Source organism: Pseudomonas sp. Pse1 (assembly GCF_024519635.1).
Classification (GTDB): domain Bacteria; phylum Pseudomonadota; class Gammaproteobacteria; order Pseudomonadales; family Pseudomonadaceae; genus Aquipseudomonas.
Genome location: NZ_JALJRO010000004.1, coordinates 168963 through 367664 on the forward strand (window position 1 = coordinate 168963; position 198702 = coordinate 367664).

The window sequence follows — 198702 nt, forward strand, 5'->3', positions numbered from 1 at the left end:
ATGGTGCATTCAGCGCCATGAGTGCAGAGGAGGCTTTGCAAGTGGCGCGCGAGGCAACCCCGGCGGCCTTGCCGGACGAGGCGTTCATCGACCCGAACGGTTTTGTCGCCGGTCAGCCAGTGGTGATCGCCGCGACCGACTATGGCGTTGATCCGGTTGAGGGCGAGTTGCTGTTTGCGGGCAGCGAGGAGTTGATCCTGCGTCGCGAAGACGAGCGTGGCGGTGTGGTGCACGTGCACTTCCCGCGCCTGGGATTCCGAATCGAGGCCCGCTGACGCGGTGTTGTGTGCCGGCCCTTTGTGGGAGCAGCCCGGGCGGCGTGCCGTTGCTCGCGAAAGCGGCGGGTCAGTCATCGCAGATGCTGGATAGGCTGACCTCATCGCCAGCAGGCTGGCCACAGGGATTTGAACGCTTCACAGGTTCTGCGTCGCGCCCCTACAAGGCCGCCATGATCGCATCCGGGTCAAAGTTGCGAATCAGCGTGCCATTCACGTCCAGCACCGGGATGCCGCGACCGCCTAGTGCTTCATAAGCCTTGCGTGCCCCGGCGTCCTTGTCGATATCGAATTCCTTGAACGGAATGCCCTTGCTATCGAGAAAGCGCCGGGTTGCCTGGCAGTAGCCGCACCAATCGGTCGAGTAAAGCACAACCCGGGCGTTGCTCCGGACTTGCTCGGAGACCGCCTGGGAAGGATTGAACAGCCGTTCGATCTTGCCCCAGTTCTGATAGACCACCACCACCAGCAGGATCAACAGGACCTTCTTCAGCGTCCGTACGAGCATCAGTTGCGGCGCTTGAGCTGATCGGTGAGCGAGGTCGGCAGGCCCTTGATGATCAGGGTGCCGGCTTCTTCGTCGTATTCGATCTTCGAGCCGAGCAGATGCGCTTCAAAGCTGATGGACAGGCCTTCGGCGCGCCCAGTGAAGCGACGGAATTGATTGAGGGTACGTTTGTCCGCTGGAATCTCCGGCGACAGACCGTAGTCCTTGTTACGGATATGGTCGTAGAAGGCTTTCGGCCGCTCTTCGTCGATCAGCTCGGAGAGCTCTTCCAGGCCCATGGGTTCGCCGAGCTTGGCCTGGCTGCTGGCGTAGTCGACCAGGGTCTTGGTTTTCTCGCGGGCATCGTCTTCGGGCAGGTCTTCGCTTTCGACGAAGTCACTGAACGCTTTGAGCAGGGTGCGGGTTTCGCCTGGCCCGTCGACCCCTTCCTGGCAGCCAATGAAATCGCGGAAATACTCGGAAACCTTTTTCCCGTTCTTGCCCTTGATGAACGAAATGTACTGCTTGGACTGCTTGTTGTTCTGCCACTCGGAAATGTTGATCCGCGCCGCCAGGTGCAGTTGACCGAGGTCCAAGTGCCGGGAAGGAGTCACGTCGAGTTGCTCGGTCACCGCCACGCCTTCGCTGTGATGCAGCAGGGCGATCGCCAGGTAGTCGGTCATGCCTTGCTGGTAATGGGCGAACAGCACGTGGCCGCCGGTCGACAGGTTGGACTCCTCCATCAGCTTCTGCAGGTGCTCGACGGCAACCCGGCTGAAGGCGGTGAAGTCCTTGCCGCCGTCCAGGTACTCCTTCAGCCAGCCGCTGAACGGATGTGCGCCAGACTCGGCATGGAACAAACCCCAGGCCTTGCCGGCTTTGGCGTTGTAGCTTTCATTGAGGTCGGCAAGCATGTTCTCGATTGCGGCGGATTCGCTCAGCTCCGAGTCACGGGCATGGAGAACTGCAGGTGTGCCGTCGGGTTTTTTGTCGATCAGGTGGACGATGCAATGACGGATCGGCATGGGCTTCTCGGCTGGATGAATGGAGGAGGGCGTGCTCCCCCGAAAAAGTGCCCAGTGTACCGCACCTGCTGGTTTTGGCGGCGGTTCAAGGGGGTGGCGTGTGACTCCCGTCGGGCTTATGCGTTTTTTTACCGGTTTAGAGCAATAAAGCTGACCAAATGGGTAGGTAGAGGCGGATATTTCCCCGTCTCTGTGCTAGTTTTGCCCCGTCTTGCGCGAAGTCACCGCGACAAGCCTGCATTCAGCATTTGTCAGGTCGAACCAAACCCTGATTTCGGCATCTATAACCCCGATGCATCGGTGTTGTAGCCGAGGGTGCCAGATCCAGAAGATCGGGCTCGATAGCTGACACTGCACTCTGCAATCCATATGAATTTGATAGGGAAGGAACACCACATGGCTCTTACTAAAGACCAACTGATCGCCGATATCGCTGAAGCTATCGACGCGCCAAAAACCACCGCGCGTAACGCTCTGGACCAACTGGGCCAAATCGTTGCTGATCAACTGGAAAACGGCGGTGAAATCACCCTGCCAGGTATCGGCAAACTGAAAGTGACCGAGCGTCCTGCCCGTACCGGCCGCAACCCTTCGACTGGCGCTGCCATCGAAATCGCTGCCAAGAAAGTTATCAAGCTGGTTGTGGCTAAAGGCCTGACCGACGCTGTTAACAAGTAAGACGCATAAAAGAAAGCCGTGCACCGGAGCGATTCGGGCACGGCTTTTTTGTTGCCTGCGATTTAATCCTTTCGCACCCAGCGCTGACGCCAGGCCTGTTGTTGCGCGGGCGTCTGGAACGTCCAGGCGACAAAGCGGCTCTGCTTCTGCCCCTGGGACATTTCCACCACCTGGCGTTGCAGGGCTCCGACCTTTTTCAGCGCGGCCTCGATTGCCGGCAGATTGGAAGCTTTCGAAACCAGGGTGCTGAACCACAACACCTGTTGCCCGATCTCTGCGCTTTCGCTGATCAGTTGTGTGACAAAGCGTGCCTCACCACCCTCGCACCACAATTCCGCTGCCTGACCGCCGAAGTTCAGCACTGGCAGTTTGCGTTTCGGATCGGCCTTGCCCAATGCCCGCCATTTGCGTGTGCTGCCACGCGTGGCTTCTTCCAGCGAGGCGTGGAAAGGTGGATTGCACATCGTCAGGTCAAAACGCTCGGTACTCTCGAGCAGATCCCGCAGGATCTGCTTGCGATTACCTTGCTGGCGCAACTGGATGGCCTTGTTAAGTCCGTTGGATTGAACGATGGCTTTGGCGGAGGCGACGGCCGTGGTGTCGATTTCCGAGCCGAGGAAATGCCAGCGGTAATCGCTGTAACCGATCAGCGGATAGATGCAGTTGGCGCCCGTGCCGATATCCAGCACCTTGACTGCCGCACCTCGTGGAATGATGCCTTCGTTGCCGCTGGCCAATAGGTCGGCGAGGAAGTGCACATAATCGGCTCGGCCCGGCACCGGTGGGCACAGGTAGTCTGCGGGAATATCCCAATGGGCAATGCCGTAGAAGGATTTGAGCAGCGCCCGATTGAACACCCGCACCGCATCGGGGCTGGCGAAGTCGATGCTTTCCTTGCCGTACGGGTTGATGATCACGAACTTCGCCAGTTCCGGGGTGCTTTTGATCAGCGCCGGAAAGTCGTAACGGCCCTGATGGCGATTGCGCGGATGCAGGCTGGCCTTCTCCCGCGGCACCTCGGCTTTGGCCGGGGTAGCAGTGGCTGGCTTGTTGCGCGCAGGTTTGGGGTGGCGAGGGGCGGTCATGGCTGGAATCGATTCGGGTATGGCTGAAAGTGGCGGGCATTGTCCCACATCCTGCGGGTGTGAACCCAATTGCAAAATCGACACAGAGCCCTGTGGGCGTGGCCGCAATAGCCGACTATCAGGCAAATCAGTTTTGAATGTATGTCCGCATCGCGGGCAAGCCTGCTCCCACAGTGGTCAGGAACGGAACAAAAAAAGGGAGACCATCACTGGCCTCCCTTTTTCATTGCGCTTTACCGATTACAGACTGGCAATCCGCGCGTGCTGCTCGGCCAACTTGCCCAGAGCCTGTTCGGCTTCGGCCAGTTTGGCGCGTTCTTTTTCGATGACTTCGGCCGGGGCCTTGTCAACGAAGCCGGCGTTGGACAGCTTGCCGCCAACCCGCTGCACTTCACCTTGCAGGCGCTGGATTTCCTTGTCCAGACGCGCCAGTTCGGCACCCTTGTCGATCAGGCCGGCCATCGGCACCAGCACTTCCATCTCGCCGACCAGAGCGGTAGCGGACAGCGGTGCTTCTTCACCAGCGGCGAGGACAGTGATCGATTCGAGCTTGGCCAGCTTCTTCAGCAGCAGTTCGTTTTCGCTGAGGCGACGCTGGTCTTCGGCGCTGACGTTCTTCAGGAACAGCGGCAGCGGCTTGCCCGGGCCGATGTTCATTTCGCCACGGATGTTACGCGTGCCGAGCATCAGGCCCTTGAGCCATTCGATATCGTCTTCGGCGGCCTGGTCGATGCGTGCTTCGTTGGCCACAGGCCAAGGTTGCAGCATGATCGTTTTGCCTTCGACACCGGCCAGCGGCGCGATGCGCTGCCAGATTTCTTCGGTGATGAACGGCATGAACGGATGCGCCAGGCGCAGGGCCACTTCCAGCACGCGAACCAGGGTGCGGCGGGGGCCGCGCTGACGTTCGATCGGGCCGTTTTCGTCCCACAATACCGGCTTGGACAGTTCCAGGTACCAATCGCAGTACTGGTTCCAGATGAATTCGTACAAGGCTTGCGCCGCCAGGTCGAAACGGAACTGGTCGAGTTGACGGGTGACTTCGGCTTCGGTGCGTTGCAGCTGGGAAATGATCCAGCGATCTGCCAGCGACAGTTCGTAGGCCTCGCCGTTCTGGCCGCAGTCTTCGCCCTTGTCGAGGACGTAGCGCGCTGCGTTCCAGATCTTGTTGCAGAAGTTGCGATAGCCTTCAACGCGGCCCATGTCGAACTTGATGTCGCGACCGGTGGAGGCCAGCGAGCAAAAGGTGAAGCGCAGGGCATCGGTGCCGTAGCTGGCGATACCGTCGGCGAACTCGTCGCGGGTCTGCTTCTCGATCTTTTTCGCCAGTTTCGGCTGCATCAGGCCGGAGGTACGTTTCTGCACCAGGGCTTCAAGCTCGATGCCGTCGATGATGTCCAGCGGGTCAAGCACGTTACCCTTGGACTTGGACATCTTCTGGCCTTGGCCATCACGCACCAGGCCGTGCACGTACACGGTCTTGAACGGAACCTGCGGTGTGCCGTCCTCGTTTTTCACCAAATGCATGGTGAGCATGATCATCCGGGCAACCCAGAAGAAAATGATGTCGAAGCCGGTCACCAGGACGTCGGTGGAGTGGAACTTCTTGAGGAATTCGGTCTGCTGCGGCCAGCCAAGGGTCGAGAAGGTCCACAGGCCTGAACTGAACCAGGTGTCGAGCACGTCGTTGTCCTGCTGCAGGGCAACGTCGGCGCCGAGATTGTTCTTGGCCCGCACTTCGGCTTCGTCGCGACCGACATAGACCTTGCCCGACTCGTCGTACCAGGCCGGAATCCGGTGGCCCCACCACAGTTGGCGGCTGATGCACCAATCCTGGATGTCACGCATCCACGAGAAGTACATGTTTTCGTACTGTTTCGGCACGAACTGGATGCGACCGTCTTCAACGGCGGCAATCGCCGGCTCGGCCAGCGGCTTGGTGGACACATACCACTGGTCGGTCAGCCAAGGCTCGATGATGGTCCCGGAGCGGTCGCCCTTTGGCACTTTCAGACCGTGGTCGTCGACGCTGACCAGCAGGCCCGCAGCTTCGAAGGCGGCAACGATCTGCTTGCGCGCTTCGAAACGATCGAGGCCTACGTATTCGGCCGGGATCTTGCCGTCGATGCTGTCGTTCAGTGTGCCATCGAGGTTGAACACCTGGCAGGCCGGAAGGACTGCAGCGTTCTTGTCGAAGATGTTCAGCAGCGGCAGGTTGTGGCGCTTGCCGACTTCGTAGTCGTTGAAATCGTGTGCCGGGGTGATTTTCACGCAGCCGGTGCCGAATTCAGGGTCGCAGTAATCGTCGGCGATGATCGGGATGCGGCGGCCCACCAGTGGCAGCTCGACAAACTTGCCGATCAGGGCCTGGTAGCGCTCGTCGTTCGGGTTCACCGCGACGGCGGAATCGCCGAGCATGGTTTCCGGACGGGTGGTCGCGACGATCAGGTAATCATTGCCTTCGGCGGTTTTCGCGCCATCGGCCAGCGGGTATTTCAGGTTCCACAGGAAACCTTTCTCGTCGTGGTTTTCCACTTCAAGGTCGGAAATCGCCGTGTGCAGCTTGGTGTCCCAGTTGACCAGGCGCTTGCCGCGGTAGATCAGGCCGTCTTCGTGCAGGCGCACGAACGCTTCCTTGACCGCTTCCGAGAGGCCGTCATCCATGGTGAAGCGCTCGCGGCTCCAGTCCACGGACGAGCCGAGGCGACGGATCTGACGGCTGATATTGCCGCCGGACTCTTCTTTCCATTCCCAGACTTTTTCGAGGAATTTTTCCCGGCCCAGGTCGTGGCGATTCTGGCCCTTGGCTTCGAGCTGACGCTCAACCAGCATTTGCGTGGCGATACCGGCGTGGTCGGTGCCCGGCTGCCACAGGGTGTCGCGACCCTGCATGCGGCGGAAACGGATCAGGGCGTCCATGATCGCGTTGTTGAAGCCATGACCCATGTGCAGGCTGCCGGTGACGTTCGGCGGTGGAATCATGATGGTGTAGGAATCGCCCGCGCCTTGCGGGGCGAAGTAGTTCTCGGACTCCCAGGTGTTGTACCAGGAAGTTTCAATGGCGTGCGGCTGGTAGGTCTTATCCATGCGCGGCGGGACCCTATTGGCATTTATTCAGGAAAAGCCGGCAAGTATAGCGGGGATGACGCCCGGGGCGTAGGGCGAGCTGATGGCAGGGGTGAGAAAACTCGTGGTTTTTTTTGCTGTCACCGTCGCTGGGCGTTCCTCGTTAAGGAGTGTGCGTCCTGAAGTCAGTCTCCGATGCCAACCGCTGAAGAGGGAGTGGAACTGCTAAATGACTTTTCGTTTACATATAAGGACTTTCCCTACAAGTTTGCGGGTTTGAGCAAGGTAAGTGTGTGGGTAATATTCGACCGGCACTGGAGCGCCATTGTTATCTGCGCGTGATAGCTGCAAATCACACATTGGGTTACACGTATTACATGGAGTGTTTATGGCTATTAAAAAGTTAGCGCTGTTGATCCCCTTCCTGTTGTCGAGCACGGCCTGGGCGGGCGTCATCGAGCACTGCCCGAAAGTCGCCGATATCAAGGAGGTGGGCACCGCCAGCTACACGGCGCCAACCGTCAGCGGCGAGGGCCAGTGGCACGGTACTTCGCAAGGCGCGGGCGGACCTGTCGTCGGCTTTGACGAGGCGATCTTCAAGGCTCATCGTGAGCCGGCCGAAGGTAAGGTGGTCGGCGAGTTGCTGCACTGTGGCTACAGCCTGCGCGATGGTGGCAAGTTGGATATGCGTTTCAAGCAGGAAGGTACTGTTATCAAAATCAAGTCTGGCGGCGCTTGGGAGCAGTGGTACAGCCAATATTACTGTGAGGATAAAACCGACGGTGGTTGTGCCTTCAAAGAATTGAAGCGTCCAACTAAAGGCTGACTCAGTAACATTCAAACAAGGAGCGAGTCATCTCGCTCCTCTTCGTGTTGGCAATCAATTCTCGTACTGACTCAACAAGCGTTCCATCCGCGCATCCAGCCGACGCTTGATTTCGGTTTCGATGTGCGGAGCGAAGTCGTCGATCACGTCTTGCATGATCAGTTGCGCGGCGGCGCGCAGTTCGCCGTCCAGGTGCAGCATCACGTCAGCAGCCTGTTGCGCAGTGCTGGCCGCCGGCGGAGGAGGTGCTTGTACCACGGGTGCGGGTGGTGCGGGCTCTTCGATGGCTTCAGCCGGCGCGGTGCCGCCGACCTGATCGAACAGCATCGGAATCTGGCCTTCTTCGCTGACACTATCGACCGTTTCGACGGTATCGGTCAGCAGGGGCGGTTGCAGGTTGTCGTCGCCGAGCAGTTGGCGGATCGACTCAAGGTCGTCCAGCAGGTGCGCGGATTTTTTCAGCGGGTTTGGCGTGTCCATGGGGTACTCAGATTCGCTGTAGCCGGTGATCTTGCAGAGGATAGCCCTGTTCGCGGTAGAAGCGGAAACTCTCCCGCGCGGCCTGACGAATTGCCGGATCTTCCACCACCACTTCAGCCACGCGGGCGAAGCGCTGGGCAAAGGTCGGGACCTTGAGGTCGAGGTTGACCAACAGATCCTGATGAGTGCCCGGATCTTCGCCCAGGCCCAATACGATCAAGCCGTCCGGTTCACGTTCGGCGGCACCGTGGGGGACGAAGGTTTCGCCCTTGAAGGCCCAGAGCCGGGCATCGAGGTCGTCGCGTTGCGCGGCATCGCTGCAATGCAAATAGATGCGATGACCCATGCGCCAGGCTTTTTCCGTGAGTTTGCAGGCGAAGTCCAGGCGTGCCGATGGGTCGGCGCTGGGCAGGATATAAAAGTCGACTTTGGTCATTGCGGTTCCTGCGCCACAAGTGGCGCCCCATAAAGGACGCCACTCGCGGTCATCGGTTTCAGGCCTTGGCGCGATCCAGCAGGTATTGGGTCAGCAGGGGGACCGGGCGGCCGGTGGCGCCCTTGTCCTTGCCGCCGCTGATCCAGGCGGTGCCGGCGATATCCAGGTGCGCCCAGTTCAGGTTCTTGGTGAAGCGCGACAGGAAGCAGGCGGCGGTGATGGTGCCTGCCTTCGGCCCGCCAATGTTGGCGATGTCGGCGAACGGGCTGTCCAGTTGTTCCTGGTACTCATCGAACAGCGGCAGTTGCCAGGCGCGGTCGTCGGCGGCCTTGCCGGCGCTGAGCAGTTGTTCGATCAGTTCGTCGTTGTTGCCCAGCAGGCCCGAGGTGTGCGAGCCAAGGGCGACGATGCAGGCGCCGGTCAGTGTGGCGATGTCGATCACGGCCTGTGGCTTGAAGCGCTCGGCGTAGGTCAGGGCATCGCACAGCACCAGGCGGCCTTCGGCGTCGGTGTTGAGGATTTCAACGGTCTGGCCGCTCATGGTGGTGACAATGTCGCCAGGACGTGCAGCGTTGCCGCTTGGCATGTTTTCGGCGCATGCCAGAATGCAAACCAGGTTGATCGGCAGTTTCAGTTCGAGCACGGCGCGCAGGGTGCCGAATACGCTGGCGGCGCCGCCCATGTCGTACTTCATTTCATCCATGCCGGCGCCTGGCTTGAGGCTGATGCCGCCGGTATCGAAAGTGATGCCTTTGCCAACCAGGGCGTACGGTTTCTCGGATTTCTTGCCGCCGTTGTATTGCATGACGATCAGGCGCGGCGGCTGGGCGCTGCCCTGGCCAACGGCGTAGAACGAGCCCATGCCCAGTTCCTTGATCTTCTTCTCGTCAAGCACTTCGACTTTCAGGCCCTTGAACTCTTTGCCGAGGTTCTTTGCCTGCTCGCCGAGGAAGGTCGGGTGGCAGATGTTCGGCGGCAGGTTGCCGAGGTCGCGGGTGAACGACATGCCGTTGGCAATGGCAGTGGCGTGGGTCACTGCGCGCTGCACTTCAGCCTGGGCTGCCTTGATGGTCAGCAGGGTGATTTTCTTCAGTGCGCGAGGTTCGGCTTTCTGGCTCTTGAACTGATCGAAGGTGTATTCGCCGTCCACCAGGGTTTCCGCCAGCAGGCGGGTCTTGCCATAGCTGTCGCGACCCTTGACCACGACTTCGTCCAGCGCCAGTGCGGCATCGCCGCCACCCAGGCCCTTGAGGGTGTTCAGTACGCCAGCGACGATTTTGCGGAACGGACGGTCGCCCAGTTCGGCGTCCTTGCCCACGCCCACCAGCAGCACGCGCTCGGCCTTGATGTTGGGCAGGTTGTGCAGGAGCAGGCTTTGGCCGACTTTGCCGGCGAGGTCGCCGCGCTTGAGGATGGCGCTGATGGCGCCACCGGAGAGTTCGTCGATCTGCTGAGCGACGTTGCCGAGTTTGCGGCCTTCGCCGACGGCAACCACCAGGGTGGCGGTCTTCAACGTTTCTGGGCTAACGCTTTTTACAACCAGTTCCATGTCCGGGTCCCTGAATAAATGGTCAAAGTGCAACGGCACGCACGTTTGCTTCTATATTGAAAAGGCGCTGCTACAGCCAGCGACAAAGGCCGCAGTGTGAACCTCGCCAGCGGCGCCTGACAACCCTTGCGCCGCTGATCTTTGAGGCTTTGCGCGCCGGCTTGAGCGTGCGCAGTGACAGGCGCGGTCAATCACAGGATAATGCCGCAACTTTTTCGGCGGCTCATTCCTGAGAGCCGCTGTTTGCTTGTTTGGCCGCCTTAGCCTGACAACCCTGGAGTGTCTGGTTTGATTGTCTTCCGTTATCTGTCCCGAGAAGTCCTGGTGACCCTGAGCGCCGTCAGCGCCGTGCTATTGGTCATCATCATGAGTGGGCGCTTTATCAAATACCTGGCCCAGGCTGCGGCCGGCCTGCTGGACCCGGGCTCGCTGTTCCTGATCATGGGCTTCCGCCTGCCGGGGTTCCTGCAACTGATCCTGCCCCTGGGGCTGTTCCTGGGGATTCTGCTGGCGTATGGCCGGCTGTACCTGGAAAGCGAAATGACCGTGTTGTCCGCGACCGGCATGAGCCAGCAGCGGCTGTTTGTTTACACATTGTTTCCAGCGACCCTGGTGGCCTTGCTGGTTGCCTGGCTGAGCCTGGGCCTGGCGCCGCAAGGGGCCAATCAGTTCCAGTTGCTGCTGAACAAGCAGGATGCCCTGACTGAGTTCGATACCCTGGAGCCAGGGCGTTTCCAGTCTCTGCGCGACGGTACGCGGGTGACCTATACCGAAACGCTGACGGACGACCGCATCAACCTCGCCGGCGTGTTCATTTCGCAGAAGAATCAAGGCTCGGAAACCAAGGATCGCGGGATTTCGGTGTTAGTGGCTGAAAAAGGTCGTCAGGAAATCAAGCCCGACGGCAACCGCTACCTGATCCTCGACAACGGCTACCGCTACGACGGCAACCCGGGGCAGGCCGACTACCGGGTCATCAAGTACGACACCTATGGTGTGCTGCTGCCCAAGCCGGATGTCAGTGACGAAGTGACCGACCGCGATGCGATCAGCACTGCCAACCTGCTGGGCAGCGACGACGTGCGTTCGCGCGCCGAGTTGCAATGGCGCATGTCCCTGCCGCTGCTGGTGTTTATCGTGACCCTGATGGCGGTGCCGCTGGCGCGAGTCAATCCGCGCCAGGGCCGTTTCCTCAAGCTGTTGCCGGCAATCCTGCTGTACATGGCCTACCTGACCATCCTGATTGCCGCTCGCGGCGCCCTGGAGAAAGGCAAGCTGCCGGCGTCGCTGGGCTTGTGGTGGGTGCACGGGATCTTCCTGGTCATCGGCCTCGGATTGCTTTATTGGGAACCCTTGCAATTGAAGCGGGCGAGTCGCCGTGCGTTGGAGGTGACCCGTGGTTAAGCTCGATCGCTACATTGGCAGCAGTGTATTCATGGCCATTCTGGCCGTGCTGGGGATCATCCTCGGGTTGGCGACACTCTTCGCCTTCATCGATGAAATGGGCGATGCCAGCGACACCTATACCGTGATGGATGTCCTGAGCTATGTGCTGCTGACCGCGCCACGCCGGCTGTATGACATGTTGCCGATGGCCGCGCTGATTGGCTGCCTGATCGGCCTCGGCAGCCTGGCCAGCAACAGCGAATTGACCATCATGCGCGCTGCGGGCGTGTCGATTGGCCGTATCGTCTGGGCGGTCATGAAGCCGATGCTGTTGCTGATGGTCGCCGGCGTGCTGATTGGTGAATATGTGGCGCCGGCCACGGAAACCATCGCTCAGGCCAATCGTTCGCTGGCCCAAGGCAGTGGCGATTCGCAAAGCGCCAAGCACGGCCTGTGGCACCGTCAGGGCGAGGAGTTTATTCACGTCAACTCGGTGCAGCCCAACGGCCGTCTATATGGCGTAACTCGTTATCGCTTCGATAATGAGCGGCACCTGGTGTCGTCGAGTTTTGCCAAGCGTGCCGAGTTTGATACCGATCACTGGCAACTGAGCGACGTCACCACCACCCTGTTCCACGACAAGAGCACTGAAGTAGTAAGCACTCCGATCGAGCGCTGGGATGTGGCGTTGAGTCCGCAATTGCTGAGCACGGTGGTGATGGCGCCCGAGTCGCTGTCGATCAGTGGTCTGTGGGGCTATATCCACTACCTGGCTGACCAGGGCCTGAACAACGGGCGCTACTGGCTGGCATTTTGGGTCAAAGTGTTGCAGCCACTGGTCACCGCTGCGCTGGTATTGATGGCCATCTCCTTCATCTTCGGTCCTTTGCGTTCGGTGACCCTCGGTCAGCGAGTGTTCACCGGGGTGCTGGTGGGTTTCACCTTCCGTATCGTCTCGGATTTGCTGGGTCCTTCGAGCCTGGTGTTCGGCTTCTCGCCGTTGTTCGCAGTGCTGGTTCCGGCCGCGGTCTGCGCCTTGGCGGGCCTGTTCCTGATGCGCCGAGCCGGCTGACGAGCGGTATACAGCGTCGCGCCGGACACTCAAAAACGCCCCGTTCACCAGAGCGGGGCGTTTTTGCATCCGGGCTTCATGCTGCAAACGTGACGCTTGCCCAGTGATTCAGGTACAATTCCCGGCTATTTTTCGGCGGGCCATGCCTGCAGCCTTTTTGAGTGTTGATCCGTGAGTGATTTGAGTCATATCCGCAATTTCTCCATCATCGCCCACATTGACCATGGCAAGTCGACGCTGGCCGATCGCTTCATCCAGATGTGCGGCGGCTTGGCCGAGCGTGAAATGGAAGCCCAGGTACTGGACTCCATGGACCTTGAACGCGAGCGCGGCATCACCATCAAGGCGCACAGCGTCACCCTGTATTACAAAGCCAAAGATGGTATCAACTACCAACTGAACTTCATCGATACCCCAGGCCACGTTGACTTCACTTATGAGGTCAGCCGTTCGCTGGCGGCCTGTGAAGGTGCGCTGCTGGTGGTCGACGCCGGTCAGGGTGTCGAGGCGCAATCGGTTGCCAACTGCTACACGGCGATCGAGCAGGGTCTGGAAGTGATGCCTGTCCTGAACAAGATCGACCTGCCACAGGCTGATCCTGAGCGGGTGAAGGAAGAAATCGAGAAAATCATCGGCATCGATGCCACCGACGCCGTCACTTGCAGCGCCAAGACCGGCCTGGGTGTCGATGAGGTGCTCGAGCGCTTGGTGACTACCATTCCCGCGCCGACCGGCAATATCGAAGATCCGCTGCAGGCGTTGATCATCGACTCCTGGTTCGACAACTACCTGGGCGTTGTGTCTCTGGTTCGCGTGCGTCATGGCCGGGTGAAGAAGGGCGACAAGATTCTGGTCAAATCCACCGGCAAGATCCATCTGGTGGACAGCGTCGGTGTATTCAATCCGAAACACACCCCGACCGCTGATCTGAAAGCCGGCGAAGTGGGCTTCATCATCGCCAGCATCAAGGACATTCACGGCGCGCCAGTCGGCGATACCCTGACCTTGAGCTCGACCCCTGACGTCGACGTGCTGCCAGGCTTCAAGCGTATTCAGCCGCAGGTCTATGCCGGTCTGTTCCCGGTCAGCTCCGACGACTTCGAAGACTTCCGTGAGGCGCTGCAAAAACTCACCCTGAACGACTCGTCGCTGCAGTACACCCCGGAAAGCTCCGACGCCCTGGGCTTCGGCTTCCGTTGTGGGTTCCTCGGCATGCTGCACATGGAAATCATCCAGGAGCGCCTGGAGCGCGAATACAACCTGGACCTGATCACCACGGCGCCGACGGTAATCTTCGAGCTGCTGCTCAAGACTGGCGAAACCATCTACGTCGATAACCCGTCGAAGCTGCCGGACCTGTCGACCATCGAGGACATGCGCGAGCCGATCGTGCGCGCCAACATCCTTGTGCCGCAGGAGCACCTGGGTAACGTCATTACCCTGTGCATCGAAAAACGCGGCGTGCAGGTCGACATGCTGTTCCTCGGCACTCAGGTTCAGGTGACCTATGACCTGCCGATGAACGAAGTGGTATTGGACTTCTTCGATCGCCTGAAATCCACCAGCCGCGGCTATGCTTCGCTGGACTACCATTTCGATCGCTACCAATCAGCTAATCTGGTCAAGCTGGATGTGCTGATCAACGGCGACAAGGTCGACGCCCTGGCGCTGATCGTGCACCGCGACAACTCGCACTACAAAGGTCGTCAGTTGACCGAGAAGATGAAAGACCTGATTCCTCGGCAGATGTTCGACGTGGCCATCCAGGCCGCCATTGGCGGTCAGATTGTGGCGCGGACAACTGTCAAGGCACTCAGAAAGAACGTATTGGCCAAATGCTACGGTGGTGACGTCAGCCGTAAGAAGAAACTGCTGGAGAAGCAAAAGGCCGGTAAAAAACGCATGAAGCAGGTCGGCAACGTGGAAATTCCACAGGAAGCCTTCCTTGCAGTGCTCAGGTTGGATAGTTAGGTCCTATGTCACTAAATTTCCCGCTGTTGCTGGTCATCGCTGTCTTCGTCTGCGGTTTGTTGGCCTTGCTCGACCTGGTGTTTCTGGCGCCGCGTCGGCGTGCCGCCATTGCCTCCTATCAGGGCACGGTCAGCCAACCGGACCAGGTTGTGGTCGAGAAGCTGAACAAGGAGCCGATGCTGGTTGAATACGGCAAATCGTTCTTTCCGGTGCTGTTCATCGTGCTGGTGTTGCGTTCGTTTCTGGTCGAGCCGTTCCAGATTCCGTCGGGTTCGATGAAGCCGACCCTGGATGTCGGCGACTTCATCCTGGTGAACAAGTTCTCTTACGGGATCCGCTTGCCGGTGCTCGACAAGAAAATCATCGAGGTGGGTGACCCGCAGCGCGGTGATGTGATGGTGTTCCGTTACCCGAGCGACCCGAACGTCAACTACATCAAGCGTGTGGTCGGCCTGCCGGGCGACCAGATTCGCTACACCGCTGACAAGAAACTGTTCGTCAATGGCGAGTCGATTGCCGAACAACTGGTCGGCTCCGAGCCGGGAACCCTGGGCAGCGCCGAGCTGTACAAGGAAAAACTCGGTGCGGCCGAGCACATGATCCGCAAGGAAATGACGCGCTATCGCGCCACTCCTGACCGTCAGTGGACAGTGCCTGCCGGGCACTACTTCATGATGGGCGACAACCGCGATAACTCGAACGACAGTCGCTACTGGGATGACCCGAACATTCCCAAGAACCTGCTGGGCATGGTTCCCGACCAGAACATCGTCGGCAAGGCCTTCGCGGTCTGGATGAGCTGGCCTGAACCAAAACTCAGCCACCTGCCGAATTTCTCGCGGGTTGGCCTGATCAAGTAATCCCACACGGCGCTGTTGAATACAGCGCCGAGTGTTTTTCTGGAACCCGCAGACGGTTGTTGAAAAGCATTGAAGCCACGATATTCAGGAAGTAATTTTTGAACACAGCGTTATTTGTCCCAGGCCTTCGCAGCGATGCTGTGAGGGAAGTCGGCCACGAACTCAGCGTGGGTAAACCGTGAGCGTCTCTTTAAGTCGTCTTGAGCGTCAGCTCGGCTACACCTTCAAGGACCAGGAACTGATGGTCCTGGCCCTCACTCATCGCAGCTTTGCCGGGCGCAACAACGAACGCCTGGAATTCCTCGGTGACGCCATCCTTAACTTTGTCGCCGGTGAAGCCCTGTTCGACCGCTTCCCGCTGGCCCGCGAAGGCCAGTTGTCGCGTTTGCGCGCGCGCCTGGTGAAAGGCGAGACACTGGCGGTACTGGCGCGTGGTTTTGACCTGGGCGAGCATTTGCGCCTGGGCTCCGGCGAGCTGAAAAGTGGTGGCTTCCGTCGTGAGTCGATCCTGGCCGATGCCCTCGAGGCGCTGATTGGTGCGATCTACCTCGACGCTGGCATGGACATGGCGCGTGAGCGGGTACTGGCTTGGCTGGCGTCTGAGTTCGAGAGCCTGACCCTGGTCGACACCAACAAGGATCCGAAGACCCGCCTGCAGGAATTCCTGCAGTCGCGTGCCTGTGAGCTGCCGCGTTACGAAGTGGTGGATATCCAGGGTGAGCCGCATTGCCGGACGTTCTTCGTCGAATGTGAAATCACCTTACTGAACGAAAAAAGCCGTGGCCAGGGCGTCAGCCGTCGTATTGCCGAACAGGTAGCGGCCGCTGCAGCACTGATCGCCCTGGGCGTGGAGAATGGCCATGACTGATACAAACGTAACTCGCTGTGGCTATGTCGCCATCGTTGGCCGCCCGAACGTGGGCAAGTCGACCCTGCTGAACCACATCCTGGGCCAGAAGCTGGCGATCACTTCGCGCAAGCCGCAGACCCCCCGCCACAACATGCTCGGGATCAAGACCGAAGGCGACGTGCAAGCTATCTACGTCGACACCCCCGGCATGCACAAAGGCGGCGAGAAGGCCCTGAACCGCTATATGAACAAGACCGCTTCGGCGGCGTTGAAAGACGTCGACGTGGTGATCTTCGTGGTTGACCGGACCAAGTGGACCGAAGAAGACCAGATGGTGCTCGAGCGCGTGCAATACGTCACCGGCCCGTTGATCGTGGCGCTGAACAAGACTGACCGCATCGAAGACAAAGCCGAGCTGATGCCGCACCTGAGCTGGTTGCAGGAGCAGTTGCCGAACGCCCAGGTCATCCCGATTTCGGCTCAGCACGGTCACAACCTCGACGCGCTGGAGCGTGTGATCGCCGAGCACCTGCCGGAAAACGATCACTTCTTCCCGGAAGACCAGATCACCGACCGCAGCAGCCGCTTCCTCGCCGCCGAACTGGTGCGTGAGAAAATCATGCGCCAGATGGGCGCCGAGCTGCCGTACCAGATCACCGTGGAAATCGAAGAGTTCAAGCAGCAGGGCAAGACCCTGCACATCCACGCGCTGATCCTGGTCGAGCGTGACGGTCAGAAGAAGATCATCATTGGCGACAAGGGCGAGCGGATCAAACGCATCGGCACCGAAGCGCGCAAGGACATGGAGCTGCTGTTCGACTCCAAGATCATGCTCAACCTGTGGGTCAAGGTGAAGGGCGGCTGGTCCGACGACGAGCGCGCCTTGCGTTCGCTGGGTTACGGCGACTTGTAAGCTACACCAGACCCTTGTAGAAGCGGGCTTGCCCGCGAAGGCGGAGTGACATTCAACAACTTTTTTGAATGCTGCATCCCCTTCGCGGGCAAGCCCGCTCCTGCATTGGGTTGTGTCGATCTCAAAAGTGGCACCCCGTCAGCGAGACACGCATGTCCTCGAATCCACCGCCCAGCCAACCCGCCTACGTCCTCCACTCCCGCGCCTACCGCGAAAACAGTGCGCTGGTCGATTTCATCACCCCACAGGGTCGCTTGCGGGCGGTGTTGCGCAGTGCGCGGGGCAAGGCCGGGACGCTGGCGCGGCCGTTCGTGCCGCTGGAAGTCGAGTTTCGCGGGCGTGGCGAGCTAAAGAATGTCGGGCGCATGGACGGAGCAGGTATTCCCACCTGGCTCAATGGCGAGGCGCTGTTCAGCGGCTTGTACCTCAATGAACTGCTGATTCGCCTGCTGCCCGCCGAAGATCCCCATCCCGCGGTATTCGAGCACTATGCCGCGACCTTGCTGGCCCTGGCCGAAGGCCGTGCGCTGGAACCCTTGCTGCGCTCGTTCGAATGGCGCCTGCTGGATGACCTCGGCTATGGCTTTGCGTTGACCAGCGATATCCACCAGCAACCAATCGAGGCGACGGGCATGTACCGCTTGCAGGTCGATGCCGGGCTGGAGCGGGTCTACCTGGTGCAGCCGGGATTGTTCAGCGGCGCCGAGCTGTTGGCCATGGCTGAAGCCGATTGGGGCGTGCCCGGCGCGCTGTCTGCGGCCAAGCGCCTGATGCGCCAGGCGCTGGCGGTTCATCTGGGTGGTCGTCCGCTTGTCAGTCGCGAGCTGTTTCGCAAGCCCTGATCACCCCGTATGCTGTGCACCGAACTTTCTCTTCCTCTGGAGCGTTTTCCGTGACCACCAGCACTCGCATTCTTCTTGGCGTGAATATCGACCACGTTGCCACCCTGCGTCAGGCCCGGGGCACTCGTTACCCTGACCCGGTCAAGGCAGCGCTGGACGCGGAAGAGGCGGGGGCCGATGGCATCACCGTGCATTTGCGCGAGGACCGCCGGCACATCCAGGAGCGCGACGTGTTGCTGCTCAAGGATGTGCTGCAAACCCGGATGAACTTCGAAATGGGCGTCACCGAGGAAATGATGGCGTTCGCCGAGCACATTCGCCCGGCGCACATCTGCCTGGTGCCGGAAACCCGCCAGGAACTGACCACCGAAGGCGGCCTGGATGTCGCGGGGCAGGAGGCGCGGATCAAGGCGGCGGTGGAGCGTCTGGCGAAGATCGGCTGCGAAGTGTCGCTGTTCATCGATGCCGATGAGCGTCAGATCGAAGCCTCGAAGCGGGTCGGCGCCCCGGCGATCGAGCTGCACACCGGGCGCTACGCTGATGCCCAGACACCCAGCGAAGTCGCCGAAGAGCTGCAGCGCGTGGCCGATGGCGTGGCCTGTGGCCTGGCCCAGGGCCTGATCGTCAATGCCGGTCACGGCTTGCACTACCACAACGTCGAAGCGGTAGCGGCGATCAAGGGCATCAATGAGTTGAACATCGGCCACGCGCTGGTGGCCCATGCGCTGTTTGTCGGCTTCAAGTCGGCGGTGGCCGAGATGAAGGCGTTGATTGTGGCGGCTGCGGCCAAGGCCTGAAAATCAACCTCTGTAGGAGCGAGCCTGCTCGCGATGCGGTCTGACATTCACCGTTGATGTGTCTGACATATCGCATCGCGAGCAGGCTCGCTCCTACAGTGTCATGCGCTGGCCGTCACAGCGGCGCCGGCTCTTCCGGCGGCTTGGTCTTGTCGATCCCCGGCACATGCAGGTTGCCTTCGGCGACCTGATCGCCTTCCAGTTGCGGCTGCGTGACCCAGGTGAGGATGTCGTAGTAACGACGGATGTTGGCCACGAAGTGCACCGGCTCGCCGCCACGGGCGTAGCCATAACGGGTCTTGCTGTACCACTGTTTCTGCGCCAGGCGCGGCAAGATCTTCTTCACATCAAGCCATTTGTCTGGATTCAGCCCCTCCTTGGCGGCCAGCTTGCGCGCGTCATCCAGGTGGCCGCTGCCGACGTTGTAGGCCGCCAGGGCAAACCAGGTGCGATCAGGCTCCTTGATCGAGTCGTCGAGCTGATCCTTCATGTAGGCCAGGTACTTGGCGCCGCCCATGATGCTCTGTCGGGCATCCAGGCGGTTGGACACGCCCATCGCCTGCGCGGTGTTCTGGGTCAGCATCATCAGGCCGCGCACGCCGGTTTTGGAAGTGACGGCCGGTTGCCACAGGGATTCTTGATAGCCAATCGCGGCCAATAGCCGCCAATCGACTTTCTCTTTCTTGGCGTAGGTCTTGAAGTGCTGTTCGTACTTGGGCAGGCGCTGCTGCAAGTGCTGGGCAAAGGTATAGGCGCCGACGTAGCCGAGCACGTCGACATGCCCGTAGTAGCGGTCCTTCAGACGTTGCAGGGTGCCGTTTTTCTCGACCTTGTCGAGAAACTCGTTGATCTCGTTGAGCAGGCTGTTGTCATCGCCGGCGGCCACGGCCCAGCTCTGGTTACTGGCATCGCCAAGGTCGAAAGCCACCCGGACGTTGGGGAAGTACACCTGGTTCATCGCGACTTCGTTGGAGTCGACCAGGGTCAGGTCGATCTGACCTTCATCCACCATGCGCAGCAGATCGACCACTTCCACAGCGTCAGACTCTTCGTATTCGATCCTGGGATTTTTTGCCTTCAATGCCGCCAATTGTTCGGCATGGGTGCTGCCCTTGAGCACCATGATCTTCTTGCCTGCCAGGTCGGCTGCATTGGTGGGGCGCGACTGGCCGTTGCGGTAGATGATCTGCGGGGTAACTTCCAGATAGGAGTGGGAAAACCGCACTTGCGCCTTGCGTTGCTCGCTGCTGACCAGGCCGGCAGCAGCGATCACGGGGCCGTTGGGCTTGCCCACCTGTTCAAAGAGGTCGTCGAGGTTGTCTGCGGTCTCGATCTTCAGCTCCACCCCCAGATCGTCGGCAAAGCGCTTCACCAGCTCGTATTCGAAGCCGGTTTCACCGTTGCGGTCCTGGAAGTAGGTGGCCGGGCTGTTACGCGTGATCACGCGCAGCACGCCATCCTCCTTTACGCGCTCCAGGGTGTTGGGTTTATCAACACAGCCGCTGAGCATCAGGAAGAGTCCGGTTGCGATGAGCCATTTGGCGAATCGCGGACGCAAAGCCATTGGGGAAAACATCTGCGCAGTATACGCAAAGGACCACGGCCGCCATATCTCGACAGCAAGGGGCTTGTCTGCTAGAGCGCGAAAAAGCGGCGCAAAGCCCGTAAAAACGGCTGTCTGCCAGTGATTTTCAGTACCAAATCATTCCCGGCCGACGGCCTTAATGAGCATTGGTTATAGCTCATGAGCCCCTGGCCGACGTTCGGGCAATACCGGGCGTAGCGTTTCGGGTGCTGTCGCGGGCGGTTTAGGCTAGAATGCACGGCCTCAAAGCACACCCCCTTCCCGAGGCTGTCCCGAAGATGTTGATCCTGCGCGGCGCTCCTGCCCTTTCTGCCTTTCGCCACAGCAAACTCCTTGAGCAACTGAGCCAGAAGGTTCCGGCTGTCAGTGGCCTCTATGCTGAATTCGCTCACTTCGCCGAAGTCACCGGCGTCCTGACCGGCGACGAACAGCAGGTGCTTGCGCGCCTTCTGAAGTACGGCCCAAGCGTTCCGGTACAAGAGCCAAGTGGCCGACTGTTCCTGGTGTTGCCACGTTTCGGCACCATTTCGCCCTGGTCGAGCAAGGCCAGCGACATTGCCCGTAACTGCGGCCTGGCAAAAATCCAGCGCCTGGAGCGTGGCATCGCGTTCTATGTTGCCGGTGAGTTCACCGACGCCCAGGCCCAGTTGATCGCTGACGGCCTGCACGACCGCATGACCCAGATCGTGCTGGAGAACCTCGAGCAGGCTGCCGGCCTGTTCAGTCATTCCGAGCCCAAGCCGCTGACCGCGATCGACGTGCTGGGTGGCGGTCGCGCCGCGCTGGAAAAAGCCAACGTCGAGCTGGGCCTGGCCCTGGCCGAAGACGAGATCGACTATCTGGTCAACGCCTTCGTCGGCTTGAAGCGCAACCCGCACGACATCGAACTGATGATGTTCGCCCAGGCCAACTCCGAGCACTGCCGTCACAAGATTTTCAACGCCAGTTGGGACATCGACGGTGAGAGCCAGGAAAAAAGCCTGTTCGGCATGATCAAGAACACCTATCAGATGCACAGCGAAGGCGTACTGTCCGCTTATAAGGACAACGCTTCGGTGATCGTCGGTTCGGTGGCCGGTCGTTTCTTCCCGGACCCTGAAACCCGCCAGTACGGCGCGGTGCAGGAGCCGGTGCACATCCTGATGAAGGTCGAAACCCACAACCACCCGACCGCGATCGCCCCGTTCCCGGGCGCATCCACCGGTTCCGGCGGCGAGATCCGCGACGAAGGCGCCACCGGTCGCGGCGCCAAGCCAAAGGCTGGCCTGACCGGTTTCACCGTGTCCAACCTGCAGATCCCTGGCTTCGAACAGCCGTGGGAAGTGCCGTACGGCAAGCCAGAGCGCATCGTCAACGCCCTCGACATCATGATCGAAGGCCCGCTGGGCGGCGCCGCGTTCAACAACGAGTTCGGCCGTCCGGCCCTGACCGGTTACTTCCGTACCTTCGAACAGTCCATCAGCACCCCGCATGGTGATGAAGTTCGCGGTTACCACAAGCCGATCATGCTCGCTGGCGGCATGGGTAACATCCGCGAAGAACACGTCAAGAAAGGCGAGATTCTGGTCGGCTCCAAGCTGATCGTGCTCGGCGGCCCGGCGATGTTGATCGGCCTGGGTGGCGGTGCCGCTTCCTCGATGGCCACCGGCACCAGCTCGGCCGATCTGGACTTCGCTTCGGTTCAGCGCGAAAACCCGGAAATGGAGCGCCGTTGCCAGGAAGTCATCGACCGTTGCTGGCAACTGGGTGACAAGAACCCGATCAGCTTCATCCACGACGTGGGTGCCGGTGGTCTGTCCAACGCCTTCCCGGAACTGGTCAACGATGGCGACCGTGGTGGCCGTTTCGAATTGCGCAACATTCCAAACGACGAGCCGGGCATGGCCCCGCACGAAATCTGGTCCAACGAATCCCAGGAGCGTTATGTCCTGGCGGTTGGCCCGGCTGATTTCGAGCGCTTCAAGGCGATCTGCGAGCGTGAGCGTTGCCCGTTCGCCGTGGTCGGCGAAGCCACTGCCGAACCGCAGCTGACCGTGACCGACAGCCACTTTGGCAACAGCCCGGTGGACATGCCACTGGAAGTGTTGCTGGGCAAGGCGCCACGCATGCACCGTTCGGTGGTTCGTGAAAATGAACTGGGCGACGATTTCGATCCGTCGACCCTGGACATCGCCAACTGCGTCGAGCGCGTCCTGCATCACCCGGCCGTGGCCAGCAAGAGCTTCCTGATCACCATCGGCGACCGCACCATCACCGGCCTCGTGGCCCGTGACCAGATGGTCGGCCCTTGGCAGGTGCCGGTGGCTGACGTTGCCGTTACCGCCACCAGCTTCGACGTCTATACCGGTGAAGCCATGGCCATGGGCGAGCGTACCCCGCTGGCCCTGCTGGACGCTCCGGCGTCGGGCCGTATGGCGATCGGCGAGACCCTGACCAACATTGCCGCCTCGCGCATTGCCAAGCTTTCCGACATCAAACTGTCGGCGAACTGGATGTCGGCAGCCGGTCACCCGGGCGAAGACGCACGTCTGTACGACACCGTGAAGGCCGTCGGCATGGAACTGTGCCCTGAGCTGGGTATCACCATTCCGGTGGGCAAGGACTCGATGTCCATGGCCACGCGCTGGAACGACGAAGGTGTCGACAAGACCGTGACCTCGCCGATGTCGCTAATCGTCACCGGCTTCGCGCCAGTGACCGACATCCGTCAGACCCTGACCCCGCAACTGCGCATGGACAAGGGCACCACCGACCTGATCCTGATCGACCTCGGTCGTGGTCAGAACCGCATGGGCGCCTCGATCCTCGCCCAGGTTCATGGCAAGCTCGGTTCCCAGGCTCCGGACGTCGACGACGCCGAAGACCTGAAAGCCTTCTTCGCGGTGATCCAGGGCCTCAACGCCGACGGCCACCTGCTGGCGTACCACGACCGTTCCGACGGTGGCCTGCTGACCAGCGCCGTGGAAATGGCCTTCGCCGGTCACTGCGGTCTGAGCCTGAACCTCGACGGCCTGGCGGAAACGTCGGCTGACATCGCCGCAATCCTGTTCAACGAAGAGTTGGGTGCGGTGATCCAGGTTCGCCAGGACGCCACCCCGGACATCCTCGCGCAGTTCAGCGCTGCCGGTCTGGGCGACTGCGTCTCGGTGATCGGTCAGCCGATCAACAATGGCGAAGTCAGCATCACCTTCAACGGCGAAACCGTATTCGAAGGCCAGCGCCGTCTGCTGCAACGCCAATGGGCGGAAACCAGCTACCAGATCCAGCGCCTGCGTGACAACGCCGACTGCGCCGATCAAGAGTTCGACGTGGTGCTGGAAGAAGACAACCCGGGCCTGAGCGTCAAGCTCAGCTTCGACGTCAACCAGGACATCGCTGCGCCGTACATCAAGAAAGGCATCCGCCCACAGGTTGCCGTGCTGCGCGAGCAGGGTGTCAACGGTCAGGTGGAAATGGCTGCAGCCTTCGACCGCGCCGGTTTCAGTGCGATCGACGTGCACATGAGCGACATTCTGGCCGGCCGCGTCGACCTGAACGAGTTCAAGGGCCTGGTGGCTTGCGGTGGCTTCTCCTACGGCGACGTACTGGGTGCCGGTGAAGGCTGGGCCAAGTCTGCGTTGTTTAACAGCCGTGCCCGCGATGCGTTCCAGGGTTTCTTCGAGCGCAACGACAGCTTCACCCTCGGCGTGTGCAACGGTTGCCAGATGATGTCCAACCTGCACGAGTTGATCCCGGGCAGCGAGTTCTGGCCGCACTTCGTGCGTAACCGCTCGGAGCAGTTCGAAGCCCGTGTGGCCATGGTCCAGGTCCAGGAATCGAACTCGATCTTCCTGCAGGGCATGGCCGGTTCGCGCATGCCGATCGCCATCGCTCACGGTGAAGGTCATGCCGAGTTCGAAAGCGAAGAGGCACTGCTCGAAGCCGACCTGTCCGGTTGCGTGGCGCTGCGTTTTGTCGACAACCACGGCAAGGTCACCGAAAGCTACCCGGCCAACCCGAACGGTTCGCCGCGCGGGATCACCGGCCTCACCAGCCGCGACGGTCGCGTGACCATCATGATGCCGCACCCGGAACGTGTGTTCCGCGCCGTGCAGAACTCGTGGCGCTCGGACGACTGGAACGAAGACGCTCCGTGGATGCGCATGTTCCGTAACGCTCGGGTCTGGGTGAACTAAGAACGGGTGGACTAAGGGCCGTGTACAAGCTCGGTTTTTTTGTTCCCGACAGCCATGTCGAGGTGGTCAAGAGTGCCGTATTCGCCGCCGGTGGCGGACGCATAGGGGCCTATGACCACTGCGCCTGGCAAGCGCTTGGCCAGGGTCAGTTCCGACCACTGGACGGCAGTCAGCCGTTCATTGGCGAAGCCGGGCAGGTCGAGCGGGTCGAGGAATGGAAGGTCGAGTTGGTAGTGGCTGACGAGTTGATCCACTCGGTGGTGGTGGCGCTGAAACAGAGCCATCCCTATGAGACACCGGCGTATGAGGTGTGGCGGTTGGAGGATTTCTAACGGCTGAAATGAAAAACCCGCTGAGAGAGATTTCAGCGGGTTTTTTGTTGCCCTGATTTTGTAGAGTCCTCGCGGCCTCTTCGCTGGCAGGACAATATAATCTAAACCCTGGCCCCAACCTCCCGCCGCTCAACCAGCCCCACCAGCGCCGCACTCAATCCCGCGGCCTTTTCCCCCACCAGCAAATGCCACACATTGCCCTCCAGCGCACTCGTACCCTGGCAACCCAGCTCCTTCAATTGATTCTGCGACAGCGCCTGGCCATCGGCCAATTGCAGGCGAATCCGGGTCAGGGCCACGCACTCCAGGTGCAGCACATTGTCGCTACCACCCAGGGCGCTGAGCCATTTTCGGGCTTCACTGCTCGGTACTGCCGGCACTGCTTCGTCTTCGGCCATCGCCGCAACCGGCATTGACCCGGTCATCGGCAGCGCCCGGCGGATTTCGTCTGCGATGCTGTCAGCCAGCGGCCCCACCACCACCTGCAAACTCCCACCCTTGCCCGGACGGACCACGGCCATCGCACCGAGCGCTTTCAGATCGGCATCGTTGGCCTGGTTGCGGTCGACCATTTCCAGGCGCAAGCGAGTGGTGCAGGCGCCGATGGTGATCAGGTTCGCGGGGCCACCCAAGGCCTGGATGTAGGCACTGGCCCGCTGGTTGTCACTCAGTTCGGCTTTTTCCGTGACGATATTGTCTTCCCGGCCCGGGGTTTTCAGATTGAAGCGGCGAATGCAGAAACTGAACACGTTGTAGTAAATCAACCCATAGACCAGGCCCACCGGCACCACCCTCCAGCCATTGGTCGACTTGCCCCAGCCGAGGATCATGTCGATAAAACCGCCGGAGAAGGTGAAGCCCAGGTGGATGTTCAGCGCGTTGGTGATCGCCATCGACAACCCGGTCAGCAGCGCATGCAGCAGGAACAGCAGCGGCGCGAGGAACATGAAGGCGAACTCGATCGGCTCGGTGACGCCGGTGAGGAACGAGGTCAGGGCCATCGACAGGAAGATCCCGCCCATCACCTTGCGCCGTTCCGGCAGGGCGTTGCGGTACATCGCCAGGCAGGCGGCCGGCAGGCCGAACAGCATCACCGGGAACATGCCGGTGGTGAATTGGCCGCCCTTGGGGTCGCCGGCGAAATAGCGGGCGATGTCGCCGGTGACCAGGGCGCCGGTGGCCGGATCGGTGAAGTTGCCGAACACGAACCACGCCATGTTGTTGAGGATATGGTGCAGGCCAGTGACGATCAGCAGCCGGTTGAACACGCCGAAGATGAACGCGCCGAAGCTGCCGCTTTCCATCATCAACGTACCGAAGCTGTTGATGCCCTGCTGGATCGGCGGCCAGATCAGGCCGAAGACTACCCCCAGGCCGACGGCGGCGAAGCCGGTGGCGATCGGGACGAAGCGGCGGCCACCGAAGAACGCCAGGTATTCCGGAAGCTTGATGTCCTTGAAGCGGTTGTACAGCGCGCCGGCCATCAGCCCGGCGACGATGCCGGCGAGCATGCCCATGTTGATGCTTGGATCGAGCACCTTGAGGGTCGAGACCATCACCAGGTAGCCAATCACCCCGGCCAGGCCGGCGGTGCCGTTGTTGTCCTTGGCGAAACCGACCGCAATGCCGATGGCGAAGATCATCGCCAGGTTGGCGAAAATCACCTGCCCGGCGTCGTGGATGATCGCAATGTTCAACAGGTCGGTGTCGCCCAGGCGCAGCAGCAGGCCGGCAATCGGCAGGATGGCAATGGGCAGCATCAATGCCCGGCCGAGGCGCTGCAGGCCTTCGATAAAGAGTTGGTACATGGCGTGTCTCCGTGGATTCTTGTTGTTCAGGCCAGCGGCCAATGTTGCCGGCAGGCGTTACGCACGGCGACGGCGCTGGGCAACTTGAGCAGCTCGGCGCTCAGGCGCTGGCAATCGGCGGCGTCCAGTTGGCGCACGCGCGCCTTGATTTCACCGATTTGCGGCGGGCTCACCGACAGCTCGCGAACCCCCAGGCCCAGCAGTACCGGTGTCGCCAGCGGGTCAGAGGCCAGTGCGCCGCAGACGCCAACCCAGCGCTGATGAAGGGCGGCGCCAGCGCAGGTCTGGGCGATGAGGCGCAACAGCGCCGGGTGCAGGGCGTCGACGCGGGCGGCGAGACCGGCGTGGTCGCGGTCCATGGCCAGGGTGTACTGGGACAGGTCGTTGGTGCCGATGGACAGGAAGTCCGCGTGCTCGGCCAGTTGTTCGGCGAGCAGGGCGGCGGCCGGGACTTCGATCATTACCCCCAGCTCTGGACGCTGGCTGATCTGCAACTCGCCGCAGAGCGCTTCGAGGCGCTGGCGGATCTGCAGCAGTTCATCCACTTCGCTGACCATCGGCAGCAGAATCCGGCAACGCTGGAGGGGAGTGACCTGCAGCAGGGCGCGTAATTGCTGGTCGAGCAGTTCCGGGCGTACCTGGGCTAGGCGAATTCCGCGCAGGCCGAGCACCGGATTGGCCTCGGCGGGCAGCGGCAGGTAGTCGAGTTGTTTGTCGCCACCAACGTCGATGGTGCGGATGATTACTGGCTTGTCGCCCATGGTATCCATCACGGCTTGATAGGCTTGGCGTTGCTCCTGTTCGTCCGGTGCGGTCTGGCGATCGACGAACAGAAACTCGGTGCGCAGCAGGCCGACACCATCGGCGCCGCCCTTAAAGGCATCGGCGGCTTCGTGGCTGGAGGCGACATTGGCGGCCACTTCCATGTGGATGCCATCAAGGGTCACGGCCGGTTCGTGAGCTTGGGTCTGCTGACGGGCACGGCGTTGTTGTTGCTCGTCGCGAGCTTGGACGACTTGCGCCAGGCGCTGGGCATCGGGCGTCAATTCCAGACGGCCACCGTCAGCATCCAGCACTACCGCGTGACCTTGGGTTTGTTCAAGCAGGCTGGCGCCGAGGGCGACCACGCACGGCAAACCCTTGCCTCGGGCGAGAATCGCCACGTGGGAAGTGGCGCCGCCTTCGGCCATACACAGACCGGCGACGCCCTGTTCGCACAATTGCAGCAAGTCCGATGGAGTCAGCTCGTGGGCCGCGACTATCGCGCCTACCGGGATGTCGTAGTGCCATTCCTCACCGAGCAGGGCGCGCAACACCCGTTGTCGTAGGTCGCGCAAGTCGTTGGCGCGCTCGGCCAACAGCTGGTTGCCGAGTTGCAACAGGACCTGGCATTGGGCTTCGATCGATTGGCTCCAGGCATGGGTCGCGGCGCTCCCTTGTTCGATGGCCTGATAGGCCGCGTCGAGCAGGGCCGGGTCTTCAAGCAGGGCGAGGTGGGCGGCGAAGATTTGCTCTTCTTCTACCTGCCGGTGTTTCTGCGCTGCGGTGAGGGTTTCGCGGATCTCATTGCGCACCTGTTCCAGGGCGGTAGCGAGAGCTAGGCGCTCCTGCGCAGGATGGTGATTGCCGGTGTCTTCGCGCAGGTGGATCGCTGCCAGTTGGAACAGGGTGCCGCCGACAAGCCCGGGCGCGGCGCAGACACCCTGAAGCACACCTGCTTCGGCATAGCGCGGGGGCTGCACAATAGCAGTTGGCACGGCGCTCTGATGAGCGTCATGCACTGCCGTCGACAGCGCCGTGATCAAGGCTTGCAGCGCCGCGTCGGCGTCCGCGCCCTGGCAACTGACCTGGACTTCATCCTGTTCTCCAATGCCCAGACCCATCAGCCCGATCAGGCTGTCACAGGACGCCGATTTGCCGGCGAAGTGCAGTTGCGAGCGGCTGCGAAATTGCTGGGCGGTCTGGCGGATCAAGGCGGCCGGACGCGCGTGCAGGCCGCCGCGATGGTTGATCCGCACCTGACCTTGCACCGGTACCGCCGATTTGTCCCCGTGGTGCTGCGCTCCATGACTGGCTTTGCGCACGATGTGCAGCAGGGCGTCGCCGACCTTGACGGGCTTGAGGGTAATCGGCAGGACCTGAAAGTCGTCGCTGTTGGTGAGGATCAACAGGCTGACCAGGCTTTTGCAGCCCTGAGCGACTCGGTCCAGGTCGAAGCGCAGCAGTGCGTCGCCCTGGCTGACGCGCGCGCCTTCCTCGACCAGCAAAGTGAAACCCGCGCCTTGCAGGTTGACCGTATCCAGGCCCAGGTGCAGCAGCAATTCGGCGCCATTGTCGGTGCGCAGGGTCATAGCGTGACGGGTACGCGCAACCTGGATCACAACGCCGCTGCAGGGGGCGTGCAGCGTGTCGTTCAACGGGTCGATGGCGATCCCGTGACCCATGGCGCCGCTGGCGAACACTGGGTCGGGAACCTTGGCCAGTGTCAGCACCGGACCGCTGAGCGGGGCGCTGAGGATCAGCTCATTATTGTTGTTGGGCATGGCTCGGTACTCGACTCGGGCGATTTAGTGGGTGCGGGTGACTTTGCTCAGGTGCCGTGGCTGATCCGGGTCCATGCCGCGCGCCTGAGCAAGGCCGGCGGCCATTACATAAAAACTCTGGATGGCGAGGATTGGGTCGAGCGCCGGGTGTTCGGCGCGACTCAGCGTCAGGTCGCGTTCACTGACGTCATCAGGCGCGGCCAGCAGCACCCGGGCACCGCGCTGGCGCATTTCTGCCGCCAGGCTCAGCAGGCCAGCCTGTTCCGCGCCGCGTGGGGCGAACACCAGCAATGGGTAGTTGTCGCTGATCAGGGCCATCGGACCGTGTTTCACTTCGGCGCTGCTGAAGGCTTCGGCCTGGATGGCCGAGGTTTCCTTGAGTTTCAGCGCCGCTTCCTGGGCGATGGCAAACCCGGCGCCGCGGCCGATCACCATCAGGCGCTGGCAGTCACGCAGGGCATCGATGGCCGGCGTCCAGTCCTGAGTTGCAGCGTCGCGCAGGCCCTGAGGCAGTTCCAGGCCGGCTTCGAGCAACTCGGCGTCCTGCTTCCAGTGAGCCACCAGGCGCGCGCTGGCGCTGAGGGTGGCAATGAAACTTTTGGTTGCGGCGACGCTGCTTTCAGTGCCGGCGCACAGCGGCAGGCTGAATTCGCACGCCGCTTCCAGTGGCGAATCCTCGGCGTTGACCATGGCAATGCTCAGGGCGCCGCGTTTGCGCAGCAGGCGCAGGCTGTTGACCAGATCCGGGCTCTGCCCCGATTGGGAAAAGGCGAATACCGCCTGGCCGCTGACTTTCAGTGGAGCTTGTTGCATGGTCACTACCGACATCGGCAGCGAGGCCACCGGCACGCCAACCTGTTGCATGGTCAGGTAGGCAAAGTAGCTGGCGGCGTGATCGGAACTGCCCCGAGCGACGGTCATTGCCACTTGCGGTGGCTGGCGATTCAGGCGTCCGGCAATTTCGATCAACGCCGGGTCGAGTTGCTGCAGTTGGGCTTCGACGGCCAGGTGCGAGGACAGCGCCTCTTCAAGCATTTTTGAAGTCAATGTCTTCTCCTTCGACCATCACGGCGGTCAGTGTCAGTGAGCGATCCAGGCGCACGCAGTCGGCCCAGGCGCCGGGTTGCAGGCGTCCGCGCTCGTTGATGCCGAGGTAGTCGGCGGGAAATTGCGACAGGCGTTGTGAGGCTTCGGCCAGCGGCAGGCCGATTTTCACCAGGTTGCGCAGGGCCTGATCCATGGTCAGGGTGCTGCCGGCGAGGGTGCCATCGGGCAGACGCACGCCGCCCAGGCATTTGGTCACGGTATGGCTGCCCAACTTGTATTCGCCGTCCGGCATGCCGGCGGCTGCGCTGGAGTCGGTCACGCAGTACAGGCAGGGGATTGAGCGCAGCGCCACGCGAATCGCGCCCGGGTGCACGTGCAGCAGGTCCGGAATCAGCTCGGCGTATTTGGCGTGGGCCAGCGCCGCGCCAACAATCCCCGGTTCGCGGTGATGCAGCGGGCTCATGGCGTTGTACAGGTGAGTGAAGCTGGTGGCTCCGGCTTCCAGCGCGGCCAAGCCTTCCTCGTAGCTGCCCAGGGTGTGGCCGAGTTGCAGGCGCACACCACGCTCGCTCAGGGTGCGGATCAGTTGAGCGTGACCGGCGATTTCCGGGGCGATGGTAATCACCCGGATGGGTGCCAGGGCCATGTACGACTCGACTTCGGCCAGTAGTGCAGTGTGAGCGAAGTTCGGCTGTGCGCCGAGTTTTCCCGGATTGATGTAGGGCCCTTCCAGATGAACGCCCAGAACCCGGGCGCAGCCGGCAGGGCGTTGTTCGCAGAACTCACCGACCTGCTCCAGCACCCGAGCGATTTCCTCGCTGGGGGCGGTCATGGTGGTGGCCAGGAGCGCCGTGGTGCCGAAGCGCACATGGGTGCGGGTGATGGTTTCGAAGGCGGGTGTGCCTTCCATCAAGTCCTTGCCGCCGCCGCCATGCACATGCAGGTCGATAAAACCCGGTAGCAGGTAAGGGAGATCGTTGTCCGCCGGATCGCAGGGCTGGCCTTCGATGCGCACGACCTTGCCGTGTTCATGGATCAGCCGGCCGCGAATCCAGCCGTTCGCGGTGAGGATGTTGTCTTCAGACATGGGACGGTTCTCTGGCCTGTTATCGACGCAGTTCAGCGACGAAATCGTAGTAATCGTTGCGGCAATAGGTGTCGGTGACTTCGATTGGCGTGTTGTCTTCGAGGTAGCCGACCCGGGTCATCAGCAACATGGCAGTGCCCGGCGCTATGCCCACCAGCGCAGCGAATTCGTCCGAGGCGTTGATCGCCTGGATGTGCTGCAGGGCGCGGACCACCGGTTTGCCGATGCCGTCGAGGTAGTGGTAGAGCGAATCGCCGACGGCCTGGGGCTGGGCAATGATCGAGGCGGGCAGGGTGCTCATTTCGATCGCCATTACGGTGTCATCGGCTTTGCGCAGGCGCTTGAGGCGCGCGACTTTGTCGTAGGGCGACAGGGCCAGGCGAATCAGTTCTTCATGGGTCGGTTGGGTGATTTCCCGTTGCAGCCATTGCGAACTGGGGGAAAAGCCTTTGAGACGAAGCATTTCGCTGAAGCCAGAGAGACGCGACAGCGGCTGTTCCAGGCGCGGCGTAATGAAGGTGCCAGAGCCTTGGTTGCGACGGATAAGACCTTGCTCGAACAAGACTTCCAGGGCTTTGCGCGCGGTCACTCGGGAAATGTTCAACAGCTCGCTGAGGTTGCGTTCCGAGGGCAGTGCCTGTTCGGCTTTCCAGTGGCCGGCGTGAATGGCCGCTTCCAGGTTGCGCGCCAGTTGCAGGTACAACGGCGTAGGCTGAGAGTCATCGAGGCGTAGGGCCTGGAGGTCGTTCATAGGTCGTTTCCGATGCGGATGTAGGATTGTTGTCGCCCGGTTGTGGGGCGAAACTAATACCACTTAAATACCATGTCAACGCCAGTGACGGGCGGCGGGCAGGCGAAAACGTGCCGGGCTTTAGGCAGCGTCGGGGTTGGCTTTAAAGTGGTATTAGAGGTGGTGTGGCGAGCGGATCAGATGACTGTCTGCGCCGGTATTTTCTTTTGCAGGTGGTATTGCGGTAGGGCGGGCGGCCCTGGAAAGAATTTTTTTCAATTATTTTTGCCGGGCGACGTGCGGTCACCAGGCTGGCGAGGGCGCGGAGTCCCTCGCCGCGACGAGATCAGGGACGGATCTCGATCATCGTGCCATCCGGGACCAGGCCCCAGACTTCGCGCATGTCGACGTTGCGCATGGCGATGCAGCCGTCGGTCCAGTCCAGGGTGTGGAACAGGTCCTCGGGGTTTTCCTCGGTGTCCGGGGTGCCGTGGATCATGATCATCCCGCCGGGGTTTACGCCTTCACGGCGCGAGCGGGCGGCATCGCTGATGTTCGGGTAGGAAATATGCATGGCCAGGTTGAAGCGGTCGCTGACCTTGCGCCAGTCCAGCCAATAGAACCCTTCGGGCGTGCGTCGATCGCCTTCCATGAGCTTCTGCCCCTTGGGGTTCTTGCCCAAGGAGATGCGGTAGGTCTTGATGGGCTTGCCGTCGTTGATCAGTTGCAACTGATGGGCGGATTTGAGCACCAGGACTTTTTCGATGACTTTGCCGTCCAGAGTCTCCACGGTGGAAGCCTGGGTGACAGCAACGAACGACAGGCAGAGGAACGCGAGCAACCAGCGCATTGAAACGATATCCCTGTGAGTACGGCGTACTTCTTGTTGTTTAAGTGATCGCAGGCTGAGCAAGCGGAGGAATGGATTCGCTGCGCACCGGGTAATCGCCCTGGCGACGGTCAGCGAAGAAGCATTCTAGGGTACGGCCCACCGTGCGGAAAGCCAGCTCTGACCAAGGGATGTCCTGTTCTTCGAAAAGCTGCACTTCCAGGCTTTCGACACCGGCAGAAAACTGCTCGTCGACCATCTCGGCGCGAAAAAATACATGCACCTGGCTGATGTGCGGCACATCGATCAGCGTATAGATGCTCAGGTTACGTACCCGGGCGCAGGCTTCCTCGGCGGTTTCACGAATGGCCGCCTGTTCGATGGTCTCGCCGTTCTCCATGAAGCCGGCCGGCAAGGTCCAGAAACCACGGCGCGGTTCGATGGCGCGTCGACAGAGCAGCACCCTGGAGCCCAGGGTGGGAATGCAGCCAGCGACGATATTGGGGTTCTGGTAGTGAATGGTCTGACATTTGTCGCAGACATACCGCAGGCGCGAATCGCCTTCGGGAATGCGTTGAGTGACCGGGTTACCGCAGTGGCTGCAAAAATTCATGCTGGGTCTTCCGAAAAGGCTGCGCCTATCTTGGCGTGGTGCGGTGTCGGTCGGCAAGTTGTCGTTTAGCGACATGCCCCGGGGCCGGGGGTTGGGCGGCTTGTGTGTTTGGTGCATGATGCTCGGTAGCCAACAGATCGAGAGCACTCATGCTGGACGAGCTACTGCACCGGGTCAGTCATCACACGCCGAACACCATGGAAACTGACCGACGTTTTCCCGAGGCCGCCGTGTTGGTGCCCATCACTCGCAGTGACGAGCCGGAACTGGTTCTGACCCTGCGCGCCAGCGGGCTTTCCACCCATGGCGGGGAAGTGGCCTTTCCGGGCGGTCGACGCGATCCCGAAGACCCGGACCTGGTCTTCACTGCCCTGCGCGAAGCCGAGGAAGAAATCGGCCTGCCGCCGGGTCTGGTGGAGGTGATCGGGCCCTTGAGTCCGCTGATTTCCCTGCATGGGATCAAGGTCACGCCCTATGTCGGTGTCATTCCGGACTTTGTCGAGTACCGCGCCAATGACGCCGAGATCGCCGCGGTATTCAGTGTGCCGCTGGAGTTTTTTCGCACGGACCCACGAGAACATACGCACCGCATCGATTACCAGGGGCGTAGTTGGTATGTGCCGAGCTACCGTTATGGCGAGTACAAGATCTGGGGACTGACCGCGATCATGATTGTCGAGTTGATCAATCTGCTCTATGACGCCAAGATCAGCCTGCACCAACCTCCCAAAAGCTTTATCAATATTTGAAGCCATCGTGCCTATGGCGCGAACCCGCGGCTGCCTGAGCCATGAGGATAACAACGATGAAATACCGTCTGGGCGACGCCCGCGTCGAAACCCATCCGCAGAGCTGGGTCGCACCCAATGCGGTGCTGATTGGCAAGGTCAAGCTGGAAGAGGGCGCCAACGTCTGGTTCAACGCGGTATTGCGCGGTGACAACGAGCTGATCCTGATCGGCAAGAACAGCAACGTTCAGGACGGCACGGTGATGCACACCGACATGGGTTATCCGTTGACCATCGGCACCGGCGTGACCATCGGCCATAACGCCATGCTGCACGGCTGCACCGTCGGCGATAACAGCCTGATCGGTATCAATGCGGTGATCCTCAATGGGGCGAAAATCGGAAAAAACTGCATCATCGGCGCCAACTCGCTGATTGGCGAGAACAAGCAGATCCCCGATGGCTCGCTGGTGATGGGCTCGCCGGGCAAGGTGGTACGTGAACTGACCGAGCCGCAGATCAAAATGCTCGAAGCCAGTGCCGCGCACTATGTTCAACGCTCCCAACGCTATGCGGTGGACCTGGTCGAGCAAGAAGAATGACAGCTTCGGAACGCCCGGTTGCCTCGCCCTGCGTGAACATTTGCGCGCTGGACGAGCAGGACATCTGCACCGGTTGCCAGCGCACGGTGGCGGAAATTACCCGCTGGAGCCGCATGGACAACGACGAACGCCGCCAGGTCCTGGTGCTGTGTCACGAGCGGGCCAAGGCCAGCGGGCTGGTGTGGATGGTCGGCGCCAAGCAGCCGTAGTCGCGGACCTGACACTGATATGAACTGTGGGAGCGGGCTCGCCCGCAATGGCGTCAGCAACTACATCGCCGGCAAGCCAGCTCCTACGGTATTCTGTGCGGCAAATTTCCAGGTACTCCGCGCCCCATGCTCTTTCTGATTGCCTACATCAGCAGCGTCGTGCTGATCAACTTCGCCTTTTCCACTGCCCCGCACCTGGACATCATCTGGTCAGCCTGGGGTGGCCTGGTGTTTGTGTTGCGCGATATGGTGCAGACCCGCTTCGGGCATGGCGCGATCATTGCCATGCTGGTGGCGCTGGTGCTGTCCTACCTGACCTCCGACCCGTCCATCGCCCTGGCCAGTGCCACGGCGTTCGCGGTGTCCGAGTGCATCGACTGGCTGGTGTTCAGCATCACCAAGCGGCCGCTGCACGACCGCTTGTGGATCAGCTCGGCGCTGAGCATTCCGCTGGACACTTTCATCTTCTTCGGCATGATCGACGCCCTGACCCCAGGGGTGATTCTCACCGCGCTCGGCTCCAAGTTCGCTGGCGTGACTGCCGTATGGCTGATCATGGCCTGGCGCTTGCGCAAACAGGCGCTCGCCAGCTGAGGCCAAACCCCTCGGTTCATGTAAAATGCCGCGCTTTCTCCCCTGGGAAGTGCGCGCAGCGCCTTGTCCCTTGATGATCCGCTCCTTTGAGGAACTGCAAATGACTCGTATCGGAACTCCATTGTCGCCAACCGCGACCCGCGTATTGCTGTGTGGCTGTGGTGAGTTGGGCAAGGAAGTGGTGATCGAGCTGCAGCGCCTGGGCGTTGAAGTGATCGCCGTGGACCGTTACGCGGATGCGCCGGCCATGCAGGTGGCGCATCGCAGCCATGTGATCAACATGCTCGATGGCGCGGCACTGCGCGCAGTGATCGAGGCCGAGAAGCCGCACTTCATCGTGCCGGAAATCGAAGCCATCGCCACCGCCACCCTGGTCGAGCTGGAAGCCGAAGGCTTCACCGTGATCCCGACCGCGCGCGCCGCCCAGTTGACCATGAATCGTGAAGGCATCCGCCGCCTGGCCGCTGAAGAGCTGGACCTGCCGACCTCGCCATACCACTTCGCCGACACCGTGGAAGACTACCGCAAGGCCGTCGACGACCTCGGTTTCCCGTGCGTGGTCAAGCCGGTCATGAGCTCGTCGGGCAAAGGCCAGAGCCTGTTGCGCAGCGCCGATGACGTGCAGAAGGCCTGGGACTACGCGCAGGAAGGCGGACGTGCCGGTAAAGGGCGAGTAATCGTCGAAGGTTTCATCGATTTCGACTACGAAATCACCCTGCTCACCGTACGCCACATTGGCGGCACCACGTTCTGTGCGCCGGTCGGCCACCGTCAGGAGAAGGGCGATTACCAGGAATCCTGGCAGCCACAAGCCATGAGTCCGATTGCCCTGGCGGAATCCGAGCGGGTGGCCAAGGCCGTGACCGAGGCCCTGGGTGGTCGTGGGATGTTTGGCGTCGAACTGTTCATCAAGGGTGATCAGGTGTGGTTCAGCGAAGTCTCGCCACGCCCCCACGATACTGGCCTGGTAACCCTGATCTCGCAGGACCTGTCGCAGTTTGCCCTGCACGCCCGGGCGATTCTCGGCCTGCCGATCCCGCTGATCCGTCAGTTCGGGCCTTCGGCCTCGGCGGTGATCCTGGTAGAAGGGCAATCGACCCAGACCGCGTTCGCCAACCTCGGCGCGGCATTGGCCGAACCGGATACGGCATTGCGCCTGTTCGGCAAGCCTGAGGTTAATGGCCAGCGTCGCATGGGCGTGGCCTTGGCCCGCGACGAGTCGATCGAAGCGGCACGGGCCAAGGCCATGCGCGCCTCGCAGGCGGTTGTTGTCGAGCTGTAACGCAGGTCCCTTGTAGGAGCGAGCCTGCTCGCGATGAACCTGAGAGCGCTGCGCAGTGTCAGGCACCCAGTGTTATCGTTGACGTTCATCGCGAGCAGGCTCGCTCCAGGGTTGGTTCACACCACCCGATCCAAGTCGTTATTGCGCGTTTCCTTCAGGCACAGCACAGCGATCAAGCTGAGCACCGCAGCCGCCGACACATACCCGCCAACCCAACTCAAGCCGCCCATCGCCACCAGTTTCTGGGCGAAGAATGGGGCTGCGGAGGCGCCGACAATGCCGCCCAGGTTGTAGGCCGCCGATGCGCCCGTGTAGCGTACATGCGTCGGAAACAGTTCCGGCAACAGCGCGCCCATCGGGGCGAAAGTCACCCCCATCAGAAACAGCTCGATGCACAGGAACAGCGCTACGCCCCAGGTGCTGCCGTGGGTCAGCAAGGGTTCCATGGTGAAGCCCGACAACACCGCCAGCACGCCACCGATGATCAGCACCGGCTTGCGCCCAAAACGGTCGCTGGCCCATGCCGACAGCGGTGTGGCGGCGGCCATGAACAGCACGGCGAAACACAGCAGGCCGAGGAAGGTTTCGCGGCTGTAGCCCAGGGTCGACACGCCGTAACTCAGGGAAAATACCGTGGAGATGTAGAACAGTGCGTAGCACACCACCATTGCCGCGGCGCCCAGCAGCATCGGCGCCCAGTACTGGCTGAACAGCTCGACCAGCGGGATCTTCACTCGCTCCTGGCGAGCCACGGCGTTGGCGAAGACCGGGGTTTCATGCAGCTTCAGGCGCACGTACAGGCCGACCATCACCAGCGCGGCACTGAGCAGGAACGGGATGCGCCAGCCCCAGGAGCGGAACTGTTCGTCGTCCAGGGTCATGGCCAGCGTCAGAAAAAGGCCGTTGGCCGCCAGGAAACCAATTGAAGGCCCCAGTTGCGGGAACATGCCGAACCAGGCGCGTTTGCCTTTCGGCGCGTTCTCGGTGGCGAGCAAGGCTGCACCACCCCATTCGCCGCCCAATCCCAGGCCCTGGCCAAAGCGCAGCACGCAGAGCAGGATCGGCGCCCAGGCACCAATGCTGTCGTAACCTGGCAACACGCCGATCAGGGTGGTGCAGACACCCATCAGCAGCAGAGAAGCGACCAGCGTCGATTTACGGCCGATGCGGTCACCAAAGTGGCCGAACAGTGCTGAACCCAGCGGCCGGGCGAGGAAGGCGATGCCGAAGGTCAGGAAGGCCGACAGCATCTGCGCCGTGCCGGAGGTCTGGGGAAAGAACACCGGGCCGATCACCAGTGCGGCGGCGGTGGCGTAGACGTAAAAGTCGTAGAACTCGATGGCGGTGCCGATAAAGCTCGCCGTAGCGACCCGGGTCGCGGAGTTCGTCGGTTGGGCAGGCGTATCGGCGCCGTAGGTGGTGCTCGTGGTCATGCGGTTATCCCTGACAGTCATGTGCTCGCGAGGAGCGAATTATTATGGTTGAAGCACCCAGGGATGTGGGGTGGGGCGCGGCGCAGGCTCAAGGTAGGAGCGTTCGCCGGATAGTCGCGGATCTTGCCGCAGGACGCTGAGTGCGGGTAGCACGGTCTGCGGCGGCGCTTGGGTAAGCGTTTGGATTATAGAAAGGAGGCTAACGATTCAACAAGGGGGCTTAGCGCACTGCTGGCGTGGAAGCCGTTTGCCAGATCAATACCTGGCTGACCCGATTGTCTTCGGTTTCGAGGATTTCCAGGCGATAGCGGCCGATTTTCAGGCACACCGGGCAGTCCGGGATGGTTTCCAGGGCTTCGGTCACCAGGCCGTTGAGGGTTTTCGGGCCGTCGCTGGGCAGGTGCCAGCCGAGGCTTTTGTTCAGCTCGCGGATCGAGGCCGCGCCGTCGATTATCAGACGGCCGTCGGCTTGTGGATGGATGTGCGGGTTGTCGAGGCTGTGCTGGCTTTCGAATTCGCCGACGATTTCTTCGAGAATGTCTTCCAGGGTGACGATGCCTTGGACTTCGCCGTACTCGTCGACCACCATGCCCAGGCGACGCTGCTGCTTGTGGAAGTTCAGCAGTTGCAGTTGCAGTGGGGTGCTTTCCGGTACGAAGTATGGCTCGTGGCAGGCGGCCAGCAAGGCCTCCTTGGTCAGGCTGGCGTCCGCCAGCAAGTGCCTGATCTGGCGGGTATTGAGCACCGCTTCGACCTGGTTGATGTCACTGTGGAACACCGGCAGGCGTGTGCGTCGGTTGGCCCGCAATTGCTCGATGATCGCTCCGATTGGCTCGTCGAGGTTGATTCCGTCCACTTCGCTGCGCGGTACCAGAATATCGTTGACGGTAATGTTGTCCAGCGCATGAATGCCGGGCAGGGCGTGTGGCCGGCATACGGCGTGCTCGCCGTCGAGGTTGGTGTTTTGTGCCGGCGCGGGCTCGTCGTCGCTCTGCTGGACCACCTTGGGTTTGCGCGCCAGAGGCTTGAGCAGCAGCAGGCTGATTCCGCTGAGCAGCCAGGCCAGCGGGTAGAGCATCTTCAGGGGCACAGCCAGCAGCGTATTGCCCAGGCTCAAGACGGCATCCGGGTAGCGGCTGGCGAGGGTGCGTGGCAGGTAATCGGCGAAGACCAGTAAGGCTGCCGTCGCGCCGAGGCAGGCCAGCCACGGACCGTTGTCCGCCCAGCCGAACACCGCGAGCAGGGTGCTAATGATCACCACCAGCGAGCGGCAGAGGGTGTTGCAGAGGATGAGGCTGCTCAGCGGGAAGTTCAGGCGCGCCACAGGCCTGTCATTGGAACGCGAGGCGGTGCGCTGGGCCAGCAAGTGCTGCTGTGCAGCTTCGATGGCGGTGAACAGGGCGGACCAGAGGATCAACAGGGCCAGAACAGCGAGTAATGGCCCTATGGGCAGGTTGTCCATAACGAATGCCCGTCAGATGTGCAGGATGAATTCGCGGACCAGCTTGCTGCCGAAATAGGCCAGCATCAGCAGGCAGAAACCAGCGAGGGTCCAGCGGATCGCCTTGTGACCGCGCCAGCCGAGGCGGGTGCGCCCCCACAGCAAGACGCTGAAGACGATCCACGCCAGACACGCAAGCAGGGTCTTGTGCACCAGGTGCTGGGCAAACAGATTTTCGACGAACAGCCAGCCGGAAATCAGTGACAGCGACAGCAGGGTCCAGCCGGCCCAGAGAAAGCCGAACAGCAGGCTTTCCATGGTTTGCAGCGGCGGAAAGTTCTTGATCAGCCCGGACGGGTGCTTGTGCTTGAGTTGATGGTCCTGCAGCAGCAATAGCAGCGCCTGGAACACCGCAATGGTGAACATCCCGTACGCGAGGATCGACAGCAGGATGTGGGCGAGGATGCCTGGCTCCTCGTCGATCACCTGCACTGTCCCGGACGGCGCGAACTGCGCCAGCAGGACTGTGGCCATGCCTAGCGGAAACAGCAGTAGCAGCAAGTTTTCCACCGGGATGCGCGAGGTGGCCAGCAGGGTCAGGGCGATCACGGCGGCAGCGATCAGGCTGGCGGCACTGAAAAAGTCCAGGCCCAGGCCGATCGGCGTCATCAGGTGAGCGAACAGGCTCGCGCTGTGGGTCAGCACGGCAAGGATGCCGAGCGTTACCAGCAGGCGTTTGTTCGCCTTGGCGCCTGTGGCGAGGCGAGAGCCCTGATAGAAGGTCGCAGCGGCATATAAGCAGGCGGCGGCGAGTGTAGTGAGCAAACTGGGTGACAAAGGGAGCATAAGTCCTGTTAGGCAAGCCCGAAAGACAACGAGTTTGGCATACAACCCTCGTCGCATGAAAGACCGCACAACGAGACGGCGGGTGTGCGCCAGACGCAGTCTTCGCTATAATCCGCGACCTGCCCCCGCCGCAGGCTCGCCGAGCACCTGTATTTCACGGTCTGGGCCGCCATTACCCGGTCTTCCTTAGGGCCTGAAAGGATCGCGCATGTTTGAAAACTTAACCGACCGTCTCTCGCAGACGCTGCGCCATGTCACCGGCAAGGCCAAGCTGACCGAAGACAATATCAAAGACACCCTGCGTGAAGTGCGCATGGCGTTGCTGGAGGCTGACGTTGCCTTGCCAGTGGTCAAGGACTTCGTCAATTCGGTCAAGGAGCGCGCTGTCGGCACCGAGGTGTCGCGCAGCCTGACGCCGGGCCAGGCCTTCGTGAAGATTGTCCAGGCCGAACTCGAAAGCCTGATGGGCGCGGCCAACGAAGATCTGAACCTGAGCGCCGTGCCGCCAGCCGTCGTATTGATGGCGGGCCTGCAGGGCGCTGGTAAGACCACCACCGCCGGCAAGCTGGCGCGCTTCCTTAAAGAGCGCAAGAAGAAGTCGGTGATGGTGGTGTCCGCGGACGTCTACCGTCCGGCGGCGATCAAGCAGCTGGAAACCCTGGCCAACGACATCGGCGTCACCTTTTTTCCGTCCGACCTGAGCCAGAAGCCGGTCGACATCGCCGAAGCGGCTATTAAAGAAGCCAGGCTGAAGTTCATCGACGTGGTCATCGTCGATACCGCCGGTCGCCTGCACATCGACGAAGAGATGATGGGCGAGATCAAGGCCCTGCACGCCGCGATCAAGCCGGTCGAAACCCTGTTCGTGGTCGACGCCATGACTGGCCAGGACGCCGCCAATACGGCCAAAGCCTTTGGTGATGCGCTGCCGCTGACCGGTGTGATCCTGACCAAGGTCGACGGTGATGCCCGTGGCGGTGCCGCGTTGTCGGTGCGTTCCATTACCGGCAAGCCGATCAAGTTCATCGGTATGGGCGAAAAAACCGAAGCCCTGGAGCCGTTCCACCCCGAGCGTATCGCTTCGCGCATCCTCGGCATGGGCGACGTGCTCAGTCTGATCGAGCAGGCCGAACAGACCCTCGACAAGGACAAGGCCGACAAGCTGGCGAAAAAGCTGAAGAAGGGTAAAGGCTTCGACCTCGAAGACTTCCGCGATCAGCTGCAACAGATGAAGAACATGGGCGGCCTCGGTGGGCTCATGGACAAGTTGCCGAACATCGGCGGCGTCAACCTGGCGCAAATGGGTAATGCCCAGGGTGCGGCAGAGAAGCAGTTCAAGCAGATGGAAGCCATCATCAACTCCATGACCCCGGCCGAGCGCCGCGATCCTGAGCTGATCAGCGGCTCGCGCAAGCGTCGGATCGCCATGGGTTCCGGCACCCAGGTGCAGGACATCGGTCGCTTGATCAAGCAGCACAAACAGATGCAGAAGATGATGAAGAAATTCTCTGCCAAGGGCGGGATGGCGAAAATGATGCGCGGCATGGGCGGTATGTTGCCCGGCGGCGGCATGCCGAAGCTCTGAAGAATTCGCGCCGGCAGCTTTGCCGGCGTGTCTCCCACAGGGATGTGGGGACGACAGTGACCTGCCCTGGCAGGCACTGACTCGCCGTTGTTCGCAGCGGCTCTATCGCAAATCTGCAGCGCACACCGACAGGCGTCGGAAAAAGTCATTTGCAAAAGTCCGGATATTCCTTAGAATATGCGGCCTTTCGGGCACCTATGCCCGCTGTGCGTTTAGATTTGCAGCACCGACTACAGGAACTATGTTCACATGCTAACAATCCGTCTTGCCCTTGGCGGCTCCAAAAAGCGCCCGTTCTACCACCTGACCGTAACCGACAGCCGCAACCCGCGCGACGGTTCGCACAAGGAACAGGTTGGTTTCTTCAACCCTGTTGCTCGTGGTCAGGAAATCCGTCTGTCCGTGAACCAAGAGCGCGTAGCCTACTGGCTGAGCGTTGGTGCACAACCTTCTGAGCGCGTTGCTCAGTTGCTGAAGGAATCTGCTAAGGCTGCGGCCTGAGCAATATGAACGCGACGCCAGACATTGCTGATGATTTGATCGTTATCGGCAAAATTTATTCTGTTCACGGCGTTCGCGGCGAAGTGAAGGTGTATTCCTTTACTGATCCGATCAAGAACCTGCTCAATTACAAATCCTGGACGCTCAAGCGCGAAGGCGATGTCAAGCAGGTAGAGCTGGTCAGCGGACGCGGGAACGACAAGTTCCTGGTCGCAAAGCTCAAGGGTCTCGATGATCGTGAAGAAGCTCGTCTTCTCGCCGGTTATGAGATCTGCGTGCCACGCAACCTGTTCCCTGAACTGACTGACGGCGAGTACTACTGGTACCAGCTGGAAGGTCTTAAGGTCATCGACACACTCGGGCAACTGTTCGGGAAAATCGATCACCTGCTGGAGACCGGCTCGAACGATGTCATGGTGGTCAAGCCTTGCGCTGGCAGCCTGGATGATCGCGAACGCCTGTTGCCCTATACGGAGCAATGCGTGTTGGCAGTCGACCTGGCAGCGGGCGAGATGAAGGTGGATTGGGATGCGGACTTCTAAGCGTGGCTAACTTGCGCGTAGAAGTGATCAGTTTGTTTCCCGAGATGTTTTCCGCCATCAGCGACTACGGCATCACCAGTCGTGCGGTGAAACAGGGGCTCTTGCAGCTGGCTTGTTGGAACCCGCGAGACTACACGACGGATCGACATCACACTGTGGACGATCGCCCATTTGGCGGTGGCCCGGGCATGGTGATGAAGATCAAGCCCCTGGAAGATGCACTGGTTCAGGCCAAGGCAGCAGCCGGGGAGGCGGCGAAGGTAATTTATCTGTCGCCCCAAGGCCGTCAACTGACTCAGTCGGCGGTACGCGAGTTGGCGAATGAGGAATCATTGATCCTGATTGCCGGCCGCTATGAAGGCATTGACGAGCGATTTATTGATGCTCATGTCGATGAAGAGTGGTCGATTGGCGACTATGTATTGTCTGGCGGTGAGCTGCCGGCCATGGTCCTGATTGACGCGGTTACGCGACTGCTGCCTGGAGCTTTAGGGCATGCGGACTCCGCCGAGGAAGATTCCTTTACGGATGGTCTGCTGGATTGCCCGCACTACACCCGACCGGAGGTGTATGCGGATCAGCGTGTTCCCGACGTGTTGCTGAGTGGCAACCACGCACACATCCGGCGTTGGCGTTTACAGCAGTCCCTTGGTCGGACCTATGAACGACGCGCCGATCTTCTGGAAAGCCGCTCGCTTTCTGGAGAAGAGAAGAAGCTGCTCGAGGAATACATCCGCGAGCGGGACGATAGTTAACAACGTATCGATGGTAGATCCGACGATTTACCTTAGGAGCACAGCATGACTAACAAAATCATCCTTGCACTCGAAGCAGAGCAGATGACCAAAGAGATCCCTACCTTTGCCCCGGGCGACACCATTGTCGTTCAGGTGAAAGTGAAGGAAGGTGACCGCGCGCGTCTGCAAGCGTTCGAAGGCGTAGTAATCGCCAAGCGTAACCGTGGCGTGAACAGTGCTTTCACTGTTCGTAAAATCTCCAACGGTGTTGGCGTAGAGCGTACTTTCCAGACCTACAGCCCGCAAATCGAAAGCATGGCTGTCAAGCGTCGCGGTGACGTGCGTAAAGCCAAGCTGTACTACCTGCGTGATCTGTCGGGTAAAGCAGCTCGCATCAAGGAAAAACTGGCTTAAGTCCAGCTTCCGATGCAGAAAAAGCAGCCTACGGGCTGCTTTTTTGTTGTCTGCGATTTATTCAGCGCCATGGGTTTCCGGCTGGATCAGCGCCACCAGGGTCCAGCCGGGGCCGGGCTTGAGCGCGCTATCGGGTGTCACCACATAGACCCAGTCGCTGCTATCACGGGCGAACAACAGAGTTGCGCGCTCGCCGTGCAGCGCCTTGTAATCCTCCCAGCCAAAACCCTCCGTCAGGTGCGTGGTATACAACTCGGCGCCCTGGCCGAGCAGGCTGGCCAGCTTGGTATAGGTCAATGCCTGGCTGCCCAGCAGTTGCCCGCGATGCTCAAGGCTCGCCCGATGTTTATCGGTGCGACGATTTTCCTGGCCGCTCGCCAGGGAGAACATCCGCTGATGGCCGAACTCATGGCGAAAACGCATAGTCGCCAGGGTGTTCAGCTCGCCCGAGGGGGACAGGGTCAGCAGGTGGCCGAGGCCGACCAGATCCAGGTGTGCATCGGCGTGCTGTGAGGCCGGGTTGCCGAAGTAGGTAGGCAATCCCTCCATGCGCGCCGCGCGAATGTTTTCCCAGCTCGAATCCGTCAGCAGCACGCGGCTGTCCAGCTGTTGCAAGGCTTTGCCCAGGGCGCGCGCCGGCCCGTTGGCACCGACAATCAGAAAGCCACTCGGCGCCGGCTCGGCGACCTTCAGCAGACGTGCCAATGGTCGGGCGGTGGCGCTCTGCAGGACTACGGTACCGATGATTACCGCAAACGTCAGTGGCACCAGCAGCAGTGCGCCTTGATGACCGGCCTCGTCCAGGCGAATCGCAAAAATCGCCGATACCGCCGCCGCCACTATCCCGCGCGGTGCAATCCAGGCCAACAGCGCGCGCTCACGCCAGTTCAGGTTCGACCCTGCGGTCGACAATGCGACGTTCAGCGGGCGGGCGATGAACTGAATCACCAGCAATAACAGCAGCACCAGTGGCCCCAAGGCGAGCATGGCGTCCAGGTCCAGGCGTGCCGCCAGCAGAATGAACAGGCCGGAAATCAGCAGGACGCTGAGGTTTTCCTTGAAGTGCAGGATATGTCGGACGTCCACGCCTTTCATGTTGGCCAACCACATGCCCATCAAGGTCACTGCCAGCAAACCTGACTCATGGATCGTTTGGTTGGCAGCAATGAAGATGCCAAGCACTGCGGCGAGGGAGGCCAGGTTGTGCAGGTATTCCGGCAGCCATTGGCGGCGAATCAGCGTGCCTAGCGCATACCCGCCGCCGATGCCGAACAGGCCGCCACAGACAATCACCCCGCCGAAGGTCAGCAGACTGTCCTTGAGGCCGTTGCCGTCGGCACTGGCGATGATAAAGCTGTAGACCACCACCGCCAGCAGCGCGCCGATCGGATCGATGACGATGCCCTCCCAGCGCAGGATATTGGCGATCGACGCCTTGGGCCGCACCACCCGCAGCATCGGTACGATCACCGTGGGGCCGGTAACCAGCGTCAGGGTGCCGAACAGGATTGCCAGCAGCCAGTCGAAACCCAGCAGCCAGTGGGTCGCCACGGCAATCACCAGCCAGGTGGAGAGGGCACCGAGGGTTACCAGGCGGCGTACCACGCTGCCGATTTCCCGCCATTGCGAGAGGTGCAGGGTCAGGCTGCCTTCGAACAGGATCAACGCCACTGCCAGCGATACCAGTGGCATCAGCAAAGGGCCGAACATCTCTTGCGGATCCAGCCAGCCGATGATCGGGCCCATGACGATGCCGGCCAACAGTAGAAACAGAATGGCCGGTAATTTCAGGCGCCAGGCCAGCCATTGGCAACCAATGGCTGCCGCACCGATGCCGCCGAAGGCCAAGAGGATTTGCTGCTCGTTCATTGAGACTCCCTGTTCCTTGAAATGGCCAGCTATGAAAGACTAGCGGGCATCCTGACCGTTCACTATTTTTTTGCGCGCAGTGCCTGGCCTGCGTGTCTTGAGTGCCCATGCCCGCTATAGAACACCCGCTGATCGACCAGTTCCTCGACGCCTTGTGGCTGGAGAAGGGCCTATCCGACAACACCCGAGACGCTTATCGCAGTGATTTGGCACTGTTCAACGGTTGGCTTCAGGAGCAGGGGGTAGAGTTGCCCAACGCTGGACGCGAACTGATTCTCGATCACTTGGCCTGGCGTGTTGAGCAGGGCTACAAACCCCGGTCCACAGCAAGGTTTCTCTCGGGTGTGCGTGGGTTTTATCGCTATCTCTTGCGGGAAAAAATGATCGCCGTGGACCCGACGCTGCGGGTCGACATGCCGCAATTGGGTCGGCCGCTGCCCAAGTCGTTGTCGGAAGCCGACGTCGAAGCGCTGCTCAAGGCGCCGGACCTGAGCGAGGCGATCGGCCAGCGCGACCGGGCCATGCTCGAAGTGTTGTACGCCTGCGGGCTGCGGGTCACCGAGTTGATCAGCCTGACCCTGGAACAGGTCAACCTGCGTCAGGGCGTGCTGCGAGTCATGGGCAAAGGCAGCAAGGAGCGCCTGGTGCCGATGGGCGAAGAGGCGATCGTCTGGGTCGAGCGTTACCTGCGCGATGCCCGTGTCGAGTTGCTCGGCGGGCGTCCCAGTGACGTGCTGTTTCCCAGTTTGCGCGGCGAGCAGATGACTCGCCAGACGTTCTGGCATCGGATCAAGCACCAGGCCAGGGTCGCCGGGATTGGCAAGTCGCTGTCGCCCCACACCCTGCGCCATGCCTTCGCCACGCATCTGCTTAATCACGGCGCGGATTTGCGGGTGGTGCAGATGCTCCTCGGTCATAGCGATTTGTCGACCACCCAGATTTACACCCACGTGGCTCGGGCGCGCTTGCAGGACCTGCATGCCAAGCATCACCCGCGGGGTTGAAAGCATCGGCAAACACCTTGCATCACCCACATTCCGCCCCGCCAAGCCTTATGTGATAGGCTTTGCCGGTTTGCACGATGGACGGTTTGACCCGCTGTAGCGACAGCGGTGTTCTGGCCGATCCATTTGTCCGCCTTCAGGAGTTCCCATGCGTCTGACCCAGATTTTCGTCGCTGCCGCCATTGCGCTGCTCAGCACTTTCGCCGTCGCCGATGATGCGGCTGACAAAGCCATCCGCAAGAGCCTCGAAACCCTCCAGCTCGACACGCCGATCGAAACCATCAGCGCCAGCCCGCTGGCCGGCCTGTACGAAGTCAAACTCAAGGGCAGTCGCGTCCTTTACGCCAGCGCCGACGGCCAGTACATCGTCCAGGGCTACCTGTTCCAGCTCAAGGATGGCAAGCCGGTCAACCTCACCGAAAAAACCGAGCGCCTGGGCATCGCCAAGCTGGTCAACGGTATTCCGGTCGCTGAAACCGTGGTTTACCCGGCCATCGGCGAAACCAAGACTCACATCACCGTCTTTACCGATACCACCTGCCCGTATTGCCACAAATTGCACGCTGAAGTGCCAGCCCTGAACAAACTCGGGGTAGAAGTGCGTTATGTTGCTTTCCCGCGTCAGGGCCTGGGTTCGCCAGGTGATGAGCAACTGCAGAATGTATGGTGCTCGGCCGATAAGAAAGCGGCCATGGACAAGATGGTCGACGGCAAGGAAATCAAGGCCGCCAAGTGCGATAACCCAGTGTCGAAACAGTTCGCCCTTGGCCAGTCGATTGGCGTGAACGGCACACCGGCCATCGTTTTGGCCGATGGTCAGGTCATTCCGGGCTACCAGCCAGCGCCACAAGTGGCCAAACTGGCGCTGGGTGCGAAATAATCCTGCGTCGTCACGGTAAGCCTTTGACGATCATGGAGCGGCGACAGCAGTCGACGCTCCATTAATAGAGAGCCGCATGCTATGCGGCTGTTTCCACGGCCGGCCTCGAGTCGGCCGTTTTATGGGGAGTTCAGAGTGAATCCGGTCAAAGTAGGCATCTGTGGGTTAGGTACCGTCGGTGGCGGCACCTTCAACGTACTTCAGCGCAACGCCGAGGAAATTGCTCGTCGTGCCGGGCGTGGAATCGAAGTGGCACAAATTGCCATGCGCACGCCAAAGCCTCAGTTCCAGACGACCGGTATTGCGATTACCAACGATGTCTTCGATGTGGCCACGAACCCTGAGATCGACATCGTTATAGAGCTGATGGGCGGCTATACCGTTGCCCGCGAGCTGGTACTCAAGGCCATCGAGAATGGCAAGCATGTGGTCACCGCGAACAAGGCGCTTATCGCTGTTCACGGTAATGAAATTTTCGCCAAGGCTCGCGAGAAGGGTGTGATTGTTGCCTTCGAAGCGGCAGTGGCTGGCGGCATCCCGGTGATCAAGGCGATTCGTGAAGGCCTGTCGGCCAACCGCATCAACTGGGTCGCAGGCATCATCAACGGTACTGGCAACTTCATCCTCACCGAAATGCGTGAGAAGGGCCGTACCTTTGAAGACGTGCTCGCCGAAGCCCAGGCGCTCGGCTACGCCGAAGCCGATCCGACGTTCGACGTCGAAGGCATCGATGCCGCGCACAAGCTGACGATCCTGGCGTCGATTGCCTTCGGTATTCCGCTGCAATTCGACAAGGCCTACACGGAAGGCATCACCAAGCTGACCACCGCTGACGTGAATTACGCCGAAGCCCTGGGCTATCGCATCAAGCACCTCGGCGTGGCGCGCAGCACCGCCAGTGGTATCGAGTTGCGCGTTCACCCGACGCTGATCCCGGCCGATCGCCTGATCGCTAACGTCAATGGCGTGATGAACGCAGTCATGGTCAACGGTGACGCGGCCGGTTCGACCCTGTTCTACGGCGCTGGCGCCGGCATGGAGCCCACCGCTTCGTCGGTCATCGCCGATCTGGTGGATGTGGTTCGCGCCATGACCAGCGACCCGGAGAACCGTGTACCGCACTTGGCGTTCCACCCGGACACCCTGTCGGCGCACCCGATCCTGCCGATCGACGCCTGCGAAAGTGCCTACTACCTGCGTATCCAGGCCAAGGATCATCCGGGCGTACTGGCCCAGGTGGCGAGCATTCTGTCGGAACGCGGTATCAACATCGAATCGATCATGCAAAAGGAAGTCGAAGAACACGACGGCCTGGTGCCAATGATTCTGCTGACGCACCGTGTGCTGGAGCAGCGCATGAACGATGCGATTACCGCCCTTGAAGCGCTGCAGGGCGTTGACGGTCCGGTAGTACGTATCCGTGTCGAACATTTGAATTAATACAGCAGCGGCGAGCGGCAAGCGGCAAGTGAAAGGCGGTTCAGCGTTCACTTGCCGCTTGCAGCCCCAAGCTCAAACCGAAGGTTTGCCCCAATGCGCTATATCAGTACCCGCGGCCAGGCACCGGCCCTGAATTTCGAAGACGTCCTGTTGGCCGGTCTGGCCAGCGATGGCGGCCTGTACGTGCCCGAGAACCTGCCGCGTTTCACCCAGGAAGAGATCGCTTCCTGGGCTGGCCTGCCTTACCACGAGCTGGCATTCCGGGTGATGCGCCCGTTCGTTACCGGCAGCATTCCGGATGCCGATTTCAAGAAGATTCTTGAAGCGACCTACGGCGCGTTTTCCCACAATGCCGTGGCGCCTTTGCGTCAACTCAACGGCAATGAATGGGTGCTTGAACTGTTCCACGGCCCGACCCTGGCGTTCAAGGACTTCGCCCTGCAACTGCTCGGTCGCCTGCTCGACTACGTGCTGGAGAAGCGCGGCGAGCGCGTGGTAATTGTCGGCGCGACTTCCGGCGACACCGGTTCGGCGGCGATCGAAGGCTGCAAGCACTGCGAAAACGTCGACATCTTTATCCTTCACCCGCACAACCGGGTTTCGGAAGTTCAGCGTCGGCAGATGACCACGCTGTTCGGCGACAACATCCACAACATTGCCATCGAAGGCAACTTCGATGACTGCCAGGAAATGGTCAAGGCCAGCTTCGCCGATCAGAGCTTCCTCAAGGGGACGCGCCTGGTTGCCGTGAACTCGATCAACTGGGCGCGGATCATGGCCCAGATCGTTTACTACTTCCACGCGTCCCTGCAGTTGGGCGGTCCGGCGCGTTCGGTGGCGTTCTCGGTGCCGACCGGTAACTTCGGCGATATCTTCGCCGGCTACCTGGCGCGCAACATGGGCCTGCCGATCAACCAGTTGATCGTCGCCACCAACCGCAACGACATCCTGCACCGCTTCATGAGCGGCAACCAGTACGTCAAGGAAACCCTGCATGCGACCCTGTCGCCGTCGATGGACATCATGGTCTCGTCGAACTTCGAGCGCCTGCTGTTCGACCTGCATGGTCGCAACGGTGCAGCCATTGCCGGTTTGATGGACAGCTTCAAGCAGGGCGGTGGTTTCAGCGTCGAGCAGGAGCGCTGGACTGAAGCGCGCAAACTGTTCGACTCGTTGGCCGTGGATGACGCGCAGACCTGCGAGACCATCGCAGAAGTCTTTGCCCAGACCGGTGAACTGCTCGATCCGCACACTGCCATTGGCGTCAAGGCCGCGCGCGAATGCCGCCGCAGCCTGGATATCCCGATGGTGATCCTTGGTACTGCGCATCCGGTCAAGTTCCCGGAAGCCGTGGAAAAGGCTGGTGTAGGAAAAGCGCTTGAACTGCCTGCGCACCTTTCGGATTTGTTTGAGCGAGACGAGCGTTGCACCGTTCTGCCAAATGACCTGAAAGCCGTGCAGGCCTTTGTCAGTCAGCATGGCAATCGCGGCAAGCCACTCTGATCTGCAAAAAACTGTCACACATGAAGCCCGTCTCCTGACGGGCTTTCTTGTTCCTGCATGCCACACTTGTCGCCGTTTTGCCCTTCAGGGATGGGTCAGTCAGAGTGAAGGATGTGGGCATGTGGACAATGACACGCATAAGGCCGGCCGTGTGCTGGTGGTTTTTTTCCTGTCTGCTGGGGTTGGCGCTCTGCATGCGGGCCGCTCAGGCCGATGGCCCGGCCGTCAGCCCTGCAGGTACGAGCAAGCCGCTGCAGTTGTCCGCTCGGGAACGAGACTGGATTGCTCATAATCGCCAGGTGATTGTCGCGTCAGTGCAGTATCCGTTGTATTTGTTCAAGGACGAGCAGGGCCATTGGAGCGGGCTGAATAACGATATTCTTTTACAGCTTTCGCGGATGACCGGCTTGCAGTTTGTCCACGAAGAGTCGTTTTCCACGGAGCACCTGTTGGGCCTGTTGGAGAGTGCACGAGCCAACATGAGTACCACGCTGGCGATGAACGAGGAGCGCAAGGCTTACCTGGATTTCAGTCATGCGTTTGGCGGCTCGGGATGGGTCTTCGTCGAACGCGCCGGGGCGCAACCGGTGGAGTCGCTGGAGGCGTTGCAAGGCAAGGTCCTGGCCTTGCCGGCTCGGCATGCACTGGAAAGCGCCATTCGTCATGAGTATCCGCAGATCGGGCTGCGTTCAGTCAAAACCTACGCAGAGGCGCGTGCGCTGGTGGAAACCGGCGAGGCCGATGTGACCATCGAAAATGACAACGCCATCTACCGGTTTCCGGCTGGCCGGCTGAAGATTGGTGCGAGCCTGGAAGGCAAGTGGGAGCACGATCACCTGGCCCTGCGCAAGGAGCAGCCGCAACTGTTGAGCATCCTCAACAAGGCGCTGGAGGCGCTTCCTCCCGGCGAATTGCAGGCGATCCGCACAAAATGGCTCGAGGGCACCGCCGCAGTCCCCCCTGCGCCCTGGCAATCCATGCGTTCGTGGCTTTTCTGGGGCGGTTTGCTGGCGGGGGTGTTTGGCCTGATCAGCGTGTCATGGCGACAGCGGCTGAACATTCAGGTGAAAAAACGCAAGGCGGCGGAACAGGCGCTGAACGATCAGTTGGCGTTTCAGCACAGCTTGATCAACGCCATGCCTGATCCGGTGTTTGTGCGCGATCTGCAGGGGCGCCTGCTGCTGTGCAACAAGGGCTACGAGGAGTACCTGTCGGTCCGCCTGGAGCGGGCTCAAGGCAAATGCCTGCCCGATATGGATGTGCTCCCGGACGCCACGGCCAGACTCCTGCACGAGGAAATGATGGAGCAATTGAGCAGTGGCAAAAGTCGTTTCGGCGAGCGCCAACTGATGCTCAAGGACGGCGTCAGGTTTATCTATCAATGGACCGTGCCGTTCTACAGCGCAAGCGGCGAGCTACGCGGCGTAGTGGGGGGCTGGACCGAACCTCGAGGCAGGTCGTCCCGTACCGGTGACTGACCTGCACCACCCGGTGTTTTTTTCCTGTCATCTTTGCCGTGCATGCTCTGCCAACTCAGGACGGCATCGCGCCTGTGCAGTAACGATGCAGAACTTTCTTCTCGGGCCGGTAGTCATTTACAGTGAATGCGCCTTGGCACTTTGTCTTCGAACTATTGAGTGGTGATCGAGATGGAAAGTATCAGCCTGTTGTTGGGTGAAGCATTGGCCCCTTATCACGTCACGCTGACGCCGTCGGGTGTCCACGGCCAGTGCCTGGTGACCTTGAAGAATGCAGTGGGCGCCATCGTGGTTGAGCGTGAGTTCGATCAGGTGCAGTTCATGGATAAACGATTACTGACCGATGTCGTCGATGGCTTGCACCGGGACCTGTTGATTGCCGAAGGACGGCTGCAGCCCTGCGCCATCGAGGCCCAGCGCAACGTTGCGCAGGACCGGCACCAGGCGCTCAGCCACTGATTGGTTTTTTCGGGAACCTTCACCACGTCGAGACTGTCAGATTTTATACCTTCAAGAGCAAGCATTGTGCTCCGGTGCTTGTCGCTTGAGGTACGGGTCTTTGTAGACCACGTTTAACCCCGAGTTGTCTCCCCACTGCTCGGGGTTTCTTTTTGCCCGGCGTTTACTCAGGCGCTTCATCCTGAAAAAAGTCTTCGGCGTCGCGCAGGTATTCACTGCGCATTTGCGGGTCGAGCCATTGCGCATAAAACTCGATCAAGCGGTTATGTCGCAGTTGGCGGATGGTCGCGTTGATGGCGCTTATCGCCTGGCGGCCTTCGGGGATGTCGGAGCAAGCGACATGGATTGATTGGTACTTGGCGTTGCCATGAATACCAAAGAACTCCAGTTCCTCGGGGGCGATGCCTTGTTGCAACGCCTGATAGCGAATCTCCGGCCAGTAGCCAAGTAGCGAGGTCAGGCGACCCAGGCGCTGCATCTGCAGAAGGCTGCCCAGGGCGTCATTGCCATAGTGCGCCGTCAGGCTGCCGGGCGGTGCCTGGCTCAGGATACGATCGACGGCCTCGCCGTAACTGCGTTCGGCAACCACGCCCAGCTTGCGGCTTTTGCTCGCCAGCAGTCGTTCGAGATCCACCTGATTGTCAATCAGAAAGGGGCTCAGCGCTGCGTGGTCTTTGCGGCGTATGGCGACGCCGTTGCTGCGGATCCGATACGCCGGGATCGAATAAACCATTCGCTTTGCCCGCTCAGGGTTCCACAGCAGGGAAGGGTCGCAGGTAAAACTCGGTTCCAGCAACATCTGCATGCCCCGCGCACGATTGACCCGCAACAGGTCATGGCGATATTGCGGCAGGCTGGCGATCAACAGTGGCATCAGTTGATCCACTGCACCGAGGTTCTTCTGCGATCCTTCGAAGATGGTCAGTGGCGGTAAGTCGCGCAGGAGCCAGATCAGCGTCTGCTTGTCTTCGGCAGCAGCGGGCAGGACGTGCAGCCAGGCTAGCGCTGCCGCAATACTCAGCCAGCGCAATACGCGCCCGGTAATCCTGTCCAGCTCAGATTGCCCCGGCTTCACGCAGGCGCGCGATCTGTGCCGCGTCATAGCCCAGTTCGCCGAGGACCTGGGCGTTGTGTTCGCCCAGTTCGGCGCCGACCCATTCGCAGGAGCCCGGGGTGTCCGAGAGTTTCGGCACGATGCCGGGCATCTTGAAGGCCTTGCCATCGGGCAGCTTGGCCTGGAGGAACATTTCCCGGGCAATGAATTGCGGGTCGCTGAACATGTCTTCGGCGCTGAAGATACGACTGGCGGGGACTTCGGCGGCGTTCAGGCGTTCGATCACGGTATCGAGCGGCAGTGAGCTGACCCACCGATCGATCACCCCATACAACTCGTCGCGACGGTTGTCGCGGCCATCGTTGCTGGCCAGGCTCGGGTCATTGGCCAGATCGTCGCGTCCGATGACTTGCATGAAACGCTTGAAAATCGCATCGCCATTGGCGCCGATCTGTACATGCTTGCCGTCGGCACTGGTGTGAATGGAGGAGGGCGTGATGCCGGGCATGATGTTGCCGGTGCGCTCGCGGATAAAGCCAAACACATCGAACTCCGGGACCATGCTTTCCATCATCGCGAAGATCGCCTCGTACAGCGCCACATCGACGACCTGGCCCTGACCGCCGTTGACTTCACGGTGACGTAAGGCCATCAAGGCGCCGATCACGCCCCACAGGGCCGCGATCGAGTCTCCAATCGAGATCCCGGTGCGCACCGGTGGACGATCCTCGAAGCCGGTGATGTAGCGCAGACCACCCATGGATTCACCGACGGCACCGAACCCCGGCTGGTCCTTCATGGGTCCGGTCTGGCCGAAACCGGACAGTCGCACCATTACCAGTTTCGGGTTCAAGGCATGCAGCACATCCCAACCCAGGCCAAGTTTTTCCAGGACCCCGGGGCGAAAGTTTTCGATGAGGATGTCGGCTTCGCCCAGGAGCTTTTTCAGGATCGCCAGGCCGTCGGGGTGCTTGAGGTTGAGGGTCAGGGATTTTTTGTTGCGGGCCTGGACGAACCACCACAACGAGGTGCCTTCGTAGAGTTTGCGCCATTTACGCAGGGGATCGCCGCCGTCCGGTGATTCGATTTTGGTCACGTCGGCGCCGAATTCGGCACAGATTCGCGAAGCGAAAGGCCCTGCGATCAGGGTGCCGAGCTCAATGACTTTCAGGCCGGCAAGTGGTTTGGCGGAGAGCGACATGGACGATCCTGTAGGACAAAGCGGAATCAATACAGCGTTTTATCATAGCCAGGTGCCCAGCGGCCAAGCTTGATGGCGGTCATGATTCGTTGAATGGTCCTCGCATCGGTTAGACTTGCCGCCTTTCCTCGTATCAAGAAGCGCGTCCATGGCCCAGCCGTCCACGACCTATAAATTTGAACTGAACCTGACCGATCTCGACCGCAGCGTCTACGAGACGGTGAAGCAGACCATCGCCCGTCACCCGTCGGAAACTGAAGAGCGGATGACCGTACGGCTGTTGGCCTACGCCTTCTGGTACAACGAGCAGTTGTCCTTTGGCCGTGGTCTGTCGGACGTCGATGAACCTGCACTGTGGGAAAAGAGCCTGGACGACCGCGTGCTGCACTGGATCGAAGTCGGCCAGCCCGATGCCGACCGCCTGACCTGGTGTTCGCGTCGCACCGAGCGCACCAGCCTGCTGGCGTACGGCAGCCTGCGGGTGTGGGAAGGCAAGGTGAACCCGGCGATCAAGACCCTGAAAAACGTCAACATCGCCGCCGTGCCTCAGGACGTGCTGGAGACCCTGGCCCAGGACATGCCCCGCGTGATCAAGTGGGACGTGATGATCAGCGAAGGGACCATTTTTGTCACCGACGACCGTGGCCAGCACGAAGTCCAGTTGCAGTGGTTGCAGGGCGAGCGCGGCTAAAAGCGCTCCCACCTCCATCAAACCCGTATCAAAGAGAAGCTCCTGACATCCTATGCGTATCGAACCTCGCCAGCTCCCCGCCACCCTGCCATTTCTCGGTGACTTGCCGCCCTTGCTGACCCGCTTGTATGCGGCTCGCGGCGTGCAGTCCGAGGCGGAGTTGGACAAGAGCCTGGCGCGCCTGATCCCGTTCCAGCAACTCAAGGGGATCGAGGCGGCGGTGGACTTGCTGGTGGTGGCGCTGGAGCAGCGGCAGCGGATCCTGATCGTCGGCGATTTTGATGCCGACGGCGCGACAGCCAGCACCGTTGGCACCCTCGGCTTGCGGCTGCTGGGCGCAGCCCATGTCGACTACCTGGTGCCCAACCGGTTCGAGTACGGCTACGGCCTGACCCCGGAGATCGTCGCGGTGGCCCTGCAGCGCCAGCCGCAGTTGCTGATCACCGTGGACAACGGCATTTCCAGCGTCGAGGGGGTTGCCGCGGCGAAACAGGCCGGGCTCAAGGTGCTGGTGACCGATCACCATTTGCCAGGCGATGAACTGCCGCTGGCCGATGCCATCGTCAATCCCAACCAGCCGGGCTGTACCTTCCCGAGCAAGGCGCTGGCCGGGGTCGGGGTGATTTTCTATGTGCTGATGGCCCTGCGCGCGCGCCTGCGCAGCCTCGGCTGGTATGACAGCCGACCGCAACCGAACATCGGTGAACTGCTCGATTTGGTGGCTTTGGGCAGTGTGGCCGACGTGGTGCCGCTGGATGCCAACAACCGGATCCTGGTGCACCAGGGCCTGGAGCGGATTCGTGCCGGGCGTGCGCGGCCGGGGATCAAGGCGATCCTCGAAGTGGCCAAGCGCGATCATTCGCGCATCACCTCCACTGATCTGGGTTTTATCCTCGGCCCGCGTCTGAATGCCGCGGGGCGTCTGGACGACATGAGCCTGGGCATCGAATGTCTGCTCACCGATGACGTCGACCTGGCCCGTGAAATGGCCGCGCAACTGGATGGCATGAACCAGGATCGCAAATCCATCGAGCAGGGCATGCAGCGCGAAGCACTGGCCCAGCTCAAGGATTTGCCCTTGGAATCGATGCCCTTCGGCCTGTGCCTGTTCGATCCGGAGTGGCACCAGGGGGTGATCGGTATTCTTGCCTCGCGAATGAAAGAGCGCTATTTCCGCCCGACCATCGCCTTTGCCGACGCCGGTGACGGCATGCTCAAGGGCTCGGGACGTTCGGTGCAGGGCTTTCATATCCGTGACGCCCTGAGTGTGGTGGCGGCGCAGCACCCGGAACTGATCAGCAAATATGGCGGCCACGCCATGGCGGCGGGCTTGACCTTGCCCGAAGCGAACTTCCCGCTGTTTTGCCAGGCGTTCGACGCCGAAGTGCGACGGCAGATGCGCGAGGAAGACCTGACCGGGCGGTTGCTGTCGGATGGCACCCTGGCGGTGGAAGAGTTTCATCTGGAACTGGCCCGCGCCCTGCGCCATGCCGGTCCTTGGGGCCAGCACTTCCCGGAGCCGCTGTTTCACGGAGTGTTCCAGCTGGTCGAGCAGCGGATCGTTGGCGAGCGCCACCTGAAAGTGGTGCTCAAGAGCGAATGTGGCTCTGTGAAACTCGACGGGATTGCCTTCGGGGTTGACCGTGAAGTCTGGCCCAACCCGACCATCCGCTGGGTCGAATTGGCCTACAAGCTGGATGTGAACGAGTTCCGCGGCCAGGAAACCGTGCAATTGATGATCGCCCATATCGAACCTCGCTGATGCCCCCGGTCGGGCTGCAATGTGCTAACTGCAGCCTGAACCCTCCCTGATCGCCGGATGTCGACTAGGCTCTAATCACTGCTTGATTGGCCTTGTGACGTTTTTGTCCATTTTTTACCCGCGGGGGCGGGTCCTGCATCCTTTCCAGTCACTCGTCGACTATTCAAACAGAACCCTGGAGCCTGCCCACTGGATCAAAGAGGTGCCCCATGAGTCTGCTGCTTGAACCCTATACCCTTCGTCAATTGACCCTGCTCAATCGCATCGCCGTGTCACCGATGTGCCAGTACTCCAGCGTCGATGGACTGGCCAATGACTGGCACCTCGTACACCTTGGCAGCCGCGCCGTGGGCGGGGCCGGCCTGATCTTTACTGAAGCCACGGCCGTCACCGCCGATGGCCGTATCACCGCACAGGACTTGGGTCTGTGGAACGACGAGCAGATCGAACCGCTGCAACGCATTACCCGCTTTATCACCGCCCAGGGGGCGGTCGCCGGGATTCAACTGGCCCACGCCGGGCGCAAGGCCAGTACTCATCGACCATGGCTGGGCCTGCATGGCAGCGTCAAACCGGCGGATGGCGGCTGGACCCCGGTCGGCCCTTCACCGATTGCCTTCGACCCGCAGCACACCCAGCCCACACAGCTCGACGAGGCGCAAATCAGCGAGGTGATTCAGGCGTTCGTCGCGGCCGCCAAACGCGCCCTGGTCGCCGGTTTCAAGGTGGTCGAGGTGCATGCTGCTCACGGCTATCTGCTGCATCAGTTTCTGTCGCCCCTGAGTAACCAGCGGCGGGACCAGTACGGTGGCTCGTTCGAAAATCGCATTCGCCTGGTGCTGCAAGTGACCGAAGCGGTACGTGCAGTGTGGCCCGAAGAGTTACCGCTGTTCGTGCGAGTGTCGGCGACCGACTGGGTCGAGGATGGCTGGAACCCGGATGAAACCGTCGAGCTGGCACGGCGCCTGAAAGCCCTGGGGGTCGATCTGATCGATGTGTCGTCGGGTGGTACTGCGGCGAATGCCGAGATCCCCACCGGCCCGGGCTACCAGACCCGGTTTGCCGAGCGGGTGCGCAAGGAGTCGGGGATTGCCACCGGCACTGTGGGATTGATTACCGAGCCTGCACAGGCCGAGCATATCCTTCGCACCTGCCAGGCCGATATCATTCTGCTTGCGCGGGAACTGCTGCGCGACCCGTATTGGCCGCTGCATGCCGACGATGACCTGGGAGGCCGCAAGGCTGTCTGGCCATCGCAATACCAACGGGCGACGCACCGCGATCAGCCGATCCATGAGTCTGATCTGCGCGACTGATACGGCGAGCGGGCCGGTTCCCCACAGGAACCGGCCCGCAAGGTTCAGGCCTTCGGCCAGTCGGGGTAGGTGCGCTGGTCAGGCGCAGGAGGGAAGTACTGGTACAGCCAGGTTTCGCTCAACGTGCGGTCATGGGTGCGAATGAACAGGCGCAGTTCCACCGGCTCGACGCTGTTATTGGTCGGGAACCAGTCGAAGGTAATTCGATAACCCTTGATGTCATCCAGCAGCAGCACGTTGAAATCCTTGACCTCACCGTTCGACGCGGTGACCACCGGCTCGATCCCGGTGCCCGCCGGCAGGCGATCCAGTCCGCCGCCATTGAAATCGACCGCAAAGCGCCGCGCCCAGACTTTCGGATAGTGCTCGCCCGGTGCCCAACCTTCCGTGAAACCGCCCATGCCCGAGCGCGTGGCGTTGACCCGTGCCAGCGGTGTGCCCACCGGCGGCAGGGCGCTCCAGTAGAGCTTGTAGCCATAGTTCAGCGAATCGCCGGCAGCCACCGGTTTCTTCGGGGTCCAGAAGGCGACGATGTTATCCAGGGTTTCGCCGGTGGTCGGGATCTCCAGCAGATCGATCGAGCCTTCGCCCCAAGCCGTGGTCGGCTCAACCCATAGGCTCGGACGCTTGCTGTACCAGTCGACGGTGTCCTGATAACTGGCGAATTCATGGTCGGTCTGCACCAGGCCGAAGCCCTTCGGGTCCTTGTCGGCGAACGCGTTGAATTGCAGGGTTGCCGGGTTGTTCAGCGGACGGCAGATCCACTCGCCATTGCCGCGCCACATGGCGAGCCGGTCCGAATCGTGGATCTGCGGGTGGATGGTGTCGCACATACGCCGTTCGTGGGTGCCGCAACTGAACATGCTGGTCATCGGCGCGATGCCCAGTTGCTCGATGGCGGTGCGTGCATTGACGTGTGCGTCAACCGCCATCACCACCTGCGTGGCCTGGCAATCGATGTCGAAGCGGTAGGCACCGGTGGCGCTCGGTGAGTCGAGCAGGGCATAGACCACGAAGCGGGTGCTGTCCTTGTCCGGGGTTTCGAACCAGAACTTGGTGAAATCGGGAAACTCTTCGCGTTTTTTTCCGTAGGTGTCGATGGCCAGGCCGCGAGCCGACAAGCCGTACTGGCCGGTGTTGTCCACCGCGCGGAAGTAGCTGGCGCCGAGGAACGACACCACATCGTGCTTATCCAGCTCCGGCGCCTTGAACAGCTTGAACCCGGCAAAACCCAGGTCGCCCTTGAGCTGGCCGGTGTCGACGCTGGAGCGCTCATAGTTGAACAGTGACGGGCGGAAGTGCACCTCCCGCGCCTGGCGGGTCTTGGGGTCGACGCTGTACATGCGTACCGGCTGCTTGAAGCCCATGCCGACGTGGAAGAACTGCACGTCCAACTGGCCGTTCAGTTCATTCCACAGCGAATGGTCGGCATCGTATTGAATGGCGTTGAAATTCTGCGGGGTCATGCTGGCCAGCGTCGGCGGCAGCACTTGCTTGGTATCGACGTAGCGGTTACTGGCCAATTGTTTGGCCTGAATCTTCAGCGCTTCGAAGTCGAAGGCCTGGGCCTCGCCATCGGCCGTCCCGGCCCAGGCACGTGTCGCCAACAGTCCAGTGGCCGAGAGGCCGGTGTAGGCAGCGATGGCCATGGAGGCCTTGAGCAAATTCCTGCGGTGCATAGGACAACCTGTCTTGGACAATCCCGCGGCGTTCCTGGCTGCGTTACGGATCAGAGATGGAGGTTCGGACAAGCCTTCGACCAAACCCGTGGAAGTTTAAACAGATGCTCGATTAGTTAAAGGGTTCGAAATAACTCGCAAAATGATTGGGTTGCGCTTTTTGAAAACTACGGCTGTCCCTGTATGAGCGAGCCGGCTCCGGGCGGCGTTCCGACAAAAAACGTCAACGATGACGCGGATTGCCTGATTGCAAGCGGTGCCTACAGATTTTTCGCGAGCAGGCTCGCTCCAAGGTTCGATTTCCTACAGTCTTTTATGAAGGCCCCAATGACCGATATGGCGTTTTAAATAGGCGTTTTTATTTATTTGACTAATTACTCTAAAAATCCTTCCCGAAGCATTTTTTCTCCCTATTCTTAGGCTCATGACCGATATGGCAGTCGGCGTTTTTATCCAGATTCAGAAGGAAAGCCTCCATGGCAAAAGCGCAAGGCATTATCGAGTGGCTGGGGATGTTCCTGGGTGTGAGCGGTGCGTGCGGTGCACGTCGGCTCAGCAATGAGGAGAGAAGGCTGGTGGAGCATTACCGAGAGTTGTCCGAGAGTGACCGGATTGCCATGCGCTATCTGGTGGACGCGATGCGCAGCATTTCGCGATTTTGAAGACACTTCCGAATCCTGCCTCGCCGATATTCGCGGCGAGGCAGAGACTAAACCGCCCTGATTAGCCGATTTCTCCTACCGCACGATGCGCTTCATCAATGGCTGCATGGGCATAGGCACTCCAGGCAGCGTCGGAGTTGGCAATGCTGACTTTGCCGACCGGCTGACGCGCCAGTTCCATCAGTTTCTCGCTCTCATCGGCATCGTCGTACAGGCTATTGGAGAAGTACGCGTAGCCGTGTGACCAGCGGTTGACGGTGATTTCGAGAATATCGGCCTCATGGTTGAATCCGCCCGGGCCGAGCATGCGTTGCAACTGATCGCGCAGTTGTGCCTCAAGTGCCTCGAAGGTCTGGCCATACAGTCGACCACGGCCGGCGCGTGCCTGGTCGCGGGCGTTCATGCCGCTATTGGGGCTGGTGGGCACATAGACCATATGCAGGCCAATCGGCTGTGTTGGGTCTTTCGGATGCTCGTAGCCACCCATGCTGACCGGGTAATCGAGCTTGATCCGGCTGTAGGGTTGGGTGGCGGCATAGATTTCGTGGACCCCCAGTTTCTGGAACGACTGCCAGTTGCGGATCACCACCTTGGTGTATACCAGCGGGAATTTCACGTTCTGGCTCAGGGCGTGGGCCTGCTCCTTCGACAGGTCGCGCAACAGGTATGGAATCATCATGTTGTAGCAGGCCATGATGCAGTGCTTGCCACGCACCTGGCTCAATTTTCCGCCACGGCTGTAGCCGACATTCACCCCATTGCCGACGTTGCGCACACTGACTGCGGTGCTGTTGAGGCGAATGCGTACCGGGGTTTTCGCTTGGTCGAGTTTGGCGTAGTCGAATGGCGCGAGGACGATGTCATCCATGGTGTGACCAGGGGCAACGGCCGGGATCAGACTGCGCACCAGCAGGCGCGCTAGCGAAGCATTACCGTCGGGGAAGTGGTAGATGTAGGGCTCTTCCATTTCCGCCAGGGCTTCCTCGCTGATCGGCTCCAGATTCATCGCACTGAAACCGGGGAAGCCGACGTTGTAGGCGTCGTACGCGGCCACGGCGTCGATGCTCAGGGCCATGAAGTCGTTGGTGCGGCTTTGGAAATACTTCACCGCCTGTTCCGACAGACCGACATCCTTGAGCAGGAAATCGCGGTAGCTGGTGGTCTCCAGATGCGCCGTTTTTTCCTCGGTGGATTTGCCGGCAAGGTAATCCTTCGGTGCGCTGTGCAGGGCAATCAACGCATCACGGTCGGACTTCGGCAACGGGAAGTCGTTGATGAAGGCCTCGATGCCGCGGGCATGCAGTTGGTCCGGCGCGATGTCGTCGGCCACCATCGGCGTCGGGTCGCCGGTGACCAGTTTGTCTTCGCCAAAGTTTTCCTTGTCGAAGAACACCGCGCGCGACAAGCCCAGGCCCGGATAGAACTGGCGGTCGAAGGCGGTTTCAAAGCGCTTGATATCGACCCCGAGTTTTTTCAGCAGGCCATTCACCTCTTTGCTGTAGAGGTGGTTGGGCGACTGAAAGGCCTCACTGCCGCCGTAGCCGAGGATCATCCGGCCACCGGCGGAGAATTCATTGCGCTTGGCGTGACCGCCGAAGTCGTCGTGGTTTTCCAGAATCAGGATCCGCGCTTTCGGATGTTTCTCACGGTAGAACCAGGCGGCGGATAACCCGCTCAAGCCACCGCCAACCACCACCAGGTCATAGTCCTCGCTGATCGGCAGGGCATCGGTGTCGAAGACTTTTTTCTCCCAGCCCATCTGATGCGCCAACTCAAACGAGCCGACATGGCTGCCGCGCAAACCGGTGAGGGCCGGCGGGTAATAACGTCCATCCGGTGCAGCTTGGAGAATCTGCAGCGGGGTCATGCCGGCGGCGATGGTGACGGCGACGCCGTTGAGGAAGTCGCGGCGGGTGATATCCATGTTCAATCCTTGTTGGTTTTTTGTCGCCCTGACCCGTGTTCACCGGCCAGGGCGTTGTCGTTACCGGCTGACTTTCCAGGCATCCCCGGAAGGTGCGGTGCCGTGGTCGTATGGCTTGCCGAGCCACATGTAAAGCAGGCCCAGGCCAATTACGATGGCGGTGCTCAGGACCATTGCGTAGTTGATGAACCACGGCGCATCCGGCGTGCGTGGCCATGCCATGTTGACGATCGCCCCGACGCCATAGACCAGCGCGCCGATGTTCACCGGCAGGCCCCAGGCCCCCAAGGTGAATTTACCGCTGGGCTTCCAGCCGCGCGCACGGGCGTAGAGTGCCGCGAGGACAATCATCTGGAAGGCCAGGTAGATGCCAATGGCGGCGAAGCTGACGATGGTGGCGACGGCATCCTGAAGGAAGAAACCGAGGACAATAATCAGCGCGGGCAGCACGCCTGATACGAACAGCGCCGCGACGGGCACCTGGGTGTTCGGCGAGATGCGTTTAAGCAGGCTGCTGCCGATGACCATCTCATCACGAGCGTAGGAGTACAGCAGACGACTGGCCGCTGCTTGTAGGCTGATGACGCAGGAGATGAAGGAAATCATCACCACGCCCATCACCACTTTTGAACCCACCGGGCCGAAAGCGTTGTTGAGGATGGTGGTCACCGGGTCCTTGTCGGTGCCGTTGATCACTGCCTGCATGTCCGGTACCGCGAGAATCAGCGCCAGGCAAGCGAACATCGCGGCGATGCCGCCGATGTAGATGGTCATGCGCATGGCCACCGGAATCTTTTTGCTCGGGTTCGGTGTTTCCTCGGCCACGTCACCGCAAGCTTCGAAGCCGTAGTACAGAAACATCCCGGCCAGCGAAGCGGTGAGGAAGGCCGGCAGGTAGGAGCCATCGACGCTGATGTCGAAGGTGTTGAACAGCACGCTGATGGGTTGGTGACGTTCGAACATCAGCAGGTAAACACCGACGATGACCGCGCCGATCAGTTCACAGAGAAAACCGAACATGGCAATCCGCGCCAGCACTTTGGTGCCGCTGAGGTTGACCAGGGTGGCGAACAGGGTCAGCACCAGGGCAATGACAATATTGGTGTTGTTGTTCGGTTCAAAACCGAGCATTGCTGCCAGGTACGGACCGGCACCAACGGCCACGGCGGCAATGGTCACGCACAGGGCGATGGAGTAGATCCAGCCGACCATCCACGCCCAGCGCTTACCCACCAGGCGCCGAGCCCAGGGATAGACGCCGCCGGAGATCGGGAACTGGGAAACCACTTCACCGAAGATCAGGCACACCAGCAGTTGGCCGCAGCCCACCAGCAAATACGCCCAGAACATCGGCGGCCCGCCAGCGGCCAGGCAAAGGCCGAAGAGGGTATACACCCCTACGACCGGGGAGAGGTAAGTGAAGCCCAGGGCGAAGTTTTCCCACAGGCTCATGCTGCGGTTGAAGTTCGAGGTGTAGCCCAGTTGGCGTAGCTGCTCGGCATCGCTGTCGGCGGCGCTTGCAGACATTTCGGGTAGTGCACTCATGGCGTGGTTGCTCCGGAAAATCGGCAGATTTCGGATGGCCGAGGCCGAGGCGATGCCTTGGGAGGCGTCGCCTGGATCGGGGGTTATTGTTGTTTTGTGTGGCTAGCCTGGTGGTGCTTGTTGCCGGTTTCTGCCTTGAAACCGAGGTGACGGCGTTCCGACAAGCCAGTTCCTACAGTTCAATCCTTTGTGGGAGCTGGCTTGTCGGGTCGCCGCATCGCAGCGAAGCTTTTAATGCTTGAACATCACATGCCGCACACAGGTGTAGTCTTCCAGCCCATACATGGACATGTCCTTGCCATAGCCGGACAGTTTCTGACCGCCATGGGGCATTTCGCTGACCAGCATGAAGTGGGTGTTGACCCAGGTGCAGCCGTACTGCAAGCGAGCGGCGAGGCGGTTGGCGCGGCCGACGTCGGCGGTCCACACCGAGGAGGCGAGGCCGTAGTCCGAATCGTTGGCCCAGCCCAGGACTTGCGCTTCGTCGTTGAAGCGGGTTACCGAGACCACCGGGCCGAACACTTCGCGACGAACAATTTCGTCATCCTGTTGGGCATCGGCGAGCACGGTTGGCTCGAAGAAGAAACCATTGCCTTCGACGGTTTTGCCGCCCGTTACCAGGCGGATGTGCGGTTGCGCCACGGCGCGTTCGACGAAGCCGGCGACGCGGTCGCGGTGCTGGGCGGTGATCAGCGGGCCGAGTTCGGTGCTCGGATCATCCTGCAAGCCGTACTTGATGCTAGCGACCGCCGCACCGAGCTTCTCGACGAACTTGTCGTAGATGCCGTCCTGAGCGTAGATGCGGCAGGCGGCGGTGCAGTCCTGGCCGGCGTTGTAGAAACCGAAGGTACGAATACCTTCGACCGCAGCGTCGATGTCGGCGTCGTCGAAGATGATGACTGGCGCCTTGCCGCCCAGTTCCATGTGCATGCGCTTAACACTGTCGGCGGTGCTGGAAATGATGTTCGAGCCGGTGGCAATCGAACCGGTCAGCGACACCATGCGCACTTTCGGGTGAGTCACCAGCGGGCTGCCGACGGTTGGCCCGCGACCGAATACCAGGTTGAGTACGCCGGCCGGGAAAATCTCCGATGCCAATTCGGCGAGGCGCAGGGCGGTCAGTGGGGTTTGTTCCGAGGGCTTGAGCACCACGGTATTGCCGGCGGCCAGGGCCGGGGCAATTTTCCAGGCGACCATCATCAGCGGGTAGTTCCACGGCGCGATGGAAGCGATCACCCCCACCGGGTCGCGGCGGATCATCGAGGTATGCCCCGGCAGGTACTCGCCGCCGGCCGTGCCGCTCATGCAACGGCTGGCGCCGGCGAAGAAGCGAAACACATCGGCAATCGCCGGAATCTCGTCATTCAGCGCTGCACTCAGAGGCTTACCGCAGTTGTCCGATTCCAGCTTGGCCAGCTCTTCGGCGTTGGCTTCGATGGCGTCTGCGAGTTTCAGCAGGAGCAGCGAGCGATCCTTGGGCGGGGTCTGTGACCAGTTGTCGAACGCCGCATCGGCGGCACGCACGGCGGCGTCGACCTGGGCTTCGCTGGCTTCATTGATTTCCACCAGGACACGGCCCAGGGCGGGGTTGAACACCGGTTGGGCGGCGCCTTCACCGGCGACCAGTTGGCCGTTGATCAGCAGTTTGGTTTGCATGGTAGTTGTCCCCTTGCGAGCTGTTCTTGTTTTTCTGTGGGAGCGAGCCTGCTCGCGAAAGCGTCCTTAAGGACGCCAAAAGCTTCGCGAGCAGGCTCGCTCCCACAGGGAAAGTTGTTGTCAGTTGCGATGTTATTTCCCACCACTCCCCGCCACGCTTTCACCGCCGCGTGTCAGGTAGTAGGCGCCGAGGATCGGCAGCATGGTCACGAGCATCACCAGCATTGCCACCACGTTGGTCACCGGCACGTCCCGTGGGCGGCTGAGTTGGTTGAGCAGCCACAGTGGCAAGGTGCGCTCGTGACCGGCGGTGAAGGTGGTCACGATGATTTCATCGAACGACAGGGCAAACGCCAGCATGCCGCCGGCCAGCAAGGCCGAGCCGAGGTTCGGCAGGATGATGTAGCGGAAGGTCTGCCAGCCGTCGGCGCCCAGGTCCATCGAGGCTTCGATCAGGCTGTGGGAGGTGCGGCGCAGGCGGGCGATGACGTTGTTGTAGACGATCACCACACAGAAGGTCGCGTGACCGACGATGATGGTGAACATGCCCGGCTCGATGCCCAGGGACTTGAAGGTCGCCAGCAAGGCAATACCGGTGATGATCCCGGGCAGGGCGATCGGCAGGATCAGCATCAGCGAGATGCCTTGCTTGCCGAAGAAATCACGGCGGTACAGCGCGGCCGAGGCCAGGGTGCCGAGGACCATGGCAATCAGGGTGGCGATGGCGGCGATCTGTGCCGAGAGCTTGATCGCTTCGAGCACGTCCGGTCGCGAGAACGCGACGCTGAACCACTTCAGGGTGAAGCCCTTGGGCGGAAAGCTGAACGCGGCGTCTTCGGTGTTGAAGGCGTACAGGAAGATGATCAGGATCGGGAAGTGAAGGAACACCAACCCGCCCCAGGCTGCGATGCGCAGGCCCAGCGAAGCTTTTTCAGAGTGCATCGAAGGCCCCCAGGCGTTTGACGATGGACAGGTAGATGGCGATCAGCACGATCGGCACCAGAGTGAAGGCGGCGGCCATCGGCATGTTGCCGATCGCACCCTGCTGGGCGTAGACCATGCTGCCGACGAAGTAGCCGGGCGGACCGACAAGTTGCGGCACGATGAAGTCACCCAGGGTCAGCGAAAAGGTGAAGATCGATCCGGCGGCAATCCCCGGGATCGACAGCGGCAGAATCACCTGCATGAAGGTCTGCCGGGGTTTCGCCCCAAGGTCGGCGGAGGCTTGCAGCAGCGACGGCGGCAGACGCTCCAGCGACGCCTGGATCGGCAGGATCATGAACGGCAGCCAGATGTAGACGAACACCATGAAGCGCCCCAGGTGCGAGGTCGACAAGGTGCTGCCACCGACGCCGGGAATCCCCAGCACGAATTGCAGCAGCGGCTCCAGCCCCAGGTGCTGGACGAACCATTGCGCCACGCCACCCTTGGCCAGCAGCAGGGTCCAGGCGTAGGCCTTGACGATGTAGCTGGCCCACATCGGCAGCATCACCGCGATGTAGAAAAACGCCTTGGTCTTGCCGGTGGTGTAGCGCGCCATGTAGTAGGCGATCGGAAACGCGACGAAGGCGCTGGCGATCGAGACCACGATGGCCATGCTCAGGGTGCGCAGGATGATGTCGAAGTTCGACGGCTGGAACAGCGCGGCGAAGTTGGCCAGGGTCAGGTCAGGGGTGACCGCCATGGTGAAGTCATCGAAGGTGTAGAACCCTTGCCACAACAGGTTGAGCAGCGAGCCGAGGTAGATCGCACCGAACCAGATCAGCGGCGGCACCAGCAGCATCGTCAGGTACAGGTTGGGTCGGCGATAGAGCAGGTTGGACAACCTGCGCAGCGGCGAGCCGCCTGTGGCTGTATGGGTCATTGTTGCGCTGTTCATGTCACACCCCGCCCACGGCAGTGTCGTGCAACGGCGTCATTGCCTCGCGTGCCCAGCGCGCGCTGATGCGCTGGCCGGTTTGGTGCTGGGCGCTGGTGTCCAGCCACTGGTTGTTGGCCTTGCTAATGTTAAGGGTCTGGCCGTTGTCCAGTTTCAGTTCGTAGCGGGTGGCGCTGCCCTGGTATTGAATGTCGTGCAGCAGGCCGCTGACTTCGATTTCATGGCTGGCCAACGGGCCTTCGGCGAAACGCACGTGTTCCGGGCGAATGGAGAAAGCTTGCGGGTTGCCGCTCAATTGCTGCGCCAGTTCACCGCGAATCACGTTGGAGGTGCCGACGAACTCGGCGACGAAGCTGGTGGCCGGCTTCATGTAGAGGTTGCGCGGGGTGTCGACCTGCTCGATGCGACCCTTGTTGAACACGGCCACGCGATCGGACATCGACAGCGCTTCGGTCTGGTCGTGGGTAACGAAAATAAAGGTGATACCGAGCTGGCGCTGGAGCTTTTTCAGCTCGCTCTGCATTTGCTCGCGCAGCTTCAGGTCAAGGGCGCCCAGCGGTTCGTCGAGCAGCAGCACTCGCGGACGATTGACCAGTGCGCGGGCCAGGGCCACGCGCTGACGCTGGCCGCCGGACAGTTGCGCCGGCTTACGGTCGCCGTAGCCACCCAGGGCGACCATGCCCAGCGCCTCTTCGGCGCGCTGCAGGCGTTCGGTTTTGCCGACGCCCTTGACCTTCAGGCCATAGGCGACGTTGTCACGCACGTTCATGTGCGGGAACAGGGCGTAATCCTGGAACACGGTGTTGACGTCACGCTGATAGGGCGGCAGGCCCGCCGCTTCTTCGCCGTGGATGCGGATGGAACCGGCACTCGGTTGTTCGAAACCGGCAATCAGTCGCAGGCAAGTGGTCTTGCCCGAACCGGAAGGGCCGAGCATGGAAAAAAACTCGCCGTCCTGGATGTCGATGGAAACCCGGTCTACGGCTTTCACTTCGCCGAAAAGACGGGAAACGTTGGTGAACTGGACTGCAAGCGTCATGGTGCGGTGCTCCAAAAAGGCGAAGGCCGTCGCAGCGGCCCTGCCTGGACTTCTGAAAAAACAGTTATTGCGTCAACCGTTGAGCTTTTGACAAAGCTCAGGATGTGGAAAGTCGTTTCGGGAGCGTCGCGAGCGGCGACTAGTCGTGTCCGGCCAGCGCACAGCCCCCGGAGCGTACGTCAGTACGTGAGGAGGCGAGCACTGCCCGGGCGCGAATAATCGACGCGCAGCAGCTACCGGAATGACTTTTAGCGGCCGCCCATGATCGCGATATAGTCCTGGGTCCAGCGGCTGTACGGTACGAATTTGCCGCCTTCAGCCTGCGGGGTTTTCCAGAAGGCGATCTTGTCGAACTGGTCGAAACCGTTGGTCTTGCAGCCTTCGGCGCCCAGCAGTTCGCTGCCCTGGCAAGCCGCCGGGACCGCTGGCAAGGAGCCGAACCAGGCTGCGACGTCACCCTGGACTTTCGGCTGCAACGACCAGTCCATCCACTTGTAGGCGCAGTTCGGGTGCTTGGCCTCGGCGTGCAGCATGGTGGTGTCGGCCCAGCCGGTGGCACCTTCTTTCGGGATGGTGGAAGCGATCGGCTGCTTCTCGTTCATCAAGCCGTTGACCTGATAAGGCCAGGCGCTGGAGGCCACCACGCCTTCGTTTTTGAAGTCACTCATTTGCACTGTGGTGTCGTGCCAGTAGCGGTGGATCAACGGCTGCTGTGCGCGCAGCAGATCGAGCACGGCCTTGTATTGGACTTCGGTCAGTTCGTAGGGGTTCTGGATCCCCAGCTCCGGCTTGGTGCTCTTAAGGAACAGCGCCGCGTCGGCGATGTAGATCGGGCCGTCATAGGCTTGCACGCGACCTTTGTTCGGCTTGCCGTCCGGCAGGTTCTGCGCGTCGAACACCACGTTCCAGCTGGTCGGCGGCGTCTTGAACACGTTGGTGTTGTACATCAATACGTTCGGACCCCACTGGTAAGGGGTGCCGTAAGTCTGCTTATTGACCACGTACCACGGTGCATCCTTGAGGCGAGGGTCGAGGTTTTTCCAGTTCGGGATCAGTGCGGTATTGATCGGCTGCACACGCTTGCCGACGATCAGTCGCAGCGAGGCGTCGCCGGACGCTGTCACCAGGTCGTAGCCGCCCTTGGCCATCAGGCTGACCATCTCGTCGGAAGTGGCGGCGGTCTTGACGTTGACCTTGCAGCCGGTTTCCTTCTCGAAACCGCTCACCCAGTCGTAGGCCTTGTCGCTTTCGCCCCGTTCGATGTAGCCAGGCCAGGCCACGATATCCAGTTGGCCTTCACCGGCACCAACGGCTGTCGCGGGTTCGGCGGCCTGGATACTGGCACTGGCCAGCAGCGCGGTGGTGATTGCACTGAGCAGTGCGGTCTTGTGCGCGAACATGGGAATTCCCTCTTCTTTAAATTATGGTCGGGGCAGTTTTTCAAGCAGGGTTGCTGGCCTTTTGGCTCGTTATTAGCTTAGTTGTGTTATTTCAGGTCATTGCCGTGACGCGCCATGATGTGGCGCACCACGCTGTAGTCCTGCAACGAATCACTGGATAAGTCTTTGCCGTAGCCCGAACGCTTCAAACCGCCGTGGGGCATTTCGCTGACCAGCATGAAATGGCTGTTGATCCAGGTGCAGCCGTATTGCAGGCGCGCGGCGACCTGCATGGCCTTGTCCAGGTTCTGGGTCCAGACCGAGGAGGCCAGGCCGTATTCCGAGTCGTTCGCCCAATCCACCGCTTGCTCCAGTTCGTCGAAGCGGGTCACGGTGACCACCGGGCCGAACACTTCGCGCTGGACGATTTCATCGCTTTGCTTGCAGCCGGCCAGCAGGGTGGGCTGGTAATAGAAGCCGGCACCGGAGTGCACCGCTGCGCCGGTCACGCGTTCGATATGCGGTTGACCGAGAGCACGCTCGACGAAGCTGGCCACGCGGTCACGCTGGCGGGTGCTGATCAGCGGGCCGATTTCGTTGTCGGCGTCGCGCTTGCCCGCGAACCGCAGGCTGCTGACCGCGGCGCCCAGATCGGCCACCAGTTTGTCGTGGATGCCCGCCTGGGCGTAGATCCGGCAGGCCGCCGTGCAGTCCTGTCCGGCGTTGTAATAGCCGTAGCTGCGCACGCCTTCGATCACCGCCTTCAGGTCGGCGTCGTTGCAGACGATCACCGGCGCCTTGCCACCCAGTTCCAGGTGGGTGCGCTTGAGGGTCTTGGCCGCGGCCTGGAGAATTTTCTGGCCGGTGACGATGTCGCCGGTCAGGGACACCATGCGCACCTTCGGGTGGCTGACCAAGTGACTGCCAACCCCCTCGCCACCACCGCAGATAATGTTGATCACGCCGCGTGGCAGGATCTCGGCAAGCATCGGCGCCAGCGCCAGGATCGACAGCGGGGTGTGTTCCGAAGGCTTGAACACCAAGGTGTTGCCGGCGGCCAGGGCCGGGGCGATTTTCCACGCGGCCATCATGATCGGGTAGTTCCACGGGGCAATCGAGGCCACCACGCCAATCGGGTCGCGGCGCACCATGCTGGTGTAGCCGGGCAGGTATTCGCCGCTGAGCTGGCCGGTCTGGCAGCGTACGGCTCCGGCGAAGAAGCGGAACACATCGACGGTTGCGCTGAGATCGTCTTGACGGGCCAGGTGCAGGGGCTTGCCGCAGTTCAGCGATTCGAGGCGGGCGAGCAGGTCGGCGTGTTTTTCCACGGCATTGGCAATGCTCAGGAGAATGTTCGAGCGCTGCTGCGGGGTGGTCCGTGACCAGGCCGGGAATGCGTGGTGGGCCGCGAGAATCGCCGCTTCGACTTGTTCGTTGCTGGCTTCGGCAATCTGGGTCAGCACTTCGCCAGTGGCTGGATTGAGAATCGGCTCGACAAAGCCCTGGCCGGCAACCAATTCACCATCGATCAACAAGTTGGTGAACAACGGGGTCTGCGTGCCGGGCATTTTGCGGGTTCTCTTTTCTTGTGTGGCCATGGTGCTCCCGGTGACTGGGGGCCCGACCGTCTTATAGATGGGCTAAGACTAGTGGCAGGGCCTGGGGACGACAAATTCTAAATACTGAATGCAGCGTTCGATTAAATCGATGGCTTGCGTCCGCCGTGGGGTTGCTCGCGGGCGACGGTGAGGAACGGGTCGACCAGGGTAGGGCGGGCGGTGCCGCGACGCCAGGCGAGGCCAACGTCGAGGGTCTGGCTGAGGTCGGCGATGGGCCGCGCTTCGATGATGTCGCCTTCCAACGACCAGGGGCGATAGGTCATGTCGGGCTGGATCGACACGCCCAGGCCGGCAGCCACCAGGCTACGAACAGCCTCGGTGGACGCAGTGCGCAGGGTGATGCGCGGCTGCAGTGAGGCTGCGCGCCACATACGCTGGGCATTGCGGTCCATTTCGTCGACGTTGAGCTGGATCAGCGGCTCGCGAGCGACGTCCGCCAGATTGATGCTGTCGTGCTCGAGCAGGGGATGCTGGGCCGGCAGCCACAGGCGATGGGGCGAGTGGGTCAGCACTTCGGTTTGTAGGGCGTGGCGATCTTCCAGGTTGGAGAGAATCAATACCCCAACGTCGATTTCGCCGCTGACCAGCAAATGCTCGATGTACGGCCGCTCGTCTTCCATGACGCGGATTTCCACGTTGGGGTAGGCGCGCTGAAAACGGGTCAGCAGGTCGGCCAGGTAGTAACCGGCCACCAGGCTGGTCACGCCAATGGTCAACTGCCCGGCCACCTGGTCGGTGCTCTGTTGCAGGCTGCGTTTGGCGTTGTCGACGGTGGCGAGGATCAAGTGCGCCTGGCGCAGGAACTGATGGCCCTGGTGGGTCAGGGTCATGCCCTTGGCATGGCGATTGAACAGGTTAACCCCGATCTCCTGCTCCAGTTGCTGGATGGCCAGGGTCAGGGTGGATTGGGAGATATATACCGCCTGGGCGGCGGCCGAGATCGAGCCGGTTTCGGCCACGGCGATGAAATGACGGATCTGACGCAGGGTCATCATGGGAAAAAGTACCCGGTGAGCGGTTTTTATAGATTTGTTGCAGTGTATATCTTTTTTTTCGATGCCCTAGTCCAACCAAGGTTGGGTGGCAAGGCTCGGGCAACATCTGGAAGCACTCTCGTCGACGAGGCCCGGGCACTTTGGATCTAGGCTGGTGGCCTTATTTATGGGTTAAACCTGATTTTCTGGAGGCTATAAATGAACACCCGTGGTTTGCTCGACCAGTTACTCAAGTCCGGTCAGGACCTGTTGCAGAACAAGACCGGCAATGTTCAGCGCACGACTGCACGTTCGGATAAAAGCGGTCTCGGCAGTCTGTTATCCGGTGCCGGTGGCGGCGCTCTGGCGGCTGGTGCCATGGGCCTGCTGCTGGGCAATAAAAAGGTGCGCAAGGTTGGCGGGAAGGTCGCCATCTATGGCGGTTTGGCGGCTTTGGGCGTGATTGCCTACAAGGCGTTCGGCAACTGGCAGGCGCAGCAGGGCACCGCTCCGCAATCAGCACCACAAACCCTTGACCGCCTGCCGCCGGCGCAGGTCGAGGAGCACAGCCAGGCAATCCTCAAGGCGTTGGTGGCGGCGGCCAAGGCTGATGGGCACATTGATGAGCGTGAGCGCGGGTTGATCGAGGGCGAATTCGTCAAGCTCGACAACGACCAGCAACTGCAACACTGGCTACACGCCGAACTGAACAAACCGCTGGATCCGGCCGACGTCGCACGTGCGGCGAGAACCCCGGAAATGGCCGCCGAGATGTACATCGCCAGCGTCATGCTGGTGGATGAGGAAAGCTTCATGGAGAAGTCCTACCTCGACGAACTGGCGCGCCAGCTCAAGCTGGAACCTGGCTTGAAGGTCGAACTGGAGAAGCAGGTGCGTCAAACGCTGGTCTGATCACCCGGGCGATGGCGAGCCAGCTTTGTCATGGTTCACGCCATCGCCGCCCCGCACATGACCGTTTCACGGTCTGTTTCTACACAAATATCACTGGCGGCACTTGGCCCATCTGACGGAAAGTAGCCGTCCCAGAGCGGACGCTGGCTTTTCGCTCGAGATGAGACGCAGTGCGCAACGGCTGCTAAAACGCGGCGCGCCCTCGGCTATACTCCCCACCATTTGAATGGCCCCGAGGACTGACTGTGAAGAACTGGACGTTGCGCCAACGCATTTTGGCGAGCTTTGCGGTAATTATCGCCATCATGCTGCTGATGGTTGTCGTCTCGTATTCGCGGCTGTTGAAAATTGAAAGCAGCGAAGCCAGTGTTCGTGAAGATGCGTTGCCCGGGGTGTTTTATAGCTCGATGATTCGCGGTGCCTGGTCCGACAGTTACCTGCGAATGCTGGAGATGCTGGGTACGGAACAGGGCCAGGGCTTCAGCGCTCAGGATGCCGCCGACTTCAAGGCCTACTCCGCGCGTCTGCAGGAGCAGATGGACCTGTACCAGGCGACGGTGACGGATGACGAAGACCGGGCTGAGTATGCCGCGTTCGGTAAGCTTCACGAGGACTACCACCGCATTCTCGCCGCCGTGATCGAGTTGCATGCACTTAGTCAGAACGCTGACGCGCTCAAGATGTTCCACGACCAGCTGACGCCGGCCTGGACCGCAGGTCGAGTCAAACTCAACGATATCTTGCGTCATAACAAAAAGGTGGCGGACAGGGACATCGCGGCCATCGATGACGCGGTCCTCACTGCGAAAGTGATCATGGGCATTTCGCTGCTGGTGGCGGTGCTGGCCGCCGCACTCTGCGGCCTGTTGCTGATGCGGGCGATCATGGCGCCGATGAACCGCATCGTGAAGATCCTCGAGATCATGCGCACCGGCGACCTCAGCGGCCGCCTGAATCTCGACCGCAAGGACGAATTCGGCGCCGTGGAAACCGGCTTCAACGACATGATGACCGAGCTCACAGCGCTGGTGTCCCAGGCCCAACGTTCCTCGGTACAGGTCACCACTTCGGTCACCGAAATTGCCGCTACCTCCAAGCAGCAGCAGGCCACCGCCACCGAAACCGCCGCGACCACCACGGAAATCGGCGCCACCTCGCGGGAAATCGCCGCAACCTCCCGCGACTTGGTGCGCACCATGACTGAAGTCTCCACCGCCGCTGATCAGGCCTCGGTGCTGGCCGGCTCTGGCCAGCAAGGCCTGGCGCGTATGGAAGACACCATGCACTCGGTGATGGGCGCCGCCGATCTGGTGAATGCCAAGCTGGCGATCCTCAACGAGAAGGCCGGCAACATCAATCAGGTGGTGGTGACCATCGTCAAGGTCGCCGACCAGACCAACCTGCTGTCGCTCAACGCCGCGATCGAAGCGGAGAAAGCCGGCGAATATGGGCGCGGCTTTGCCGTGGTCGCCACCGAAGTGCGACGCTTGGCCGACCAGACGGCTGTCGCCACTTACGACATCGAGCAGATGGTGCGCGAGATCCAGTCGGCGGTCTCGGCCGGGGTGATGGGCATGGACAAATTTTCCGAAGAAGTGCGCCGTGGCATGTCCGAGGTGCAGCAGGTGGGTGAACAGCTGTCGCAGATCATTCATCAGGTCCAGGCGCTGGCACCGAGGGTGCTGATGGTCAACGAGGGCATGCAGGCCCAGGCCACCGGTGCCGAGCAGATCAATCACGCGCTGGTGCAGCTGGGCGATGCCAGCAGCCAGACCGTCGAATCGCTGCGCCAGGCCAGTTTCGCCATCGACGAACTGAGCCAGGTGGCCGTCGGGCTGCGCAGCGGCGTCTCGCGATTCAAAGTCTGATGAGCGAACTCCTGGCCAAGCGGGGCGCGGCCGTGGGGCCGAAACTGGCGCTGTTCCTGGTGTTTCGCATTGGCGGCGAGCGCTACGCGTTGCAGGCCGTGGAGGTGGCAGAGGTGCTGCCGCGCCTGCCATTGAAGCCGATTGCCAGGGCGCCGCATTGGGTGGCGGGGGTGTTCGCCTACCGTGGCGCCGTGGTGCCGGTGATTGATATTGCTGCGCTGACCTTTGGCCAGGCTGCCGTATCGCGCACCAGTACCCGCCTGGTGCTGGTGCACTACCGTGCCGATGACAGCGTCCCGGCGCGCTTGCTGGGATTGATTCTGGAGCAGGCCACCGACACCCTGCGCTGCGACCCCGCCGACTTCCAGCCCTATGGCCTGGACAACCGCCAGGCGCCGTACCTGGGGCCGGTGCGCGAGGATGCCCAGGGCTTGTTGCAGTGGGTGCGAGTGGCAGACCTGCTGGATGCGCAAGTGCGTGCGTTGCTGTTTCCTCAGCCGCCGCTGGATCTTGCGCTGCTTGGGGACCATCCATGAGCAGCGATCAACGTTTTTTCGATTTTCTCAAGGCGCGGATCGGCCTTGATGTAACGTCGGTCGGGCCTGCCATCATCGAGCGCGCCGTGCGCCAACGCACGACTGCGCAACAGGTGGAGACGGCCGACCAATACTGGCAGCGTCTGCAGGTGTCGGCTGACGAACAGCAAGCGCTGATCGAAGCGGTGATCGTCCCCGAAACCTGGTTCTTTCGCTATCCGGAGTCCTTCGCGACCCTGGCCAAACTGGCGAACAAACGCTTGGCCGAACTGCATAACATGCGTGCGCTGCGCATTCTCAGCTTGCCGTGTTCCACCGGCGAAGAGCCCTATTCGATTGCCATGGCTTTGCTCGATGCAGGCCTGGCGCCGCATCAGTTCAAGGTCGAGGGGCTGGACGTCAGCCCGCTGTCGGTGGAGCGGGCCAAGCGTGCGCGCTACGGCAAGAACTCGTTTCGTGGGCAGCAGATCGATTTTCGCGACCGCCATTTCAGCACCGAGGCCGACGGCTATCAGCTTGATCAGCGAGTGCGCGAGCAGGTGCGCCTGCAGGTCGGCAATCTGCTGGATCCGACGCTGCTGGCCAATGAACCGCCTTATGACTTCGTGTTCTGCCGCAACCTGCTGATCTACTTCGACCAGCCGACCCAGCAGCAAGTATTCGAAGTGCTCAAGCGCCTGACCCATGTCGATGGCGTGCTGTTTATCGGCCCGGCCGAAGGCAGTCTGCTGGGGCGCCTGGGCATGCGTTCGATTGGTATCCCCCAGTCGTTTGCCTTCAGCCGACATAGCGATCCGCAGCCCGAACCTCTACCCGCCTTCATCCCGCCGCCTTTGCCGGTCAGTGCTCCGGCGCGCCGGATGTCTGCGCCGACGCCACGGGGTCGACCCTTCGCCAGCACTGCACCGGCACGGGTTGAAAAAGCCCCGGCGAGTGATGCCGCGCAGCTGTTGGCGAATATCGCGGCCCTGGCCAACGCAGGCAAAAGCCTGGAAGCGCGCGCGGCGTGCGAGACTTATCTGCGCCAGCATGCCCCTGTCGCCCAGGTGTTCTATTGGTTGGGTCTGCTCAGCGACGTGGCCGGCAGTGCGGTGGAGGCCCAGGGCTTTTATCGCAAGGCCTTGTACCTGGAACCGCAACACCCCGAAGCCCTGATGCATTTGGCCGCCCTGCTGGCCTCCCAGGGCGACGAGGCCGGAGCCCGGCGCTTGCAGGAACGCGCTGCGCGTAACGAACGAACCGCTGACAGTGAGCGCAAACGATGATCGGTTCTGTTTCGTTGAACGTGACCCATGACGATGCCCAAGCCATTGACGATTGCTGGAACCGCATCGGGATCCATGGCGACCACTCCTGTCCGTTGCTGGCTGAGCATATTCATTGCCGCAATTGTGCGGTGTATTCCGCCGCCGCCACCCGCTTGCTGGATCGCTATGCCTTGCAGCAGGACGACGAGCGACACTCTTCGGCGGTGGTCGAAGTCCAGGTTGCCACGCGCTCGCTATTAATGTTCCGCCTGGGCGAGGAGTGGCTGGCGCTCAGCACCCGCAGCCTGGTGGAAGTGGCGCCCTTGCAGACCGTGCATTCGTTGCCTCATCAGCGCTCGCGGGCACTGCTGGGGGTGGCGAATGTGCGCGGGGCGCTGGTGGCGTGCCTGTCGCTGGTGGAGTTGCTGGGGCTGGAAGCGTCGGCCCCTGTCACCGCAGCCGCACGGGTGATGCCGCGTATGTTGATCATTGCTGCACAGGGTGGCCCGGTGGTGGTACCGGTGGATGAAGTGGACGGGATTCACGCCATTGACCAGCGCCTGCTCGACGCTGCCTCGCAGTCCGGCCCGCAGGCCAGTGGCAAGTACACCCGAGGCGTATTGCCGTACAAGGGGCGCAGCTTGCGTTGGCTGGATGAAGAGCAGTTGTTGTCCGCCGTGACCCGGAGCCTCACATGACCCCCGAGCAAATGCGCGACGCCTCGCTGCTGGAGTTGTTCAGCCTGGAGGCCGAGGCCCAGACCCAAGTGCTCAGTGCCGGCCTGTTGGCGTTGGAGCGTGATCCGACCCAGGCCGACCACCTGGAATCCTGCATGCGTGCGGCTCACTCGCTCAAGGGCGCCGCCCGGATTGTCGGGGTGGACGCCGGGGTCAGTGTTTCTCATGTGATGGAAGATTGCCTGGTCAGTGCTCAGGAGGGGCGCCTGCTGCTGCGCCCCGAGCACATTGATGCATTGCTCCAGGGCACTGATTTGCTGATGCGCATTGCCACGCCCGGCAGTGCCGATGTCGGCCCCGAGAACATTGAAGCCTATGTGGCGTTGATGGGACGCCTGCTGGATCCGGCGGCGCCCGCCCCAGTAGTGGCCGCGCCGCTGTCCGAACGGCCAATGGCTGAGTTGCAGCTTGAGCCAGCGCCTGCTCCAGAGTTGCTCGAGCCGGAGATCGCGACGTCGGTGCAAACGTCACGTCCGGGCAAGCGCGTCACCGAAGGTGGCGAGCGTGTGCTGCGGGTCACCGCCGAGCGCCTGAACAGCTTGCTCGACCTGTCGAGCAAGTCGCTGGTGGAAACCCAGCGCCTGAAGCCCTACCTGGCAACCCTGCAGCGGCTTAAACGCTTGCAGAGCAATGGCCTGCGCGCACTGGAAAACCTTAACGCCCAACTCACCGAGCAGAGCCTGAGCCTGGAGGCGCAGGAAGCCCTGGAGGATGCGCGACGGTTACTCGCCGAGTCGCAGCAGGTGCTGGCGGAGCAAACCGCCGAGCTGGACGAGTTTGCCTGGCAGGCCAGTCAGCGTGCGCAAGTGCTCTACGACACCGCCCTGGCCTGTCGCATGCGGCCGTTTGCCGATGTGTTGACGGGGCAGGTGCGCATGGTCCGCGACCTGGGGCGTAGTCTCGGCAAGCAGGTGCGGTTGGAGATCGAGGGCGAGAAGACTCAGGTCGATCGTGATGTCCTGGAAAAACTCGAAGCACCGCTGACCCATTTGTTGCGCAACGCGGTGGACCATGGCATCGAAATGCCGGAGCAGCGCCTGCTCGCCGGCAAGCCCGCCGAAGGGTTGATCCGCTTGCGCGCCTCTCACCAGGCCGGTCTGCTGGTGCTGGAACTCAGCGACGATGGCAATGGTGTCGACCTGGAGCGGGTCCGGCGCAGTATCGTCGAGCGCCAGCTGTCGCCGGCCGAGACGGCTGCACAGTTGAGCGAGGAAGAGCTGCTGACGTTCCTGTTCCTGCCCGGCTTCAGTCTGCGCGACAGGGTCACCGAGGTCTCCGGGCGCGGTGTCGGCCTGGACGCGGTGCAGCATATGGTGCGCCAGTTGCGTGGAGCGGTGGAGCTCGAGCAGAAAACCGGGGAGGGCAGTCGCTTTCATCTGGAAGTGCCGCTGACCCTGTCGGTGGTGCGCAGCCTGGTGGTGGAAGTGGGTGAAGAAGCCTATGCCTTCCCCCTGGCGCACATCGAGCGCATGTGTGACCTGGCCCCGGATGAGATCATTCAGGTCGAGGGGCGCCAGCATTTCTGGCACGAGGGGCGTCATGTCGGCCTGGTTGCCGCCAGTCAGTTGTTGCAGCATCCGGCCAGCCAGAACAGCGCGGCGACCCTCAAGGTGGTGGTGATTCGCGAGCGCGATGCGGTGTATGGGGTGGCGGTCGAGCGCTTCATCGGCGAGCGCACCCTGGTGGTGCTGCCGCTGGATGAACGCCTGGGCAAGATCCAGGATATCTCCGCCGGGGCCTTGCTCGATGACGGCTCGGTGGTGTTGATCGTCGATGTCGAAGACATGCTGCGCTCCGTTGAGAAGCTGCTTAACACTGGACGCCTGGAGCGCATCGCTCGTAATAATCAGCAGGCGGCGCACGTGGCGCGTAAACGGGTGCTGGTGGTCGACGATTCGCTGACCGTGCGTGAGTTGCAGCGCAAGTTGCTGGTCAATCGCGGTTATGACGTCGCCGTCGCCGTGGATGGCATGGACGGTTGGAACGCCCTGCGCTCCGAGGATTTCGACCTGCTGATTACCGATATCGACATGCCGCGCATGGACGGTATCGAGCTGGTATCGCTGTTGCGTCGCGACAACCGCTTGCAGTCATTGCCGGTGATGGTGGTGTCCTACAAGGATCGCGAAGAAGACCGACGCCGTGGACTGGAAGCCGGAGCCGACTATTATCTAGCCAAGGCCAGTTTTCATGATGATGCCCTGCTCGACGCAGTGGTTGAGCTCATAGGAGGAGCGCGGGCATGAGGATCGCAATCGTCAACGACATGCCCATGGCGGTGGAGGCGTTGCGCCGCGCCCTGGCGTTCGAGCCCGCACATCAGGTGGTGTGGGTCGCCAGCAATGGCGCGGAGGCGGTGCAGCGATGCGCCGAGCTGACCCCGGACCTGATCCTGATGGACTTGATCATGCCGGTCATGGACGGGGTCGAGGCGACCCGGCGGATCATGGCCGAAACCCCATGCGCCATCGTGATTGTCACGGTCGATCGCCAGCAGAATGTGCACCGGGTCTTCGAAGCCATGGGCCATGGCGCCCTGGATGTGGTCGACACCCCGGCGCTGGGTGCGGGCAACGCCCAGGAAGCGGCGGCGCCACTGCTGCGCAAAATCATGAATATCGGCTGGCTGATTGGCGAGAAGACCGGCCGCGAAAGGCAGACGCCCAGCCCGTTGCGCGCGTCGGCGTCGCGCCAGCGCCTGGTAGCCATCGGCTCCTCGGCCGGTGGCCCGGCCGCCCTGGAAGTGCTGCTCAATGGCTTGCCGCGTAATTTTCCCGGGGCGATTGTGCTGGTACAGCACGTGGATCAGGTGTTTGCCGCCGGCATGGCCGAATGGCTGAGCAGTGCCAGCGGCCTCGATGTACGCCTGGCGAAGGAGGGCGAGCCGCCTCAGAGCGGTACCGTGCTGCTGGCGGGCACCAATCACCATATTCGATTATTGAAAAACGGTACGCTGGCCTACACCGCCGAACCGGTCAACGAGATCTACCGACCTTCGATTGACGTGTTCTTTGAAAGCGTGGCCAGTTACTGGAACGGTGATGCAGTGGGTGTGCTGCTGACCGGCATGGGCCGCGATGGCGCCCAGGGACTTAAATTGATGCGCCAGCAGGGTTTTCTGACCATTGCTCAGGATCAGCACAGCAGTGCGGTGTACGGCATGCCCAAGGCCGCCGCCGCCATCGATGCCGCTGTAGAAATCCGCCCGCTGGACAAAATAGCGCCACGTTTGCTGGAGATCTTTGCACAATGACTGACATCCGCAGCGGTACTGGCCAAGCAGTATTTCAGGTGAATCCCCATGGATGAGTTACAGCTCGACGACTTCAAGAACGATGAAAACGCCGCCATGGTCCTGCTGGTCGACGACCAGGCGATGATCGGCGAAGCGGTGCGTCGTGGGTTGGCCAACGAGGACAACATCGACTTCCACTTCTGCGCCGATCCGCATCAGGCGATTGCCCATGCGATCCGCATCAAGCCGACGGTGATCCTCCAGGATCTGGTGATGCCCGGCCTGGACGGCCTGACGCTGGTGCGCGAATACCGCAACCATCCAGCGACCAAGGACATCCCGATCATTGTTCTGTCGACCAAGGAAGACCCCTTAATCAAGAGCGCGGCCTTTGCCGCCGGCGCCAACGATTACCTGGTCAAACTGCCGGACAATATCGAACTGGTCGCGCGGATCCGCTATCACTCACGCTCCTACAACACCCTGATCCAGCGAGATGCCGCGTACCGGGCGCTGCGGGTCAGTCAGCAGCAGTTGCTCGACACCAACCTGGTGCTGCAACGCCTGATGAACTCCGACGGCCTGACCGGCCTGTCGAACCGCCGGCACTTCGACGAATACCTGGAACTGGAGTGGAGGCGGTCGCTGCGGGATCAGACCCAGCTCTCGCTGTTGATGATCGATGTCGACTACTTCAAGTCATTTAACGACAGTTTTGGCCATTTGGACGGGGATGAAGCCCTGCGCAAGGTGGCCACGGCCATCCGCGATGCCAGCAGTCGTCCATCAGACCTGCCGGCGCGCTACGGCGGCGAAGAGTTCGCCCTGGTGCTGCCCAACACCTCGCCCGGCGGCGCACGGCTGGTCGCGGAGAAGCTGCGCCAGACCGTCGCTGCCCTGAAAATTCCGCACATTTCCCCGGCCGAAGGTGCGAGCCTGACCATCAGCATCGGTCTGTCGACCATCACCCCGCAGCCGGGCAGTGACTGCCGACAGTTAATTTCGGCGGCCGACAAGGGGCTGTACCTGGCGAAGAACAATGGGCGCAATCAGGTCGGGATCGCGTAAAAAACAGCCGTTTTGGTGGCGCAATTGCCGCCAGGCGGGCTGCCGTGGCGGCCTGATTACGGTATACTCGCCGGCTTTCAAAAGTTCGCCAACGAGTGCTGCCCGCCATGGAAATCAACCCGATCCTTAACACCATCAAGGACCTGTCCGAGCGCTCCGAAACTATTCGGGGGTATCTTTGACTACGATCAAAAGCATGAGCGTCTGACCGAGGTCAATCGCGAGCTTGAAGATCCGAGTGTCTGGAACAAACCTGAATACGCCCAGGAACTGGGCCGCGAGCGCGCTGCGCTGGCGCAGATCGTCGATACCCTTGACGAGCTGAACACCGGTCTGGCCGATTGCCGTGACCTGCTGGACATGGCCGTCGAAGAAAACGACGAAGGCGCCGTCGACGATGTGGTCGCCGAGCTGGCCCGTCTCGAGGAAAGCCTGGCCAAGCTGGAATTCCGTCGCATGTTCAGCCATGAAATGGACCCGAATAACGCCTACCTGGACATCCAGGCCGGTTCCGGCGGCACCGAAGCCCAGGACTGGGCCAACATCCTGCTGCGCATGTACTTGCGCTGGGCTGACAAGCGCGGCTTCGATGCGACCATCATGGAGCTGTCGGCCGGTGAAGTCGCCGGGATCAAGGGCGCTACCGTGCACATCAAGGGCGAGTACGCCTTTGGCTGGCTGCGCACCGAAATCGGCGTGCACCGCCTGGTGCGCAAGAGCCCGTTCGACTCCGGCAACCGTCGCCACACCTCGTTCTCCGCGGTTTTCGTCTCGCCAGAGATCGACGACAAAGTGGAAATCGAAATCAACCCGGCAGACCTGCGGATCGACACCTATCGTTCCTCCGGTGCCGGTGGTCAGCACGTAAACACCACCGACTCGGCCGTACGTATCACTCACGTACCGACCAACACCGTGGTCAGCTGCCAGAACGAACGTTCCCAGCACGCCAACAAGGACACCGCCATGAAAATGCTGCGGGCCAAGTTGTACGAGCAGGAAATGCAGAAACGCAACGCCGCGTCGCAAGCGCTGGAAGACACCAAGTCCGATATCGGCTGGGGTCACCAGATTCGTTCCTATGTACTGGATGCCTCGCGGATCAAGGATCTGCGCACCAACATCGAACGCAGCGACTGCGACAAGGTGCTCGACGGCGACATCGACGAGTACCTGGAAGCCAGCCTGAAGTCCGGGCTGTAATACCCTGACACACCGCGATCCCTGTAGGAGCCGGCTTGCCGGCGATCCCCGGCCGCAGGCCGGGGGCAACGAACCAGATGGAATACCTAAAGACATGAGCGACCTAGAACTCGACCCGCAAGCCCTGCAACAGGAAGAAAACACCCTGATCGCCCTGCGCAAGGAAAAGCTTGCTGCCGAGCGCGCCAAGGGCAATGCCTTCCCGAACGACTTCCGCCGCGACAACTACTGCGATGTCCTGCAGAAACAGTACGCGGACAAGACCAAGGAAGAGCTCGCAGAGGCTGCAATCCCGGTCAAGGTTGCCGGTCGCATCATGCTCAACCGTGGCTCGTTCATGGTGATCCAGGACATGACCGGGCGCATCCAGGTCTACGTCAACCGCAAGACCCTGCCGGAAGAAACCCTGGCCGAGGTGAAAACCTGGGACCTGGGCGACATCATTGCCGCCGAAGGCACCCTGGCCCGTTCCGGCAAGGGCGACCTGTACGTTGAAATGACCAGCGTGCGTCTGCTGACCAAGTCCCTGCGCCCATTGCCGGACAAGCACCACGGCCTGACCGACACCGAGCAGCGCTATCGCCAGCGTTACGTTGACCTGATCGTCAACGAAGACGTGCGCCAGACGTTCCGCGTGCGTTCGCAGGTGATTGCGCACATCCGCAGCTTCCTGATGAAGCGCGACTTCCTCGAAGTTGAAACGCCGATGCTGCAGACCATCCCTGGCGGCGCGGCAGCCAAGCCGTTCGAAACCCACCACAACGCGCTGGACATGGAAATGTTCCTGCGTATCGCGCCTGAGCTGTACCTCAAGCGCCTGGTGGTTGGCGGCTTCGAGAAAGTCTTCGAGATCAACCGCAACTTCCGTAACGAAGGCGTTTCGACTCGTCACAACCCTGAATTCACTATGTTGGAGTTCTACCAGGCGTACGCCGACTACGAAGACAACATGGACCTGACCGAAGAACTGTTCCGTGAACTGGCGCAGCTGGTCCTGGGCAGCACTGACGTGCCGTACGGCGACAAGGTGTTCCACTTCGGCGAGCCGTTCGTGCGCCTGTCAGTGTTCGACTCGATCCTCAAGTACAACCCTGAGCTGACCGCCGACGACCTGAACGACATCGACAAGGCCCGTGACATCGCCAAGAAAGCCGGCGCCAAGGTGCTGGGCTTCGAAGGCCTGGGCAAGCTGCAGGTGATGATTTTCGAAGAACTGGTGGAGCACAAGCTGGAACAGCCGCACTTCATTACCCAGTACCCGTTCGAAGTATCGCCGCTGGCTCGTCGCAACGACGACAACCCGAACGTCACCGACCGCTTCGAGCTGTTCATCGGTGGTCGCGAAATCGCTAACGCCTACTCCGAGTTGAACGACGCGGAAGACCAGGCCGAGCGCTTCATGGCCCAGGTGGCCGACAAGGACGCCGGCGACGACGAAGCCATGCACTACGACGCCGACTTCGTGCGTGCGCTGGAGTACGGCATGCCGCCAACGGCGGGCGAGGGCATCGGTATCGATCGCCTGGTGATGTTGTTGACCAACTCGCCATCGATCCGCGATGTGATCCTGTTCCCGCACATGCGACCGCAAGCGTAAATGCTGCAATTTAAAAAGCCGCCGACTTCAGGCGGCTTTTTATTGCCTGAATGGAACAAACGTATCAACTTATTGCTTCCAACTGCGAGGTAAGACCGGTGAATCGTGCAAATGCTCAAGAAGGAGCTGCGGGGGTCGCCACGGCGGTCGCCGAAAGTGTTCAGTACCAGGGCCGCAAGGCCAGCCGCCAGGGCAGTGAACAGCGTCGCCAGGAGATTCTTGATGCCGCGATGCGCATTGTCGTGCGCGACGGCGTGCGCGCGGTGCGCCACCGCGCCGTGGCGGCGGAAGCCGACGTACCGCTGTCGGCGACCACCTACTATTTCAAGGACATCGACGACCTGTTGACCGATACCTTCGCCCAGTATGTGGAGCGCAGCGCCGCGTATATGGCCAAGCTGTGGGCCAACCACGAAGGGTTATTGCGCGAATTGGTGGTCAGCAGTGATGGCAGCCCCGAATCCCGTTCGCGAGTGGCCGACGACATTGCGCGGTTTACCGCCGATTATGTGCACCGGCAACTGGTCAATCGCCGTGAGCACCTGATGGCCGAACAGGCGTTTCGCCAGGAAGCCCTGCTCAATCCACGCCTGGCACTGTTGGTGCGCTCCCATCAGCAGATTCTCCTGCATGGCACCTTCCAGTTGTTCGAGGTGCTGGGCTCGGCGCAGCCGGAGCAAGATGCCAAAGTGTTGACGGCTATAATCGGACGGATGGAATATCAAGGCTTGCTCAACGAGGCGCAGCCGCAAACGGAAGAGGAAACGCTCGCTATCCTCACCCGGTACATGCATTTGGTGCTGGCGTCGGTGTAACCCCTGGCGGGCAGTAAAAGGGAGTCCTGGATGAAGTATTGGCGTGTGATGGTGATCTTCCTGGCGTTTTTGCTGCTGGGTGGCTGCCTGGTTTCCTTCAAGGAACCGTTGCCCGCCAATGAGGCAGCCCCGCAGGGGCTGCTGGGAAAATGGACCAGCAAGAACGCCTGGGGCGAAGCACAGAATCTGGAACTGACCCGAGTCGGCCCGGACCGCTATCAAGCGGTGAGCTACTTCAAGGCGCGGCCGAAAGAGCGTGAAGCCTACCCCTTCACCGTGTCGCGCCATGGCAACCGCTGGTACCTGTCGGCCAAGGTCCCGGCCCAGTATGGCGGACACTTCACTATCGCCGGCTTCGAACTCAACGATCGCCGGGAACTGGTGATCTATCAACTCGATCTCGACCAGATCCGCCAGGCCCTTGGCCAGCAGCGGCTTCAGGGCGACCCCTTTACCACCGGTGAAGGCGATGGCGTGCTGGTCAATAGCAGCATGGACCAGGTATTCGCCTACCTCGACGATCCGGCCAATTCCGATGTCTTTGTCGAGGCTGCCCGCTACCAGCGGCGCTGAATATTTACTCAACGCAGTACGTCAGGCTTGAACAAGGGAGTTACCGGTGGACGATTACCAGCAGACGATACGCACCCTGTCTGATCGCATAGTGCTGGCGCAGACGCCGATCCGCGTCCTCGATGCGGTGAAGTGGGACGACACCATTCGCAAGGGCTTCCTCAAGGCCAAAGGCAAGGAAATGCCGGCGGTGGACCGCGATTACTACCTCAATCGGCCGCTGTCTTTCGACTCGAGCAAAGTGAAGCTGGAGTTCCAGAACATCGAGCGTGACATCACTCGTCAGCTCGGTCAGTTCAACCCGGTCGGGCAGATCATGCGGCGCATGTGCAAGGAGTACCGCATGGTGGTGCGGATGCTCGAAGCCCGGGGCACTGAGGATTTCGGCCTGATTTCCCAGGAGCTCTACGGCGCGGCCTCCGATGCCTTTCACGCCGGCGACCCGACCCTGGCCGACCTGGGTCTGATGATGTCCGATTACCTGAACAACATCGATGGCCGGGGCGACCTCAAGGACGAACCGAAGACCCTTAGCGCCAAGGAGGCCGTGCACCTGTTGCAGACCCGCCTGAACAAAGTCTTTGGCGAGGCCGAGGAGACCATTCGGGTGTTCGAGTCCGACGGTATCGTCGCTGATGCGGCGGCGGGTGCCGACTACATCAAGATTCGCGCCGACGCGAAGTTCAACGAACGCGACGTGCGTGCCCTCGAGGTGCATGAAGGGCTGGTGCATGTCGGCACCACCCTCAATGGCTTGAGCCAACCGATCTGTACCTTCCTGGCCAAGGGCCCGCCGTCGTCGACCGTGACCCAGGAAGGCCTGGCGATCCTGATGGAAATCATCACCTTCGCCTCCTATCCCAGCCGCCTGCGCAAATTGACCAACCGTACTCGCGCCATCCATATGGTCGAGGAGGGCGCGGACTTCCTGCAGATCTACGAGTTCTTCCGCGAGCAGGGCTTCGAAATGGCCGAAAGCTACGGCAACGCCAGCCGGGTGTTCCGCGGTTCGGTGCCCAATGGCCTGCCATTTACTAAAGACTTGTCCTATCTCAAGGGCTTCATCATGGTTTACAACTACATTCAGTTGGCCGTGCGCAAAGGCAAGCTTGAGCAGATTCCGTTGCTGTTCTGCGGCAAGACCACCCTGGAAGACATGCGCACCTTGCGCCAGCTGGTCGATGAAGGCCTGGTGGAACCACCGAAATACCTGCCGGCTCAGTTCCGCGACATGAACGCGCTGTCGGCCTGGATGTGCTTCTCCAACTTCCTCAACCACCTGAGCCTGGACCGGATTGAGGCGGACTATTCCAACATTCTGTAGGAGCCAGCTTGCTGGCGATGGCGGTTTATCCGGCAACAAATATGTTGAATGTGGCCCCCAATCGCGAGCAGGCTCGCTCCTACAGAGGTTTCAAAGGATGCGAATCCTCGGCGTTATCGGCCTTCTCCTGACCCTGACCGGCTGCAGTTCCCTGCTGTTCTACCCAGAACCCGGTCAGTTATTCACCCCGGCAAAAGCCGACCTCGAATTTCACGACGTCACCCTGACCACCGCCGACGGTGTCCGCCTGCACGCCTGGTGGTTGCCGACGAAACCGGGTGTGGCGGTCAAGGGCACGGTGCTGCACCTGCACGGCAACGGCGGCAATCTGCCGATGCACCTGGGAGGCAGCTATTGGTTGCCGAAAGAAGGTTACCAAGTGTTGCTGCTGGACTACCGCGGATACGGACTCTCCGAGGGCAAACCGAGTCTGCCGCAGGTCTATTTGGACATCGACGCCGCGTTCAACTGGCTGGGCCAGGCGCCCGAGGTCCAGGGTAAGCCGTTGATCGTGCTGGGCCAGAGTCTCGGCGGGGCCATGGCCCTGCATTATCTGGCCGAACGCCCGCAGCGTCAGGCCGGACTCAAGGCATTGGTGCTCGATGGCGTACCCGCCAGCTACCGCGCAGTCGGCCAGTTTGCCTTGAGTACTTCATGGCTGACCTGGCCGCTACAGGTGCCGTTGTCCTGGCTGGTTCCGGACGCCGACAGTGCCATTTACGCGATGCCAAAGATCAAGCAAGTGCCGAAATTGATCTACCACAGCATCGATGACCCGATCGTGCCTCTTTCCAACGGCATCCGACTGTATCAAGCTGCGCCGCCGCCCAAAGTCCTGCAGCTGACCCGAGGTGGTCATGTGCAGACCTTCGCCGATCCGGTCTGGCGCACCGTCATGCTGCGTTGGCTGGACGATCCAGAACATTTCAATGGGGTGCGTCGACTCGGCGAAATCCCCAACTACCCGGCACCCCGTCATTCTGAAGTTGAACCGCAAGAGAGCCCGCAATGAGTGAAGAACGTAACGCCATCCCGCTGATCATCACCGGTATCTGCACCATCCTCGGCACCGTGGGCGCCCTGTGGTGGTACGGCTACCTGCACTTTGCCAAGCCGGAAGATGCCTTGCTGCTCAGCGACTTCACCATGCTCAAGACCGTGCCGGGCGAAGACTATAAAATCTCCCTGCAACCGGCCGCGCAAGTCGCGCAATGCATCGATGGCGTGCTGGTGATGTTCGACACCGAACAGAAAGGCCTGACGGGTGTGCTGGTCAACAACAAGAAGCAGGCGGTGCGCTGCATGGGCCAGGAAACGCCGCAGCAGCTTGAACCGTAAGCACAGCCGCACTGATCGTGCACAAAAAAAGCCCCGCCTGAACGAATCAGACGGGGCTTTTGCGTTACTGCGTTAAACGTTTAGTTTGCGCTCACTGCCGAGCGCGGAATCACTGGTTGGCTGTCATTGGAAACGGTGACTTCGACCCGACGGTTCATCGCTCGGCCCGAGGCGCTGCCGTTGTCGGCGACCGGGTATTCCTTGCCATACCCCTGGGCGACGATGCGCGCAGGGTCAACGCCCATTTTCACCAGGGCCATGCGCACCGAGTTGGCGCGACGTTCCGACAGCGACTGGTTGTGCGAGGCGGTGCCAGTGCTGTCGGTGTAGCCTTCGATAATCACTTTGCGGTCCGGATTCTGCTCCAGGTAGCGCGCCAGGGTGTTGACGTTGACCAGGCCGCTGGATTTCAGCTCGGCCTTGTCGGTGGCGAACAGCACGTCGCCGAAGGTCACCAGGGTGCCGCGGTCGGTCTGCTTGGCATTGAGGCTGGCCTGCAGTTGCTTGATCTGCGTGTCGCGGGCATCAAGGCGGGCCTGGGCGCGCTTGGCCGAAGCATTTTTCAGCTCGGCTTCAGCAGTGCGCAGAGCGATGGTCTGTTTGGCCACTTCGACTCGCTGATTGGTCAGGTAGGCCAACTGGTCGACCTTCGCCGTGTCCTCACGTTCACGGAACGCATTGTCGGCTTTGTCCATGTAGTCGCTGGCTTCCTTGGTTTCCAGGGCCGCGACCTTGCTCGCCTGTGGATCGGCCTGGAGTGCCGAGTAGTTGACGCGGGCCTGTTCCAGGTTGGCGTTGGGTGGGGTCGAGCAGGCCGCGAGGGCAACGCTGGCGGCCAAGAGGGCTGGGATCATCAGTTGTTTGCGCATATGAATTCGTCCTTTCTATCTATTCGCGGGGCTCAGGGCGTAGGGGGGGCAGCTTTTACTGCACGGTGCGCTGGCTTTCCTGACGTAGTTCCTGGACGCCTTGCTGAGAGTCCTTGACCGATTGTTCGGCTTTCGCCGCCTGGGCTTTGCGTTCGGCGACGCGGGCATCCCACTCCGCCTGTTCGGCGTACATCCGGGCTTGGTCATATTGCTTGTCATGCATGGCCAGCTCGGCTTGTTTGAACTTGTCCTGGGCGGATTTCATTTCCACGGCGGCAAACTCGGTGCCGCCAGCGCTCACGGCACTCTTGACCGCCGATTCAGTCACGGCGTATTGCTCGGTCGGCGGGTTGCCGGCGCACCCGGCCAGCACGAAGCTGCAACCGAGGGCCAGGGCAGCCAGTTTCAGACCGCGCGGGAAGGTGGGGGTGCTGGTGGCGGTGCGGGATTTCATGGTCGTCAACTCCATTGGATAACTCCTGAAAAACGTCAAATCCATCCTGGGGAAAGAGCCGTTGTGGCGCCTGTTTTGAGACGGCAGTTCCAGCGATGGTTACAGGATGGACCCGAGGCTTTTTTTCAAAGTTCAGAAAAATTGACGGTTGTTGTAAAAAAAATGGACGCCAGGGTCAGGGCTGCGGGCGTTGTTTCAGATGTGCACAGCCGAATTCCCGAGCCTGTGAAGGCCCGGGAAATGTGCTGTTCAGGGGGAGGATGCAGCGAGCTTGGATCAGTGTTTCTGCTCGCCGGCGTCCGCTGACAAATCGCGTAAATGCTGGCGTGACAGGGAGAGAAAACGCGGGGTTGGACCGACATCTTCGTACAGCGGATCGCCTTCTTCGTCGGTGGCGATGACCTGCTGGCCCTTGATGTACGGGAAGCTTGCTTCAAGCTCCTCGAGCGCTGCACCGATCAGTTCGCCGAGCAGTTCCTCGGGGTGGCGCTTGGGGTACATGTCACTGAGGGCAGCCAGGCGGGCAGCGGCTTCGACGTCCAGGTGAATGGTGTAGCCGGTCTTGGTCAAGCGGCCTTTGGCAGTTTCTTCCCAATGCTGGGCCAGTTCACGGATTTTCATAATGACCTCAATAGGCACCTGCTCGTGACAGGTTGAGATGAATGTCCGGCCGTGGCCGGTGCAAGCCTTTGTGCGGCTTACTCATGAGACTAGTCGTAACCGCGAAGGTTTACTGTCAGTTCGTCGCCTGCTTGTAAGAACCGGCTGTGGGCGGCACTCTTGGGGTTCGCTTCAGAGCTGACCGCCATTCGCTGGAGAACTGCTGATGACCGATATTGATGCACGCTTGCGCGAAGATGTTCACCTCTTGGGTGAGCTGTTGGGCAACACCATTCGCGAGCAGTACGGGGAAGGATTTCTCGACAAGATCGAGCAGATTCGCAAGGGTGCCAAGGCTGACCGCAGAGGCTCGATGGACGCGGAGCTGAGTGCCAGCCTCAACCAGCTGAGCGAAGACGAATTGCTGCCTGTGGCACGGGCGTTCAATCAATTCCTCAACTTGGCGAACATCGCCGAGCAGTACCAGTTGATTCATCGGCGCGACGAGTTGCAACCGGCACCGTTCGAGGCGCGGGTATTGCCCGAACTGCTGGCCCGGCTGCGTGCCGAAGGCCATGGCGCCGAGGCGCTGGCGCGACAGTTGGGCCGCCTGGAAATCGAACTGGTGCTGACCGCGCATCCCACCGAAGTGGCGCGTCGCACGTTGATCCAGAAGTACGACGCGATCGCTGCGCAACTCGCCGCGCAAGATCACCGCGACCTCACCAGCGCCGAGCGTGAACAGATCCAGCAGCGCTTGCAGCGGCTGATCGCCGAGGCCTGGCACACCGAGGAAATCCGCCGGACCCGACCCACCCCGGTGGATGAAGCCAAGTGGGGCTTCGCGGTCATCGAGCACTCGCTGTGGCAGGCGATTCCCAATTACCTGCGCAAGGCCGACCAGGCGCTGCAGGCCGCCACCGGCTTGCGTCTGCCGCTGGAAGCCGCGCCGATCCGTTTCGCCTCGTGGATGGGTGGCGACCGTGACGGTAACCCCAACGTCACCGCCGCGGTGACCCGTGAAGTGCTGTTGCTGGCGCGCTGGATGGCGGCGGACCTGTACCTGCGTGACGTCGATCAATTGGCCGCCGACCTGTCGATGCAGCAGGCCAGTGCGACCTTGCGTGCCCAGGCTGGCGACAGCGCCGAACCTTACCGTGCCGTGCTAAAGCAACTGCGCGACCGCCTGCGCGCGACCCGCCAATGGGCTCAGGCCTCCTTGGCCGCAACGACCCCGGCACCCGCTCAAGTGCTGCACAACAACCGCGAACTGCTGGATCCGCTGGAGCTGTGCTACCAGTCGCTGCATGAGTGCGGCATGGGCGTGATCGCCGATGGGCCGTTGCTCGATTGCCTGCGCCGCGCGGTGACCTTCGGCCTGTTCCTGGTGCGCCTGGACGTGCGTCAGGACGCCTCGCGTCACGCTTCGGCCATGACTGAAATCACCGACTATCTCGGCCTGGGTCGTTATGAAGACTGGGACGAGGAGGCGCGCATTCGCTTTCTGATGGCGGAGTTGAACAATCGCCGGCCGCTGTTGCCGACGCATTTCAAGCCTTCGGCCGATACCGCCGAGGTCCTTGCTACCTGTCGTGAAGTGGCTGCAGCACCGGGGGCCTCGCTGGGCTCCTATGTGATTTCGATGGCCGGTGCCGCCTCTGATGTGTTGGCGGTGCAACTGCTGCTCAAGGAGTCCGGGGTGCTGCGGCCGATGCGCGTGGTGCCGCTGTTCGAAACCCTGGCTGACCTCGACAATGCCGGGCCGGTGATCGAGAAGCTGTTGCTGCTGCCGGGCTATCGCGCACGCCTGCAGGGCCCGCAGGAAGTGATGATTGGCTATTCCGATTCGGCCAAGGACGCCGGCACCACGGCCGCCGCCTGGGCGCAGTATCGAGCGCAAGAGCGGCTGGTGGACATCTGTCGCGAGCAACAGGTCGAATTGCTGCTATTCCATGGTCGCGGCGGCACGGTGGGGCGTGGCGGTGGTCCGGCTCACGCGGCCATTCTCTCGCAGCCACCGGGGTCGGTGGCCGGACGCTTCCGCACCACCGAGCAGGGCGAGATGATTCGCTTCAAGTTCGGCCTGCCGGACATCGCCGAGCAGAACCTTAACCTGTACCTGGCGGCTGTCCTCGAAGCGACGCTACTGCCGCCGCCGCCACCAACCCCCGAGTGGCGTCATCTGATGGATGAATTGGCGGCCGATGGTGTCAGCGCCTATCGTGCGGTGGTGCGGGAAAATCCGCAATTCGTCGAGTACTTCCGCCAATCCACGCCTGAGCAGGAACTGGGGCGTCTGCCGCTGGGCAGCCGGCCGGCCAAGCGTCGCGCTGGTGGTATTGAAAGCCTGCGAGCGATCCCGTGGATCTTCGGCTGGACCCAGACGCGCCTGATGTTGCCGGCCTGGCTCGGCTGGGAAGCGGCGCTGAGCAATGCCCTGGCACGCGGCGAGGGTGAGCTGTTGGCACAGATGCGCGAGCAATGGCCGTTCTTCCGCACCCGTATCGATATGCTGGAGATGGTGCTGGCCAAGGCCGACACGGACATCGCCCGGTCTTACGACGAGCGTCTGGTGGAGGCGGATCTGCTGCCGTTGGGTGCGCATTTACGCGACCTATTGTCGCAGGCCTGCGCGGTGGTGCTGGGCCTGACTGGCCAGTCGCAGTTGCTCGCCCATAGCCCGGCTACCCTGGAGTTCATCCGTTTACGCAACACCTACCTGGACCCTCTTCATCTATTGCAGGCGGAGTTGCTGGCGCGTTCGCGGCAACAGGAGGTGGCGCAAGGCAGCCCGGTAGAACAGGCGCTGCTGGTGTCTGTGGCGGGAATTGCCGCCGGTTTACGTAATACCGGCTGAGGCGTTTGCGCCGTCGTCAGTGAACGTTTTCGTCCCTTTTCAGGGCGAGCGAGGAGGGTTGTTGTCGACGGCCAGGCGACACTTTGTTATGGGGTTGCGACTTGGAATACCTCGTCGCAACGGCACCACAGGCGCGGGTTCTTCCGACTTTCGGCGGCTTGTGTGGGCCGTGCCTGCTGTGTATCTTGATCAGCCTTTGGCCGTTTGGGCGGCCCACGACCCTATTCCAGGATTGGCCCCGTGCGGCGAATCCGATTGTTTATAAATAAGAAATTGAGGAGCACATCGATGCGCGTCATTCTGCTGGGAGCTCCCGGAGCCGGTAAAGGTACTCAGGCCAAGTTCATCACCGAAAAATTCGCCATTCCACAGATTTCCACCGGCGACATGCTGCGTGCGGCGGTCAAGGCTGGCACCGAGCTGGGCATCAAGGCCAAAGGCATTATGGATGCCGGCGGCCTGGTCTCCGACGACCTGATCATCGCCCTGGTCAAGGACCGTATTGCTCAGCCGGACTGCGTCAACGGTTTCCTGTTCGACGGCTTCCCGCGCACCATTCCGCAGGCTGAAGCCCTGGTGACTGAAGGCGTCGAGCTGGACCACGTGGTCGAAATCGCTGTAGACGATGAAGAAATCGTCCAGCGTATCGCCGGTCGCCGTGTTCACGAAGCCAGCGGCCGCGTGTACCACACCGTCTACAACCCGCCAAAACTGGCTGGCAAGGACGACATCACCGGTGAGGAGCTGGTGCAGCGCAAGGACGACACCGAAGAAACCGTGCGTCATCGCCTGTCGGTCTACCACTCGCAGACCAAGCCGCTGGTGGACTTCTACCAGAAGCTGTCGGCTGCCCAGGGCAAGCCGAAGTACAGCCACATTGCAGGCGTTGGCTCGGTTGAAGCCATCACCGGCAAAGTGCTGGAAGCGCTGAGCTGATAAAGCTGATTTGCTTTGTCTTCAACGGCCCGCTTGCGGGCCGTTGTTGTTTATACTGACGGACTTTTTTCTACTGCCTGACGGAAACATCGATGAGCACCTTGCTGGCCCTGGACACCGCGACTGAAGCTTGCTCCGTTGCCTTGCTGCATGACGGTAAAGTGACGAGCCATTACGAGGTGATCCCGCGCCTGCATGCGCAGAAGCTGTTGCCGATGATCCAGCAGTTGCTGGCGGATGCCGGCACAACCTTGCAGGCCGTTGATGCGATTGCCTTCGGCCGTGGTCCAGGCGCATTCACCGGTGTGCGAATTGCCATAGGCGTGGTCCAGGGTCTGGCGTTTGCCCTCGATCGCCCGGTGTTGCCGGTGTCCAACCTGGCAGTACTGGCGCAGCGTGCATTGCGTGAGCATGCTGCGACGCAGGTGGCGGCTGCCATCGATGCGCGGATGGACGAAGTCTATTGGGGTTGCTACCGCGAGACCGCCGGGGAAATGCGCCTGGTGGGTGCCGAAGCGGTGCTACCGCCAGAAGTCGCGGCCTTGCCGGCCGATGCCACGGGCGAGTGGTTTGGCGCGGGCACGGGCTGGGGTTATGGCGAACGCATTGGCGTTGCGCCCAGCGGCCAGGACGCGGGCATGTTGCCCCACGCCGAGGACCTGCTGAGCCTTGCCCGGTTCGCCTGGGAACGCGGCGAAGCCGTTGCCGCCGATCAAGCGCAACCGGTCTACCTGCGCGATAAAGTGGCGACGCCGAAGGCTAGATAAATATTGCTTGTACCCCTGTCGGAGCAAGCTCTCTCCTACAGGGTTTTGTGGTCGATCAAATGGTGATCGGTGGCCGATAACCCCGCCAATCGTCTGTTTTCCCTCAGCCTTTTAAACCTTTTGCCTTTTATGTGTTCTAGTTATCACTTGGCTGTTTGCGCACCTCTGCAAGTGCCGCTAAATTGCCATCATTGATGACAGGCACGCTCTCATGCGCATAGACGGATTTCCCTCGCAGTCGTACCCCATTTCGCGTAAGCCTCGCAAAGGCCGGGCGACGGTGGACGAGTCGGTCATCGACGAAGACGGCGAGTTGCAAATCCCCTCCGAAGAGCAAATGGCCGCGCGTGCCGAGCAACGCACCAGCCATCTTCCGGCACGCCAGCAAGACCTGCTGTATCACCGGGCCATGGACCGCAATGCATCGCTGGCCCTGGCCAGCTACCTGAGTACCGCCGCTTTCGTCGATTGGGATATGGAAGTGCTGGGGCTCGACCTGTACATCTGATGTCACTGCCTTATTTCCTCGGTTGCCCGTCCTGGAGCGAAAACGCCTGGCGCGAGTACCTGTACCCGCAAGACGCGCGCGCCAACCAATACCTCGAACTGTATTCGCAGGTGTTCAACGCGGTGGAGGGCAACACCACCTTCTATGCCCGTCCCGCCCCGGCAACCGTGGAGCGCTGGGCGCAGATCATGCCCGAGCATTTTCGCTTCACTGCCAAGTTTCCCGGCGATATCAGCCACGGCGGTGACCTGCGCGAGCAACTGACCGCAGCCGAGACCTTCGTGCAGTTGCTTAGCCCTTTAGGCGACAGAGTTGCGCCGTACTGGTTGCAGCTGTCCAAAGCCTTCACCCCGCAACGCCTGGCCGAACTCGCCGGCTTTATCGATGGCCTGCAGTGCCCGCTGGCGGTCGAGGTGCGGCATCGAGACTTCTTTGCCAAGGGCGATGCCGAACGCATGCTCAACCGGCTGTTGCGCGACCGTGGCGTGGAGCGCATCTGCCTGGACCCGCGGGCGCTGTTCAGTTGCACTTCGACCGAGGCTGCGATTTTGCATGCGCAGGATAAAAAGCCCAATGTGCCGACCCGGCCGGCGGCCTTTACTCAGTTCCCTCAGGTGCGCTTCATTGGTCATCCGGAGCTCGAAGCTAACGAGCCGTTTCTTACGCCCTGGGTGGAGAAAATCGCCCTGTGGATCGAGGAGGGTCGCACCCCCTACGTCTTCCTGCATACCGCGGATAACCGTTTGGCGGCAGCCTTGGCGCAACGCTTTCATCAGCGGCTGATGCTGCGTTTACCTGGCTTGCCGGCGCTGCCTGAGTTATACAGAGAGCCCGCCGCCGTGCAGCTTGGATTGCTCTGACGACGGCTCACACCCATCGCCAAGGAGCCCATCTATGGATGCGCAAACTCGCAAAGCCCATGCGTTCAAAGCCCTGCACGAAGGTGCCGGGGTGTTTGTGATTCCCAATCCATGGGATGCCGGCTCGGCGAAAATGCTCGCCAGCCTGGGGTACCAGGCGTTGGCAACCACCAGCGCCGGCTGCGCCTTTTCCATGGCCCGCGCCGATGGTGCGCTGAAACTCGACGATACCCTGGCCAACGTCCGCGCAATTGTTGCCGCCAGCGACCTGCCTGTGGCCGTGGACCTGGAAAACGGTTTCGCCGACGACCCGAAACAATCCGCCGCCAGCCTGCTGGCTGCCGCTGGGGCCGGTGCCGTGGGTGGCTCGATTGAAGATGCCACCGGCCGCGAAGAAGGGCCGATCTATTGCTTCGAACACGCCGTGGCGCGGATCGAAGCGGCGGTCGCGGCGGCGCGCAGCCTGCCATTCCCGTTCATCCTGACCGCCCGCGCCGAAAATTACCTGCATGGCAAACCCGACCTGGCCGACACCATTCGCCGCCTGCAGGCATTTGCCGAGGCCGGCGCCGATGTGTTGTATGCCCCGGGCCTGCGCAATGCCGAGGAAGTGCTGGCGGTGGTGCGTGCCGTGGCGCCGAAACCGGTCAACGTGTTGATGTCGGGCGGGCTCAAGCTGACGGTGGCGCAACTCGCAGAGATGGGCGTCAAGCGCATCAGTGTCGGTTCGGCGATGGCCCTGGCGGCTTATGGCGAGTTCTTCCGCGCCGCCCAGGAAATCCGCGATCACGGCACTTTTGGCTTCACTGAGCGCTCGATGCCGTTTGCCCAGGCCAATCAACTGTTCAAGGGCTGATGGACGCGATCCAAGGGGATGTTGGGTGAAAGTGCTGGCGCTGCTGGTTGTCTTGCTGGGAGGGCTGCTACTCAGCGTCTGGCGTGGCTGGTTGACTGTTCCGTCAGCCTGGAACCCTTGGGCGCCGCTGGATGTGCACACGACGCCGAACCTGCTGACTCGCTACAAGCTCGCCCAGTTGCGCGACAACCCGATGCTTTGCGATCAGGTACTGGCTACCTCGGGGCTGAAAGTCAGTCGCCAGGCCGACAGCCCGGTGAACGTCGCGTGTCCATTGTCCAACGTGGTGCGGGTACAGGGGGCCGAAGTTGGCCTGAGCAGCAGCTTCCTCGCCAGTTGCCCCTTGGCCGTGGCCTTCGCCCTGTTCGAGCGGCATGCCCTGCAGCCGGCGGCGCAGCAGGTCTATGGCCAGGCGGTGACGCGGGTCGATCATCTGGGTAGCTTTGCGTGTCGCAATATCTATGGCCGGGAAAAAGCCGCGCGCAGTCAGCATGCGAGTGCCAGCGCCCTGGATATCGCTGGCTTTCGTCTGGCCGATGGCCGCAGCATCAATGTGCTGCGCGATTGGCCCAAAGATAACGACGACGCACGATTCCTGCGCCAGGTCCGCGACGATGCCTGCGCGATGTTCAATGTGGTGTTGAGCCCGGACTACAACGCGGCGCACCGCAACCATTTTCATCTGGACGTGGGCCGCTGGTGGGTCTGTCGCTGAGGCTTAGGCGGCGATGCGCAGGTTCTGCAGGACGATCGGACGCGCCCAGTGCAGGTCGTAGTCCAGGTCTTGCTGTTGATCCACCAGCTCTTGCGGCGGATACGGCGGGGCAGGTGGGTCCAGCAGGTCCAACTCGAACTCGGCAATCGGCAGGAACAACGGGCGCGGTTGCGGCGCGGGGCCTGGGGTGGGCAGCGGTTGACCGGCAGTGAGGACCAGCGGGCGCAGCCATTCGCTGTCGAAATCCTGTTGCGCCTGCTGGGCCACCAGCTCTTCAGCGGCGAAGGCGGGCGCGGGCTTGTCGGCCAGGTCCATCTCGAATTCGGCGATCGGCAGGAACAACGGCTCGGGCGGACGGATTTCGGTGTCGACGATCGCGCAGGCGCGCTGAGTGACGATCTCCGCCAGCAACTCGGAACCGCCTGCTGGCTCGTCCGGACCATCGACCACTACGGGCTGCAAGGTGCCTGGCGGCGGGGCCCCGTCACCCAACTGATCGGCCAGCGCCCGGGCAAAGAAATCTTGCCACAGGTGGCTGCTGACGCCGCTCAGTGTCTGGGTGTTGTGACGGCTGTATTCGCGATAAGGCGTAATAAAGCCTGCGGGGACGCGTTGAAGGTCTGACATGGTTCTCGGTCGACGCTCAGCTCTGGCAAAATGCTCGATAGTTTGGTTATCGGCCGCTTTTGCCGATCCTTGATTTTTTCGAGTGTGATTTCTGATGAGTGAACAACCCGCGGCCAGCCGCATCATTGTCCAGGCCCTGGCCGATGCCTACCGCACCCAAGCCGAGCAGTGGGCCGAGCGCCTGGGCCTGCCGCTGCACCTGGAAGATGCCGAGTTCGCCTTGCAAGTGGGCGAGCAAGGCTTGCAGTTGCAGCAACTGGGGCCGGATGCGCCGGGGCCGGTGCGGGTCGACTTCGTCGAGGGCGGCGCAGCTCATCGCCGACTGTACGGCGGCGGCAGCGGGCAAATGATTGCCAAGGCGGTGGGTATCGCCCAAGGTGTGCGGCCTCGGGTGCTGGATGCCACGGCAGGCTTGGGCAAGGACGGCTTCGTGCTGGCCAGCCTGGGCTGCGAAATGAGCCTGATCGAGCGCCAACCACTGATCGGCGCCTTGCTCGAAGACGGCCTGGTCCGTGCGGCGGAAGATTTCGAGGTGGCGCCGATCGTTGCGCGCATGCGGTTGCTCAAGGGTAATTCGATCGAGTTGATGCGCAACTGGGAGGGCGAACCGCCGCAGGTGATCTACCTCGACCCGATGTTCCCGCACCGCGAGAAAACCGCACTGGTGAAGAAGGAAATGCGCCTGTTCCGGCCCCTGGTCGGTGACGATCCGGACGCCCCGGCGCTGCTCGCCGCCGCCCTGGCGCTGGCCACTCACCGCGTGGTGGTCAAACGCCCGCGCAAGGCACCCTGCATCGAAGGGCCGAAGCCGAGTCACGCGCTGGATGGTAAGTCCAGCCGCTACGATATTTATCCCAAGAAAGCTCTTAAGCCCTGAGCTTGCCGCTAGTGCCTGCGGGCAAACGCCCGCATGAACAACTCCACCACCTCCCGCACATGCGCCTCGGCCGCTTCGCCGGTCAGCGGCTCGCCGCAGCCGTAGAGCAGGCGGAAATTGCCGGCGCCCTTGAGCAGGCAGAAAAAGTGCTCTGCGGCGTTGCGTGGTTTGTCGATGCTCAAGGCGCCCAACTGGTCGATCTTGCCCAGCAAGCGCTCCATGCCCTGCAACATCCGCTCGGGACCGGCTTCGAAAAAGATCTGCGAGAGCTTGGGGTCCTGGCTGCCGAGGGCCATGATCAGGCGATGCAGATTGACGGACTCATCGCTGTTGATCAGTTGATGAAAGCCTCTGGCAATGTTCAGTAATACATTTTCCACCGACATGCCGTCGGGCAATTCGAAGAACAAGGTAGGCAATTGCTCTTCGCATTTGGCGATGACGGCGGCGGAAAACAGTGTCTCCTTGTCGTTGAAATGACTGTAGACCGTCAGTTTCGATACGCCGGCCTCAGCCGCCACCGCGTCCATGCTGGTGCTCGCGTAACCATTACTCAGAAACAGGCGCTTTGCCGCTTCAAGGATTGCCTCGCGCTTTGCGAGATCTTTGGGGCGGCCGGGGCCGTTTTGTGAAGAAAGATTGTCGGACATTTTTCGCTTTTAATACTGGACTGGTGAGTTTGCTATTAATAACATACTGGCCAGTATAAATATTCCAAGCACTATTAGCGAAAGGTCGTTCACCATGTTCCGCTATGCCTTGCCCCTCGCGTTGCCAGTCAGCCTGGCCTTTCTGTTAACGGCATGTGGTCAGGAAGAGCCGGTACAAGCCACCGTGCGTCCGGCCATGGTGGTTCAGCCAGAGCCTTCGGCGCAGTCGCTGGAGAGCTACCCCGGTGAAGTTCGCGCTCGCTTCGAGCCCGACCTGGCCTTTCGCATTGCCGGTAAAGTCAGCCGACGACTGGTCGATGAGGGCGAGCGGGTCAAGGCCAATCAGCCATTGGCCGAACTCGATCCCGAGGACGTGCGCCTGCAACTGGACGCGACCCGTGCCCAGGTCGCCGCCGCCACCGCCAACCTCAATCTGGTACGCGCCGAACGCGATCGCTACAAGACCCTGATGGAACGTCAGATGGTCAGCCGTTCGCAGTACGACAATGCGGAAAACCTCTACCGTTCAGGTGAAGCACGCCTCAAGCAGATCAAGGCGGAATTTGACGTGGCCAACAATCAGGCCAGCTACGCGATCCTGCGGGCGCCACAGGACGGCGTGGTCGCCAAGCGTGCGGCAGAAGTCGGGCAAGTGGTGGCCGCTGGGCAAACGGTGTTCACCCTGGCCGCTGACGGTGAGCGCGAAGTGCTGATCAGCCTGCCGGAGCAGAACTTCGGCCGCTTCAAAGTCGGTCAGCCAGTCACTGTTGAACTCTGGACCCAGCCTGATCAACGCCTGGCAGGCACCCTTCGTGAGTTGTCGCCGGCGGCCGATCCAAAATCACGGACCTTTGCCGCTCGCATTGCGTTCACTGCCGGCAAGGTGCCGGCGGAACTGGGACAGAGTGCCCGGGTGTTCATTGAAAACGCTCAGGCGATGGCGCTTTCGGTGCCGCTCTCGGCACTCACTGCCGAGAACGGTGCGACCTACGTCTGGATCGTCGGCCCTGATAACACCCTGAAAAAAGCCCCGGTCCGGGTCGGTGCCTTCGGTGAAAAAACCGTGCCGGTGCTCGAAGGCTTGAGTGCCAATGATTGGGTAGTGGCAGCCGGCGTGCATGTACTGCTCGACGGCCAGAAAGTGCGTCCGGTGGATCGCTCCAACCGCACGGTCGATGTGGCGGCCAAGGAGTAATGCCCGATGGGTTTCAATCTTTCCGCCTGGGCGCTGCGTAATCGCCAGATCGTACTGTTCCTGATGATTCTGCTGGCGGTCGTCGGCACCTTGTCGTACACCAAGTTGGGGCAGAGCGAAGATCCGCCCTTCACCTTCAAGGCCATGGTGATCAAAACCAATTGGCCGGGCGCAACGGCCCAGGAGGTCTCGCGGCAGGTCACCGAGCGTATTGAAAAGAAACTGATGGAGACCGGTGAATACGAGCGCATCGTTTCGTTCTCGCGTCCCGGTGAATCCCAGGTCACGTTCATTGCCCGCGACTCGATGCACTCGGTGGAGATTCCCGAGCTGTGGTACCAGGTGCGCAAGAAGGTCAGCGACATCCGCCAGACCCTGCCACCGGGCATCCAGGGGCCGTTTTTCAACGACGAATTCGGCACCACCTTCGGCAATATCTATGCGCTGACTGGTGAAGGGTTTGATTACGCAGTGCTCAAGGACTACGCCGATCGCATCCAGATCCAGCTGCAACGGGTCAAAGATGTCGGCAAGGTCGAACTGCTCGGGGTGCAGGACGAGAAGATCTGGATCGAGCTGTCCAACCTCAAGCTGGCGACCCTTGGGCTGCCGCTGGCTGCGGTCCAGCAGGCACTGGAAGAACAGAACGCGCTGTCCAATGCCGGCTTTTTCGAGACCGGCAGCGAACGCTTGCAACTGCGGGTGTCGGGTAACTTCCAGTCGGTTGAACAGATCCAGCAATTCCCGATTCGCGTAGGCGATCGCACCTTCCGTATTGGCGACGTCGCCGATGTGCGCCGTGGCTTCAACGATCCGCCGGCACCGCGCATGCGCTTCATGGCTGAAGATGCCATCGGCCTGGCTGTGGCGATGAAGGACGGTGGCGACATTCTGGTGCTCGGCAAGGCCCTGGAGGCGGAGTTCGAGCGCATCCAGAACAACCTGCCGGCGGGCATGCAGTTGCGCAAGGTCTCCGACCAGCCAGCGGCGGTGAAAACCGGTGTGGGCGAGTTTGTCCGAGTATTGGTCGAGGCGTTGGCGATCGTCCTGTTGGTGAGTTTCTTCTCCCTCGGCGTGCGCACTGGCATGGTGGTCGCGCTGTCGATTCCGTTGGTGTTGGCGATGACCTTCGCCTGTATGTATTACCTGGGCATCGGCCTGCACAAGATTTCCCTGGGCGCCCTGGTGCTGGCCCTTGGGCTGCTGGTGGACGACGCGATCATTGCCGTGGAAATGATGGCGATCAAGATGGAGCAGGGTTTTGACCGGATCAAGGCGGCCAGCTATGCCTGGACCAGCACCGCCTTCCCGATGCTCACCGGTACCCTGATCACTGCCGCCGGTTTCTTGCCGATCGCCACCGCGCAATCGGGCACCGGCGAATACACCCGTTCGATCTTCCAGGTGGTGACCATCGCCCTGCTGGCCTCCTGGGTGGCGGCGGTGCTGTTCGTGCCGTACCTGGGCGAGAAGCTGCTGCCGGATCTGGCGAAAATCCACGCCGCCAAGCATGGCGCCGGGCAGCCGGATCCTTACGCCACGCCGTTTTACCAGCGGGTGCGCCGGCTGGTGGAGTGGTGCGTGCGTCGGCGTAAAACGGTGATTACCTTGACCCTCATGCTCTTCGTGGCCTCGGTGGTGCTGTTCCGGTTTGTCCCGCAGCAGTTTTTCCCGGCCTCTGGTCGCCTGGAATTAATGGTCGACCTGAAACTGGCCGAAGGCGCCTCGCTGAGCAACACCACGGATGAGGTCAAGCGTTTGGAGGCGATGCTCAAGGAGCGCGCTGGCATTGAAAACTATGTGGCCTACGTCGGTACCGGTTCGCCGCGCTTCTACCTGCCGCTGGACCAGCAATTGCCGGCGGCCAGCTTTGCCCAGTTTGTCGTGTTGGCCAATACCATCGAAGAGCGCGAGACCCTACGCACCTGGCTGATCGAGACCCTTAACCAGCAGTTCCCGACCTTGCGTTCGCGGGTCACGCGCCTGGAAAACGGGCCGCCTGTGGGCTATCCGGTGCAGTTCCGAGTCACCGGCGAACACATCGAGGAAGTCCGCGCACTGGCGCGCAAGGTAGCGGCCAAGGTCCGTGAGAACCCGCATGTGGTCAACGTGCACCTGGACTGGGAAGAACCGAGCAAGGTGGTCTACCTGAACATCGATCAGGACCGCGCCCGGGCGTTGGGCGTAAGCACCGCCAACCTGTCGAAGTTCCTGCAAAGCTCGCTGACCGGCTCCACTGTCAGTCAGTACCGCGAGGACAACGAGTTGATCGAAATCCTCCTGCGCGGCACGGTGCACGAGCGCACTGAGCTGTCGCGGCTGTCGAGCCTGGCGGTGCCGACCGATAACGGCAGGAGCGTGGCCCTGTCCCAGGTCGCGACCCTGGAATATGGCTTCGAGGAGGGCATCATCTGGCATCGGAACCGCCTGCCCAACGTGACGGTACGCGCCGACATCTACGGCAAGGAGCAACCGGCAACCCTGGTCAAGCAGATCCTGCCGACCCTGGAGCCAATCCGTGCCGAATTGCCGGATGGCTATTTGCTGGATGTTGGCGGTACGGTGGAAGACTCTACCCGTGGCCAGGATTCGGTGAAGGCCGGCGTGCCGTTGTTCATCGTGGTCGTCCTGACTTTGCTGATGGTGCAGCTGCGCAGCTTCTCGCGCACGGCCATGGTGTTCCTCACCGCGCCGCTGGGGTTGATTGGCGTGACGCTGTTCCTGATGGTGTTCCGCCAGCCGTTCGGCTTCGTGGCCATGCTCGGCACCATCGCCCTGTCGGGGATGATCATGCGCAACTCGGTGATCCTGGTGGACCAGATCGAACAGGACATCCGCGCCGGCCTGAAACCCTGGCAGGCAATCATCGAAGCCACGGTGCGGCGCTTCCGCCCCATCGTGCTGACTGCACTCGCGGCGGTGCTGGCGATGATTCCCTTGTCGCGCAGCGTGTTTTTCGGGCCGATGGCGGTGGCGATCATGGGCGGGCTGATTGTCGCCACGGCGCTGACCCTGCTGTTCCTGCCGGCGCTGTATGCGGCGTGGTTCAGGATCAGGAAGGAGTAGGGTTCGTCGGTAATCCTTGTCTCAATATTGGCAAATATTGAGACAAGGAGCCTCGTGTGCTGTACTGCTGTCTCAGTTTTAGCTGATTTTGAGACAGCGATGATCAAAAGCCCTCCCACCATCGACCCTCATGTGCTGGATAGACTCGCGCGCTCTCCCCACAAGGAAAAGCTTGCCGAGTACCTGGCCTTGCTCAAGCCGCTGGATGATCAGGGGCGATATTTGCCGTTCGATGATCTGCGTTACCGCTGGGCCCCGGGCCTGGATACAACCTTGTGCTGGGCCTTGGTGAAAAAGGCCCGCGCCGCGCAGTACGTAAGCTTGTTGCCCGTAGGAGAACCGACGCGCTGGGGGCAGTTCGTGCTTACGCCGCTGGCACACAAAACCCTGTCGGCGGTGGACCGCCAGGCAACCACTGCCGCCCTGGAATATATGACCCATCACATCGGTGAGACGGCGCATTTCAGTTACCTGCTCAATGACCTGATCGAAGATGAGGCCATCAGCAGCAGTCAGTTGGAAGGGGCGGCGACCACCACACAGGTGGCCAAGGACATGCTCAAGCGTAACCGCCTGCCACGCTCGTCGGATGAGCGGATGGTCATCGGCAACTACAAGATGATGCTGTTGGCCTGGGAAAAGCGCGATGAGCCATTGAGTCTCGGGCTGATTCGGCAACTGCATGGTGTCGGAGTGGAGGGTATCGATGACGGGCAATATTCACCTGGCCAGTTCCGCAGCAACGATCAGGTCGTGGTGCAGGATGCCCAAGGCAATACCGTGCATACGCCGCCACCGGCGTCCGGCCTCGGCGCGCGGCTGGAGCGTTTGAGTAACTGGATCAATCAGGCGCAAAACGATCCGCTTCACGGTGACTATGTGCACCCGCTTATCAGGGCCATTGCCCTGCATTTTGCGATTGGCTACGAGCATCCATTCCGCGATGGCAATGGCCGAGTGGCACGAGCGTTGTTTTACTGGCTGATGTTCAAGCATGATTTTTCGGCGTTTCGCTACATTGCCATCAGCATTCTGCTGCGCAATGCCCCGGTGAAATATGGCCGGTCCTATCTGTACAGTGAAAGCGATGGCCTGGACCTCACTTATTTCATCGACTACCAGTGTTCGGTGATTCTAAGGGCCGTCACCGAGTTTACGGCGGCGTACCGCAACAGCCTGGAATTCGCCAAGGGCTTTAACCATTGGCTGGAGGAGTCCGGGTTGTTCAAACAGTTGAGCGATAAACAACGCACGCTGGTCCAGGTAGCAAAGAGTGGCATGGCCAAGGAGTTCACTGCGGTCAACGTCAAGGAGAACCTGGATTGCTCCTACAACACCGCGGCCAGCACCCTTAATGGTCTGGTCGAACTCAAGGTATTTGAAAAGAGAAAGATGGGGCGCGAGTGGGTGTTCTTCCTACGGGATGCGGCGAACATCCAGGCCGAATGGAAGTAGGAGCCCACCACCCGCGGGCTCCTATCATCTGACGGTTAATACTCAGCGAACAGCGTCGACGCGAACTTTCATCGGTTGCGGGTCGCTGCCGTCCAGTTGCACGGCGTGATGTTCGGTGGTGATGAACAACAGTTTGCCGTCGTTCTCGATCCGCGCGCTCACCGAGTAACGGTGCCCAGGTTGTACTTGCTGCGGGTCATAGCTGAGGTGGAATTTCAGCGGGACCTGGCCCTGGACTTGGCCTTTCTGTTCGTCAATCACCTGTGCCGGCGCATCGGCCAGGGACACGTCTTGCAGGCTGACACTCAGGGTCGCAGTTGGCGGCAGGGCGATGCGCTGCAGGTAAAACACCTCGCCGTCGAGGCTGGCTTTACCGGTTGGTGTGGTCGACTGGCAGGCGCTGAGCAGGGTAGCGGCGGCGAGCAGGGTCAGTTTTTTCATCGGAGTACTCCGTATCGGCGGCGCCAGAAACAGACTGGCGCCTTGAACAAATCAGAGGGTTTGCGCGGGCATCGGTTGATCTGCGGCATCTTCGCTGCGATGCAACGCCACCTGACGGATCGACAGGCGAATCTCCGCCGGCAATACGCGCTTGGCCGCACCCTCAGCCAACTCACCGAGCAACTCGTGGTGGCTGAGTTTGCCGGCTTCATCGCGGCGCAACACATCAAGGTCAAGCAAGGTCTGGATAAAGTGCCGGAACAGGCTCTTGTCGAAAAACTCCGGAGCGTTCAGGCCGTGCAGGATCGACAGGCGCTGGGCCATGACCGTGCACAGGTCTTCCAGTTCTTCGGCGCTGAGGGTGTTCTGGCCGCTGTTGAGCAGCAGCGAGATGGCCATGTAGAAGCGCTGCAGGGTCTGGGCGATGCTCTTGGACAGCAGGGTCAGCAGTACGAAATGCCGTGAGCTCGGCGCCGGTCGCAGGTAAACGTTGTTCTCGAAACGCAGCAGGCCCTGTTCGACGAAGGCTTCGAGCCATTGATCGATCACCGCGTCCAGTTCGTCCAGCGACCAGCGGATGAATAACTCCGATTGCAGGTACGGATAGAGCGCACGGCTGTAGCGAAGGATCTGTTCGCGGCTCATCCGCGAGGCGCTCTGGAAGAAGCTCGCCAACAACGCCGGCAAGGCGAAGATGTGCAGGACGTTGTTGCGGTAATAGGTCATCAGGACGGCGTTCTGTTCGTCCAGATAGAGAATCTTGCCCAGCGCATCGCTCTGCTCGGAGAGCAGGTCCATGTCCTTGACGTGCTCGATCAGCGCGCGGCCGTCACCTTCCGGCAAGGTGGTGTGCGGCGAATAAGGCACGCGCCGCAACAGCGCCAGGTACAGGTCGAGGACCCTTGCCATGGCTCGATCATCCAGGGCCAGGCGGCTGGTGGACAGCAGCGCCAGAGCGACCAGGTTGACCGGGTTGATCGCCGCGGCTTCGTTGAGGTGGCGCGCCACGCGTTCGCCCAGGCGATGGGTGGTTTCGTTGAGCCAGTTGGGGCGAAACTGCGGGCCGAGGTCCTGGGAACGCCAGTCCGGCTGCTCGCTGTCGAGGAATTCGGCGAGCTTGATTGGCTCGCCGAAATTGACGGCGACCTGGCCGAAGCGCTGCTTGAGCGCGCCGACCACTTTGAAGATGTCGAAGATCGACTCTTTCTTCTTGCTGGCACCGCGCAGTTCGCCCAGGTAGGTACGGCCTTCGAGCACCCGCTCGTAGCCGATGTACACCGGCACGAACACGATCGGCATGCGCGAGGAGCGCAGGAAGCTGCGCAGGGTGATCGCCAGCATCCCGGTCTTCGGCTGCAGCATGCGCCCGGTGCGCGAGCGGCCGCCCTCGACGAAGTACTCCACCGGGAAACCCTTGGTGAACAAGGTGTGCAGGTACTCGTTGAACACCGAGGTGTAGAGCGGGTTGCCTTTGAAGGTGCGGCGCATGAAAAACGCCCCGCCACGGCGTAGCAGGCCGCCGATCACCGGCATGTTGAGGTTGATCCCGGCGGCGATGTGCGGCGGAGTCAGGCCGTTGCGGAACAGTAGATAGGACAGCAGCAGGTAGTCGATATGGCTGCGATGGCACGGCACATAGATCACCTCGTGGCCCGGTGCGACTTTCTGCACGCCTTCGATGTGATTGACCTTGATCCCGTCGTAGATCTTGTTCCAGAACCAGCTCAGCACCACTTCGAGAAAGCGGATGGCGGTGTAGGTGTAGTCCGAGGCGATCTCGTTGCCATAGCGCAGCGCCTGGGCCTTGGCTTTTTCGGGGGTGATGTTTTCGCGCTCGGCTTCGTCGAGAATGGCCTGGCGCACCAGCGGTTGATTGACCAGGCCTTTGACCAGGTTGCGTCGGTGGGAAATGTCCGGCCCGATCACCGCCGTCTTCAGATTGCGGAAGTGCACGCGCAGAATGCGTTGGGCCATGCGCACGGTGCGCTCGTGGCCCTTGTTGTGTTCGATCAGTTCACGCAGGTGAATCGGCGCGGAGAACTGCACCCGGGTTTTGCGCCCGAGAATCATGATGCTCATCAGCCGCCGCAGGCGCCCGGTCACTGCCCAACTGTCGGCGAACAGCAGCTTCCACGGGCTCGACTCGCTGTCTGGCGATTGGCCCCAGAACACGCTGACCGGAATGATTTGCGCATCTTCGGCGGCGTTCTGGCTCAGGGCGCTGACCAGCCGTGTCAGGGTCGGCGGTGCACCGCGCTTGTCCTGACGGCCGAGCCAGTCGGGTGCGGGTGTCAGGTAGAAGAACGCCGCTGGCTCCAGCAGATTACCCACCGACACCGGCAACACCGGCCGTGGCAAGCCGGCTTTGGTGCATTCGCGGTCGAGCACGGCCAGGTCAGTCAGCGACGGGCTTTGCAGGACATAGAACACGGGGCGACTGCGGTCGAGGTTGAGGGTAAAGGACGACTGGTTGATCGTTTCCGAGCGAACCCAGAGGTACAACAGTCGGCGCAGGGCGCCAAACACCAGACGGCGGAACGGGGAGCGGGTCATAGGCGTGCTGCTTTAGTGGAAAAAACCGAGCAATTGCTCGGGAGCGATAGTGTGCCGTATTCGTCGAAAATCGGCAAAAAAGCAGGCAAGTAAAGATGAGTTGAGACTTTTCAGGACTGTCATATACTCGGCCGGCCGTTTGCCACTATCGACCCTGTCTTTGACAGACCGTCGAGGCCAGGCAAATGTTCATCAGGCCTGTCAAAGAACAGGCTGATTCAATAATAAAAAACGGGAGTACTGATTGATGGCAACGCGCGAGACCGGCAACGTGAAGTGGTTCAACGACGCCAAGGGCTATGGCTTTATTCAGCGTGAAGGCGGGGCGGATGTGTTTGTGCACTACCGCGCGATTCGTGGCGAAGGCCACCGTTCATTGACCGAAGGCCAGCAGGTGGAATATGCGGTGGTCGACGGCCAAAAAGGCCTGCAGGCCGAAGACGTAATCGGCCTGTAACACGGCCCTGTTGGAGCGGGTTCCCGCTTGCTTGCCAGCGAAGGCGGCAATCCGAGCGCATCAATCGCCAGCCAGCCGCAAGCGGGCACCAGTTCCTACAACTCTGTCAGGCCGTTTTCCAGGTGATCTCTTCCTCACCATCGGCGCTGATTCGAATCCAGCGATCAGCCGACTCTTCACCTTCTTCTTCGACCCAGGTTCCCGGAGCGCAGCGCACTTCCACGTTCAGCGCGGCGAAGGCAGCGCGGGCGCAGGCGATGTCGTCATCCCACGGCGTCTGGTCACTTTCCAGGTACAGGCTGTTCCACTTGCCTACAGCTTTTGGCAGCCAGGTGACGGGCACGTTGCCGGCCGAGCACTTGTAAGTCTGGCCTTTCTGTACCCAGTCGGTGCAAGGGCCGAGCGCTTTGGCGAGCCAGGCGGCGATGGCCTTGTGGTCGACGTCGGCGTCCTTCAGGTAAATCTCGATATCCGGTTGGCGCATGGATGTTCCTCGCTGCGGGTTCTGAAAAATCCATTCGCGGATTTTGCCGGCCTCACGTCATCGCGTGAGGCCAAGGGTTAAAGGGTTACTGCAGAACGAAGTAATCGTAGCGCATCGACACACTGACCTCGAACGGCTCGGCCTGTTCGATGACCGCGGTCCGGCGCTCGGCACTCGCGCGCCAGCCGTGAGGGGTCATGGCCAGCAGGTTGGCGCGATCCTGGGGACTGACCAGGGTCAGCTTGAAGTCCAGGGTCTCGCTGTGTTGCAGGCTCATGCCTTGCGGCACCAATGCCAGGTGCTTGTCGTCGGTGTACTCGCGCACTTCGTCGTACAAGCGCTCGCGCAGTTCCATCAGGTGGCCACTGGTTGGGCCGACTTTCATCAAGCCGCCACCCGGGCTGAGCAAGCGCTTGGCTTCGTCCCAGTCGAGCGGGCTGAACACGCTGGCGAGGAACTGGCAACTGGCATCGGCCAAAGGAATGCGCGCCATGCTGGCGATCAACCAGGTCAATTGCGGGTTGCGCTTGCAGGCACGTTTCACCGCTTCGCGGGAAATATCCAGGGCGTAGCCATCGGCAGCGGGCAGGGCATCGGCGATTTGCGCGGTGTAGTAACCCTCGCCACAACCAATGTCCAACCAGCGTTGCGGCGTCCGTTCGGCGGCCAGCTCGGCCAGGCGCCGGGCAACCGGGGCGTAGTGACCGGCGTTGAGAAAGTCGCGGCGGGCCTCGACCATGGCCTGGTTATCGCCCGGGTCGCGGCTGTTCTTGTGCTGCACCGGCAACAGGTTCAGGTAGCCCTGGCGGGCGCGGTCGAAGCGATGTCCGACCGGGCATGCCACGCCATTGTCGACCGCACTCAGCGGCGCGCTGCAGATAGGGCAGGCGAGCATCAGGCGAGCAACTTGATCAGGGTCTGGTAGTAGATCTCGGTCAGCACATCGAGGTCGCTGGCCAGGACCCGCTCATTGACCTGGTGAATGGTCGCATTGACCGGGCCAAGCTCGACCACCTGGGTGCCCATGGTGGCGATGAAACGCCCGTCCGAGGTGCCGCCGCTGGTGGAAGCGTGGGTATCGCGACCGGTGATGTCCTTGATGCTCGACGCCACGGCATCCAGCAGCGCGCCGGGTTCGGTGAGGAATGGCAGGCCGGACAGCGCCCAGTCGATATGCCAGTCCAGGCCGTGCTTGTCGAGGATGTCGGCGACCCGCTGTTGCAGGCCTTCGACGGTGGACTCGGTAGAGAAACGGAAGTTGAACACCGCGACCAGTTCGCCGGGGATTACGTTAGTCGCGCCGGTGCCGGAATTGACGTTGGAGATTTGGAAACTGGTCGGCGGGAAGAAGTCGTTACCGTGATCCCAGTGCTCGGCGGCCAGTTCGGCCAGGGCCGGGGCGGCAAGGTGGATCGGGTTCTTGGCCAGGTGCGGGTAGGCCACGTGACCCTGCACACCACGGATGGTCAGCTTGGCGCCGAGGGAGCCGCGACGACCGTTCTTGACCACGTCGCCGACCAGACTTGTGCTCGACGGTTCGCCAACGATGCACCAGTCCAGGCGCTCCTTGCGGGCCACCAGGCGTTCCACCACGGCCTTGGTGCCGTGGTGCGCAGGACCTTCTTCATCGCTGGTGATCAGGAACGCGACCTTGCCCTTGTGGTTGGGGTAGCCGGCGACGAAGCGCTCGGCCGCCACGGTCATCGCCGCCAGGCTGCCTTTCATGTCGGCGGCGCCACGGCCGCAGAGCATGCCGTGTTCGTCGATCAGTGCGTTGAACGGCTCGATCTGCCAGGCCGCCACCGGGCCGGTCGGCACCACGTCGGTGTGACCGGCGAAGCACAGTACCGGACCATCCTGGCTGCCGTGGGTGGCCCAGAAGTTATCCACGTCTTCAATGCGCATTGGCTCCAGCATGAAACCGGCATCGCCCAGACGCTGCATCATTTGCTTCTGGCAGTCGGCATCCAGCGGCGTCACCGACGGGCGGCGAATCAGGTCGATGGCGAGTTGAAGGGTCGGCGAAAGGTCGGCGTGGGCCGTCATGGAAAACTCCGGAAATCATGAATATGGGCGCGGACTTCTGTGGGAGCGAGCCTGCTGGCGATAGCGGTGTGTCAGCCAACATAGAGGTTGATGGTTACACCGCTATCGTGGGCAAGCCCGTTCCCACAGGGATCGAGATCACGCCAAGCCCCGCAAAATGGCGGTTATCTTAAAGCAAAACGGCGACCTTTGGCCGCCGTTTGGTGGATCGCTGCAGATTTAGCTGGCAGCTGCGGTTTGCGCGGCAACCTCAGGTTTTGGCAGCGACGACAGGAATGCCATGATCAGCGCCGCCAGGTACGGCAGCGACTGCACCAGCAGCATGGTGACCCAGAAGCGCATGTCGTTGCTCGGCAAGCCCTGGACCAGGAAGATCCCCAGCGCGGCGCCCCACAACAGCAGCATGATGAACAGCTCTTCGCGGGCTTCCGAAATAGCCACCCAGAAGCCATGATTGTCAGCATTTTTCGGGGTGCGGAAGAACGGAATGCTGCTGGTAAAGAACCCGTACAGCACCGCTTTTGCAATCGTATGGGACAGCGCCAGGCCGGCCAGCGCGGCGCAGAACGCGTCCTTGAGATTGACCCCGACCGCGCGACGGTAGAGGAAAATGATCTTGCCGACTTTGAACACGAACAGTGCCAATGGCGGGATAGCGAAGATCAGCAGCGGTGGATCGACCCGGTGCGGCACGATGATCATCGCCGCCGACCACAGCAGCGCGCCGACGGTGAAGAAGATGTTCATGCCATCTGCCACCCACGGCAGCCAGCCCGCGAGGAAGTGGTAGCGCTGGCCACGGGTCAGCTCGGTGTCCTTGCCACGGATCAGGCTGGCGGTGTGACGCTTGATGATCTGGATCGCGCCGTAGGCCCAGCGGAAACGCTGTTTCTTGAAGTCGATAAAGGTGTCGGGCATCAGGCCCTTGCCGTAGCTGTCGTGGTAGTACGCCGCCGACAGGCCTTTCTCGAACACCCGCAAACCCAACTCGGCGTCTTCACAGATGCACCAGTCGGCCCAGCCCAGCTCTTCGAGCACTGAGCGGCGGGTCATGGTCATGGTGCCGTGCTGGATGATCGCATCGCGGTCATTGCGGGTGACCATGCCGATATGGAAGAAACCCTTGTACTCGGCGTAGCAGAGCTTCTTGAAGGTGCTTTCGTTCTGGTCGCGATAGTCCTGCGGTGACTGCACCACGGCGATTTTCGGGTCGGCGAAGTGCGGCACCATATGTTTGAGCCAGTTCGGATGTACGCAGTAGTCGGAGTCGATCACCGCGATCACTTCGGCGTCCTTGGCGGTATGCGGGATCAGGTAGTTCAGCGCACCGCCCTTGAAACCGGCCAGTGGCGCGACATGGAAGAATTTGAAGCGTGGGCCGAGGGTCGCGCAGTAAGCCTGCACCGGTTCCCAGACGGCCGGGTCCTTGGTGTTGTTGTCGATGATCAGGACTTCGAAATCCGGATAGTCGAGGTTGGCCAGGGCATTGAGGGTCTGTTTGACCATCTCCGGCGGCTCGTTGTAGCAGGGCACATGAATCGACACTTTGGGCCTGTAGGTCGAATCCCCTTCAACCGGCAGGAATTCCCGACGGCGTTTGTGAATCCATACCGCCTCGGCCAACTCGTGGGCCTCGGTGAGCAACACGATAAATACCCCGAGGGCGCCGAGGGCGAGCAGGAAGCCGACGGTGAGACTGAACCAGGTACTGTATTGCTGGCTGTAGTCGTAACCGATCCACACCAGCACCGATCCGCAGAGGAACGCGATGAAGGTCAGGAAGGTCCGGCCGCGCTGGCGCAGGGCCGAGCCGTCGATCATCAACAAGGTCAGCGAGAGCAGCGCCAGTACCACCGAGCCGATGGCCAGTACGCGCCATTGCGGGATCGCGACCACCGGCCCTTCAAAGTTGAATTTCTGCTGGCGTGCGGCGTTGAATACGCCCCAGTAGGCGCCGACCGAACCTTCGTCGCTGGCTTTCCAGGGTTGGTCGAAGGCTTCGATTACGAAGTAGTTGAAGCCCTGACGGTTGAGCTTGTTCACCAGGGTGCGCAGGTAAATCGCCTGGTCCGCTGGCGAGGCATCAGCACCGCCACGCATGCGACCGTTGCTCGGCCAGCCCACTTCGGACAGCAACAGTGGTTTCTTCGGGAACATTTTCTTCAGGTCGCGGGCGCGGTCGAGGACGAATTGCCCGGCCTGATCCACCGGAATAAATTCCCAGTAGGGCAGGACGTGTGCGGCGATCAGGTCGACGTGCTTGGCCAGTTCCGGGTGTTCTTCCCAGACGTGCCATTGCTCGGACGTAGTGACCGGTACCTTGACCGCAGCGCGTACCCGATCCAGCAACACACTAAGCTGCTCGGCAGTGATTTCCTTGCGGAAGATCGCTTCGTTGCCGACCACCACCCGCACCACGCTGCGCGAGGTGTTGGCGATTTCGATGGCGCGCTGGATCTCGCGCTCGTTGCGCTCCTGATCCGGGCTGATCCAGATCCCCAGGGTCACTCGCAGACCGAATTCTTCCGCCAGTTTCGGGATGTCTTCCAGGCTGCCGTCGACCGAGTAAGTGCGGATGTTGTCCGTCAGCTTGCTCATGATCTCCAGGTCGCGGCGCATTTCATCGTCGGACGGATATTGGTTCTTCTGTGGGAACTGGCCTTGCTGAAACGGCGAGTAGGAAAAACCGGAGATTTGTTCAGGCCAGTTGGGGGTCGTGACCGGGCGGTTGATCAGCGCCCAGAAACCGGTGAACAGTGCGGCGATTGCCAGCACTACCACGAGGTTGAGTCCAAATTTACGCGATGACATGGCTATTTCGGGTTCCAAAAGGAGTGGAACGAGGGGACGTTCGGCATACGGCCAAAGGGCGCGCATCCTACACTGGGCTTTCCCTGACCGTACAGCGGACAGGGTGGTGTCTGGCATTTGGCAGCCGACTTTCACATAAGTTCTTACACTTATGCCCTGAAGGTTAAAACTTGTCGCCCGGTTCCCCTATAATGCGCGCCGGTTTTAAGGGTAGTGGTCATGAGTACAGAAGATCCGCGGTTTGCTGGCATCGCCCGCTTGTATGGCATCGAAGGCCTGGACCGCTTGCGGGCCGCTCACGTGGCGATCGTCGGGGTGGGCGGCGTTGGCTCCTGGGCGGCGGAAGCCATCGCCCGTTGCGGGGTGGGTGAGATTTCCCTGTTCGACCTCGACGATGTTTGCGTCAGCAACGCCAATCGCCAGTTGCACGCCCTCGACAGCACGGTGGGCAAACCGAAGGTCGAGGTCATGGCCGAACGTCTGCGCGGGATCAACCCGGACTGCACCGTGCATGCGGTGCCGGACTTCGTCACCCGGGAAACCATGGCCGAGTACATCACGCCGAATATCGATTGCGTGATCGACTGCATCGACAGCGTCAACGCCAAGGCGGCGCTGATTGCCTGGTGCAAGCGGCGCAAGATCCAGATCATCACCACCGGCGGCGCGGGCGGGCAGATCGACCCGACGCTGATCCAGGTCTGCGACCTGAACCGCACCTTCAACGACCCGCTGGCCTCGAAAGTGCGCTCCACCCTGCGCCGCGAATACAACTTCTCGCGCACCGTGACCCGCCACTACAGCGTGCCCTGCGTGTTTTCCACCGAGCAACTGCGCTACCCCAAACCCGATGGCAGCATCTGCCTGCAGAAGAGTTTTGTCGGCGACGGTGTGAAACTGGACTGCGCCGGCGGCTTTGGTGCGGTAATGATGGTCACCGCGACCTTCGGCATGGTGGCGGCGACCAAGGCGGTGGATAAGATTGTGGCGGGGGTAAGGCGGCCGGCGGATAGGGTCAAGCCCGCAGTTTAATCGGCGTCGTGGCTTCGAACGCACCTCGCCCTATGTGGGAGAAGCCCGGGCGGCGCTCCGCTGCTAGCGATGAAGTTTATGCGGTGTGGTGGCAGGCCCCATCGCCAGCAGGCGGGCTCCCACAGGTTTTGAGATCGACTCACGAGCCGTCCTTTATTGAGCAGCCAATTCCCTTATCCGCTGCAAAACCGCATTCAACCCATTACTACGCGACGGCGATAACTGGCGGCTGAGCCCCAACTGCTCGAACCAGCCCGGCAAGTCCACCTGTTGCAACTCGGCACTGGACAGGCCGTTGACCCGCGCCAGCAGCAGTGCCACCAAGCCGCGGATCAAGCGTGCGTCGCTGGCAGCGTTGAATTGCCAGTGGCCGTCGTGTAAGGCGCCCACCAGCCACATCTGGCTTTCACAGCCGTGTACCCGATTGGCCTCGGTTTTGTCGGCGTCGCGCATGGGCGGCAGGCGGTCGCCCCATTGCATCAGCAGGCGGGCCCGTTGTTCCCAGCCGGCGGCGGCCTGGAAGGTGGCGAGGGCGGTGACGGCGTCGGCGGGTAGGGTCATCGCAACAGCTCCAGTGCCTGGTCGAGGGCTTCGAAGAAGCGTTCGAGGTCGTCGGAGTCGTTGTACAGCGCCAGCGATACGCGAATGGCGCCGGCCAGTTCGAAGCTTTTCAGCAACGGCATGGCGCAGTGATGACCGGCACGCACGGCGATGCCCTGTTCCGTGAGCAGGTGCGCCAGGTCGGCGTTATGCACGCCATCGACGACAAAACTGGCCAGGGCCAGTTGCGGCTTGCCCAGCAGGCGGATGCCGTTGCGCGCCTGCAGGCCACGCAGCAAGTAGTCATGCAGCGCGGCTTCGTGGGCGGTGACGGCGGCCTGATCGAGACCGGCCAGGTAATCCAGGGTTGCGCCGAGGCCGATCACGCTGGCAATCGGCGGCGTGCCCGCTTCGAAGCCTAGTGGTGCGGAGCGAAAGCGGGCGTCGTGGTAATTGGCATCGAGCACCATTTCCCCGCCGAATTGCCAGTGCTGCAACTGGCTCAGCGCGGAGTTTCGGGCGAAGACGACGCCCAGCCCGTCCGGGCCGTAGAGCTTGTGACTGGAAAAGACGTAGAAGTCGCAACCCAGGGCCTGCACGTCGTGGCGACCGTGGACCACGCCCTGGGCGCCATCGACCACGGTTAGCGTGCCGTGTGCCTTGGCCAGCGCCAACAAGGGTGCCAGCGGCTGCCAGGCGCCGAGGACGTTGGACAGTTGGCTGACGGCAAGCAGGCGGGTGCGTGGGCCGATCAGCGTGGCGGCGGCATCGAGGTCGATCAGGCCGTCGGTATCCAGTGGCAGGACCACCAGTTTCAGCTCGCGACGTTTTGCCAGTTGCTGCCAGGGCAGCAGGTTGGCGTGGTGTTCCAGGGCGCTGATGACAATCTCATCGCCCGCCGTGAATTGTTGCTCAAGGCCATAGGCCAGGAGGTTCAGCGCCGAGGTGGCGCCGTGGGTGAAGATGATCTGCCCGCTGTCACCGGCATTAAGCCAGTGGGCAACTTTGCTGCGGCTGTCTTCGAATGCCTGGGTGGCATGGGCGCCGGGCAGGTGCTGGGCACGATGCACATTGGCTGCGCCGTTGGCGTAGTAATGCGTCAGCGCGTCGAGCAGGGCTTGGGGTTTCTGGGTGGTGGCGGCGCTGTCCAGATAGGTCTGGTCCTGCCGTTGCAGGGCGGCGATGGCCGGAAAATCGGCGCGCCAGGGGGAGGCAATCATCACGGTTTCTGGCCCTGGTGAAGATGGGCGGGATTTACGCCGAACCCTGTAGGAGCGAGCCTGCTCGCGATGGCGTCCTCAAGGACACCAAAAGCTTCACGAGCAGGTTCGTTGCCACATTGGGACGGTATTAGTTGTGAGCGTGCAACGCTTCGTTCAGTTCGATGGCCGATTTGTGGGTTTTGCATTCCACGGCACCCGTCTCCGAGTTACGGCGGAACAACAGGTCGGTCTGGCCAGCCAGCTCACGGGCCTTGACCACTTTGACCAGGTTGTTGTTCTCGTCCAGCAGCGCGACTTTGGTGCCGGCGGTGACGTACAGGCCCGACTCGACGGTATTGCGATCGCCCAACGGAATGCCGATACCGGCGTTGGCGCCGATCAGGCAGCCTTCACCGACCTTGATCACGATGTTGCCGCCACCGGACAGGGTACCCATGGTCGAGCAACCGCCGCCCAGGTCCGAACCCTTGCCAACGAACACGCCGGCCGAGACGCGACCTTCGATCATGCCCGGGCCTTCGGTGCCGGCGTTGAAGTTGACGAAACCTTCGTGCATCACGGTGGTGCCTTCGCCGACATAGGCGCCCAGGCGCAAGCGGGCGGCATCTGCGATACGCACGCCAGCCGGTACCACGTAGTCAGTCATTTTCGGGAACTTGTCCACCGAGAACACTTCCAGCAAGTCGCCGCGCAGGCGGGCTTCCAGTTGATGCTCGGCCAGTTCGGCAAGGTCGATGGCGCCTTGGCTGGTCCAGGCTACGTTTGGCAGCAGCGGGAAAATGCCGGTCAGGTTCAGGCCGTGAGGCTTGACCAGACGGTGAGACAGCAGGTGCAGCTTGAGGTAGGCCTCAGGGGTGGAGCTCAGGGCGGCGTCTTCGGCCAGCAGGGTGGCGACCAGCGGCTTGTGGCTTTCTGCCAGGCGAGTCAGGAGGGCGGCCTGAGTGGCGTCAACCGACTTCAGTACTTCAGCCAGTTGTGCCGCCTGGGCGTTGCTGAACGCGATCGCCTGGTTGCCTTCGCCGTAGCCGAGAATCGGTGCAACGGCGGCGACCAGTTCGGCCGACGGGTTGAGCAATGGCTGTGCGTAGAACACTTCCAGCCATGCGCCCTGGCGATTTTGGGTACCGACACCGAAGGCGACGCTGAACAGAGTAGTGGACATGCAATTACCTCTAAAAAAGATGAACGGGCTGCCTTACTTGAGAGCGGCCGCGTAGATATCTGGCTTGAAGCCAATCAGGGTTCGGTCACCGAGATCGAGCACCGGGCGCTTGATCATCGAGGGTTGTGCCAGCATCAGTTCGATTGCTTTCGTCTGGTCGAGATCGGCTTTGTGTTCGTCGTCGAGTTTGCGAAAGGTCGTGCCTGCACGGTTAAGCACCACTTGCCAGCCGTGCTCATTGCACCACTGGGTCAGGTGTTCACGGTCGATTCCGGCCGTTTTGTAGTCGTGAAAATCAAAGCTGACAGCGTTTTCATCGAGCCAGGTGCGCGCCTTTTTCATGGTGTCGCAGGCTTTGATGCCGAAAAGGTGCAACGTTTTGCTTGAAGCGGTCAAGGAATTGCCCCCCTTTGGAGGTGTCGGGATTAAAAGGTGACGGATTATGCCACGACCGAGCGGATTCGGCGTCGGCGGCGGGCCGGATTGAACAATTGTGCGACAAGTTACCCGGGCGGGTGCGACCTTTGTGCAACGGTCAGGCAACAGCTTAAGTGTCTAATATGGCACTTCGACGGCAACTCGTTGCCTGTTACCTGCTGTTGCATGTCGATTGATCGGGAATCCTGTTTTATGCAAACCGCCTACACCGTCCTCATTCTGCTGATGCTGGTCAGCCTCTCGCGTCTGCTCGGTCGATTGATTCCGCTGCCGCTGCCGTTGGTGCAGATCACTGCGGGTGCGCTGCTGGCCTGGCCGACGCTGGGACTGCACGTGGCCCTCGATCCCGAGCTGTTTTTGTTTCTGTTCCTGCCGCCGCTGTTGTTCTCCGATGGCTGGCGGATGCCCAAGCGTGAGTTGTGGAAGTTGCGCGGGCCGATCCTGACCCTGGCTGTCGGGCTGGTGCTGTTCACGGTGGTCGGCGCCGGGTACTTCATTCATTGGTTGCTGCCAAGCATTCCGCTGCCGGTGGCCTTTGCGCTGGCGGCGGTGTTGTCGCCGACCGACGCCGTGGCAGTCTCGGCGATCACCCAGAATCGTCTGCCTACGCCCCTGATGCACATGCTCCAGGGCGAGGCCTTGATGAACGACGCAACGGGCCTGGTGACTTTCAAGTTCGCCCTGGCGGCGGCGATTACCGGCGCGTTTTCCCTGGCCAACGCCAGCCTGACCTTCTTGCTGGTGGCCATCGGTGGGCTGTTGGTGGGGGTGGCCCTGAGCTGGCTGGTGGGGCGTTTGCGGGCCTGGATGATTGCCCGGGGCTGGGACGATCCGGCGACCCACGTGGTGTTCATGTTGCTGCTGCCGTTTGCCGCCTATGTGCTGGCCGAACGCCTTGGCGCCTCGGGGATTCTGTCGGCGGTGGCGGCGGGGATGATGCAGAGCTGGCTCGACCTGCTGCCGCGCCAGACCAGTACCCGTTTACTCAATCGCAGCGTCTGGTCGCTGCTGGAATTCGCCTTCAACGGCCTGATTTTCCTGCTGCTGGGCCTGCAACTGCCGGACATCATCAAGGCAGTGGTCAGTCACGAAAGCTCGCTGTGGCCGACGCTGTTCTATCGCGCATTGGCGGTGCTGGCGATCTTCGCCGTGTTGTTGGTGCTGCGCTATGTCTGGGTGCAGAGCATCTGGCGCCTGTACGGTTGGCTGCGGCGCTGGCGCGGCAAGGGCGAGTTGACATTGGTACCGACCGCGCGCTCATGCTGGCTGCTGACGCTGGGTGGGGTTCGCGGTGCGGTGACCCTGGCGGGTGTGATGTCGGTGCCGCTGCTGCTCAGTGGCGCCGACTTTCCGGAACGTGACTTGCTGATTTTCATCGCTGCCGGGGTGATTCTGCTGTCGCTGGTGACGGCCTGTATTGCCTTGCCGATCCTGCTGCGGGGGATTGAGCAAAGCCCTGACGAAAAACGCCTGCAAGAGGTGCGTGAAGCCTGGCGCAAGACGGCCGAGGCGGCGATTCATGCACTCGAAGCGCAGGAGGTTAACCCGCAGGACGCGGCGCAGGCTGCGTTGGCGGCGGAACTCAAGGCGCGGATCATGTCCGAATATCGGCATCAACTGGACGTGTTCAACGACTCGGCCGAAGCCCAGGCGCTGGCCTTTCAGATGGATTTACTGGAGCGGCGCATGCGCCTGAACGCCTTGCGCGCCCAGCGTCTGGAATTGTACCGGCTCAGCCGTCAACACCAGATCGGTGATGACGTGCTGCGCGAGGTGTTGGCTGACCTGGACTTGAGTGAGGCCAACCTGGGGGCGGTGAAGTAGGGCGGATCAGCGGCGCCGCTGGATAAACGCGCGAATCCGCTCGGCGGCTTCGACGCACTCAGCCAGCGGCGCAACCAGGGCCATGCGCACGCGTCCGGCACCGGGGTTGAAACCGTCGACTTCGCGGGACAGGTAAGAGCCCGGGACCACGGTCACGTGTTCCTCGACAAACAGGTCGCGGCAGAACGCGGCATCGTCACCCTCGACGTTCGGCCACAGGTAGAAGCTGCCGTCCGGACGCTGGACGTCGAGCACCGGGGCGAGGATCTCCAGCACCGCGTCGAACTTCTCGCGGTACAGCGAGCGGTTGTCGCGCACGTGATCTTCGTCATTCCAGGCAGCGACGCTGGCCAGTTGGGTTTGCACCGGCATGGCGCAGCCGTGGTAGGTGCGGTACAGCAGGAAGCCCTTGAGGATGTCGGCATCGCCTGCGACAAACCCTGAGCGCAGGCCTGGCAAGTTGGAGCGCTTGGACAGGCTGTGGAACACCACGCAGCGTTTGAAGTCTTGACGGCCCAGTTCCACGCAGGCGCTGAGCAGGCCTGGCGGTGGCGTCTGTTCGTCGAAGTAGAGTTCGCTGTAGCACTCGTCGGCGGCGATCACGAAGTCGTATTCGTCCGCCAGGGCGATCAGTTTTTTCAGGGTGTCGACCGGAATCAGCGCGCCGGTCGGGTTGCCTGGCGAGCACAGGAACAAAATCTGGCAGCGCTGCCAGATCTCGGGCGACACCGCATCGAAGTCCGGGTTGAAGCCGTTCTCATCGAGGCACGGCAAGTAGTGTGGCTTGGCGCCAGCCAGGAACGCCGCCCCTTCGTAGATCTGATAGAACGGATTGGGGCTGACCACCAGCGCGTCTTCGCCACGGTTGACCACGGTCTGGGTAAAGGCAAACAGCGCCTCACGGGTGCCGTTGACCGGCAGCACGTTACGCGCCGGATCGATCCAGCCAGCCGGAACATTGAAGCGACGCTCGCACCAGCCGCCGATCGCTTCACGCAGCGCAGGCAGGCCCAGGGTGGTCGGGTACACCGCCATCTGGTCGAGGCTGTTGGCCAGGGCCTGGGCGACGAACTCCGGCGAACGGTGCTTTGGCTCACCGATGGACAGGGCAATCGGGCGTTTGTCCGGGTTGGGTGTGACCGCACCGAGCAGGGCGCGCAGTTTCTCGAACGGGTAAGGCTGGAGCTGGTTCAGAGCGTTGTTCATCGGTGCGGGGTCTCGATCAAAGCAGTTAAATCAGGCGTGTATCAGAAACTGATGCGCGACAGTTTGACATCGGATTCGGGGCTGACGCTCAGTTGCTCGACGATCGCATCCTGCAGGCGGCTGCACAGTTGCGGGTCGGACAACGGCTGGTTGTCGGCGTCGGTGATGAAGAATACGTCTTCGACCCGCTCGCCCAGGGTCGCAATCTTGGCGTTTTGCAGCGACAGGTCGAACTCGAGGAATATCCCGCCGATTCGCGCCAGCAATCCCGGGCGATCCGGCGCGCTGAGCTCGAGTACGGTCACCGGGCGATGGGCGTCGTTGTGGATCGTCACCTGGGGCGCGAAGGCAAAGTGCTTGAGCTGGCGTGGGACGCGGCGCTGGATGATGGTTGGGTAGTCATCCGGGTTGCGCAGGGCTTCAGTCAGGCCGTCGCGAATCTGCTTGACCCGGGTCGGATTGTCGCCGATCGAGTCGCCGTCGGTGTCGAGCACAATGTAGGTGTCGAGGGTGAACTGGCTGGTGGAGGTAATGACCCGGGCGTCGTGGATGTTCAGGTTGAGCTGGTCCATCGCGGCCACGGTCACGGCGAAGAAATCGTGTTGGTCAGGGGCGTAGATGAAAATCTGCGTGCCACCCTCGAACTCGCGCTGGGTGGTTTCCTTGATCAGCACCAGGGGGCCGCCGTCGGACGGTTGCTGGAGGATCGCATCGCTGTGCCAGGCCACGTCGCCGGCGGTATGGCGCAGGAAATAGTCGTCGCCCAGTTGCGACCACAACTGCTCCACGTCATCCGGATCGGTACCGCCGCGCACCAGAATATCGAGGGCGGCGCTTTGGGTCTGGCGGATCTGCTCTTCACGGTCCACCGGGTTTTCCAGGCCGCGACGCAGGGCGCGCTTGGTTTCGGTATACAGCTGGCGCAGCAGGCTGGCACGCCAGGAGTTCCATAGCGTGGGGTTGGTGGCATTGATATCCGCAACCGTCAGCACGTAAAGGTAGTTGAGGCGGGTTTCGTCGCTGACTACTTGTGCAAAATCGTGGATGACCTGCGGGTCGGAGAGGTCCTTGCGCTGGGCGGTGGTCGACATTACCAGGTGGTTTTGCACCAGCCAGACGATCAGCCGGCTGTCCCAGGCCGGCAGTTGATGGCGCTGGCAGAAGGCCTCGGCATCCACCGCGCCGATGTCCGAGTGATCGCCGTGCCGGCCTTTGCCAATGTCGTGGTACAGCCCGGCCAGATAGATCAGCTCGGGCTTGGGCAGGTTGGCCATGGTCTTGCTGGCCAGCGGGAATTTCTCCGACACCTGGGTGTACTGCAGCTTACGCAGGTGTTTGATCAGGTTCAGGGTGTGGGCGTCGACCGTGTAGATATGGAACAGGTCATGCTGCATTTGCCCGACAATCAAGCCGAATTCCGGCAAGTAGCGTCCGAGGATGCCGTAGCGATTCATGCGCCGCAGGTTGCGATGGATGCCGATCTTGCACTTGAACAGCTCGATGAACAGGCTGGTGTTGCGAATGTCGTTGCGGAAATCGTCATCGATCAGGTGCCGGTTTTCTCGCAGCAGGCGAACCGTATCGGCGCGCACCCCTTTGATTTCCGGCTGCTGGGCCATCAACACGAAGATCTCCAGCATGGCGAACGGCGTACGCTTGAATACGTTGTTGTTGATCGCTTCGATGTAGCCGTCATGCAATTGGAAACGTGAATTGATTGGTTGTGGCGGCGCTTCATCCTCCGGCGCGAGGATGATTTCCTCGAAGTGCTGGATGATCAGGTCGCTGAGCTGGGCGATGCTCATGACCACGCGGTAGTACTGCTGCATGAAGTTTTCGATGGCGTGTTTCGCGTCTTCGCCTTCAAAGCCAAGCAGGCCGGCAATTGAGCGCTGATGGTCAAACAGCAGGCGGTCTTCGGAGCGTCCGGCCAGCATGTGCAGGGCATACCGGACTTTCCAGAGGAACTCCTGGGAGGAGGCCAGCAGGGCATTTTCGCTTTCCACCAGGAAGCCTTCGCCGGCCAAGGCATGCAGATTCAAGGTGCCGTATTGGCGGCGGGCTACCCAGAGAATGGTCTGGATATCCCTCAGGCCACCGGGCGAGCCTTTGACGTTCGGTTCCAGGTTGTATTCGGTGTCGTTGTACTTGTGGTGACGGGCCTTTTGTTCGGCACGCTTGGCCAGGAAAAACTCCTTGGCCGGCCACATGTGCTGGGTGCTGGTGACGTCGAGCATGCGCTGGCGCAGACGCTCGGGGCCAGCAATGGTGCGGCTCTCCATCAGGTTGGTGACGACGGTGAGGTCGGCACGCGCTTCCTGAGCGCATTCCTCGACCGAGCGTACGCTCTGGCCGACTTCCAGGCCAATGTCCCATAGCAGTGTGAGAAAGCGCTCGATGGAATCCCGGAAAATTTCGTGATCGGCGCTGTCCAGCAGGATCAGCAAGTCGATATCGGAGTAAGGATGCAGCTCGCCCCGTCCATAACCGCCTACTGCAACCAGGGCGATGTCGGCGTCTTTGCTCCAGGTGAACTGTTCCCAGGCCTTCTGCAGGATGTTGTCGACGAACCAGGCACGATCCTCGATCAGTCGGCGGATGTCGCGGCCCGCCCGAAAGCGCGTGTCGAGCACTTCGCGGGCCTGGCGGATGGCCTTCTTGAAGGCCGCGATAGGGCTTGCCTTCAGGGCCAGTTCAGCCTGGAACTGGCCGCGGTCAAACAGTTCGGGATCCACCTGCGGCATCGATTGGCTTTCCTTCTATAAGGCTGGGAGCAGTGACTCAGGCTGAAACGCGTGGGATGGTGTCATCGCTGCGCAGAGTGAAGATCTCGTAGCCCGTTTCGGTGACCAGCAGGGTGTGCTCCCACTGGGCCGAAAGTTTGCGGTCCTTGGTGATGGCGGTCCAGCCGTCGCCAAGCACCTTGGTGTCGGCCTTGCCCTGATTGATCATCGGCTCGATGGTGAAGGTCATGCCGGCTTGCAGTTCCATGCCGGTGCCCGCGCGGCCGTAGTGCAGGATCTGCGGCTCTTCGTGAAACACTTTGCCGATGCCGTGGCCGCAGAATTCGCGGACCACCGAGAAGCCGTTCTTTTCGGCGTGTTTCTGGATTACTTCACCAATATCACCCAAGCGGCAGCCAGGCTTGACCAGTTCGATGGCCTTGTACATGCATTCCTGGGTGACCTGCGACAGGCGCTCGGCCCAGACGGGTACTGTGCCGACATGGAACATGCGGCTGGTGTCGCCGTGGTAGCCGTCCTTGATCACCGTGACGTCGATGTTCAGGGTGTCGCCATCCTTCAGCGGTTTTTCGTTGGGGATACCGTGGCAGACCACGTGGTTGATCGAGGTGCAGATCGACTTCGGGAAGCCTTTATAGTTGAGGGGGGCAGGGATGGCCTTCTGCTCGTTGACGATGTAGTCGTGGCAGATGCGGTCAAGCTCTTCGGTGGTGATACCGGGCTTGACATGTTCGGCAATCATTTCCAAAACGTCGGCGGCGAGCTTGCCGGCGATGCGCATTTTGGCGATGTCCTCTGGGGTTTTGAGGGTGACGGTCATACAGGCTCTCTCTACGCTCAGTGGCGCTTTCTATACGGAATGGGTGCTGTGCGTAGCGGCTCGCAGCCCCGAAAAACGCGATTCTACCAGACGATCGGGGCAATACCGTGGCTGCCTGCAACGCTTCTCTGTATTGATAGGTGCATTATCGGGCGATTCCAAGGGCTGCCAAGGCGGCGTGCGCTTGCTTTTGAGAATCCGGGTTCCGTTTTACGCCTCGCTATGGTATAAAATGCGCCGCTTTCCGGGGATGCCCCGAAAAGCTTAAATCCACACACGTGTCGACACGATGACCTGGGTGCCTTCAGCTGAAGCTGCTGGTTGGTCATTGGGATACGTGGAGGCCAAACCCGACTTATTAAGGAACTATCATGTCCCAAGTCAACATGCGCGATATGCTGAAGGCCGGTGTGCACTTCGGTCACCAGACCCGTTACTGGAACCCGAAAATGGGCAAGTACATTTTCGGCGCGCGCAACAAGATTCACATTATCAACCTTGAAAAAACCCTGCCAATGTTCAACGAAGCTCTGACTTTCGTAGAGCGTCTGGCCCAGGGCAAAAACAAGATTCTGTTCGTCGGCACCAAGCGTTCCGCTGGCAAGATCGTTGCTGAAGAAGCAGCGCGTTGCGGTTCGCCGTACGTCGATCACCGCTGGTTGGGCGGCATGCTGACCAACTTCAAAACCATCCGTGCTTCCATCAAGCGTCTGCGTGACCTTGAAGTCCAGGCCGAAGACGGTACTTTCGCCAAGCTGACCAAGAAAGAAGCGCTGATGCGCTCCCGTGACCTGGAAAAGCTCGATCGTTCCCTGGGTGGTATCAAGGACATGGGCGGTCTGCCTGACGCACTGTTCGTTATCGACGTTGATCACGAGCGCATCGCGATCACCGAAGCCAACAAGCTGGGCATCCCGGTTATCGGCGTAGTCGATACCAACAGCAGCCCGGAAGGCGTTGACTACATCATCCCAGGCAACGATGACGCAATCCGCGCTATCCAGCTGTACATGGGTTCGATGGCTGACGCTGTAATCCGTGGTCGCAACAACGTTGCTGGCGCCACCGAAGTTTTCGTTGAAGAAGCTCCGGCAGCTGCCGCTGAGTAATTGACGCCTTGGCGTTGACTCAGTAAGCAAAAAGGGGGCTTGGCCCCCTTTTTGCCACCTCGAAAACCATTTGTCGGCGCCCACTGCCTTTTTTGTAACGTGCGGCAGCTAACAAGGGTGGTTCGGGGAAGAATTGAACGCCCGTTCGATCGGGTGGAATGGTTGATAACCTATCCAAGAGGAATTTTGAAATGGCAGAGATTACTGCAGCGTTGGTTAAAGAACTGCGCGAGCGTACTGGCGAAGGCATGATGGACTGCAAAAAAGCCTTGACCAAGGCTGGCGGCGACATCGAAAAAGCCATTGATGATATGCGCGCTTCGGGCGCCATCAAGGCTGCCAAGAAAGCCGGTAACGTTGCTGCTGAAGGCGCTATCGCACTGAAGGAAGACGGTAAATCCGCAGTCCTGCTGGAAGTGAACTCGCAGACCGACTTCCTGGCTCTGCAGGACGACTTCAAGGCATTCGTTGCTGCCAGCGTTGAAAAAGCGTTTGCTGACAAGCTGACTGACGTCGCTCCGCTGATCGAAGCTCAAGAAGCAGATCGTCTGGTCCTGGTCGGCAAGGTTGGCGAAAACGTCAACATCCGTCGCCTGGTTCGCGTTGAAGGTGACGTGGTTGGTGGTTACCTGCACGGCAACAAGATCGGCGTAGCTGTTGTCCTGAAAGGCGGCACTGTTGAGCTGGCTAAAGACATCGCCATGCACGTAGCGGCCAGCAACCCTGAGTTCCTGCTGCCATCGGAAGTGTCTGCCGAAGCCATCGAGCGCGAAAAAGCCGTGTTCCTGAGCCTGAACGCCGACAAGATCGCCGGCAAGCCAGAAAACATCGTTGAAAACATGATCAAGGGTCGCATCAGCAAGTTCCTGGCTGAAGCGAGCCTGGTTGAGCAAGCGTTCGTCAAGAACCCTGAAGTCAAGGTTGGCGAGCTGGCCAAGAAGGCCGGCGCTGAAATCGTTTCCTTCACTTACTTCAAAGTAGGCGAAGGCATCGAGAAGCCAGTGGACAACTTCGCTGAAGAAGTTGCTGCACAACTGGCTGCTGCCAAGCAGTAAGACAGTTTTTCAACTGTCGCCCTGAAGAGGCTGCCCGCTCACGCGCGCAGCCTCTTTTCAGATGGGGAGGCCAATTTATTTGGTTTCCTGGCGGAACTGGCTTACAAAGCCGTGTTCCGATGGCGCTGTGATAGCGTCAAGCTGGATTGAACGCCGGCTGTAAACCAGCCAGCAAAGAATTTTTAAAATACGCCGCAGGAGAGATTCGCAATGGCTCAGCAGGGCAGTGGTTATCAGGCTCGCTATAAACGCATTCTACTCAAGCTTAGCGGCGAGGCCCTCATGGGGTCCGAAGAGTTCGGGATCGACCCCAAGGTCCTCGATCGCATGGCGCTGGAAGTCGGTCAACTCGTTGGTATCGGCGTCCAGGTGGGCCTGGTGATCGGTGGCGGCAACCTGTTCCGCGGTGCGGCACTGAGTGCAGCTGGCATGGATCGGGTAACAGGCGACCACATGGGCATGCTGGCCACTGTGATGAACGCCCTGGCCATGCGCGATGCGCTGGAGCGCGCCAATATCTCGGCCATCGTGATGTCGGCTATTTCCATGGTGGGCGTGACCGATCACTATGATCGCCGCAAAGCCATGCGTCACCTGAACTCCAAGGAAGTGGTGATCTTCGCTGCCGGTACCGGGAACCCGTTCTTCACCACCGATTCGGCCGCCTGCTTGCGCGCGATCGAGATCGACGCTGATGTTGTGTTGAAGGCAACCAAGGTCGACGGTGTGTACACTGCAGATCCATTCAAAGACCCGCATGCCGAGAAGTTCGATCATCTGACCTACGATGAAGTACTGGATCGCAAGCTGGGCGTCATGGACCTGACCGCAATCTGCCTGTGCCGCGACCACAAGATGCCGCTGCGCGTATTTAACATGAACAAGCCCGGCGCCCTGCTGAATATCGTACACGGCGGCGCTGAAGGGACTCTGATCGAGGAAGGCGAACAATGATCAATGAAATCAAGAAAGACGCTCAAGAGCGCATGCAGAAATCCCTGGACTCTCTGAACCACGCATTTGGTCAGATTCGTACCGGTAAGGCTCACCCAAGCATTCTGGGTAGCGTGATGGTGCCGTACTACGGTGCGGACACTTCGATCACTCAAGTCGCCAACATTACTGTAAAAGACTCCCGGACCCTGCAAGTCGTGGCCTTCGAGCGCAACATGCTCGCTGCCGTCGACAAAGCGATCCAGAGTGCTGGCCTGAACCTCAATCCGACCAACTTGGGCGAGTTGCTGTTGATTTCCATGCCTGCCCTGACCGAAGAGACCCGTAAGGGCTTCACCAAGCAGGCGCGCAGCGCAGCCGAAGATGCTCGTGTCGCCGTGCGCAACATTCGTCGTGATGCATTGGGTGACTTGAAGAAGCTGGTCAAGGACAAGGAAATCAGCGAAGACGAAGAGCGCCGTGCCGTCGCTGATATCGACAAGCTGACCAAAGACGCCGAGGCTCAGATCACCAAGGCCACGGAAGAGAAAGAAAAAGACCTGATGGCCGTATAAGGGTCACCTTTTCATGGAAAAGACCAAGCAGCCTGCGCTGTCCTCGGTGCCGCGACATGTCGCGATCATCATGGACGGCAATAATCGCTGGGCAAAAAAACGTTTCCTGCCCGGCGTTGCCGGGCACAAGGCAGGTGTCGATGCGGTGCGTGCCGTCATCGAGGTCTGTGCCGAGTCAGGGGTCGAAGTACTGACTCTGTTCGCCTTTTCCAGTGAGAACTGGCAGCGTCCGGCCGATGAGGTCAGCGCCTTGATGGAGCTGTTCTTCAAGGCGTTGCGTCGCGAGGCCAAGCGCCTCAATGAAAACAACATCACCCTGCGCATCATCGGTGACCGTTCGCGTTTTCATCCCGAACTTCAGGCGGCCATGCGTGAAGCTGAGGCGATGACTGCGGGCACCAATCGTTTTGTCCTGCAAATTGCCGCCAATTACGGTGGTCAGTGGGATATTGCCCAGGCTGCACAACGCCTGGCGCGTGAGGTTCAGGCTGGCCATTTGAGGCCGGACGACATCACTCCCGGGCTGTTGCAAACCTGTCTGTCCACCGGTGATCTGCCGTTGCCGGACCTGTGTATCCGCACCGGTGGTGAGCACCGCATCAGCAACTTCCTGTTGTGGCAGTTGGCGTACTCCGAGTTGTATTTCTCCGACCTGTTCTGGCCGGACTTCAAACACGAAGCCATGCGCACCGCGCTGGCCGATTTCGCTTCTCGCCAGCGTCGCTTTGGTAAAACGAGCGAACAGGTTGAAGCTGGAGCCCGGGTTTAATGCTTAAACAACGAATCATCACAGCACTCATCCTGTTGCCTATCGCCCTGTGCGGTTTCTTCCTGCTGGAAGGTTCCGGTTTTGCCCTGTTCATAGGGTTGGTCGTAACCCTTGGTGCCTGGGAATGGGCGCGCCTGGCGGGTTTCGAAGCCCAGTCCATGCGTGTTGGCTATGCAGTGGTGGTGGCAGCCATGCTGTTTGTCATGCATTTGGAGCAGGGCCTGGCACCGTGGGTGTTGGGGGCAGCCGTACTGTGGTGGGGTGTCGCCACCTTCCTGGTGCTGACCTATCCCCGTACCAGTGAGCATTGGTCCAGCGCGGCCTGCAAGCTGGTCATTGGCTTGTTGATCCTGCTGCCGGCCTGGCAGGGGCTGGTGATGATCAAGCAGTACCCGCTGGGTAATTGGTTGATCATGGCGGTCATGGTACTGGTGTGGGGTGCCGATATTGGCGCCTACTTCTCCGGTCGAGCCTTCGGCAAGCGCAAGCTGGCGCCAATGGTAAGTCCTGGCAAGAGCTGGGAGGGGGTGTACGGTGGTCTGGCGTTGAGTCTGGTCATCACCCTCATTGTTGGTCTGGTGCGGGACTGGTCCCTGGCTGATGCGCTCAAGGGTTTGATCGGTGCGGCCATCATTGTGTTTATCTCGGTGGTGGGTGATTTGACCGAAAGCATGTTCAAGCGTCAAGCGGGCATCAAAGACAGTAGTAATCTGCTGCCCGGTCACGGTGGCGTTCTCGATCGCATCGACAGCCTGACTGCCGCGATTCCGGTGTTTGCCGTATTGCTGTGGATGGCGGCGCCGTGAGCCGTCCTCAACAGATCACCGTATTGGGTGCTACCGGTTCCATCGGTCTGAGCACCCTGGACGTCATCGCTCGACATCCCGAACGCTATCAAGTCTTTGCCCTGAGCGGCTATTCGCGCCTGAGCGAGTTGCTGGCCCTGTGTATTCGCCATGTGCCGCGTTTCGCGGTGGTGCCCGAGGCGGTGGCCGGTCGTCGCCTGCAGGATGATTTGCGTGCGGCGGGGTTGCCTACGCGTGTGCTGATAGGTGAGGAGGGGCTGTGCCAGGTTGCCTCCGACGCTGAAGTCGACGCGGTGATGGCGGCGATTGTCGGGGCGGCGGGTTTGCGTCCGACCCTGGCCGCGGTCGAGGCTGGCAAGAAGATTCTGCTGGCCAATAAAGAGGCGCTGGTGATGTCCGGCGCCCTGTTCATGCAGGCAGTGCACAAAAGTGGCTCGGTGTTATTGCCGATCGACAGTGAGCACAATGCGATTTTTCAATGCATGCCGACGGATTTTTCTCGTGGGCTGAGTAGTGTGGGGGTGCGGCGGATTCTGCTGACGGCCTCTGGCGGTCCCTTCCGACAAACTCCCCTGGTTGAGCTCGAACATGTCACTCCGGATCAGGCGTGCGCCCATCCCAACTGGTCGATGGGGCGCAAGATTTCGGTCGACTCCGCGAGCATGATGAACAAGGGGCTTGAACTGATTGAAGCCTGCTGGCTGTTCGATGCCAAGCCGTCTCAGGTCGAAGTGGTGATCCATCCCCAGAGCGTGATTCACTCGCTGGTCGATTACGTCGATGGCTCGGTGTTGGCCCAGTTGGGTAATCCTGACATGCGCACACCGATTGCCAATGCCCTGGCGTGGCCGCAGCGGATTGATTCCGGGGTGCCGCCACTGGATCTGTTTGCCGTGGCCCGCCTGGATTTCCAGGCGCCTGATGAGGAGCGCTTCCCTTGTTTGCGCCTGGCACGTCAGGCGGCGGAGGCTGGCAACAGCGCGCCGGCAATGTTGAATGCGGCAAATGAGGTCGCGGTTGCGGCGTTTCTCGATGGGCGTGTCCGTTACCTGGAGATCGCGAGTATCATCGAGGAAGTGTTGAATCTTGAGCCAGTGGTAGCGGTCGACGATCTGGATGCCGTTTTCACGGCGGACGGCAAGGCGCGTGAGCTGGCCGAGCATTGGTTGCGTCGTCACGGGCGATAAGTGCTGCGGCAGAGTGCACGCGGCAGCGCTGTTTAGGAATGCGGAGAAAAGTAGATGAGCGCGCTCTATATGATTGTCGGCACCCTGGTGGCTCTGGGCGTGCTGGTCACATTCCATGAATTCGGCCATTTTTGGGTTGCGCGTCGCTGTGGCGTCAAGGTTCTGCGTTTTTCCGTCGGCTTCGGTATGCCCCTGCTGCGCTGGCACGACCGTCGGGGCACGGAATTCGTGATCGCGGCCATCCCGTTGGGTGGCTACGTGAAAATGCTCGATGAGCGTGAAGGCGAAGTTCCCGCAGATCAGCTCGATCAATCGTTCAATCGCAAGACCGTTCGTCAGCGCATTGCCATTGTTGCTGCTGGCCCGATCGCCAACTTCATGCTCGCGCTGGTGTTTTTCTGGGTCCTGGCAATGCTCGGTAGCGAGCAGGTGCGTCCGGTGATCGGTGCGGTCGAGGTCGGCAGTATCGCCGCCAAGGCGGGCTTAAATCCGGGGCAGGAAATCGTCGCCGTCGATGGCGAGCGCACGTCCGGCTGGGCGGCGGTCAATCTGCAACTGGTGCGCCGCCTCGGTGAAAGCGGATCGGTGCAGGTGCTGGTCCGCGACGAGGGCTCGAGTGCCGACTCGCCCAAGGAACTGATTCTGGATAATTGGCTCAAAGGTGCCGATGAACCCGATCCGATTCGCTCGCTGGGGATTCGTCCATGGCGCCCGGCCCTGCCGCCAGTATTGGCCGAGCTTGATCCAAAAGGCCCGGCGCAGGCGGCTGGTCTGCAAACAGGCGATCGTCTGCTGGCGCTGGATGGCCAGGCGCTGACCGATTGGCAGCAGGTGGTGGATTGGGTTCGGGTGCGTCCTGAAACCAAGGTTCTGCTGCACGTCGAACGTGATGGTGCACAAATTGATGTGCCGGTTACCCTGGCGGCGCGCGGCGACGGCAAGGCAGCCACCGGATACCTGGGTGCAGGGGTCAAGGCTGTCGATTGGCCACCAACGATGATTCGTGAGGTCAGTTATGGCCCGCTGGCAGCCATTGGTGAAGGTGCTCGCCGCACCTGGACCATGAGCGTGCTGACCCTCGACTCGCTGAAGAAAATGTTGTTCGGCGAGCTCTCGGTAAAAAACTTGAGCGGACCGATAACCATTGCTAAAGTGGCGGGCGCTTCTGCCCAGTCGGGCGTCGCTGATTTCCTGAATTTCCTTGCTTATCTGAGTATTAGCCTGGGGGTTCTGAATTTGTTGCCCATTCCTGTACTGGATGGGGGGCATCTGTTGTTTTATCTGATCGAGTGGGCGCGTGGTCGTCCCTTGTCGGATCGGGTGCAAGGTTGGGGGATACAGATCGGTATCAGTTTGGTGGTCGGAGTGATGCTTCTTGCTCTGGTCAATGATCTGGGTCGACTGTAACGCTTCGCTGAATTGCGAATCTGCCGCATTTTGCGGCAGTTTGTTTATTGCCAGTTGGAATAAGAAAGGACTTCATGAAACGTCTGCTGCTAACTGCGGTTCTCTCCGTATTGATGATCGCCGAAGTTCACGCCGAGTCCTTCACTATCTCCGATATTCGTGTCAACGGCCTCCAGCGGGTATCCGCAGGTAGCGTCTTTGGTGCCTTGCCGTTGAACGTTGGTGAACAGGCTGATGACCGTCGTCTGGTCGAGTCCACTCGTGCGCTGTTCAAAACCGGGTTCTTCCAGGATATCCAGCTGGGTCGTGATGGCAACGTCCTTGTCATCACGGTAGTCGAGCGTCCGTCGGTAGCCAGTATCGAGATCGAAGGCAACAAGGCGATCTCCACCGAAGACCTGATGAAAGGCCTGAAACAGTCTGGTCTGGCCGAAGGCGAGATCTTCCAGCGTGCGACCCTTGAAGGCGTGCGTAACGAGTTGCAACGTCAGTACGTGGCTCAAGGCCGCTACTCGGCGACCGTTGATACCGAAGTCGTCCCTCAGCCACGCAACCGCGTGGGCCTGAAGGTCAACATCAACGAAGGCACCGTTGCCGCGATCCAGCACATCAACGTGGTGGGTAACACGGTTTTCCCCGAGGATGACCTGACCGACCTGTTCGAACTGAAGACCACCAACTGGTTGTCGTTCTTCAAGAACGACGACAAGTATGCCCGTGAAAAACTCTCCGGTGACCTGGAGCGCCTGCGTTCCTACTACCTGGACCGTGGCTATATCAACATGGATATCGCTTCGACCCAGGTATCCATCACCCCGGACAAGAAACACGTCTACATCACCGTCAACGTCACCGAAGGCCAGAAGTACAACGTGCGTGACGTGAAGCTCAGCGGTGACCTGAAAGTGCCTGAAGACCAGGTCAAGGCGCTGTTGCTGGTGCAGAAAGGCCAGGTGTTCTCGCGCAAGCTGATGACCACCACTTCCGAATTGATCACCCGTCGCCTGGGTAACGAGGGTTATACCTTCGCTAACGTCAACGGCGTGCCTCAGCCACACGATGACGACCACACTGTGGACATCACCTTTGTGGTGGATCCAGGCAAGCGCGCCTATGTGAACCGTATCAACTTCCGTGGCAACACCAAGTCCGAAGACGAAGTACTGCGTCGTGAAATGCGCCAGATGGAAGGCGGCTGGGCTTCGACCTACCTGATCGACCAGTCCAAGACCCGCCTGGAGCGTCTGGGCTTCTTCAAGGAAGTTAACGTCGAGACACCGGCCGTGCCAGGTGTCGATGACCAGGTTGACGTGAACTACAGCGTGGAAGAGCAGGCTTCCGGTTCGATCACCGCCAGCGTCGGTTTTGCCCAGAGCGCCGGTTTGATCCTCGGTGGTTCGATTACCCAGAACAACTTCCTGGGTACCGGTAACAAGGTCAGCATCGGCCTGACCCGCAGCGAATACCAGAGCCGCTATAACTTCGGTTATGTCGACCCCTACTGGACTGCTGACGGTGTGAGCCTGGGTTACAACGCGTTCTACCGCACCACTGACTACGATGAGCTCGATACCGACGTATCCAGCTACTCCGTTGACAGCCTGGGTGCCGGTGTCAGCGTGGGCTACCCGATCAGCGAGACTTCGCGTCTGACTTTCGGCTTGAACGCGCAACAGGACAAGATCAAGACCGGTAACTACACCGTCGACGAAATCTTCGACTTCGTTAACCGTGAGGGCGATCAATACCTGAACTTCAAGGCGTCTGCCGGCTGGTCCGAATCGACCCTGAACAAAGGCGTGCTGGCGACCCGTGGTCATGCGCAGAGCATCACCCTGGAAACCACCGTGCCGGGCAGCGACCTGTCGTTCTTCAAGCTCGACTACCGTGGCCAGTTGTTCACCCCATTGAGCGACAACTACACCATGCGCTTCCACACCGAGCTGGGCTACGGTGATGGTTATGGTTCGACGGATGGCTTGCCATTCTATGAAAACTACTATGCTGGTGGTTTCAACTCGGTTCGTGGCTTCAAGGACAGCACCCTCGGTCCACGCAGTACCCCGAGCCGTGGTGTTGGCCAAACCGGTAACCAGGGCACGTTGGCCGACCCGGACCAGGATCCATTGCCGTTTGGTGGTAACGTCCTGATCCAGGGTGGTGCGGAACTGCTGTTCCCGTTGCCATTCGTCAAGGATCAGCGTTCGCTGCGTACTTCGCTGTTCTGGGATGTGGGTAATGTGTTTGATTCCAAGTGTGACCAGAGCACCAACGGCAACGGCGTCTCCAAGTCGAATACGCAGTGCAACGATGTCAGCCTGAGCAACATGGCAAGCTCCGTCGGTGTTGGCGTGACCTGGGTGACCGCATTGGGTCCGTTGAGTTTTGCCCTGGCGATGCCGGTGAAGAAGCCTGATAACGCTGAAACCCAAGTGTTCCAATTTTCCCTCGGCCAGACGTTCTAAGCGTCTGACCCAAGATAACGACAATGGATTTTGTAGGAGTGCATCGTGCGTAAGTTGACTCAATTGGTTCTCCTGGCAACCGTCCTGGTAGCGGGGCCGGCATTTGCCGACATGAAAATCGCGGTCCTGAACTATCAGATGGCGCTGCTGGAATCTGACGCGGCCAAGAAATATGCCGTGGATGCCGAGAAGAAATTCGGCCCGCAACTGACCAAGCTGAAAACCCTGGAAAGCAGTGCCAAGGGCATCCAGGATCGTCTGGTGAGCGGTGGTGACAAAATGGCTCAGGGTGAGCGCGAGCGTCTGGAGCTTGAGTTCAAGCAAAAAGCCCGTGACTTCCAGTTCCAGTCCAAGGAGTTGAACGAAGCCAAAGCCGTCGCCGACCGTGAAATGCTGAAGCAGCTCAAGCCGAAACTGGATAGCGCTGTGGAAGAAGTGATCAAGAAAGGTGCATTTGACCTGGTCTTCGAGCGTGGCGCAGTGATTGATGTCAAGCCTCAATACGACATCACCCGCCAGGTTATCGAGCGCATGAATCAGCTGAAGTAATCCATGACAGCGACTAAAAAGCTCGGCCAATTGGCCGAGTTCCTCGGCGCCACCCTGCGTGGCGACCCGGAAAAGACAATTACTGGGCTAGCCACTTTGCAAGAGGCTGGCCCAGCTCAGTTGAGCTTTCTGGCAAACCCCCAGTACCGCAAGTACCTGGCCGACAGCCAAGCCGCAGCCGTGCTGCTCAAGGCCGCTGACGCAGAGGGTTTTGTCGGTGATGCGTTGGTGGTACCGGATCCTTATGCGGCGTACGCGCGGGTGTCTCATCTGTTCGACCCCAAGCCCAAGGCGGCGGCCGGTATTCATCCGACAGCCGTCATTGCGGCTGACGCGGTGGTCGATCCCGCGGCTAGTATCGGTCCCTTCGCGGTGATCGAGAGCGCTGCGCGAATCGCTGCCGGTGTCACGGTCGGGGCGCACTGCTTCATCGGTGCGCGCAGCGAGATCGGCGAGGGCGGTTGGCTGGCCCCGCGCGTCACGCTGTATCACGATGTACGCATCGGCAAGCGCGTGGTGATTCAGTCCGGTGCGGTGCTCGGCGGTGAAGGCTTCGGTTTTGCCAACGTGAAGGGCATCTGGGAGAAAATTGCCCAGGTCGGTGGTGTGCTGGTCGGCGATGACGTGGAGATTGGCGTGAATACCGCTATCGACCGCGGGGCTCTGGCTGACACCATCATCGGCAACGGTGTGAAGCTCGACAACCAGATCCAGATCGCCCACAACGTGCAGGTCGGTGACCACACCGCCATGGCGGCGTGCGTAGGCATTTCGGGCAGCACCAAAATCGGCAAGCATTGCATGCTCGCGGGTGGTGTCGGGCTGGTTGGGCACATTGATATCTGCGACAACGTATTCCTCACCGGAATGACCATGGTCACTCACTCGATTACCGAGCCGGGCGCCTATTCTTCCGGTACGGCCATGCAGCCAGCCGCCGAGTGGCGCAAAAGCGCGGCGCGCATCCGTCAGCTCGATGACATTGCGCGGCGCCTGCGACAGTTGGAAAAGCAGGTCGGTGACGTGACCCCTGGCGGTAATGCTTCATCAGATGGCTGATACCATTTCCATATCAAGTGTGCACAGCCGCTAGACTGCCTCCTTGATTTGCTAGAGGAGTGTGCGTTAGTCGCGCGCTCCCAATCTTTACATAGGCTTCCCCCCGAAATGATGGACATCAACGAGATTCGCGAATACCTGCCTCACCGTTACCCGTTCCTGCTGGTGGACCGGGTAGTGGACCTCAATGTTGAGGAAAAGCGCATTCGTGCCTACAAGAATGTCAGCATCAACGAGCCGTTCTTCAACGGTCACTTCCCTGCGCATCCAATCATGCCGGGCGTATTGATCATTGAAGCGATGGCCCAGGCTGCCGGAATCCTTGGTTTCAAAATGCTCGACGTCAAGCCTGCCGATGGCACGCTTTACTACTTTGTCGGCTCCGACAAGCTACGCTTCCGTCAGCCGGTCAAGCCAGGCGACCAGTTGATCCTCGAAGCCACCTTCATCAGCTGCAAGCGCAAGATCTGGAAGTTTGAGTGCCAGGCTTCGGTGGATGGCAAGCCCGTGTGCTCGGCCGAGATCATCTGTGCGGAACAAAAAGTATGAGTTTGATTGACCCTCGCGCAATCATCGATCCGACGGCCGTGCTGGCCGACGGCGTCGAGGTCGGCCCGTGGTCGATCGTCGGCGCAGGTGTGGAAATCGGCGAGGGAACAGTGATTGGCCCGCACGTGGTGCTCAAGGGCCCGACGCGCATTGGCAAGCACAACCGCATCTATCAGTTTTCCTCGATAGGTGAGGACACGCCCGACCTGAAGTACAAGGGGGAGGAAACTCGCCTGGTGATCGGTGACCATAACGTCATTCGCGAAGGCGTGACGATTCACCGCGGCACCGTGCAGGATCGCTCGGAAACCACCCTGGGCGACCACAACCTGATCATGGCCTATGCCCATATCGGCCACGACAGCGTTATTGGCAATCACTGCATTCTGGTCAACAACACCGCGCTGGCCGGCCACGTACACGTTGACGACTGGGCGATTCTTTCCGGATTCACCCTGGTCCATCAGTACTGCCATATCGGTGCCCACAGCTTCTCAGGTATGGGTACGGCGATCGGCAAGGATGTTCCTGCCTACGTCACGGTATTCGGCAATCCGGCCGAAGCACGCAGTATGAACTTCGAGGGCATGCGCCGTCGTGGCTTCAGCGACGACGCCATCCATGCCTTGCGTCGTGCCTACAAGACTGTTTATCGCCAAGGGCTGACAGTCGAGCAGGCCCTGACCGAGCTGGCCGAGCCGGCGGCGCAGTTCCCCGAAGTTGCGGTATTCCGTGACTCGATCCAGTCTTCGACTCGCGGCATCACCCGCTAACCATGGCTAATTTGCGTGTTGCGCTGGTGGCCGGCGAAGCCTCCGGCGATATTCTTGGCGCGGGTCTGATGCGTGCTCTCAAGGAGCAGCATCCGGCCGTGGAGTTTGTCGGCGTCGGCGGGCCGTTGATGGAAGCTGAGGGACTCACCTCCTACTTCCCCATGGAGCGCCTGTCGGTCATGGGTCTGGTGGAGGTGCTGGGTCGGCTGCGTGAGCTGCTGGCGCGTCGCAAGAAGTTGATCAAGACCCTGATCGCGGAAAAGCCTGACGTCTTCATTGGCATCGACGCACCGGACTTCACCCTCAATATCGAACTGAAACTGCGTCAGGCCGGGATCAAGACTGTGCACTACGTCAGTCCGTCGGTCTGGGCCTGGCGGCAGAAGCGCGTGCTGAAGATTCGCGAAGGCTGCGACCTGATGCTGACCCTGCTGCCATTTGAAGCCCGTTTCTACGAAGAGAAGGGCGTACCGGTGCGGTTTGTCGGGCATACCCTGGCCGATGCGATTCCCCTTGAGGCGGACCGCACAGCTGCGCGTGCCGAACTGGGTTTGCCGGATGGGCCGTTGGTGGCCTTGATGCCCGGTAGTCGTGGCGGTGAGGTCGGGCGCCTGGGTGGCTTGTTCCTCGATGCTGCCGAGCGTTTGCGCGCGATGCGCCCGGGTGTGCGCTTCGTCATTCCCTGTGCGAGTCCGCAGCGTCGGGCTCAGCTCGAAGAGCTGCTGACCGGTCGCGACTTGCCAGTGACCTTGCTCGACGGTCGCTCCCATCAAGCGCTGGCAGCCTGTAACGCGGTATTGATCGCCTCCGGTACGGCGACTCTGGAAGCCTTGCTCTACAAGCGGCCGATGGTGGTGGCCTACCGTTTGGCGCCGCTGACCTACTGGATTCTCAAGCGCATGGTCAAAAGCCCTTACATCTCCTTGCCGAACTTGCTCGCCCAGCGTCTGTTGGTGCCCGAGTTGTTGCAGGACGATGCAACGCCGGAAGCGTTGGCGCTGACCTTGTCGCCGCTAATTGATGGCGGCGAGGAGCAGACCACAGGCTTTGACGAGATTCACCGCACCCTGCGCCGCGACGCCTCGAATCAGGCCGCCAAAGCGGTCCTCAATCTGATCGGCACAGCACAATGAGTAACGCAAAGATGCAAATGGGCCTGGATTTTACCCTCGTGGCCGATGCCGAGGATCTGGTGGCGGGCGTTGACGAAGTCGGTCGCGGCCCGCTGTGCGGCGCCGTGGTTACGGCTGCGGTGATCCTTGATCCGCTGCGGCCGATCCTTGGTCTGAATGACTCCAAGAAGCTGACCGAGGCCCGTCGCGAGAAGCTCTACGACGAAATCTGTGAAAAAGCCCTGAGCTGGTGCATTGCTCGAGCCGAAGTCGAGGAAATCGACGAGTTGAACATCCTGCATGCCACGATGCTGGCAATGCAGCGTGCGGTCGAGGGGCTGCATGTCCAGCCAAAACTGGCGATGATCGATGGCAATCGTTGCCCGAAGTTGGCGATGCCGGCCGAAGCGGTGGTGAAGGGCGATAGCAAGGTGCCGGCAATTGCCGCCGCGTCGATCCTGGCCAAAGTCAGCCGTGATCGTGAAATGGCTGCGTTCGAATTGATTTACCCCGGGTACGGCATGGGTGGCCATAAAGGCTACCCGACGCCCGTTCATCTGGAAGCGTTGGCCCGTCTCGGCCCGACCCCGATCCACCGGCGCTCGTTCGCCCCGGTGCGCCAGGCGTATGAAGCTCGCGAGGAGTTGCTCGGGAGCTAGGCGCAAGGCTGATGTTTTTGCCAAGGCCCGGTACAATCCGGGCCTTGTTGTCTCCACGTTCTGGACAGGATCACCATGCCGGCTTCATTCGTTCACCTGCGCCTGCACACTGAATACTCCCTGGTCGACGGGCTGGTGCGGATCAAGCCGCTGGTCAAGACCCTGGTCGGCATGAACATGCCCGCCGTGGCGGTCACCGACCAGAACAACATGTGTTCCCTGGTCAAGTTCTACAAAAACAGCATGGGCGCGGGGATCAAGCCGATCTGCGGCGCCGACCTTTGGCTGTCGAACAAAGACCCGGAGAACCCGGTCAGCCGCATCAGTCTGTTGGCGATGAATGCCGTCGGCTATCGCAATCTGACTGAACTGATCTCCCGTGGCTTCATCGAGGGCCAGCGCAACGGCCAGGTGATCATCGAGCGTGAGTGGGTGGCCGAGGCCGCTGAAGGCCTGATCATGCTGTCGGCGGCGAAGGAGGGCGAGATCGGTATGGCCCTGCTGAGCGGTAATCCGCAGGAAGGCGAAGCCCTGGCGCGTGAGTGGATGGCGGTGTTTCCCGAGCGTTTCTACCTGGAGATCCAGCGCACCAACCGCCCCAATGACGAAGAGCAACTGCACGCCGCCGTGGCCCTGGCCGACAAGCTGGGCGCGCCACTGGTGGCCACCAACGATGTGCGTTTCCTCAAGCAGGAAGACTTCGCCGCCCACGAAACCCGTGTGTGCATCGGTGAGGGGCGAGCGCTCGACGATCCGCGACGCTCGAAGAACTACAGCGACCAGCAGTACCTCAAAAGTGCCGAGGAGATGGCCGAACTGTTCAGTGACCTGCCCGAGGCGCTGGAGAACACGGTCGAGATTGCCAAGCGCTGCAATATCGATGTGAAGCTGGGCAAACACTTCCTGCCCAACTTCCCGATCCCCGATGGTATGACCATCGACGAGTATTTCCGCAAAGTGTCCTTCGAGGGCCTCGAGGAGCGTTTGGCGGTTCTGCTGCCCCGTGACACCACTGAAGACTACGAATCCAAGCGTCAGGTCTACGTTGATCGGCTGAATTTCGAGCTGGATATCATCATCCAGATGGGGTTCCCCGGGTACTTCCTGATCGTGATGGACTTTATCCAGTGGGGTAAGGCCAATGGCGTGCCGGTGGGGCCGGGACGGGGGTCGGGTGCCGGATCGCTGGTGGCCTATGTGCAGAAGATTACCGACCTCGATCCGCTGGAATATGACCTGCTGTTCGAACGTTTCCTTAACCCGGAACGGGTTTCCATGCCCGACTTCGACGTCGACTTTTGCATGGACGGTCGTGACCGGGTTATCGAGTACGTGGCCGAGAAGTACGGCCGCAACGCGGTGAGCCAGATCATCACCTTCGGTTCCATGGCCGCCAAGGCGGTGGTGCGTGACGTGGCGCGGGTGCAGGGCAAGTCTTACGGGCTGGCGGATCGTCTGTCGAAAATGATCCCCTTCGAAGTCGGCATGACCCTGGAAAAGGCCTACGAGCAGGAAGAAATCCTCCGTGACTTCATCAAGGTCGATGAAGAGGCGGCGGAAATCTGGGAGATGGCGCGCAAGCTTGAAGGCGTTGTACGTAACGTCGGCAAGCACGCCGGCGGCGTGGTAATCGCGCCGACCAAGCTGACTGACTTCTCGCCGATCTACTGCGATGAAGAGGGCGGCGGCCTGGTGACCCAGTTCGACAAGGATGACGTCGAGGCGGCGGGCCTGGTGAAGTTCGACTTCCTCGGTCTGCGGACCCTGACCATCATCGACTGGGCGCTGAAAACCATCAACCGCGACCGCGCCAAGGTCAACGAAGCGCCGCTGGATATCGCCTTCATCCCGCTGGATGACAAACCGACCTATCAGTTGCTGCAAAAAGCCGAAACCACGGCGGTGTTCCAGCTCGAGTCGCGGGGCATGAAAGAGCTGATCAAAAAGCTCAAGCCCGACTGCCTGGAAGACTTGATCGCACTGGTGGCACTGTTCCGTCCAGGCCCGCTGCAATCGGGTATGGTGGACGACTTCATCAACCGCAAGCACGGTCGCGCCGAACTGGCCTATCCGCACTCCGACTACCAGTACGAAGGCCTCAAGCCCGTATTGGCGCCGACTTACGGCATCATCCTCTATCAAGAGCAAGTGATGCAGATTGCCCAGGTCATGGCGGGTTACACCCTCGGTGGCGCGGACATGCTGCGCCGGGCCATGGGTAAGAAAAAGCCCGAAGAAATGGCCAAGCAGCGTGGCGGTTTCATCGAAGGTTGCGCCAAGAACAATATTGACGCTGACCTCGCGGGCAACATCTTCGATCTGGTAGAGAAGTTCGCCGGTTACGGCTTCAACAAGTCTCACTCCGCTGCCTATGGCCTGGTTTCCTACCAGACCGCCTGGTTGAAGGCCCATTACCCGGCGCCGTTCATGGCGGCGGTACTCTCGGCGGACATGCACAACACCGACAAGGTCGTGACCTTGATCGAGGAAGTGCGCACCATGAAACTGCGCCTTGACGCGCCGGACGTGAACACTTCGGAATTCAAGTTCACGGTGAACGACGAGGGCCGCATCATCTACGGCCTGGGTGCGATCAAAGGGGTGGGTGAGGGGCCGGTGGAGGCGATTACCGAGGCGCGTCTGGCCGGGCCATTCAAGGACCTGTTTGATTTCTGTGCGCGGGTCGACCTGAAGCGTATCAACAAGCGTACCCTCGACGGCTTGATCCGCAGTGGTGCGCTGGACCGTCTCGGGCCGTTCTTCCATGACGAGCCCAAGGCTTATCAAGCCAACATCGATCGCAATCGCGCGGTGTTGCTGACAGCCATGGAAGAAGCGATCAAGTCCGCCGAACAGACTGCCCGCACCCACGACAGCGGCCACGCCGACTTGTTTGGCGGGCTGTTCGTTGAAGAAGACGCCGATGTCTACGCTAATCACCGCAAGGCCAAGGAGCTCACGCTCAAAGAGCGCCTCAAGGGTGAGAAAGACACCTTGGGCCTGTACCTGACCGGTCACCCGATTGATGAGTACGAAGGGGAAATTCGCCGCTTCGCCCGTCAGCGCATCATCGACCTGAAGCCGGCCCGCGATACCCAGACGGTTGCCGGCATGATCATTGCCTTGCGGGTGATGAAGAACAAAAAAGGCGACAAGATGGGCTTCATCACCCTCGACGACCGCTCCGGGCGGATCGAAGCCTCGCTGTTTGCCGAAGCCTTTCACTCGGCGCAGTCGTTGCTGCAGACCGACGCGATGGTGGTGGTCGAAGGCGAAGTCAGCAATGACGACTTCTCCGGTGGCCTGCGGCTGCGAGTCAAGCGGGTGATGAGTATGGAAGATGCCCGCACCAACCTGGCCGAAAGCTTGCGCCTGAAGGTCCAGACCCAAGACCTGAAGGGCGATCAGTTGCGCTGGTTGGGCGAGTTGTTCAAGCGGCACCGGGGCGCCTGCCCGATTACCATGGAATACACCAGCCCCGACGCCAAGGCCCTGCTGCAATTCGGCGAGACCTGGCGAATTGATCCGGCAGACAGCTTGATTCAAGCCCTGCGTGACCAGTTCGGGCGAGACAACGTCTTCCTCCAATACCGTTGACGGCCAGGGGCCATTGCCGCGCCCTGACCCTGACCCGAATTTTTAATCTCGACCTGAACGCGCCTGTCCCTTAAGGTAGGGCGCGAATAGACAACCGGCCGACCCAAGCTCACTTGGCCTCGACCCAAGACGGACGCCTATGAACCCGAATTTTCTAGATTTCGAACAGCCGATCGCCGACCTGCAAGCCAAGATCGAAGAGTTGCGCTTGGTCGGTAATGACAATTCGCTGAATATCGGCGATGAGATCTCCCGCCTGCAGGAAAAAAGCAGCACCCTGACCGAGGACATCTTCGGCAAGCTGACCAGCTGGCAGATCGCACGTCTGGCGCGCCACCCGCGTCGTCCTTACACCCTGGACTACATCGACCACATCTTCACCGAGTTCGACGAACTGCACGGTGATCGTCACTTCTCCGACGACGCCGCGATTGTTGGCGGTATTGCCCGTCTGGACGATCAGCCAGTGATGGTGATCGGTCACCAGAAAGGCCGTGAAGTACGTGAGAAGGTTCGCCGCAACTTCGGCATGCCGCGCCCGGAAGGCTACCGCAAGGCCTGCCGCCTGATGGAAATGGCCGAACGTTTCAAAATGCCGATCCTGACCTTCATCGACACACCGGGCGCCTACCCGGGTATCGACGCCGAAGAACGCAACCAGAGTGAAGCGATTGCCTGGAACCTGCGAGTGATGGCGCGCCTGAAAACCCCGATCATCGCCACCGTAATCGGTGAGGGTGGTTCCGGCGGTGCACTGGCGATCGGTGTCTGCGATCAGTTGAACATGCTGCAGTATTCGACCTACGCGGTGATTTCGCCGGAAGGTTGCGCCTCGATCCTGTGGAAAACCGCAGAAAAGGCCCCGGATGCTGCCGAAGCCATGGGCATCACGGCCGAGCGCCTGAAGGGCCTCGGTATTGTGGATAAGGTGATCAGCGAGCCGTTGGGCGGCGCGCACCGTGATCCGGCGACGGCAGCGGCTTCGATCCGCGCCGAGCTGAGCTCGCAACTGGCGATGCTGAAGAAGTTCGACAACGATGCGCTGCTGGCTCGTCGTTATGAGCGCCTGATGAGCTACGGCCTCTAAGTCGACCGCAATACCCTGTAGGAGCGAGCTTGCTCGCGAAGGCGGCGTAGCATTCAACCCATGTGTTGGCTGTCGGACCGCAATCGCGAGCAAGTTTGCTCCTACATTTGTTTTTGGACGAAGAGAAAGATATGGCTCGGTCCACGGTTGATCTGCCTACCCGGCTTCTGCGCAGTCTTGAGCCTTGGTGCCAAGTCAAAAGTTGGCGTGTCGCGTTCTCCGGCGGCCTCGACTCCACAGTGCTCCTGCACCTGCTCGCGCACCTCTCCCAGCGCCACACCCTGCCCGAACTCAAAGCCATCCATATCCACCACGGCCTTCAGGCTGCAGCCGATGCGTGGCCGGCTCATTGTCAGGCAGTATGCGATGCGCTGGCTGTGCCCCTGGCGATCGTGCATGTGCAGGTCGAGGTCGGCGCAAGCCTTGAGCAGGCGGCGCGAGCAGCTCGCTATGGTGCATTCATCGAGGCAACCCAGCCCGGCGATCTGCTGCTGACGGCCCAACACCGCGACGACCAGGCCGAAACCCTGTTGTTTCGCTTGTTGCGCGGCGCAGGGGGCAGGGGTCTGGCGGCCATGCCGATGCAACGTCCTCTGGGGCGCGGGCACCTGCTGCGCCCGCTGCTGGACGTTTCCAGGGCCGACCTTGAGGCGTACGCCCGGGTGCATCGTCTGCAGTGGATCGAAGACCCTTCGAACGCCGATCCGCAGTTCTCTCGCAACTACCTGCGCCAGTTGGTTTTCCCTGTGCTGACCCGGCGCTGGCCGCAAGCGGCCACCACCATCGCCCGCAGTGCCGCGCATTTGCGTGAGGCCCAGGGCCTGCTCGACGAATTGGCCGAATTAGATTTGGCCAACGCGCAAACGTCGGGCGAATTCGATTGGTTGAAGGTGCCCTCGCTGGACCTGACCGCGATCCAGTCGCTTTCCCCGGCCCGTCAGCGCAACGCCCTCAGCCATTGGTTGGCGACCAAGACACGCCTGCCTGATAGCGACCATTGGTCGGGTTGGGTCAGCCTGCGCGATGCGGCATCGGACGCCCAGCCGATCTGGCGGCTGGCCGATGGCGAGTTGCACCGGGCCAATGGGCGCATCTGGTGGTTGGCCGGATATTGGTTGCGAGCGGTCGTGCCAGCGGGCGCCTGGGCTGATCCGTCGCAGCCGCTCCTGTTGCCCGATAACGGTACGCTCAACTTCGTCGGGGCGGCCCCGACAGGTAGTCTCGAGGTGTGTTACCGCGAAGGGGGAGAGGTGATGGCGTTGGCTGGCCGTGGGCATCGCGACCTCAAGCGTCTGTTCAATGAGCGACAGGTGCCATCGTTCGCCCGTGGCAGATTGCCGCTGCTGTACCGCAATGAGCAGTTGATCGCTGTGGCCAACCTGCCCGGGCTGGACGGCAGCGCGGGGGCAAACTACGTTTTGCACTGGCAGCCGGTAATCCAAGATCAAGGTTTGAGCTGAAAGGGGCTTTCCGGTAGACTACGCTCCCTTCTTGATACAACTTCTGTGGATTCGCCTGAATTGCAGGAGTTGCCGATTACCAAGCAGTCTTTGCTGGGCGATTCCAAAAAATGTGTAGCGAGCAACGTACCGGTGATTCACCTATCGGTCTGTCCCAACGCGGCGGTTTTTTTGAAAGATGCACTGTAATTAATGCAGGTGATCGGGGGCTTCGGCCTTCCTTCGCTTTCCCCGGCGGCTCGGACCGCTTTAACGCAGACTTCTAGGGTTTTTCATGACGCGCTACATATTCGTCACGGGCGGTGTTGTTTCTTCATTGGGGAAAGGCATTGCATCGGCTTCATTGGCGGCCATCCTGGAGGCGCGGGGACTTAAGGTCACCATGCTCAAGCTGGACCCGTACATCAACGTCGACCCGGGCACCATGAGCCCGTTCCAGCACGGTGAAGTGTTCGTCACCCATGACGGCGCCGAGACCGACCTGGACCTGGGGCACTACGAGCGGTTCATCCGCACGACCATGACCCAGAACAACAACTTCACCACTGGCCGTGTCTACGAGCACGTTCTGCGCAAAGAGCGCCGTGGTGACTACCTGGGTGCAACCATCCAGGTGATCCCGCACATCACCGACGAAATCAAGCGCCGAATCATCAAGGGTGCCGGCGATGCCGACGTGGCGATGGTCGAAATCGGTGGCACCGTGGGTGACATCGAGTCGCAACCGTTCCTCGAAGCCATCCGTCAATTGCGTTTCGAAGTCGGCGCCAAGCGCGCGATGCTGATGCACCTGACACTGGTTCCGTACATCGCCACTGCCGGCGAAACCAAAACCAAGCCAACCCAGCACTCGGTCAAGGAACTGCGTTCCATTGGCCTGCAGCCAGACGTGCTGGTGTGCCGTTCCGATCACCCGATCGACGTTTCGTCGCGTCGCAAGATCGCTCAGTTCACCAACGTTGAAGAGCGTGCAGTAATCGCCCTCGAAGACGCCGACACCATCTACAAGATCCCAGGCATCCTGCACTCGCAAGGCCTGGACGATTTTGTCGTCGAGCGTTTCGGCCTGCAATGCGACAGCGCTGATCTGTCCGAGTGGGAAGCAGTGGTCGATGCCAAGCTCAATCCTGAGCATGAAGTCACCATCGCCATGGTCGGCAAGTACATGGAGCTGCTGGATGCCTACAAGTCGCTGATCGAAGCGATGAGCCATGCCGGCATCAGCAACCGTACCAAGGTCAACCTGCGCTACATCGATTCCGAAGACATCGAGAACCAGGGCACCGCGCTGCTCGAAGGTGTCGATGCGATCCTGGTTCCGGGCGGCTTCGGTCTGCGGGGCGTGGAAGGCAAGATCACCGCGGTTCAGTACGCTCGCGAAAACAAAGTGCCTTACCTGGGTATCTGCCTGGGCATGCAAGTGGCGGTCATCGAATTCGCCCGTAACGTGATGGGCTGGAAAGATGCCAACTCCACCGAGTTCGATCGTGCCAGCGGTCACCCGGTCGTGGGCCTGATCACTGAGTGGGAAGACGCCACCGGTGCCGTCGAAACCCGTACCGAGACTTCCGACCTGGGCGGCACCATGCGCCTGGGTGCTCAGGACTGCCTGCTGGAAGCTGGCTCCAAGGTCCACGATTGCTACGCCAAGGACGTGATCGTCGAGCGTCACCGTCACCGTTACGAAGTGAACAACAAGCTGCTGCCACAACTGATCGAAGCCGGCCTGAAAATTTCCGGTCGCTCCGGTGATGGCGCGCTGGTTGAAGTGGTTGAAGCAGCGGATCATCCATGGTTCGTCGCTTGCCAGTTCCACCCGGAGTTCACCTCGACACCGCGTGATGGTCACCCGCTGTTCAGTGGCTTCGTCAAGGCAGCCCTGGCGCAACACCAGAAGAAGGCGTAACTCGCCTGACGACGTGACCCACGGCCCGCCAAGGTCCGTGGGTCACTTTGATTTCAACGGCGGAAACTGAGTTTCTCCGTGTGGAAGCTACTATTGGCGCTCCCACAAAAAGCAATGTGACCCACAAGTTATAAATCGATCGGTATACAGCGTTTTCGTCAACTTTGGAGTGTTTACAACAATGGCAAAGATCGTCGACATCAAAGGTCGTGAAGTTCTCGACTCCCGTGGCAATCCCACCGTGGAAGCGGACGTGCTTCTCGATAACGGCATCATCGGCAGCGCCTGCGCGCCGTCCGGTGCTTCCACTGGCTCGCGTGAAGCGCTCGAGCTGCGTGATGGCGACAAGAGCCGTTACCTGGGCAAAGGTGTGCTCAAGGCCGTTGCCAACATCAATGGCCCTATCCGCACTGCGCTGCTGGGTAAAGACCCGGTTGATCAGAAAGCCCTCGACCGCATCATGATCGAACTCGACGGTACCGAGAACAAAGGCAACCTGGGCGCCAACGCGATCCTCGCCGTCTCCCTGGCTGCTGCCAAGGCTGCTGCACACGACCAGGACCTGCCGCTGTACGCGCACATTGCCAACCTGAACGGCACCCCGGGTGTGTACTCGATGCCGGTACCGATGATGAACATCATCAACGGTGGCGAGCACGCCGATAACAACGTCGACATCCAGGAATTCATGGTGCAGCCGGTTGGCGCCAAGTCGTTCTCGGACGGTCTGCGCATGGGTACCGAGATTTTCCATCACCTCAAAGCCGTGCTGAAGGCCCGTGGCCTGAACACTGCCGTAGGTGACGAAGGTGGTTTCGCCCCTAACCTGGCGTCCAACGAAGATGCACTGAAAGTGATCTCCGAAGCCGTCGCCAACGCTGGTTACAAGCTGGGCACCGACGTGACCCTGGCGCTGGACTGCGCGGCGAGCGAGTTCTTCGAAGACGGCAAGTACAACCTGTCCGGCGAAGGCCAGGTGTTCACCGCTGAAGGTTTCGCCGACTACCTGAAAGGCCTGACCGAGCGTTACCCGATCATCTCCATCGAAGACGGTCTGGACGAGTCCGACTGGGCTGGCTGGAAAATCCTCACCGACAAGATCGGCGAGAAAACCCAACTGGTCGGTGACGACCTGTTCGTGACCAACACCAAGATCCTGAAAGAAGGCATCGATAAAAAGATCGCCAACTCGATCCTGATCAAGTTCAACCAGATCGGCACCCTGACCGAGACCCTGGAAGCGATCCAGATGGCCAAGGCCGCTGGTTACACCGCCGTAATCTCGCACCGCTCCGGCGAAACCGAAGATTCGACCATTGCCGACCTGGCCGTGGGCACCTCGGCTGGCCAGATCAAGACCGGTTCGCTGTGCCGTTCCGATCGCGTTTCCAAGTACAACCAACTGCTGCGTATCGAAGAGCAATTGGGCGCGAAAGCCAAGTACAACGGCCGCAGCGAATTCCGCGGCTAAGCTTGGTGGAGTGAAAAGACAGCGGATTGTGGCGAAAAAAACGTAAAAGCGGGTTTTTTGCCACTAGTCTGATGCCTTAGAGTACGAGCCTGGGTCTTCCAGGCTTCGTGCTATCTGACGTTGCAAAGTGTGGCATGGCTGTTTTTTTCAGTGGATACCTGATATTCGATGCGCAGTCCCTATTGGTTGTTTCTCGTCTTGCTCTTGCTCCTGGGGGGGTTGCAATACCGCCTGTGGGTGGGAAATGGCAGCCTGGCACAGGTGGCTGACCTGACTCAGCAAATTGCTGATCAGCAAGCTGAAAACCAGACGTTGCTGGAGCGCAACCGGGTGATGGACGCTGAAGTGATGGAGCTGAAAAAAGGTATGGAGACCGTTGAAGAGCGGGCTCGCCATGAGTTGGGCATGGTCAAGGATGGTGAAACCCTTTACCAGTTGGCCCAATGATGCACACCTTGCCGGCCTTCTGGGCCGTGATCCCTGCCGCGGGTGTGGGTGCCCGTATGGCCGCCGACCGTCCCAAGCAATATTTACCGTTGGGCGGACGCACTATTCTCGAACACAGCCTCGGCTGTTTCCTCGATCATCCAGCCTTGAAAGGTCTGGTGGTCAGTCTTGCAAATGATGACCCTTATTGGCCGAGCCTGACCTGCGCTCACGATCCGAGAATCCAGCGTGTGGACGGTGGCGCCGAGCGTTCGGATTCGGTACTCAATGCCTTGTTGCACCTGCACGCGCAGGGCGCTGCCGATGAGGACTGGGTACTTGTCCATGACGCAGCACGGCCGAACCTGAGTCGCGATGATCTCGACAAATTGCTTTCGGAGCTGGCTGATGATCCGGTCGGTGGCTTGCTTGCAGTGCCGGCTCGCGACACCTTGAAGCGCATGGACAAGCATGGTCGGGTCCTGGAAACCGTCGATCGCAGCTTGATCTGGCAGGCCTACACGCCGCAGATGTTTCGTCTGGGCGCCCTGCACAGGGCGCTGGCCGACAGCCTGGTGGCCGATGTCAGCATTACCGACGAGGCCTCGGCGATGGAGTGGTCGGGGCAGGCACCGCGCCTGATCGAAGGTCGGGCGGATAACCTCAAGGTGACGCGCCCCGAAGATCTCGAGTGGTTGCGCCTGCGTTGGGCTAATCGCGGTTCGTTGTAGGCCTTGCCTCAGCCTTGGTACTCCGGCCGCTCGGCCAAACCTTCCTTCAAGTAATCCACCAGCTTACGCACCTTGGGCGATAGATGCCGTTGTTGCGGATACAGCGCCCAAACAGCGGTATTGGGTGGCTGGTGAGCGTCGAGCAGTGATATCAGCGCGCCGCTGTTCAGATGTTCCAGTACGTAGTAATCCGGCAACTGACACAAGCCCACACCCTGAAGCGCGGCATCGAGCACTGCCTGGCCACTGTTGCAGCGCCAGTTGCCCTGGATACGTTGGGAAAACTCTCGCCCGTCCTGGGCCAGTTGCCACAGATCCGAACTCCCCACCAGGCAGTTATGGCGGCTGAGCTCCGAGAGGCTGTGGGGGCGGCCGTAATGCTCAAGGTAGGAGGGCGATGCGCACAGGTACATGCGCCGTGGCGCCAGACGAGTCGCCACCAGTCGCGAGTCTTGCAGGCGCCCGAGGCGGATCGCTAGGTCCAAGCCTTCATGTACCAGGTCCAATGGACGATTGCTCAATTCGATATCGACCCGCAGTTGCGGATAAAGCCCCATGAAGCGGGTGACCAGTGGCACGATGAAGCGTTCGCCATAGGCCACGGCACAGGTCATGCGCAACATGCCCTTGGGCTCGCTGGTAAGGTCGCCTACCGCACGCAATGCCTCTTCGCGGCCGTCCTGCAGGCGCTGGCAATGTTGAAGGAAGGTCTGTCCGGCTTCGGTCAGGGTGACGCGTCGGGTGCTGCGATAGAGCAGACGGGTTTGCAGGCGCTCTTCCAGTCGTACGACTTGTCGACTGATATGCGAGGAAGAAACCCCCAAGCGTTCAGCTGCGGCGGTGAACTGGCTACATTCGGCAACGGCGACGAATTCGTCAATGCCCTCCCAGCGATTTTCGGACATCATGATTATCCCTGTGCAGCAATAATGTTTTGCTTTTGGTTGGATTATTCATCGTTCGACAGTGTTTTACACTCGATGCTTCGTTTTTATTCACACTGGAGAGTCAGGATGATCAAGTCGCGCGCCGCCGTTGCCTTCGAGGCCGAGAAACCCCTTGAGATCGTTGAAGTCGACGTCGCGATGCCGAAGGCTGGGGAAGTGCTCCTGCGGGTCGTTGCCTCCGGTGTGTGTCATACCGATGCCTACACATTGTCGGGCGCCGATCCGGAAGGCATTTTTCCGTCGATCCTTGGTCATGAAGGCGGTGCCGTGGTCGAAGCCATTGGTGAAGGCGTGACCTCGGTAGCCGTGGGCGACCACGTGATCCCGCTGTACACCCCGGAATGCGGCCAGTGCAAATTCTGCAAGTCGGGCAAGACCAACCTGTGCCAGGCCATCCGCGCCACCCAAGGCAAAGGCCTGATGCCGGACGGCACCACGCGCTTCTCCTACAAGGGGCAGCCGATTTTCCACTACATGGGCACATCGACCTTTTCCGAGTACACCGTGCTACCGGAAATCTCCGTGGCGAAAATTGCCAAGGATGCACCGCTGGAAAAAGTCTGCCTGCTGGGTTGCGGCGTCACCACCGGCATCGGTGCAGTGATCAATACCGCCAAGGTCAAGCCGGGCGACACCGTGGCCATTTTCGGTCTGGGCGGTATCGGCCTGTCGGCAGTGATCGGCGCAGTCAAGGCCAAGGCAGCCCGGATCATCGCCATCGACATCAACCCGGCGAAGTTTGAAATTGCCAAGCAATTGGGTGCCACCGACTGCGTGAATCCGAAAGATTTCGACCGTCCGATCCAGGAAGTGATCGTCGACATGACCGATGGCGGTGTCGATTTTTCCTTCGAGTGCATCGGCAATGTGCAACTGATGCGTGCTGCCCTGGAGTGCTGCCACAAAGGTTGGGGTGAATCGGTGATCATCGGCGTAGCCGGTGCTGGCCAGGAAATCGCCACCCGTCCTTTCCAACTGGTGACCGGTCGCGTCTGGCGTGGTTCGGCGTTCGGTGGCGTGCGCGGCCGCAGTGAACTGCCTAGCTACGTGGAAATGGCCCAGACCGGCGAAATCCCGCTGGATACCTTCATCACTCACACCATGGGCCTGGAAGACATCAACAAGGCTTTTGACCTGATGCATGAAGGCAAAAGCATTCGTACTGTCATCCATTTCTAAAGCAGCAGCGACAAGTTGTAAGTTTCAAGCGGCAAGAGGCTGTGCCTCTTTGCCGCAGGAGCTTGCAGCTTGAAGCCTGAGGTGCGTCCATGAGTCTGGAAAATATTTCGTGTCAGAAGAGCTTCGGTGGCTGGCATAAGCGCTATCGGCATCATTCCGAAGTGCTGGGTTGCGACATGGTATTTGCCGTGTACCTGCCGCCTCAGGCCGAGCAGGGTGGCAAGTTGCCGGTGCTGTATTGGTTGTCGGGCTTGACCTGTACCGATGAGAATTTCATGCAAAAAGCGGGTGCCATGCGCCTGGCCGCCGAGTTGGGGCTGATCATCGTCGCTCCCGATACCAGCCCGCGTGGTGCCGGTGTGCCGGGTGATCCGGATGGTGCTTGGGATTTCGGTCTGGGTGCGGGGTTTTATCTCAACGCTACCCAGGAACCATGGGCCAAACACTATCGGATGCATGACTACGTGGTGCAAGAGTTGCCGGCGTTGGTTGAGGCGCATTTTCCGGCCTCGGACAAACGTGGTGTCAGCGGTCACTCCATGGGCGGCCACGGTGCCCTGGTCTGCGCGCTGCGCAATCCCGGACGCTATCAATCGGTATCGGCGTTCTCGCCGATCAACAATCCGATGGATTGCCCCTGGGGCCAGAAAGCCTTCTCGCGATACTTGGGCGAAGAACGCTCGAAATGGCGTGAGTGGGATGCCTCAGTGCTAATCAGCGAAGGCTCGGAAAAACTGCCATTGCTGGTCGACCAGGGCGATCGGGATGACTTCCTGGTCACGCAACTCAAGCCCGAAGCTTTGCAGCAGGCGGCCAGGCAGGCAGGTCATCCGCTGACCCTGCGCCTGCAACCCGGCTACGACCACAGCTATTTTTTCATCGCGAGCTTCATTGACGATCACTTGCGGCATCACGCGCACGCCCTGAACGCCTAAAGCAGGTAGAATCACGCCCTGACTCAATCAGGGCGTTTTTTTATGCGTATTGGCCACGGCTACGATGTGCACCGTTTCGCGCAAGGCGACTTCATTACTCTGGGCGGTGTGCGAATTGCCCACAGCTTCGGGCTGCTCGCCCACTCCGACGGCGACGTGTTGTTGCATGCATTGAGCGATGCCTTGCTGGGTGCCGCTGCGCTGGGCGATATCGGCAAGCACTTCCCGGATACCGATCCGCAATTCAAGGGCGCGGACAGCCGCGTGCTGTTGCGTCATGTGGTCGCGCTGATTCACGCCAAGGGCTGGAAGGTCGGCAATGTCGATAACACCATCGTTGCCCAGGCGCCGAAAATGGCACCGCATATCGAAGCGATGCGCGCGCTGATTGCCGCGGATCTGCAAGTTGAACTGGACCAGGTAAACGTGAAAGCCACAACCACCGAAAAACTTGGTTTCGTTGGCCGTGAGGAAGGCATCGCGGTGCATTCCGTTGCCTTGTTGCTACGCTCATGAATGAACTGCAATTGCTTGGCCCGCGTGCCTACGGCGAACCCTTGGGAACCGCCGCTCTAAAAGCCATCGCCGAAGATTTCCAGGTTGATGAGGTGCTCGACATCCCGTTGACCGGCGACGGCGAACACCTGTGGATCTGGGTCGAGAAGCGTGGCCTGAATACTGAAGAGGCCGCTCGCCGCATCGCCAAGGCGGCAGGCGTGCCATTGCGCACCGTCAGCTATGCCGGTTTGAAAGATCGCCAGGCCCTGACTCGCCAATGGTTCAGCGTGCAATTGCCGGGCAAGGCCGACCCTGATCTGTCAGGCGCAGAAAACGCCACCCTGAAAATCCTCAAGACCGCCCGGCACAGGCGCAAGCTGCAGCGTGGCGCCCATTCGGCCAATGGCTTTACCCTGCGCCTGACTCAGTTTGCGGGCGACCGCGAGGCAATCGAGGCGCGTCTGCAGTTGATCGCCAAACAGGGCATCCCCAATTATTTTGGCGCCCAGCGATTCGGGCATAACGGTGGCAACGTCGTTGATGCTCGCGACTGGGCGGCCCGCAAGGCATTGCCGGAGCAGCGCAACGTGCGCTCCCGGTTGCTCTCGACCGCCCGCAGCTTCCTGTTCAACCAGGTGTTGGCGGCCCGTGTCGCCGATGGCAGTTGGCAGCGTGCACAGGTCGGCGATCTGCTGGCCTTTACTGACAGCCGCAGTTTCTTCCCCGCAGGCGTTGCTGAATGCAACGACCCGCGCCTGGCCATCCTCGACTTGCACCCCACCGGGCCGCAGTGGGGGGAGGGTGATTCACCAGCCACCGGTTCGACCCATGAACTGGAGCAACGGATCGCTAATGGCGAAGCCGATTTGCGCGACTGGTTGGCAAACGCTGGATTGAGCCAGGAGCGGCGTATCTTGCGGCTGCCCATTGGCGGGTTGACGTGGCATTATCCTTCGCCTGACATTCTGCAATTGGAATTCGTCCTGCCGGCCGGATGCTTCGCCACTGTATTGGTGCGTGAACTCGTCGATCTGGTGCCGGTGGGGCAGACGGACAGCCCATGCGTATTCTGATTTCTAACGACGACGGGGTCATGGCACCCGGTCTCGCCGCGCTGCATGCTGCGCTGGCGGATTATGCCGAGTGCGTGGTGGTTGCCCCGGACCAGGACAAAAGTGGCGCCAGCAGCTCGCTGACCCTCGACCGTCCGTTGCATCCGCACACCCTGCCCAATGGCTTCATCAGCCTCAACGGCACCCCGACCGACTGTGTGCACCTGGGCCTCAATGGGCTGCTGGCGCACGAGCCGGATATGGTGGTGTCTGGGATCAACCTGGGGGCCAACCTGGGGGATGACGTGCTGTATTCCGGTACGGTCGCCGCCGCGCTTGAAGGACGGTTCCTTGCGGCGCCGTCTTTTGCCTTTTCCCTGGTGTCGCGCCAGGTCGAAAATCTGCCGACGGCGGCTTACTTTGCGCGCAAGCTGGTTGCCGCGCATGCCGAGCTGGATCTGCCGCCGCGTACGGTGTTGAACGTGAACATTCCCAACTTGCCGCTGGATCACATCCGTGGGATCCAGCTGACCCGCCTGGGGCACCGGGCTCGTGCTGCGGCACCGATCAAAGTGGTCGATCCGCGTGGCAAGGCCGGTTACTGGATTGCCGCGGCCGGCGATGCTGAAGACGGGGGGCCGGGCACGGACTTTCACGCTGTCATGCAGGGCTACGTATCGATCACGCCGCTGCAACTCGATCGCACCTTCAATGATGCCTTTGCTCGTCTCGATGGCTGGCTGGAGGGTTTGCGCTGATGGGGCGTGAGCAGGACGACATGCTGCGCCGGGGGATCGGCATGACCTCCCAGCGCACCCGTGAACGATTGATCCAGCGTCTTTACGAAGAGGGGGTGAGCAACCCTCAGGTCCTGGAGGTCATCCGCCGTACGCCACGTCATTTGTTCGTCGATGAGGCCTTGGCCCATCGTGCTTATGAAGACACGGCATTGCCGATAGGCCACAACCAGACCATTTCCCAGCCTTACATGGTGGCGCGCATGAGCGAGCTGTTATTGGAGGCGGGCCCTTTGGACAAGGTGATGGAAATCGGTACCGGATCCGGCTATCAGACGGCGGTGTTGTCGCAACTGGTCGAACGGGTGTTTTCGGTCGAGCGCATCAAGGTGCTGCAGGATCGGGCCAAGGAGCGCCTGGTCGAGTTGAACTTGCGCAATGTGGTATTTCGCTGGGGAGATGGCTGGGAAGGCTGGCCGGCGCTGGCACCGTACAACGGCATTATCGTCACAGCGGTGGCGACCGATGTGCCTCAGGCGTTGCTTGATCAATTGGCGCCTGGTGGTCGCCTGGTGATTCCGGTTGGCTCGGGTGAGGTCCAGCAATTGATGTTGATCATTCGCGAGGAGCAAGGTTTTTCCAGACGTGTTCTGGGGGCGGTTCGCTTCGTCCCATTGCTCAATGGGCCACTGGCCTGAGCATTTGTTAAACACCGCTGAATTCTCGTCAATTGCCTTGGTCTTACTGCGGCAAGGATTGGTTAAACGCGATCTTGGAGCAACAGGCAAACGTGTGCGTGCGCCGATTTTGCTTCAGCGCCGGTAAAGCACGAACGGCCAGTTATACTTGCGACACTTCATGCCTGAACCAGGCAAATTTCTATTTCAGCCACCAGAAAGGGAGCGGCGGGTGAGTCTCAAAGTCATTGCGCAGTGTATTGGTACAAAAAGCTTTCAGTGCCTGGTGACTGGCCTTGTCTTGAGCTCATTGCTGGTCGGTTGTTCAAGCACGAAGTCGAGTGACGTGCGGGTCGTCGATCGTAATAACACTGCCGCCCAGCGTCCTGCTGTCACCACCGGCCAGTATGTAGTCCGTCGCGGCGATACGCTGTTTTCGATCGCTTTTCGCTACGGTTGGGACTACAAGGCCCTCGCGGCCCGCAACAACATTCCTGCGCCCTATACGATACATCCGGGTCAGACGATTCGCTTTGATGGCCGTACCGGTTCAACGCCGACGCCGGTGGTAGCGTCGTCCACTACCACCAGTTCTCCGTCGGGCAAATTCACTGTCACTCGACGTCCGGCTTCGGCGACTGGCACCACTACGACCGCTGTTGCTCCGAGCGTTGCCAGCAAGCCGACGCCTGCGCCTTTGCCGCCAGCGGGACCGGCGCCGACGGGCTGGGGATGGCCATCTAATGGCATTTTGATTGGAAAATTCTCTTCAAACGGTAGTTTGAATAAAGGAATTGATATCGCCGGAGATTTGGGACAGCCTGTTTTAGCTGCGTCTGATGGGACAGTGGTTTACGCCGGGAGTGGCTTGCGGGGCTACGGCGAGTTGGTCATCATCAAACACAGCGATACCTACGTCAGTGCCTACGGTCACAACCGCAGGCTGTTGGTTCGGGAGGGGCAGCAGGTCAAAGTCGGGCAGACAATTGCCGAAATGGGGTCAACGGGTACAGACCGGGTGAAACTGCATTTTGAGATTCGCCGCCAAGGTAAACCAGTCGATCCGCTGCAATTCCTGCCACGTCGTTGATGTGCTTCCAGCCTGTTCCGTCACGTAGAGGGAACAGGCTCCAGCGTTGCCAAGGATAAGGGCGCCGCTAGAGCTTGAGGTCGAACTCACCAAAGGACTATAACAATGGCTCTCAGTAAAGAAGTGCCGGAGTTTGACATCGACGATGAGGTTCTCCTGATGGAGACCGACGTCGCATCGGATCAGACGTCGAATGATGGGGCTGCTACGCCCTCAGCTCGCGTAAAATCCAAACACTCCGCCTCACTCAAGCAACACAAGTACATTGATTACACCCGGGCGCTAGACGCCACCCAGCTGTATCTCAATGAAATCGGCTTTTCCCCCTTGCTCTCACCGGAAGAAGAAGTTCATTTTGCGCGGCTGTCGCAAAGTGGTGATCCGGCTGGGCGCAAACGCATGATTGAAAGCAACTTGCGACTGGTGGTGAAAATCGCCCGGCGCTATGTCAATCGGGGATTGTCATTGCTTGACCTGATCGAAGAGGGCAACCTTGGATTGATCCGGGCGGTAGAAAAATTTGATCCGGAACGCGGCTTCCGTTTCTCGACCTATGCAACCTGGTGGATTCGTCAGACCATCGAGCGCGCAATCATGAATCAGACCCGGACCATCCGGCTGCCGATTCATGTGGTCAAGGAGCTCAACGTCTACCTCCGTGCGGCACGTGAGCTGACCCAAAAACTCGATCACGAACCTTCCCCTGAAGAAATCGCCAACCTGCTGGAGAAACCGGTAGGAGAGGTCAAGCGCATGCTGGGCCTGAATGAGCGGGTTTCTTCGGTCGACGTCTCGCTGGGTCCGGACTCGGATAAAACCCTGCTGGACACCCTCACCGACGACCGTCCCACCGATCCCTGCGAACTGCTCCAGGACGATGATCTGTCGCAAAGCATCGATCAGTGGCTCTCTGAACTTACGGACAAGCAGCGTGAAGTGGTAATACGTCGCTTTGGTCTGCGTGGTCATGAGAGCAGCACGCTGGAGGATGTTGGTCTGGAAATCGGTCTGACGCGTGAGCGGGTAAGACAGATCCAGGTCGAAGGACTGAAGCGCCTGCGTGAAATTCTCGAGAAAAATGGATTATCAAGTGAGTCACTGTTCCAGTAACAGCCTCTCTCGATAACAAAAGCCCCGCCTGTTTCGGGGCTTTTTGTTGGGCGTTAATCCAGTGTCGTATAACGTCGCTGGCCAACCGTTTTCTTTCTCAGGTTTACGTAAGCCTTCGCTTAGTCTTTCGTAAGTGTTCAGTTTTAAAACATAGAAGCAGTCCTCTGCTTCTATGTAGTACATTCTTTAACGCTATGTTTTTTAAGGATTTATTTATCTATTGGAACGCTTCTACACGGAGTGTTTAACTCCCAAGGGTGATTGTCTTTACCGGGGAACTCTCTAATATCAGCCCTGTGTCGACGGACAGACACAGCCATCAAGGATGATGGTCAAGGAACATCGCAAGGACGTGATTCATCAGGACGATGAAAGGGAATACAGGGAATAGGGAAAAAATGTGGGCGGGTCAAACCGCCCCTTTTTTTGTCTGCAGAAAAGCAAAAAGGCCCGCGAGGGGCCTTTTGAGAGCGCGAAGCCAGGATCAGCGTTCGAGGTCTTTGATCTTGCCTTTGACCCCATCCCACTCTTCGGCGTCTGGCAACGACTCTTTCTTCTCGGTGATGTTGGGCCAGATTTCTGCCAACTCAACGTTCAATTGAATAAATTCCTGCATCTCTTCCGGGACTTCGTCCTCGGAGAAAATGGCCACGGCAGGGCATTCCGGCTCGCACAGGGCGCAGTCGATGCACTCATCCGGGTGAATCACCAGGAAGTTCGGGCCTTCGTAAAAGCAGTCCACCGGACAGACTTCTACGCAGTCGGTGTACTTGCACTTGATGCAGTTGTCGGTGACGACGAAGGTCATTTCTAATTCTCTCCTCAGGCGGCATGCTGCGCCCCTTCACGGTGGGGTCGCTGGGTTTGGAAGTGTCATCTGCAGACCAGGCTAATTGCCTGCAGCACCCCAAACCGCGCGAGATTCTAACAGCTTGCAGGCGACAGCGTTAGATCCGTGTCTTCAGTGTATAGAGCATTTCGAGTGCACGACGGGGTGTCAGGTCATCCAGATCGAGTTTTGCCAGTTCGTCGAGTACCGGGTGAGGCAGGCTGGCGAACATATCGCTTTGCTGTGGTACCGCTGGTTTGCCTTTTGCCGGGACCGGGGCTTCATGGGGCAGGCTGGTGGTTTCCAGGCGACTCAAATGCTCGCGAGCCCGCAATATGACTTCGTTCGGTACACCGGCCAGTTGTGCGACCGCCAAGCCGTAGCTTTGGCTCGCCGGACCAGGTAGTACGTGGTGCAAGAACACAATGCGTTCGTTGTGCTCGGTAGCATTGAGATGCACGTTTGCCACTAATGGCTGGTTTTCCGGCAATACCGTCAGTTCGAAGTAATGGGTGGCGAACAGGGTGTAGGCGCGCAATTGAGCCAGGCGCTCGGCGGCGGCCCAAGCCAGGGACAGACCGTCGAACGTGCTGGTTCCGCGACCGACTTCGTCCATCAGCACCAGGCTGCGCTCAGTGGCGTTGTGTAGAATGTTCGCGGTTTCGCTCATTTCCACCATGAAGGTCGAGCGTCCGCCTGCCAGATCGTCGCTGGAGCCAATACGGGTAAAGATGCGGTCCACCAGTGACAGTTCGCAACTGGCGGCGGGCACGAAACTGCCGATATGTGCCAGCAGCACAATCAATGCGGTCTGGCGCATGTAGGTGGATTTACCGCCCATATTCGGACCGGTGATCACCAGCATTCGTGTGTTGTCATCAAGGCTCAGGTCGTTGGCCACGAACGGTGTGGTCAGGACTTGCTCGACAACCGGGTGACGACCCTGACTGATGCGCATGCACGGTTCGCTGACGAAACGAGGGCAGTTCAGGTCCAGAATGAGTGCGCGCTCTGCAAGGTTACTCAGGACATCCAGTTCGGCCAGTGCCGCTGCGGTATCTTGCAGGGGGGGTAACTGACTGATCAGGTCTTCGAGCAATGCCTCGTAGAGCATTTTTTCGCGCGCCAGTGCGCGGCTCTTGGCGGACAATGCCTTGTCTTCAAAAGCCTTGAGCTCCGGCGTGATAAAGCGCTCGGCGCCCTTGAGGGTCTGGCGTCGGATGTAATCGGCTGGCGCTTGCTCCGCCTGCTTGCTTGGCAACTCGATAAAGTAGCCGTGGATTCGGTTGTAGCCGACTTTCAAGTGGGACAGGCCGGTCCGGGCTTTTTCCCTGGCCTCGAGGTCGATCAGGAACTGGCCAGCGTTTTCGCTCAAGGCTTGCAGCTCATCCAGTTCGGCGTCGTAACCGGTTTTCAACACGCCGCCATCACGGATTACCGCGGGCGGGTTGTCGATAATGGCGGTTTCCAGCAGTGCCGCCAGTTCCGGATAGGTACTGGTAATCACTGCCAACTGAATGAGGTGCGGCGCCTCCAGTTCGCTCATCGCCAGTTGCAACTGGGGCAGGGCGCCGAGGGCATCACGCAGTCGAGCCAAGTCGCGAGGGCGAGCGTTACGCAAGCCGATCCGCGCCAGAATGCGCTCGATGTCGCCGATTTCCTTGAGTTGCGGCTGCAGTTTCTCGAATCGATAGCCGTCGAGCAGGCACGTGATCGAACCCTGCCGAGCTTGCAGCACTGTCAGGTCGCGCAGCGGGCGGTTCAGCCAGCGGGTCAGCAAGCGGCTGCCCATGGCGGTTTGGCAACGATCGACCACCGATTGTAGAGTGTTGTCGCGACCGCCGGCCAAATTGACATCGAGTTCCAGGTTACGACGGCTGGCACCGTCCAACACCACGGTGTCGTCCAGGCGCTCATGGCGCAGGCTGCGCAGGTGCGGCAGGGCTGTACGCTGGGTCTCCTTGGCGTAGCTCAGCAGGCAGCCGGCGGCGCCGATGGCCAGGGTCAGGTTTTCGCAACCAAAGCCTTTGAGGTCTTGAGTGGAAAATTGCTGGCACAGGCTCTTCAGCGCCGAGTCCCGCTCAAAATCCCAAGGCGCACGGCGGCGAACACCGCGACGCTTTTCGGCAGGCAGGTCTTTAGGCCAGTCGTCCGGAATCATCAATTCGACCGGATTGACCCGTTCCAACTCCGCCAGCAGATTTTCCCAACCCTTGATTTCCAGCACGGTGAAGTTGCCACTGGTGATGTCCAGCACGGCCAGGCCAAACAGGCGCTCGTCACCCAGCACGGCCGCGATCAGGTTGTCGCGACGTTCATCGAGCAGCGCTTCGTCGCTGACGGTGCCAGGGGTGATGATGCGAACCACCTGACGCTCCACCGGCCCTTTGCTGGTTGCAGGGTCGCCAACCTGTTCACAGATCACCACCGATTCGCCGAGTTTGACCAGTTTCGCGAGGTAGCCTTCGGCGGAGTGGTACGGAATGCCGCACATTGGAATCGCCTGGCCCGCCGATTGCCCGCGAGCCGTCAGCGTGATGTCCAGCAGCTTGGCCGCTTTCTTCGCATCTTCATAGAAGATCTCGTAGAAATCGCCCATGCGATAGAACATCAACTGGTCCGGATGCTGGTTCTTAAGGCGCCAGTACTGCTGCATCATCGGGGTGTGGGAGGACAGGTCGGAGAGTGCTTTATTCATCGGCTAATCAGGTGAATTCATTCAAGAGGATGGGCAAAGGAGGGTGCTGCAGAGGCCTTCGCGCGATGGACGCAAGGTTAACACGGGCGGGTCCGCGCGACCCAGGATCAACGTCATGCAGGAGCTTGGTTGTGCTTATGCAAATGTGCATTTGTCATTGCACAAAAGAACATGCATTATGCAATTTATGCAAAAACGCAACGTTTCCATCGTCCTCAGAGCGCTGCTCGATCAGCACGGCATCTCCCCCACGGAGTTGCACCGGCGTACTGGCGTGCCGCAATCGACCCTGTCACGGATTCTCGGCGGCAAGATCGCCGATCCCTCGGACAGGCATATCTCGAAAATCGCCGACTATTTCCAGGTGAGTACCGACCAACTGCGCGGTCGTGTGGAGATCGTTTCCGGTTATTCATCGACTCGTGAGCCGTCACACTCGGAGCTCAAGGACATAAGCTTGTGGGATGACGATACCCCCATTGATGACGATGAGGTGTCCGTGCCTTTTTTGCGTGAGGTCGAATTGGCCGCTGGATCGGGAAGGTTTGCCATCGAGGAAAGTGAACGCGCCAGCCTGCGATTCGGCAAGCGCAGCCTGCGGCATAACGGAGTTCAGTTCGATCAGGCCAAATGCGTGACCGTGCGTGGCAACAGCATGTTGCCGGTGTTGCGCGATGGCGCCACGGTGGGCGTCAACGCTGGTAAGTGCGGGATCGGCGACATCGTCGATGGCGACCTGTATGCCATCAATCACAATGGGCAACTGCGGGTTAAGCAGCTGTATCGCCTGCCGAGCGGGATTCGCCTGCGTAGCTTCAATCGGGAAGAGCACCCCGACGAAGACTACAGCTTTCAGGACGTTCAGACTGGGCAGATCGTTATTCTGGGGCACGTATTCTGGTGGGGTATGTACGCCCGTTGAGGTTTTTCACATACGGGATTGGGCCGCCGCAGGGCGGTTTTTTCTTGTCTGGGTTAATGCGTTTGTGCATTGTTTTGTCAGTGATCGCGTCATTCTGATTGACCTTATATGCATTGATGCATAGTCTGGGTGTCGGCATTGTCCAGCCCGGAGGTATTAAATGACAATCGAACAGCAAGGGCTGCTGGAGATCCCTGTATGGCTGGTCATGGCGCTCGCAGTGCTGGGCGGAGTGATGGGGGAGATGTGGCGCGCCGACAAGGAAGGTGCGCAGGGTTGGTCGTTGGTGCGGCGCCTGTTCTTGCGCTCCGGGTCCAGCATGATGTGCGGTGTATCGGTGGTGATGCTGCTGTATGCCGCCAATGTGTCGGCCTGGACTGCGGGAGCGCTAGGCGGTTTGACGGCGGTGGCCGGTGCGGACTTTGCCATCGGCGTGTATCGACGCTGGGTTGCCCGGCGTATCAATGTCGTTGAATCCATTGCCCATGATCGCGGTCGGGATCGGTCCTAGTCAGCGTCTCACATTTTGTCCCAGCCAGAGCCTTGCAAGCGCTATCTGGTCCTGTAGGGTAGAGCGCACGCCCGTCTGACCAAGGAGATAACCGTGAATGAAATCACTCAACTGGCTGCGGAGCTTGGCCGGCGTCTGCAGGTTCTCAACGCCCATGTCAGCACTGCCGAGTCCTGTACCGGAGGCGGTATCGCCGAGGCGATCACCCGGATCGCCGGCAGCTCGGCATGGTTCGAGGCGGGTTATGTCACCTATTCCAATCGGCAGAAAACTCGACAATTGAAGGTGCCAGCCGAATTGTTCGAGCAGGTTGGCGCGGTGAGTCGTGAAGTGGTCGAAGCCATGGTCCGCGGAGCCCAGCATGCCAGTCATGCGCGTTTCGCCGTAGCCGTCAGCGGGATTGCCGGGCCGGATGGCGGCTCGCCTAACAAGCCAGTCGGTACCGTCTGGCTGGCCTGGGGCGTGGGCGAGGCGGTATTTGCCGAGTGCCGGCATTTCCCCGGCAACCGCGATGAGGTCCGCCGACAAACGGTGAAGGCCGCGCTAGAGGGGCTGCTGCAGCATGCCGCCGGAGAAATCTCAAATCAGGGGTAGGCGATCCACAATCGCTGTGGAATAATACTGTCTACTTATACAGGTGTTGGCCGTCAGGCCTTATTGATTACGTGAGGACTTTAATGGACGACAACAAGAAGAAAGCCTTGGCTGCGGCCCTGGGTCAGATCGAACGTCAATTCGGCAAGGGTGCCGTAATGCGTATGGGCGATCAGGACCGTCAGGCGATCCCGGCTATTTCCACGGGCTCTCTGGGTCTGGACATCGCACTCGGCATTGGCGGTCTGCCAAAAGGCCGTATCGTTGAAATCTACGGTCCTGAATCCTCCGGTAAAACCACGCTGACCCTGTCGGTGATTGCCCAGGCGCAAAAAGCCGGTGCGACCTGCGCATTCGTCGATGCCGAGCACGCACTGGACCCGGAGTACGCCGGCAAGCTGGGCGTGAACGTTGATGACCTGCTGGTATCCCAGCCAGATACCGGTGAACAAGCGCTGGAAATCACCGACATGTTGGTGCGCTCGAACGCGGTTGACGTGATCATCGTCGACTCCGTGGCAGCACTGGTACCGAAGGCTGAAATCGAAGGCGAGATGGGTGACATGCACGTGGGCCTCCAAGCCCGTCTGATGTCCCAGGCGCTGCGTAAAATCACCGGTAACATCAAGAACGCCAACTGCCTGGTGATCTTCATCAACCAGATCCGGATGAAGATTGGTGTAATGTTCGGCAGCCCGGAAACCACCACCGGTGGTAACGCGTTGAAGTTCTATGCTTCGGTTCGTTTGGACATCCGTCGTATTGGCGCGGTCAAGGAGGGCGACGAAGTGGTAGGCAGCGAGACCCGCGTCAAGGTCGTCAAGAACAAGGTTGCAGCGCCATTCCGCCAGACAGAGTTCCAGATTCTTTACGGCAAGGGCATCTACCTTAACGGTGAGATGATCGACTTGGGCGTACTGCATGGTTTTGTCGAGAAGTCCGGTGCCTGGTATGCCTACAACGGCACTAAGATCGGTCAGGGTAAGGCCAACTCGGCCAAGTTCCTCGCGGACAATCCGGACGTTGCTGCGAAGCTCGAGAAGCAGATTCGCGACAAGCTGCTGTCTCCAGCCGGGAACCACGAGGCCGCCAAGGTCAACCAGACTGAAGATGATCTGGCCGAAGCCGACGCTGATATCTGATTGACCCCATGATCGCCGTACTCGATACCCTCGTCGCAGTGCGGCGAACTGCAATGGACCTGCTCGCGCGACGCGAGCATGGTCGAGTCGAGCTGACGCGTAAATTGCGTCAGCGCGGCGCTCCCGAAGAATTGATCGACACTGCACTCGACCGCTTGACGGAAGAAGGGCTGCTGTCCGAATCGCGTTACCTCGAAAGTTTTGTTTCCTACCGCGCCCGCTCGGGTTACGGCCCTCTGCGTATCCGCGAAGAGCTGGGGCAGCGTGGTTTGCAACGCGCAGACATCGAGTTGGCCCTGCGTGAGAGTGGCATCAACTGGCAGGCACAGTTGGAGGACGTCTGGCGACGCAAGTTTTCCGGGCAGTTGCCGGTGGACGCCCGTGAACGTGCCAAGCAGGGGCGATTTCTCGCTTATCGAGGTTATTCCATGGAGATGATCGGCCGCTTGTTCAGCGGCCGAGGAATGGAAGACTGATCGGGCCCGACTATGAAAGTAGTCGGGCCTTTTGCATTCAGGTGACTTTGCCAGGCTCCCGTTTGTGATTCGGGATTGCAGGTTTGTTTTTCGCCCAGTTGTCGCTCAGGTTGATGTAGTCCACCAGTTCGCGCAGACGCCCGTGATCGCGGGCTTTGAAGCTGAATACCAGTCGCGTCAGGTGGCTGAATTGAGCTTCATCTTGCTCCTCGCCACGGTATTCATGCTGGTGGAATTGATCACTCAGGCACAGGTCGGCGAAGGCGGTTTGCATGTGCTCCAGCGCCTGTTCGTTGAGCGGGTGGTTCATGCGGATTACGAACTGGTTTTTCAGCCAGCGGCTTGAGTGAAAGTTGCTGTAGAACTGATTGATCTGCACCACCGCCTCTTCAGCGCTGTATACCAGGCGCACCAGCTTCAGGTCGTTGGGCAGGATGTAGTGGTTGGCCTCCAGTTGATTGCGAATGAAGTCCAGCGCCCCTTCCCAGAACGTGCCCCCGGGAGTATCCAGCAGTACTACCGGAACCAGGGGGCTTTTGCCGGTCTGAATCAGTGTCAGGACTTCCAGGGCTTCATCCAGTGTGCCGAACCCGCCGGGGCACAGCACCAGGGCGTCGGCCTCCTTGACGAAAAACAGTTTGCGGGTAAAGAAGAAGTGGAAGGGCAGCAAGTTACCGGTACCGCCCACTGTCGGATTGGCGTGCTGTTCGAAAGGCAGGGTGATGTTGAACCCCAGGCTATGCTCACGGCCAGCGCCTTCATGGGCGGCGGCCATGATCCCGCCCCCTGCGCCGGTGATCACCATTAGCCCCGATTGCGCGAGTTTTTCCCCCAGGTCTCGGGCCTGAGCGTACAGCGGGTGTTCGACTGGTGTACGTGCCGAGCCGAATACCGTGACTTTACGGCGTCCCTTGAACTGTTCGAGGACGCGGAACGCGTGCTCCAATTCGCGTAGGGCTTGCAGGGTAATTTTGGCGTTCCAGCGATTATGGTCGTCCTGGGCCATACGCAGGACCGTCAGCATCATGTCGCGGTAAATTGGGATGTTCGGGCTGTTTGGGGAAACCAGGTTGAGTTGCTCTTCGATCTTGCTGCCGAGATCGACGCCGTTGCTTTGAAAATGACGTATCAGCGAGTCATTCGGTTGGTAGGGCATTCAACTTCTCCTTCTACACAGAACCCTCGGTTCGTGAGCCAGACGCTGGATGGCAGTTCCTTTTCTGCCGCGGACGTTGAACATCAATACATTGAATCTAGACGTTCGCCGGCCGTTGCGCTGGCTTGATCATGGCCCTCCCGTGATTGTGCTGGCAAGCGCTGATCAATGACTTTCCACCGCCCGTCTGAAGGCACGCTGCCCCCTGTAGTCTCTGATTAACTGAAGGACAGACACAACACATCAGTCATGCGTCCAGGGCAGGCGCATGGCACCAGGAGCGGTAGGGAGTCATCGGCAGCTACGGGTGATTCACGGGCACGGAGGCGGGATCAATGACTCTGGTGATTCTGGAGATCGATGCGCAGTTGTACCAAACGCTGAAGGCGGCAGCCGAGGATCATCAAGTGAGCCTCGAAGAGGAATGTCGGCGGCGGCTGGAGGGTAAAGAGCAGCGCTCGCCCTATTTGCAGGCGCTGGTCGCTGAGCTGCGCGCGGCTGAAGAGCAGCGACGCGCGGGCTCGTAGTGGTTACTTCTTCTTTTGCGCAGGTGTCGCCGGGCAATCCGATTCCTGGAATTTGGCCGAAGCGACCGGGCGATTGGTTTTGTTCTCGGTGAACTCGTAGCGCATGATCGCGCCCTTGGCCATCAGCTTCCGGTAGTTCGGGTTGCGGCAGACGCTGGCGCCCAATTGCAGGTATACCGCCTTGGGGTTGGTGCGCATCTGATCGGCATAGTCTTTCTGCACGCTCAAATGGTCGATCAATTCCTTGCCTTCGACGGTATAGCCCATGTCGAGAATATCGTTGCTGACTTCGCGAGGCAGGCCGACGTTACTTTCCTGGGCAACCTTCTGCAGCATCTTGTTCAGGTCGTAGTCTTGCTTGGACGCGGCCTGGGCACTGAAGGGTAGCGCCAGTAGCAGGGCGGCGGTGGGAACGATAAGGCGCAGCATGGAACTCTCCTGATTCAGTGACTGGTGCTTCGACCCGTCACAGGGCTGAGCGTTCAGTGGCGGCAAATTATAGGGGGCAGGGCGCGGGCGGTACAGGCTTGTGCAGAGTGCTCTGGTAAACTGGCGCGACTTTATTGCCCAGCCGAGCGCCTTTCGTGTCGATTCAATTCATCTGCCGTCGAAACTTGTCATGAGCCACGCCGTTTCCCGATTGCGCGCCCTGCGTCTGGCGCGGGCCGTCAGACCTTTTGTGGCGCGGGGCTCGCGGGCCGAACGTTGCACCCGTTGCCGTGTGATTCCAAGCCATTGCATGTGTGCCTGGCGGCCGACAGTCGCTGCCAAGTCAGCCATGTGCCTGGTGATGCACGACGTCGAGCCGATGAAGCCGAGCAACACCGGCTGGCTGATTGCCGATGTGATCGACCAGACCAGTGCATTTGCCTGGTCGCGTACTGAAGTCGAGCCGGAGCTGCTTGCACTGATCGCCGATCCGCAATGGCAGCCCTACATCGTGTTTCCCGGCGAATTTGTCGCTCCCGAGCGGGTGGTTTCGCAGGTCACGCTGGAAGAGGGAAAGCGTCCTTTGTTCATTCTGCTGGATGCCACCTGGAGTGAAGCGCGCAAAATGTTTCGCAAGAGTCCTTATCTCGAGCACTTACCGGTGCTGAGCCTGGCGCCTGAGCAACTGTCGCGATACAAACTGCGTCGCTCCAAGCGCGATGATCACTTCTGTACTGCCGAGGTCGCGGCGCTATGCCTTGAGTTGGCTGACGATCAAGTGGCCAGTGAAGTGCTGGACGCCTACCTTGACGTCTTCAGCACCCATTACCTGTCGGCCAAGTTCCAGCAGCCAATCGACCCGGACGACGCCCCCCACAGCCGGTTGAAGCCTTACCTTTAAACTTCAAGCCGTGACCAGCTGCGGTTTTTTCGGCCAGAGCTGCGCCGCCAGCATGCCGGCGAGCATCAGCGCACAGCCGATGTAGCCCCGCGTGCTCAGTTGCTCACCCAGCAACCAGGCGCCGGCGATGGCGGCAAATACCGCCTCCATCGAAAAAATGATGGCCGCGTGAGAGGCAATCGCGTCCTTTTGGGCGATGACTTGCAGCGTGTAGCCGATACCGACGGCAATCAGCCCGCCGTACAGAATGGCCGGGCCGGCGGCGATAATTGCGCTGATATCGAAAGGCTCCAGCCACAGGGCCAGGATCAGGCTGACTAACGAGCAGGTGGCGAACTGCAGGAATGCCAGGCGGATCGGATCGTGCCGGCTGGCGAATACGCCCACCAGTACCACATGTCCCCCCCAGACAAACGCGCCAATCAGTTGCAACCAGTCGCCGGAGGCGACCTGAAATTGATCCCCGACGCTGAGGAGAAACATACCGATGACCGCCAGGATTGCTCCGAGCCAAGTGCCGAGTCCGGTCTTGTGGCCGATCAGCAGTCCCAGTAGCGGCACTACAATGACGTAGAGTCCGGTAATGAACCCGGCATTGGTGACGGTGGTGAAGAGCAGGCCAACCTGTTGCAGGTTGATCCCAAGGGCGAGGGCCAGTCCCATCAGACTGCCACCGAGCAGCAGGCCGCGAGTCAGGAAGGCCTCAGGGCGCGCGGCGTCACCGCGGCCACGCCACAGCACCAGCGGCAGCAGGCACAATGAGCCGATCGCGAAACGCAGGCCGGAATAAAGGAAGGGACCGATATGGTCCATGCCGGAAGTTTGAGCGACGAATCCTGATCCCCAAATCATGGCGGTGATCAACATCAGGACATCGGCGCGCAGGGCTTTGCTCTGCATGATGGCACTCTCAATAGTTAGCCAGCTAAGATGCCGTAAAGGATGCGGCTTGACCACCCCGGATTCGCTGGGCATTCTTGGCGCCGATTAGGGTGCGGCCGAAGATTGAAACGCCGGTTTTCTGGGCTCTTGGCGTTGAACGTACCCTGTTGGTAGTGCTTGCTGGTGCTACCTTGAGTGTTTTGGTGAGGCCTGAATGCATTAGGTCTGCCATAAAAACAGGATCATTTGAAAAATGGCCACATACGACATCCTGATTGCCGATGACCATCCCCTTTTCCGCAGTGCGCTGCGTCAGGCCGTGACCCTGGGGCTGGGCCCCGACGTGCGCCTGGTGGAAGTGGCAAGCATTGCGGAACTGGAAACCCGATTGACGGAAAAAGCCGATTGGGATCTGGTCCTGCTGGATCTGAATATGCCCGGCGCATACGGGTTTTCCGGGCTGGTCCTGCTGCGCGGTCAGTATCCGCAGATTCCGGTGGTGATGGTCTCGGCGCAGGAGGAAGCCTCGATCATGGTCAAATCCCGCGAGTTCGGGGCCAGTGGTTTCATTCCCAAATCCAGTTCTCTGGAAGTCATTCAGCAGGCAGTGCGTACCGTGCTTGACGGTGAAGTGTTCTGGCCGCCGCAGGCGTTCGAAGCGGTCTCGGTCTCACCAGAGGCCAAGGCTGCCAGTGAAGGGTTGGCGAGTCTGACACCTCAGCAATTCCGTGTGCTGACCATGGTCTGTGAAGGGTTGCTGAATAAGCAGATCGCCTACGAGCTGAGTGTTTCCGAGGCCACCATCAAAGCTCATGTGACGGCAATCTTTCGCAAGTTGGGGGTTCGCACTCGAACCCAGGCCGCATTGCTCCTGCAACAACTTGAGTCAATTTCACCGCAGTAACGGGTATTGCATTCACGCTTTTTTGACTCTTGTTGATCTAGCTTTCCTACTCCTTTTTGTTCAGTTGCTTACTCTATGTCACCTTTCAAAGGTCAAACCGGTTTCAAACGCATCCTCAACGCTTCCGGCTATTCCTTGGACGGCCTGCGTGCTGCCTTCACCGGCGAGGCGGCTTTTCGTCAATTGGTCTTGCTCAACGTCATCCTGATTCCGCTGACGTTCATCCTCAATGTCAGTCGGGTCGAGCAGGCGGTGTTGATTGCCGTCTGCCTGCTGGCGTTGATTGTGGAGTTGCTCAACTCTGCGGTGGAGGCGGCCATTGACCGAATTTCCCTGGACCTGCATCCCTTGTCGAAAAACGCCAAGGACATGGGCAGCGCCGCTCAGTTCGTGGCATTGAGCATGATTGCGCTGGTGTGGGCGGTCATTCTGATCTGATCGTTCAGGCAATGGTCGGCAGGACGATCTCGTCGCTGCGCTGCACCCCGGCGGTGAAAGCGCGGCACAGTTCGAGGAACTCGCGCATGGCCGAAGTCTGGTACTTCTGTTTGTGCCAAATGAAGTAGAACTGTCGCGCCAGGTCCAGATCTGGCGTTTCGACAGCTACCAGGCTGCCTCTGCGGAATGCATCGCGCAGGGCCAGTCGGGAAATGCAGCCAATCCCCAAGCCTGACTCCACGGCGCGCTTGATGGCTTCGGTATGTTCGAGCTCCAGTCGGATATTCAGGGCGCTACGGTGATGGCGCATGGCCTGATCAAAGGTCAGGCGCGTACCCGAGCCCTGTTCGCGAAGAATCCAGGCTTCGTGAGCCAGTTCCTCCATGCTCGCATGGCCGCGTGCCGCCAGCGGATGCTGGGGGGCGCAGAACACCACCAGTTCATCCTCGACCCAACTCTGCACTTCGATATCCGGGTGGTTACAATCGCCCTCAATTAGACCCAGATCAATTTCATAGTGCGCGACCTGATGCACAATATTGGCTGTGTTCTGTACGTGCAGCTTCACCTGACTCTCTGGATGGCGCTGCATGAAGCTGCCGATCAACAGGGTCGCCAGGTAATTACCGATGGTCAGCGTCGCACCGACCGCCAGTGAGCCAAATCCGGACTTGCCGTTGAGCAGGTCTTCGATTTCCTTGGCCTGGTCCAGCAGGGCTACAGCTTGAGGCAGCAGTTGTTTACCCAGGGCATTGAGGCTCAGACGCTTGCCCGCCCGATCGAACAATTGGCAGCTCGATTGGCGCTCGAGTTCGGTGATGGAGGTGCTGGCGGCCGACTGCGAGAGATTGAGCAGGCCGGCAGCCCGCGACACGCTCTCTTGTTGGGCGACGGCGACGAAGACTTGCAGTTGACGTAAAGTAAATCGCATATCGATATAACCGATAACCCTTATCTTAATAATTCAGTTAACAGATATTGTGGCTGCCATTAGAATGCGATGCAATTGCGCACGGCCGCTCATTTTTCGCAGAGCATGTGCAGATAAATCTCCAGGAGTTCCCCGTACATGAGCAACATGAACCACGAGCGTGTCCTCAGTGTCCATCACTGGAATGACACTCTGTTCAGCTTCAAGTGCACCCGTGACCCGGGCCTGCGCTTCGAGAACGGCCAGTTCGTGATGATCGGCCTGCAACAGCCCAACGGCCGCCCGCTTATGCGCGCTTACTCGATTGCCAGCCCGAACTGGGAAGAGCATCTGGAGTTCTTCAGCATCAAGGTGCCCGACGGTCCGCTGACTTCCCAGTTGCAGCACCTGAAGGAAGGTGACGAGATCATCATCAGCAAGAAGCCTACGGGCACGCTGGTGCTGGACGACCTCAAGCCCGGCAAACATCTGTACCTGCTCAGCACCGGTACTGGCCTGGCGCCATTTATGAGCGTGATCCAGGATCCGGAAACCTACGAGCGTTTCGAAAAAGTGATCCTGTGCCACGGCGTACGCTACGTCAACGAAGTCGCCTACCGCGAATTCATCACCGAGCACCTGCCGCAGAACGAGTTCTTCGGCGAGGCCCTGCGTGACAAGCTGATCTACTACCCAACCGTTACCCGCGAGCCGTTCGAGAACGAAGGCCGCCTGACCGACCTGATGCGCAGCGGCAAACTGTTCAGCGACATCGGCCTGCCGCCGATCAACCCGCAGGACGACCGCGCCATGCTGTGCGGCAGCCCGAGCATGCTCGATGAGACCAGCGAAGTGCTGAATAGCTTCGGTCTGAAGGTTTCGCCGCGTATGCGTGAGCCAGGCGATTACCTGATCGAGCGGGCATTCGTCGAGAAGTAATCGACTGATGATGGTAGGACCTGTGGGAGCCAATTGGCTCCCACAGTCGTTTCAGGGGTCAGGCTTTTGCCGGAATGACTTCCAGCACCCGGATCAGTTCTGGCGAGGGATAGTGCCAGCGTACGTCCAGATCCCAGAATTGCGCACCATATTCCCTTTCCGCTGTAGGCGTCTGGTACGCCGGACGTGGGTCTTGTGCCAAGCATTGCTCGATCAGGGCCGCCAGAGGCTCGTCGAGGCGCTGTGCGTGACTATGAGCCTGCTCCAGCGCGCTGTCCGTCCACTGCACGGCGATCAACTGCGGCGCGGCGCTGGCGATGTGGTTGGCGGCCTCGGGGATTACGTCGGCATAGGGCACATAGGGCTTGATGTCGATGATCGGGGTGCCGTCCAGCAGATCGATGCCGGAAATCCACAGGCGATTGGCTTCGACTTTGTCCAGCTTGACCACTGACTGGCCGATGCCATTCGGGCGGTGGGTGGCGCGGGTAGCAAACACGCCCATGGACTTGTTGCCCCCTAGGCGCGGCGGGCGGACCTTGAGCCGTGGTTTGTCTTCCAGCGCCTGGTGAAACAGGAACAGCAGCCAGACATGACTGACCTGTTCCAGGCCCTGCACCGCGTCACCCTGGTCAAAGGGGGCGACCAACTCCAGAATGCCCCGCGCGGCCGGGGCCAGTTGGGGCTGGCGTGGGATGGCGAACTTCTCCTTGAAGCAGGAGCGCACGAAGCCGATGGGGGAAACGCTGTAGGTCATGATGGGGTCGAAAGGCCAGATTGGGTGGGCATGATAACCCGTGTGAGTCAGTCAAGCCGCCATCGCGAGCAGGCTCGCTCCCACATTGGCTCTCCTGCGCAGCGCAGGCCCCTTTGGGAGCCAGCCTGCTCGCGATGAGCGCGTCCCGATCTAGAGACTGAACCCACCATCCAGCGGGATGATGTTCCCGGTCATGTAGGCCCCGGCGGTGCTCGCCAAGCTGATCGCCAGGGCGGCCATTTCTTCTTCGCGGCCCCAGCGTTTCATCGGGATCAGCGCCGTGTCCTCGGCCAGGGCATGCTCGTCGTTGCCGATATGCTGGGTCATTTTGCTCGGAAAACGCCCCGGAGCAATCACATTGACGTTGATGTGCTGGCTGACCAGTTCGCGGGCGAGGATCCGCGACAGTTGGTGCAGGGCCGCCTTGCTCGGACCGTAGGCGTAGGCCTGTTCGCCGAACGATGAAATCCCGGCGACTGAACCGATGTTGATAATGCGCGCCGGGTTGGCAGCCGAGCCGGCTTTGCGCAGCAGCGGCAGGAATTGCTGGATACAGGTGAAGACCGCCGTCACATTCAACTGCATGACCTTTTCCCATCCCTTGACTGGATAGCTCTCCAGCGGCGCCCCCCAGGTGGTGCCCGCGTTGTTGACCAGAATGTCCAGGTGGCTCAGTTGTTTGTCCAGGCGCTCGACCAGTTGGGCCACGCCTTCTTCGCTGGCGAGGTTGGCGGCCACGGCATGGCAGCGGCCCAGGGTGCTTAACTCGTCGGCGGTCTGTTGGCAGGCCTCGGCATCGCGGGCGCAGACGTATACGGTCGCGCCGGCTTCGACGAAGGCTTTGGCGATCATTTTGCCTATACCGCGGGTGCCGCCGGTGATCAGGGCGGTGCGGCCTTGCAGTGAGAAATAGGGATGCATGGCGAATCCTGGGGGCTGAGGGTCATTACACCCTAGCCGTCAGTCGCCCGATGCGGAGCCACTATTTTTTTGCGTAATGGCTGGCCATAAGGCCAGGCCCCAAGCGGCATGTGCAGCCCGGGGACGGCGAGGGGATTACTGTGGGCGGACGCGCAGGGTCAAGCCTTTAAGGAAGTTACGCAGCAACTGGTCGCCGCACGGGCGGTAGTTGGTGTGGCCGAACTTGCGGAACAGCGCGCTCAGTTCTGGCTTGGAGACTGGGAAGTCGGCCGCCTTGAGGATCGCGTGCATGTCGTCTTCCTTCAGTTCGAAAGCAACCCGCAGCTTCTTCAGAATGATGTTGTTGGTCACCGGCGTTTCGATTGGCTGCGGCGGACGGCTTTCGTCCTTGCCGCGCTTGAAGATCACCAGACCGTCGAGAAAGTGCGCCATGACCTCGTCGGGGCAGAACACAAAGCCTTCTTCCTCGTCCTTCTTGAGGTAGGTCACGAGGTCGTCTTTAGTGACATCCATGCCGCCGAGCTTGATGATCTCGACGACCTTGTTGTCGCTGATATCGAGCATGTAGCGCACGCTGCGCAGTACGTCGTTGTGAATCATGTGTGCAGTCCTGATCATTCAGCGGTGGGCGTTGCCGGTGCCGGCTACGCCGAAATGGGTGGCGGCCTCAGAATTTCTCTTTGGCGGACAGGTAACGCCATTGTCCTGCCGGAACCTTGCCAATGGAAACTCCGCCGATACGGATGCGGCGGATGGCAACGACCTTGAGGCCGACTGCCTGGCAGAGCAGGGCGATGATCCCGGGTTGCGGGTTCTTCATCGCGAAGCGCAGGCGGTTTTCGTTCTGCCAGCTGGCCTTGACCGCCGGCAGTTCCTTGCCTTTGTAGCTCAGGCCGTGGTTCAGGCGGTTGAGGCCGTGGGCGACCATTTCGCCTTCGACTTCGACCACGTACTCCTGTTCGATCTTGCTGGCGTCAGCCGTCAGTTTGCGCAGGACTTTCCAGTCCTGAGTGAACACCAGCAGACCGCTGGCGTTGGCCTGCAGGTCGGCACTGGCGCTCAGGCGCAGGAAGTGACCCTTGAGCGGGCGTTTGCTGAAGCGGTGTTCTTCGCTCAGGGTGTCGGGGCTCAGCAATTGCTGGGCATTCTCGACATCGATGCCGGCTGGCGCGTGCAGCAGCAGGGTCACGGGCTCCGGCACCGTGGCCTTGGCCTCGGGGTCGAGCGCGACTTTCTGCTCGCCGACCTTGAACTGCGGCTCATCAATCACTTCACCGTCGACGGTCACCCAGCCGCCTTCAATGAACAGCTCAGCCTCCCGACGGGAGCAGCCGACAAGCTCGATGAGGCGTTTGGAAAGACGAATCGGGTCAGTCATGACAGGGCCGTAACAAAAAGGGGGGAGACATTGTACCTGCCCCGCGCCGGTTAATCGCGGGGCGATTTGTCTTGTGTGGCTTTTAGCCGCGCCCGACCTGTTGGTGGGGCTGTTTCAAACGCATGTGCAGCAAAGGATAAGGCTGGCCCATACCATCGACTTCCGAGCGTCCGATGACTTCGAAGCCCTGCTTGAAATAGAAGCCCAGGGCCTGAGGATTTTGCTCATTGACGTCCAGCTCATCGGCATTCAAATGTTGCATGGCGTAGTGCAGCAACTGTTTACCCAAGCCCTCGCCGCGATGCTGCGGGGCGATGAACAGCATCTCGATCTTGCCCGCCGCCACGCCAGCGAACCCGGTGATGCGATGTTGCCGGTCGCGAGTGCAGATCAGCATCACGGCGTCCAGGTAGCGCGTCAGCACCAGGTTTTTCAGCAGTTCGATGTAGCTGTCTGGCAAAAAGTTGTGAGTAGCGCGCACCGACGCTTCCCAGACCTGGGTCAGTTCTTCGTAGTCACTGTGTTTCGGTGTATGGATGACCGAATGATGGCGCATGCCCACCTGTTCCTTTTGCTGTCCGTGAGATCAAATCCATTGGCTGTAGAAAACGATAGCTGTAAAAAAGCCCCGCATCATTTTGAAATGACCGGGGCTTTTCGGCTTCAGCGCAATTCGCGAGCAGCGGAGCGCCGCCCGGCCTGCTCCCGCAGGGGCTTGTGCTGGTTAGATCTGTTCGGCCCAGAGGTCGTACTCATCGGCGTCGGTGACCTTGCACCAGACTTTGTCGCCTGGCTTGAGGTTGCTGCCGTTATCGATGAACACGTTGCCGTCGATTTCCGGGGCATCGAAGAAGCAGCGGCCTACAGCGCCTTGCTCGTCGACTTCGTCCACCAGTACTTCGATTTCACGGCCGATGCGCATTTGCAGGCGCGCCGAGCTGATTGCCTGCTGGTGAGCCATGAAGCGCTCCCAACGCTCCTGCTTGACGTCGTCCGGGACGATGTCCAGGTTCAGGTCATTGGCCGGTGCGCCTTCGACGGGCGAGTACTGGAAGCAGCCGACGCGGTCGAGCTGGGCTTCGGTCAGCCAGTCCAGCAGGTACTGGAAGTCTTCTTCGGTTTCGCCGGGGAAGCCGACGATGAACGTCGAGCGAATGATCAGGTCCGGGCAGATTTCGCGCCAGTTCTTGATCCGCGCCAGGGTCTTGTCTTCGAACGCGGGGCGTTTCATCGACTTCAGCACTTTCGGGCTGGCGTGCTGGAACGGGATGTCCAGGTACGGCAGGATCTTGCCGGCGGCCATCAGCGGGATCAGTTCGTCAACGTGCGGGTACGGGTAGACGTAGTGCAGACGGACCCAGACGCCGAGGGTGCTCAGCGCTTCACAGAGTTCGGTCATGCGGGTTTTCACCGGCGCGCCGTTCCAGAAGCCGGTGCGGTATTTCACGTCGACGCCGTAGGCGCTGGTGTCCTGGGAGATCACCAGCAGCTCTTTGACGCCGGATTTGACCAGGCGCTGGGCTTCATCGAGCACGTCACCGACCGGACGGCTCACCAGCTTGCCGCGCATCGATGGGATGATGCAGAAGCTGCAGCTGTGGTTGCAGCCTTCGGAAATCTTCAGGTAGGCGTAGTGGCGCGGGGTCAGCTTGATGCCTTGCGGCGGCACCAGGTCGATCAGCGGATTGTGGTCCTGGCGTGGCGGCACGACTTCGTGCACGGCGTTGACCACTTGCTCGTACTGCTGCGGACCGGTGACGGCCAGCACGCTTGGGTGCACGTCACGGATGTTGCCTTCCTCGACGCCCATGCAGCCGGTCACGATGACCTTGCCGTTTTCCTTGATCGCTTCACCGATCACTTCCAGCGATTCGGCCTTGGCCGAGTCGATGAAGCCGCAGGTGTTGACCACCACGACATCCGCGTCCTGATAGGTGGACACGACGTCATAGCCTTCCATACGCAGTTGGGTGAGGATGCGCTCGGAGTCGACCAAGGCTTTTGGGCAACCCAGAGAGACGAAGCCAACCTTGGGGTTGGCCGACGCAGGAGTGGTGGACATGTCTAACCTCGGTGTTTGGTGACGCCTCCAGCCGCAGGTGGGCAAGGCGACAGACGGACGCTTGGCGCGCCTCTGATCAAAAAGTGCGCAATTCTAGCGATGGTCGACGCACTTGACCAGCTTTATGCAGGGAAATACGACGAGTGCTGCGCTATGCTTCGCGCCGTTAGGCCTCAGTGATTTTTTTGAGTCAATGAAACGTCTGTAACAACAAGTAAAACAGCGCATGCTGCACGTCAAAGTATAGGGCTTCTCGCGAAGCGGTCCGGTCTGGGTAGTAGGGGTGGTGGATGGGTCAGGCAAGTAGTCAGGCAACGGGCGCCGAGCATTCGGCCGTCAAGCCGATCGGCATGCTGGTGGCGGCGGTGGGTGTGGTCTATGGCGATATCGGCACGAGCCCGCTGTACACCCTCAAGGAAGTGTTTTCCGGCGGTTATGGCGTACCGGTCACCCACGACGGTGTGCTGGGGATTCTGGCGCTGATCTTCTGGTCACTGATCTGGGTGGTGTCGATCAAGTACATGATGTTTGTCCTGCGCGCCGATAACCAGGGCGAAGGCGGAATCATGGCCCTGACTGCGCTGGCTCGCAGTGCGGCGGCCGGGCATCCGCGGCTGCGCACGCTGCTGGTGGTTTGTGGCTTGATCGGTGCCGCGCTGTTTTATGGCGACAGCATGATCACCCCGGCGATTTCCGTACTTTCGGCGATCGAGGGGCTGGGCCTGGCCTTTGATGGCATCGACCATTGGGTGGTGCCGCTGTCGCTGGTGGTGCTGGTGGCGCTGTTTCTGATTCAGAGCCATGGCACCGCGCGAATCGGCATCCTGTTCGGTCCGATCATGGTGACCTGGTTTGTTGTCCTGGGTGCGCTGGGGGTCTACGGCATCCTCCAGTACCCTGAAGTGTTACATGCGATAAACCCGATGTGGGCCGTGCGCTTTTTCATCGTGCACCCGGGCATGGGGGTAGCGATTCTCGGCGCGGTGGTGCTGGCGTTGACCGGAGCCGAAGCGCTGTACGCCGACATGGGCCACTTCGGCCGCAAACCAATCGCTCGCGCCTGGTTCATCCTGGTGCTGCCGGCGCTGGTGCTGAATTATTTTGGCCAGGGCGCATTGCTATTGGGCGACCCGCAGGCGGCGCGCAACCCGTTCTACCTGTTGGCGCCGGAATGGGCCTTGCTGCCGCTGGTCGGCCTGTCGACCCTGGCAACAGTGATTGCCTCCCAGGCGGTCATCTCCGGAGCATTCTCCCTGACCCGCCAGGCGATCCAGTTGGGCTACATCCCGCGCATGCACATTCAGCACACCTCCAGCGCTGAACAGGGACAGATCTACATCGGCGCGGTGAACTGGTCGCTGATGGTCGGCGTGATCCTGCTGGTGCTCGGTTTCGAGTCGTCCGGTGCCCTGGCTTCGGCCTATGGCGTGGCGGTGACCGGCACCATGCTGATGACCACCATCCTGGTGTCGGCGGTGATGCTGCTGCTGTGGAAGTGGCCACCGATTCTTGCGGTCCCGGTACTGGTTGGCTTCCTGTTGGTGGATGGTCTGTACTTCGCTGCTAACGTGCCGAAAATCTTCCAGGGCGGGGCCTTCCCGGTGATCGCTGGCCTGGCCCTGTTTGTGCTGATGACCACCTGGAAGCGTGGTAAGCAGTTGCTGATCGAGCGTATCGACGAGGGGGGGCTGCCGCTGCCGATTTTCATCAGTAGTATCGCCGTCCAGCCCCCTCACCGGGTGCAAGGCACCGCGGTGTTTCTCAGCGCGCGCCCGGACGCAGTGCCCCATGCGCTGTTGCACAACCTGCTGCATAACCAGGTGTTGCACGAGCAGGTGGTGCTGTTGACTGTGGTGTATGAAGACATCCCGCGAGTACCGCCAAGCCGACGTTTCGAGGTTGATTCCTACGGCGAAGGGTTCTTCCGGGTGATCCTGCATTTCGGCTTCACCGATGAGCCTGACGTGCCGCAAGCCCTGAAACTGTGCCACCTCGCCGAACTGGACTTCAGTCCGATGCGCACCACTTACTTCCTGAGTCGCGAGACAGTGATCGCTTCGAAGCTCGAAGGTATGGCGCGTTGGCGTGAGGCGCTGTTCGCGTTCATGTTGAAGAATGCCAATGGCAATTTGCGATTTTTCAATCTGCCGCTGAATCGGGTGATTGAGTTGGGGACGCAGGTGGAGATGTAGGGCAGGTTTCCTATGGGAGCGGCCGGGCTTCCACTCCCATAGGGCACGCCAAGGTCACGCCTCGATCATTCAGACGGTGTGCTCGGTTCCCAGGCGGCAAAGTGCCCACGAACGAGAATCGGAGTGTGCCTACAAGGTCGTAGGGCGTCATCCGATATTGCATTGCAACGCTGGCAAAATTGAATCTTGATATGCCCAGGCGCTTAACCATAAAAAAGCCCCCGTTACTCACCGGTAACGAGGGCTTTTCCGTACAGGCAATTCAACTCACTCTTCAGCCACCTTCGCCGCAGCCTGGCGCTTGACGATGATGTCCACCAGCCGCTGGGCCAGGGCCGGATAGTTTTCGTCGAAGTGGTGGCCGCCTGGCAGCTTCATGGCTTCGCCGACGGCTGTCTTGTCGGTGCAGCCGCTTTCATCGGCCTCTTCTTCGCCGTAGATGCACACCACTTTGGCGGCAGGCAGCTTGGCCATTTCCGGGCCAGTGGCGGCTTCCTTGCCGGCGTTGCCGAGCCAGCCTTCGACTTCGATCTCAAAACTGCCGGTGCGGGCGAAGGCCAGCAGGATAATTGCGTCGACGCGTTGCTGCTCCGACTCCGCCAGGCGGTTGTAGATGGCTGGCAGGACATCGGCACCGAACGAGTAGCCGGTCAGGATGAAGCGCTTGGTGCCCCATTTCTGCCGGTAGTGCTGCATCAATTCAGCCAGATCGATGGCGCTCTGCTCGGGGCTTTTGTGTTGCCAGTAGTAGCGCAGGGTGTCGATGCCCACCACAGGGTAGCCAATCTTGGCCATCTCGCCGGCGACGTCGCGGTCCAGGTCGCGCCAGCCGCCGTCACCGGAGAGGAACAGGGTGACAGTATCCTTGGCTTGGCCGGCGGGCACTTCGACCACTGGAATGTTCAGCCCGCCATTGCCCTTGTCGGCTCCGACAAGGATCTTGCGCAGTTCGTTATTCAAGACCTGCGGCAGGTTGATGTCATAGTCGCTGATGCTGGTTTCGGCATTGGTCTGGTCGCGTACGAAGCCGGCGCTGGTGTCGTCCGGATTGTCGTTCCAGGCCACCAGCCAGTGGCCGTGGGCGGCGTTTTTAGGCAGCAGGTGGGTACAGCCGGGTTTTTCCAGGGCGAGGTCGACCGAGACTGCCTGGGATTTGTCGTCTTTCTGTTCGGCCAGCCAGCGCCAGGCCAGTACCGCGCCCGGACCAATGCCGCTGACCAGGGTCGCCGGGCCTTGCAACTGCCGGAGTGCTGATTGCAGGGCACGGCCTTGCAGCATGCAGTCCTTGGGCAGAATCACCTGGACGATCTGCGCCGAGCCGGCACGGCTGAGGGTCAGCAGTTGGGTGTCGCTGAGTTTCTGTTCTTCGTTGACCGCCACCACCACTTGGGCGCGTGCCTTGGTGCCCGGAACGACGCGGGTCATGGGCGCGCCGTCGGTGGGGGTCAGCAGTTCCAGGGTGGGCTGCGGCGCCGGACGGTTCCAGTACCAATAGCCACCACCGAGGATCACAGCCAGTGCCACCAGAGTGGCCAATACATACCGCCAGGTGCGTTGAATCATCAGCGTTTCACCAATCCAGTCAAGCCGCCTGCGATCAAGGCGGCGGTGTCGGCCAGTGCCACCAGCGGATCCAGTCCGGCGGGCACGGCCATATAACGGGGTTCCCAGTCAGGCTGGAATTTATCCTTGAAGCGACGCAGCCCCTGGAAGTTGTAGAGCTGCTCACCCCGGCGAAACACCATCGAGCCGAGGCGCTGGGTCAACGGGGCGCCGCGACGGGGTTGCAAACCCGACAGTGGCACCATGCCCAGACTGAAACGTGCGTAACCATGGTTCTTATAATGCTGAATCAGGCCGACCATCATGAATTCCATGGTCAACTTGGGGGCGTCCGGGTGCGCGCGCATCAGGTCGAGGCTGGCCAGGTCATGGCTGTAGGTCTCGAGCAGGTTGGCGAAGGCCACTGGGCGTCCTTCGAAACGAATGATCGCGATGCGGAAATGCTTCAGGTAGTCATCGCTGAAGCGACCGAGGGAGAAGCCTTTCTCGCGAACGTTCTTCCCTGTGAGCCAGGCATCGGAAATGACTTTCAGCTCATCCATCGGCGCCTGGCCGGGCTCATGGATCTCCAGCGACAGGCCATCGCGGGTGCCACGGTTCCAGGTGTAGCGCAGGTCTTTCATCTCCTTGCCCTTGGCTTCGAGGTCGAAGCGCACCAGGTCGACGCGGGCTTCTTCGCCGAGCTTGATGGCGGTCAGGCCGATGTCCATGTAGTAGGGCAGGTTCTCGGCACGCACCTGATAAAACACCGGTCGTGCATGGTGCAGATCGCAGAGGTCGCGGAACTGCCAGATCATTTCCGCGCGATGCTGCGGCTGGCCGATCGGGTCGTACAGGGCGACGAGGCTGCGTCCACGACGCGCATACATCAGAAAGGCGTCATCGTTGGGATGAAACAACAGCGCCTTGTCACCGGTCAGGGCCAGGCCGCCGTCGGGTTGCGCCGAAGCCATGAGAATCTTTCGGGCTTTTTCCAGGTCGGTCGCATCCGGCAGATCAATGGCGGGACGTGCCGTGCGCAGCAGCCAGGTCAGTGACACCACCACCAGCAGTACCGCGGCCCCGAGCAGCGAGCGCAAGCCTCGTGGTGCGTCGGAATCCAGGGTGAACTGCCACCACAGCTGATGGCTGTAGGGCACATCCTGATAGGCGAACAGCAGCAGCCAAATCGAGGCGGCGAGGACGCAGACACTGGCGACCAGGTACAGCGGCGAAAACGGCAGCTCGGTCAAACGGCTCGGGCGGTAGAACGAGCTACGGAAGATTGCCAACAGGCTGGCGGTGAGGATCAGCAGGCTGGCTTCTTCCCAATCGAAACCCTTGAGCAGTGAAAGTAGGGCGCCGGTCAGTAGCAGTACAGTCGTCAGGATCCAGGCCGCCGACAGGCGTCGCCGCAGACCCTGGGCCAGCAATAGGCACAGCACCCCAATCAAGCTGGCGCCGAAGTGCGAGGCGTCGATCAGTCGATGTGGGATCAGAAAGCCGATGTGCTCCAGGCGAGTGTCGATCTCCGGTGTCGCGCCAGAGAACAGCAATACCACGCCAGACAGAAACACCAGCACGGCCAATACCGGAGCCGCTAGGCCGGAAGCGGTCCGCAGCGATTCCCGAGTGTTGAACAGACGCTGGGCTTCATTGATCAGCAGCAGTATGCAGGCCACCAGCATCGGCAGGATCACATAGATCAGGCGATACAGCAGCAGCGCAGCGGCCAGCGGCGCTGCGCCGAGTTTGTCAGCGAAGGCTGCGAGCAAAATCGCTTCGAAGACCCCGACACCGCCTGGCACATGACTGAGCACGCCCGCCGCCAGGGCCAACAGATAGACCAGCAGGAACGCACCGAACGGCGGCGCCTCGGGCAGTAGTAGATAGAGCACGGTGGCCGCGGCCGCGACATCCAGAGCGGTGATGATCAGTTGCAGGAATGTCAGCCGACGTCCTGGCAGGCGCAGGGTGCGGCGACCGACACGCACCAGCAGGTTGTCCGCATACGGTTGCTCGGGCAGGCGCCGACGATAGACGCCGATAGCCAGTGCCGCGCAGAGCAGGAGCACGGCAATTGCAATGCCTCCCAGTAGCGCTTCAGATAAATGCAGGGCGGCTGATGCAGCGGGCAGGTTGCTCAAAGTCGCCAGTGCTGCCAGCGGGGGCAGGGCGCACCCCAGCGAAAGGCTGGCAAACAGTGTCATGTGGGCAACTTCCGAAGCCCCCAGTCCGTGTCGTGCATATAGACGGTAGCGTACCGATCCACCGGATAGCAGGGACAGGCCTATGGCATTGCCGATGGCAAAGGCGGTGAACCCGCCGAGCATCAGGCTGCGCGGTGGCAGGTTGGCGTTGGCATAGCGCGAGGCCGACCACTCATAGCCGAGCAGGATGATGAAGCCGACGATGGTCGCAACCAACGCTCCCAGCAATGCCGGTTGCGGCACTTCGAGGATCGAGTCGTGGAGGGCGTACAGGTCCAGCTCGCTCAAGAGATGGCGACAAGCGATCAGAGCGATGGCGAACAGCAGCAGGGTGACGGCCAGGCCAATGGGCTGGCGGTATTTGCTGAGCAGATCCAGCCAGTGCAGGCGAGTGGCTGTGATCGGTTGGTTCGCTGTAGCGGTGTCTTGTGAATCAGACGAGTTGGCGCGCATCAATCACCTCTTGGATTGTGCGCGACAGGATGGGGGTATCCAGCCAAGTTACCAATCCCTGTAGAAAAAAATAGTTACAAGTACGGACGCTTATCATTGAGCGTTGTGCGTCATGGCGCAATCAAGTCTTGAGGGAGCATAGCCTGATCTGAAGAATCGGGGAGGGTGGCGAAGCTACGCAGCACCATGCCAGGCCTTTGTTACGAAAGGATTTTTCTACGGATACAAAAAAGGCCACTCTTTCGAGTAGCCTTTTTTGATGTTTGGTTGCGGGAGCCGGATTTGAACCGACGACCTTCGGGTTATGAGCCCGACGAGCTACCAGACTGCTCCATCCCGCGTCTGTGAGGCGGCATTCTACAGAGGATCGCGAGGGTGTCAACCGTTAATCGAACATTAGTTCAAATTAACCTGCATTCCTCATCGCGACCCTCACCGTTGAGCTAAGTCGCGGATGTTTAACGAGATTTCATTTGGTTGTAAAAAATACGCGCGCACAAAAAAGGCCACTCTTTCGAGTAGCCTTTTTGATGTTTGGTTGCGGGAGCCGGATTTGAACCGACGACCTTCGGGTTATGAGCCCGACGAGCTACCAGACTGCTCCATCCCGCGTCTGTGTGTCGGCATTCTACAGAGGAAAGCGTGAGTGTCAACTGCTTATTGCGAAAAATCTGTTCCTGTTCAATCAGTTAGCACTCTATCGTGGATCACCATCAGGGCTGCAGGGCTTGCCACGTAAGGCTTTCAGCTCTATCGAAGGTGAAATCCCGATTAATAAAATAAATTTCAAGACAGGTCATTCAGGCGCTTTGTAGAAACCTGAAAAGCACTGGTGCTATATACAGGTGTGAGTGAGATACTGACAGTCCGACGGTTGAAAGTCCTTTTTCCTTCATCGAACACCGCCTTATATGACGCAACGCAAAATCATCCACGTCGACTGTGACTGTTTTTATGCCGCCATCGAGATGCGTGACGATCCGACGCTCGCCAGCAAACCACTGGCGGTGGGCGGGTCGGCGGACCGGCGTGGGGTGATTGCAACCTGCAACTATGAGGCGAGAGCTTATGGCGTGCGGTCGGCTATGTCATCGCGTCACGCGCTTAAGCTGTGCCCGGACCTGGTAATCGTCAAGCCGCGGATGGACGCTTATCGTGAAGCGTCAAAGGAAATCCAGGGGATCTTTCGCGACTACACCGATCTCATCGAGCCGTTGTCGCTGGATGAGGCTTACCTTGATGTGTCAGAAAGCAGTCATTTCAACGGCAGCGCCACGCGTATTGCCCAGGATATCCGACGCCGGGTCTCCAATCAGTTGCACATCACCGTCTCGGCGGGCGTGGCGCCTAACAAATTCCTGGCGAAGATCGCCAGTGACTGGAAGAAACCCAATGGTTTGTACGTGATCACGCCGGATCAGGTCGAAGATTTCGTCTCGCATTTGCCCGTCAGCAAGCTACACGGTGTGGGCAAGGTCACGGCGGACAAACTGTCACGGCTGGGAATTGCCGATTGTTTGCAACTGCGCGACTGGAGCAAGTTGGCGTTGGTGCGCGAATTCGGCAGCTTCGGCGAGCGTTTATGGGGCCTGGCCCGTGGGATAGATGAGCGGCAGGTACAAAACGACAGCCGACGTCAATCAATCAGTGTGGAGAATACCTACGATGTCGATCTGCCCGATTTGGTCAGTTGCCTCGATAAGCTGCCCGAGCTACTGGAGACTCTGAACGGTCGCATGGCGCGTATCGACAGCAGTTATCGTCCGGGGAAACCCTTCGTCAAAGTGAAATTCCATGACTTTACCCAGACCACACTTGAGCAGGCCGGGGCGGGTCGGGATCTGGGCAGCTATCAACTGTTGCTGACGCAGGCGTTCAATCGGGGCGGCAAGCCAGTGCGATTGCTGGGGATTGGGGTGCGCTTGCAGGATTTGCGCGGCGGGTTTGAACAGTTGGATCTGTTCAGCCGTTAGTCGGGCGGCAAGGCCTCGCGCCCGCAGGCACGAGGTTTCAGAGACTCAATTGACGCCAGGGTCCGCCACCAGGCGTCCGGCATCCCTGGTCAGCGACTTGAGGAATTCACTCTGCAACTCGGGATCGTTGCGGGTCAATTCGATCAGGCTCTGTTCCAGTTCGCTGGCTTCTTCCTCCAGGCCCAGCTCCGACAGGCGCTTGACCCGATGCACCCATTGGCTCACTTCGTCATCTTCGAGGTCGTCGTAGATCAGTTCGTGGGCTTCCAGCAACTTGCCGCGCAGGCCGCTGCTGATGGCCAGGGACGAGTCAACGTGAACGTCGTCCTGGGCGTCGGCAACGCTGATCTGCAATTTGCTGAGGCGGCTCAGGTCATGCTCGGAAAACGGGCTGTCGAGCAGGTTCAGGCGTAACACACCATTACGATCTGTGGTCAGCTCGAAGGTCTGCTTACCGGTCTTGACTTCGACCGGACGCTCGCTCCAGGGCAGGCTCGAGTATTCCGTGCGCTTGTCACGCTCGACTTCATCGATGCCCGCCAGGTTCTGTTGCGCGCGACCATGGGACTGCACGTTCATGAACGGGTTGAGCCCGGCAAAGCCGTAGCTGATCCAGTCCTTGGTGACGCTGTCCGGCAGGTTGCCGAGGGCAAATACGTTGACCACATTGGCACCGACCCCGGCCACGACGGCAACCGCGCCCAGCGGGATCTCGTAGACCTCCCGCCAGGGTTGGTACGGCGTGTAGCGATCGTAGCGGCGGGTGACTTCGAACTCGGTGACCTCAAAGGTCTTCTGTTCGTGAATCCGTACCCGGCGTTGCGGCAGCTCAAGCACCTTAGGCTCACCGACATCGATCTGCAGGCTGTGATCGAGCAGTTTGCGCTCGATGCGCTCCTCGTGTTCGCTGCGTTGTGACATGTGGTTGGCACAGCCGCTGAGCAACAGGGTGCCGCACAGGGCGGCACCACCGAGGTTTAAGGTGTTTCGCTTGAACATGACGTCTCTATCTGGTTTCAGCGGCGGATACGAGCCTGCAGGAACGACAGTACCTCAGCGACCGGCAGCGCTTGCGGCTCGGCCTCGGTACGGCTCTTGTACTCCAGGTTGCCATCGGCAAGGCCGCGGTCGCTGACCACGATCCGGTGCGGAATGCCAATCAGCTCCATGTCCGCGAACTTGATGCCCGGGCTGGTTTTCTTGTCGCGGTCATCCAGCAACACTTCGAAGCCGGCGGCAGTCAGTTCTGCGTACAGCTTGTCGGTGGCTTCGCGTACCAGTTCGGTTTCGTAGCGCAATGGCACCAGGGCAATCTGGAAAGGTGCGAGGGTGTCGCTCCAGATGATCCCTTTCTCGTCGTTGTTCTGCTCGATGGCAGCAGCCACTACGCGGGACACGCCGATGCCGTAGCAACCCATTTCCAGGGTCACTGGCTTGCCGTTCTCGCCCAGTACTTCGCACTTCATCGCCTTGCTGTACTTGTTGCCCAGCTGGAAGATGTGCCCGACTTCGATGCCGCGCTTGATTTCCAGGGTGCCCTTGCCGTCCGGGCTTGGATCGCCGGCGACGACATTTCGCAGGTCGGCCACGGTTGGAACCGGCAGGTCGCGTTCCCAGTTGACGCCAAAGTAGTGCTTGTCGTCGATGTTGGCGCCGATACCAAAGTCGCTCATCAGCTCGACCGAGCGGTCGATGATGATCGGCAGTGGCAGGTTCAGCGGGCCGAGGGAGCCGGCGCCGGCACCGATGGCGTCACGCAGTTCGGCATCCGAGGCCATGACCAGCGGGCTGGCAACGCCAGGCTGCTGGGCGGCCTTGATTTCGTTGAGTTCGTGGTCGCCACGAATGATCAGGGCAATCAACTTGCCTGGCTCTTCGGCGTGGACGATCAGGGTCTTGATGGTCTTTTCAATCGGCAGATTGAATTTTTCCACCAGCGCGGCAATGGTCTTGGTGTCTGGGGTATCGACCAGGCGCAGCTCTTCGGCCGGCGCAGGGCGCGACGTTTCCCGTGGTACGGCTTCGGCTTTCTCGATGTTCGCTGCGTAGTCGGAGCCGTTGCTGAAGACGATGTCGTCTTCACCAGACTCGGCCAGGACGTGGAACTCGTGGGAGCCAGCGCCGCCAATGGAGCCGTTGTCCGCTTCCACTGGGCGGTATTTCAGGCCCAGGCGCGAGAACACGTTGCAATAGGCTTCATGCATGCGGTCGTAAGTGACCTGAAGCGATGCCTGATCGGCGTGGAAGGAGTAGGCGTCCTTCATGATGAATTCGCGGCCACGCATCAAGCCGAAACGTGGGCGGATTTCGTCACGGAATTTGGTCTGGATCTGATACAGGTTGATCGGCAGCTGTTTGTAGCTGCTCAACTCGTTGCGCATCAGGTCGGTGATCACTTCTTCGTGAGTCGGGCCCGCGCAGAAGTCGCGACCATGGCGGTCTTTGAAACGCAGCAGTTCAGGGCCGTATTCTTCCCAGCGTCCGGATTCCTGCCACAGCTCAGCCGGTTGAGTGCTCGGCATCAACACTTCAAGCGAGCCGGCGGCGTTCATTTCTTCGCGAACGACGGCTTCCACCTTGCGCATCACTCGCAAGCCCATGGGCAGCCAGGTGTACAGGCCCGAGGCGAGTTTGCGGATCATGCCGGCACGCAGCATCAGCTGATGGCTGACGACAACCGCGTCGGAAGGCGTTTCTTTCTGTGTGGCGAGCAAAAATTGACTGGTGCGCATGGTAGGCCGTTGTCGGTTGCTGATGACTAGAAATGACGGAGCAGTGTACCGGCGAGAGCCGCTGACGTACAGGCGTGTGGCTGGCGCAGTGGTCCGGGGCAGGCAATGCCCTGCGCCCGGGGTGCTTCAGGATTCTTCGATGGCCTTGCCGCTCGCCACGGGTTCAGGCGTGGGCGTCGGGCCTTCGCGACGGCTTTCCTGGTACCAGTGAATGGCGATCAGGATCAGCGTCGGTACGCCGAGGAAGGCGGTGATGATGAAGAAATTGTGGTAGCCGAATTTTTCCACCATGACCCCGGTGTAACCGCCGATAAGGCGCGGCAGCAGGAGCATGATCGAGCTGAGCAGGGCGTATTGAGTAGCGGAAAACTTCAGGTTGGTCAGGCTCGACAGGTAGGCCACGAACGCTGAAGTCGCCAGGCCGGAACTGAAGTTGTCCAGGGAAATGGTGACGATCAGCATCTGCAGGTTGGCGCCCATGTCGGCGAGCATCACGAACAGGATATTGGTCGCGGCGGAGGCGGCGCCACCGATAAACAGAATCGGCAGGATGCCAAAGCGCACGATCAGCAGGCCGCCCATGCCAGCGCCAACCAGAGTCATGATCAGGCCGAAGATCTTGCTGACCCCGGCAATCTGGTCCTTGGTAAAGCCCAGGTCGATGTAGAACACGTTGGCCATGACGCCCATGACCGTGTCGGACATGCGGTAGGTGGCGATCAGGCCGAGCAGCAGCAGCGCCTGCCAGCGGTAACGCATGACAAAGTCGTTGACCGGCGTCAGGACCGGTGCCAGGCCGCGACGGCCCATGGCGGACAGGCACATGGCAGTCAAGGTTACATAGAGAATCGCGCGCAGGAAGGCGCGGTCTTCCAGCAGCAGGTCGAGGGGGCTGGCATCGCCGAACAGGACGCTGGCGAAGTCGGTGTTATAGAGCTGGGTGAACATCGCCGGCAGTGACACCAGCAGCACGATCAGCACGAACACCGACGCCAGTTGATGCACAAAGCTGTAGCGTCCGGCAGACAGTTGAGTGCGCAGGGGCACTGGCGGCTCGCGCATGAAAAAACTGGTCAGCAGCGCCGGAACCATCAACAGGCCGAACAGCGCGTAGGTGCCGGTCCATGCCGAGTGCTGGTAGTTGAAACCGGTGGAACCGAAGCCCTCGGCGAAGAACAGCGCGCCTGCAGTTGCCAGCAGAGCCGCGACCCGGTAGCCGGACATGTAGCTGGCGGCCAGCGCCGCCTGGCGGGTGTCGTCGGCGATTTCCAGGCGGTAGGCGTCGACGGCGATATCCTGGGTGGCCGAGGCAAAGGCCACCACGACGGCAATCGCAATCAGCCACGACAGATGTTTTTGCGGATCGCAGAATCCCATGCCGACCAGACCGAGAATCACCAGGCCCTGGGAGAGTACCAGCCATGAGCGTCGTCGACCGAGTTTGCCAAGTAACGGCAGGCGCCATTGGTCGAGCAGGGGTGACCATACCCATTTGAATGCATAGGCCAGGCCGATCAGGCTGGCATAACCAATGGTTTCGCGGGCCACACCGGCCTCACGTAACCAGACGGAAAGAGTTGAAAACACCAGCATGTACGGCAGGCCGGCGGCGAAACCCAGCAACAACAGCACAAGCGTCGAGGGGCTGGCATATGCGGCGAGCGCGGCGCGCCAGGTTTTACGGGGCATGGGCTGGAGTCTGCCTCAAAATTACGGAAACAAAGCGCGCACTCTAACCGCTGTGCTCTACCGGGCGCCAGCCATGACGCTGAATATCAACACGATTGTTCAGGATACTGATGCCTTCCAGGCGCAAGCGTGCCCGTTGTTCGTCGCCTGAAGGAGTGCCCACGGGCAGGCTGATGCGCCCACCGGCACCGAGCACGCGGTGCCAGGGTAAGGTGCTGTCGCCGGGCAGTTGGCTCAGCGTGCGCCCGACCCAGCGCGCTGCGCGGCCCAGGCCGGCCATTTCGGCCAGTTGGCCATAACTCACCACCTTGCCCTCCGGCACTTGGGCCAGGGTCAGGTAGAGTGCCGTTCGGCGGATTTGTGCCGGGTCCTGGGGTTCGGGCTCGTTCTCGCTCACGTCCGGGTTTCCTTGCTTAAGGGCGCAGTACCGTTAATAAGGTGGTGCGCCGTCGAGTCAATGATAAATGAACTCATTACGAATACCTCGGTCAGTGCTTGCTCAGGCGTTCTCCATGGGGATAATGCCGCTTTTTTTTCGCAAACTTGAGTCCCTTCTTTGCTTATGTTGTCTAGAACCTTGCTCTGCCTTGCCGTCATAAGTGCCTGCACTCCCGCATTCGGGGATACCGTCTGGTTGAAGAATGGCGATCGCCTGAGCGGCAAGATCAAGCTGTTTGACGGCGGCAAATTGCTGATCCAGACCGAGTACGCCGGTGCGATTCCCATCGACTGGAAGCAGGTCAAGACACTGGAGAGTGATCAGGAGCTGCTGGTCAAGCAGGATGCTTACATCGGTGAAAAAGCCAAGGCCCTGCAGCCTGCCGATGAAGGCAAGGTCACGCTGGCCAATGGAGAGGCGCCGAAGACCGTGGAATTGGCGAGCATCCAGCAGATCCTCAAGCCCAAGCCAGTGGTCGAAGACCTCGTGTGGAAAGGCAATGTTGATATCGCCCTGGATTACCAGCGGGCGGAAAAAGACACCGATGACTACGACATCGACTTCAAAACCTCTGCCCGCCATGGCAAATGGCGTCATACCGCGGAAGGGGAATACAACCGTGAGTTCCAGGACGAAGAAGTCACCACCGATAACTGGCGCGCTGAGTATGCCCTGGACCGGTTTATCACTGATCAGTGGTTCTGGCAGGGGCGTTTGACCTACAAGCGTGACAAGGTCGAGGACCTGGCTCGCCAGCGTACCGTCGGTACCGGTCCGGGGTATCAGTTCTGGGATGACGAGTTGGGAGCGTTCTCGCTGGGTTCGCTGCTCAATCGCACTGACTATGAATACGCGGATGGCGGCAAGGACAACTTCTATTCGTTGGCGATGAAGTGGGACTACAACCGTTACCTGATGGGTAAGTCAGTGGAGTTCTTCACCAATGGCGAGGTAGGTAAGCCGCTCTCGGGTGTGGCGGATTTCGCCCTCGATGCGGAAATGGGCTTGCGCTACAAGGTCACGGACTGGGCATCGCTCAATCTCAAGGCTGAACGCGATATTGTCAGCGGTTCCGAGGACGCAGACTTCAGCAAGACTCGCTATACCGCAGGATTCGGCGTTACCTGGTAAGGGGCAGGGGGGGGCGAAAGCCTCCCGCCGGACAAAACACACAGGCACAAAAAAGCCCCACGTTTGACGGTGGGGCTTTTTACTAAATCAGGACAAGTTAGATAACTTGAACTTCTTCAGCTTGCATGCCTTTCTGACCGCGGGTAGCGATGAAAGAAACCTGTTGGCCTTCTTTCAGGCTTTTGAAGCCGTCGGATTGGATAGCTTTGAAGTGAACGAACAGGTCGTCACCGGATTGTGGAGTGATGAAGCCGAAGCCTTTTTCATCGTTGAACCACTTAACGGTACCGGTTTGGCGATTAGACATGGTGTAACTCCTTGAACAAAGATAACTGCGACTCAGGAAGAACCCTGGCCGAGACTGAGTGCAAAGAGCAGGAAAAATTCTTGTAGATGGTTGGATCGAAATTCAACATATCGTGTAGAGATTCTCAGTGACACAAGCAGCACAGTGGCGCCACCTTAACCCTTTTTCCGTAACGTGCCAATGGTCTTTGCTAAGGTTTCTCGGTTTTCGTGACTGACGGTGAGCTGGATGACGCACGGTAGTGGATATCGCCAGGATCAGTGATTTATCCGCCCCCGGTCTTTGAACCCGACGGCGCGCCCCGGTAAGATGCCGGACAGAATTTTTCCACCTCGCTATTCAGGACACCCGCCATGAGCATCAAATCGGACAAGTGGATTCGCCGCATGGCGCAAGAGCACGGCATGATCGAGCCCTTCGTGGAGCGTCAGATGCGTGGCGAAGGCGCTGATCGATTGATCTCTTTCGGTGTATCGAGCTACGGCTACGACGTGCGCTGCGCCGATGAATTCAAGGTGTTCACCAACATCAATTCGGCCACAGTCGATCCGAAGAATTTCGACGAGAAGAGCTTTGTCGACGTCAAGAGCGATGTCTGCATCATTCCGCCGAACTCTTTCGCCCTGGCCCGAACCGTCGAATTCTTCCGTATTCCGCGCAATGTACTGACGATTTGCCTGGGCAAGAGCACCTATGCCCGCTGCGGCATTATCGTCAACGTCACGCCGTTGGAACCTGAGTGGGAAGGTCACGTGACCCTGGAGTTTTCCAACACCACCACCCTCCCGGCGAAGATCTATGCGAACGAAGGCGTGGCGCAGATGCTGTTCTTCGAATCCGACGAGCAGTGTGAAGTGTCCTACAAGGACCGCGGTGGCAAGTACCAGGGCCAGCGTGGCGTGACCCTGCCGCGCACCTGAGTCAGTCGTCTGACCGAATGAGGGAATTCCTGGGCGGGCGTAGACTCTATTGAGTGCACTGCTGTGATTCGCGCAAGGCGGATCCAGCCTATGTCCAGGAGTACCCAATGAAAATTGATTCGAAAATCAGCGCCGAACTCGCGAGGCTCGAGCCCAACCAAGTGGGCATCATGGCCTGGTCGTTGCTGGCTCATCCGTCCATGTTTCAGGCTGGCGGAATCCCCGGTCAACCTGACCCCGACACCCCCAACGAACAACCCACCGAGCCAGGCGAGCCGACTCTGCCGGACGAACCGCCTCCTGCGCCTGTCGCCTAATATTTAACAGTCATTATTGGAAATACCTGTGTCTGCCGTTGAAACCTTTGCCTGACCGGTCCGTGATTTGATCGCGCGGTTGCTCGCCCAGCGTTCCGCTGTGACGGGGGCGAACGGTTATCCAGCCAGTCAATGAAAAAGGAATTTCCAATGGGTGCAAATCGACCGGGTTTTTTTCATGCGGATATCGGCAGCGCCGAAAACCGCCTGGAGTTTCGGCTGAAAGAAGGTCTCAATTACTTCAGTCGGGGCGGTGTCCACTGCATTGAAGCGGTGAACGATCAGCGCGAAGGGTTCTATGTCTACCTCCCGGCAGACATCGTGACGGGTGAATACCAACTTCAAATCGGATTACCCTCGATTGTCCATGTAACGGACAACTCCGAGGCGGAACTGTATCCGCAGGGTGCATTGAAGCTGACGATCGACGCTGAAGGGCAATTCACGGGCGAGTTCAGCGGCATCGATGCAGATGGTGTTGCAGTGGAAAACGGGGCCTTTCAACTGACGCTTAGCGTTCCAGGCTAACCACGGGCGATGCGCGGGAACAGCCGGACTGTTCCCGCGGATTCGAGACCTCAGCTACTTCAGGTTGCCGCTGAGAAACTGTTTCAAGCGCTCACTTTTCGGATTACCCAACACCTCTTCAGGCGTTCCTTCTTCCTCTACCAGTCCGTGGTGCAGAAACAGCACCTGATTCGATACCTTGCGAGCGAAACTCATTTCATGGGTCACCATGATCATCGTCCGGCCTTCCTCCGCCAGCCCCTGAATCACCTTGAGCACTTCCCCCACCAGTTCCGGGTCGAGGGCCGAAGTCGGTTCGTCGAACAGCATGACTTCCGGCTCCATGGCCAGCGCGCGGGCGATTGCCACACGCTGCTGTTGGCCGCCAGAAAGAAATGCGGGGTATTGGTCAGCCACGCGCGCCGCGAGGCCGACTTTGTCCAGATAGCGGCGAGCGCGATCTTCGGCGTCCTTTTTGCTCACCCCCAGCACTCGACGTGGAGCCATGCTGATATTTTCCAGCACGGTCATGTGGCTCCACAGGTTGAAGTGCTGGAAGACCATGGCCAGGCGGGTGCGAATTCGTTGCAGTTCGGCTTCGTCGGCCACGCGCAGGCCCGAGTGGTCCTTGATCATGCGGATGGCCTGGCCATCCAGGCTCATGGCGCCGTCATTGGGCTGCTCGAGAAAGTTGATGCAGCGCAAAAAAGTACTTTTGCCCGAACCACTGGCGCCGATCAGGCTGATCACGTCACCGGTTTTCGCCTTGAGCGAAACACCCTTCAGCACTTCATGGCTGCCGTAGTACTTGTGCAGGCCTTCAATGGTCAGTTTGTACATGGAGCGAGCATCCTCAAGGCGAAAGTAGGTAGCCGGTGCGGTAAGCCTCAAGGCCGGCGACATGGGCAATCACCATGCCGGCAGTGGCCATGCGTCGGATCGAGCGGGCGTACAGCAGGCCGGCGTTGGCGCAGTGCACCGGGGTGACCTGGTCGCTGATCGGGTCGATGATTTCGGCGATCAGTTGTCCGGCCTGCAGGTAGTCGCCCGGCCGCGCGTGGTACACCAGCAAGCCGCCAATCGGTGTGGCGACCGGTTCTACCGCAGCCAGTGGCGTGGCTGGGTAAGGCAGTTCAGGCGGGGGCGTGGGCTGTCCTTCGATTGCGCCGAAGCCAATCAGGTAATTGATCAGCGCCTGGCAGTCGTGGCTGGCCAATGCGTGGTTTACGTCCCCCTGGCCACGCAACTCGACAGTCACCGAGAAACTGCCCAGCGGAATACTGAAATGCTCGCCGAAGCGCTCCTGCAATTGCCACCAGACCAGGGTGAAACATTCGTCGAACGACTGACCGCCGGAGTCGGTGGCAAGCAGGCTGGCTTTGGAACCGATGTAGCGCGCCAGAGGTTCGACCTGCGGCCACGCCTCGGGGGTGGTGTACAGGTGGGTCACGGCTTCGAAGTCGCAATGCAGGTCGAGCACCATATCGGCGTCGCAGGCCAGGCGTTGCAAGGTCAGGCGCTGTGATTGCAACTGCGTACTGGCCGTATGCCGTGCCAGTGCCTGGCGCAGGCTGCGACGAATCAGGACCAGGTTGTGCTGCGGGTCGTCGCTGAGTTGCCCCTCGATTTCGTTAGCGACTTCTTCGCTCAAGTCGACGAACCAGCGATTGAAATTCTGTCCGCTTTCCAGCTCGTAGCGACCCAGAGGCACGTCCATCAGCACCTGTTCCAGGCCGATCGGATTGGCCACCGGCACCAGCACGATTTCACTGCGCAAGCGGCCAGCGGCCTCAAGCTCGGCCAAGCGTTGCTTGAGATGCCAGGCCACCAGCATGCCGGGCAGTTCGTCGGCATGCAGGGAGGACTGGATGTAGATCTTGCCGTTGGCCTGGGCCGGAGCGAAGTGAAAGCTGTGGATCTGCCGGGCGGTGCCTGGCAGCGGGGCAAGCAGGTCATGAATCTGGTGGCGCATGTGCGTGGGTGTCCTGAAACCGGTAGTTAGTGAGTCGGACCGAGGAACGCCAGCCAGCGGCGTTCGGCCAGTCGGAACAGACCGACCAGGGCAAAGGTGACGGTCAGGTAAATCAATGCGGCAATGCCGAACGACTGGAAAGTCAGGAAGGTCGCCGAGTTGGCATCACGCGCCACTTTGAGAATGTCCGGGATGGTCGCGGTGAACGCCACGGTGGTCGAGTGCAGCATCA

At 60.5% G+C, this 198702-nt stretch carries 179 protein-coding genes, 2 tRNA genes and 1 pseudogene (1 of these 182 cut by a window edge); 108 read left to right on the forward strand and 74 right to left on the reverse strand.

Annotated features, from left to right (window positions below):
* On the forward strand, nucleotides 1–275 hold the final stretch of the coding sequence (locus NR126_RS08230; protein WP_256830004.1) for a glutathione S-transferase family protein. Its footprint begins 658 nt before the window's first position; only the last 275 of its 933 coding nucleotides appear in the window; its start codon lies beyond the left edge, outside the window; the stop codon is at nucleotides 273–275.
* 160 nt (nucleotides 276–435) lie between these two features.
* Here NR126_RS08230 and NR126_RS08235 read toward each other — a convergent pair whose 3' ends face one another.
* A complete protein-coding gene (locus NR126_RS08235) occupies nucleotides 436–783 on the reverse strand; it encodes a glutaredoxin family protein (RefSeq protein ID WP_027618644.1) in 348 nt (115 codons plus the stop codon).
* Nucleotides 783–1787: a nucleoid-associated protein YejK gene (gene yejK / locus NR126_RS08240; RefSeq protein ID WP_027618645.1), complete on the reverse strand. Its 1005-nt coding sequence runs from the start codon at nucleotides 1785–1787 to the stop codon at nucleotides 783–785. Before yejK ends, NR126_RS08235 begins: the two co-directional genes overlap by 1 nt.
* A gap of 396 nt (nucleotides 1788–2183) precedes the next feature.
* Here yejK and NR126_RS08245 point away from each other — a divergent pair, with 396 nt between their 5' ends.
* Nucleotides 2184–2465: an HU family DNA-binding protein gene (locus NR126_RS08245; RefSeq protein ID WP_007905514.1), complete on the forward strand. Its 282-nt coding sequence runs from the start codon at nucleotides 2184–2186 to the stop codon at nucleotides 2463–2465.
* Nucleotides 2466–2527: 62 nt separating this feature from the next.
* On the opposite strand, the gene rlmF is transcribed toward NR126_RS08245, so the two are convergent.
* Both rlmF and NR126_RS08255 read right to left on the reverse strand, forming a co-directional pair.
* The gene (gene rlmF / locus NR126_RS08250) at nucleotides 2528–3550 is read right to left on the reverse strand and encodes a 23S rRNA (adenine(1618)-N(6))-methyltransferase RlmF (protein ID WP_256830005.1); all 1023 of its coding nucleotides are present in this window, start codon (nucleotides 3548–3550) and stop codon (nucleotides 2528–2530) included.
* A gap of 240 nt (nucleotides 3551–3790) precedes the next feature.
* Nucleotides 3791–6637 (reverse strand): valine--tRNA ligase, encoded by a 2847-nt coding sequence (locus tag NR126_RS08255; protein ID WP_256830006.1) that lies wholly within the window; start codon nucleotides 6635–6637, stop codon nucleotides 3791–3793.
* 367 nt (nucleotides 6638–7004) lie between these two features.
* On the opposite strand from NR126_RS08255, the gene NR126_RS08260 reads away from it, so the two are divergent.
* Nucleotides 7005–7442 carry a DUF3757 domain-containing protein gene (locus NR126_RS08260; RefSeq protein WP_027618648.1) on the forward strand — a complete coding sequence of 146 codons (438 nt, stop codon included), beginning with the start codon at nucleotides 7005–7007 and terminating at the stop codon, nucleotides 7440–7442.
* Between the two features lie 54 nt (nucleotides 7443–7496).
* Here the strand turns inward: NR126_RS08260 and NR126_RS08265 are convergent, their stop codons facing one another.
* From NR126_RS08265 to NR126_RS08275, 3 genes are read right to left on the reverse strand one after another with little or no spacing between them, the layout of a single operon-like run.
* Nucleotides 7497–7922, reverse strand: a complete 426-nt coding sequence (locus NR126_RS08265) for a DNA polymerase III subunit chi (RefSeq protein WP_256830007.1) — start codon at nucleotides 7920–7922, stop codon at nucleotides 7497–7499.
* A gap of 7 nt (nucleotides 7923–7929) precedes the next feature.
* Nucleotides 7930–8358: a DNA polymerase III subunit chi gene (locus tag NR126_RS08270; protein WP_027618650.1), complete on the reverse strand. Its 429-nt coding sequence runs from the start codon at nucleotides 8356–8358 to the stop codon at nucleotides 7930–7932.
* A 58-nt stretch (nucleotides 8359–8416) separates the two neighbouring features.
* Nucleotides 8417–9907, reverse strand: a complete 1491-nt coding sequence (locus NR126_RS08275; protein WP_027618651.1) for a leucyl aminopeptidase — start codon at nucleotides 9905–9907, stop codon at nucleotides 8417–8419.
* A 288-nt stretch (nucleotides 9908–10195) separates the two neighbouring features.
* Between NR126_RS08275 and lptF the strand changes: the two genes are divergently transcribed.
* The 8 genes from lptF (at nucleotide 10196) to pdxJ (ending at nucleotide 18598) form a co-directional block, all read left to right on the forward strand.
* A complete protein-coding gene (gene lptF / locus NR126_RS08280) occupies nucleotides 10196–11311 on the forward strand; it encodes an LPS export ABC transporter permease LptF (protein ID WP_027618652.1) in 1116 nt (371 codons plus the stop codon).
* Nucleotides 11304–12365, forward strand: coding sequence for an LPS export ABC transporter permease LptG (gene lptG / locus NR126_RS08285; RefSeq protein WP_027618653.1), 1062 nt, complete (start codon nucleotides 11304–11306; stop codon nucleotides 12363–12365). The genes lptF and lptG overlap by 8 nt, the downstream gene beginning before the upstream one ends.
* 171 nt (nucleotides 12366–12536) lie before the next feature.
* Nucleotides 12537–14336: a translation elongation factor 4 gene (gene lepA / locus NR126_RS08290; protein WP_027618654.1), complete on the forward strand. Its 1800-nt coding sequence runs from the start codon at nucleotides 12537–12539 to the stop codon at nucleotides 14334–14336.
* A gap of 5 nt (nucleotides 14337–14341) precedes the next feature.
* Nucleotides 14342–15196, forward strand: a complete 855-nt coding sequence (gene lepB / locus NR126_RS08295) for a signal peptidase I (RefSeq protein ID WP_027618655.1) — start codon at nucleotides 14342–14344, stop codon at nucleotides 15194–15196.
* 178 nt (nucleotides 15197–15374) lie between these two features.
* Nucleotides 15375–16064, forward strand: a complete 690-nt coding sequence (gene rnc / locus NR126_RS08300; protein WP_027618656.1) for a ribonuclease III — start codon at nucleotides 15375–15377, stop codon at nucleotides 16062–16064.
* Entirely contained in the window at nucleotides 16057–16959 is a 903-nt protein-coding gene (gene era / locus NR126_RS08305; RefSeq protein ID WP_256830008.1) for a GTPase Era, read from the forward strand. The genes rnc and era overlap by 8 nt, the downstream gene beginning before the upstream one ends.
* A gap of 152 nt (nucleotides 16960–17111) precedes the next feature.
* The gene (recO, locus tag NR126_RS08310; RefSeq protein ID WP_105755126.1) at nucleotides 17112–17801 is read left to right on the forward strand and encodes a DNA repair protein RecO; all 690 of its coding nucleotides are present in this window, start codon (nucleotides 17112–17114) and stop codon (nucleotides 17799–17801) included.
* 50 nt (nucleotides 17802–17851) lie between these two features.
* The gene (pdxJ, locus tag NR126_RS08315; RefSeq protein ID WP_027618659.1) at nucleotides 17852–18598 is read left to right on the forward strand and encodes a pyridoxine 5'-phosphate synthase; all 747 of its coding nucleotides are present in this window, start codon (nucleotides 17852–17854) and stop codon (nucleotides 18596–18598) included.
* Between the two features lie 115 nt (nucleotides 18599–18713).
* On the opposite strand, the gene mltF is transcribed toward pdxJ, so the two are convergent.
* On the reverse strand, nucleotides 18714–20174 hold the full coding sequence (mltF, locus tag NR126_RS08320; RefSeq protein ID WP_027618660.1) for a membrane-bound lytic murein transglycosylase MltF: 1461 nt from the start codon (nucleotides 20172–20174) through the stop codon (nucleotides 18714–18716).
* Nucleotides 20175–20461: 287 nt separating this feature from the next.
* Here mltF and purL point away from each other — a divergent pair, with 287 nt between their 5' ends.
* Nucleotides 20462–24358, forward strand: coding sequence for a phosphoribosylformylglycinamidine synthase (gene purL / locus NR126_RS08325; protein WP_256830009.1), 3897 nt, complete (start codon nucleotides 20462–20464; stop codon nucleotides 24356–24358).
* Between the two features lie 20 nt (nucleotides 24359–24378).
* On the forward strand, nucleotides 24379–24690 hold the full coding sequence (locus NR126_RS08330; protein ID WP_027618662.1) for a YqfO family protein: 312 nt from the start codon (nucleotides 24379–24381) through the stop codon (nucleotides 24688–24690).
* Between the two features lie 101 nt (nucleotides 24691–24791).
* On the opposite strand, the gene nagE is transcribed toward NR126_RS08330, so the two are convergent.
* From nagE to NR126_RS08365, 7 genes are all read right to left on the reverse strand, one after another.
* Nucleotides 24792–26498: an N-acetylglucosamine-specific PTS transporter subunit IIBC gene (gene nagE / locus NR126_RS08335; RefSeq protein WP_027619139.1), complete on the reverse strand. Its 1707-nt coding sequence runs from the start codon at nucleotides 26496–26498 to the stop codon at nucleotides 24792–24794.
* Nucleotides 26499–26524: 26 nt separating this feature from the next.
* Complete coding sequence (ptsP, locus tag NR126_RS08340; RefSeq protein WP_256830010.1) at nucleotides 26525–29041, reverse strand: phosphoenolpyruvate--protein phosphotransferase; 2517 nt, start codon at nucleotides 29039–29041, stop codon at nucleotides 26525–26527.
* Nucleotides 29042–29065: 24 nt separating this feature from the next.
* Nucleotides 29066–30088: an SIS domain-containing protein gene (locus NR126_RS08345; RefSeq protein WP_027619137.1), complete on the reverse strand. Its 1023-nt coding sequence runs from the start codon at nucleotides 30086–30088 to the stop codon at nucleotides 29066–29068.
* Nucleotides 30069–31175 (reverse strand): N-acetylglucosamine-6-phosphate deacetylase, encoded by a 1107-nt coding sequence (nagA, locus tag NR126_RS08350; RefSeq protein ID WP_027619136.1) that lies wholly within the window; start codon nucleotides 31173–31175, stop codon nucleotides 30069–30071. The genes NR126_RS08345 and nagA overlap by 20 nt, the downstream gene beginning before the upstream one ends.
* A gap of 19 nt (nucleotides 31176–31194) precedes the next feature.
* On the reverse strand, nucleotides 31195–31926 hold the full coding sequence (locus NR126_RS08355) for a GntR family transcriptional regulator (RefSeq protein ID WP_027619135.1): 732 nt from the start codon (nucleotides 31924–31926) through the stop codon (nucleotides 31195–31197).
* A gap of 325 nt (nucleotides 31927–32251) precedes the next feature.
* Complete coding sequence (locus NR126_RS08360; RefSeq protein ID WP_027619134.1) at nucleotides 32252–32755, reverse strand: murein L,D-transpeptidase family protein; 504 nt, start codon at nucleotides 32753–32755, stop codon at nucleotides 32252–32254.
* 40 nt (nucleotides 32756–32795) lie between these two features.
* Nucleotides 32796–33347 carry an NUDIX hydrolase gene (locus NR126_RS08365; protein ID WP_256830011.1) on the reverse strand — a complete coding sequence of 184 codons (552 nt, stop codon included), beginning with the start codon at nucleotides 33345–33347 and terminating at the stop codon, nucleotides 32796–32798.
* Between the two features lie 149 nt (nucleotides 33348–33496).
* Between NR126_RS08365 and NR126_RS08370 the strand changes: the two genes are divergently transcribed.
* The 5 genes from NR126_RS08370 (at nucleotide 33497) to purT (ending at nucleotide 36762) form a co-directional block, all read left to right on the forward strand.
* A complete protein-coding gene (locus tag NR126_RS08370; RefSeq protein WP_027619132.1) occupies nucleotides 33497–34096 on the forward strand; it encodes a CoA pyrophosphatase in 600 nt (199 codons plus the stop codon).
* Nucleotides 34097–34152: 56 nt separating this feature from the next.
* On the forward strand, nucleotides 34153–34677 hold the full coding sequence (locus NR126_RS08375; protein ID WP_027619131.1) for a gamma carbonic anhydrase family protein: 525 nt from the start codon (nucleotides 34153–34155) through the stop codon (nucleotides 34675–34677).
* Nucleotides 34674–34886 (forward strand): DUF1289 domain-containing protein, encoded by a 213-nt coding sequence (locus tag NR126_RS08380; RefSeq protein WP_027619130.1) that lies wholly within the window; start codon nucleotides 34674–34676, stop codon nucleotides 34884–34886. The genes NR126_RS08375 and NR126_RS08380 overlap by 4 nt, the downstream gene beginning before the upstream one ends.
* 126 nt (nucleotides 34887–35012) lie before the next feature.
* Nucleotides 35013–35480: a VUT family protein gene (locus NR126_RS08385; protein WP_027619129.1), complete on the forward strand. Its 468-nt coding sequence runs from the start codon at nucleotides 35013–35015 to the stop codon at nucleotides 35478–35480.
* 100 nt (nucleotides 35481–35580) lie between these two features.
* Complete coding sequence (purT, locus tag NR126_RS08390; RefSeq protein ID WP_027619128.1) at nucleotides 35581–36762, forward strand: formate-dependent phosphoribosylglycinamide formyltransferase; 1182 nt, start codon at nucleotides 35581–35583, stop codon at nucleotides 36760–36762.
* A 116-nt stretch (nucleotides 36763–36878) separates the two neighbouring features.
* On the opposite strand, the gene NR126_RS08395 is transcribed toward purT, so the two are convergent.
* The 3 genes from NR126_RS08395 to NR126_RS08405 form a co-directional block, all read right to left on the reverse strand.
* Complete coding sequence (locus NR126_RS08395; RefSeq protein WP_105755131.1) at nucleotides 36879–38195, reverse strand: MFS transporter; 1317 nt, start codon at nucleotides 38193–38195, stop codon at nucleotides 36879–36881.
* Nucleotides 38196–38415: 220 nt separating this feature from the next.
* Complete coding sequence (locus NR126_RS08400; protein ID WP_027619126.1) at nucleotides 38416–39657, reverse strand: transporter associated domain-containing protein; 1242 nt, start codon at nucleotides 39655–39657, stop codon at nucleotides 38416–38418.
* Between the two features lie 12 nt (nucleotides 39658–39669).
* Nucleotides 39670–40482 (reverse strand): inner membrane protein YpjD, encoded by an 813-nt coding sequence (locus NR126_RS08405; RefSeq protein ID WP_027619125.1) that lies wholly within the window; start codon nucleotides 40480–40482, stop codon nucleotides 39670–39672.
* Between the two features lie 208 nt (nucleotides 40483–40690).
* On the opposite strand from NR126_RS08405, the gene ffh reads away from it, so the two are divergent.
* The 5 genes from ffh to rplS all read left to right on the forward strand — a co-directional run bounded on the left by ffh (nucleotide 40691) and on the right by rplS (nucleotide 44261).
* Nucleotides 40691–42067, forward strand: coding sequence for a signal recognition particle protein (gene ffh, locus NR126_RS08410; protein WP_027619124.1), 1377 nt, complete (start codon nucleotides 40691–40693; stop codon nucleotides 42065–42067).
* A gap of 249 nt (nucleotides 42068–42316) precedes the next feature.
* Nucleotides 42317–42568 carry a 30S ribosomal protein S16 gene (gene rpsP / locus NR126_RS08415; RefSeq protein ID WP_003185073.1) on the forward strand — a complete coding sequence of 84 codons (252 nt, stop codon included), beginning with the start codon at nucleotides 42317–42319 and terminating at the stop codon, nucleotides 42566–42568.
* A gap of 5 nt (nucleotides 42569–42573) precedes the next feature.
* Nucleotides 42574–43110: a ribosome maturation factor RimM gene (gene rimM, locus NR126_RS08420; RefSeq protein WP_027619123.1), complete on the forward strand. Its 537-nt coding sequence runs from the start codon at nucleotides 42574–42576 to the stop codon at nucleotides 43108–43110.
* A 2-nt stretch (nucleotides 43111–43112) separates the two neighbouring features.
* On the forward strand, nucleotides 43113–43865 hold the full coding sequence (trmD, locus tag NR126_RS08425) for a tRNA (guanosine(37)-N1)-methyltransferase TrmD (protein ID WP_027619122.1): 753 nt from the start codon (nucleotides 43113–43115) through the stop codon (nucleotides 43863–43865).
* A 45-nt stretch (nucleotides 43866–43910) separates the two neighbouring features.
* Nucleotides 43911–44261 carry a 50S ribosomal protein L19 gene (rplS, locus tag NR126_RS08430; protein WP_027619121.1) on the forward strand — a complete coding sequence of 117 codons (351 nt, stop codon included), beginning with the start codon at nucleotides 43911–43913 and terminating at the stop codon, nucleotides 44259–44261.
* Between the two features lie 57 nt (nucleotides 44262–44318).
* On the opposite strand, the gene NR126_RS08435 is transcribed toward rplS, so the two are convergent.
* The gene (locus NR126_RS08435) at nucleotides 44319–46130 is read right to left on the reverse strand and encodes a sodium:proton antiporter (RefSeq protein ID WP_027619120.1); all 1812 of its coding nucleotides are present in this window, start codon (nucleotides 46128–46130) and stop codon (nucleotides 44319–44321) included.
* Between the two features lie 107 nt (nucleotides 46131–46237).
* Here NR126_RS08435 and xerD point away from each other — a divergent pair, with 107 nt between their 5' ends.
* The 6 genes from xerD (at nucleotide 46238) to NR126_RS08465 (ending at nucleotide 52894) form a co-directional block, all read left to right on the forward strand.
* Nucleotides 46238–47134 carry a site-specific tyrosine recombinase XerD gene (gene xerD, locus NR126_RS08440; RefSeq protein ID WP_027619119.1) on the forward strand — a complete coding sequence of 299 codons (897 nt, stop codon included), beginning with the start codon at nucleotides 46238–46240 and terminating at the stop codon, nucleotides 47132–47134.
* 148 nt (nucleotides 47135–47282) lie between these two features.
* Nucleotides 47283–48014, forward strand: a complete 732-nt coding sequence (locus NR126_RS08445; protein ID WP_027619118.1) for a DsbC family protein — start codon at nucleotides 47283–47285, stop codon at nucleotides 48012–48014.
* 135 nt (nucleotides 48015–48149) lie between these two features.
* Nucleotides 48150–49454, forward strand: coding sequence for a homoserine dehydrogenase (locus NR126_RS08450; protein ID WP_027619117.1), 1305 nt, complete (start codon nucleotides 48150–48152; stop codon nucleotides 49452–49454).
* A gap of 93 nt (nucleotides 49455–49547) precedes the next feature.
* A complete protein-coding gene (thrC, locus tag NR126_RS08455; RefSeq protein WP_027619116.1) occupies nucleotides 49548–50957 on the forward strand; it encodes a threonine synthase in 1410 nt (469 codons plus the stop codon).
* A 119-nt stretch (nucleotides 50958–51076) separates the two neighbouring features.
* Nucleotides 51077–52435, forward strand: coding sequence for a transporter substrate-binding domain-containing protein (locus tag NR126_RS08460; RefSeq protein WP_027619115.1), 1359 nt, complete (start codon nucleotides 51077–51079; stop codon nucleotides 52433–52435).
* Nucleotides 52436–52606: 171 nt separating this feature from the next.
* Nucleotides 52607–52894 (forward strand): DUF3509 domain-containing protein, encoded by a 288-nt coding sequence (locus NR126_RS08465; protein WP_027619114.1) that lies wholly within the window; start codon nucleotides 52607–52609, stop codon nucleotides 52892–52894.
* A gap of 163 nt (nucleotides 52895–53057) precedes the next feature.
* Here NR126_RS08465 and NR126_RS08470 read toward each other — a convergent pair whose 3' ends face one another.
* Both NR126_RS08470 and NR126_RS08475 read right to left on the reverse strand, forming a co-directional pair.
* Nucleotides 53058–53996, reverse strand: coding sequence for a TIGR02285 family protein (locus NR126_RS08470; protein ID WP_081786365.1), 939 nt, complete (start codon nucleotides 53994–53996; stop codon nucleotides 53058–53060).
* Nucleotides 53950–55149, reverse strand: coding sequence for a CaiB/BaiF CoA-transferase family protein (locus NR126_RS08475; protein ID WP_256830013.1), 1200 nt, complete (start codon nucleotides 55147–55149; stop codon nucleotides 53950–53952). Before NR126_RS08475 ends, NR126_RS08470 begins: the two co-directional genes overlap by 47 nt.
* A gap of 148 nt (nucleotides 55150–55297) precedes the next feature.
* Between NR126_RS08475 and NR126_RS08480 the strand changes: the two genes are divergently transcribed.
* From NR126_RS08480 to NR126_RS08490, 3 genes are all read left to right on the forward strand, one after another.
* Nucleotides 55298–55840 (forward strand): YaeQ family protein, encoded by a 543-nt coding sequence (locus tag NR126_RS08480; RefSeq protein ID WP_256830014.1) that lies wholly within the window; start codon nucleotides 55298–55300, stop codon nucleotides 55838–55840.
* 52 nt (nucleotides 55841–55892) lie between these two features.
* Complete coding sequence (gene recJ, locus NR126_RS08485) at nucleotides 55893–57602, forward strand: single-stranded-DNA-specific exonuclease RecJ (RefSeq protein WP_027619110.1); 1710 nt, start codon at nucleotides 55893–55895, stop codon at nucleotides 57600–57602.
* 209 nt (nucleotides 57603–57811) lie between these two features.
* Nucleotides 57812–58918, forward strand: coding sequence for an NADH:flavin oxidoreductase/NADH oxidase (locus NR126_RS08490; protein ID WP_105755138.1), 1107 nt, complete (start codon nucleotides 57812–57814; stop codon nucleotides 58916–58918).
* 44 nt (nucleotides 58919–58962) lie between these two features.
* Here the strand turns inward: NR126_RS08490 and NR126_RS08495 are convergent, their stop codons facing one another.
* Nucleotides 58963–60597, reverse strand: a complete 1635-nt coding sequence (locus NR126_RS08495) for a glucan biosynthesis protein D (RefSeq protein ID WP_256830015.1) — start codon at nucleotides 60595–60597, stop codon at nucleotides 58963–58965.
* Between the two features lie 476 nt (nucleotides 60598–61073).
* Between NR126_RS08495 and NR126_RS08500 the strand changes: the two genes are divergently transcribed.
* Nucleotides 61074–61259 carry a hypothetical protein gene (locus NR126_RS08500; RefSeq protein ID WP_027619107.1) on the forward strand — a complete coding sequence of 62 codons (186 nt, stop codon included), beginning with the start codon at nucleotides 61074–61076 and terminating at the stop codon, nucleotides 61257–61259.
* Between the two features lie 61 nt (nucleotides 61260–61320).
* Here NR126_RS08500 and NR126_RS08505 read toward each other — a convergent pair whose 3' ends face one another.
* The 9 genes from NR126_RS08505 to NR126_RS08545 all read right to left on the reverse strand — a co-directional run bounded on the left by NR126_RS08505 (nucleotide 61321) and on the right by NR126_RS08545 (nucleotide 73295).
* Nucleotides 61321–63183 (reverse strand): NAD(P)-binding protein, encoded by a 1863-nt coding sequence (locus NR126_RS08505; protein WP_256830016.1) that lies wholly within the window; start codon nucleotides 63181–63183, stop codon nucleotides 61321–61323.
* 60 nt (nucleotides 63184–63243) lie between these two features.
* Complete coding sequence (locus NR126_RS08510) at nucleotides 63244–64728, reverse strand: APC family permease (protein WP_027619105.1); 1485 nt, start codon at nucleotides 64726–64728, stop codon at nucleotides 63244–63246.
* Nucleotides 64729–64959: 231 nt separating this feature from the next.
* Complete coding sequence (locus NR126_RS08515; RefSeq protein WP_256830017.1) at nucleotides 64960–66384, reverse strand: gamma-aminobutyraldehyde dehydrogenase; 1425 nt, start codon at nucleotides 66382–66384, stop codon at nucleotides 64960–64962.
* Nucleotides 66385–66516: 132 nt separating this feature from the next.
* On the reverse strand, nucleotides 66517–67326 hold the full coding sequence (locus tag NR126_RS08520) for an ABC transporter permease (RefSeq protein ID WP_256830018.1): 810 nt from the start codon (nucleotides 67324–67326) through the stop codon (nucleotides 66517–66519).
* Entirely contained in the window at nucleotides 67316–68263 is a 948-nt protein-coding gene (locus NR126_RS08525; RefSeq protein ID WP_027619102.1) for an ABC transporter permease, read from the reverse strand. Before NR126_RS08525 ends, NR126_RS08520 begins: the two co-directional genes overlap by 11 nt.
* A gap of 1 nt (nucleotide 68264) precedes the next feature.
* On the reverse strand, nucleotides 68265–69302 hold the full coding sequence (locus NR126_RS08530; RefSeq protein WP_256830019.1) for an ABC transporter ATP-binding protein: 1038 nt from the start codon (nucleotides 69300–69302) through the stop codon (nucleotides 68265–68267).
* Between the two features lie 248 nt (nucleotides 69303–69550).
* Nucleotides 69551–70702 carry a putative ABC transporter substrate-binding protein YdcS gene (ydcS, locus tag NR126_RS08535; protein WP_105755142.1) on the reverse strand — a complete coding sequence of 384 codons (1152 nt, stop codon included), beginning with the start codon at nucleotides 70700–70702 and terminating at the stop codon, nucleotides 69551–69553.
* An 86-nt stretch (nucleotides 70703–70788) separates the two neighbouring features.
* Nucleotides 70789–72279, reverse strand: a complete 1491-nt coding sequence (locus NR126_RS08540) for a gamma-aminobutyraldehyde dehydrogenase (RefSeq protein WP_105755143.1) — start codon at nucleotides 72277–72279, stop codon at nucleotides 70789–70791.
* A 101-nt stretch (nucleotides 72280–72380) separates the two neighbouring features.
* Nucleotides 72381–73295 carry a LysR family transcriptional regulator gene (locus NR126_RS08545; protein WP_027619098.1) on the reverse strand — a complete coding sequence of 305 codons (915 nt, stop codon included), beginning with the start codon at nucleotides 73293–73295 and terminating at the stop codon, nucleotides 72381–72383.
* Nucleotides 73296–73493: 198 nt separating this feature from the next.
* Between NR126_RS08545 and NR126_RS08550 the strand changes: the two genes are divergently transcribed.
* The 15 genes from NR126_RS08550 (at nucleotide 73494) to NR126_RS08620 (ending at nucleotide 89727) form a co-directional block, all read left to right on the forward strand.
* Complete coding sequence (locus tag NR126_RS08550; protein WP_105755144.1) at nucleotides 73494–74186, forward strand: tellurite resistance TerB family protein; 693 nt, start codon at nucleotides 73494–73496, stop codon at nucleotides 74184–74186.
* A gap of 245 nt (nucleotides 74187–74431) precedes the next feature.
* Entirely contained in the window at nucleotides 74432–76054 is a 1623-nt protein-coding gene (locus tag NR126_RS08555; RefSeq protein WP_027619096.1) for a methyl-accepting chemotaxis protein, read from the forward strand.
* The gene (locus tag NR126_RS08560) at nucleotides 76054–76590 is read left to right on the forward strand and encodes a chemotaxis protein CheW (RefSeq protein ID WP_256830020.1); all 537 of its coding nucleotides are present in this window, start codon (nucleotides 76054–76056) and stop codon (nucleotides 76588–76590) included. Before NR126_RS08555 ends, NR126_RS08560 begins: the two co-directional genes overlap by 1 nt.
* A complete protein-coding gene (locus NR126_RS08565) occupies nucleotides 76587–77855 on the forward strand; it encodes a protein-glutamate O-methyltransferase CheR (RefSeq protein WP_027619094.1) in 1269 nt (422 codons plus the stop codon). The genes NR126_RS08560 and NR126_RS08565 overlap by 4 nt, the downstream gene beginning before the upstream one ends.
* Entirely contained in the window at nucleotides 77852–78535 is a 684-nt protein-coding gene (locus tag NR126_RS08570; protein ID WP_027619093.1) for a chemotaxis protein CheW, read from the forward strand. Before NR126_RS08565 ends, NR126_RS08570 begins: the two co-directional genes overlap by 4 nt.
* A complete protein-coding gene (locus NR126_RS08575; RefSeq protein ID WP_256830021.1) occupies nucleotides 78532–80820 on the forward strand; it encodes a hybrid sensor histidine kinase/response regulator in 2289 nt (762 codons plus the stop codon). The genes NR126_RS08570 and NR126_RS08575 overlap by 4 nt, the downstream gene beginning before the upstream one ends.
* On the forward strand, nucleotides 80817–81827 hold the full coding sequence (locus tag NR126_RS08580; RefSeq protein ID WP_256830022.1) for a chemotaxis response regulator protein-glutamate methylesterase: 1011 nt from the start codon (nucleotides 80817–80819) through the stop codon (nucleotides 81825–81827). Before NR126_RS08575 ends, NR126_RS08580 begins: the two co-directional genes overlap by 4 nt.
* A gap of 48 nt (nucleotides 81828–81875) precedes the next feature.
* Nucleotides 81876–82877, forward strand: coding sequence for a diguanylate cyclase domain-containing protein (locus tag NR126_RS08585; RefSeq protein WP_027619090.1), 1002 nt, complete (start codon nucleotides 81876–81878; stop codon nucleotides 82875–82877).
* A 107-nt stretch (nucleotides 82878–82984) separates the two neighbouring features.
* Nucleotides 82985–84080, forward strand: a protein-coding gene (gene prfB / locus NR126_RS08590) for a peptide chain release factor 2 (RefSeq protein ID WP_095965010.1) whose coding sequence is annotated in 2 segments (ribosomal slippage) — nucleotides 82985–83056 and nucleotides 83058–84080 — 1095 coding nt in all. Because the reading frame shifts where the segments join, the coding sequence is not laid out codon by codon here.
* A gap of 94 nt (nucleotides 84081–84174) precedes the next feature.
* A complete protein-coding gene (gene lysS, locus NR126_RS08595) occupies nucleotides 84175–85677 on the forward strand; it encodes a lysine--tRNA ligase (RefSeq protein ID WP_027619088.1) in 1503 nt (500 codons plus the stop codon).
* A gap of 98 nt (nucleotides 85678–85775) precedes the next feature.
* The gene (locus NR126_RS08600; protein ID WP_027619087.1) at nucleotides 85776–86492 is read left to right on the forward strand and encodes a TetR/AcrR family transcriptional regulator; all 717 of its coding nucleotides are present in this window, start codon (nucleotides 85776–85778) and stop codon (nucleotides 86490–86492) included.
* A 30-nt stretch (nucleotides 86493–86522) separates the two neighbouring features.
* Nucleotides 86523–87065, forward strand: a complete 543-nt coding sequence (locus NR126_RS08605; protein WP_256830023.1) for a hypothetical protein — start codon at nucleotides 86523–86525, stop codon at nucleotides 87063–87065.
* 46 nt (nucleotides 87066–87111) lie between these two features.
* Nucleotides 87112–88389: a flavohemoglobin expression-modulating QEGLA motif protein gene (locus tag NR126_RS08610; protein WP_027619085.1), complete on the forward strand. Its 1278-nt coding sequence runs from the start codon at nucleotides 87112–87114 to the stop codon at nucleotides 88387–88389.
* A gap of 97 nt (nucleotides 88390–88486) precedes the next feature.
* Entirely contained in the window at nucleotides 88487–89401 is a 915-nt protein-coding gene (locus NR126_RS08615) for an alpha/beta hydrolase (RefSeq protein WP_256830024.1), read from the forward strand.
* On the forward strand, nucleotides 89398–89727 hold the full coding sequence (locus NR126_RS08620; RefSeq protein ID WP_027619083.1) for a hypothetical protein: 330 nt from the start codon (nucleotides 89398–89400) through the stop codon (nucleotides 89725–89727). The genes NR126_RS08615 and NR126_RS08620 overlap by 4 nt, the downstream gene beginning before the upstream one ends.
* Nucleotides 89728–89807: 80 nt before the next feature.
* Here NR126_RS08620 and NR126_RS08625 read toward each other — a convergent pair whose 3' ends face one another.
* The 3 genes from NR126_RS08625 to NR126_RS08635 form a co-directional block, all read right to left on the reverse strand.
* Nucleotides 89808–90596: an OmpA family protein gene (locus NR126_RS08625; protein WP_105755049.1), complete on the reverse strand. Its 789-nt coding sequence runs from the start codon at nucleotides 90594–90596 to the stop codon at nucleotides 89808–89810.
* A gap of 55 nt (nucleotides 90597–90651) precedes the next feature.
* A complete protein-coding gene (locus NR126_RS08630; RefSeq protein ID WP_256830025.1) occupies nucleotides 90652–91065 on the reverse strand; it encodes a DUF4398 domain-containing protein in 414 nt (137 codons plus the stop codon).
* 261 nt (nucleotides 91066–91326) lie between these two features.
* A complete protein-coding gene (locus NR126_RS08635; protein ID WP_027619080.1) occupies nucleotides 91327–91671 on the reverse strand; it encodes a hypothetical protein in 345 nt (114 codons plus the stop codon).
* A gap of 205 nt (nucleotides 91672–91876) precedes the next feature.
* Here NR126_RS08635 and ppc point away from each other — a divergent pair, with 205 nt between their 5' ends.
* From ppc to NR126_RS08670, 7 genes are all read left to right on the forward strand, one after another.
* Nucleotides 91877–94507 (forward strand): phosphoenolpyruvate carboxylase, encoded by a 2631-nt coding sequence (gene ppc, locus NR126_RS08640; RefSeq protein ID WP_027619079.1) that lies wholly within the window; start codon nucleotides 91877–91879, stop codon nucleotides 94505–94507.
* Between the two features lie 288 nt (nucleotides 94508–94795).
* Nucleotides 94796–95443, forward strand: coding sequence for an adenylate kinase (gene adk / locus NR126_RS08645; protein ID WP_027619078.1), 648 nt, complete (start codon nucleotides 94796–94798; stop codon nucleotides 95441–95443).
* Nucleotides 95444–95535: 92 nt separating this feature from the next.
* The gene (gene tsaB / locus NR126_RS08650) at nucleotides 95536–96210 is read left to right on the forward strand and encodes a tRNA (adenosine(37)-N6)-threonylcarbamoyltransferase complex dimerization subunit type 1 TsaB (RefSeq protein ID WP_027619077.1); all 675 of its coding nucleotides are present in this window, start codon (nucleotides 95536–95538) and stop codon (nucleotides 96208–96210) included.
* A gap of 211 nt (nucleotides 96211–96421) precedes the next feature.
* On the forward strand, nucleotides 96422–96718 hold the full coding sequence (locus NR126_RS08655) for a hypothetical protein (RefSeq protein ID WP_027619076.1): 297 nt from the start codon (nucleotides 96422–96424) through the stop codon (nucleotides 96716–96718).
* On the forward strand, nucleotides 96718–97578 hold the full coding sequence (locus NR126_RS08660; protein WP_105755046.1) for a DUF72 domain-containing protein: 861 nt from the start codon (nucleotides 96718–96720) through the stop codon (nucleotides 97576–97578). The genes NR126_RS08655 and NR126_RS08660 overlap by 1 nt, the downstream gene beginning before the upstream one ends.
* 34 nt (nucleotides 97579–97612) lie before the next feature.
* Nucleotides 97613–98434 carry an isocitrate lyase/phosphoenolpyruvate mutase family protein gene (locus NR126_RS08665; RefSeq protein ID WP_027619074.1) on the forward strand — a complete coding sequence of 274 codons (822 nt, stop codon included), beginning with the start codon at nucleotides 97613–97615 and terminating at the stop codon, nucleotides 98432–98434.
* A gap of 25 nt (nucleotides 98435–98459) precedes the next feature.
* A complete protein-coding gene (locus NR126_RS08670) occupies nucleotides 98460–99149 on the forward strand; it encodes an extensin family protein (RefSeq protein ID WP_256830026.1) in 690 nt (229 codons plus the stop codon).
* Nucleotides 99150–99152: 3 nt separating this feature from the next.
* Here the strand turns inward: NR126_RS08670 and NR126_RS08675 are convergent, their stop codons facing one another.
* A complete protein-coding gene (locus NR126_RS08675) occupies nucleotides 99153–99776 on the reverse strand; it encodes a hypothetical protein (RefSeq protein ID WP_027619072.1) in 624 nt (207 codons plus the stop codon).
* Nucleotides 99777–99870: 94 nt separating this feature from the next.
* Between NR126_RS08675 and NR126_RS08680 the strand changes: the two genes are divergently transcribed.
* The gene (locus tag NR126_RS08680) at nucleotides 99871–100653 is read left to right on the forward strand and encodes a class I SAM-dependent methyltransferase (RefSeq protein ID WP_256830027.1); all 783 of its coding nucleotides are present in this window, start codon (nucleotides 99871–99873) and stop codon (nucleotides 100651–100653) included.
* A gap of 8 nt (nucleotides 100654–100661) precedes the next feature.
* Here NR126_RS08680 and NR126_RS08685 read toward each other — a convergent pair whose 3' ends face one another.
* Complete coding sequence (locus NR126_RS08685) at nucleotides 100662–101303, reverse strand: TetR/AcrR family transcriptional regulator (RefSeq protein WP_027619070.1); 642 nt, start codon at nucleotides 101301–101303, stop codon at nucleotides 100662–100664.
* Between the two features lie 94 nt (nucleotides 101304–101397).
* On the opposite strand from NR126_RS08685, the gene NR126_RS08690 reads away from it, so the two are divergent.
* The 3 genes from NR126_RS08690 (at nucleotide 101398) to NR126_RS08700 (ending at nucleotide 107019) form a co-directional block, all read left to right on the forward strand.
* Entirely contained in the window at nucleotides 101398–102498 is a 1101-nt protein-coding gene (locus tag NR126_RS08690; RefSeq protein ID WP_256830028.1) for an efflux RND transporter periplasmic adaptor subunit, read from the forward strand.
* Between the two features lie 6 nt (nucleotides 102499–102504).
* Nucleotides 102505–105564: an efflux RND transporter permease subunit gene (locus NR126_RS08695; RefSeq protein WP_027619068.1), complete on the forward strand. Its 3060-nt coding sequence runs from the start codon at nucleotides 102505–102507 to the stop codon at nucleotides 105562–105564.
* A 99-nt stretch (nucleotides 105565–105663) separates the two neighbouring features.
* Nucleotides 105664–107019 carry a Fic family protein gene (locus NR126_RS08700; RefSeq protein WP_256830029.1) on the forward strand — a complete coding sequence of 452 codons (1356 nt, stop codon included), beginning with the start codon at nucleotides 105664–105666 and terminating at the stop codon, nucleotides 107017–107019.
* 42 nt (nucleotides 107020–107061) lie between these two features.
* On the opposite strand, the gene NR126_RS08705 is transcribed toward NR126_RS08700, so the two are convergent.
* Both NR126_RS08705 and plsB read right to left on the reverse strand, forming a co-directional pair.
* Nucleotides 107062–107460, reverse strand: coding sequence for a YbaY family lipoprotein (locus NR126_RS08705; protein WP_256830030.1), 399 nt, complete (start codon nucleotides 107458–107460; stop codon nucleotides 107062–107064).
* 51 nt (nucleotides 107461–107511) lie between these two features.
* Nucleotides 107512–110013 carry a glycerol-3-phosphate 1-O-acyltransferase PlsB gene (plsB, locus tag NR126_RS08710; RefSeq protein WP_105755040.1) on the reverse strand — a complete coding sequence of 834 codons (2502 nt, stop codon included), beginning with the start codon at nucleotides 110011–110013 and terminating at the stop codon, nucleotides 107512–107514.
* A 247-nt stretch (nucleotides 110014–110260) separates the two neighbouring features.
* Here plsB and NR126_RS08715 point away from each other — a divergent pair, with 247 nt between their 5' ends.
* Entirely contained in the window at nucleotides 110261–110470 is a 210-nt protein-coding gene (locus NR126_RS08715) for a cold-shock protein (protein ID WP_027619064.1), read from the forward strand.
* A 106-nt stretch (nucleotides 110471–110576) separates the two neighbouring features.
* Here the strand turns inward: NR126_RS08715 and NR126_RS08720 are convergent, their stop codons facing one another.
* From NR126_RS08720 to NR126_RS08735, 4 genes are all read right to left on the reverse strand, one after another.
* On the reverse strand, nucleotides 110577–110954 hold the full coding sequence (locus tag NR126_RS08720; RefSeq protein WP_105755039.1) for a hypothetical protein: 378 nt from the start codon (nucleotides 110952–110954) through the stop codon (nucleotides 110577–110579).
* A gap of 85 nt (nucleotides 110955–111039) precedes the next feature.
* On the reverse strand, nucleotides 111040–111849 hold the full coding sequence (locus NR126_RS08725; protein WP_105755038.1) for a putative RNA methyltransferase: 810 nt from the start codon (nucleotides 111847–111849) through the stop codon (nucleotides 111040–111042).
* Nucleotides 111849–113000 carry a succinyl-diaminopimelate desuccinylase gene (gene dapE, locus NR126_RS08730; protein ID WP_256830031.1) on the reverse strand — a complete coding sequence of 384 codons (1152 nt, stop codon included), beginning with the start codon at nucleotides 112998–113000 and terminating at the stop codon, nucleotides 111849–111851. Before dapE ends, NR126_RS08725 begins: the two co-directional genes overlap by 1 nt.
* A gap of 219 nt (nucleotides 113001–113219) precedes the next feature.
* Nucleotides 113220–115811 (reverse strand): glycosyltransferase, encoded by a 2592-nt coding sequence (locus NR126_RS08735; protein ID WP_105755037.1) that lies wholly within the window; start codon nucleotides 115809–115811, stop codon nucleotides 113220–113222.
* Nucleotides 115812–116030: 219 nt separating this feature from the next.
* Here NR126_RS08735 and tcdA point away from each other — a divergent pair, with 219 nt between their 5' ends.
* A complete protein-coding gene (gene tcdA / locus NR126_RS08740; protein ID WP_027619059.1) occupies nucleotides 116031–116843 on the forward strand; it encodes a tRNA cyclic N6-threonylcarbamoyladenosine(37) synthase TcdA in 813 nt (270 codons plus the stop codon).
* Nucleotides 116844–116996: 153 nt separating this feature from the next.
* Here the strand turns inward: tcdA and NR126_RS08745 are convergent, their stop codons facing one another.
* The 4 genes from NR126_RS08745 to NR126_RS08760 form a co-directional block, all read right to left on the reverse strand.
* On the reverse strand, nucleotides 116997–117404 hold the full coding sequence (locus tag NR126_RS08745; protein WP_256830032.1) for a SufE family protein: 408 nt from the start codon (nucleotides 117402–117404) through the stop codon (nucleotides 116997–116999).
* Nucleotides 117401–118606: an aminotransferase class V-fold PLP-dependent enzyme gene (locus tag NR126_RS08750; RefSeq protein WP_105755036.1), complete on the reverse strand. Its 1206-nt coding sequence runs from the start codon at nucleotides 118604–118606 to the stop codon at nucleotides 117401–117403. Before NR126_RS08750 ends, NR126_RS08745 begins: the two co-directional genes overlap by 4 nt.
* Nucleotides 118607–118733: 127 nt before the next feature.
* Nucleotides 118734–119768, reverse strand: a complete 1035-nt coding sequence (gene dapD / locus NR126_RS08755) for a 2,3,4,5-tetrahydropyridine-2,6-dicarboxylate N-succinyltransferase (RefSeq protein WP_027619056.1) — start codon at nucleotides 119766–119768, stop codon at nucleotides 118734–118736.
* A 33-nt stretch (nucleotides 119769–119801) separates the two neighbouring features.
* Nucleotides 119802–120110, reverse strand: coding sequence for an arsenate reductase (locus NR126_RS08760; RefSeq protein WP_256830058.1), 309 nt, complete (start codon nucleotides 120108–120110; stop codon nucleotides 119802–119804).
* Between the two features lie 288 nt (nucleotides 120111–120398).
* Here NR126_RS08760 and NR126_RS08765 point away from each other — a divergent pair, with 288 nt between their 5' ends.
* Complete coding sequence (locus tag NR126_RS08765) at nucleotides 120399–122030, forward strand: Na+/H+ antiporter (RefSeq protein ID WP_027619054.1); 1632 nt, start codon at nucleotides 120399–120401, stop codon at nucleotides 122028–122030.
* A 6-nt stretch (nucleotides 122031–122036) separates the two neighbouring features.
* Here the strand turns inward: NR126_RS08765 and dapC are convergent, their stop codons facing one another.
* From dapC to map, 3 genes are read right to left on the reverse strand one after another with little or no spacing between them, the layout of a single operon-like run.
* Nucleotides 122037–123236, reverse strand: coding sequence for a succinyldiaminopimelate transaminase (dapC, locus tag NR126_RS08770; RefSeq protein ID WP_027619053.1), 1200 nt, complete (start codon nucleotides 123234–123236; stop codon nucleotides 122037–122039).
* 41 nt (nucleotides 123237–123277) lie between these two features.
* Complete coding sequence (locus NR126_RS08775) at nucleotides 123278–125980, reverse strand: [protein-PII] uridylyltransferase (protein ID WP_027619052.1); 2703 nt, start codon at nucleotides 125978–125980, stop codon at nucleotides 123278–123280.
* A gap of 37 nt (nucleotides 125981–126017) precedes the next feature.
* Nucleotides 126018–126800 carry a type I methionyl aminopeptidase gene (gene map, locus NR126_RS08780; protein WP_027619051.1) on the reverse strand — a complete coding sequence of 261 codons (783 nt, stop codon included), beginning with the start codon at nucleotides 126798–126800 and terminating at the stop codon, nucleotides 126018–126020.
* 371 nt (nucleotides 126801–127171) lie between these two features.
* Between map and rpsB the strand changes: the two genes are divergently transcribed.
* The 22 genes from rpsB (at nucleotide 127172) to ispD (ending at nucleotide 152485) form a co-directional block, all read left to right on the forward strand.
* Nucleotides 127172–127909: a 30S ribosomal protein S2 gene (rpsB, locus tag NR126_RS08785; protein WP_027619050.1), complete on the forward strand. Its 738-nt coding sequence runs from the start codon at nucleotides 127172–127174 to the stop codon at nucleotides 127907–127909.
* A gap of 191 nt (nucleotides 127910–128100) precedes the next feature.
* Nucleotides 128101–128964 (forward strand): translation elongation factor Ts, encoded by an 864-nt coding sequence (gene tsf, locus NR126_RS08790; protein ID WP_027619049.1) that lies wholly within the window; start codon nucleotides 128101–128103, stop codon nucleotides 128962–128964.
* 210 nt (nucleotides 128965–129174) lie between these two features.
* Nucleotides 129175–129918, forward strand: a complete 744-nt coding sequence (pyrH, locus tag NR126_RS08795) for a UMP kinase (protein WP_011059526.1) — start codon at nucleotides 129175–129177, stop codon at nucleotides 129916–129918.
* A complete protein-coding gene (gene frr / locus NR126_RS08800) occupies nucleotides 129915–130472 on the forward strand; it encodes a ribosome recycling factor (protein ID WP_027619048.1) in 558 nt (185 codons plus the stop codon). Before pyrH ends, frr begins: the two co-directional genes overlap by 4 nt.
* 13 nt (nucleotides 130473–130485) lie before the next feature.
* Nucleotides 130486–131241, forward strand: coding sequence for a polyprenyl diphosphate synthase (gene uppS, locus NR126_RS08805; RefSeq protein WP_027619047.1), 756 nt, complete (start codon nucleotides 130486–130488; stop codon nucleotides 131239–131241).
* Nucleotides 131241–132047 (forward strand): phosphatidate cytidylyltransferase, encoded by an 807-nt coding sequence (locus NR126_RS08810; RefSeq protein WP_105755409.1) that lies wholly within the window; start codon nucleotides 131241–131243, stop codon nucleotides 132045–132047. The genes uppS and NR126_RS08810 overlap by 1 nt, the downstream gene beginning before the upstream one ends.
* Nucleotides 132044–133234 (forward strand): 1-deoxy-D-xylulose-5-phosphate reductoisomerase, encoded by a 1191-nt coding sequence (gene ispC / locus NR126_RS08815; protein WP_027619045.1) that lies wholly within the window; start codon nucleotides 132044–132046, stop codon nucleotides 133232–133234. Before NR126_RS08810 ends, ispC begins: the two co-directional genes overlap by 4 nt.
* Nucleotides 133235–133288: 54 nt before the next feature.
* The gene (gene rseP, locus NR126_RS08820) at nucleotides 133289–134641 is read left to right on the forward strand and encodes a sigma E protease regulator RseP (protein ID WP_027619044.1); all 1353 of its coding nucleotides are present in this window, start codon (nucleotides 133289–133291) and stop codon (nucleotides 134639–134641) included.
* A 74-nt stretch (nucleotides 134642–134715) separates the two neighbouring features.
* Entirely contained in the window at nucleotides 134716–137106 is a 2391-nt protein-coding gene (gene bamA, locus NR126_RS08825) for an outer membrane protein assembly factor BamA (RefSeq protein WP_027619043.1), read from the forward strand.
* Nucleotides 137107–137151: 45 nt separating this feature from the next.
* Nucleotides 137152–137655: an OmpH family outer membrane protein gene (locus NR126_RS08830; RefSeq protein WP_027619042.1), complete on the forward strand. Its 504-nt coding sequence runs from the start codon at nucleotides 137152–137154 to the stop codon at nucleotides 137653–137655.
* Between the two features lie 3 nt (nucleotides 137656–137658).
* Nucleotides 137659–138714, forward strand: coding sequence for a UDP-3-O-(3-hydroxymyristoyl)glucosamine N-acyltransferase (lpxD, locus tag NR126_RS08835; RefSeq protein WP_027619041.1), 1056 nt, complete (start codon nucleotides 137659–137661; stop codon nucleotides 138712–138714).
* Between the two features lie 108 nt (nucleotides 138715–138822).
* Nucleotides 138823–139263, forward strand: coding sequence for a 3-hydroxyacyl-ACP dehydratase FabZ (fabZ, locus tag NR126_RS08840; RefSeq protein ID WP_027619040.1), 441 nt, complete (start codon nucleotides 138823–138825; stop codon nucleotides 139261–139263).
* Nucleotides 139260–140036 (forward strand): acyl-ACP--UDP-N-acetylglucosamine O-acyltransferase, encoded by a 777-nt coding sequence (gene lpxA, locus NR126_RS08845; protein WP_027619039.1) that lies wholly within the window; start codon nucleotides 139260–139262, stop codon nucleotides 140034–140036. Before fabZ ends, lpxA begins: the two co-directional genes overlap by 4 nt.
* Before the next feature lie 2 nt (nucleotides 140037–140038).
* Entirely contained in the window at nucleotides 140039–141169 is a 1131-nt protein-coding gene (lpxB, locus tag NR126_RS08850; protein ID WP_105755410.1) for a lipid-A-disaccharide synthase, read from the forward strand.
* Nucleotides 141170–141180: 11 nt separating this feature from the next.
* Nucleotides 141181–141807, forward strand: a complete 627-nt coding sequence (rnhB, locus tag NR126_RS08855) for a ribonuclease HII (protein ID WP_027619037.1) — start codon at nucleotides 141181–141183, stop codon at nucleotides 141805–141807.
* Nucleotides 141808–141882: 75 nt separating this feature from the next.
* On the forward strand, nucleotides 141883–145404 hold the full coding sequence (dnaE, locus tag NR126_RS08860) for a DNA polymerase III subunit alpha (protein WP_256830033.1): 3522 nt from the start codon (nucleotides 141883–141885) through the stop codon (nucleotides 145402–145404).
* A 139-nt stretch (nucleotides 145405–145543) separates the two neighbouring features.
* The gene (locus tag NR126_RS08865; RefSeq protein WP_105755412.1) at nucleotides 145544–146491 is read left to right on the forward strand and encodes an acetyl-CoA carboxylase carboxyltransferase subunit alpha; all 948 of its coding nucleotides are present in this window, start codon (nucleotides 145544–145546) and stop codon (nucleotides 146489–146491) included.
* A gap of 131 nt (nucleotides 146492–146622) precedes the next feature.
* Nucleotides 146623–147951 (forward strand): tRNA lysidine(34) synthetase TilS, encoded by a 1329-nt coding sequence (gene tilS / locus NR126_RS08870; protein WP_256830034.1) that lies wholly within the window; start codon nucleotides 146623–146625, stop codon nucleotides 147949–147951.
* A gap of 274 nt (nucleotides 147952–148225) precedes the next feature.
* Nucleotides 148226–149857: a CTP synthase gene (locus NR126_RS08875; protein ID WP_027619033.1), complete on the forward strand. Its 1632-nt coding sequence runs from the start codon at nucleotides 148226–148228 to the stop codon at nucleotides 149855–149857.
* Between the two features lie 181 nt (nucleotides 149858–150038).
* A complete protein-coding gene (eno, locus tag NR126_RS08880; RefSeq protein WP_027619032.1) occupies nucleotides 150039–151328 on the forward strand; it encodes a phosphopyruvate hydratase in 1290 nt (429 codons plus the stop codon).
* Between the two features lie 168 nt (nucleotides 151329–151496).
* Nucleotides 151497–151775, forward strand: a complete 279-nt coding sequence (gene ftsB, locus NR126_RS08885) for a cell division protein FtsB (RefSeq protein ID WP_027619031.1) — start codon at nucleotides 151497–151499, stop codon at nucleotides 151773–151775.
* Complete coding sequence (gene ispD / locus NR126_RS08890; protein ID WP_256830035.1) at nucleotides 151772–152485, forward strand: 2-C-methyl-D-erythritol 4-phosphate cytidylyltransferase; 714 nt, start codon at nucleotides 151772–151774, stop codon at nucleotides 152483–152485. Before ftsB ends, ispD begins: the two co-directional genes overlap by 4 nt.
* 8 nt (nucleotides 152486–152493) lie before the next feature.
* On the opposite strand, the gene NR126_RS08895 is transcribed toward ispD, so the two are convergent.
* Nucleotides 152494–153390 carry a LysR family transcriptional regulator gene (locus NR126_RS08895; RefSeq protein ID WP_027619029.1) on the reverse strand — a complete coding sequence of 299 codons (897 nt, stop codon included), beginning with the start codon at nucleotides 153388–153390 and terminating at the stop codon, nucleotides 152494–152496.
* A gap of 108 nt (nucleotides 153391–153498) precedes the next feature.
* On the opposite strand from NR126_RS08895, the gene NR126_RS08900 reads away from it, so the two are divergent.
* From NR126_RS08900 to rpoS, 8 genes are all read left to right on the forward strand, one after another.
* Nucleotides 153499–154611: an S-(hydroxymethyl)glutathione dehydrogenase/class III alcohol dehydrogenase gene (locus tag NR126_RS08900; protein WP_256830037.1), complete on the forward strand. Its 1113-nt coding sequence runs from the start codon at nucleotides 153499–153501 to the stop codon at nucleotides 154609–154611.
* Nucleotides 154612–154700: 89 nt separating this feature from the next.
* Nucleotides 154701–155546 (forward strand): S-formylglutathione hydrolase, encoded by an 846-nt coding sequence (gene fghA / locus NR126_RS08905; protein ID WP_027619027.1) that lies wholly within the window; start codon nucleotides 154701–154703, stop codon nucleotides 155544–155546.
* A 42-nt stretch (nucleotides 155547–155588) separates the two neighbouring features.
* Complete coding sequence (gene ispF, locus NR126_RS08910) at nucleotides 155589–156062, forward strand: 2-C-methyl-D-erythritol 2,4-cyclodiphosphate synthase (protein WP_027619026.1); 474 nt, start codon at nucleotides 155589–155591, stop codon at nucleotides 156060–156062.
* The gene (gene truD, locus NR126_RS08915; RefSeq protein WP_256830038.1) at nucleotides 156059–157117 is read left to right on the forward strand and encodes a tRNA pseudouridine(13) synthase TruD; all 1059 of its coding nucleotides are present in this window, start codon (nucleotides 156059–156061) and stop codon (nucleotides 157115–157117) included. The genes ispF and truD overlap by 4 nt, the downstream gene beginning before the upstream one ends.
* Entirely contained in the window at nucleotides 157105–157854 is a 750-nt protein-coding gene (surE, locus tag NR126_RS08920; protein WP_027619024.1) for a 5'/3'-nucleotidase SurE, read from the forward strand. The genes truD and surE overlap by 13 nt, the downstream gene beginning before the upstream one ends.
* 41 nt (nucleotides 157855–157895) lie before the next feature.
* Entirely contained in the window at nucleotides 157896–158531 is a 636-nt protein-coding gene (locus NR126_RS08925) for a protein-L-isoaspartate(D-aspartate) O-methyltransferase (protein ID WP_177327252.1), read from the forward strand.
* A 211-nt stretch (nucleotides 158532–158742) separates the two neighbouring features.
* On the forward strand, nucleotides 158743–159600 hold the full coding sequence (locus NR126_RS08930) for a peptidoglycan DD-metalloendopeptidase family protein (protein ID WP_027619022.1): 858 nt from the start codon (nucleotides 158743–158745) through the stop codon (nucleotides 159598–159600).
* Between the two features lie 105 nt (nucleotides 159601–159705).
* Nucleotides 159706–160710, forward strand: coding sequence for an RNA polymerase sigma factor RpoS (gene rpoS / locus NR126_RS08935; RefSeq protein WP_027619021.1), 1005 nt, complete (start codon nucleotides 159706–159708; stop codon nucleotides 160708–160710).
* Between the two features lie 484 nt (nucleotides 160711–161194).
* Here the strand turns inward: rpoS and fdxA are convergent, their stop codons facing one another.
* Together fdxA and mutS are read right to left on the reverse strand one after the other, a co-directional pair.
* The gene (gene fdxA / locus NR126_RS08940) at nucleotides 161195–161518 is read right to left on the reverse strand and encodes a ferredoxin FdxA (protein WP_007908827.1); all 324 of its coding nucleotides are present in this window, start codon (nucleotides 161516–161518) and stop codon (nucleotides 161195–161197) included.
* Nucleotides 161519–161657: 139 nt separating this feature from the next.
* Nucleotides 161658–164237 (reverse strand): DNA mismatch repair protein MutS, encoded by a 2580-nt coding sequence (gene mutS, locus NR126_RS08945; protein ID WP_027619020.1) that lies wholly within the window; start codon nucleotides 164235–164237, stop codon nucleotides 161658–161660.
* A 178-nt stretch (nucleotides 164238–164415) separates the two neighbouring features.
* Between mutS and NR126_RS08950 the strand changes: the two genes are divergently transcribed.
* From NR126_RS08950 to recX, 5 genes are all read left to right on the forward strand, one after another.
* On the forward strand, nucleotides 164416–165159 hold the full coding sequence (locus NR126_RS08950) for an XRE family transcriptional regulator (RefSeq protein ID WP_027619019.1): 744 nt from the start codon (nucleotides 164416–164418) through the stop codon (nucleotides 165157–165159).
* Between the two features lie 160 nt (nucleotides 165160–165319).
* On the forward strand, nucleotides 165320–165670 hold the full coding sequence (locus NR126_RS08955) for a phage holin family protein (protein ID WP_256830039.1): 351 nt from the start codon (nucleotides 165320–165322) through the stop codon (nucleotides 165668–165670).
* Nucleotides 165671–165763: 93 nt separating this feature from the next.
* Nucleotides 165764–166264 carry a CinA family protein gene (locus NR126_RS08960; protein WP_027619017.1) on the forward strand — a complete coding sequence of 167 codons (501 nt, stop codon included), beginning with the start codon at nucleotides 165764–165766 and terminating at the stop codon, nucleotides 166262–166264.
* 83 nt (nucleotides 166265–166347) lie between these two features.
* A complete protein-coding gene (gene recA / locus NR126_RS08965) occupies nucleotides 166348–167406 on the forward strand; it encodes a recombinase RecA (RefSeq protein ID WP_027619016.1) in 1059 nt (352 codons plus the stop codon).
* Between the two features lie 8 nt (nucleotides 167407–167414).
* Nucleotides 167415–167882: a recombination regulator RecX gene (gene recX, locus NR126_RS08970; RefSeq protein ID WP_027619015.1), complete on the forward strand. Its 468-nt coding sequence runs from the start codon at nucleotides 167415–167417 to the stop codon at nucleotides 167880–167882.
* A 37-nt stretch (nucleotides 167883–167919) separates the two neighbouring features.
* On the opposite strand, the gene NR126_RS08975 is transcribed toward recX, so the two are convergent.
* The gene (locus NR126_RS08975) at nucleotides 167920–169038 is read right to left on the reverse strand and encodes an LOG family protein (protein WP_256830041.1); all 1119 of its coding nucleotides are present in this window, start codon (nucleotides 169036–169038) and stop codon (nucleotides 167920–167922) included.
* Between the two features lie 335 nt (nucleotides 169039–169373).
* Between NR126_RS08975 and NR126_RS08980 the strand changes: the two genes are divergently transcribed.
* Nucleotides 169374–169565 (forward strand): hypothetical protein, encoded by a 192-nt coding sequence (locus tag NR126_RS08980; RefSeq protein WP_027619013.1) that lies wholly within the window; start codon nucleotides 169374–169376, stop codon nucleotides 169563–169565.
* 3 nt (nucleotides 169566–169568) lie between these two features.
* Here NR126_RS08980 and NR126_RS08985 read toward each other — a convergent pair whose 3' ends face one another.
* The gene (locus NR126_RS08985) at nucleotides 169569–169994 is read right to left on the reverse strand and encodes a PA3611 family quorum-sensing-regulated virulence factor (RefSeq protein WP_027619012.1); all 426 of its coding nucleotides are present in this window, start codon (nucleotides 169992–169994) and stop codon (nucleotides 169569–169571) included.
* A gap of 190 nt (nucleotides 169995–170184) precedes the next feature.
* Between NR126_RS08985 and NR126_RS08990 the strand changes: the two genes are divergently transcribed.
* The gene (locus tag NR126_RS08990) at nucleotides 170185–170895 is read left to right on the forward strand and encodes a tRNA-uridine aminocarboxypropyltransferase (protein WP_256830044.1); all 711 of its coding nucleotides are present in this window, start codon (nucleotides 170185–170187) and stop codon (nucleotides 170893–170895) included.
* 3 nt (nucleotides 170896–170898) lie between these two features.
* Here NR126_RS08990 and NR126_RS08995 read toward each other — a convergent pair whose 3' ends face one another.
* Nucleotides 170899–171795, reverse strand: coding sequence for a DMT family transporter (locus NR126_RS08995; protein WP_027619010.1), 897 nt, complete (start codon nucleotides 171793–171795; stop codon nucleotides 170899–170901).
* A gap of 235 nt (nucleotides 171796–172030) precedes the next feature.
* On the opposite strand from NR126_RS08995, the gene erdR reads away from it, so the two are divergent.
* Together erdR and NR126_RS09005 are read left to right on the forward strand one after the other, a co-directional pair.
* Nucleotides 172031–172681 (forward strand): response regulator transcription factor ErdR, encoded by a 651-nt coding sequence (gene erdR, locus NR126_RS09000; protein WP_027619009.1) that lies wholly within the window; start codon nucleotides 172031–172033, stop codon nucleotides 172679–172681.
* A 75-nt stretch (nucleotides 172682–172756) separates the two neighbouring features.
* A complete protein-coding gene (locus NR126_RS09005; RefSeq protein WP_027619008.1) occupies nucleotides 172757–173119 on the forward strand; it encodes a diacylglycerol kinase in 363 nt (120 codons plus the stop codon).
* A gap of 4 nt (nucleotides 173120–173123) precedes the next feature.
* Here NR126_RS09005 and NR126_RS09010 read toward each other — a convergent pair whose 3' ends face one another.
* Nucleotides 173124–174050, reverse strand: coding sequence for a LysR family transcriptional regulator (locus tag NR126_RS09010; RefSeq protein ID WP_027619007.1), 927 nt, complete (start codon nucleotides 174048–174050; stop codon nucleotides 173124–173126).
* A gap of 138 nt (nucleotides 174051–174188) precedes the next feature.
* Between NR126_RS09010 and fpr the strand changes: the two genes are divergently transcribed.
* The gene (gene fpr / locus NR126_RS09015) at nucleotides 174189–174968 is read left to right on the forward strand and encodes a ferredoxin-NADP reductase (RefSeq protein WP_003443014.1); all 780 of its coding nucleotides are present in this window, start codon (nucleotides 174189–174191) and stop codon (nucleotides 174966–174968) included.
* Between the two features lie 58 nt (nucleotides 174969–175026).
* On the opposite strand, the gene tsaA is transcribed toward fpr, so the two are convergent.
* The 6 genes from tsaA to rimO all read right to left on the reverse strand — a co-directional run bounded on the left by tsaA (nucleotide 175027) and on the right by rimO (nucleotide 180086).
* The gene (gene tsaA / locus NR126_RS09020) at nucleotides 175027–175725 is read right to left on the reverse strand and encodes a tRNA (N6-threonylcarbamoyladenosine(37)-N6)-methyltransferase TrmO (RefSeq protein ID WP_256830047.1); all 699 of its coding nucleotides are present in this window, start codon (nucleotides 175723–175725) and stop codon (nucleotides 175027–175029) included.
* Between the two features lie 150 nt (nucleotides 175726–175875).
* Nucleotides 175876–176646 (reverse strand): SDR family oxidoreductase, encoded by a 771-nt coding sequence (locus NR126_RS09025; RefSeq protein WP_027619005.1) that lies wholly within the window; start codon nucleotides 176644–176646, stop codon nucleotides 175876–175878.
* 135 nt (nucleotides 176647–176781) lie between these two features.
* Nucleotides 176782–177246 carry a DUF1456 family protein gene (locus NR126_RS09030; protein ID WP_027619004.1) on the reverse strand — a complete coding sequence of 155 codons (465 nt, stop codon included), beginning with the start codon at nucleotides 177244–177246 and terminating at the stop codon, nucleotides 176782–176784.
* A gap of 67 nt (nucleotides 177247–177313) precedes the next feature.
* Nucleotides 177314–178024: an rRNA pseudouridine synthase gene (locus NR126_RS09035; protein ID WP_105755418.1), complete on the reverse strand. Its 711-nt coding sequence runs from the start codon at nucleotides 178022–178024 to the stop codon at nucleotides 177314–177316.
* A gap of 82 nt (nucleotides 178025–178106) precedes the next feature.
* Nucleotides 178107–178580 carry a GNAT family N-acetyltransferase gene (locus NR126_RS09040; protein WP_027619002.1) on the reverse strand — a complete coding sequence of 158 codons (474 nt, stop codon included), beginning with the start codon at nucleotides 178578–178580 and terminating at the stop codon, nucleotides 178107–178109.
* A 168-nt stretch (nucleotides 178581–178748) separates the two neighbouring features.
* On the reverse strand, nucleotides 178749–180086 hold the full coding sequence (gene rimO / locus NR126_RS09045) for a 30S ribosomal protein S12 methylthiotransferase RimO (RefSeq protein WP_027619001.1): 1338 nt from the start codon (nucleotides 180084–180086) through the stop codon (nucleotides 178749–178751).
* Nucleotides 180087–180376: 290 nt separating this feature from the next.
* Here rimO and NR126_RS09050 point away from each other — a divergent pair, with 290 nt between their 5' ends.
* Nucleotides 180377–182278, forward strand: coding sequence for a potassium transporter Kup (locus NR126_RS09050; RefSeq protein ID WP_256830049.1), 1902 nt, complete (start codon nucleotides 180377–180379; stop codon nucleotides 182276–182278).
* A 267-nt stretch (nucleotides 182279–182545) separates the two neighbouring features.
* On the opposite strand, the gene NR126_RS09055 is transcribed toward NR126_RS09050, so the two are convergent.
* The 4 genes from NR126_RS09055 to NR126_RS09070 form a co-directional block, all read right to left on the reverse strand.
* The gene (locus tag NR126_RS09055; protein ID WP_256830050.1) at nucleotides 182546–183841 is read right to left on the reverse strand and encodes a virulence factor family protein; all 1296 of its coding nucleotides are present in this window, start codon (nucleotides 183839–183841) and stop codon (nucleotides 182546–182548) included.
* Nucleotides 183841–186483 (reverse strand): bifunctional lysylphosphatidylglycerol flippase/synthetase MprF, encoded by a 2643-nt coding sequence (gene mprF, locus NR126_RS09060; protein WP_256830051.1) that lies wholly within the window; start codon nucleotides 186481–186483, stop codon nucleotides 183841–183843. Before mprF ends, NR126_RS09055 begins: the two co-directional genes overlap by 1 nt.
* Before the next feature lie 264 nt (nucleotides 186484–186747).
* Nucleotides 186748–186824 (reverse strand) — tRNA-Met (locus NR126_RS09065).
* A 194-nt stretch (nucleotides 186825–187018) separates the two neighbouring features.
* Nucleotides 187019–187095, reverse strand: a tRNA-Met gene (locus NR126_RS09070).
* A gap of 299 nt (nucleotides 187096–187394) precedes the next feature.
* Between NR126_RS09070 and dinB the strand changes: the two genes are divergently transcribed.
* On the forward strand, nucleotides 187395–188456 hold the full coding sequence (dinB, locus tag NR126_RS09075; RefSeq protein ID WP_027618997.1) for a DNA polymerase IV: 1062 nt from the start codon (nucleotides 187395–187397) through the stop codon (nucleotides 188454–188456).
* A gap of 45 nt (nucleotides 188457–188501) precedes the next feature.
* Here the strand turns inward: dinB and NR126_RS09080 are convergent, their stop codons facing one another.
* The 4 genes from NR126_RS09080 to NR126_RS09095 form a co-directional block, all read right to left on the reverse strand.
* On the reverse strand, nucleotides 188502–189455 hold the full coding sequence (locus NR126_RS09080; RefSeq protein ID WP_027618996.1) for a hypothetical protein: 954 nt from the start codon (nucleotides 189453–189455) through the stop codon (nucleotides 188502–188504).
* Between the two features lie 17 nt (nucleotides 189456–189472).
* Nucleotides 189473–191188 (reverse strand): proline--tRNA ligase, encoded by a 1716-nt coding sequence (locus NR126_RS09085; protein ID WP_027618995.1) that lies wholly within the window; start codon nucleotides 191186–191188, stop codon nucleotides 189473–189475.
* A 126-nt stretch (nucleotides 191189–191314) separates the two neighbouring features.
* Nucleotides 191315–192877, reverse strand: a complete 1563-nt coding sequence (locus tag NR126_RS09090; protein ID WP_105755421.1) for an AmpG family muropeptide MFS transporter — start codon at nucleotides 192875–192877, stop codon at nucleotides 191315–191317.
* 43 nt (nucleotides 192878–192920) lie between these two features.
* Nucleotides 192921–193274 carry an MGMT family protein gene (locus NR126_RS09095; RefSeq protein WP_027618993.1) on the reverse strand — a complete coding sequence of 118 codons (354 nt, stop codon included), beginning with the start codon at nucleotides 193272–193274 and terminating at the stop codon, nucleotides 192921–192923.
* 165 nt (nucleotides 193275–193439) lie between these two features.
* Here NR126_RS09095 and NR126_RS09100 point away from each other — a divergent pair, with 165 nt between their 5' ends.
* Complete coding sequence (locus tag NR126_RS09100; protein WP_256830052.1) at nucleotides 193440–194447, forward strand: DUF481 domain-containing protein; 1008 nt, start codon at nucleotides 193440–193442, stop codon at nucleotides 194445–194447.
* 97 nt (nucleotides 194448–194544) lie between these two features.
* Here the strand turns inward: NR126_RS09100 and NR126_RS09105 are convergent, their stop codons facing one another.
* Nucleotides 194545–194754 (reverse strand): cold-shock protein, encoded by a 210-nt coding sequence (locus NR126_RS09105; RefSeq protein WP_002554837.1) that lies wholly within the window; start codon nucleotides 194752–194754, stop codon nucleotides 194545–194547.
* A gap of 353 nt (nucleotides 194755–195107) precedes the next feature.
* Between NR126_RS09105 and dcd the strand changes: the two genes are divergently transcribed.
* From dcd to NR126_RS09120, 3 genes are all read left to right on the forward strand, one after another.
* Nucleotides 195108–195674, forward strand: a complete 567-nt coding sequence (dcd, locus tag NR126_RS09110) for a dCTP deaminase (RefSeq protein ID WP_027618991.1) — start codon at nucleotides 195108–195110, stop codon at nucleotides 195672–195674.
* A gap of 107 nt (nucleotides 195675–195781) precedes the next feature.
* Nucleotides 195782–195991: a hypothetical protein gene (locus tag NR126_RS09115; protein ID WP_027618990.1), complete on the forward strand. Its 210-nt coding sequence runs from the start codon at nucleotides 195782–195784 to the stop codon at nucleotides 195989–195991.
* A 150-nt stretch (nucleotides 195992–196141) separates the two neighbouring features.
* A complete protein-coding gene (locus tag NR126_RS09120; protein ID WP_105755423.1) occupies nucleotides 196142–196519 on the forward strand; it encodes a hypothetical protein in 378 nt (125 codons plus the stop codon).
* Nucleotides 196520–196573: 54 nt separating this feature from the next.
* On the opposite strand, the gene NR126_RS09125 is transcribed toward NR126_RS09120, so the two are convergent.
* The 3 genes and pseudogenes from NR126_RS09125 to NR126_RS09135 all read right to left on the reverse strand — a co-directional run.
* A complete protein-coding gene (locus NR126_RS09125) occupies nucleotides 196574–197338 on the reverse strand; it encodes an ABC transporter ATP-binding protein (protein WP_105755424.1) in 765 nt (254 codons plus the stop codon).
* A 13-nt stretch (nucleotides 197339–197351) separates the two neighbouring features.
* Nucleotides 197352–198470 carry a succinylglutamate desuccinylase/aspartoacylase family protein gene (locus NR126_RS09130; RefSeq protein ID WP_027618988.1) on the reverse strand — a complete coding sequence of 373 codons (1119 nt, stop codon included), beginning with the start codon at nucleotides 198468–198470 and terminating at the stop codon, nucleotides 197352–197354.
* Between the two features lie 26 nt (nucleotides 198471–198496).
* Nucleotides 198497–198702: pseudogene (locus NR126_RS09135) on the reverse strand (amino acid ABC transporter permease); the annotation flags it as partial.

Bases quoted from the DNA above. Each gene is read 5' to 3' on its own strand.
- NR126_RS09040 (WP_027619002.1), bottom strand. From the start codon at position 178,580: ATGCGCCATCATTCGGTCATCCATACACCGAAACACAGTGACTACGAA.
- NR126_RS08765 (WP_027619054.1), top strand. From the start codon at position 120,399: ATGCAAACCGCCTACACCGTCCTCATTCTGCTGATGCTGGTCAGCCTC.
- NR126_RS08260 (WP_027618648.1), top strand. From the start codon at position 7,005: ATGGCTATTAAAAAGTTAGCGCTGTTGATCCCCTTCCTGTTGTCGAGC.
- NR126_RS08775 (WP_027619052.1), bottom strand. From the start codon at position 125,980: ATGCCGCAGGTGGATCCCGAACTGTTTGACCGCGGCCAGTTCCAGGCT.
- NR126_RS08580 (WP_256830022.1), top strand. From the start codon at position 80,817: ATGAGGATCGCAATCGTCAACGACATGCCCATGGCGGTGGAGGCGTTG.
- NR126_RS09055 (WP_256830050.1), bottom strand. From the start codon at position 183,841: ATGATTCAACGCACCTGGCGGTATGTATTGGCCACTCTGGTGGCACTG.
- NR126_RS08895 (WP_027619029.1), bottom strand. From the start codon at position 153,390: ATGTCCGAAAATCGCTGGGAGGGCATTGACGAATTCGTCGCCGTTGCC.
- NR126_RS08585 (WP_027619090.1), top strand. From the start codon at position 81,876: ATGGATGAGTTACAGCTCGACGACTTCAAGAACGATGAAAACGCCGCC.
- fghA (WP_027619027.1), top strand. From the start codon at position 154,701: ATGAGTCTGGAAAATATTTCGTGTCAGAAGAGCTTCGGTGGCTGGCAT.
- NR126_RS08635 (WP_027619080.1), bottom strand. From the start codon at position 91,671: ATGAAAATCCGTGAACTGGCCCAGCATTGGGAAGAAACTGCCAAAGGC.
- rplS (WP_027619121.1), top strand. From the start codon at position 43,911: ATGACTAACAAAATCATCCTTGCACTCGAAGCAGAGCAGATGACCAAA.
- NR126_RS08470 (WP_081786365.1), bottom strand. From the start codon at position 53,996: ATGACGCGGCACAGATCGCGCGCCTGCGTGAAGCCGGGGCAATCTGAG.
- NR126_RS08265 (WP_256830007.1), bottom strand. From the start codon at position 7,922: ATGGACACGCCAAACCCGCTGAAAAAATCCGCGCACCTGCTGGACGAC.
- NR126_RS08975 (WP_256830041.1), bottom strand. From the start codon at position 169,038: ATGCCCTACCAACCGAATGACTCGCTGATACGTCATTTTCAAAGCAAC.
- mltF (WP_027618660.1), bottom strand. From the start codon at position 20,174: ATGTTTTCCCCAATGGCTTTGCGTCCGCGATTCGCCAAATGGCTCATC.
- NR126_RS09010 (WP_027619007.1), bottom strand. From the start codon at position 174,050: ATGCGATTTACTTTACGTCAACTGCAAGTCTTCGTCGCCGTCGCCCAA.
- lpxA (WP_027619039.1), top strand. From the start codon at position 139,260: ATGAGTTTGATTGACCCTCGCGCAATCATCGATCCGACGGCCGTGCTG.
- NR126_RS08445 (WP_027619118.1), top strand. From the start codon at position 47,283: ATGCGTCTGACCCAGATTTTCGTCGCTGCCGCCATTGCGCTGCTCAGC.
- erdR (WP_027619009.1), top strand. From the start codon at position 172,031: ATGGCCACATACGACATCCTGATTGCCGATGACCATCCCCTTTTCCGC.
- uppS (WP_027619047.1), top strand. From the start codon at position 130,486: ATGGAAAAGACCAAGCAGCCTGCGCTGTCCTCGGTGCCGCGACATGTC.
- NR126_RS08540 (WP_105755143.1), bottom strand. From the start codon at position 72,279: ATGGCCACACAAGAAAAGAGAACCCGCAAAATGCCCGGCACGCAGACC.
- NR126_RS08565 (WP_027619094.1), top strand. From the start codon at position 76,587: ATGAGCAGCGATCAACGTTTTTTCGATTTTCTCAAGGCGCGGATCGGC.
- ptsP (WP_256830010.1), bottom strand. From the start codon at position 29,041: ATGCCCAACAACAATAATGAGCTGATCCTCAGCGCCCCGCTCAGCGGT.
- map (WP_027619051.1), bottom strand. From the start codon at position 126,800: ATGACCGTCACCCTCAAAACCCCAGAGGACATCGCCAAAATGCGCATC.
- recO (WP_105755126.1), top strand. From the start codon at position 17,112: ATGTCCTCGAATCCACCGCCCAGCCAACCCGCCTACGTCCTCCACTCC.
- NR126_RS08615 (WP_256830024.1), top strand. From the start codon at position 88,487: ATGCGAATCCTCGGCGTTATCGGCCTTCTCCTGACCCTGACCGGCTGC.
- NR126_RS08570 (WP_027619093.1), top strand. From the start codon at position 77,852: ATGATCGGTTCTGTTTCGTTGAACGTGACCCATGACGATGCCCAAGCC.
- NR126_RS09130 (WP_027618988.1), bottom strand. From the start codon at position 198,470: ATGCGCCACCAGATTCATGACCTGCTTGCCCCGCTGCCAGGCACCGCC.
- purL (WP_256830009.1), top strand. From the start codon at position 20,462: ATGTTGATCCTGCGCGGCGCTCCTGCCCTTTCTGCCTTTCGCCACAGC.
- NR126_RS08370 (WP_027619132.1), top strand. From the start codon at position 33,497: ATGCTGGACGAGCTACTGCACCGGGTCAGTCATCACACGCCGAACACC.
- recA (WP_027619016.1), top strand. From the start codon at position 166,348: ATGGACGACAACAAGAAGAAAGCCTTGGCTGCGGCCCTGGGTCAGATC.
- NR126_RS09085 (WP_027618995.1), bottom strand. From the start codon at position 191,188: ATGCGCACCAGTCAATTTTTGCTCGCCACACAGAAAGAAACGCCTTCC.
- NR126_RS08480 (WP_256830014.1), top strand. From the start codon at position 55,298: ATGGCCCAGCCGTCCACGACCTATAAATTTGAACTGAACCTGACCGAT.
- NR126_RS08405 (WP_027619125.1), bottom strand. From the start codon at position 40,482: ATGCTCCCTTTGTCACCCAGTTTGCTCACTACACTCGCCGCCGCCTGC.
- NR126_RS08950 (WP_027619019.1), top strand. From the start codon at position 164,416: ATGCAATTTATGCAAAAACGCAACGTTTCCATCGTCCTCAGAGCGCTG.
- NR126_RS08810 (WP_105755409.1), top strand. From the start codon at position 131,241: ATGCTTAAACAACGAATCATCACAGCACTCATCCTGTTGCCTATCGCC.
- NR126_RS09105 (WP_002554837.1), bottom strand. From the start codon at position 194,754: ATGTCTAATCGCCAAACCGGTACCGTTAAGTGGTTCAACGATGAAAAA.
- NR126_RS09100 (WP_256830052.1), top strand. From the start codon at position 193,440: ATGTTGTCTAGAACCTTGCTCTGCCTTGCCGTCATAAGTGCCTGCACT.
- NR126_RS08720 (WP_105755039.1), bottom strand. From the start codon at position 110,954: ATGCGCCAACCGGATATCGAGATTTACCTGAAGGACGCCGACGTCGAC.
- lpxD (WP_027619041.1), top strand. From the start codon at position 137,659: ATGACAGCGACTAAAAAGCTCGGCCAATTGGCCGAGTTCCTCGGCGCC.
- NR126_RS08255 (WP_256830006.1), bottom strand. From the start codon at position 6,637: ATGGATAAGACCTACCAGCCGCACGCCATTGAAACTTCCTGGTACAAC.
- mprF (WP_256830051.1), bottom strand. From the start codon at position 186,483: ATGCGCGCCAACTCGTCTGATTCACAAGACACCGCTACAGCGAACCAA.
- NR126_RS08690 (WP_256830028.1), top strand. From the start codon at position 101,398: ATGTTCCGCTATGCCTTGCCCCTCGCGTTGCCAGTCAGCCTGGCCTTT.
- NR126_RS08685 (WP_027619070.1), bottom strand. From the start codon at position 101,303: ATGTCCGACAATCTTTCTTCACAAAACGGCCCCGGCCGCCCCAAAGAT.
- NR126_RS08665 (WP_027619074.1), top strand. From the start codon at position 97,613: ATGGATGCGCAAACTCGCAAAGCCCATGCGTTCAAAGCCCTGCACGAA.
- NR126_RS08505 (WP_256830016.1), bottom strand. From the start codon at position 63,183: ATGGATATCACCCGCCGCGACTTCCTCAACGGCGTCGCCGTCACCATC.
- NR126_RS08510 (WP_027619105.1), bottom strand. From the start codon at position 64,728: ATGAGTGCACTACCCGAAATGTCTGCAAGCGCCGCCGACAGCGATGCC.
- NR126_RS08435 (WP_027619120.1), bottom strand. From the start codon at position 46,130: ATGAACGAGCAGCAAATCCTCTTGGCCTTCGGCGGCATCGGTGCGGCA.
- NR126_RS08545 (WP_027619098.1), bottom strand. From the start codon at position 73,295: ATGATGACCCTGCGTCAGATCCGTCATTTCATCGCCGTGGCCGAAACC.
- NR126_RS08235 (WP_027618644.1), bottom strand. From the start codon at position 783: ATGCTCGTACGGACGCTGAAGAAGGTCCTGTTGATCCTGCTGGTGGTG.
- NR126_RS08375 (WP_027619131.1), top strand. From the start codon at position 34,153: ATGAAATACCGTCTGGGCGACGCCCGCGTCGAAACCCATCCGCAGAGC.
- NR126_RS08475 (WP_256830013.1), bottom strand. From the start codon at position 55,149: ATGTCGCTCTCCGCCAAACCACTTGCCGGCCTGAAAGTCATTGAGCTC.
- NR126_RS08515 (WP_256830017.1), bottom strand. From the start codon at position 66,384: ATGCAAACCAAACTGCTGATCAACGGCCAACTGGTCGCCGGTGAAGGC.
- NR126_RS08245 (WP_007905514.1), top strand. From the start codon at position 2,184: ATGGCTCTTACTAAAGACCAACTGATCGCCGATATCGCTGAAGCTATC.
- NR126_RS09115 (WP_027618990.1), top strand. From the start codon at position 195,782: ATGAAAATTGATTCGAAAATCAGCGCCGAACTCGCGAGGCTCGAGCCC.
- NR126_RS08460 (WP_027619115.1), top strand. From the start codon at position 51,077: ATGTGGACAATGACACGCATAAGGCCGGCCGTGTGCTGGTGGTTTTTT.
- NR126_RS08900 (WP_256830037.1), top strand. From the start codon at position 153,499: ATGATCAAGTCGCGCGCCGCCGTTGCCTTCGAGGCCGAGAAACCCCTT.
- NR126_RS09050 (WP_256830049.1), top strand. From the start codon at position 180,377: ATGGGTCAGGCAAGTAGTCAGGCAACGGGCGCCGAGCATTCGGCCGTC.
- NR126_RS09025 (WP_027619005.1), bottom strand. From the start codon at position 176,646: ATGCATCCCTATTTCTCACTGCAAGGCCGCACCGCCCTGATCACCGGC.
- NR126_RS09120 (WP_105755423.1), top strand. From the start codon at position 196,142: ATGGGTGCAAATCGACCGGGTTTTTTTCATGCGGATATCGGCAGCGCC.
- bamA (WP_027619043.1), top strand. From the start codon at position 134,716: ATGAAACGTCTGCTGCTAACTGCGGTTCTCTCCGTATTGATGATCGCC.
- dcd (WP_027618991.1), top strand. From the start codon at position 195,108: ATGAGCATCAAATCGGACAAGTGGATTCGCCGCATGGCGCAAGAGCAC.
- NR126_RS08735 (WP_105755037.1), bottom strand. From the start codon at position 115,811: ATGTCATCGCGTAAATTTGGACTCAACCTCGTGGTAGTGCTGGCAATC.
- NR126_RS08605 (WP_256830023.1), top strand. From the start codon at position 86,523: ATGAAGTATTGGCGTGTGATGGTGATCTTCCTGGCGTTTTTGCTGCTG.
- NR126_RS08620 (WP_027619083.1), top strand. From the start codon at position 89,398: ATGAGTGAAGAACGTAACGCCATCCCGCTGATCATCACCGGTATCTGC.
- NR126_RS08955 (WP_256830039.1), top strand. From the start codon at position 165,320: ATGACAATCGAACAGCAAGGGCTGCTGGAGATCCCTGTATGGCTGGTC.
- tilS (WP_256830034.1), top strand. From the start codon at position 146,623: ATGGCTCGGTCCACGGTTGATCTGCCTACCCGGCTTCTGCGCAGTCTT.
- ppc (WP_027619079.1), top strand. From the start codon at position 91,877: ATGACCGATATTGATGCACGCTTGCGCGAAGATGTTCACCTCTTGGGT.
- NR126_RS09080 (WP_027618996.1), bottom strand. From the start codon at position 189,455: ATGTTCAAGCGAAACACCTTAAACCTCGGTGGTGCCGCCCTGTGCGGC.
- ydcS (WP_105755142.1), bottom strand. From the start codon at position 70,702: ATGTTCGCGCACAAGACCGCACTGCTCAGTGCAATCACCACCGCGCTG.
- tcdA (WP_027619059.1), top strand. From the start codon at position 116,031: ATGAGTACAGAAGATCCGCGGTTTGCTGGCATCGCCCGCTTGTATGGC.
- rlmF (WP_256830005.1), bottom strand. From the start codon at position 3,550: ATGACCGCCCCTCGCCACCCCAAACCTGCGCGCAACAAGCCAGCCACT.
- nagE (WP_027619139.1), bottom strand. From the start codon at position 26,498: ATGTACCAACTCTTTATCGAAGGCCTGCAGCGCCTCGGCCGGGCATTG.
- NR126_RS08380 (WP_027619130.1), top strand. From the start codon at position 34,674: ATGACAGCTTCGGAACGCCCGGTTGCCTCGCCCTGCGTGAACATTTGC.
- NR126_RS08500 (WP_027619107.1), top strand. From the start codon at position 61,074: ATGGCAAAAGCGCAAGGCATTATCGAGTGGCTGGGGATGTTCCTGGGT.
- dinB (WP_027618997.1), top strand. From the start codon at position 187,395: ATGACGCAACGCAAAATCATCCACGTCGACTGTGACTGTTTTTATGCC.
- NR126_RS08985 (WP_027619012.1), bottom strand. From the start codon at position 169,994: ATGCTGCGCCTTATCGTTCCCACCGCCGCCCTGCTACTGGCGCTACCC.
- lysS (WP_027619088.1), top strand. From the start codon at position 84,175: ATGAGCGACCTAGAACTCGACCCGCAAGCCCTGCAACAGGAAGAAAAC.
- dnaE (WP_256830033.1), top strand. From the start codon at position 141,883: ATGCCGGCTTCATTCGTTCACCTGCGCCTGCACACTGAATACTCCCTG.
- NR126_RS08625 (WP_105755049.1), bottom strand. From the start codon at position 90,596: ATGCGCAAACAACTGATGATCCCAGCCCTCTTGGCCGCCAGCGTTGCC.
- ffh (WP_027619124.1), top strand. From the start codon at position 40,691: ATGTTTGAAAACTTAACCGACCGTCTCTCGCAGACGCTGCGCCATGTC.
- rpsP (WP_003185073.1), top strand. From the start codon at position 42,317: ATGCTAACAATCCGTCTTGCCCTTGGCGGCTCCAAAAAGCGCCCGTTC.
- NR126_RS08715 (WP_027619064.1), top strand. From the start codon at position 110,261: ATGGCAACGCGCGAGACCGGCAACGTGAAGTGGTTCAACGACGCCAAG.
- NR126_RS08980 (WP_027619013.1), top strand. From the start codon at position 169,374: ATGACTCTGGTGATTCTGGAGATCGATGCGCAGTTGTACCAAACGCTG.
- rnhB (WP_027619037.1), top strand. From the start codon at position 141,181: ATGCAAATGGGCCTGGATTTTACCCTCGTGGCCGATGCCGAGGATCTG.
- NR126_RS08695 (WP_027619068.1), top strand. From the start codon at position 102,505: ATGGGTTTCAATCTTTCCGCCTGGGCGCTGCGTAATCGCCAGATCGTA.
- NR126_RS08660 (WP_105755046.1), top strand. From the start codon at position 96,718: ATGTCACTGCCTTATTTCCTCGGTTGCCCGTCCTGGAGCGAAAACGCC.
- NR126_RS09030 (WP_027619004.1), bottom strand. From the start codon at position 177,246: ATGATTCACAACGACGTACTGCGCAGCGTGCGCTACATGCTCGATATC.
- NR126_RS09125 (WP_105755424.1), bottom strand. From the start codon at position 197,338: ATGTACAAACTGACCATTGAAGGCCTGCACAAGTACTACGGCAGCCAT.
- dapE (WP_256830031.1), bottom strand. From the start codon at position 113,000: ATGACGGCCCACGCCGACCTTTCGCCGACCCTTCAACTCGCCATCGAC.
- era (WP_256830008.1), top strand. From the start codon at position 16,057: ATGACTGATACAAACGTAACTCGCTGTGGCTATGTCGCCATCGTTGGC.
- NR126_RS08990 (WP_256830044.1), top strand. From the start codon at position 170,185: ATGAGCCACGCCGTTTCCCGATTGCGCGCCCTGCGTCTGGCGCGGGCC.
- NR126_RS08630 (WP_256830025.1), bottom strand. From the start codon at position 91,065: ATGGAGTTGACGACCATGAAATCCCGCACCGCCACCAGCACCCCCACC.
- NR126_RS08490 (WP_105755138.1), top strand. From the start codon at position 57,812: ATGAGTCTGCTGCTTGAACCCTATACCCTTCGTCAATTGACCCTGCTC.
- NR126_RS08360 (WP_027619134.1), bottom strand. From the start codon at position 32,755: ATGCGCTGGTTGCTCGCGTTCCTCTGCCTGTCGTTCGTTGCTGTCACC.
- NR126_RS09005 (WP_027619008.1), top strand. From the start codon at position 172,757: ATGTCACCTTTCAAAGGTCAAACCGGTTTCAAACGCATCCTCAACGCT.
- tsaB (WP_027619077.1), top strand. From the start codon at position 95,536: ATGAGCACCTTGCTGGCCCTGGACACCGCGACTGAAGCTTGCTCCGTT.
- NR126_RS08385 (WP_027619129.1), top strand. From the start codon at position 35,013: ATGCTCTTTCTGATTGCCTACATCAGCAGCGTCGTGCTGATCAACTTC.
- NR126_RS08995 (WP_027619010.1), bottom strand. From the start codon at position 171,795: ATGCAGAGCAAAGCCCTGCGCGCCGATGTCCTGATGTTGATCACCGCC.
- dapC (WP_027619053.1), bottom strand. From the start codon at position 123,236: ATGAACAACGCTCTGAACCAGCTCCAGCCTTACCCGTTCGAGAAACTG.
- NR126_RS08520 (WP_256830018.1), bottom strand. From the start codon at position 67,326: ATGCACTCTGAAAAAGCTTCGCTGGGCCTGCGCATCGCAGCCTGGGGC.
- tsf (WP_027619049.1), top strand. From the start codon at position 128,101: ATGGCAGAGATTACTGCAGCGTTGGTTAAAGAACTGCGCGAGCGTACT.
- adk (WP_027619078.1), top strand. From the start codon at position 94,796: ATGCGCGTCATTCTGCTGGGAGCTCCCGGAGCCGGTAAAGGTACTCAG.
- NR126_RS08655 (WP_027619076.1), top strand. From the start codon at position 96,422: ATGCGCATAGACGGATTTCCCTCGCAGTCGTACCCCATTTCGCGTAAG.
- xerD (WP_027619119.1), top strand. From the start codon at position 46,238: ATGCCCGCTATAGAACACCCGCTGATCGACCAGTTCCTCGACGCCTTG.
- recX (WP_027619015.1), top strand. From the start codon at position 167,415: ATGATCGCCGTACTCGATACCCTCGTCGCAGTGCGGCGAACTGCAATG.
- rimO (WP_027619001.1), bottom strand. From the start codon at position 180,086: ATGTCCACCACTCCTGCGTCGGCCAACCCCAAGGTTGGCTTCGTCTCT.
- ispF (WP_027619026.1), top strand. From the start codon at position 155,589: ATGCGTATTGGCCACGGCTACGATGTGCACCGTTTCGCGCAAGGCGAC.
- NR126_RS08365 (WP_256830011.1), bottom strand. From the start codon at position 33,347: ATGAATTTTTGCAGCCACTGCGGTAACCCGGTCACTCAACGCATTCCC.
- mutS (WP_027619020.1), bottom strand. From the start codon at position 164,237: ATGAATAAAGCACTCTCCGACCTGTCCTCCCACACCCCGATGATGCAG.
- tsaA (WP_256830047.1), bottom strand. From the start codon at position 175,725: ATGACCTACAGCGTTTCCCCCATCGGCTTCGTGCGCTCCTGCTTCAAG.
- NR126_RS08925 (WP_177327252.1), top strand. From the start codon at position 157,896: ATGACCTCCCAGCGCACCCGTGAACGATTGATCCAGCGTCTTTACGAA.
- NR126_RS08550 (WP_105755144.1), top strand. From the start codon at position 73,494: ATGAACACCCGTGGTTTGCTCGACCAGTTACTCAAGTCCGGTCAGGAC.
- NR126_RS08355 (WP_027619135.1), bottom strand. From the start codon at position 31,926: ATGAACGACCTCCAGGCCCTACGCCTCGATGACTCTCAGCCTACGCCG.
- NR126_RS08530 (WP_256830019.1), bottom strand. From the start codon at position 69,302: ATGACGCTTGCAGTCCAGTTCACCAACGTTTCCCGTCTTTTCGGCGAA.
- rseP (WP_027619044.1), top strand. From the start codon at position 133,289: ATGAGCGCGCTCTATATGATTGTCGGCACCCTGGTGGCTCTGGGCGTG.
- ftsB (WP_027619031.1), top strand. From the start codon at position 151,497: ATGCGCAGTCCCTATTGGTTGTTTCTCGTCTTGCTCTTGCTCCTGGGG.
- dapD (WP_027619056.1), bottom strand. From the start codon at position 119,768: ATGTCCACTACTCTGTTCAGCGTCGCCTTCGGTGTCGGTACCCAAAAT.
- recJ (WP_027619110.1), top strand. From the start codon at position 55,893: ATGCGTATCGAACCTCGCCAGCTCCCCGCCACCCTGCCATTTCTCGGT.
- lepB (WP_027618655.1), top strand. From the start codon at position 14,342: ATGTCACTAAATTTCCCGCTGTTGCTGGTCATCGCTGTCTTCGTCTGC.
- NR126_RS08495 (WP_256830015.1), bottom strand. From the start codon at position 60,597: ATGCACCGCAGGAATTTGCTCAAGGCCTCCATGGCCATCGCTGCCTAC.
- purT (WP_027619128.1), top strand. From the start codon at position 35,581: ATGACTCGTATCGGAACTCCATTGTCGCCAACCGCGACCCGCGTATTG.
- NR126_RS08865 (WP_105755412.1), top strand. From the start codon at position 145,544: ATGAACCCGAATTTTCTAGATTTCGAACAGCCGATCGCCGACCTGCAA.
- NR126_RS08395 (WP_105755131.1), bottom strand. From the start codon at position 38,195: ATGACCACGAGCACCACCTACGGCGCCGATACGCCTGCCCAACCGACG.
- thrC (WP_027619116.1), top strand. From the start codon at position 49,548: ATGCGCTATATCAGTACCCGCGGCCAGGCACCGGCCCTGAATTTCGAA.
- fdxA (WP_007908827.1), bottom strand. From the start codon at position 161,518: ATGACCTTCGTCGTCACCGACAACTGCATCAAGTGCAAGTACACCGAC.
- NR126_RS08675 (WP_027619072.1), bottom strand. From the start codon at position 99,776: ATGTCAGACCTTCAACGCGTCCCCGCAGGCTTTATTACGCCTTATCGC.
- NR126_RS08270 (WP_027618650.1), bottom strand. From the start codon at position 8,358: ATGACCAAAGTCGACTTTTATATCCTGCCCAGCGCCGACCCATCGGCA.
- frr (WP_027619048.1), top strand. From the start codon at position 129,915: ATGATCAATGAAATCAAGAAAGACGCTCAAGAGCGCATGCAGAAATCC.
- NR126_RS08275 (WP_027618651.1), bottom strand. From the start codon at position 9,907: ATGGAACTGGTTGTAAAAAGCGTTAGCCCAGAAACGTTGAAGACCGCC.
- rpsB (WP_027619050.1), top strand. From the start codon at position 127,172: ATGTCCCAAGTCAACATGCGCGATATGCTGAAGGCCGGTGTGCACTTC.
- NR126_RS09090 (WP_105755421.1), bottom strand. From the start codon at position 192,877: ATGCCCCGTAAAACCTGGCGCGCCGCGCTCGCCGCATATGCCAGCCCC.
- NR126_RS08465 (WP_027619114.1), top strand. From the start codon at position 52,607: ATGGAAAGTATCAGCCTGTTGTTGGGTGAAGCATTGGCCCCTTATCAC.
- NR126_RS08700 (WP_256830029.1), top strand. From the start codon at position 105,664: ATGATCAAAAGCCCTCCCACCATCGACCCTCATGTGCTGGATAGACTC.
- lpxB (WP_105755410.1), top strand. From the start codon at position 140,039: ATGGCTAATTTGCGTGTTGCGCTGGTGGCCGGCGAAGCCTCCGGCGAT.
- NR126_RS08575 (WP_256830021.1), top strand. From the start codon at position 78,532: ATGACCCCCGAGCAAATGCGCGACGCCTCGCTGCTGGAGTTGTTCAGC.
- NR126_RS08560 (WP_256830020.1), top strand. From the start codon at position 76,054: ATGAGCGAACTCCTGGCCAAGCGGGGCGCGGCCGTGGGGCCGAAACTG.
- surE (WP_027619024.1), top strand. From the start codon at position 157,105: ATGCGTATTCTGATTTCTAACGACGACGGGGTCATGGCACCCGGTCTC.
- plsB (WP_105755040.1), bottom strand. From the start codon at position 110,013: ATGACCCGCTCCCCGTTCCGCCGTCTGGTGTTTGGCGCCCTGCGCCGA.
- NR126_RS08680 (WP_256830027.1), top strand. From the start codon at position 99,871: ATGAGTGAACAACCCGCGGCCAGCCGCATCATTGTCCAGGCCCTGGCC.
- rimM (WP_027619123.1), top strand. From the start codon at position 42,574: ATGAACGCGACGCCAGACATTGCTGATGATTTGATCGTTATCGGCAAA.
- nagA (WP_027619136.1), bottom strand. From the start codon at position 31,175: ATGTCTGAAGACAACATCCTCACCGCGAACGGCTGGATTCGCGGCCGG.
- NR126_RS08875 (WP_027619033.1), top strand. From the start codon at position 148,226: ATGACGCGCTACATATTCGTCACGGGCGGTGTTGTTTCTTCATTGGGG.
- truD (WP_256830038.1), top strand. From the start codon at position 156,059: ATGAATGAACTGCAATTGCTTGGCCCGCGTGCCTACGGCGAACCCTTG.
- NR126_RS08760 (WP_256830058.1), bottom strand. From the start codon at position 120,110: ATGAAAAAGGCGCGCACCTGGCTCGATGAAAACGCTGTCAGCTTTGAT.
- NR126_RS09035 (WP_105755418.1), bottom strand. From the start codon at position 178,024: ATGACTGACCCGATTCGTCTTTCCAAACGCCTCATCGAGCTTGTCGGC.
- NR126_RS08745 (WP_256830032.1), bottom strand. From the start codon at position 117,404: ATGACCCTACCCGCCGACGCCGTCACCGCCCTCGCCACCTTCCAGGCC.
- pyrH (WP_011059526.1), top strand. From the start codon at position 129,175: ATGGCTCAGCAGGGCAGTGGTTATCAGGCTCGCTATAAACGCATTCTA.
- NR126_RS08400 (WP_027619126.1), bottom strand. From the start codon at position 39,657: ATGGACAACCTGCCCATAGGGCCATTACTCGCTGTTCTGGCCCTGTTG.
- ispD (WP_256830035.1), top strand. From the start codon at position 151,772: ATGATGCACACCTTGCCGGCCTTCTGGGCCGTGATCCCTGCCGCGGGT.
- fabZ (WP_027619040.1), top strand. From the start codon at position 138,823: ATGATGGACATCAACGAGATTCGCGAATACCTGCCTCACCGTTACCCG.
- NR126_RS08725 (WP_105755038.1), bottom strand. From the start codon at position 111,849: ATGCTCGCCTGCCCTATCTGCAGCGCGCCGCTGAGTGCGGTCGACAAT.
- fpr (WP_003443014.1), top strand. From the start codon at position 174,189: ATGAGCAACATGAACCACGAGCGTGTCCTCAGTGTCCATCACTGGAAT.
- yejK (WP_027618645.1), bottom strand. From the start codon at position 1,787: ATGCCGATCCGTCATTGCATCGTCCACCTGATCGACAAAAAACCCGAC.
- rpoS (WP_027619021.1), top strand. From the start codon at position 159,706: ATGGCTCTCAGTAAAGAAGTGCCGGAGTTTGACATCGACGATGAGGTT.
- NR126_RS08705 (WP_256830030.1), bottom strand. From the start codon at position 107,460: ATGAAAAAACTGACCCTGCTCGCCGCCGCTACCCTGCTCAGCGCCTGC.
- NR126_RS08525 (WP_027619102.1), bottom strand. From the start codon at position 68,263: ATGAACAGCGCAACAATGACCCATACAGCCACAGGCGGCTCGCCGCTG.
- eno (WP_027619032.1), top strand. From the start codon at position 150,039: ATGGCAAAGATCGTCGACATCAAAGGTCGTGAAGTTCTCGACTCCCGT.